The organism is Gottfriedia sp. NPDC057948 (assembly GCF_042887255.1).
Classification (GTDB): Bacteria; Bacillota; Bacilli; order Bacillales; family Bacillaceae_G; genus Gottfriedia.
Genome location: NZ_JBHVPN010000009.1, coordinates 1 through 178340, shown reverse-complemented (window position 1 = coordinate 178340; position 178340 = coordinate 1). Strand labels below are relative to the sequence as shown.

General features: G+C 33.0%; 136 protein-coding genes, 6 pseudogenes and 1 riboswitch. Of the genes and pseudogenes, 45 read left to right on the top strand and 97 right to left on the bottom strand.

Annotation, left to right across the window (positions count from 1 at the left end):
• Nucleotides 1-141 precede the first annotated feature (141 nt).
• The 4 genes from ACFVRR_RS15190 to ACFVRR_RS15175 all read right to left on the bottom strand — a co-directional run bounded on the left by ACFVRR_RS15190 (nucleotide 142) and on the right by ACFVRR_RS15175 (nucleotide 3629).
• Entirely contained in the window at nucleotides 142-399 is a 258-nt protein-coding gene (locus ACFVRR_RS15190) for a hypothetical protein (RefSeq protein WP_387330051.1), read from the bottom strand.
• Nucleotides 400-865: 466 nt separating this feature from the next.
• Nucleotides 866-1924: an ABC transporter substrate-binding protein gene (locus tag ACFVRR_RS15185; protein WP_387330049.1), complete on the bottom strand. Its 1059-nt coding sequence runs from the start codon at nucleotides 1922-1924 to the stop codon at nucleotides 866-868.
• A gap of 24 nt (nucleotides 1925-1948) precedes the next feature.
• Nucleotides 1949-2806, bottom strand: coding sequence for an ABC transporter permease (locus ACFVRR_RS15180; RefSeq protein WP_387330046.1), 858 nt, complete (start codon nucleotides 2804-2806; stop codon nucleotides 1949-1951).
• Nucleotides 2778-3629 (bottom strand): ABC transporter ATP-binding protein, encoded by an 852-nt coding sequence (locus ACFVRR_RS15175; protein ID WP_387330043.1) that lies wholly within the window; start codon nucleotides 3627-3629, stop codon nucleotides 2778-2780. The genes ACFVRR_RS15180 and ACFVRR_RS15175 overlap by 29 nt, the downstream gene beginning before the upstream one ends.
• A 251-nt stretch (nucleotides 3630-3880) precedes the next feature.
• On the opposite strand from ACFVRR_RS15175, the gene ACFVRR_RS15170 reads away from it, so the two are divergent.
• The 4 genes and pseudogenes from ACFVRR_RS15170 (at nucleotide 3881) to ACFVRR_RS15155 (ending at nucleotide 6164) form a co-directional block, all read left to right on the top strand.
• Nucleotides 3881-4183 carry a hypothetical protein gene (locus ACFVRR_RS15170; protein ID WP_387330041.1) on the top strand — a complete coding sequence of 101 codons (303 nt, stop codon included), beginning with the start codon at nucleotides 3881-3883 and terminating at the stop codon, nucleotides 4181-4183.
• A 31-nt stretch (nucleotides 4184-4214) separates the two neighbouring features.
• Nucleotides 4215-4316 (top strand): annotated as a pseudogene (locus ACFVRR_RS15165) (hypothetical protein); the annotation flags it as partial.
• A gap of 174 nt (nucleotides 4317-4490) precedes the next feature.
• On the top strand, nucleotides 4491-5471 hold the full coding sequence (locus ACFVRR_RS15160) for an ATP-binding protein (protein WP_387330065.1): 981 nt from the start codon (nucleotides 4491-4493) through the stop codon (nucleotides 5469-5471).
• Between the two features lie 3 nt (nucleotides 5472-5474).
• Entirely contained in the window at nucleotides 5475-6164 is a 690-nt protein-coding gene (locus tag ACFVRR_RS15155; RefSeq protein WP_387330038.1) for a response regulator, read from the top strand.
• 831 nt (nucleotides 6165-6995) lie between these two features.
• On the opposite strand, the gene ACFVRR_RS15150 is transcribed toward ACFVRR_RS15155, so the two are convergent.
• From ACFVRR_RS15150 to ACFVRR_RS15140, 3 genes are read right to left on the bottom strand one after another with little or no spacing between them, the layout of a single operon-like run.
• Nucleotides 6996-8117 carry a Ger(x)C family spore germination protein gene (locus ACFVRR_RS15150; RefSeq protein WP_387330035.1) on the bottom strand — a complete coding sequence of 374 codons (1122 nt, stop codon included), beginning with the start codon at nucleotides 8115-8117 and terminating at the stop codon, nucleotides 6996-6998.
• On the bottom strand, nucleotides 8114-9211 hold the full coding sequence (locus ACFVRR_RS15145; RefSeq protein WP_387330033.1) for a GerAB/ArcD/ProY family transporter: 1098 nt from the start codon (nucleotides 9209-9211) through the stop codon (nucleotides 8114-8116). Before ACFVRR_RS15145 ends, ACFVRR_RS15150 begins: the two co-directional genes overlap by 4 nt.
• A complete protein-coding gene (locus ACFVRR_RS15140; protein WP_387330030.1) occupies nucleotides 9208-10650 on the bottom strand; it encodes a spore germination protein in 1443 nt (480 codons plus the stop codon). The genes ACFVRR_RS15145 and ACFVRR_RS15140 overlap by 4 nt, the downstream gene beginning before the upstream one ends.
• Nucleotides 10651-10913: 263 nt before the next feature.
• Between ACFVRR_RS15140 and ACFVRR_RS15135 the strand changes: the two genes are divergently transcribed.
• Nucleotides 10914-11039 (top strand): hypothetical protein, encoded by a 126-nt coding sequence (locus ACFVRR_RS15135; protein ID WP_387330027.1) that lies wholly within the window; start codon nucleotides 10914-10916, stop codon nucleotides 11037-11039.
• A complete protein-coding gene (locus ACFVRR_RS15130) occupies nucleotides 11030-11209 on the top strand; it encodes a hypothetical protein (protein WP_387330024.1) in 180 nt (59 codons plus the stop codon). Before ACFVRR_RS15135 ends, ACFVRR_RS15130 begins: the two co-directional genes overlap by 10 nt.
• Before the next feature lie 316 nt (nucleotides 11210-11525).
• Here the strand turns inward: ACFVRR_RS15130 and ACFVRR_RS15125 are convergent, their stop codons facing one another.
• The gene (locus ACFVRR_RS15125) at nucleotides 11526-12440 is read right to left on the bottom strand and encodes a LysR family transcriptional regulator (protein WP_387330022.1); all 915 of its coding nucleotides are present in this window, start codon (nucleotides 12438-12440) and stop codon (nucleotides 11526-11528) included.
• A gap of 270 nt (nucleotides 12441-12710) precedes the next feature.
• On the opposite strand from ACFVRR_RS15125, the gene ACFVRR_RS15120 reads away from it, so the two are divergent.
• Complete coding sequence (locus tag ACFVRR_RS15120) at nucleotides 12711-13166, top strand: hypothetical protein (RefSeq protein WP_387330019.1); 456 nt, start codon at nucleotides 12711-12713, stop codon at nucleotides 13164-13166.
• Nucleotides 13150-13437, top strand: a complete 288-nt coding sequence (locus tag ACFVRR_RS15115; protein ID WP_387330016.1) for a hypothetical protein — start codon at nucleotides 13150-13152, stop codon at nucleotides 13435-13437. The genes ACFVRR_RS15120 and ACFVRR_RS15115 overlap by 17 nt, the downstream gene beginning before the upstream one ends.
• Nucleotides 13438-13814: 377 nt before the next feature.
• Here the strand turns inward: ACFVRR_RS15115 and ACFVRR_RS15110 are convergent, their stop codons facing one another.
• From ACFVRR_RS15110 to ACFVRR_RS15095, 4 genes and pseudogenes are all read right to left on the bottom strand, one after another.
• On the bottom strand, nucleotides 13815-22277 hold the full coding sequence (locus tag ACFVRR_RS15110; RefSeq protein WP_387330013.1) for an InlB B-repeat-containing protein: 8463 nt from the start codon (nucleotides 22275-22277) through the stop codon (nucleotides 13815-13817).
• 563 nt (nucleotides 22278-22840) lie between these two features.
• Nucleotides 22841-23047 (bottom strand): annotated as a pseudogene (locus tag ACFVRR_RS15105) (manganese catalase family protein); the annotation flags it as partial.
• Between the two features lie 673 nt (nucleotides 23048-23720).
• Entirely contained in the window at nucleotides 23721-24356 is a 636-nt protein-coding gene (locus tag ACFVRR_RS15100; protein WP_387330010.1) for a protease inhibitor I9 family protein, read from the bottom strand.
• Nucleotides 24357-25152: 796 nt separating this feature from the next.
• Nucleotides 25153-26049, bottom strand: coding sequence for a LysR family transcriptional regulator (locus ACFVRR_RS15095; RefSeq protein WP_387330007.1), 897 nt, complete (start codon nucleotides 26047-26049; stop codon nucleotides 25153-25155).
• A 297-nt stretch (nucleotides 26050-26346) separates the two neighbouring features.
• On the opposite strand from ACFVRR_RS15095, the gene ACFVRR_RS15090 reads away from it, so the two are divergent.
• Complete coding sequence (locus ACFVRR_RS15090; protein WP_387330004.1) at nucleotides 26347-27300, top strand: helix-turn-helix domain-containing protein; 954 nt, start codon at nucleotides 26347-26349, stop codon at nucleotides 27298-27300.
• Between the two features lie 199 nt (nucleotides 27301-27499).
• On the opposite strand, the gene ACFVRR_RS15085 is transcribed toward ACFVRR_RS15090, so the two are convergent.
• From ACFVRR_RS15085 to ACFVRR_RS15075, 3 genes are all read right to left on the bottom strand, one after another.
• Nucleotides 27500-27760: an Ig-like domain-containing protein gene (locus ACFVRR_RS15085; protein ID WP_387330001.1), complete on the bottom strand. Its 261-nt coding sequence runs from the start codon at nucleotides 27758-27760 to the stop codon at nucleotides 27500-27502.
• 50 nt (nucleotides 27761-27810) lie between these two features.
• Nucleotides 27811-32967: a S8 family serine peptidase gene (locus tag ACFVRR_RS15080; RefSeq protein ID WP_387329999.1), complete on the bottom strand. Its 5157-nt coding sequence runs from the start codon at nucleotides 32965-32967 to the stop codon at nucleotides 27811-27813.
• A 375-nt stretch (nucleotides 32968-33342) separates the two neighbouring features.
• Nucleotides 33343-37131: a S8 family serine peptidase gene (locus ACFVRR_RS15075; protein ID WP_387329996.1), complete on the bottom strand. Its 3789-nt coding sequence runs from the start codon at nucleotides 37129-37131 to the stop codon at nucleotides 33343-33345.
• A gap of 697 nt (nucleotides 37132-37828) precedes the next feature.
• On the opposite strand from ACFVRR_RS15075, the pseudogene ACFVRR_RS15070 reads away from it, so the two are divergent.
• Nucleotides 37829-37930 (top strand): annotated as a pseudogene (locus ACFVRR_RS15070) (transposase); the annotation flags it as partial.
• Between the two features lie 200 nt (nucleotides 37931-38130).
• On the opposite strand, the gene ACFVRR_RS15065 reads toward ACFVRR_RS15070, so the two are convergent.
• Both ACFVRR_RS15065 and ACFVRR_RS15060 read right to left on the bottom strand, forming a co-directional pair.
• Nucleotides 38131-41661 carry a S8 family serine peptidase gene (locus ACFVRR_RS15065; RefSeq protein ID WP_387329994.1) on the bottom strand — a complete coding sequence of 1177 codons (3531 nt, stop codon included), beginning with the start codon at nucleotides 41659-41661 and terminating at the stop codon, nucleotides 38131-38133.
• 1027 nt (nucleotides 41662-42688) lie between these two features.
• Nucleotides 42689-43114 (bottom strand): hypothetical protein, encoded by a 426-nt coding sequence (locus ACFVRR_RS15060; protein ID WP_387329991.1) that lies wholly within the window; start codon nucleotides 43112-43114, stop codon nucleotides 42689-42691.
• 207 nt (nucleotides 43115-43321) lie between these two features.
• On the opposite strand from ACFVRR_RS15060, the pseudogene ACFVRR_RS15055 reads away from it, so the two are divergent.
• Nucleotides 43322-44161: pseudogene (locus ACFVRR_RS15055) on the top strand (tyrosine-type recombinase/integrase).
• A 1109-nt stretch (nucleotides 44162-45270) separates the two neighbouring features.
• Here ACFVRR_RS15055 and ACFVRR_RS15050 read toward each other — a convergent pair.
• Nucleotides 45271-45675 carry a hypothetical protein gene (locus ACFVRR_RS15050; protein WP_387329989.1) on the bottom strand — a complete coding sequence of 135 codons (405 nt, stop codon included), beginning with the start codon at nucleotides 45673-45675 and terminating at the stop codon, nucleotides 45271-45273.
• Between the two features lie 430 nt (nucleotides 45676-46105).
• On the opposite strand from ACFVRR_RS15050, the gene ACFVRR_RS15045 reads away from it, so the two are divergent.
• The 3 genes from ACFVRR_RS15045 to ACFVRR_RS15035 are packed head-to-tail and all read left to right on the top strand — an operon-like array spanning nucleotide 46106 to nucleotide 47730.
• Nucleotides 46106-46267, top strand: coding sequence for a hypothetical protein (locus ACFVRR_RS15045; RefSeq protein WP_387329986.1), 162 nt, complete (start codon nucleotides 46106-46108; stop codon nucleotides 46265-46267).
• On the top strand, nucleotides 46264-46857 hold the full coding sequence (locus tag ACFVRR_RS15040) for a recombinase family protein (protein ID WP_387329984.1): 594 nt from the start codon (nucleotides 46264-46266) through the stop codon (nucleotides 46855-46857). The genes ACFVRR_RS15045 and ACFVRR_RS15040 overlap by 4 nt, the downstream gene beginning before the upstream one ends.
• Nucleotides 46858-46863: 6 nt before the next feature.
• Nucleotides 46864-47730 carry a recombinase family protein gene (locus ACFVRR_RS15035; protein ID WP_387330062.1) on the top strand — a complete coding sequence of 289 codons (867 nt, stop codon included), beginning with the start codon at nucleotides 46864-46866 and terminating at the stop codon, nucleotides 47728-47730.
• Nucleotides 47731-47764: 34 nt separating this feature from the next.
• Here the strand turns inward: ACFVRR_RS15035 and rlmD are convergent, their stop codons facing one another.
• Complete coding sequence (gene rlmD, locus ACFVRR_RS15030; RefSeq protein ID WP_387329981.1) at nucleotides 47765-49144, bottom strand: 23S rRNA (uracil(1939)-C(5))-methyltransferase RlmD; 1380 nt, start codon at nucleotides 49142-49144, stop codon at nucleotides 47765-47767.
• A 13-nt stretch (nucleotides 49145-49157) separates the two neighbouring features.
• Nucleotides 49158-50018, bottom strand: coding sequence for a DNA-3-methyladenine glycosylase family protein (locus ACFVRR_RS15025; RefSeq protein WP_387329978.1), 861 nt, complete (start codon nucleotides 50016-50018; stop codon nucleotides 49158-49160).
• Between the two features lie 653 nt (nucleotides 50019-50671).
• On the opposite strand from ACFVRR_RS15025, the gene ACFVRR_RS15020 reads away from it, so the two are divergent.
• Entirely contained in the window at nucleotides 50672-53401 is a 2730-nt protein-coding gene (locus ACFVRR_RS15020) for a bifunctional glycosyltransferase/CDP-glycerol:glycerophosphate glycerophosphotransferase (protein WP_387329976.1), read from the top strand.
• Nucleotides 53402-53472: 71 nt separating this feature from the next.
• On the opposite strand, the gene pdaA is transcribed toward ACFVRR_RS15020, so the two are convergent.
• From pdaA to ACFVRR_RS15005, 3 genes are all read right to left on the bottom strand, one after another.
• Complete coding sequence (gene pdaA / locus ACFVRR_RS15015; protein WP_097973337.1) at nucleotides 53473-54273, bottom strand: delta-lactam-biosynthetic de-N-acetylase; 801 nt, start codon at nucleotides 54271-54273, stop codon at nucleotides 53473-53475.
• A gap of 428 nt (nucleotides 54274-54701) precedes the next feature.
• On the bottom strand, nucleotides 54702-56225 hold the full coding sequence (locus ACFVRR_RS15010) for a fumarate hydratase (RefSeq protein WP_387329974.1): 1524 nt from the start codon (nucleotides 56223-56225) through the stop codon (nucleotides 54702-54704).
• A gap of 179 nt (nucleotides 56226-56404) precedes the next feature.
• Complete coding sequence (locus tag ACFVRR_RS15005) at nucleotides 56405-56572, bottom strand: SE1561 family protein (RefSeq protein WP_098230791.1); 168 nt, start codon at nucleotides 56570-56572, stop codon at nucleotides 56405-56407.
• A 553-nt stretch (nucleotides 56573-57125) separates the two neighbouring features.
• Between ACFVRR_RS15005 and yfkAB the strand changes: the two genes are divergently transcribed.
• On the top strand, nucleotides 57126-58253 hold the full coding sequence (yfkAB, locus tag ACFVRR_RS15000) for a radical SAM/CxCxxxxC motif protein YfkAB (protein ID WP_097973330.1): 1128 nt from the start codon (nucleotides 57126-57128) through the stop codon (nucleotides 58251-58253).
• Nucleotides 58254-58368: 115 nt separating this feature from the next.
• Here the strand turns inward: yfkAB and ACFVRR_RS14995 are convergent, their stop codons facing one another.
• The 3 genes from ACFVRR_RS14995 to cax all read right to left on the bottom strand — a co-directional run bounded on the left by ACFVRR_RS14995 (nucleotide 58369) and on the right by cax (nucleotide 60951).
• Nucleotides 58369-59172, bottom strand: a complete 804-nt coding sequence (locus ACFVRR_RS14995) for a YfkD family protein (protein WP_387329971.1) — start codon at nucleotides 59170-59172, stop codon at nucleotides 58369-58371.
• 90 nt (nucleotides 59173-59262) lie between these two features.
• Nucleotides 59263-59871 (bottom strand): YczE/YyaS/YitT family protein, encoded by a 609-nt coding sequence (locus tag ACFVRR_RS14990; RefSeq protein ID WP_387329968.1) that lies wholly within the window; start codon nucleotides 59869-59871, stop codon nucleotides 59263-59265.
• 21 nt (nucleotides 59872-59892) lie between these two features.
• Nucleotides 59893-60951, bottom strand: coding sequence for a calcium/proton exchanger (cax, locus tag ACFVRR_RS14985; protein WP_387329966.1), 1059 nt, complete (start codon nucleotides 60949-60951; stop codon nucleotides 59893-59895).
• Nucleotides 60952-61187: 236 nt separating this feature from the next.
• Between cax and ACFVRR_RS14980 the strand changes: the two genes are divergently transcribed.
• Nucleotides 61188-61598 carry a pyridoxamine 5'-phosphate oxidase family protein gene (locus ACFVRR_RS14980; protein WP_387329963.1) on the top strand — a complete coding sequence of 137 codons (411 nt, stop codon included), beginning with the start codon at nucleotides 61188-61190 and terminating at the stop codon, nucleotides 61596-61598.
• A gap of 235 nt (nucleotides 61599-61833) precedes the next feature.
• Here ACFVRR_RS14980 and ACFVRR_RS14975 read toward each other — a convergent pair whose 3' ends face one another.
• The 8 genes and pseudogenes from ACFVRR_RS14975 to ACFVRR_RS14940 all read right to left on the bottom strand — a co-directional run bounded on the left by ACFVRR_RS14975 (nucleotide 61834) and on the right by ACFVRR_RS14940 (nucleotide 70906).
• Complete coding sequence (locus ACFVRR_RS14975) at nucleotides 61834-63276, bottom strand: hypothetical protein (protein ID WP_387329960.1); 1443 nt, start codon at nucleotides 63274-63276, stop codon at nucleotides 61834-61836.
• 155 nt (nucleotides 63277-63431) lie between these two features.
• Nucleotides 63432-63947 carry a VanZ family protein gene (locus ACFVRR_RS14970; RefSeq protein ID WP_387329957.1) on the bottom strand — a complete coding sequence of 172 codons (516 nt, stop codon included), beginning with the start codon at nucleotides 63945-63947 and terminating at the stop codon, nucleotides 63432-63434.
• Between the two features lie 112 nt (nucleotides 63948-64059).
• Nucleotides 64060-64830, bottom strand: a pseudogene (gene tagH, locus ACFVRR_RS14965) (teichoic acids export ABC transporter ATP-binding subunit TagH); the annotation flags it as partial.
• A gap of 12 nt (nucleotides 64831-64842) precedes the next feature.
• A complete protein-coding gene (locus ACFVRR_RS14960; protein ID WP_387329954.1) occupies nucleotides 64843-65643 on the bottom strand; it encodes an ABC transporter permease in 801 nt (266 codons plus the stop codon).
• On the bottom strand, nucleotides 65640-66923 hold the full coding sequence (locus ACFVRR_RS14955) for a nucleotide sugar dehydrogenase (RefSeq protein WP_387329951.1): 1284 nt from the start codon (nucleotides 66921-66923) through the stop codon (nucleotides 65640-65642). The genes ACFVRR_RS14960 and ACFVRR_RS14955 overlap by 4 nt, the downstream gene beginning before the upstream one ends.
• Nucleotides 66924-67209: 286 nt before the next feature.
• Nucleotides 67210-68280: a glycosyltransferase family 2 protein gene (locus ACFVRR_RS14950; RefSeq protein ID WP_387329949.1), complete on the bottom strand. Its 1071-nt coding sequence runs from the start codon at nucleotides 68278-68280 to the stop codon at nucleotides 67210-67212.
• 96 nt (nucleotides 68281-68376) lie between these two features.
• Nucleotides 68377-69699, bottom strand: a complete 1323-nt coding sequence (locus tag ACFVRR_RS14945) for a glycosyltransferase (protein ID WP_387329946.1) — start codon at nucleotides 69697-69699, stop codon at nucleotides 68377-68379.
• Entirely contained in the window at nucleotides 69692-70906 is a 1215-nt protein-coding gene (locus ACFVRR_RS14940) for a glycosyltransferase family 4 protein (protein ID WP_387329943.1), read from the bottom strand. Before ACFVRR_RS14940 ends, ACFVRR_RS14945 begins: the two co-directional genes overlap by 8 nt.
• 326 nt (nucleotides 70907-71232) lie before the next feature.
• On the opposite strand from ACFVRR_RS14940, the gene ACFVRR_RS14935 reads away from it, so the two are divergent.
• The 5 genes from ACFVRR_RS14935 (at nucleotide 71233) to ACFVRR_RS14915 (ending at nucleotide 78935) form a co-directional block, all read left to right on the top strand.
• Nucleotides 71233-71949, top strand: a complete 717-nt coding sequence (locus ACFVRR_RS14935; protein ID WP_387329941.1) for an IspD/TarI family cytidylyltransferase — start codon at nucleotides 71233-71235, stop codon at nucleotides 71947-71949.
• A complete protein-coding gene (locus ACFVRR_RS14930) occupies nucleotides 71946-72971 on the top strand; it encodes a ribitol-5-phosphate dehydrogenase (RefSeq protein ID WP_387329939.1) in 1026 nt (341 codons plus the stop codon). The genes ACFVRR_RS14935 and ACFVRR_RS14930 overlap by 4 nt, the downstream gene beginning before the upstream one ends.
• 90 nt (nucleotides 72972-73061) lie before the next feature.
• Complete coding sequence (locus tag ACFVRR_RS14925; protein ID WP_387329936.1) at nucleotides 73062-75374, top strand: bifunctional glycosyltransferase/CDP-glycerol:glycerophosphate glycerophosphotransferase; 2313 nt, start codon at nucleotides 73062-73064, stop codon at nucleotides 75372-75374.
• A gap of 174 nt (nucleotides 75375-75548) precedes the next feature.
• Nucleotides 75549-77861, top strand: a complete 2313-nt coding sequence (locus tag ACFVRR_RS14920; RefSeq protein ID WP_387329933.1) for a bifunctional glycosyltransferase/CDP-glycerol:glycerophosphate glycerophosphotransferase — start codon at nucleotides 75549-75551, stop codon at nucleotides 77859-77861.
• A gap of 129 nt (nucleotides 77862-77990) precedes the next feature.
• The gene (locus tag ACFVRR_RS14915) at nucleotides 77991-78935 is read left to right on the top strand and encodes a GDP-mannose 4,6-dehydratase (RefSeq protein ID WP_387329931.1); all 945 of its coding nucleotides are present in this window, start codon (nucleotides 77991-77993) and stop codon (nucleotides 78933-78935) included.
• Between the two features lie 85 nt (nucleotides 78936-79020).
• On the opposite strand, the gene galU (ACFVRR_RS14910) is transcribed toward ACFVRR_RS14915, so the two are convergent.
• From galU (ACFVRR_RS14910) to ACFVRR_RS14880, 7 genes are all read right to left on the bottom strand, one after another.
• On the bottom strand, nucleotides 79021-79899 hold the full coding sequence (galU, locus tag ACFVRR_RS14910) for a UTP--glucose-1-phosphate uridylyltransferase GalU (protein WP_387329928.1): 879 nt from the start codon (nucleotides 79897-79899) through the stop codon (nucleotides 79021-79023).
• A gap of 356 nt (nucleotides 79900-80255) precedes the next feature.
• Entirely contained in the window at nucleotides 80256-81455 is a 1200-nt protein-coding gene (locus ACFVRR_RS14905) for a DHHW family protein (protein WP_387329925.1), read from the bottom strand.
• Between the two features lie 17 nt (nucleotides 81456-81472).
• Nucleotides 81473-82900, bottom strand: coding sequence for an MBOAT family O-acyltransferase (locus ACFVRR_RS14900; RefSeq protein ID WP_387329922.1), 1428 nt, complete (start codon nucleotides 82898-82900; stop codon nucleotides 81473-81475).
• Between the two features lie 335 nt (nucleotides 82901-83235).
• On the bottom strand, nucleotides 83236-84339 hold the full coding sequence (gene wecB, locus ACFVRR_RS14895) for a non-hydrolyzing UDP-N-acetylglucosamine 2-epimerase (protein ID WP_387330059.1): 1104 nt from the start codon (nucleotides 84337-84339) through the stop codon (nucleotides 83236-83238).
• Between the two features lie 311 nt (nucleotides 84340-84650).
• Nucleotides 84651-85634: a glycosyltransferase gene (locus ACFVRR_RS14890; protein ID WP_387329919.1), complete on the bottom strand. Its 984-nt coding sequence runs from the start codon at nucleotides 85632-85634 to the stop codon at nucleotides 84651-84653.
• A 12-nt stretch (nucleotides 85635-85646) separates the two neighbouring features.
• Nucleotides 85647-87761, bottom strand: a complete 2115-nt coding sequence (locus ACFVRR_RS14885) for a CgeB family protein (RefSeq protein WP_387329916.1) — start codon at nucleotides 87759-87761, stop codon at nucleotides 85647-85649.
• A 10-nt stretch (nucleotides 87762-87771) separates the two neighbouring features.
• Nucleotides 87772-88188 (bottom strand): hypothetical protein, encoded by a 417-nt coding sequence (locus ACFVRR_RS14880; protein WP_387329913.1) that lies wholly within the window; start codon nucleotides 88186-88188, stop codon nucleotides 87772-87774.
• Nucleotides 88189-88610: 422 nt separating this feature from the next.
• Between ACFVRR_RS14880 and ACFVRR_RS14875 the strand changes: the two genes are divergently transcribed.
• Nucleotides 88611-90098, top strand: coding sequence for a DUF6270 domain-containing protein (locus ACFVRR_RS14875; protein WP_387329910.1), 1488 nt, complete (start codon nucleotides 88611-88613; stop codon nucleotides 90096-90098).
• A gap of 38 nt (nucleotides 90099-90136) precedes the next feature.
• Here ACFVRR_RS14875 and ACFVRR_RS14870 read toward each other — a convergent pair whose 3' ends face one another.
• From ACFVRR_RS14870 to ACFVRR_RS14775, 20 genes are all read right to left on the bottom strand, one after another.
• On the bottom strand, nucleotides 90137-92314 hold the full coding sequence (locus tag ACFVRR_RS14870) for a CDP-glycerol glycerophosphotransferase family protein (protein WP_387329907.1): 2178 nt from the start codon (nucleotides 92312-92314) through the stop codon (nucleotides 90137-90139).
• Nucleotide 92315: 1 nt separating this feature from the next.
• Entirely contained in the window at nucleotides 92316-93452 is a 1137-nt protein-coding gene (locus tag ACFVRR_RS14865) for a glycosyltransferase family 2 protein (RefSeq protein ID WP_387329904.1), read from the bottom strand.
• Nucleotides 93453-93941: 489 nt separating this feature from the next.
• Nucleotides 93942-94952: a dTDP-glucose 4,6-dehydratase gene (gene rfbB, locus ACFVRR_RS14860; protein ID WP_387329901.1), complete on the bottom strand. Its 1011-nt coding sequence runs from the start codon at nucleotides 94950-94952 to the stop codon at nucleotides 93942-93944.
• 3 nt (nucleotides 94953-94955) lie between these two features.
• Entirely contained in the window at nucleotides 94956-95816 is an 861-nt protein-coding gene (rfbD, locus tag ACFVRR_RS14855; RefSeq protein ID WP_387329898.1) for a dTDP-4-dehydrorhamnose reductase, read from the bottom strand.
• Between the two features lie 5 nt (nucleotides 95817-95821).
• Nucleotides 95822-96382, bottom strand: coding sequence for a dTDP-4-dehydrorhamnose 3,5-epimerase (gene rfbC, locus ACFVRR_RS14850; protein WP_387329895.1), 561 nt, complete (start codon nucleotides 96380-96382; stop codon nucleotides 95822-95824).
• 18 nt (nucleotides 96383-96400) lie between these two features.
• A complete protein-coding gene (gene rfbA, locus ACFVRR_RS14845; RefSeq protein WP_387330057.1) occupies nucleotides 96401-97279 on the bottom strand; it encodes a glucose-1-phosphate thymidylyltransferase RfbA in 879 nt (292 codons plus the stop codon).
• A 201-nt stretch (nucleotides 97280-97480) separates the two neighbouring features.
• Nucleotides 97481-98401: a polyisoprenyl-teichoic acid--peptidoglycan teichoic acid transferase TagU gene (gene tagU / locus ACFVRR_RS14840; RefSeq protein WP_387330054.1), complete on the bottom strand. Its 921-nt coding sequence runs from the start codon at nucleotides 98399-98401 to the stop codon at nucleotides 97481-97483.
• 192 nt (nucleotides 98402-98593) lie between these two features.
• A complete protein-coding gene (gene galE, locus ACFVRR_RS14835) occupies nucleotides 98594-99595 on the bottom strand; it encodes a UDP-glucose 4-epimerase GalE (protein WP_387329892.1) in 1002 nt (333 codons plus the stop codon).
• 69 nt (nucleotides 99596-99664) lie between these two features.
• Nucleotides 99665-100552: a beta-1,6-N-acetylglucosaminyltransferase gene (locus tag ACFVRR_RS14830; protein ID WP_387329889.1), complete on the bottom strand. Its 888-nt coding sequence runs from the start codon at nucleotides 100550-100552 to the stop codon at nucleotides 99665-99667.
• A 91-nt stretch (nucleotides 100553-100643) separates the two neighbouring features.
• On the bottom strand, nucleotides 100644-101954 hold the full coding sequence (locus ACFVRR_RS14825; protein WP_387329886.1) for a lipopolysaccharide biosynthesis protein: 1311 nt from the start codon (nucleotides 101952-101954) through the stop codon (nucleotides 100644-100646).
• Nucleotides 101951-103057, bottom strand: coding sequence for a polysaccharide pyruvyl transferase family protein (locus tag ACFVRR_RS14820; protein ID WP_387329883.1), 1107 nt, complete (start codon nucleotides 103055-103057; stop codon nucleotides 101951-101953). The genes ACFVRR_RS14825 and ACFVRR_RS14820 overlap by 4 nt, the downstream gene beginning before the upstream one ends.
• Complete coding sequence (locus tag ACFVRR_RS14815) at nucleotides 103054-104016, bottom strand: glycosyltransferase family 2 protein (protein WP_387329880.1); 963 nt, start codon at nucleotides 104014-104016, stop codon at nucleotides 103054-103056. The genes ACFVRR_RS14820 and ACFVRR_RS14815 overlap by 4 nt, the downstream gene beginning before the upstream one ends.
• A gap of 18 nt (nucleotides 104017-104034) precedes the next feature.
• On the bottom strand, nucleotides 104035-105069 hold the full coding sequence (locus ACFVRR_RS14810; protein ID WP_387329877.1) for an EpsG family protein: 1035 nt from the start codon (nucleotides 105067-105069) through the stop codon (nucleotides 104035-104037).
• A gap of 55 nt (nucleotides 105070-105124) precedes the next feature.
• Nucleotides 105125-106132 (bottom strand): glycosyltransferase family 2 protein, encoded by a 1008-nt coding sequence (locus tag ACFVRR_RS14805; protein WP_387329874.1) that lies wholly within the window; start codon nucleotides 106130-106132, stop codon nucleotides 105125-105127.
• A gap of 34 nt (nucleotides 106133-106166) precedes the next feature.
• The gene (locus ACFVRR_RS14800; RefSeq protein ID WP_387329871.1) at nucleotides 106167-107246 is read right to left on the bottom strand and encodes a glycosyltransferase; all 1080 of its coding nucleotides are present in this window, start codon (nucleotides 107244-107246) and stop codon (nucleotides 106167-106169) included.
• Nucleotides 107247-107302: 56 nt separating this feature from the next.
• The gene (locus ACFVRR_RS14795; RefSeq protein ID WP_387329869.1) at nucleotides 107303-107992 is read right to left on the bottom strand and encodes a sugar transferase; all 690 of its coding nucleotides are present in this window, start codon (nucleotides 107990-107992) and stop codon (nucleotides 107303-107305) included.
• A gap of 6 nt (nucleotides 107993-107998) precedes the next feature.
• A complete protein-coding gene (gene galU / locus ACFVRR_RS14790; RefSeq protein WP_387329867.1) occupies nucleotides 107999-108874 on the bottom strand; it encodes a UTP--glucose-1-phosphate uridylyltransferase GalU in 876 nt (291 codons plus the stop codon).
• 342 nt (nucleotides 108875-109216) lie between these two features.
• Nucleotides 109217-109990 (bottom strand): tyrosine-protein phosphatase, encoded by a 774-nt coding sequence (locus tag ACFVRR_RS14785; RefSeq protein WP_387329864.1) that lies wholly within the window; start codon nucleotides 109988-109990, stop codon nucleotides 109217-109219.
• Nucleotides 109987-110682, bottom strand: coding sequence for a CpsD/CapB family tyrosine-protein kinase (locus ACFVRR_RS14780; RefSeq protein WP_387329861.1), 696 nt, complete (start codon nucleotides 110680-110682; stop codon nucleotides 109987-109989). The genes ACFVRR_RS14785 and ACFVRR_RS14780 overlap by 4 nt, the downstream gene beginning before the upstream one ends.
• Nucleotide 110683: 1 nt before the next feature.
• Complete coding sequence (locus tag ACFVRR_RS14775; RefSeq protein ID WP_387329858.1) at nucleotides 110684-111403, bottom strand: YveK family protein; 720 nt, start codon at nucleotides 111401-111403, stop codon at nucleotides 110684-110686.
• Nucleotides 111404-111842: 439 nt separating this feature from the next.
• Here ACFVRR_RS14775 and ACFVRR_RS14770 point away from each other — a divergent pair, with 439 nt between their 5' ends.
• Nucleotides 111843-111992, top strand: a complete 150-nt coding sequence (locus ACFVRR_RS14770; RefSeq protein WP_175403455.1) for a BH0509 family protein — start codon at nucleotides 111843-111845, stop codon at nucleotides 111990-111992.
• 770 nt (nucleotides 111993-112762) lie between these two features.
• Here ACFVRR_RS14770 and ACFVRR_RS14765 read toward each other — a convergent pair.
• The 4 genes from ACFVRR_RS14765 to ACFVRR_RS14750 form a co-directional block, all read right to left on the bottom strand.
• Nucleotides 112763-114331, bottom strand: a complete 1569-nt coding sequence (locus tag ACFVRR_RS14765) for a chitinase (RefSeq protein ID WP_387329855.1) — start codon at nucleotides 114329-114331, stop codon at nucleotides 112763-112765.
• A gap of 9 nt (nucleotides 114332-114340) precedes the next feature.
• Complete coding sequence (locus ACFVRR_RS14760; RefSeq protein ID WP_387329852.1) at nucleotides 114341-116638, bottom strand: glycosyltransferase family 2 protein; 2298 nt, start codon at nucleotides 116636-116638, stop codon at nucleotides 114341-114343.
• Nucleotides 116639-117020: 382 nt separating this feature from the next.
• Nucleotides 117021-117896, bottom strand: coding sequence for a UTP--glucose-1-phosphate uridylyltransferase GalU (galU, locus tag ACFVRR_RS14755; protein ID WP_387329849.1), 876 nt, complete (start codon nucleotides 117894-117896; stop codon nucleotides 117021-117023).
• 1526 nt (nucleotides 117897-119422) lie between these two features.
• Nucleotides 119423-120109: a winged helix-turn-helix domain-containing protein gene (locus tag ACFVRR_RS14750; RefSeq protein ID WP_387329846.1), complete on the bottom strand. Its 687-nt coding sequence runs from the start codon at nucleotides 120107-120109 to the stop codon at nucleotides 119423-119425.
• 173 nt (nucleotides 120110-120282) lie between these two features.
• On the opposite strand from ACFVRR_RS14750, the gene ACFVRR_RS14745 reads away from it, so the two are divergent.
• Both ACFVRR_RS14745 and ACFVRR_RS14740 read left to right on the top strand, forming a co-directional pair.
• Nucleotides 120283-121236 carry a PstS family phosphate ABC transporter substrate-binding protein gene (locus tag ACFVRR_RS14745; RefSeq protein ID WP_387329843.1) on the top strand — a complete coding sequence of 318 codons (954 nt, stop codon included), beginning with the start codon at nucleotides 120283-120285 and terminating at the stop codon, nucleotides 121234-121236.
• Nucleotides 121237-121362: 126 nt separating this feature from the next.
• Nucleotides 121363-122543, top strand: a protein-coding gene (locus tag ACFVRR_RS14740) for an IS3 family transposase (protein WP_387329840.1) whose coding sequence is annotated in 2 segments (ribosomal slippage) — nucleotides 121363-121651 and nucleotides 121651-122543 — 1182 coding nt in all. Because the reading frame shifts where the segments join, the coding sequence is not laid out codon by codon here.
• A gap of 68 nt (nucleotides 122544-122611) precedes the next feature.
• Here ACFVRR_RS14740 and ACFVRR_RS14735 read toward each other — a convergent pair.
• The 3 genes from ACFVRR_RS14735 to ACFVRR_RS14725 all read right to left on the bottom strand — a co-directional run bounded on the left by ACFVRR_RS14735 (nucleotide 122612) and on the right by ACFVRR_RS14725 (nucleotide 127056).
• Complete coding sequence (locus ACFVRR_RS14735; protein ID WP_387329837.1) at nucleotides 122612-123577, bottom strand: phosphotransferase enzyme family protein; 966 nt, start codon at nucleotides 123575-123577, stop codon at nucleotides 122612-122614.
• A gap of 115 nt (nucleotides 123578-123692) precedes the next feature.
• Nucleotides 123693-125246, bottom strand: coding sequence for a response regulator transcription factor (locus ACFVRR_RS14730; protein WP_387329834.1), 1554 nt, complete (start codon nucleotides 125244-125246; stop codon nucleotides 123693-123695).
• Nucleotides 125224-127056 carry a sensor histidine kinase gene (locus tag ACFVRR_RS14725; protein WP_387329831.1) on the bottom strand — a complete coding sequence of 611 codons (1833 nt, stop codon included), beginning with the start codon at nucleotides 127054-127056 and terminating at the stop codon, nucleotides 125224-125226. The genes ACFVRR_RS14730 and ACFVRR_RS14725 overlap by 23 nt, the downstream gene beginning before the upstream one ends.
• A 267-nt stretch (nucleotides 127057-127323) precedes the next feature.
• Between ACFVRR_RS14725 and ACFVRR_RS14720 the strand changes: the two genes are divergently transcribed.
• Nucleotides 127324-127749 carry a hypothetical protein gene (locus tag ACFVRR_RS14720; RefSeq protein ID WP_387329828.1) on the top strand — a complete coding sequence of 142 codons (426 nt, stop codon included), beginning with the start codon at nucleotides 127324-127326 and terminating at the stop codon, nucleotides 127747-127749.
• A 173-nt stretch (nucleotides 127750-127922) separates the two neighbouring features.
• On the opposite strand, the gene ACFVRR_RS14715 is transcribed toward ACFVRR_RS14720, so the two are convergent.
• From ACFVRR_RS14715 to ACFVRR_RS14690, 6 genes are all read right to left on the bottom strand, one after another.
• Nucleotides 127923-129194, bottom strand: a complete 1272-nt coding sequence (locus tag ACFVRR_RS14715) for an ABC transporter substrate-binding protein (protein WP_387329825.1) — start codon at nucleotides 129192-129194, stop codon at nucleotides 127923-127925.
• Nucleotides 129195-129323: 129 nt separating this feature from the next.
• Nucleotides 129324-130154, bottom strand: a complete 831-nt coding sequence (locus tag ACFVRR_RS14710) for a carbohydrate ABC transporter permease (protein WP_335473621.1) — start codon at nucleotides 130152-130154, stop codon at nucleotides 129324-129326.
• Nucleotides 130154-131089 carry a carbohydrate ABC transporter permease gene (locus ACFVRR_RS14705; protein WP_387329821.1) on the bottom strand — a complete coding sequence of 312 codons (936 nt, stop codon included), beginning with the start codon at nucleotides 131087-131089 and terminating at the stop codon, nucleotides 130154-130156. Before ACFVRR_RS14705 ends, ACFVRR_RS14710 begins: the two co-directional genes overlap by 1 nt.
• Before the next feature lie 232 nt (nucleotides 131090-131321).
• Nucleotides 131322-132515 (bottom strand): hypothetical protein, encoded by a 1194-nt coding sequence (locus ACFVRR_RS14700; RefSeq protein ID WP_387329818.1) that lies wholly within the window; start codon nucleotides 132513-132515, stop codon nucleotides 131322-131324.
• Between the two features lie 18 nt (nucleotides 132516-132533).
• Nucleotides 132534-133394, bottom strand: a complete 861-nt coding sequence (locus ACFVRR_RS14695; protein WP_387329815.1) for a YiiX/YebB-like N1pC/P60 family cysteine hydrolase — start codon at nucleotides 133392-133394, stop codon at nucleotides 132534-132536.
• 183 nt (nucleotides 133395-133577) lie between these two features.
• Complete coding sequence (locus ACFVRR_RS14690) at nucleotides 133578-133922, bottom strand: DUF805 domain-containing protein (RefSeq protein WP_387329813.1); 345 nt, start codon at nucleotides 133920-133922, stop codon at nucleotides 133578-133580.
• A gap of 231 nt (nucleotides 133923-134153) precedes the next feature.
• Between ACFVRR_RS14690 and ACFVRR_RS14685 the strand changes: the two genes are divergently transcribed.
• On the top strand, nucleotides 134154-134495 hold the full coding sequence (locus ACFVRR_RS14685; protein ID WP_387329810.1) for a hypothetical protein: 342 nt from the start codon (nucleotides 134154-134156) through the stop codon (nucleotides 134493-134495).
• Nucleotides 134496-134542: 47 nt separating this feature from the next.
• On the opposite strand, the gene ACFVRR_RS14680 is transcribed toward ACFVRR_RS14685, so the two are convergent.
• Together ACFVRR_RS14680 and ACFVRR_RS14675 are read right to left on the bottom strand one after the other, a co-directional pair.
• Entirely contained in the window at nucleotides 134543-135421 is an 879-nt protein-coding gene (locus ACFVRR_RS14680; protein WP_387329807.1) for an amidase domain-containing protein, read from the bottom strand.
• A 181-nt stretch (nucleotides 135422-135602) separates the two neighbouring features.
• Nucleotides 135603-135944, bottom strand: coding sequence for a DUF805 domain-containing protein (locus ACFVRR_RS14675; protein WP_387329804.1), 342 nt, complete (start codon nucleotides 135942-135944; stop codon nucleotides 135603-135605).
• A gap of 261 nt (nucleotides 135945-136205) precedes the next feature.
• Between ACFVRR_RS14675 and ACFVRR_RS14670 the strand changes: the two genes are divergently transcribed.
• Complete coding sequence (locus tag ACFVRR_RS14670; protein WP_387329801.1) at nucleotides 136206-136604, top strand: VanZ family protein; 399 nt, start codon at nucleotides 136206-136208, stop codon at nucleotides 136602-136604.
• A 50-nt stretch (nucleotides 136605-136654) separates the two neighbouring features.
• On the opposite strand, the gene ACFVRR_RS14665 is transcribed toward ACFVRR_RS14670, so the two are convergent.
• From ACFVRR_RS14665 to ACFVRR_RS14635, 7 genes and pseudogenes are all read right to left on the bottom strand, one after another.
• Nucleotides 136655-136996 carry a DUF805 domain-containing protein gene (locus tag ACFVRR_RS14665; protein WP_387329798.1) on the bottom strand — a complete coding sequence of 114 codons (342 nt, stop codon included), beginning with the start codon at nucleotides 136994-136996 and terminating at the stop codon, nucleotides 136655-136657.
• Between the two features lie 152 nt (nucleotides 136997-137148).
• Nucleotides 137149-138039 carry a hypothetical protein gene (locus ACFVRR_RS14660; RefSeq protein WP_387329796.1) on the bottom strand — a complete coding sequence of 297 codons (891 nt, stop codon included), beginning with the start codon at nucleotides 138037-138039 and terminating at the stop codon, nucleotides 137149-137151.
• Between the two features lie 228 nt (nucleotides 138040-138267).
• Nucleotides 138268-139542 (bottom strand): ABC transporter substrate-binding protein, encoded by a 1275-nt coding sequence (locus ACFVRR_RS14655; protein ID WP_387329793.1) that lies wholly within the window; start codon nucleotides 139540-139542, stop codon nucleotides 138268-138270.
• A gap of 15 nt (nucleotides 139543-139557) precedes the next feature.
• Entirely contained in the window at nucleotides 139558-140388 is an 831-nt protein-coding gene (locus ACFVRR_RS14650; RefSeq protein WP_335478983.1) for a carbohydrate ABC transporter permease, read from the bottom strand.
• A complete protein-coding gene (locus tag ACFVRR_RS14645; RefSeq protein WP_335479010.1) occupies nucleotides 140388-141320 on the bottom strand; it encodes a carbohydrate ABC transporter permease in 933 nt (310 codons plus the stop codon). The genes ACFVRR_RS14650 and ACFVRR_RS14645 overlap by 1 nt, the downstream gene beginning before the upstream one ends.
• 119 nt (nucleotides 141321-141439) lie before the next feature.
• On the bottom strand, nucleotides 141440-142384 hold the full coding sequence (locus ACFVRR_RS14640) for a DMT family transporter (protein WP_387329789.1): 945 nt from the start codon (nucleotides 142382-142384) through the stop codon (nucleotides 141440-141442).
• Nucleotides 142385-142519: 135 nt separating this feature from the next.
• A pseudogene (locus ACFVRR_RS14635) lies at nucleotides 142520-143611 on the bottom strand (C40 family peptidase).
• A gap of 532 nt (nucleotides 143612-144143) precedes the next feature.
• Between ACFVRR_RS14635 and ACFVRR_RS14630 the strand changes: the two are divergent.
• Nucleotides 144144-146063 (top strand): heavy metal translocating P-type ATPase, encoded by a 1920-nt coding sequence (locus tag ACFVRR_RS14630; protein ID WP_387329786.1) that lies wholly within the window; start codon nucleotides 144144-144146, stop codon nucleotides 146061-146063.
• Between the two features lie 305 nt (nucleotides 146064-146368).
• On the opposite strand, the gene ACFVRR_RS14625 is transcribed toward ACFVRR_RS14630, so the two are convergent.
• The 3 genes from ACFVRR_RS14625 to ACFVRR_RS14615 are packed head-to-tail and all read right to left on the bottom strand — an operon-like array spanning nucleotide 146369 to nucleotide 148297.
• Nucleotides 146369-147250, bottom strand: a complete 882-nt coding sequence (locus ACFVRR_RS14625; RefSeq protein WP_387329783.1) for a YihY/virulence factor BrkB family protein — start codon at nucleotides 147248-147250, stop codon at nucleotides 146369-146371.
• A 17-nt stretch (nucleotides 147251-147267) separates the two neighbouring features.
• A complete protein-coding gene (locus ACFVRR_RS14620; protein WP_097973238.1) occupies nucleotides 147268-147807 on the bottom strand; it encodes a hypothetical protein in 540 nt (179 codons plus the stop codon).
• Nucleotides 147808-147820: 13 nt separating this feature from the next.
• The gene (locus ACFVRR_RS14615; RefSeq protein WP_097973236.1) at nucleotides 147821-148297 is read right to left on the bottom strand and encodes a low molecular weight protein-tyrosine-phosphatase; all 477 of its coding nucleotides are present in this window, start codon (nucleotides 148295-148297) and stop codon (nucleotides 147821-147823) included.
• A gap of 352 nt (nucleotides 148298-148649) precedes the next feature.
• Nucleotides 148650-148754: riboswitch (TPP riboswitch) on the top strand.
• Nucleotides 148755-148975: 221 nt separating this feature from the next.
• On the opposite strand from ACFVRR_RS14615, the gene thiT reads away from it, so the two are divergent.
• Complete coding sequence (thiT, locus tag ACFVRR_RS14610; RefSeq protein ID WP_056476402.1) at nucleotides 148976-149557, top strand: energy-coupled thiamine transporter ThiT; 582 nt, start codon at nucleotides 148976-148978, stop codon at nucleotides 149555-149557.
• Nucleotides 149558-149691: 134 nt separating this feature from the next.
• Here thiT and ACFVRR_RS14605 read toward each other — a convergent pair whose 3' ends face one another.
• Nucleotides 149692-151773, bottom strand: coding sequence for a WxL domain-containing protein (locus ACFVRR_RS14605; RefSeq protein WP_387329778.1), 2082 nt, complete (start codon nucleotides 151771-151773; stop codon nucleotides 149692-149694).
• A 412-nt stretch (nucleotides 151774-152185) separates the two neighbouring features.
• Between ACFVRR_RS14605 and ACFVRR_RS14600 the strand changes: the two genes are divergently transcribed.
• The 7 genes from ACFVRR_RS14600 (at nucleotide 152186) to opp4A (ending at nucleotide 159289) form a co-directional block, all read left to right on the top strand.
• The gene (locus ACFVRR_RS14600; protein ID WP_387329775.1) at nucleotides 152186-152341 is read left to right on the top strand and encodes a hypothetical protein; all 156 of its coding nucleotides are present in this window, start codon (nucleotides 152186-152188) and stop codon (nucleotides 152339-152341) included.
• A 316-nt stretch (nucleotides 152342-152657) separates the two neighbouring features.
• A complete protein-coding gene (locus tag ACFVRR_RS14595; RefSeq protein ID WP_483867261.1) occupies nucleotides 152658-153095 on the top strand; it encodes a Dps family protein in 438 nt (145 codons plus the stop codon).
• A gap of 557 nt (nucleotides 153096-153652) precedes the next feature.
• The gene (locus ACFVRR_RS14590; protein WP_335478996.1) at nucleotides 153653-154678 is read left to right on the top strand and encodes an ABC transporter ATP-binding protein; all 1026 of its coding nucleotides are present in this window, start codon (nucleotides 153653-153655) and stop codon (nucleotides 154676-154678) included.
• On the top strand, nucleotides 154659-155585 hold the full coding sequence (locus tag ACFVRR_RS14585) for an ABC transporter ATP-binding protein (RefSeq protein ID WP_097973227.1): 927 nt from the start codon (nucleotides 154659-154661) through the stop codon (nucleotides 155583-155585). The genes ACFVRR_RS14590 and ACFVRR_RS14585 overlap by 20 nt, the downstream gene beginning before the upstream one ends.
• A 15-nt stretch (nucleotides 155586-155600) precedes the next feature.
• Nucleotides 155601-156566 carry an oligopeptide ABC transporter permease gene (opp4B, locus tag ACFVRR_RS14580; protein ID WP_098428190.1) on the top strand — a complete coding sequence of 322 codons (966 nt, stop codon included), beginning with the start codon at nucleotides 155601-155603 and terminating at the stop codon, nucleotides 156564-156566.
• A gap of 14 nt (nucleotides 156567-156580) precedes the next feature.
• Nucleotides 156581-157486, top strand: a complete 906-nt coding sequence (locus ACFVRR_RS14575) for an ABC transporter permease (RefSeq protein ID WP_387329769.1) — start codon at nucleotides 156581-156583, stop codon at nucleotides 157484-157486.
• Nucleotides 157487-157510: 24 nt separating this feature from the next.
• Nucleotides 157511-159289: an oligopeptide ABC transporter substrate-binding protein gene (opp4A, locus tag ACFVRR_RS14570; RefSeq protein ID WP_097973224.1), complete on the top strand. Its 1779-nt coding sequence runs from the start codon at nucleotides 157511-157513 to the stop codon at nucleotides 159287-159289.
• Between the two features lie 439 nt (nucleotides 159290-159728).
• Here the strand turns inward: opp4A and ACFVRR_RS14565 are convergent, their stop codons facing one another.
• From ACFVRR_RS14565 to ACFVRR_RS14555, 3 genes are all read right to left on the bottom strand, one after another.
• On the bottom strand, nucleotides 159729-161138 hold the full coding sequence (locus ACFVRR_RS14565; RefSeq protein WP_387329766.1) for an amino acid permease: 1410 nt from the start codon (nucleotides 161136-161138) through the stop codon (nucleotides 159729-159731).
• A 267-nt stretch (nucleotides 161139-161405) separates the two neighbouring features.
• Nucleotides 161406-162692 carry a Glu/Leu/Phe/Val family dehydrogenase gene (locus ACFVRR_RS14560; RefSeq protein WP_387329763.1) on the bottom strand — a complete coding sequence of 429 codons (1287 nt, stop codon included), beginning with the start codon at nucleotides 162690-162692 and terminating at the stop codon, nucleotides 161406-161408.
• A gap of 14 nt (nucleotides 162693-162706) precedes the next feature.
• The gene (locus tag ACFVRR_RS14555; protein ID WP_387329760.1) at nucleotides 162707-163918 is read right to left on the bottom strand and encodes an ornithine--oxo-acid transaminase; all 1212 of its coding nucleotides are present in this window, start codon (nucleotides 163916-163918) and stop codon (nucleotides 162707-162709) included.
• Nucleotides 163919-164246: 328 nt separating this feature from the next.
• Here ACFVRR_RS14555 and ACFVRR_RS14550 point away from each other — a divergent pair, with 328 nt between their 5' ends.
• Nucleotides 164247-165668 carry a sigma-54 interaction domain-containing protein gene (locus ACFVRR_RS14550; protein WP_387329757.1) on the top strand — a complete coding sequence of 474 codons (1422 nt, stop codon included), beginning with the start codon at nucleotides 164247-164249 and terminating at the stop codon, nucleotides 165666-165668.
• Between the two features lie 131 nt (nucleotides 165669-165799).
• Entirely contained in the window at nucleotides 165800-166069 is a 270-nt protein-coding gene (locus ACFVRR_RS14545; RefSeq protein WP_387329754.1) for a hypothetical protein, read from the top strand.
• A gap of 51 nt (nucleotides 166070-166120) precedes the next feature.
• Here the strand turns inward: ACFVRR_RS14545 and pheA are convergent, their stop codons facing one another.
• The 3 genes from pheA to ACFVRR_RS14530 form a co-directional block, all read right to left on the bottom strand.
• The gene (gene pheA / locus ACFVRR_RS14540) at nucleotides 166121-166969 is read right to left on the bottom strand and encodes a prephenate dehydratase (RefSeq protein WP_387329751.1); all 849 of its coding nucleotides are present in this window, start codon (nucleotides 166967-166969) and stop codon (nucleotides 166121-166123) included.
• Nucleotides 166970-167072: 103 nt separating this feature from the next.
• The gene (locus ACFVRR_RS14535) at nucleotides 167073-168059 is read right to left on the bottom strand and encodes a LacI family DNA-binding transcriptional regulator (RefSeq protein ID WP_387329748.1); all 987 of its coding nucleotides are present in this window, start codon (nucleotides 168057-168059) and stop codon (nucleotides 167073-167075) included.
• Nucleotides 168060-168317: 258 nt separating this feature from the next.
• Nucleotides 168318-168755, bottom strand: a complete 438-nt coding sequence (locus ACFVRR_RS14530; protein WP_387329745.1) for a galactokinase — start codon at nucleotides 168753-168755, stop codon at nucleotides 168318-168320.
• A 605-nt stretch (nucleotides 168756-169360) separates the two neighbouring features.
• On the opposite strand from ACFVRR_RS14530, the gene ACFVRR_RS14525 reads away from it, so the two are divergent.
• Both ACFVRR_RS14525 and ACFVRR_RS14520 read left to right on the top strand, forming a co-directional pair.
• On the top strand, nucleotides 169361-169732 hold the full coding sequence (locus ACFVRR_RS14525; RefSeq protein WP_387329742.1) for a DUF2500 domain-containing protein: 372 nt from the start codon (nucleotides 169361-169363) through the stop codon (nucleotides 169730-169732).
• Nucleotides 169733-169752: 20 nt separating this feature from the next.
• Nucleotides 169753-170742, top strand: a complete 990-nt coding sequence (locus ACFVRR_RS14520) for an NAD-dependent epimerase/dehydratase family protein (RefSeq protein WP_387329740.1) — start codon at nucleotides 169753-169755, stop codon at nucleotides 170740-170742.
• 139 nt (nucleotides 170743-170881) lie between these two features.
• Here the strand turns inward: ACFVRR_RS14520 and ACFVRR_RS14515 are convergent, their stop codons facing one another.
• Together ACFVRR_RS14515 and ACFVRR_RS14510 are read right to left on the bottom strand one after the other, a co-directional pair.
• The gene (locus ACFVRR_RS14515; RefSeq protein ID WP_387329737.1) at nucleotides 170882-171556 is read right to left on the bottom strand and encodes a Dph6-related ATP pyrophosphatase; all 675 of its coding nucleotides are present in this window, start codon (nucleotides 171554-171556) and stop codon (nucleotides 170882-170884) included.
• An 81-nt stretch (nucleotides 171557-171637) separates the two neighbouring features.
• Nucleotides 171638-171958 carry a hypothetical protein gene (locus ACFVRR_RS14510; protein WP_335447288.1) on the bottom strand — a complete coding sequence of 107 codons (321 nt, stop codon included), beginning with the start codon at nucleotides 171956-171958 and terminating at the stop codon, nucleotides 171638-171640.
• Between the two features lie 142 nt (nucleotides 171959-172100).
• Between ACFVRR_RS14510 and ACFVRR_RS14505 the strand changes: the two genes are divergently transcribed.
• The gene (locus tag ACFVRR_RS14505; protein WP_387329734.1) at nucleotides 172101-172877 is read left to right on the top strand and encodes a class I SAM-dependent methyltransferase; all 777 of its coding nucleotides are present in this window, start codon (nucleotides 172101-172103) and stop codon (nucleotides 172875-172877) included.
• Between the two features lie 74 nt (nucleotides 172878-172951).
• Here the strand turns inward: ACFVRR_RS14505 and ACFVRR_RS14500 are convergent, their stop codons facing one another.
• Nucleotides 172952-174223, bottom strand: a complete 1272-nt coding sequence (locus ACFVRR_RS14500; protein ID WP_387329731.1) for an ATP-binding protein — start codon at nucleotides 174221-174223, stop codon at nucleotides 172952-172954.
• Nucleotides 174224-174455: 232 nt separating this feature from the next.
• Between ACFVRR_RS14500 and ACFVRR_RS14495 the strand changes: the two genes are divergently transcribed.
• Nucleotides 174456-175601: a metallophosphoesterase gene (locus tag ACFVRR_RS14495; protein WP_387329728.1), complete on the top strand. Its 1146-nt coding sequence runs from the start codon at nucleotides 174456-174458 to the stop codon at nucleotides 175599-175601.
• Between the two features lie 150 nt (nucleotides 175602-175751).
• Complete coding sequence (locus ACFVRR_RS14490) at nucleotides 175752-176978, top strand: ATP-binding protein (protein ID WP_387329725.1); 1227 nt, start codon at nucleotides 175752-175754, stop codon at nucleotides 176976-176978.
• A 511-nt stretch (nucleotides 176979-177489) separates the two neighbouring features.
• On the opposite strand, the gene ACFVRR_RS14485 is transcribed toward ACFVRR_RS14490, so the two are convergent.
• The gene (locus ACFVRR_RS14485) at nucleotides 177490-178125 is read right to left on the bottom strand and encodes an FMN-dependent NADH-azoreductase (RefSeq protein ID WP_387329722.1); all 636 of its coding nucleotides are present in this window, start codon (nucleotides 178123-178125) and stop codon (nucleotides 177490-177492) included.
• Nucleotides 178126-178340 lie beyond the last annotated feature (215 nt).

Below are 178340 nucleotides of genomic sequence, written 5' to 3'. Positions count from 1 at the left end.
AAATAAAACTAAATAACCTGCCCCCGATAAAATATCGGGAGCAGGTTGCGGCATAGGTGTTTTTTCTGAAGTCCCAAAAACAGGGTTCAGACTAATTTTTCTTTAGGCTTTTGTATCGATTCTTCTAAACGCTTATTAAAATCATTTTGTGAATGCCATTCTTTTTTCTGTTCGTCCCGCATATTTTGTATTTCTTTTTTGTAAGAAATCACTCTTTTGTTTTTCTAGTTCCAGCAATGTATCGTATTTCATATTTTGTTGTACAGCTAATTTTTCAATTTTAGCATTAGTTTTTTGCGACGAATTTCCAATACTTGAACTTATAACATGATGATCTTGTTGGAGCCGAGAGACCGCAGTTTTAAGCTGTGACATATCGTTTGTCAGTTGGACATTCATTTCCCGTGTGGCTGCGAGTTCATTGACTAAAAACGCTAATAACGCTTTTAATTGATTAGGATCATGGGGGAATTTTTCATATGTATCGGATATCGCAATCTCTGTTTCGTTTGATCGTTCTAACCTTTCTTTTTATTGATACGAAAGGTCTTTTGCTTTATCGTCTAGAGGCTTGTCTGTATCGCGTAACGCTATAAGCGCTCCGATGTCGGATTGAAAGATAGATAGCAAAGCATTTTTCAATTTGCATCTATATGAATTATAAAGTAAGAGGTTGGGAGAAAGGCACCCCAACCGACCTACTATGATAACGCACCAATTGGACATGTATGCAGTTTTCATACCAATTACATATCTTTTATTTAGTAGGAGATTTGTTAGTACAAGATTTAGAGATTAATTGCAAGTGGATTGTTATTTCGCCAAAACCAAACCGGGATCACCAAATGGCATCCCGGTCATTACGTTACTTAACTTTATCCACGAATTCGTTTGTATATGTCAAACTAAGATCATCATTTTTTACACCTGGCTTAAAGGCAGAAAGAATTTTTTGGACATTTTCAGGGACACCTGCTGGCATTTTCCCATCTGTTGTGAACATCGGAAGTTGACCTTTAAGAGCCTGGATGTATAATGTTTTATCCCCTGCATAATATTCTTCAGGCATCTTATCAGCAATTTCTTCAGCAGTATGTGTGCTCATCCATTTCAATGTTTTTACATAAGCATTGGCCAATTTTTGGACAACATCTGGATGTGCTTTGACATAATCATTACTCATATAAAGACTAGTGGAGGCGTACTTACCGCCTAATGCAGCTTGTGTACCGTCTTTAGAGTTCATATCTACAAACGTATACGCCATATTTTTATTCTTTAGTAATGATGCGGTCGGTTCACTTGTTACAGCAGCATCGATTCTGTTATTTTGCATTGCAGCTATTAAAGTTTGACCGGCGCCAACTGGCAATGGCTTGTAATCGCTCTCCTTATTACCACCTTTAACTACATTATAGCTAGCTAGCATATTTGTGGATGAACCAAGTCCTGTTACCCCAATAGTTAGTCCCTTCAAATCAGCTAATGTCTTTACTTTATTTTTTAACCTGTTGGCCACCATAAGTTGTTCGCCAGGAACGTCCGCCATCGTTACGACTGCTTCTACCTTTTTCCCTTTTGTCTGTAAATCTAGGGTATGATCATAAAATCCGCCTGCCCCATCGACTTGACCAGCAAGAAGAGCTAGTTCGGCATCTTGACCGGCGCTTTCCTCAACAAGTGTTACAGTTACTCCCGCATCCTTGTAGTAACCTAGCTTTTCAGCCAGCATATACGGTATGTAAATAATTTTTTCTAAACCTCCGACCATTATGGACACCCTCGGAGTTGCTGTTGAAGAAGTACTGCTACTTACTTTTGATTTGCCATTTGATGATGTCGTGGATGAACATCCTGATAGCAGCAATGATGCAATTGCTACACTAGAAGCCGTTGCACTTAATCTTTTAATAGTTTTGTTCATATTTAGTCCCCCTCATTTTTTAATTTATTGGCGAATATGTCGCCAAGCGATAAACCTTTTTTCAAGCTTAGAAACTCCACGATCAGCAATCAAAGCAGTGATAGACAGGATGACCATTCCAGCAAAAACACCCGTGGTATCAAAAGCACCCTGTGCTTGGGCAATAAGGTACCCAAGCCCTTCTGTCGAACCAATGAATTCACCTACGACTGCACCGATTAAAGCGAATCCAAAGCTTGAATGCAAACTAGATAAAATCCAAGTTAAAGCGGATGGAATGATAACATGACGTGCTAATTGGGCTTTACTTGCTCCTAATAGACGTGCGTTGTTCACTAAATTGCGATCCACTTCTCTAACCCCTTGAAAGGCATTAAAGAATACAATGAAAAACGTAAGTACTAACCCAGAAGCAACCTTGGATGACATGCCGAGCCCAAACCATAAGATAAATATAGGTACAAGCACAACACGAGGAATCGCATTGATCATCTTAATATAAGGGCCTAAAATAACAGAAAGTAGTTCATTCACACCTAATGCATAGCCAAAAATGATTCCGGCGATTCCTCCTAAAATAAAGGAAAGGATTGTTTCTTCAAAGGTAACCAAAAATTGGACATAAAGTGGACCCGCGGTTGTTCCATTCACTACCCATGACCAAATATGTTTCACGATATCGAAGGGACTAGAGAAAAAGAAAGGATCAATTATGTTTCGACTAGATAAAAATTGCCAAGTCCCCATTAGAATAACAAACACTGACAACTGTAAAATTAAATTACGAATTCGAAGTTTTAACGCTTTTCTTTGCATCTCAGCTTTTCGAGAAACTAACTCAACGTTAACTGGACTAGCTAGAGAATTTGTTTGCGCTTTCATAACTAATCATCACCTCACTCTTCAAATCATTCCAAATTTGTTTATGAATCCTCATGAAAGCAGGATCAAAACTTATTTCCGCTACATTGCGGGGTCTTGGTAAATCAATCCGATAATCTCCTTTAATTGTCGCTCCAGGTCCTGCCGTGAGAACAATAACACGATCACTTAAAGCAATCGCTTCTTCTAAGTCATGGGTGATAAAAAATACCGAAGCAGATGTTTCCTCCCAAATACGAAGTAATTCATCTTCCATGAGATGACGAGTGTGCACATCGAGCGCAGAAAACGATTCGTCCATTAATAGAATTTCTGGTTGAACAATCAAACTCTGGGCTAAAGCCACACGTTTTCTCATTCCCCCGGATAGTTGGGAAGGATAATGTCCTTCAAATCCTTTTAGGCCAACACGTGCAATCCAATTTCTTGCTTCGTTATAGGCCTCTGCTTTGCTCATTCCTTTCAAGCGCAAACCCAAGGAAACATTATCAATCACTGTTTTCCACGGAAAAGCATTTTCTGTTTGGAATACACACGTGGCACGAGGGTTTATCCCATTTAATTTTTCACCATAAATAAGAATTTCGCCTTCAGAGGGAGATTCAAACCCTGCGATTAAACTTAATGTAGTCGATTTGCCACATCCGGTTGGTCCCACAATCGAAACAAATTCTCCTTTTGGAATTTGTAAATTGATATTTCGTAAAACGGTATGGACTTCACCTGATGGCTTGATAAATTCTTTTGTTACGCCTTTTAGTTCCATCATCAATGGAGTCGTTTGTGTCTTCGCATGATAGATTTTTTTTTCCACAGTACTCACTAAATTCCCCCATTTCTTATTATTATTAACGCTTACAAATTAATTATAGAAAATTCAAAACATTATGAAAATATTAAGCAGATATGATTGATAAAAACAATAAAACCAATTTAAACGATATTCCCAACTTAAAAAGCAAAATTTTGATATAGACTGTCATTCGGTATTTAATTTAAAATAAAAGTAGTTTTTAGAAAATTATTAAAAATTCACCAGTTACTCTTCTTAATTGGACAAGGATGTGTTTCCCGTTGAAATATAAAACAGGCCCTATGAAGATCCGTACTAAAATTATTAGTCTCGTTTTGCTAAATTTTCTTTTAGTTTTAGGACTTTTTATTGCAACTTTATCTGTTATCATGGTGCATAGGGAATATGATGAGACAGGTCAAAATGCTTTGGCCATAGCGAAAACTGTAGCAGGATTACCAGAGGTCATCAAAGCTTTCAATGAGCCTGATCCATCTCACAAAATTCAACCGATTGCAGAAAATATCCGAGAAAAAACAGGTGCAAAGTTTATTGTCGTTTCAAACATGAGCTTAATTCGTTAGCCATCCTGACCAATTGAAAATCGGTAAGCATATGGTTGGTAGTGACGATAAACTGGTTTTACATGGGCATGGAAGTATAACACAAGCGTCGGGGACTCTCGGTCTTTCCATACGGGGAAAATATCCTATTTATGATCTACAACACCATCAGATTGGAATCGTCTCAGTAGGTTTTTTGATGAAAAACATTTGGATAAATCTTACTTCATTAATCTTTGAAATCATCGGAATAGGTTTCATTGCTTTAATCGTTGGACTTTTTGGCGCATTTTGGCTCTCAGGTCATATTAAAAAGCAGATTTTCAATTTGGAGCCCCATGAAATTGCCTTTCTATCACAACAGCAAGCTGCAATACTAGAATCAATTCGTGAGGGTATCATAGCTGTGGATACAAAAGGCACCATTACCACTTTTAATCGGGAAGCAAAAAATATGTTACCAGAAGAATTAGGTGACCCAATAGGGAAAGCGCTTACAAATTTTCTTCCTGGTTCACGACTAAAAGAAGTAATGGATCAAGGGACTTCTCATTTTGACCAACCGATGATTGTAGGTAATTCACTAGTGGTTGTAAACCGAATTCCTGTTAAAATCAATGGAAAAGTAATCGGAGCCGTTGCAAGCTTTCGTGACAAACTTCACCTTGATCAATTGGATCAAAGGTTAGCTGATATTGGTCAATATGTGGACACTTTACGTAGTCAACGTCATGAATTTATGAACAGGCTTCACCTTATTTCTGGACTAATTCAAATGAATGAATATGATCTTGTTAGAGAACTTATCGATGATGTCAATAGCGAGCAGCAAGATGCGCTCGACTTTTTCCTTGCACGAGTTCGCGATCCTGCGATTGTTGGTGTTCTTATCGGAAAAATGCATCGGGCAAAAGAGTTAGGTATACAACTCAAAATTTCAGACGACTCTAGAGTACCGCTACATTGTCCTCATCGCGAAACCGTTCTTACTATACTTGGAAATGCCATTGAAAATGCAATGGAAGCTATTAATATGGCTGATAAAGATGATCAACCAGCATTGATTACTGTCCATATAAAAGAAGAAGCCGAACGTCTTTCAATTGAAGTAAACGACACTGGTCCAGGTATTGAACCCGAACTGGGCGAAGAAATTTTTGAAGATGGTGCTACAACCAAAGGGCAAGGTAGAGGTTTCGGCTTAGCATTAGTATCGAGATTGGTTTCGAGATTAAATGGAGATATTTTTATGATATCTTCACCAGAAGGAGCAACATTACAAGTAAACTTACCAAAAATGGAGGGTTAAAAAATGGGGAATCAATTATTGCGAGTTCTGGTTGTGGATGATGATTTCATGATCGCAAAGCTTCACGGAAACTTTATTGCTTCTCAAAAAGGATACCAGTTAGTCGGAACTTCTCATAGCTTCGAAGAATCATTGGCGATGATGGACAAGGTTCAACCTGATCTGCTACTTTTAGACGTTTACCTTCCTGATAAATCCGGAATAGAGCTTTTAAGAACTATCCGTTTACAAAATAGACGTTGTGACGTAATTTTAATTACAGCTGCAAAAGAACTTGAGATTGTCGAAGATGCATTTCGATTCGGTATCATTGATTACCTAATCAAGCCATTTGACCTGACTCAGCTACAGAAAGCACTTTCAAAATACGCTAAATTTAAATCTCGTCTTTCAACATCCAACAAGCTTGATCAAGGAACTATTGATGATTTAAAAAAACTACGAATATCGGAATCGTCATCTATTCATCTCAATCATAAAGGGATTGATTTGCGTACTTTAGTCAAAATAAAAAAATGTGTCTCTCATTCTCCAGAATCTTTAAGCGCAGATCAGATTGCAAAATTGGCCGGTGTTAGTCTCTCTACAACCCGAACCTACCTTTCTTATATGGTAGAAGAACAAGAATTGATCGAAGAACAACAATATGGAACAGTTGGGCGTCCGTTGCGGTTATATCGGGTTGAAAACTAGAGGTTGTTTTTGGAAAGTTAAACAAACGCCAAACCCTTTCTAGAACCGGGTTTGGCGTTTACATTTTTCTAAAATATTCTATTACTGTTTTTTATTTTCACACTGAATCTTTTTGGAATTCAGTCCAATAGGTATCCGCTAAATTATTTTAAAATGAGTTCAGCCACGCACTCAACATGTATGGACTGTAATTGACAATACATGAGATGCTGGTGAGTTACCTGGCATTTTGCTTATACACAAGAAGCGATTGACTGTTTTCTCTTTCGATTGAAATACAATTACCGTCATCCATTCAATGCTAGTTTTTCCGACCGTTCATCTTAGGCTCTTTCAGCATTAATTCGGGCTGAATTAGTCACCGAAGGACAGTTATTCTAAAAACTGATTGTTGTATTATCAACGCTTCGTCAATACGACGATCTTCTGCTTTCAGAAGGTCGGATTGAGTTTAATGGAGCAGTTGTCACTTTTTCGGTGCGTGATGTTCGTCCGAAGGATCCATCAGTTATTTCGTTCCGTAAGCAACATTTGTATTATATGAAAATTGTTGCTTAAACGATTACGCAACTTGGTACTGCGTTTCAACAAGCTAATGGTGATTCCGTTAAAGAGCGTTTGATAATGTCGGGTAGAAACCTTCTTCTGGGCCGACTTTCATATGAACCGTTCATCAAAGAAATTTACGATGAACGCCAATTTGGACTATTGAGAGAAGTTCTTCCCTATCAAGATATGCTAGCAATGCACTACTCACATAACCGAATCTCGACTCATTCAGATAAAAAAGAGCTCATCCGTTTGATCAGCTCTCATTTTTGTTTCCTTTGATTATTCCGAATCGGCGTTTAGAATCTGTACGTCAAAATCCGGTTGGATGGAAATGGTTTGATAGTCCTTGTCCCAATTCAATTTCTCCCACACCTTCGGATGATAGGCTTTTAATTTGTTTCCGATGCCCAAAACATCACAATTTGCCTCTTGCATCGTCTTGATTGTACCTGCCGCCTGTTTTTCGAGTTGACGACTTAGCTCTTTCTCCATTTGATTGACAACGTCAGACTTGAGGTCGGAAAATTTTTTCGTCAGTTTAAACGCATTAATCTTCAACTGAACGTGAACGGTGATGGTTGGGTTCTTTTTCGAACCTGAGGAAACCACGATGTTCGCTTTGCCTTTTTTAACTGAAAACCCATATTCGTTCTGGTTTGGTTGGTTCGTTGTTTTTTCTTCTTTGCCACTTAAATACCCAGTATACCGCTGTCTTCCCTTGTCTCTCCCTCTCAACAACGCCATCATTTGAACTTCTTCATTGGTGAGTTTCACACTTGTATTCTTTCCTTGACGGAATAATAACGCGCCATTTAATTCAACCCCTGTTTCACCTTGTTTGATGACTGGTAACGCTAAATCTGTATTGGTTGCTTCAATAAATTGCATCATAGAAGTCGTTGAGATGATGCTGTTTTGATCGAGCAACTTGACAAAGTCAAAAAATTCTTTCGTAAACTGTTTATCCTTTTCTGGTTCCTTTTCTAAAAACGACGATAAGTTTCCTTCGAAAATGATGACTGGGGTACTAATTGATGTATAAGGCGCATGGATTAAGAACTCAAGTTCAGAAATTGGGTTGTGCGAAGCGAACTGTTCGCTAAACACATAAACACCTGTACTAATTCCGATAAAAGGCGCTTGATTAGAAAATTGGGCATGACCGATTGCATCAACCACACTTTTCCCTTTCAGTTTTTTGTCCATTGACATGGGTTCTCCTGACCCTTGTCCTGCCTTTGTCAGATGCGTAATCACATAATGGATCTCGATGTCCCCTGTTTCATCATTCACATCTACTCCGGCGATGTCGACTAAATTTAAATTCCGTAATGGCATTTGATCCCAACAACCACTTAACAGTGGCATGAAACAGAGTAAGAATAGGGCGACTTTTTTCATCCTCTCGCCCCCTTTCCTCTAAGGGTCGAAATCAAAAGCAGAACGGTTGGCATTCCTGTAACCATCACAAGTGTAGCTGTATTATGATAGTGCCCAAATCGAAAAACATGTTGTCTGTCTGAACCCCATATTCCGAACACAAAACAAATGATGCTGATGATCCAAACCAACACCGAATGGTGTCGATTTTCTTTTTGACCGACATGTGCGAGATAACGAGCCGACAAAAACAAATACACATAGACCGTTACCGTCGTGACGGCTAACCAAAAGGCCATAAATAAAATATCAAGACTTTGCACGATCGGCCACCTGAATTTACGAAGGATGAACACCAATGGCTCAGTAATGGAATTTAATTGTACTTCGTCAAAGTTGTAGATGACAAACACTGTGATCAGCAGATAAAAACAGGTCGTTAATCCGTTCGCCACACTCATCGCGATGAAAATTTCTTTCTTTTTACGAGTTTTGACATATGGGAATACAACTAAAAGAAGCTCATACCCAGCGTACGCCCAAAATGAAGGGATGCTATCTTTCAAAACAGCTCCTATTCCGTGCGTGCCGATTGGAAAAAAATGATCCCAGTCCCCTTTTCCGAGTCCGCTAATCACGATCATCACAACACAAATCAAAAACAGCCCCATGATGGATTGGGTTAGCGTCGAAATCGAGCGGAGGGAAGATGAAGCAAAATACGCTGCCATCAAAATTGATAATCCTACGAGTACAATCCACGGTGTTTCAATTAACACCCAGCGGCCGAGTATATCTGAATACGTGACAACAACCATTAAAGCAGATTCTGCGCAGTATATTGCAAACAACAGATTGAGGAGCATTCCAATTGGTCTCCCAATAATTGAACTGACGTATTGTTGAATCGGTCGGTCAGGATACCGTTTTCCCAGTTGATAAATGACCAAAATTGTTAGTTGTGCGAATAGTCCCCCGATTAAAATCGACATCCACGAATCGTACCCAGCATGCCGAGATTCAGGATACGGCATCACTACCACATGTGCGCCAATTTGAGTGAGAATCACAAGACAAATGAGTTGGTTAATGGATATCTTTTTAAGATGAATCATCCAGAATCCCCTTCTTTCTCTTTGAATCTTGTTTCATCTTTGGATAAACTTTCCATCGGACGTTTTTTTAAGGTTCGAATTGGCATTCGAAATAGTGTATCTTTGATTGTATCGCCATTAAAGCCCGAATAAAAGTATGGAATGCCCATTGTATTCAAACGGGATAGATGACCTAGGACTAAAAGAAATGACATAACGACCCCAACTAGACCAAATAGTGTTGACATCATAATAAAGGGGTAGGTTAACAAACGAGCTGCACTACTCATTTCATACGATGGTATTAAAAACGATGCGACCGCTGTTAGCGCGATGATAACAACCATCATATTTGAAATGAGATTCGATTGCACAACGACGGTTCCAATCACAATCCCACCTACGACACCGATTGTTTGTCCAATTGGATTCGGCATACGAATCGCGGCTTCCCGTAAAACTTCGAGTACAGCAAGCATCGTCAGTGCTTCGAAAATGGGCGGCAAAGCGACATACTGCATTGAACCTTGAAGCGTCAATGCGATTTCGAACGGGATAATTCGCGGATCAAATGTGACAATCGTCACATATATTCCAGGTAATGAAATGGCAAAGAGAAAGCAAATGACTCGAAGGAAACGAATCAAACTACCAACTAACCAACCAATTTGATAATCATCAAGTGCTTGAAAGAACGCCCAAAACGACACCGGAACAATTAACGAATCTGGCGAACCATCCGTTAAGATCGCGATTTTCCCATCCATCAAATACGAACGAACCCGGTCTGGTCGCTCCGTGATCAGAATTTTTGGAAATAACGAGAATGATTTTTCTTCGATTAATTCGGTCACAAAACCGGGCGCTTCGACATAGTCAATCTCAATATTTTGGATCCGACGTTCAAATTCCGTTAACACAACCTCATTCGCTAACGATTGGAGATACAGTACGGCGACCCTTGTATTCGAACGGCGTCCAACTTGAAAGTACTTCACCACAAGATCGGGAGACTCAATCAATTTACGCATCATATTAATACTCGTATCTATATTTTCGTTTAATGCTCGATGCGCTCCGCGGAGCGACCGTTCATTTAACGGAATGTTAATGGAACGTTCTTTTGTCAGTTCAACTCCAAGCAAATAGAATGTCGATTCTCCGTCGATTTGTACCACTGCTTTTCCTTCGACTAGCGCTTTTGACGCAAGCTGAAGTTGATCTGTTTCGCTATAATCAAGAATGGAAACAGCTTCACGCACACTGCTTTGAAAATTTTGAAGTAATGGACGAATAATATGTTCTTGGATCATCGCTGGCTCGATCGATGCCTGTAAATAAAACAGACGGTACTGTCTCTCACCGGCCCCAAAATCGGTTGATTTGAAGTCTGAGCTGTTGAATAGCATCTCACGAAGAGTTTGTTCGTTTTGACTGAAAGAACATTCTGCCTTCATCATTGGTCCTCCAAACAATTTTTTCCTTATTTTCCTCCTCTTTTGTAATCCTATTCGTATAAATTCCAACAACCGGTAGGCGTACCTCGATTTGCTGCTAGTCCTTTTTCTCAACATGAGAACTTAAAAACACTCGAATCGCACTATACTGATAGTATAAGAGAAAAGGAGTGGTTGAAATGAAACCAACTTTACTTGAATGGTTGAAGTGATATCGAACGGAAAAGGATTTCATACATCAGAGGAGTTTGCTGAAGTATTGTGTTTTGCCCAAAATACGCTTTGGCAATATGAAAATGGTAACGCAAATTCCAACTGCCGTGTGGGAAAAATGGCTTGAGGCACTTGGATTAACGTATACGATCGATCGCGGTTTAAAAAAATGTCTATAATTCTTGAACAAAAACTTCAGTTCATCCCTCCGATCTACGTAGCAGATGTGGATGAATACGATCGAAGCATTTTTATTGGGTCACGAAAAAATGAAGATGATGAAGAATTAATGACACTTGATCTCAAAATTGAAGAGATAACGGGTGTCCGGATTGACGACCCGATTTAATTTGCGGACAAATGATTTTCACACTGTTTCGCACTGACGTTCATCACTGTGGTTATTCCTCGAAACTTAATGGAGTCATTCATGTACGAGTAATTCTCTAAACGCCTTTTATCGTTATCTATCCAAACAAAAAAAGAGTACTTTGAAAGGTTCTTTTTAAATTGAAATGGTGTTGCCGACCAAATCAACGAATCAACATTCATATTCATCAACAAAATCCCCGTCAAAAATCTTCCTCTGTTGGGTCGATCCTCTTTCAGAATTTCAACAGCTTTTCTAAATCTCCGTGAATGTAAAATCTCACGTTCCTTTAGTTCTACTTACTAAATTCATCTACATACTCTACAAAATTTTCAATAAATTCTGAAGCTAAATTAGACAAACCTTTTGTTTCCAAATAAATAATCCAATAATCAATCTCGAAAAATCGATTATTTTCTTTAATTGGAATCAATTTTACATCTCCATTTTTTACTAAATCATAATATTCACATCCAATTTTCGGTGCAATAAAAATTGCATCAGTCCTTTTTGCTGAATAAAGAAGTAAATTATTGTGATTTACGTTTAAAATTATTTGATTTGGAGATACGTTAAACATTTTAGATAGTAGATTAAAATTTACAGGTTTAAAATTTATTATTTTCGCTTTCTTTAGATCATTTAGAGTTACATATTCCAATGAATAAAAAGGTGAACTTCTTCCAGCTCCAATACAGAAATGACTATTACAAATTTTTTTATAAGACATATTTTTTAGCTTTTTTAATTCTTTTAAAGGAACTGGAATAATTGCAAAGTCAAATTCTTCTTTCATGATAGCTTCTAGTTTCTGTTCTAAATCCCACTTTTCTAATTCCCACTCTTTTAAAACAAAATTAAAATCTTTATTCTTTAATTTATATTTTAAGGCTGTGTCCATTAGGTAATGATTTAAGCCAGGTAAAGAAACTATTTTTAAATACTTTTCATTCTTATTTCTGTTAATCTCTATATTCATTTCATTTATAGCTTTTATAATAGATTTTGCTGTTGAAATAACTGTTTTACCTTCAATAGTAGGAATAATGCTTCTTTTTGATCGATTAAAAATTTTAATTCCTAGCTCATTTTCCAGCTGAGAAATAGATTGACTCAATCCTGAAGTAGATATAAAGAGCTTTTCCGAAGCTTTTGTAATCGACTCTTCATTTGCGACAGTGACAATATGCTCCATTTGTTCAAAATTCATATTTAGCCTCCGCAAATAATTTTATTTTAAAATAAAAAAAGTTCATTAAAAAATTCTTCCTTTTATATAATTAATTTTTAAAATTGAGCTAATTTCATCCTCACTTAAGTACAGTCTTCTATTCACTTTTTTAGTAATTTTTTATGTTTAATTTCCCAAAACTTGTCAACTTTTATGATTTAATAATTCAATTAATGCTAAGTATTTCTTCCTAAAATTCTAAGTTATTAGAAATGTTAATAAGTCGTTATATATTATAAAATTATTATAGTGATAATAAAAAAATTAACCGAACGTTTAGGAATAGATTTAGAATCAGAAGTTACAAAATTAAATAAATTAAAAACATCCTTAGACCGATTACATGTTGCAATTATTATGCAGGCATCTGACGAAATCAATGCATCGAAAGAAGATCTTGAAAAAATTGAATTAATAACAATTTCACCTTATAAATATTTTTACCAATTACATCAAATTAGAATTCTATTATTGAATAATAATTTTAAAGAAGCAACTACTATCATTAAAAAAATTCAAAAAATAAAACACAAATTATCCCTCTACGAAGGTAATATGTTAAATCATATATTAGGAATTCAATCTTTGACAAATAAAGATTACCAAAACGCAATTCAGCTTTTAACATCAATTCAAAATGATATCTATAAAAAACCTGAATATTTTTATCACTTAGCAATTGCTTATCATGAAACTGAAATCTAGTCTTTTAGCCTATTATTTCGCTGAAAAAGCCCAGCGATATTTTGACCACGTTAACAACTACCATAGAGCAATTGATTCTGAATTATTAATGATCATTCAATTCAAAGATGTTGTTGGAGAAGAGATTATTAACCGCTATAAAAATCTAATAAATAGCTGTGAGTTATGTAATTTACCAGAAAGAAAATCAATAATATGTTATTATCTTGCTACTGAACACTTCCGAAGAAAAAACTACGAACTAGAAAAAAACATTATAAAGAATCAATGATTATTAATGAAGATAATCCTCGTTCTCTTCAATATATAATGTCATTAGAAGGCTACGTACAAAATTCATTTGAAAGTGATTTTATTCTAAATTTATAATCAAATTTGGTCAAAAAAGTTTATAACACAAAATTATATGAACCACTTATTTTGTTGTAATGTACCTGATTGAATGGTGCATTACTTTTTTATAAGTGGTTCTTTTTTTATTGAAAAGTATTTATTAAAAATTAAGGGAAAGATTGTATTTGAAAAAAGATAATCTAATCTAATTGTTTTACTTACAAAAAGGGTGTTTTATCATATGTCTCAATATGATCAACACCCTTTTTGACTTTGTTACTTAAGAGTAATTTGTACTGCTTGTTATTTCGTTTCTTATAGCTTAATAGACATTACGCTTGTCCACTCACCATAAATTTTTTGTGATCCAACCATTTTGTAAGAACGGATTTTGTAAAAGTAAGTTTTACCTTTACTTAATCCTTTGTTCGTGTAATTAGTTGTTGTCACGCTAGTTAAGTGAGAATATGTTCCTGTTTTTGATGTTGATTTAACAATTTCATATCCTGTTGCACCTGATACTTTTGACCAAGTTAATTTAACTGAAGTACTTCCGTTTTTTGCTGTTGTTGCCTTAGATGGCTTACCTGGGACATTTTCCCACTTAGCGTAAATCATAGTATCAGAAGTAACTCGATCTGTCGCAAAGTTCCATGCCACTTTTCCTGCACCATCTTTGTACCATCCAACGAATACAAAGCCTTTTTTAGTTGGTGCTGCTGGCTGGCTAATTGTTGCATTGTAAATAGCTGTTTTTGAAGCAACTGAACTTCCACCAGTAGTGTTAAATGTAACAGTATACGTGTTAATGTTCCATTTTGCATAAAGTGTAATGTTGCTAGTTAATGTTAAAGTGTTTCCTACTGGCGTATTTAATGTAGCATCTTTATACCATCCAGCAAATGTATAACCCGATTTTGTTGGTGTTGGTAAGTTTAAGATACTATTGTAATCCGCAGTTTGAGCAGGAACTGTAGAACCACCATTGCTCTCATATTTCACTGTATACGAATTAATTTGCCATTTCGCATATAGCGTAGTGTCGTTTGTTACTTTATCCGTTGCAAAGTTCCAAGGGATTGTATTTAAAGCATCTTTGTACCATCCAACGAAAGTATAACCAGTTCTCGTTGTTGTTGGTGCAGTGATTCCTGTGTTATAATCTGTAGCTTTATCAGCAACTTGACTACCACCATTACTATCGAAGTGAACTGTATAAGAATTAATACTCCACTTCGCATAAAGGATCATGTTGCCAGCAACTTTGTCTGTCGCAAAGTTCCAAGCTTCTTTTCCTTCAGCATCTTTATACCAACCAATGAATGTGTAGCCTGTTCTTGTTGGTTTTGATTCATCAAGTAAAGAATTGTACTCAGCTTTCACTGAAACTGCTAGTCCAGCATCTTGTGTGTCATAGATAACAGTGTATTTTGCTGGTTTCCATTGACCGTAAATCGTTTTTGCAGAGTAAATTGAATTTGTGAAATCCCAAGGAATTGTACATGCTTCATCTGCAAACCAAGTTAGATCATAACCGTGTACAGTTGGTGCTGTGATTCTGCGTGCTACAATTTGATCTATTGTTGCATCCTTCACTTCAGCAGGTGCATTCTTTGGCATTACGAAATGCACATTATATCCATTTACAACTTTTTGTACTACTGTCACATCAGCATACTCTTTAGCCTTTACAGTAATCGTATAATCTTTAGCTCTTGTGAACAGACCCTTGTTTAGAGTAATCGTACGATTTTCTTTATCTACATTGTATTTCGATGCGTCTACTGCAAGACCATTGATGTTAATGCCAGTAATCGCATTAGCCCAATCTTTATCACTGAATTCTAATACCATATCGTTGCCTACTGCATTGTCTGTTGTATCAGCTGTTACAACTGAACCAGCTAATGCATATTTCGCGTAAAGTGTGATTGGTTTTGTCACAATGTTATCAAAATCATATGGCATTGTTAAATCTTTGTCCATGTACCAACCATAGAACTTGTATCCTACTTTTGTTGGATCAACTGGTTTTGTCCCATTTCTATCTACGATTTGAGCAGAAACTGGGTCTCCACCATTTGATTCAAATGAAACTGTGTAACCAATAACTTGGTCAGCCACTACAACATCTTTATACCCTTCTGAAACAATGGTCACGTTGACTTTTTGTCCAACCGTGAATAGTGCACCTTTAAGGATAATGCTATTATTAGTGATTGTGTAATCCTTATTCAGCTCTAAAGTTTTATCAGCTATTTTTACAGCTTTGATATTATTTTTCCATGTTCCGTCATCAGTAAATGGTAACGTAATATCGCTTCCAACAATGTTTCCAGCAATGTCTTTATTCACTGTTGGTGGAACTTTAATCCAACATAGATAGAATATAGAATTACCGGTTAAGACTTTCGGATTTGTTGTAATATCCGACTTCTTGTCACTTGAATTAGCTGCATCCAAATAAAGGTCTGGACTAATTGTTAAATTTCCATTCGTTACATGTGTTGCACCTGTAGACATATTTGGCGCTGTTGTTTGTGCATTAACTAACGCATCAGCAAAGAATGTATCATTTGCATTCTTTAACGTACCACCGTTTAAATCAACATGTCGTCTATAACCAAGTTTAATATTTTGAATTGTGAAATTTTCACCAGTTGTCGATGTTATCTTTAAATTGTATCCTAAAATATTCCCAAGGTTTGAAAGAGTTGGCATTTCACTGAAGGCAAACTTTTCACCTAGTTTATTTTGACCTGCTTGAACAGCTTGATCATGTGTAGCCGTTGTGAAGGATAGAATCCCGTTATTTCCGTTAGACGATAAGCCATAAGTACTTGGGTCTAACGTATACTTTGTCGGGTTCGAATCTGTATTGCCATCGCTCTTCATTCCATAGAATGTCGCTTCAATATTTGCAATTTTGTCTTTTCCTGTTAACCAAGAAACATTTGTTAAATAATCTGGGATGTTGATTTTTAAATCGCCTTCTCCAAGTACCCAACCGTTACCACTTGCATTTAAGTTACTTGGGTCGAATTTCGCTCCATTCGGATTCGATTTATCAACAGGTGAATAACTTTGAGTCGTATTCATTTGCCATTTTGCATAAACTGTTTTGTCTTCAGTTTGAGGATATGACCCTGGATCCCATTGTGTTGTACCTGATGCTTCATTATACCAACCAAGGAACGTATAGCCTTGTTTCGTTGGGGCAGGAGTTTTATATGATATCAAATCACTGTTCGGACCATTTGATCTACTTGAGCCTGCTTTATATCCTATCGCCATCGGATTAATCGGCGTTCCTCCTTGGCTATTAAACGTAACACTATATCCAACGGGTTGTTGAGCCTTGTAAACTGGATCTGAACCAGCATTTACATCTGGATAAACAGTGCCATCAGCACCTTGTGAACCGATTGTAAATTTGTAAAGCTGTGGAAGATAACTTGATCCACCTGGATTTACATTTGCTGAATTATATGTTAAACCATTATTTGGATCTAGCGTTGAATCCGTCATAAATGTTTTCGCATTAAACGTAATTTTACCTGGCTGACTAATGTCATAATATTTTTGATTTGTAACTGGATTGATCAGATTAGTGATATCCATACTCTTACCAGAGTTCGTTGTCACAATCACTTTATTAATCCCATTTCGCCATTTCGCATCTTCTGTGAAGTTAAATGTTAAATCCTTTCCAATATGCGCCACTGTTGGGTCAGTGATAATCGGAATCGCTGGCGTCGGAATTGGAACCGTTGAGATTGTTAAGGATTTAGTTACATCTTGGTATCCTGCCGCTTTTATTGTCATTGTGTAATTTGTTGCCGTTGGGAATAACGATCCAGGGAACGTAATTTTTGATGGCATTGTTGCCGATTGGCCACTAGCATCCGTATACTGATATCCAGGATTGATTGTCACTAAATTGGTTACATCAGTAGAACCTAACATGATTTTTGTAATTGATTTTCTCCACTTTACATCGTCTACGAACACCGCACTTGTTGGAGAAAGTGAAATTGTTGCTCCATTTTGTAAATCTTCTAACTTCGGTGTTGATACGATTTGCTGAGTTGGAGCTGGGAAGTTAAGCTTTTGCATAACTTGCTCTAATGTGTCACCAGCATTTAACGTGATCGAACCTGCATACTGTGTTGTAAAAGTCGTATCTTTATCAACTGTTGTTTGTGCGGTTGGAACACTTAATCCTGCATCCTTCGCACTTTGATTTTGCGTGCCAAAGTTTTTAAAGATAAAGTAGAAATCGTTATAATCAATTCCATAACCAAAGCCACTTGGCTTAATCCAGTAAATATCTGCATCACGATTAGTGTTTAAGAATGCAGTTTTGTTAGCTAATTTATTATCTGGATTATTAAGATTATTTAAGTTTTTATATTGATAATAAACATCGATTTCTTTCAGTAAATCTTTCATATCGATGACGTTATCACCATTTACGTCTCCTCCTAATAAAATTGGGAAAAGAGTTGGAAGATCTTTTACAGTACCTGATTGATAACCGTATTTGTTTTGACCAATTACAGGTGTTTTTCCATATCCTTTAAAATGTCCTGGTACACTTGCTTCCATAGAATATGGTTTATTACTTACATCTGCTGTCACCGCATAATATGGATTAATAAACGTATAGGCCATTGTGTTATTAGTTGATGTCGGTTGATCCGTTGTAAATTTTTTGCCCTGATCATCCGTCACCGTTACCTTCGCACCTGAATCAACTGTGAATTGTGGATAATTGTTGTTTATGTTATTTCTTGCGAAAGATTCCGCTGCCACACGTCCTCTAATTAAAGAAATGTTCTGTCTTACATAAGGTTCATTCGTTGGGAACCATGCGATTTCTGTATCTTCACCTGATAATGTTAAATTCGCTTGTAATAATTGATATGGGAATGGTCCCGTAACCGGATCAGGGTTTGAATAGGTCACATCTGCTTCTAATATTGGCATATCATGGTCAAGTGCACCTGCTGCTCCTATATTAGAAAGTGTCACATCTGTTGTTTTTCCATGTTGATAGTATGCATGAAGATAAGGTTGACCTACAGTAAGAACCTTAGTTGGATCAATCCCTTTACTATTAAGGTAATTTTTATACTCGTCTGTTAGTCGAATATTACTGAATTGGTAAACGTTATTATCATTCAGTAAAAATTTACCGCCAGTCATTCCAACACCGTAGTGTGTTGTCATTGTCATTTTGAATGGTTTATTCGCATCAACAACCACTTTATCTTCGTTACCTGGTCCTGCATCTACTCCATTAGATGAAGTTAAAGTAACATACGGATTTCCCTTTTTAATAAAGTAATAGGTTTGATCATTTATACTATCACTTTCACCGGAATAATCAATTGGGTCAATAATAAATTGACTTCCCCATTTATTTGTAAGGTCTTCGGCAGTAACACCAAAATGGAAACGACCTTTCGCATTGGTATTGAAGTATACTGTTGGGAACATACTATCTTGATAACCTACAACACTGTTCAAGCCTTGATCAACAGGAACTGGTGTAATACCATCCTGAGGGCTTGGCACGGACGTTTCCCCGTTAGCTTTCATTACGTCTACGTTCGAGTCATAAACTGTACCCGTGAACCCTTTAATTTCTTGTCCAGGTAGATACCCTGTCGGATCAATTTCATAAATTCCGCCTTTGGAGTCACTATCCATTGTCATAGTTGGAGGTGTACCATCAACATATAGCGTATCTTCTGCAGTGTAACGATGACCATCCTTACCTGTTGCAATCATCTCAAGAGAGTATGCGCCTTCTGGTAACACTTTTACGTCTTTTGATATGCCAGACTGATCATACGTGCCATCGTATGCCTTTGTAAATGGAAGATACCAACCATTAAATAGTACGATACGTGGACCGTATTGGACACCAGGAGTGAAATTGCTACCGTCTAATAATGAGCTTGCTAACCCTATATATTTCCCGTCTTTGTCTTTTACTAGGATATAATAGTTTTCCATTTCGTTATTTACTGAGAAATAATAAGATGAAAGATTTCCTACTCCCGCCGCTTTTATCCCGACTTGGAAATTGTTAATGCCTTTTTCCGCAACTGTAATTGTAAACGGAACGCGATAAGACTCTGATGAATCAGCTGTGTTTACTAGGTTAATATACCCTTCGTAAGTGCCCTCTAATGCATTTGATGGTACTGTAATTTTTGCTGTTGCTTTAACAGTATTTCCACCGCCAACATTAATGTTTGTTACGTTTTGTCCATCGACAGTAAAATCAACTTTTACATCATTTCCAGTGCCCGGACCTACTTTATTCGATCCAGCAAATTTTGTTGATATAAACTGAGTACTTACTTTAAATGTTTTACTGCTATTTCCTTGGTTAGAAACATTAAAATCTTTTGAAGAAACAACATCATCTGAGCCGTTCGTTGCACCTTCTCCTCGACCTTTAAAACCAAAGAACATGCTTCCTGTAAGATTATCTATTTCATGTAGAGTTGATGCATCTGATAGATTATCCGCCGTAATTGCTTTATCTAACACTTGAATTTTCACATCTGTAGCAATTGCACGAGCAGGATCAACACGTCCAGCACCTACTTGGTAGACACTATAACTCTTTGAATCTGTATCAATACTTTTAGCTGTATTCATTAACACTGCTTTTACATCTGCAGGTGTATAATCTGGATGTGCAGCTTTAATTAAAGCTGAAATACCAGCAACGTGTGGTGTTGCCATTGAAGTACCAGACATAATCTGATAACCAAGTTTATAATCATGTGCTGCATTTGGCTCCCAAATATCGTATGGAGCTGTTGAAGCAATATCAACACCAGGCGCTACAACATCAGGTTTAATTGTCCAATCTTTAACTGGACCTGTCGAACTAAAGCTTGCCAATTCATCTCCACTCTTACTAATAGAAGCATCAAGTGTAGAAGGGAACGTAATGCTAGCAGATTTAGGATCTTTTTTAATCGCATCAGATAGAGCTTGACCTTGTACCTGTGTTAATGATATTGAATAAACATTATCCATGCTGACACCTAAAAAACTAGGAATAAAGCCTTGGCTATCAGTATCATCCGTATTATCCCAAATAATCATACCCGCTGCTCCAGATTTTTTAGCATTTGCCATTTTTGTTTGTAAATAGTCAACGCCACGTTTTACTAGAACAAGTTTACCTTTTACATCAATTCCGCTATAATCTGCTGCACTCCCTAAACCAACATCAACGATTGGAAGTGTTTGACCTTTATAAGCATCGTCTGATTGTGAAAAGTTTTTACCAAATAAACGTGCTTTATAAGAAACTGAACCATTTTTAATGGTCATTGTTGCAATATCTTCAGGGACTGTACTTGCACCTACAGTAATTGCTAGTGCTGAAGTTCCTGGTGAACCGACTGTAGCTTGCCCAGGGCCACTATTACCTGCAGCAACATCACACACAACTCCAGCTAAAGTAGCATTGTTAATCGCAATGCTTGTTGGGTAAAGTGGATCATTAACAGTTGCACCAAGAGATAGATTAATTACATCCATATGATCTTTTGCAGCTTGATCGATACCACTTAGTACAGATTCCGTTGTTCCGTGTCCTCCTGGTCCTAATACACGATAACCATAAAGAGCCACATCAGGTGCTACCCCATTTGCCGAATAAACATCGTTATTTTCCGTCGTATTTGCTGCAATCGTACCGGAAACGTGAGTTCCATGCGAAGTAATATACGGCTTATAATCTGATGGTGGTGTTCCCCAAACTGGATTTGAACTAGCCTTATCAGCTACCCAATCATCATAAGTTGTTTCCATTGGATCATGGTCATCTACATATTTAACGTTTCCGTTTGCATCTAATCCATCATTACTAACAAAGTCATGTCCACCATATAATTTTCCATTTTCATCATGTGTTACTTTATAAAGATCAGGGTGGTTGTAATCGATTCCTGTATCCAATACACCCACTTTAACCTTTTGTCCCGCGCGTGGACCTGTTTTAATGATACCTGTGTTACCATCAGCTTGAAGTTTATCAATCCCTAAATAGGAAAGTGCTGAAGTTGGCTTGCCAACAGATTTACTTGTTGCTGTAGTTTTAGAATTTCCTTCATCAGGTAAAGAATATTCTACTTGAGACCAAACAGACGCAACATCTGGACTTTCTGCAAGCTTTTGAACTAAATTCGCTGGTAAGGTTAAAGCAACTCCATTAAATGCATCTGTAAATTCTCGCGTAATACTAACCGAAGAATTAACAGATTTCCCACCCACTATCGTTGTTTTAGGCTGTGCATTTAAAAAGCTTTTAAAATTTGCATGTGAATCTTTAACCTTGTTGATTGCTTCGGTATATTCACTAGTAAACGCTTGACTATTTGCAGTTGCTCCACCTTTAGCTAAAGATTGCTTAATGATTTGTATTTTAGCTGGATCTTGTTTAAATTGAACAATTACATTAACCTTTTTTGAACCGATTAAATCCTTTTTGTCTACACGGATTTTTTCGGCATTATCTGCTCCGGTAAGCTTATTAATATTTGCTTTTTGCTCTGGTGTCAATCCAGCCAATATGTGGTTGACTTCATCTGCTGTAAATTCCCCTTCAGACGAGCTACTTTTCTGATCGACATTTGACTCAGCATGTGCAAGAATTGCACTTTGTGGTAATGTGACATTTAGTAACATGGCACTACTTAAAGCAACAGCAGATAACGTTCGTTTCTTTTGTCTCTTTTTCATGTTTCTCCCCCCACCTTTAGATGTTTCCGTGATTAACTATTAAAAATATTTAGAAAATAATTAATATTAACCTACAGTTCAATAATACATCACTAAAAATTTCTTCGTATTGGGGAATTTGCATTTTTGTGTCGGTGAGTGTCGAAGGAAATTACCTAGTTTAGATGCCAAAACAAGCTGCTATTATTGTCAAAAACAGCTACTTAATAATTTCTTGCCAAAAACATGTCGTTTTTTCGATTATTTTCTGTTCTAAATACCTTAAACTTTAAATAATTAGTGGATTCTTAATTCGGAGACTAAATTTGTTAAAATTGGGGGATTCTATATTTTTTTTTGAAAATTTCATCAATTATTGCAAAATTCCCAAACATTTCCTTTACAGAATCTTTACACATGAGATGTTGAATATTGCGCACTTCGTTCAACAGTGGAAATTAAAGAAAAAGACCTGCCCCTTTAAAAAATCAAGGGCAGGTCTTTTTCTTTGTTTTTCTAAAGTCATGTGAAATTTTATTTCTTACTACTTTTTCTATTAAGTATTAAAATATCTTCAGCTGTTGTCAATCCTCTTTCAGAATTTCAACAGCTTCTCTAAATCTCTGTGAATGAACAATCTCGCGTTCTCTTAAAAATCTTAAACTATCATTTAAATCCGGATCATCAGATAAATCAATTATCCATTGATACGTTGCCCTAGCTTTTTCTTCAGCTGCAATATCTTCATATAAATCTGCAATTGGAACGCCTTTTGTTTGGATATAAGCAGCACAGTTAGAGTTTTTTGCCGGAAAAATATTCTCTTATTAAATAATCTATTAAAAAGAGAATATAAAACCTCTTTAAAGTCTTCTAAATCTGTTGGAAAGTTGCTTGTTAAATAAATATTAATGAAGAAAAATCCACAAGTTATTCGTATTACTTATGGATTTTGTGTTCCACTGATTTGCATAAAGGAACAAGTATTTTTTTATTGAAATGTATTTATTAAAAATTAAGGGAAAGTTAGTATTTGAAATAAGATAATCTAATCTATTCATTTTACTTACAAAAAGGGTGTTTAATCAATTGCCTCTGATTGCACCCTTTTTGATTTTACTTAAAATAATTTGTATTAATTTTATTTAAATATTTATAGTTTGATCAGTATTACGCCCACGATATGTGTATAGATCTGCTTCAGGTGCCGCTCCAACGGTTTTAAACTCACTATCTGCAACCCCACACGCCCACCGATAATTCCTGCTACATGTGTACCATGTTCTGTATAGTATACACTTCCATAACTAGTTTCAGGTTTACCTGATTTTTTCCAATCAGCGTAGGTCGTCTCCATTGGATCATTATCATTATCTACAAAATCATATCCATCCCTGTATCTATTATCCCTACTTTAATTCCTTTTCCTGTAAATCCTTCTGCAAGTAAACGATCTAGACCATCCTACGGTGTATAATTCGCAACATTTGCTTCATCCTTTTTTAATTGGTCATTATCACTAGCAGGCGGATCTATCGAAAATGTTGTATTGCTCCAAACTGATTTTACTGATTTTGATTTTAATAGGTTTTTAATTTGATTAGCTGGCAAACTCATTGAAACACCATTAAAGGCATTTTTATAGGATCGATTAATCTTATAATCTACCTTTTTATTATTGTCGTCTGTTAATATTTGTTTGACATCTGTATTGAATGTAGTATGATCCTGATCAATTAAATTCGATGCATCTTTCTCAGATAATTGTTGACCCTCTACATTTGCTTCAATTTGTGCGACTTTGACAGGCTTATTTACAAACTCAATAATGACGGATGTTTGTTTCGTAGAATTTAAATCTGTATCTGAAGAAATTTGAAGTCCTGTTGATTCATTTGTAGTCATCTGGTTGAGTGCTGCTCTTTGTTCTTGTGTTAAATTAGCAAGTAAATTTTCAACATTCGTATTTCCAACTGCTTTGGTAATATTTGATACATGTCCAAGTGAACCTAAAATAAAGCTAGATGATAGAGCAAATACAGCTAAGCTTTTCACGACCTTACTATTGTTGTTTGCTTTTCCCCCATTTTCTTCCTCCAAGTCTCTGACTTTTTATTACAAATGTAGTGCAATGAATTACGAAACAATGATTCTAATAGGTTTTAAGTATTTATTTGGAATTCATTTATTTCCATTGATTTATTACAATTACATAAGTACTTACAATTATTAAAGAGATTTGGAGTCGTGTAAATTGGGAAAATTACCCTAAATATATGAATCAAAATTCGCTTTTTTTCATCAGTTTTTTTAAAAAAAATTGTCGTTAAGATGCATTTTATGTAGACTTATCAATTGAACACCAATATTAAGTTGCATATTTTGTCAAAACATGATGAATGAAGTGAGTTTAAATTCGGGGGTTAGTTCTTTTCTTTAACAAGTTTCTCTATTTTAATATAGTATACTTCGCTTTTAAATCAAAAAATCCAAGAAACTATTCAAACAGTTGAAAACATACATAGGAAAGATATCAATTGAACCAATTTTCAATTATAATCTGAGCTATATCTCAGATTCCCAAATTTACACAAATTTTTTGACACCGCTATTTGAGTATTTATAAAACCCCTAATATATTCTGTTCGGAAAGAAGTATAACCTAATGAGATAAAGATGAGAAAAAGATTTAGCGATAAAGTAATTAAAAAAACAAAAATAAAAGCTAACAAATTTTTGTTAGCTTTTTAAACTTTATTTCGAATTTTTTCCCTCTTCCAATGCAACCAATAGGCTAAAATCTTCATTACAAAAGGAATTCTTCACTATTGGATCATCTTTTGCTTGAATATATACAGTAGTGAACGGCACACCGTCAGAATTTTCTATTTACTTCTTAACAAAAATTGTTCGTATACTCTAAAAAATCTTTAATAAAATCTGAAGCTAAATTAGACAAACCTTTTGTTTCAGAATAAATAAGCAAAAAATCAATCTCGAAAAATTGGTTTTTTTCTTTAATTGGAATCATTTTTACATCTCCATTTATTATTAGTTCATGATTTACATATACAATTTTTGGTGCAATAAAAATGGCATCACTATCTTTTGCTATCTCTATAAGTAAACTTGCTTTATTTGTATTTAAAAACATTTGTTTTGGAGACATTTTAAACAATTTACATAATAAATCTAAATTTGAGAGTTTATAATTTAAAAGTTTCACATGCTTTAGATCATTTAGAGTTACATATTCCAATGAATAAAATGGTGAACTTCTTCCAACTCCAATACAATAATGACTAGTACATATTAGTTTATAAGATATATTTTTTATCCCGTTTAAACTTTTCAATGGAGCTAATTTAATTGCAAAGTCATATTCTTCTTTTAAAATAGCTTCTATAATATTTTCTCTATCTACCTCTCCTAATTCAAAAGTAATATCATTGTGCGCTAATTTATATTTCAAGACTGTGTCCTGAAGGTGATAATTTAATCCAGCTGTTGTAGCAATTTTTAAATGATTTTCATTCTTATTTTTGTTAATCTCATTATTCAATTCATTTATAGCTTTTATTATAAAATTTGCTGTTGAAATAACTATTTTACCTTCAATAGTAGGAGTAATGCTTCTTTTTGTTCGATTAAAAATTTTAATTCCTAGTTCATTTTCTAGCTGAGAAATAGATTGACTTAATCCTGAAGTAGATATACAGAGCTTTTCAGAAGCTTTTGTAATCGACTTTTCATTTGCGACAGTGACAATATGCTCCATTTGTTCAAAATTCATATTTAAAACCTCATTTTAAAAAAAATATAAAAATTTCATTAAAAATAGTCTTCTATTTACTTTATTCAGTAATTTTTATGCTTAATTTCCCAAAAATTGACCATTTTTATGCTTAATTTCCCAAAAATTGACCATTTTCATCCTTAATAATTCAATCAATGCTAAGTATTACTTCCTAAAATTCTAAGTTATCCGAAATGTAAATAAGTCGTTATATATTATAAAATTATTATAGTAATAATAAAAAAATAAAAAAGTAACCATTGACTGGTATTAATAAATAAAGGGGATTAATTTATGTATGAAGGGATAATTATTAAGTTTTATCGTGAAAAATATAATATTACTCAAGATCAGTTAAGTCATGGAATATGCTCTAGGGCACAGATTTGTAGAATTGAAAACGATCAAGTAAATCAATCTACTGAAATAATAAAAAAATTAACCGAACGTTTAGGAATAGATTTAGAATCAGAAGTTACAAAATTAAATAAATTAAAAACATCCTTAGACCGATTACATGCTGCAATTATTATGCAGGCATCTGACGAAATCAATGCATCGAAAGAAGATCTTGAAAAAATTGAATTAATAACAATCTCACCTTATAAATATTTTTATCAATTACTTCAAATTAGAATTCTATTATTGAATAATAATTTTAATGAAGCGACTACTATCATTAAAAAAATTCAAAAAATAAAACACAAATTATCCCTCTACGAAGGTAATATGTTAAATCATATATTGGGAATTCTATCTTTGACAAATAAAGATTACCAAAACGCAATTCAACTTTTAACATCAATTCAAGATGATATCTATAAAAACCCAGAATATTTTTATCACTTAGCAATTGCTTATCATGAAACTGAATCTAGTCTTTTAGCTTATTATTTCGCTGAAAAAGCCCAGCGATATTTTCAGCAAGTTAACAACTACCATAGAGCAATTGACTCTGAATTATTAATGATTATTCAATTCAAAGATGTTGCTGGAGAAGAGATTATTAACCGCTATAAAAATCTAATAAATAGCTGTGAGTTATGTAATTTACCAGAAAGAAAATCAATAATATATTATTATCTTGCTACTGAACACTTCCGAAGAAAAAACTACGAACTTGCAAAAAAATATTATAAAGAATCAATGATCATTAATGAAGCTAATCCTCGTTCCCTTCAATATATAATGTCATTAGAAGGCTACGTACAAAATTCATTTGAAAGTGATTTTATTCTAAATTTATAATCAAATTTGGTCAAAAAAGTTTATAACACAAAATTATATGAACCACTTATTTTGTTGTAATGTACCTAGTTGAAGGTGCATTACTTTTTTTATAAGTGGTTCTTTTTTTTATTGAAAAGTATTTATTAAAAATTAAGGGAAAGTTTGTATTTGAAAAAAGATAATCTAATCTAATTGTTTTACTTACAAAAAGGGTGTTTTAATATGTCTCACTATGATCAACACCCTTTTTGACTTTGTTACTTAAGAGGTTATCAGCAATTGAATTAATTGTTGGTGCACTTGGAGCTGTTTTATCTAAAACCTTAACAGTTGTTGGCGCGCTTACGTTTCCTGCAGTGTCAGACACCGTTACTGTTAATTCAGTACCTCCAGCCAGTGGGTTAATTTCAATATTAAAAACTTCTTTTACCAAATTAGTTTTTCTATATGGCTGTTTTTGCGATTTGGAGTTAATCAATCAAAAAGAGAGCCCCATTCAAATTATCAGGGGCTCTCCATTTTATATTACTATTTGTTTAATACGACTGTTTGAGTTGTAGCACTTACATTTCCTGCAGCATCTTTTGCCGTAACATAGATGACAGTTCCAGTTAATGTGCCATTCGCTTTATGAGGTATTTCTAAACTGAAGTACCCATTTTTATCAGCTTGTACTTCACTCACTTCATTGTTGATTTTTATAATAACCATCGCATTTACTTCGGTTTTACCTGTGATAACTTGATCTTTTTTCGTTACTGTATTAACAATTGGTGCATCTGGTGCTGTAATATCAACTACAGTAATAGTCGTTCCACTACTTACTTTACCATCTTCATTTGAAGCAGTAATTACTAAAACAGTACCTGCTTTTTGTTTTGCGATCGGAAGCGTAAAGTCACCTGCTTCATTTGCCTTGCCATTTGCTACAACAGTATCGCCCGCTTTTATAGTAACTGTAACATTAGGATCTGCTTTTCCAGAAATTGTTGTATCACTGTCACCTAATCCTTTGACAACTGGTGCGTTTGGAACTGGCACCACTTTCGTTGTCAACGTCACCGCATTTGATACACCAGCGTTTAAGCCACCTGTAATCGATACACGGAATTGGTAGTTCGTGTTTTCATTTAAACCAGTTACCGTTACCTTGCCATCCGTTACAGACAAAGTGCCTTCTGTTGTTGCTGTTTGCCATGATGACCCATTATTTGTAGACTGTTGGATTTTGATCCCTGTTGCATCAACTGCTGGGTTCCAAGTAAACGTTGCTTTGTGTGCACTGCTATCTACAGTTTTGAATGTGTTTACGCTTGTTGCGATACCAAGTACGTTAAAGTAATCAGTTGCATATTTTCCATCTACCATTTCTTTTGGTGTGATTAATGCATCTGGGTTTGATTTATACAAGTTACTTACTAGGTAATTCATATCTAGCTTATCGACAATACCATCTTGGTTTAGATCTTCGATATTGATTTTTGTTTTATTTTGCACGCCGAACATTTTCGCAACTTGTTTTACGTCTAAGACGTCAATTACGCCATCGCCATTAACATCACCAGCCGCACCATATGCTTGAGTTCCTCCGATATATCTAAATTCTGCAATATCATCACCCCATGGCGATTTTTTACCAAGTGTGACAGATTGTATACTCTTTAAGTGTCCTGGTCCTTCCACAATCACCTTGATTGGATCTTTTGAAAGTGGAATGCCTTTGATATCGATGTAGCCAGAACTACTAATTGTACCTGGTATTTTCGTTCCGTCCAGTAACTGTGCATACCCTTTAGCACCTATGCTATCAAACTTCACTGTATAGTTATTTTGAAGTCCTTGCAGTTTCACGTACGATTGCACTTGTGAATGCTTCGGAACGATTTGGAATTGATTTAATCGGCTAAATGCTGGAATTTCTTTTGCTTCATCTTTGCCGTACTGTATCATACTAAATAATGTTGTGTCATCGTCTTGTGTAAATTTCGATGTCATAATATCCCACATGTCATCTGTCACTTTAAAGGTCACATCTAAGAATGGGCTATTGCCATTGAATCCTTTAAAGTCTGCTCCACCGGTTAAATGAGCCCCAATCGTTAAGTCTTTCGCGTTTGATGGGTAATCCTTACTTGGTGTTGCAACTGGTGTATCCACATTTACATTGACACCATTTTGGTCTGCCCACTTTTGGAATGCTGGGTTGACCGTTACACCTTGCAGGTCGAAGTTACCATGATAATACATCCCAGTATACGTTCCCGACATCATGTCTTTCACGTTGTTTAGGTTTAACGTCATCGTAATCGTATCGTTTAGTGAAACTTTTTGTTTGTTATACGTTGGCACCATATATGGTGATCCTTTTTTGATAAACGCGTACTCATGGAAATCATTGACAAGCTCTACGTTATGTGCTGCATCCATTGGCATTAACGTAACTGTTGCAGGACCATTTTCGATATCGGATTTTTCAACTCCGAATTTTGTATCACCATTTGCATCTACTGGGAAATCTCCTTTTGGGAAATAGATATCATTGTTGTAATACCACAATGTATTCGCTGATTGAGTCATACCAAGTCGCGCAAGTTTCGCCGTTCCTTCGTCAGACAGGTTTGCGTGTACCCAGAATGCGTTGTATGTGTTACCATCTTGTTTTTCATCGGTAAAATCTTTGTCTTCTAACTCGTACACGCCTGGTGCATGATCTTTGTAAGTTAACGTCGGCATCGTATTGTCAACCACGATTAGTTGTGATTTTTCATATGTTTTTGCTTTCTTGTCAGTTGTATCAGTTGCTCGAATTTTTATTGTATATTGGCCTTCTGGTAGTGACGCTTTTGACAAATCTGTTTTTTCGTCTTTTGGATCCCCAATAAAAGGATAGTACGTACTTGCATCAAAGCTCACAACTAAATCGGTATCAGTTTGAACGCTGCTCACGTTAAATGGGGAAGGCGATGCGGCACCGATTGGATTTCCGTCTTTGTCATAAATCACAGCCCAGAAATACTTCATTGGACTGTTGAATCTGAACTTTAGATAACGCCCAGGGTTTCCGTTGAAATCCGAAAAGATTAACGGTTTTCGAGTCGTAATTGCTGGGTTATCCATTTGTAAGTTCCCAAGTCCTTTTTCCACCGAGCGAACAGCCAATGGCATGCGATACGTTTCACTTGGATCATCATGATTTACAATGTTCAAATATCCTTCGTATCGACCATATTCCGCCGTATCTGGCATGTTCAAAGTCGTTGTAAAGCTCGTTGATTCACCAGCTTTTACTGTTAGTGAAGGTGAACTCGTTGTCACCGTAATGCCATTTTTAGTTGCATCACTTACCGATGCATTTGGTTTAATAAAAGTTGCAGATATATCAAACGTTTTGTCAGAGTTTCCTCTATTTTTTACTTTCACTGTTCGATTACTCGTATTGACCGCACCGTCTTTTCTATACACTGCGCCAAACGTTAATGAACCTTTTTCGTAATTCATGTTCACACTATTACCACTACTATCAATGTTTGCAGTTGTGTCTTGTGCTTTAAAGCTCACGTCACGTTTTACTGCTTTCACTACATTGACTAAACCAGCACCTTGTTCGTATACAGAGTAATCTCCGTCTAGATTTCCAGAAGTGTTCGACAACGCTGCTTTCACGTCAGCTGGTGTGTAGTCTGGATGTGCTTGTAAGATTAGCGCAGCAATTCCTGCGACATGTGGCGTCGCCATCGATGTACCTGATATACGAGCGTATGCGTTGCTATAGTCTACTTTATCTGGGCTATGAACGAAATATGGATAAGTTGAGTACACCGATACACCTGGTGCAATAACATCTGGTTTAATGTCATATGTCGAAGCGACTGGTCCCCTAGAACTAAAGCTTGCCAAGTGGTTCCCTTCTGTATTCGTTGAACTGACATTCGTAAAAGTGATTGTATTTGTGCCTGCACTACGTAAACGTTCACCATCAGCTTTAGTCATACGGAATGTTGGTATAAACCCATCGTCACTTGCTAAGTAGTTATCGATGTCTCCATCAATATTGTTACTCATAATTGCTGCAACCGCGCCTGCTTTCGCTACGTTTGTTATTTTTTCAGCTAGCGGATTTGTACCACGTGCAATAAGTGCAACTTTTCCAGTTAAATCGATTGGATTGCCGTTCGCATCTTTAAAATCAGCAGCTTTAGCTAAACCAACGTCCACGATCTGATACGATTTGTTCTCTAGATCTGATACACGATCGTTATAACCTTTTCCAAGTAACTTGAAGTTAGTAAATGTTTCATTACCTACTTTTGCTGATGCAGTCGGGATACTTACCGGGAAATCACTTGCTCCAACCGTAATCGCAAGCGCTGATGCACCTGGCGTACCTACTGAGCCTTCACCCGGACCTGAGTTTCCTGCTGCAATTACACATGTTACACCTGCAAGAGTTGCATTATTAATTGCCACAGCTTCAGCTGATAACGGATCATTACTTGGTGCCCCAAGAGATAAGTTGATAACTTTCATACCATCTTGAACAGCTTTGTCGATCCCACCAACAATCCCATCTGTATAACCTGTACCGTAAGGCCCAAGAACACGATAAGTATACAAGTTAACACCAGGTGCAACCCCTTGTGCTGGTAACTCTACATTATTTTTCGATTGAGCTGCAATCGTACCTGAAACGTGTGTACCGTGGAACGTATAATACGGTTCCCCACCATCACCCTCAGGTTTGCCAGCTTTTACCCAATCATCGATTGTTGTTTCCATAGGATCAGCATCGTTGTCAACAAAATCCCAACCTTTAACTGTTGTTGGATTGATTTTACTTGCATCTTCTCCACTTTTTGCACGGTAACCTTTATATACGTCTGTTAGATCTGGGTGATTGTAGTCAATCCCTGTATCAATAACCCCTACATTGATTCCTTTTCCAGTAGTACCTTCTTTATGCAAATCTTCAATACCTGGTAATGGAATGTAATTTTCTGGTAAATTATTCTCACCTTGTTCACCTTCAGCAGAAGCATTCATTTCACTTGGGTCAAGCTTTACTAGGTCATCGTTTAATACACGACTTACTACGCCAGAATCAAATAATTTCTCAACTAAGTTACCTGGTAGTGTCATTGCCACCCCGTTTAATGCATGTGTATATTCACGCGTAATTTGAGCGGTAGCCTCCCCAGCTTTGTCGGTTGTTTCATTAGATACTTCATTTGGTGCGATGCTTAATGCAGATACTGCATTTACTGAATTAGTTTTACTTGCACTATTATTTAACCCATTTACAAAAGACTTGAATGTAGCGTGTGACGAGTTAACTGCATTATTTTCTGCGCTTAGTGTCGATTTTTCACCAGCCACTTCTTTTTGTAGGACACTTATTTTTGCTGGTTCTTGTGTAAATTCGACAATAACCTTTACCGGTTTTGAGCTTGTCGTATCAATCTTTGGCGAAATCTTTACATCACTTTCTGTTGATATTTTCTTTAACGCGTCGATTTGATCAGCTGTTAAGTCTGGTGTGCTTGTTTTTAGTGTATGTGAACCCATGACCGTATTTTCTGTGCTAGCACTTGGTGTAGCTGCTAGTACATTAAATGGAATCATCGAGCCAACGACCAGTGCACTGATCGTTGTTTTAGCTAAACTCTCTTTGAAGTTTCTTTTACTCACACTGTTCTCCCCCATTTTTGAAATTTTTTGACAATTTTCTTACGTTTTTTATTTTAACGTTAGAAATCGTTATCGTAAATTGGGGAATTTTCCATTTTTTCCAAAAAAAAAATAAGATATTAAATATTTATTGATAATAATTATAATTTTCTAATTTAATTAAATTTTCAACCTGCACTAAATTTTGCAACCTATTTTCTCTAATGGGAGAAAATCCATAGAAATTCTAATGAGTTTTCGTTCAATCCCCTAAAAATAAATGTAAATTAGATAAAATGTAGAGTGTATTTTATATTATTTGTTTAAAAAAATAACCCTTTATTCAAAATGGAATAAAGGGTTATTTACTTAGTAGCTTTTTATATAAAGCGACTGTTAGCGTACAGCGTAGGTCTTAATAATAGTTTGTTCGATCTGGCTGCCATTAGCGTCCCATGCTTTGATGCGAAGCGAAACGTAGCCAGAATCTGGGTTTTTGACCCACACTTTGTAATGGCCATCTTTCCTGTCATCTACCTTCGTGTTGCTCCAAGTGTTGCCGTCGTCAGTGGATACTGCGACCTCGACCCCTTTAATGTCTGCTGTAGCACCTGATTGAGTTACGAATGATAGATCGAAGTGATCAGTAATGCCACCTTTCGCCGTGTTCTCATTATCTAGGCCAATGTCATACCTCGGCCACAGTAGCGCAAGGTTTTCTTGCCCCTCTATAGGTCGCTGGGACTTGAATGTCCAAGCTGTGCTGGTCGTTGTAGCAAGAGAGAACCCGAACCATACTGGGTGCGATGTGTCCGCCGTGATCTTATAAGTTGCCGGGTTTGAGCTGACCTCAAACTTACTATGATTTTGGACAGATGACTGAGAAAGGAGTTTCCCGTCTTGATACATCCGCCAAGTGACCAAGTCTTTCCCATTTGCAAACAAGCCGTAGTGCCCCGGCTCACTATCACCGTTATCACTCATGTTAAGGTTTAAGATGTCTCCCTCGCGATACGCCCAGATATTCTCCGGTCCAGATGGAGCGTTCGCCGCGCCCATCCAAGTCTCTTCTTTTTTGTCGCCCGGCGAGTAGATGCGATATGCGTCCTTCATGTTACGTGTAATATCAGTAACGTCTGGATAGTACTGATGGGCCCAACTAAAAATCTTCATATCCGTCTTGTTGCCTGTGGAGTACCACTCTTCCCGGTCCGGTGTTTTTTCCTCGAATTTATCCAAGACCGCCACGAAGCCACCTTCGTCCTTACGTAATGCCACGGCCCAGTCGCCAGACTTCAACCAGCCATTTGGCCTGCGGTAGTGGGCCTTCACTACGGCAGAGTTTTCTTTTGTCACCGCGTCGACAGGGTTATCCGGAATTTCACCATTAATCATCGACGCATAATTGTACACATACGGACTGTTGGCGATTCCTTGCAGTTTGATCCAGGTAGGACCATTAGCGATTCTGTTGAAGAGCACTTCTCCGTCGCTTTGGCCAAGAGTATAGGCCGGGATGACGATATTGTCAATTGTAAATACACCTAGATTGTACCTCTCCCCGTTGTTATTGACGACGATCACTCCTGCGGCGCCAGCACCCATCACTGCTTTTATTTGGTCTCTCGGATTCTGTTTCGAATCGCGGGTGACGACCGCTAGCTTGCCATGGATGTCTATGCCGCTGAGATCCGCAGGCAGTGCCGCGCCAACGTTGACCGCTTGTAGTGTCATATTACCGTCCAACTTATGCGCAAAGTTCACTGGCACAAGCGGAATCGCCTCGTTCTTCTTGTCATCATATGTTGCTTTGATTGCAGGGGCGTAGTTGCGAGTATGGTAGTTGAACTGGAACAGACCAACATTATTTGGCGCTTTAACTGGCAACACGTAGGCGTGGATATCGCCATTAAAATTCCTCATGTAGTCAACTCCGCCGTGGTTTAAGTCAATCCGCTCGCGGACTCCAAATTTCCAAGAGTGCTTTTCGGACTCCATAGGAGTTGTAACTTTTACCTCCTTGGCTAATCGAGCATCAAACGTGATCTCTTGGTTTTCCTTACTCTTTAGCTCGATCATAGGCACTGAGGCTAGAGTATAGTTCTGAGCAATTCCGGCCTTGTCATTTGTGTTTATTGTACTAATTACCGCATAACGTCCCGGTTGCAAGGATAATTTGGTCATCCCGCTGCTACTAGCAGTGACCTGTTTACCAATCCCCATGTCAAGGTTGAACCACACCATATCGCCTCCAGCCGGTTTTCCGTTGCGATCGATCTCATTAATATTTAAATCAACTAAATCTTGTATTGTTGCACCAATGGTCGTGTTAATGATTTTATTGTCACTTGAAGTAGCTTTAACCACTGCTTGATAATCGCCGCTTTTAACGCTAAGTGCTGGATTAAATGTTACATTCATCGCACTGCTGCCATGTGCTGGGACAGTGACCACTGACTGGCTGAGTTTAAACATCCCAGAAGAAGCCGCTGTTAAATCCTCTGCCTTGGCTGTCATTGTGAGATTCAATGTGATAGCACTGTCGGATGGGTTGACATAATTATATGTCTTTACGATAGGCTGAGTAGTAGTAAACCCTGCTCCCATACTAACGACTGCAGGACTGCTATAAACGTTAGCATCTAATGCTTTCGAAATATCTACCCGTCCGCCACCCTGTTGATAAGCTATGTAGCGGGAATTTGCTACCGCAGTATCAATTAATACCTGCTTGACTTGGTCTCCTGACCAATCCGGGTGTCTTTGACGCAGAATGGCTGCAGCACCTGAAACATGTGGTGTAGCCATTGAGGTACCATTGGCACTAGTGTAGTAATCGTTAACAGCGGTACCCATAGTAGTTCCTGCAGCACGAGCAGCCACGATTGCTACTCCTGGTGCCGTAATCTCAGGTTTAACATTAAAATTATTGAGAACCGGACCGCGGTTCGAGAAACTAGCCAATAATTCGTCCGAGGATTTGTCAACTGCTCCAACCGTCAATGCTTTTTCGGCCGACCCTGGCATTGCGACAGTTCCTTTAGCTGGACCTGCATTACCAGCCGCGATAACAAACAATGTGTTGCTTGTATTACTCAAATTGTTGACCGCCTGACTCAATGGATCTGTTCCATCGCTCGCATCACCACCAAGGCTCATACTGACGACATCGGCCTTTTCCTGTACCGCCCATTGCATTCCATTGATGATCGCAGACATAGGACCTGAACCATCATTGCCAAGCACCTTTCCAATTAGAAGTTTTGCACCTGGTGCTACGCCCTTATATTTACCGCCGGAAGCAGCGCCTGATCCCGCGATAGTCGAAGCAACATGCGTACCATGCCCGAAGTGATCGACATAATCTTGACCATCTATGAAGCTCTTTGTTTTTAAAATTGCATCTCTTACATCAGGATGATTTGGATCGATCCCAGTGTCCAAGATAGCAACTTTCTCTCCTGTGCCATCATAACCAGCCGCCCATGCCGTAGGCGCGCCAATTTGTGGAACACTCTTGTCCAGCGTCACATGCACCGGTTTGTCAAGCCACAACTTCTTTATGCCATCGGCAAGTTTCGGTGCGGTCGCAGCTTTGGCACTGTCATCGTCTACCGCTTCCCAGAACTTCGCCGACTTCGACTTGCTCTCCTTAAGCGATGCCCCATGAATGCTGTCTAACGTCATTTCGCTTTCTGATCCGGTTGGCTCTGGCATACTATCAGCCATCTCCTGTGAGCCTTGGTAAGTCGCGATCAACGGTATATCAGAGCGGTTAGCATCATCGTAGCCGTATTCAATCAATTTGGTGACATTGAACAGCTCGCGGTCAAGCGTATTAGTAGCTAAGTACGCCTGTGCCTGTGCCGGGATGACGTAAAGATCACCACCCACATTCATCGTGGTTATATCCACCGGGGTGCCGTCAGACGCTGGCTCGACTGTCGCACCCTGCGTGCCGTCGGCATAACGGTCTACCGTCACAACCTCTCCCGTCACGAGTGTGACCTGGTGTGAGGCTACGACCGGATTGTGCTTCTCCGTCTCTTTAGCCTGAATATCCTGTGTTTTATTGGTATTTTCTTCATAAGCAAAGGTATTGCCAGTACTTGTTGCCAAAAGTGCCGTAGTAGCCAATCCTGCTGTCAATACATTAATAATTTTTTTGTTACTTCGTTTCTTCATTAATCCTCCCCATTTCCTTACTAAATAATAGATTAATATATTAGTAAAAATGTAAAAGCTTTGTGCTAATGACATAACTTCACATTACATACACTGATTTGACTTTCAGCATCAAGCTATTAAAATTTCTCAACAAATCTAGTATCAATCGAGCTAGTTTATTAAATATTCAGAAATATTAATATCCTAAGTCACATTATAGGTCAAGCCTTTACATAAGTGTATTGGGGAATTTGTCTATGTTCTTAATAGGAATTTTTATACATAAATCTAAATGAACATAAATTTCTATGTTGTATTTTGTAATTTAGAACAGAAAAAAGAGTTAAAATAATTAATTTTTTGTAGAAATTTGAAGTATATTGACACTTAGTTTGGGTAATTTTAGGATTTTCACTGGAGAATGGCCTTTAATTGTTTTGGACCTCAAAAAATTAATTCCTTTAATCCTCCATTCACTCAGTGAGAAAATCACTTTTAATCACAATGGAACCGTTCTTTTAAATATAACTTTGTTAGTCCGTTACAAGAAACGTAAAAAGGCAACGCCCAAAAAATTAAAATGTACCCTATGTAAAGGACATAAGAAAAAATTTATTCAACACAAAGAAGATGGTTTCTATATTCTGTTATTATCCCCTTATAGTAGACAGTCAAAAGAAAGTTACTGTACTGTTTATTTTGGAGAGGATTTTTTATGGGGAAAAATAGAAGAACTTTTTCGGTTAATTTTAAAATGAAGGCTATTGAAATGTACTTACATAGAGGTACTTATTCAGTAATTGGCAGGTGGATCAAGTTTAGGGAGTTCCTATTTTTTTATGCTTTTTAAAGCCTTGCTGGACAAGATCTGGCAATCATGAAATTGATTCAATTAGTTTAATTATAAAAATCTTTTTCAAACATAGAAACATAGAAAAAAAGCTATCGAAATCCTAATTTTCTAGGAAAGATAGCTTTTCATTTAATCTAATTGAAATATTTAAGGGCGTCTTAACGTTATTGTTTTACCGTTACTTTTTTAGACACTGTTGTAATTTTGAAACCGTCTTTTGTAACGATATCAGCAGAGATAGAATACGTTCCATTTGGAAGGTCAAGTTCAGGTAACCATGCTGCTCTTAGTGTATGTTCATTTTTCACATCCCACGAATCAACCAATTTACCACTTGAATCTTTTACATTAATCGTCCAGTCTACTCTATTATGTGCAAAGCTTACAATTTTTGCTGGATTTTTTTCGTTAATATTTATAGAATTTAAAAGCGCGAATGTTTGAACGACCATACCTTGAGTATTATAGCTTTGATCTCCCCACGTAGTCCAAGATACATTCCCTGCATAATCAACACCTAAAATAACAATACCTTTCGGTTCTGTAGGAACTATTACAGATTTTTGCTCAAGTCCTAATGAATAAGATTTTCCATTAACAAAAACAACGGCAGAATTAAAGTCACTTGCATTATCTGTCGCATTGAAGGAAACTTGATATTTTCCATTCATTGGCGTTACTGTAATATCTGAAACTTTCGGAGCGACAGAATCTACTATCATTGGCATTTTAACAGTCTGCGGTCTAGCATTTGGATAATCTAACGTTGTTTTGATTACATATTGGTATACACCGTCAGGAACATAATTTCCAGACTGGTCTTTCATATCCCATTGATATACGTTAGTTCCATAATCACCAACCATCATAATGTTTTTATGAAATTTCCATGGTTGTCCATTTCCAGTCATTTCACTATAATCGCCTAAATATCTAAGTTGTTTTCCAGTTGAATCTTCAATAGATATTTCAGCTTTTGCTAAATTACGTAAGGCTTGGAATGAACCATAAATACCAATATCTACATAGTTTGGCGAGTAAGCAATATGGTTAAGATCGAAACCATTTCCATTGTATCCTAAAGGAGATCCTTCTGAATCATCATTCCAAAGTGCCGTATATCCAACAAATGCATCATTATCCCATGCTGGAGCATCGATATTACGAGGCTCATCCCATTTTCCATAGAATCCCATATAAGGAATGGATAATGGTACAGCTTTATTTTGATCCTTCGCTACCGGTACAAGACGAACAAATCCTTCTACAAAATTATTTTTCTTTAAAGAATCTGGTAAAGATACATTAACAGTCAACATTTTGTTTTGACCTGGTTTGATTTTAACTAGTGCTCCTGATTTGTCTGTTACGATGTTATCATTGACAGTCACAGTTGCACCTTTAATTTGTTCGCTTGACAAGCTTAAATAATCTTTTGTATCTAATTGTCCATCTCCATCAAAATCAAATTGCTTCGTTTCAGTCTTATCTTTCAATAAATCTACATAAACATTGTATTCTATATCAGCACTATTATTTTTACCTTTAGGAGCGTCGAATGCTTCCATGTTTAATTTAAAGCTTGTATTTTGGCCGATTTCCTTTAATGCAACCGCACCGGCTGATTCTAAAGGAGCGTTTCTATTTGTCACAACGACTGGCGTATTAATTGCATTTTGAATTTGCATTAAACCAGATCCTTGTACACGTGGTGAATATGGAACTTCACTGTTTGTTCTTGGATCCATGACAACCTTAGCTGTATTCATTAACGCAATCTTTGCTTTTAAAACTGTATCTTCTGAATGTGTTAATCCTTTTTGATAAAGTGACTGCAATAACAATGCTGAACCGCCTGCAACATGTGGAGTTGCCATGGATGTACCGCTCATCACTTCATATTCATTTCCTGGTATAGTAGAATAAATATTCCCTCCAGGAGCGGAAAGTTCCGGTTTAAAATCTAATGTAGGCGTAGTACCCATTGATGAAAAATAGGACATATTGTCTTTCCCTGGGTTGTCTACCCAAGCATCACCTGTATATTTCATACTTAAATATTGACCGCTTGGCATACTACTCATTTTACTTAACAATGCTTGTCCAACAGCTTTACTTATTGAAGCCGTTGGTGTTGCAGATGGCGTTGCTGGAAGAGGAGCATAATCATAATTTATAGATCCTGTAGGTGGTATCATGATAATAGCCTTAGCTCCTGCACTCTTTGCTGTAAATTGAATGCTTGAAACAGTACTATACCAATCTAGTAATTTAACAACGGCAATGTAGCCAGTTTTGCCCTTAGGATAATCTGAAGCATACTTTCCTTCATTGACGTATACCATATCATAGTTTGTATCTGGTAATAGATTCTTAGAAACTTTAAAATTATAAGATGGAGCGAATTGATCTTGATCTTTGAATGGTATCGATAGACCATTTCCATCTGAGATTGCATTCATATGAATTTTACTATTTTCATAGGAAGCAACTGACACAGCAAAAGGACTTACTCCTGGCGAACCAACAGTCCCGATATCAGGATCTTCTGCATATGGTTTTAAAGAAGATTTAGAGAGATTATTCAATGTACTGTATCCTGAATTTCCAGCTGCTACAACAACAAGTGTACCCTGTTCTGTCGCCATTCTGATCTCTTTTTGAATCGGATCATAGTTTTCGTCTACAGTGCCTGCATCTGTACCTAAACTCATGTTAATAACATCTGCACCCATTGAAACAGCATGCTCCATACCTGCGATAATATCATCTTCCATAGCGCCGCCGCCTTTATCTGAAAATACCTTCTCAGCTAAAAGTTGAACACCTGGTGCAATACCAGCAACTCCACCCTTCGTTTCGTCACCGTTTGCTCCAACTATACCAGAAACGTGTGTACCATGCGGACTACCTTTTGCACCGGGAATAACATCTGTATCATTGTCTGCCCAGTCATATCCCGTTGGAACTTTATCAGAATACCATTTTTCATTTACGCTTGTCTCTGCAAATTTTTGTTGAATATTATTTTGATTCCACTTTTCTTTTGCTTTTGCTGCATCAGATAAAGTCAAATCTTTATGCGTATAATCAATCCCTGAATCAATAACCCCTACAAGTAATCCTTCACCTTTATAACCGTATTGTTCCCATACTTTTTGAGCTTGTACTAATTCCTTACTTGCCGCCATCGATTCCGTGTAAATTCTAGCAATATGAACATGTTTCACCCCAGAAATAGACTGGATATCTTTCATATTTTTATATTGTGTTTCAACACTGAATCCGTTAAAGCCTTGATAATAGCGATGCTTTAATTTGACAGAATCATTGGATTTAGATTTTTTTTCTGTTGAGATTTGTTCGATTACGTCGTCTTGCTTTTGTTTAAATGCAGCCATTTTACTTTCAGGTGTTGTTTGTACATTTTCTGCCGGTTGATCAACCTCTACAATTAAATGAACAAGGTCATCTGGTTTAAAGCTTTTTATTTGATTATCTTTTTTAATATCTTTATAAATTGGTTTTACTTGATCTGTTTCAATATTATGCTTAACAACTACTGGTGAAACTTGCTCTGTTGGTTCACTTGGATCGTCAATACTTTCAGCCAAAGCTGTAAGAGATGTAAATAATAATGAGGTTAAAGCTGCAGTGCTCAATACCCTAAATGCATTAATTTTACTTTTCTTCATTAAGATAGCCCCTTTTTCAATTTTCTATTAAATAAAACTTTCGAGCATTAATCCTCTAAGTTTTTATTTTCTAATATCAATCTATTAGTTTGATGTTTGAGAATTTAGTGACTTTTTATTTAGAATAGTTATAAAACTGTTTCTCTTTCACATTTTACTAATAAAGAACTTTGTTGTGTATTGGGGTTATAAGGAAGTATTTATCTAACAAATTTCGAATCTATTTTTGCCTAATTCTGTCGATTATCAGTTCCAATTAAACGAATATATAGATAATTTCGTCTATTAACTCGAAAAATGTATTATTTTATGTCCGAAACGTTTAATCTTTAAAAAAAATACTGACTAAATTTGGGTAATTTTGTAATATATTAGAATATTCCCATGAATTATTTCTAGTAATCTATTTTTAAAAAGAATAATATTAAGCCATTTTAATAAAACTAACATTACAAAATCACCTACAAGTAATGTATTAAATATTTATAATTAAATATTTTTATATATCGTCTCAAATTTTAAAGTAAAAAAAGAAGAATAGGAAAGCAGAGATATTATCTGCTATTTCTATCCTTCTTTTTGATATAATTACCATTTATTACAACAACGTGCCTTATTCAAATAACGCTGCGTTGATCTATGAGTCTAGGATTTACCACAGTGAATGGAGGTTGAAATCCTTCTTCAATGGCAGTTACAATAGAAAATTTATATTTTATATTTTTGTACTACAAATGACCTCATTTACTACAACAACTTTTTTAAATCTTATTGAACTATCGCATCAGTTAGTTGCATAGCATTTTTCATTATGTTCTTTTAGATTTCTTAATTAATCTATTAAATAGTGCAATAACTCCAACTATAATTATTAAAACTAAAGCTGGAAAAAGAATATTGTTCATTTATAAAAAAGCCGCATATTAGCAGCTCATGATCTTCAACTATTGCACTGCGTTAGTTGAATAAGAACAGCTATTTTTTATTTGGCTTTGCTAAAGAATGGTTGATAATGTTTAGGTTCTTTTTACTTATCTATTATTTTGTAGTCATTTGTTTTAACAATCGAAATATCATTTGTAACAGCAAAGACTTCAAGGTCTTTGTATATGGTCTCAGGAGTGAAATTGGTAATTCGAATATTCATTCCTTTATTTAATTTCACAATTACACCTTTTCTAACCCAACCAAATCGTGAAAATTTCATTTGAACAATTTGATTAGTATAAACAACTTTTTTGTAAATAGGCATCGAAAGAAAACTAACTAGATAAGTTAAACCACCTTCCTCTATTTGAAATTCAAAATTGATTAAAATTAATATGAAAATAAATAGCGTAGGTATGTATGCAAATGATAAAAATCCAATTGAATGAGGTGAAAACGCCGTTGAGAATATTAGTAGTAAAAAAAATGTTAACACTGCTCTTTGGCTCTTCCCTTTGTAAATCAAACGATCATCCCCTTGTGACTAACACATAAGTAATTACTTTAACTATATTTATTCTATTTATTATTCTTAGAGTCCTTTTCTTATTAAACTAATCTGCCATTTAGTAAAATAATATTTGTTCCTTTTCTAGTATTAATCTACCTATTTTAATCATGAATTTCGTCAATAATGCCTTGTAAACCAACAATTATTGGAGGGAATTCACTTATGTTATTATCTAATGCATGGAAAAGTTACTATAATGATAAGTTAATTGAAGGATACTCGGCAACTACTCTAAAAGCATATAAAATACAGGCTACACTCTTAATTAAGCATTTGGGTGATATTGAGATTGCTGAAATCACTACTGATGCTTTGAAAGGGTATCTTGTATTTGTTGGAGAAAAGTTAAAACCTGCAAGTCTAGCACATCGAGTCCGTTTTATAAAATCTTTATTCCGTTGGGCTCATGAAGAGGGTGAAATAAATAGCAACCCTTCCTCAAAACTAAAAGAACCAAAAGCTGGAACCAGAATCCCTAAGTTCTTAACTGTTAAGGAAATTGAACTCCTTCGTGAAGCCTGTAATTCTTCAAGAGAACATGCAATAATTGAGTTTATGTATTCATCAGGATGTCGTATCGGTGAAATTGTCTTAATTAATAAAAATGATTTAAATTGGGCGAATCACTCGGTAATAGTACGTGGAAAAGGTGATAAAGAAAGAGAAGTATACTTCAATATTCGTACTGAAATTTGGCTATTTAGATAATTAAACGAACGACATGATGAAGATCCTGCATTATTTGTAACCGAAAGAGCACCTCGTCGGCTAAGTATCGCTCAAACTCGCCATATAATTAAGGAGGTCTCTTTACAGGCAGAGTTTAACAAAAAGATTTCCCCCCACCAACTAAGGCACAGTTACGCAACTCATTTAATGGATAACGGAGCTCCACTTGAAGTAATTCAAAGTTTATTAGGTCATGAAAAGAGTGAAACAACACGAATTTATGCGAAATTAAGTGGAAAACAACGCCAAGATCAATATTGTAAATACTTTTAAAAAAGGACCTGCAAGGGTCCTTTTAATAAATTCTTATAAAACTAACGCAATGCGTTAGTTGAATTAGAATGTAAATCAAGCATTATTAATTTTAATAAAATAGTAAATTAATATATATAAATAAGAAAAAACAATCGGAATAGCATTTATCCATTTTGGTATTTTCACATTAAATTTACCCAAAACTTTCCTTAATAAGTCATTACATAATTGAAATAGATTTATTGTCAAAAACAGAATCATTAAGAAATAAAAAATATTAAATTTGATTGCATATAAAATCAAAGATAAAAAAATTACTAAAGATAGTAATTCAGCTAAATCATATTTTCTAACAATGTGTTCTGATAACCATTTTCTATATCTCTTTAATACCGGCATTTTCCAGCACCTCAAATTTTACTTTTCGTTCTAAAATTTCTATATTCTAATTCCAAATATATTACTAAATTGTAAAATTCGCTAGACATTTTCAAAATCCTTATTCAACTAAACTGCCATTATGTTGAATAAGGAATTGAAAATTCTTGATCAAATGATTAACCTAAATTGACGAGCACCTTCATTTGTTAGATGATACTCCAAAAGACATCTACGCATGAATACTTCCTTAATATACGATGTAGTGACATGAAACCCTTTCATTTTAAGGAACTGATGCCATGCCAAATAAATGATCAGAACTATTTAATCGTTCACCAACTTCATCGCTAACTTGTAAAAAATCCCTATTTTTCGTTCTGTCATTGTTTTCATCTGTATCTTCAATTCATATCGTTGTTTGCAAATTGAAGGGAATGTTCAAAGTCGTCATTTACAACATCCATATTTAATGGAATATCTAATCTATAACTTCTAAAAATTATTTAATGGTTACATTCATCTCATTACGCATTATTTTTTAAATTGACGATAGTTGATGGCTGGATAGTAAAAGAATAATGTTATATTTGGTTAAATTCACACCATAGTTCATAGTCAAAATGGGATAAAACGTGTTCGCAATGAAGCTAAAATAGCGATCTTGACATTTAATTATAAACAAGTAGTTATATTTAAACATGAAATACATTTGCCAACAATACATACTAAAAGATTAATAGTTAAGATTAAGTTCGGTTTCCACCCTTCTTCTCGAGAAATGGGGCATATATCTTATTAATTACTTCATCAATGTCGACAATCTTGGCATAATTCGCTGCATAGCGAATGGCTTGAAATTCAAAAGGTTCCTTACGATTAATAATATCTTCTAAGTCGCGTTTGATCTCGATCAGAACTAGGTTTCCTTGATTATCAATGGCCACTAGGTCACTTCTGCCTCTATGGGTATTTTGGATTTGCTGGCCAATCAGCAAGAGCGATTCATCCTCATCAACAAGAAGTTGTAAATTATCTGAAAGAAATTCCTCTATATCCGATTCTTGAATACCTAGCTCTTTAAAAGTTAGGGAGTGGAATTGATCATTTTGTAATTTCATTTCTCGATTGCTAATAGTTATGGATACATACATCTGTTTTTCTCCTTATGTGAATATGGACTCAAGGTGCAACACTATTTGAAATCCCAAACTAACATTCTTTTCATCTGAGACAAGTGAACAGTCAATATGGCATTCTTTCAAAGACGGTCATAAGTGTTAAATAACCTCACCCAAAACACCAAGTATTGTCCGTTAGATTGATGTTTTTTCTTGCTGGAATTCAGTACACCACTTTCTTTTAGTTTGAGCGTTCTAGAGTCTTAGACATCCGAAGAAGATTTTTCCATTTTCTTTTCTTCATGCTTAACTTTCTGATAAAGCTTCCACCAATAAGCAAACTTGAAAAAGGATTATTTTACATTATTGATAACAGTATGAGGATCATTCCGTTATCATCCTCTATTTAGGAAGTACGGTGATCAAAAAAAAAAAAATATAGAGACCATAGAGGAGTAGTACGATGAAGATAATCCGAAAATATGCAACAAAAAACAATGCCATAAACGTTGAAGTATTATTTAAAAACTTAATTGAATTAGAAGTTGAAAAAATTGCAAACAATATTATCGTAAACTCACCAACATCTCTTGTGGACACTAAAACAGGTGGTGAACTTGCATGAGATGTGCTATTTACGCTCGAGTATCTACAGAATTAGATACTCAGCGTACTTCAATTGATAATCAAATTGATATTTTCAAAAATTATGTGGCTCAAAAAGGCTGGAAAATTACGAAAATCTATACAGATAAAAAGTCTGGAACAAAATCTAATCGATCAGAGCTAAAATCACTAATTGAAGGAGCAAAAAAAGGTGAATTTGATGTGATCCTTGCCAAAGAACTATCCCGTCTTGCACGAAATGGAAAATTATCATATGAACTACGCGATATATGCCAGAACAATAATATTGAAATTGTCTGTTTAGATAATTCAATTAATACCGTTGAAGGAAATATTCAAAACTTTGGTTTATTTGCTTGGCTTTATGAAACTGAATCAACAAATAGTAGTAGAAGAAATAAACAAGCTAAATTAGCTAGAGCTCGTCGCGGTCTCTTCATTGGATCAATTCCTCCATTTGGTTATTATAGTAAAAACGGATTATTAAAGGTTAGAAATGATGAAACGCCCAGCGTTGTCCGTCGCATTTTTAATGAGTACTTAGAAGGAAAAGGAATGGATTCTATTGCTAAAGGGTTAACTGCTTAAGGCGTAATTACTCCTTCAGCAGTTACAAATCGATCAAAGTCGTTAAACGTATGGCACGCGAGTTCAATTAGATTAATTTTAACGAACGTCCATTATTGTGGTGACTTAGTCCAACATCAATCTGAAATTGTTTCTGTTACTTCTCATAAACGGAAGAGCATTCCAAAAGAAGATCAGTTGATATTAACAGATACACATGAAGCGATAGTTTCTAAAGACATTTTCAAACAAGTACAAGAACATTTGGCTAAAAGAACGCGCACAGCTACAGCTCCTCAAAAACACTTGTTTACAAATATGCTATTTTGTGAAGAATGCGAGAGAGGAATGTGGTTTAGAAAAAATCAAAAAGGTTACCGTTGTGGTGGAAACATTAAATACGGGGATACTTTTTGCTCGAATCGAAATATAGTTCGCGAAAGTGAACTTTCTAATACCATACTGACTGATTTTGACAATTTATTTAATAACCTTAAAGAAGATAGTTTTTTTAATTCCTTATTAGCCAGAATAAATTCATTACGTCAGCGTATCAAGAATGTTAAACATGATTTGCAAAAACTACAATCTAAGAAACTTAATTATGTTGATTTGTATACTGATCGTATTATTTCTGCCGAAGAACTACATGAATTTCGTAAAATGACTGATGGAAAAATTAATAAGCTACAAGTCGAGTTAGCTCAATTAGAATATCAACTCAATACTTGTGATGATGAGAACTATGTTCTTAATCTAAAAAATTCATTAAAAGATGTTATCAAAATGAATGAAATTACTCCAAAGGTTTTGAACGTTCTAGTTAATCGCATCACTTGTAATATTAGAGGCGAAGTTACAATTCAATATAATTTTAGCGATCCTTTATTATAAGTAAAAAAGGCAGCGCCCAAATGGGCTTTCTGCCTTACTTTAAAATGAGTTCAGCCACACACTCAACGTGCGCAGTATGTGGAAACATATCAACAGGCTGTAAATACTTCACTTCATAACTCTTACTCAATACCTTTAAATCCCTAGCTAAAGTAGAAGGATTACAAGAAACATATACTAATTTCTTCGGTTTAATTTTTAATACAGTATTTAAAAACTCCTCATCACAACCAGTTCTAGGTGGATCAGTTATGATAACGTCTGGTTTCCATCCTTCTTGTAACCATTTCGGTAATACTTGTTCAGCTTTACCTGCTTCGTAATGAGTATTTGTAAACCCATGGCTAAGGGCATTTGTTTTCGCATCGATGATTGCTTCTTTCGTTACGTCCATGCCTCGAACTTCCTTAGCATCTTTTGCTAGCCATAGTCCGATTGTCCCTACTCCACAATAAGCATCTACGACTTTTTCTGTTCCAGTAAGTGCCGCTGCTTTTTTGACTTCATCATATAGCTTAACTGTTTGTTCAGGATTTAATTGGAAAAACGCTCTTGCTGAAAGTTCGAATGATAAGTCTCCAAGCTTTTCTTCAATTACTTCTTCACCTGATAAATAAACCGTTTCACGACCAAAGATCACTGAAGTCATTTGATTATTAATGTTTTGCATTAAGCTTGTCACTTCAGGAATTCGTTTTTTAATTTCACTGATTAGTTCATTTTTCTGAGGAAAATCTTTCGTTCCAGTTACTAAAACAAGTTGGATTTGACCTGTACGTAAACCAACTCGCGCTACGATTGTTCGGATTACCCCTTTATTTTTTCGTTCATTATAAACAGGGATATTTAAACGAGTTAAAATTTTCTTCACTTTACCTGTAATTTTATTTAAATCCTCATGTTGGATTGGGCAATGGCCAATATCGACAACATTATGAGAGTTTTGTGTATATAGTCCAGCGATGATTTTATTTTTTTCTAGCCCAGCTTGAAGCTGACTTTTGTTTCGATAATTCCAAGGATTTTCCATACCGATCGTTTCTTTAATTGGTGTTTTTTCTAGTAAATCTTTCGCATACTTTTCCATTGCTTGGATGACAATGTCGCGTTTATATCGAAGTTGTCCTTCATAAGATGCATGCTGAATTTGACAGCCACCACATTTTTCGTAGATTTTACAAGTCGGCTCTACACGATCTGGTGATGCCTTTCGAATACGTTGAATTTTCCCTTCAGCAAAACCGTCGCGAACATTCGTTACCTCAGCAACTACTTCCTCACCAGGTAATGCTCCTTTTATAAAGACTACTTGTCTTTTAAAGTAACCGACACCCTCACCATTAATCCCAATACGTTTGATTGTAATCGGAAAGGACTGTCCTACTTCTAATTTATTTTCTAACTGATTACTCATATATACAACTCCATTATTCTATGCTCTTCCAAAGATAAAGGGCCGCGTAGCTTCCAAACGGAGAAACCTGCTCTTTTACATAATCCATTATTTCTTTCGAAGGCTTTTCATCTAAATTTAAAAGCTTTTGAAGTGCGATTTGAATTCCAACATCACCAACTGGGAAAATATCTTTTCTACCTAGACCAAATAATAAGAAGTTTTCAACTGTCCAAGGACCGACTCCCTTAAGCTTGATTAACTCTTTTGAAATTTCCTCTGATGATAATGTCCGATAATCTTGATGACTTAAAACTCCTTCACTCCAAGCTTTAGCAATTCCAATCATATATTCAGCTTTTCTCGTACTAAGCTGCAAATCTCTTAACTCATCTATAGTTAAATTAGCAATTATTTCAGGAGATGGAAAAAACCACGAATTACCAATTCTTTCACCATACATTCGAACAAATCGTTTTGTGACTTGGATTGCGAATGTACGCTGTATTTGTTGATGAATAATACATGTAATTAAACAGGCAAAAGGATCATTAGAAACGGTAATTGGTGTATGTCCAAAAAGGTCAATTAGAGGAGAAATTGTAGTTTGTTTTAAATGATGATGTAGCTCTTCAAATTCTGTTTGCCATTGCAATATGGTAGCAACTTCTTCGAGAATTTTCTCTTTATTTTCATGTTCACTAATGACTTCAAACTGAACCGGAACATCATTTATTTTCTTAACCTTTACAACTACTTGATCCCCATCAATATACAGTGGAATGCTTAACCGCTTTTCAGCAGAATGCACTGTAAATGTAGGCTCATGCTCTAATCTCTTTAAAACTTCTTCCCATTGATATGGTGTTTCTAAAGCAACCTCTTCCTTCCACATTCTCCCGTTCCTCCTTAATTACTCTGAAGTGTATTATAGCATAACAAGTACCGCTTAAGAAAATTTGTGTGAAACGCAAAAAACTAGAGAAATGATCTCTAGTTAAGGTGTGCATAAAATCTGATTAAGACTGATTGCAAACGCTTGTCTTTCGAGGCGCGAAGACTGGTGAGGAGCGGAGTTACCTTTGACGGTAATGAGCACCGCAGTCAGGCGAAGCAACGAAGAAAGCGAGCGTTTGTCAACAGTCTGAAGAAATGCAAAAAAAGCTTGGGGACTAGTCAATCTTTCTTTGACACTTTAAATTTTAAGGGAATGGGGAAACTTTCAAGTCCAATCAGGTTTCAAAACTGATCAAATATCGCTACAGCGGTGTTGATATTTGCTATACTTAAATGATAACGATTATCATTTTCGAAGTCAAATGTTGAATAAAAATAATTTGAATCTTTTTTCTATACTTATTGCAGCTTTCAAAACGATTATCCACCTCTTCTTTCCTCTACCTTAAAATATCTCCGTAAACAATTGGAAATAATACAAGTACAATACCTACTTACCATTCGTAAATTATGTTCTTTCGAAGACGCATTAGGTTATAATTTATGATAAACTATTTAATTGAAAGTAGAGACTAGTGAGGTAAGACTATAATGGAAAAAGCCAAAGTTAGTATAGTCGTTGTTGCACATAATCATGAAGATGTCTTAAAAGATTGCCTAAATAGTATACAAGGTCATTCATTAACTGATATTGAAACGATTATGATCGACAACGGTTCATCTGATAATAGTAAAGAAATAATTGAGAAATATTCAAATTCACATAAAAATGTTCGCTTCATATCATTAGAACTAATGACAAAAAACAAAGCTCGTAACATTGGATTACATGAAGCTACTGGAGAATTTGTGGCATTTATCGATGCGGATGATCTAGTTAATCCTTCAGCCTATGAAAATTTATATAACAGTGCGATAAAGGATCATACTGATATTGCTTTAGGAAATATACAATTATTCAATGGTACAAGAAAATGGGAGCACCATGAATTAAAATCAATCATTAAAAAAGATTTACCAACATTACGTGAGTTTCATAAACATCCAGAACTTCTCTTAAATCCTTCTATTAAAAATATGATTATTAAAAGAAGTTTAATAAACGACAATCAATTGCAATTCAATGAGCTTTTAACAGAACAACAAGATTTATTATTTACTCAACAATCTTTTATTTGTTCAAATAAAGTTTATGTAACTTCAGATATCGTCATAAAAGTGAGAGATTTAACAAACAGTGATGTTATTAAACAAACTAGTACGTTAGAATTTTTTGATAACCTTCTCGTTACTCAAACTGAATTAATAAACTATTATAATCTGAAAGATATCACCTCTCATTACTCGCATGTTGAGAAAAAATTATGGGATTATTATTTAACGTCTTTACTGACAAAGGCATATTATTTCCCTAAAGAACAGTACAATGAACTTTTAAGGATTTCATCGGATTTTGCTATAAACTTATCTGAAAATCTAATGGAAAATAATACTTCTAAAATTAGTAAAGTATTTTATACTATTTTTCTTAATCAAAATCCAGAAGAATTTCATTTATTGATGACTCTATTATCAGATCGTACTCTACAAAAAGGTGCAGTGATGATAGAGGGAAAATATTATCATTATTTTGCAAAGTATTTTCCGAAATATAAAGAATACCTAGAAATTAAGGAATTTAATTTACATCAAAAAATTGAAATTCTTTCGTTACGAGGTGACCGTTTGCAAGTTGGTGGCTTCGCATTTATCGAGGAAATTAATAATTTAGATTCTATTAAGGAATTACAGTTTAAAAATAAATCAAATGGTCAACTAATTACAGTTACACTCGAAACTCTTGAGCGTTCTGATTTGTCCTATCTTTTCTCAAAAAATAGTATTAATTATAGTGATGGTGGCTATAAAACAACTACAATTGAGTTAAGTAAAATTTTACCTGATGGCGATTATGAAGTGTTTATTTCAGTAAAAGTTGGAGATATTTCATTAAAAAAACCACTTCATATTTTCTATTTTTCAACAAAGGCAAATTCAAAACCTGCAACAACTAAAACACATAGTATCGTACCTTATTTTCCAAAGAAAAATTTACACATTCGAATCAAAAAAACAGGTCTACTTGGAAAATTAAAAACAAAGATTCAAAAATCATTCCGTGATATCGTTTATGAATTTGGTTTACTTGTACTTAGAAGAGAATGGAAGTCATTCCTTATTTTTCACCTTTACCGCTTAACCCAAAGATACTATCGAAATAAGCATATTTGGTTAATTGGCGAACGAAAAGATACGGCACAAGATAATTCTTACCATTTATTCAAGTACATTCAGCAAAATAAAATAAGAGATAACTGTTACTATTTGATTGATAAAAAGGCAAAGGATTACGAATATATAAAACAATTCGGAAACATTGTACAATATGGAAGCTTAAAGCATACACTTTACTTATTAACTTGTGATAAAACAATTAATGCCTATTCAGAGCGTGCCAACATGTACACGCATGAGTACTTACAAGTTTTAAAATGTCATCCGGAGTGGCAGCAAAATCAAAAAATCCTTATTCAACACGGCGTTATTGGAGTTAGTCGTGTAAATCATGTACTGAATAAAAATCGAATGGGCTATTCATTATTTATCGTTTCATCTGATTTTGAAAAAGATCATATTGTTAACGAATTCGGTTATGCTGAAAATGAAGTGGCCGTTACAGGTTTGGCTAGATGGGATGCGCTTGAAAATACAGGAAATGGCAAAACCATTTTAATCATGCCAACATGGAGAAACTGGAATAAAAGTACTCAGCAATTAATGAACTCTGAATACTTTAACCGTTATTTTTCTTTACTTAGTAATCCCGAATTACATCAAATCTTAGAAAAGAATGATTTAAATATCATTTTCTATCCGCACTACCAGACTCAAATTTATATGAAGGATGTTCCGGATTTCCATAAAAGAATAAAAACGATCCGTCAAGGTGAAGAGACTGTCCAATCACTATTAAAAAGATCAGATTTATTAATCACTGATTATTCAACAGTTTCATTTGATTTTTCATATATGGAAAAACCAGTTATTTTCTATCAGTTTGACTATAAGCGATTTTATTATGAGCATTACAACCAAGGACCAATTACACAAGACTTACTTTTTGGAGAAGTTGTAACTGAAGAAGAGCAAGTTCTTAACGGAATAAAAAAATTCGCTAATAAAGATAAACAATTCCTAGAAAATACAGTCGAAAATCCATTTGTCATCAAAACACCTAAGCAACATGCTAAACTAAACTACGAAGCAATCGCAAACCGTTAAAAAACTCGACCTTAAAGAGTAAAAAAGCTAATGATTAAAGCAGTTCATAAAACTACTTAATCATTAGCTTTTTATTTTTTAGGTAGATAAAAGCTCGGATCAAACCCGCTTCTCTCCATCATTAAGTCATCTAAACTTTTAAATTGATACCCTCGTTTATGTAAGCCAGTAATAATTGCATCCATCGCTTCTGCATTATCCTTGGATACAGTATGCATTAATATAACTGCTCCTGGATGAATCATTTTCATCACATTATCATAAGCATATTTCCAACCTCTTTGTTGATCAACTTTCCAATCAACATATGCCAATGACCAGAAAATATTTTCATATCCCTGCTTATTAACTAGTTTCAATGTACGTTCGCTAAAAACACCTCTGGCAGGTCTGAAATATTTCATATCTGATCGGCCAGTCAATTCCTGGTATGCCATTTTAACTTGTTCCAATTCCTCAATTATCTTTTGATCACCAATCGTTGTCATATCAGGATGACTCCACGAATGGTTCCCGACTATATGCCCCTCATTAACCATTCTTTTCACTAATTCTGGATTTTCCTTAATATAATGCCCTGTTATAAAAAAAGTCCCTTTAACACCATGCTTCTTCAAAACATCCAAAAACTTTGGTGTAAAGCCATTTTCATAACCATTGTCAAAAGTTAAATATACATCTTTTTTTGTAGTATCCCCTAAATAAACTGACCCCGTATTTGATACCAATTTATTAAGTTGCTCACCAGCATCAGGTGGAGTCTCATTTTTCGCAGGAACAATCCCCCAGCCATGTGGTGCATTACTATAAGCAAATGTAGTACTTGGAAATACTAAGAAAAAAGTAAGAATATATACAATTATTTTTTTCAACTCATTCACCTCACTTAAAAATAGTATCTGTAAATAAATTAGAAATATGAAAAGAATTCATGTAATTTTGATATAAAACTAAATTTTTCTAACAAGGATTTTTGATGAAAAGGAGATGAGGTTTGGTTTTTCGGTTTGATCTGAATTTTTTTTACTTTAGCACCATTAATTTGCCCTAAAATTAGACTTTTTCTTCATGATTTAACTACTTATTTGCAGTTTTCATTAATTAAATTGCAGATATGAATTTTTTTAATTGCAGTTTTCGTGATTTTATTTTGCAGCTCATTGTTTAATTGCAGTATCCGCAATTTTGTTTGCAGTTCTCATTCCGGTATTTGCAGCTCTGTTCGAATAGCTGCAATTCTCTTCACAAAACACAAAAAAAGCAATGCCAAAAAAATGACATTGCCCATAAAACCCAATTATTAAAATACCTTCTCAGCCATAGTAGCTAATTTCTCAAGTGAACTCTTATCAACATCTTTATGCAATGAATTACCATGAGAATCCATTGTTACAACTGCTTTGAAGTCTTCAACTTGTAAGTGCCACATAGCTTCAGGAATACCAAACTCTAGGTAGTTTACGTCTTTTACTTCTTTAATACATTGTGAGTAGTATTGTGCTGCTCCGCCAATTGCATTTAAATAAACGCCGCCGTGCTCTTCTAGAGCTTTTAATGTTTTTGCACCCATTCCGCCTTTACCGATTACAGCGCGAATGCCGAATTTTTTCATGATATCGCCTTGGTATGGTTCCTCACGAATACTTGTTGTTGGGCCAGCTGCTTTAATGTGATATTTGCCTTCTTCATCTTTTAATACTACAGGTCCACAGTGGTAAATAATTTGTCCATTTAAATCGACTGGACAATCGTGGTCTTTTAAATGATGGTGGATTGCGTCGCGTCCAGTGTACATCATGCCACTAATTGAAACTACATCTCCAACTTTTAAATCACGGATTTGTTCTTCTGTAATTGGAGCTACTAATTTCACTTCGCGAGGTGCTTCAGTTGTTTCATCAGTTTCATTTGTAAATCTAATTTCTTCGCCTTCGCGATATAACCATTCTGAAATATCACCAGTTTCAGGATTGATTTTCATTCCTAAACGGCGGAATGCCCAACAGTTATAAGCTACTGATACGAAGAAGCTCGCTGGTAGACGGTTCATTACACCGATTTTACAGCCAAGTAGAGTTGTTTCTCCACCAAAGCCCATTGTTCCTACGCCAAGCTTGTTAGCATTTTCCATAATGTAATCTTCCATTGCTTTAAGCTCTGGAATTGAATTTTCATCATCAGATAAACGGAATAATTGATCCTTTGCTAGCTCATAACCGCTAGTACGGTCGCCACCAATACCAACTCCGATGAAGCCTGCGCTACAGCCTTGTCCTTGTGCTTGGTATACGCTGTGTAAAATACATTTACGGATACCGTCTAAATCACGACCTGCTTTTCCAAGTCCTTCAAGTTCGCATGGTAAGCTGTATTGGATGTTTTTATTTTCACATCCGCCACCTTTTAAGATTAGGCGTATATCGATATAGCCACTCTCATGTTGCTCAAATTTAACAACTGGAGTACCTGGTCCTAAGTTATTTCCGCTGTTTTTACCAAATAAAGAATCTACAGAGTTAGAACGGAGCTTACCATCTTTTGTAGCTTGTTCAATTGCAGCATAAATTGCTTCTTTTATCACAAGTTGGTTTACCCCAACTGGCGTTTTCACTTTAAAAGTTGGCATACCCGTATCTTGGCAAATTGGTGAAACATCGCCTTCAGCCATCATGATATTGTTTGTAATCGTTTCCAATGCGATGGCGCTTCTTGTACCTGCAGTTTCACTTGCTTTAGCTTGTCTGATTGCTTTACGTACGTCTTTTGGTAGATTTGTTGATGTTTCTACAATTAATTGATAAATACTTTCCTGTATGTGTTGCATTCATGCTCCCCCTTAAAACCCTTTATAAAAATACTGAATGTTCCCCTCTTCATTATAATACAATTTTTAATAAACGGAATAAAAAAAGCCCTTCAGAATTAGTTTCTGATTTGGGCAAATATTTAGCTACTTCAATTGTTAACAATTACGATCTAATAAAAAAGCCCATTACAATGGACTCAATCTGGGCGATTAACTTCACGACATTTACTTTCTAGGTCATCTAGAACTGATAATAATTGATCTAGCTCTTCTAAGCTTACTTCTTCAGCTTCTAATGATTCGATTGTTTCCATTACTGAATTAAAACGTTCTTTAATATAGGATAATTGTTCTGTGTTTGACATGAAATGATCGTCCTTTCTAATACAATTGCTACTTATATTATACCCGTTGCCATTAATTTATATATATCTATTATATTTTGATGTTTGCTTCCCTGTTCCATGTGTCCGATTTTACCGAAGCTACTCTCGTTTGGTTTAACACTCCAAGGGCGTAAATTCGGATACAACGAATCCTACATAGTTGAGGAATCGTTTAAGTGATTATTCTCAACTTTAATAATTGACTTGATTTTCGTCTAATTTTTAGCCTACCCAATGCAGAAGTCACTTCCGCGAAACATCCTAGATTCACAGTAGATAAACTAAGTGTATCATGAATTTATTATTTCGTAGCAAGTAATTGCCAACATTTCGCCTTTCTTATGTTAAAGTTCGATAACTTTTCAAAGAAAGTTATTAATTTATTTAGCTGTTATTTGCTTTATTCGACATTTTTTTAAATTTTAGGAAGTTATTCCTATACAAGGTTTCACTTTCTTTCTTATAATAGTTGAGGAAAATTAAATTAGTCTAATACTTATGGGTGCAGTTTTGTACCTAAAGGAGTTATCACATGAAAAAATTATTACAACAAATAACACCTACATATGATCCTTGGGAAGCATATTTAGATGTTGAAGAGTATGGTAAGAACATGCTTACAAATGTAGAGTTTACGACTACAACGATTTGTAATATGCGCTGTGAGCATTGTGCTGTCGGATATACTTTACAACCTAAGGATCCAAATCCACTACCTATTGAGCTAGTATTAAATCGCTTAGAAGAGATTGAGAAGCTTCGTTGTATTAGTATCACTGGTGGAGAACCGATGCTTTCAAATAAAATGTTGAACGGATATGTTGTGCCTTTATTGAAGTATGCACATGAACGTGGCGTACGTACTCAAATTAATTCAAATCTAACACTAGATTTTGAAAGATACGAAAAAATAATTCCTTATTTAGACGTGCTACATATCTCTCATAACTGGGGAACTGTTGATGAGTTTGTAGAAGCAGGATTTGCGATGATGGAACGTAAGCCGACCTATGCGCAGCGTGCTAAATTATTCGAAAACATGATTGAAAATAGCCGGAGACTTGCTGATGCTGGAGTTATGGTATCCGCTGAAACAATGTTAAACAAACGTACTCTTCCATACTTAGAAAAAATCCATCGCCAAATTATAGACGAAATGAAATGTCAGAGACACGAAGTTCACCCTATGTATGCCAGCGATTTCGCTAGTACATTAGAAGTCCTGACAAAATCAGAGCTACGCGAAGCAATTTCAACTTTACTTGATGTACGTGATGAAAATATTTGGATGTTATTTGGTACTCTGCCATTTTATCCATGTAGTGATGATCAAAACGATTTAGACATCATTCAGAGACTATATAATAGTAAAAATGTAACATTACGAAATGACCCTGATGGTCGTTCTCGCTTAAATGTAAATGTATTTGATGGTAGCATCATCGTTACTGACTTTGGTGATGTACCTCATTTAGGAAATATTCAAACCCATACATTACAAGAAGCATATGATACTTGGACATTATCAAAAACTGCAAATGAACTAAGCTGTCATTGTCCAGCAGTTAAATGCTTAGGTCCAAATATTCTTGTAAAAAATAGCTATTATCCTGAAACTGATTTTTCGAATAAAAGTACTAAGATTTTAAAGGGAAATTAAACACTTAAAAAAGAGCATGTCATATAATGGCATGTTTTTTTGTACAAAAAAAGCTAAGTGTTTATTCAAAAACAAAAAACCACAAGGAAAATGATTTACCTTGTGGATTTCTCTATTATCTAGGGTGTGGTGAAGCGAAATAACCAAACGAAACATAATCCTGAACAGGAATCCATGCACCTACACCTTGTGATACTATATTTTTAACTTGTAGGCTTCTTTTATTACCTTTTAAGATTAAGTACACTTCTCCAAATGTAACTTTTCCTTTTTCATTAACTGCAGGAGCATAAGCATATAAATAGCCGAGTTGCTTTGGTGGTACATTATATACTCTCTCGTTTTTAGTTCCAGCTCCAACCACTGTTTGGAATGCAAGTGGAAGAGTTGTTTTCTCTGATGCATCGTGCATCATTAAATTAATCACATCATCCGCGTTCCTTACTTTAGCAGTTAATCCACCTTTAACAATCTGTTGCGAATTTTGGTAGTATTTTATTCGTCTGTACGCTTTATCTCCTCTATTATCCAAAAAGTTTGTATTAATTTTTTTATATTGCCAATTGATTGTTGTCTCATTTGATTCATAATTTAACGGCCAAACCCCTAAGAAAATTTTCGCGTTATAGCCTATTGCAAACGGTGCTTTGCTGACATAGGATTCATTAAACATACGAATGAGATTTGGATTCTCAATTTTTACATTTGATGAATCTAATAATTGCTTAGCAAATCCCCCTGGTTGAAGTTCTGGCAGGTCTTGAGTTGGATTAGGGTAAGTATTTTCTTTTGTCACATTTGCAGCCGACCGTGGGACTTTAATATCTGAATGAGCTGCAAAAGTTGTTTGTCCATTATTTAAAGAAATAAATAAAATAGCTATATTAAAAAGAACGAATGGCTTAAACCATTTAGACATATTCATGCCCCTTTCACAAATAAGGAAATTATTACTCTTAGCATGAACAGTTTATGTAAATATATGTATTCCATAAAATGAAAAATTTTGCTATGAAGTCAGCTTAATATATAGTTTCTCGATAGGATCTCTTAATTTCTGTAAAATAGGTCCAATACTGAATGTAATTAAGACGGTTCCGATTCCAATTGGACCTTTTAGAAGAAATGCCAATACTAAAGCAAACACTTCACCGATCGTTTTTGCCACGCCTAAACTTACCCCGAACCGTTTGTTTAGCGAGATCATTAAATCATCTATTGGACTTAACGGAAACTTCGCTTGCAAATAAATCGCAATACCTATAGTCATACTTAAAATAGCTAGTACTAATTGAATATATCTAGTGACCATATTTGAATCAAATAAATGCTCCGACTCTACAGTTAGCCAAAAATCAAGAAATCGTCCAATTAAAATAAACGTAATCGCAGCAAGCCAATCTGGTCTTTTCTTTTGCAAAAAAGCATTTACAAACAATAGTATTGATGAATTAATGATAATCCAATTTCCAACAGATAACCCAAAGGTTTTCGACTCTCCAACAGCTAATGCATCCCATGCACTAGCCCCTAGTCCAGCTTTAATCGCTAAACTAATTCCTAAAGTTAAAAATAGTAATCCAATTAAATAAAATAGAATTCTTATTATTATTTTCAAGTATTACCACCTTCAATTTTTTTATAGTAAGTAGAAACCAATCCCCATAATCAAATAAGCCGCTAATAGGGTTAACCCTTCAAACCAGTTTGTATCTCCATCATTCATAATCGCAATTGTTAAAAATACGGAAGTGATCATCGAAATTAATTCCGGCATGGAAAATATTAATGGCATTCTTTCCCCAATAAACAATGAACAAATCACTAACACTGGCGCAACGAACATGGCAATTTGTAATGATGAACCAACAGCAATTTCTACCGATACCCCTACTTTATTTTTATATGCCATCACAATTGCAGATGCATGTTCAGCCGCGTTGCCAACAATAGCAACAACGATTATACCGATAAATAACTCAGTCCATCCGAACCTATCTCCTACTGTCGTAAACGTGTGAACTAGCTTCTCTGAAACATATCCAACTGCTACAGTAGCTAACGCTAAAATAACCATGGCTTTCCCTGTTTTCCACTCAGCTTCTTCATGCTCTTCTACGATCTCTTGATTTTTAGCTACGTACACCCCACGATGTGTAACTAATTTGAAGTAAAGTGCTGCTAAGTATAAAACCATTAAAACAATCGAAACGCCTACACTAAGTGTCATCTTATCATTTGCAGTCATTTTAACTGAAAAAATTTCAGGAATGACAAAGGCTAGTACTACCGCAAAAATCAACAAGCCTGAATTATGTCTCGCATCGTAAACATTAAAGCTTTGACGTTTATATTTTAATCCACCAATAAAAAAGGATAGTCCACCTACAAGTAGTAAGTTTCCTATTACAGAACCTGTTAATGATGCTAATACTACTTCCGATAAACCATTTTGTAATGCAAAAATCGCGATAATTAACTCTACCGCATTCCCGAATGTTGCATTCAAAAGTCCCCCAATTCTCGGGCCAGCTACAATCGCTAAACTTTCAGTAGCTCTTCCCATAATGCCAGCTAATGCAATAATCGTTAAACAGTAAATGATAAATAATAAAATCTCGCTCCAATGCATTAAGCTCCCAATTACCGATAATGGTACACCGATAAATGTAACAATAAAAAATAAACGATGAGCCATATTTACCTCCTAAATAAATTTCCTTATAAATATCATATGCAAAAGACTTAAAAAAATAGGTTTAAATGTAAAACAATTAACAAACACTTAAAGTGTTGATGGCAAAATTCATCGATTTTACCTATATTGCTCAAAGGATTATGACCTCGAGAACTAGAATTACTTATGTTGGAGATGCGGTTGGTAGAATAGATTTCTACCTTCCCTTCTTCTGAACTAGGAGGGAGTTAATAAAAATGATTCAAGAAAATATTATGAAGGTGCTTAAGGCGAAACAATTAGGTCTATTTACGACCATTCGTGAAGACTTTCCGCATAGTTGTTATATGGTATTTTTCTTTAAAGGCCTAACACCTTATATCGCTACAAATAAGAATTCACAAAAAGTAGAAGATATAAAAAATAATCCAAATGTACATATACTACTTGGTCATGATGGTGATCGTTTAGATGATAACTTTGTGGAGATGTTTGCAAGAGCTGAAGTAATTGAAAATGCAGGTCCTGAAGAGAAAGTATGGACTGAGGAATTGTCTAGATGGCTTGATGGTCCCGAGGATCCTAATTATGTATTGATTCAAATGAGTCCGGTTAAGATCGGTTATGTAGAGAAAGCAGGTACTGAACCTACTTTTATAAAGCTGTGAAAAACGAAAATCTTATCTAATTGGATTTAGGTAAGATTTTTTATTACTGAAAAAATTTATTATTTTTTTTAATCGAATTAAATGAACTTTGCTTATAGAAAAGGGAAAACAAATTGAAGCATTGGAACTTAAAGGATGCCCGTCTCCTATGGGAAATGCAGGAAGGCAAAAAAAAGACTGTCAATTAACAGTCTTTTTTCAGTATGCAAATATTCAAATTTAAGTTTAACATAGCCTAAAATTTCACGGCTGTTTTTGAAATATATCCAGTATACTTCTTTGAATACTTTACATAAACATAATCATGTTTCAAGCCAAACCCGGAGCTAATAACGAATATCTTCGTACCTTTTGGTATTGATTTTACTACCTTCCCTTTACCATCCGATAGTGATCTAAGAGTAGTTGTTGATTTTAGATAATAGTATTTATTAACCACTGTAGCTTTCGGTGTAATCGTAATTGGAATATCTGGTGAGTAATGAGTTACTACTGCAAACTTATCAACATCAGACGTAGAGAATACAAAATTATAGGATTGACCAACTACAAGGCTCCCTTTATAACTATAAGTGTTTGTTCCTTTATCTAAATAAATTTCCTTTTTATTAGGTAAAGTAATTTTTGTAAAGCTGTAATCATGATCAACTGGTGGTGTAAATGAAACTGTAACGATCCCATTCGTTTCTTTAACTTTTACATTCGTTACAGGACCTGGCGGTAATGGATTATCCCAAATTAATGTTTTTCCTTTAGAGATATTTCCATTATAGTCTACAGTTTGAAGTATAAACTTTTGTTCCTTAAACACTGTGTCTGGTTTGTATTCATAAAAACTACCGTAATTAGGCCTTCCCGGAATGTAAATCTTTTTCCCATTAGGCACTGTTAGATAAGTTCCAACAAAATCTGCATCTGAGGGGGAATCCCAAGAGAAGTCCAAATACTTATCGCTAGAATATGTTCTTGTCGCCATAACATACATGAGATTTTTTTGTACATAATTGATTCTACCTTCTTTAATTTCTCCTGGAGGCCTGTTCTCATTCGTAGTTTTAAACGTTTTTTGTGAACATTCTATATATGGAACTACATTTCCTAATTTATCTTTTGGGCATACTTTTAACAAATAAGTAGTATTTGCTTCTAAATTATTTGCAGTATAAACACCGCCATTTAATGGACCAGTAACCAAGTTTGTTAACAATTCTCCATTCATATAAATGTCTACAGACTCTAAATCTGGTGTGTATGTTGGATTTTGCCATGCAAATCGAATAAAATGATTATCAATGACTGGGTAATTGTCTAAAATAACATTTGGTGGTGGCGTGGTATCTTTTTCAATCGTAATTGTTACAGAAGATTTTTTATCATCAAATCCATTTGCCCAAATCGTATAAGTATATGTAATATCATCTTTTACTGAATTTGAATCTTTATATTCCCCGCTACCCCAAACGTCATAATCTAGAATTTCACCGTTACGTTCAATAGTGTAAGTATCACTTGCATTCCAATCCCATGTAAGTGTAACAATATGGTCCTTGTGAGTAGCATTTATGTTCGTTACGATCCCTTTTTCACCAGTTCCCGTATCCCTAGCAAACACATGTGAAGTAGTAATAAAAAATAACCAGGTGATTAACGCGATGACGATCCTTTTTAAATCTTTCATTTCTTCCCCTCCCAAAAGAAGTATAGCACCTCTTATTAAAAGGGAAAATATGTAAAATAACATTTTTAGTAGAAATGACTTGGACCGAAAGTATGAAATTATATGAGATTCAAGAAATAGAACGGTGGCTTCCTCATACAAAAAAATCCATCCGATTAAACTCGAATGGATTTTTGAACTTTTGCTTTAAGTTTCTTACTTATTAATATAAATAATGATGCCCCTATTAGTGCTCCGATTGAATCGATTACTACGTCTTGAACTAGCGGAGTTCGGTTTGCAGTAAAGGATTGGTGAAATTCATCTGAAGCAGCATAAAGGATTGAAAAAATTACGCCTACTAAAAAGGCTCTGTTCACATAAAGCTTTGCTAATCTTGTAGCAAAAAAGGCAAGTAAAAGATAGATTGAAAAATGGGATAGTTTTCGAATAAAGAATTCTGTAAATCCTGCTACTCCAAGCTCTTTTATACTGACTTCATGTCCAGCATAGTTAAAGTTGACAAAGGTAAAATGCTTCATTAGATCATATAAAAATGTAATGTGGCTTATTTCTGGTCTTATATCTTGTTTTTCATACGGTGTTGCTGATGAATAAAAGATAATGCTAGCTATAAGGATCACAGGTACCCAGTAACCAACAAAAATTCTAAATTTACTTTTGGATTCCATACTATTCCTTTCCAACACAACTTTTTAGTATATATAAAAGTCTATTAAAATAGACACTATTATGAAGAAAATCTATTTCATAAAGTGTCTATTTTCATTATTGATTTACATGCATATTCTTTTCACGGTCTGCTGCACGTTCTGCAGGTGTTAGTTTATTATATTCAGTTAGGAAATTTTGATAGTTATCGCATACTTCGTTTATTTCACCATACTCAACTAATTTTCCATAATGAATCCATAGGCCTTTCGTACAGAAGCTTCTAACTTGACCTAATGAGTGACTAATAAAGAAGATTGTTTTACCTTGTTCTTTAAAATCATTCATTTTATCTAAACAACGTTTTGTAAAGGTAGGATCACCAACAGATAATGCTTCATCGATTACCATGATGTCTGGGTCGATATTTACAGAGATTGCAAATCCAAGTCTTGATCTCATACCACTTGAGTATGATTTTACTGGTTGATTAATAAATTTTCCAATTTCGGCAAATTCAATAATATCAGGAGTGATTTTTTCAATTTGCTTAATTGTAAGACCCATCATCAAACCTTTTAATCGAATATTTTCTAATCCAGTCAATCGGTTATCTAATCCAGCTTGAATGGCAATTAGTGAAGCAACTCCATTTACTTCAACTTCACCATCATTTGGCATTGTTACACCAGCAATTAAATTAGACATTGTACTTTTACCTGAACCATTTAAACCAATAATCCCTACAATTTCACCTTGTTCAATTTCGAATGAAATGTTTTTTAACGCATGAAAATATTCTCCGCCTTTTCCACCAAAGAATAAGTCCTTCAGCTTGTCAGTCGGTTTATTATAAATTTTAAATTTTTTAGTAACATTTTTAAAGACAACTTTTTTTGTCATACATTTCACCTTCTATAGGAAATCAACAAACTGCTTCCTGAATTTAACATGAAAAATTGAACCGATTATGAAAAAGGCTAGCAATACACACCAAAAATAAATAGTTATTTTAGAAAAAATCAAATTAGAATGTCCATATAATAAGGCGCCACGATATCCTTCTATAATATAGTAGAGTGGATTTAACTTCATTAATTTAACTAAAATATTTGCACCCTTAGGCTCCCATAAAATAGGTGATAAATATAAAAGCATTCTAGTTAATGATTGAATTAATAAATGAACATCCCTAACCATTGTTGATAAAGTAGATGTAAGTAATGCAAGTGCGATATTAAATAGTAAGCCCACAATCATAAAATAAATTAGTGCAAAAATATTTATATGTTCGATTCCTCGATTGATAATTACACCGATTATTAAGACGGCCATCATAAATAAATGCGTATTGAACCTAGATAAAACGACATATGATGGAATAATACTTAGTGGGAAATTCATTTTAGATACTGTTCCGATTCGATTAAAAATCGAACTTGAACCTTGCATGATTGCTGCACTAATAAAGAACCACGGAATTAAACCACAAAGCATCCAAATAAGAAACGGAATTCCATTTACTGGAGCCCCGTTCCTAATCCCCGTTCCGAAAGTTACCCAGTAAACAGCTATTTGAAAAAGTGGGTTTAAAAATACCCAAATTACGCCAAGTTGGCTATCTGCATACTCTTTACGTGTTTCATAAGATGAAAGGCGTAAAATTAATGATAAATTTTTAGCATGTTCTTGTAAAACTGTTTTTATACTACTCATAAATCAACCACATTCTTTTTAATTTCTTTATATAAATTTCCGTAATTAACAAATTTCATATCAGAATCATTTGAAGTTGGTACACAATTACGTGTATCAAATAGTACTGCTTGCTTCATTTGTTTAGCAAGTTTATTGTAGTCCAATGTTTTAAATTCATTGTGATCTGTTAATACAAGAATTAAGCTTGCATCTTCCACAGCTTCCTCAGCAGATAAAACATTAATTTTCTCAGAAGTTACATGCGGATCATGAATTGTGACATTTAGTCCCTCTTCGTGCAATAACTCAATAATTTCCATTGCAGGACTTTCTCTCATATCATCTACATTACCTTTATAAGTCACACCAAATGCTGCAATCTTAGGATTATCTACACCTGAAACTAGTTCTTTTACTGAGTCAACAACATATTTAGGCATCGATACATTTGTGTCACGAGATAATTTGATCATACCAGCTAATTCAGGCGTTTTGGCTACAATAAAGTATGGGTCAACAGCAAGACAATGACCTCCAACACCTGGACCTGGTGAATGAATGTTTACACGTGGATGTTTGTTTGCCATTTGAATAACATCTAATACGTTGATTTCTAATGAATTACAAATCTTTGTTAGTTCATTTGCCAACGCAATATTTACATCACGGAATGTATTTTCCATTAGTTTAGACATTTCAGCAGTTTTTGCATCTGTTTGAATAATTTCGCCTTCTACAAATGTACGATACACTTTTGCTCCTGCTTCACTACATGCAGCTGTAATCCCGCCTACAATACGATTATTATGAATTAATTCGTGTAAAATTTGGCCTGGTAATACACGTTCTGGACAGTGAACAAGATAAACATCTTCACCTACAGTAAATCCAGCTTGTTCTACTAGTGGTTTTACAAAGTCATCCATACTTCTAGGTGCGATTGTTGATTCAACGATTAAAACATTCCCTTTTTTTAAGAAAGGAATTACTTTATGAACGGCGTCTAATACATATGATAAATCACAAGATTTATTCTCATCATCATTATTAGGAGTTGGCACCGCAACAATAAATGCGTCAGCCTCTTCAGGTGTTAAAGATGCTCTGAAAAATCCTTTTTCTACTACTTCTTTAACCATTTCGCCTAATCCAGGCTCTTCTATATGAATTTCTCCAGAATTTAATTTATCTACAACGCTTTTTTGTACGTCTACACCTACAACACTTGCGCCATATTTCGCAAACATCGCAGAAGTTGGTAATCCTATATACCCTAGTCCAATTGTGCAAATTTTCATTTTACTATAACCTCTTTCAGAAATTTTACTAATTTCTACTCTTTTGCTCTATTAATAGTTTACTGATATTTAGATTATAGTAAACGTATTATTAGTAAACTTTTTGGATAATTGGATAAAACTTAAATCGCTAGATCTTACCTTTTCTATTAAGGAAACTAATAAATTAGAAAAAGCACCAATCATCATTTTAAATTAGTAGAAATTATATTTCAATAAATATCTATTTATCTTATTAATCTTACAATTAATTTTCACGATTCGACTCTATTTTACATTAAATTAACTAAGATTTAACAAACTTGTATCTTAAAGAGAATAGTGAAAGTAGGTAAACTATTTTTCTTAATTTACTATTCGTCATTTTAGGATTTGATTTTAAGGATAAATAGATTTTTAAAGCTCGTTTATCTTTTAATCGTAATGTCTCTGCAACAAACTTTGGTACAACACTAAGCTCATCTTTAATCGATTCATTTCGAATTGTTTTCATAAATTCATTACCAACGGAAGCAAGATTCACCTTCTCATCTTCTGGTAGTTTATTTGCCTTTATATTAATTGAGTTAATAAAGAATTTAAGTTGTCTTCTTTCAATATGTATTAAATCTTTTGTAAAACCATTTTCTTCATAATAAGATCGTAGCTCTTTTTGAAGCATGACTAACTGTTGAAAAAATTGGATTGTTCCAGCTTTAATTAAACTATTTTCTGGATCATCAATTCGATAACCAATTACATCTACATTGCATACAACTGTACAGTTTGATTTCAATAATGATTTCTCCGTAAAAAATAAATCTTCGCCAACTCGAAGTTCTTCATGAAATCGAATACCCTCGCGCTCAAGTAATTCTTTTTTAAATAATTTATTACTAGCAGATGGTGTAAGATGCAGCTCTGGACTCTCAAGAATCTGTCTATTTTCAGGCAAACCTTCTTTGAAAATTTCTTTCATATAATTTAATCGCCAAGTTTTTTCGCCGTTAAAGCATAAAATATTACCTACTGCCGTATCAGCGTTATATTTTTTTGCTAAAGAGTATAACTGGGCATATGCATCAGGATAAGCAATGTCATCTCCATCTAAAAATGCAATATATTCCCCACTTGCATGAGATAAACCTGTATTTCTTGCAGCACTTGGCCCTTTATTTTCCTGCCTAATAAACTTTGCATTTTGATACTTTTTTGTGAATTCTTCTGCTAAAACGCTACTTTTATCAGTCGATCCATCATCGACAACGACCAGTTCAATATTTTCTAATGACTGATCGATGACAGATTGTAAACTTTCCTCAATAAATTTCTCTTTGTTATAGTTAATGACTACAACACTTAACTTATAATTGGTCATCACGCATACCTCTCTATGCATAGAAAGGTAAAAAGAAATATGGCATAATCCCTAGTTCTTTTTACCTTCTCTACTAAAATATTCACATAATCAAACTTAGCTTACCATTGCCTTTTCACCGTATAGAACTTTTTCGTAAATTCCGATGAAAACTTTCTTCTCATTATTCCAATTGTATTTATGTCTTGCTTTTATACAATTTTTGCTCATTTCGTCTCGAACTTCAGGGTTGTCTAATAAATAGTTCACACCTTCAGCTATTGAATCAAGATCGTGGGAGTCTACACATACACCAGTATATTCACCTTCAACTACCTTCTGAATTTCTGGGAAGCTACAAGCAACAACTGGTACACCGCTCATCAAGTACTCAAATAATTTATTCGAAGACGCTGAATAATGATTAAAATTGATATTATTTAATACTTGAAACCCTAAATAAGCATTTCTTGTATAATTAAGTAATTCATCTACTGGCACTTTATCAATAAATTTCACTCGGTCTTGTAGTTGTAGCTCTTCTACTAAATTTAAGAGATTTGGCTTTATCTTTCCATCACCAATAAAAACAACGATCCCTCTTTTATATAAAGGTGCAGCTTTTACAATTAGTTCTAATCCACGACCCTTTTGTATACCACCTTGATAAAGAAGTATTGGTTCGTCTTCACTAATTCCTAGTTTTTCATGCAGATTAATCGCATTACTTTCTTCCGGCTTAGATACAAATGGATAATTGTGAATTACCTCAGGATATTCAATATCATATAAATCTTGAGTATATTTTGCCCTAGTATTATTTTCGTGAATCATCACATCAATATATTTAATTAAAAACTTCTCAATTTTTCCGAAAATCGGATTCTCATAACCAGATCTACTAGATTGAACTTCATGTGAATCATAAATTAATTTACTTTTTTTGAATACTTTTGCACAAATGATTCCTTGAGGTAAAGTATTTAAATCATTCGCATGATAAATATCGTAATCCCTTTTAAGCCCATGATAGATCATTTGTAAAATATTATAGCCTCTAGTTAATAGTACTTTCATATAACGATTACCAAAAAGAACGATAACAGCAGCAATTATAATCGTTGCAACTGCATTTAAAAATAATCCAAGTAAAATCAATAAAATAGCAACTAGTTTCATTAATAAACTACTTTTTACTAAATTAAAGATCTTTGCACAATAATGAACAAGATGATAGATTCCAAATGGTAAACGATTGTTTACTCGGATAACATTAAATCCTTCTTCCAAACGTTCTCTTTTTGGTAATTCTTTTGAATCATCATGTAAAGCAATTAAATCAACATCATATCCGACTTCTGCTAATGCAGAACATTCACGCAGTACGCGTGCATCATTCGTAAAATGATTAAATACAAACGCACAAACCTTTTTATTCATGGATATCCTCCATCACTTTTAATAACACATTAATATTCGTTTTCCAACGTAGATTTTTGTATGCATATTGATAGCCATTTTCTCCATAATTTTTGCGGAGATTTGAATCATTTGCAAGTTTATAGATATTTTCAACCAATTCTTCGGGCTTATCTTCTTTTAATATAATTCCACAGTTTGCTTCATGAATAATTTCACTTGCATACCCTGCTACATCCCCAATGATTGGTTTCTTAACACACATATAATCAATTATTTTCCCTGGTAAAACAGTTTTAAAAACTTCTTGGTTTACTAAACTTACATAAGCAATATCAGCACTTGCGACAAGTTTTAAAGTTTCGTTTCGTGATTTTGCAGTATGTAATGTTACATTTGATAATCCATTCGATTCAATATAATTCTTAACTTCATTTGTGTTTTTTCCATAGCCAATAATTGAAAAATTAATTGATGTATTTTCCTTTAATAATGCAGCAGTTTTCATAAACTTATGCAAATCCTGTGCTAAGCCTAAATTTCCAGTATAAATAACGGTTATATTTTCTTTTTCTAATTGGCCCTCTTTATATGCTAATTCACTTTCAGTTAATGAATTAGGTAGAAATGTAATTTTATCCTTGCTGACATTTTTATTTGTCATGTATTCAATAAAACTACGGCTGTTAACGATTATTTTCGTTGCTTTTTTATATAAAATTTCTTCTACTTTATAGGCAGTTTTTAAGATTAAAGGATTAGAGAAAACTTGTACACCAGTTAGAGACTCTGGCCACAAATCTCTTATGTCTAATATTAGTGGAGCTTTTAACTTCCATTTAGCAATTAAACCTGCCACACCTACAAATATTGGTGGAGATGTCACAAAAATATAATCAAATTCTGCCTTTTGTTTAAAAATAGTACCGATAAATCGAACCATAACTTCCAGATATAAATATAATCTCTTTAAAATACTTCCAGAGTGTTTTTTTATCGAAGGATCAATTCGAATGATATCTTTTTCATCGATTAGTGGTTCATTCCAAAATTGTTTATCTTCATATAGTTCACGACTAGGATATCTAGGTTCTAATGTTAGTACTTTTACATCGAAACCCTTTTCCTTTAACTCTATATAAATATTTTTCATACGATTTGCTGCACTACCTATTTCTGGATAAAAGTGTTGCGAAATAAGTAAAATCTTCTTTTTATGTAAACCCAAGAATGTCTTACCTCCTGAATAGAATTAATCATCAATTCTAACTTGACAAAATATACGATATTTTACCATAAACCAACCTTTTTTACCATTTTTCTAATAGTCAATTATTTTATTTGAAGCTACTTGTACTATAACCTCGAATAATATAGTATAATGTCGACTAATTATTTTTTATTTGATATGATTATACTTATTGTATATGAAGAAACAATACATGAAATGTAATGTTTTGTAATGATTTGTAATGATTTTATTTACTTTGGGTATTTTATAATAATATCCTTACTTGACATATTAATTCCAAAATAAAAAAGCAGGTGAAATGAATGATTTATGCAGAAATATTAGCGGGTGGAAAAGGTACTCGCATGGGAAATGTTAGTATGCCAAAGCAATTTCTTGCACTGAATAACCGTCCAATTATTATCCATACAATAGAAAAATTCATCTTAAATGATGACTTTAAAAAGATTTTAGTTGTAACGCCAAAAGAATGGATTCAACATACAAAAGATATTATCAAAAAATATATTGGTATGAATGACCGTATAACTGTTGTTGAGGGTGGTAGCGACCGCAATGAATCAATTATGAGTGGTATTCGCTATTTACAACAAAACTTTGAAATTACTGATGAAGATATTATCGTAACACATGATGCTGTTAGACCGTTCTTAACTCATCGAATTATAGAAGAAAATATTGATGCTGCTCTAAAATATGGAGCTGTTGATACTGTTATTGAGGCTGTTGATACAATCATTCAATCTTCTAATCACAATACGATTACAGATATACCAGTAAGAAATACAATGTATCAAGGACAAACTCCTCAGAGTTTTAATATTAATCTACTGACGAAACATTATTCTGAATTAGATACAGAACAAAAAGCAATCTTAACGGATGCTTGTAAAATTTGTCTTCTTAAAGGTGTAGACGTAAAGCTAGTTAAAGGTGAAGTTTTTAATATGAAAATTACGACTCCGTATGACTTAAAAGTAGCAAATGCACTTTTAAAGGACCAGGTGACGACAAAATGATTAATCAAATCTATCGTTTAGTTTCAACAAAACAAATTGAGATCACTTATAAAGAACAATCTCTAGAAGGTGACTATATCGTTGTACGTCCAACACATTTATCAATCTGTGCTGCTGATCAACGATACTATACTGGTACTCGTGGCAAAGAAGCGATGGCAAAAAAATTACCTATGGCACTGATTCATGAAGGTGTCGGAAAAGTTGTTTATGATCCAAAAGGTGATTTCAAAACAGGCTCTCATGTCGTGATGATTCCAAATACACCTACTCAGGTTGATGATGTAATTGCTGAAAATTATTTAAAAACGAGTAAGTTTCGTTCAAGTGGCTATGATGGTTTCATGCAAGATTATGTATTCCTTGAAAGAGACCGTGTAGTAGGATTATCAGATGACATAAACTTGCAGGTTGCAGCTTTCTCTGAATTAATCAGTGTAAGTATGCATGCAGTTGTCCGATTTGAAGAACGTGCACATCAACGTCGTGATGTTTTAGGCGTTTGGGGTGATGGAAACTTAGGATTTATAACTGCTCTAATCCTTAAAAAGCGTTATCCAGAAAGTAAAGTATATGTATTTGGTAAAAACCATTCAAAATTAAGCTACTTCTCATTTGCAGATGAAACATATCAAATTGATGAAGTTCCTGAAGATGTAACAGTCGACCATGCTTTTGAATGTGTTGGTGGTATTGGTAGTCAATACGCTGTAGAACAAATTATTAATCACATTCAACCTGAAGGCTCGATTCCATTACTTGGCGTATCTGAATATCCTGTTGAAATTAATACGCGAATGATCCTTGAAAGAGGAATTACTTTAATAGGTAGCAGTCGAAGCGGACGCTCTGACTTCGTTGAAACAGTTAACTTCCTTCATGAGAATCCTGAAGTAGTCGAATACTTAGAGACTCTAATTGGAGATGTAAATGAAATTCGTAGTATCGATGATATTCATAATGCATTCGAACGTGATTTAACAACTAACTGGGGAAAATCAGTTATGGAATGGAAAATATAATATAAAATTAGAGGGGATACTGCTCTCCTCTTTTTTATGTTAATCATATAACTCATACACTATTTTAATAATGAGGAGAAATTACCTAAAATGAATTTTGAAGTAGTAAGACCATCTAAAATAGATCAACCTAGGGTTAGTATCATTATTCCTGTATATAATGTAGAAAATTATATTAAAGAGACAATTGAATCACTTGAGAAACAAACATTAAGTCCAATTGAAATTATATTAGTTGATGATGGTTCAACTGATAATACGCCAAACATTATTAATGACCTATTAAGCTTATATCCAAATATATTATATGCAATTCAGAAAAACGCTGGTCCAGGCGTTGCAAGAAATAATGGTTTGACTTTGGCTAAAGGTGAATACATTAGTTTTGTCGATTCAGATGATTTGTTACCTGAGGATGCATTAGAAACTATGTATCTAGCAGCAAAAACTGAGGATGCTGAAGTAGTTACAGGAGCTTCTTTAAGCTTTAATAGTACTCGTTCTTGGTATATTGCTAGCCATGTCAACAATGGTGTATATACTCCTGGTACTAAATCACTTATTGCAAATAAAGGACTATTATATTCATTAGGTCCATGTAACAAAATGTTTAAAGCTAGTTTAATTAATGGTATGACATTCCCAACTGATATTAGAGTGACAGAAGATCACCCATTTATCATTGAAGCTTATTTAAAAGCAAATAAAATTTTTACAGTTGATAAAGTAATCTATCATTACCGTAATCGTGAAGAAGAATCAAATCTTTCTCTTTCACAAGTAGTACGTGTTGATTCTGTTAAAGTTTTACGTGATATCTTAAAAAGTTTAAGTTATTCAAATGAATTATGGAATAATTTAATACCGAACGAGCTAGAGCGTTTAGATGTGATGGGTGTTTATTACCATCGTATCGTTACAGCTGATCTATGGCCTGCTATTATGAGCGCGGTTCGTTCAAAAGATGCTTCAATCCAAGAAGAAGCATTTCAATTAATTTATGAATGGCTTAAGACAATTGACTTCAAATTATATAATAAAGTCCCTGCTCTAACTAGAATCACATCATACGAGTTGGTTCCTCATTATGGTTTATTATCGCAAAAGGCAAAGGAACTGCATTTAAACTGGTTAAAAGAATGGGTAAAACTTAGTAACCCAGGTACTATGCATACATTGAAAAACTCAAACAGAAAATTTGATACACAGTTATGTTTAAAAGCATTACAAAAAAATTCGATCAAGCCAATTCAAAGTCATATTAGCAAACGAAATCTCCGAAAACGTATTAATAAAATTAAGAGCCGTTTTAAAAGTTCATTTGCACGTCGAGTAGTTTTTAAGTTTGCTAGTTTACTACCTGCAGATAATACAATTGTTTTTGCATCAAATAAATCGAAAGGTCTTGATGATTCATATCCTTTTATTTACGAACAAATTAGAACGAAACGTCCACAATATAAAGTAGTTGATGACTTCTTTAAGAAACGTGAGTTCTCTGATTTATGTAAAACATACTACCAATTTGGCCGTGCTAAATATATTATTCTAAACGACTATCACCGCCAAATTTATAAAATGAATTTTAGAAAAGAAACAGAAGTTATTCAAATGTGGCATGCTTGTGGTGCATTTAAAAAGTTTGGACATAGTGCAGTAGGTTTTGCAGATAGTAATTCAAAACAGTTTGAAACAAATGCTCACAAACCTTATACAAAAGTTGTTGTTTCAACGAATGAAGTTGTACCTCATTACGCTGAGGCATTTGATATTGATCAAAAAAATGTTTTACCTTTAGGACTACCTAGAACTGACCTTTTCTTTGACGATCAAACAAAGGATTATGTTCATAGAAATTTCCTAAATAGGTTTCCAAAATTAAAAGATAAAAAAATTATTACTTATGCTCCAACATTCCGTGGAAACCCAAGAGATCGAAAAACGTTTCATTTGGAACTTGATTTAGCTGCAATGCAAGAAAAATTAGGGGAAGATTATGTACTTGTACTAAAATTGCATCCAGCAGTTACGAATAATGTAAAAATCCCTGAATCTGCTCGTGATTTTGTATTGAATTTAGGTAATGAGAATATTAATGAAGTTTTATTAATGACAGATATTTTAATCAGCGACTATTCTTCTTTATTATTTGAGTATACATTACTTGAAAGACCTGTTATTTTCTTTGCTTATGATTATGAGAACTACATGAAAGAAAGAAGTTTCTTCTATGATTATCATGATTTTGTACCAGGTCCAATAACTTCTACTACAAATGAGATTATTGATTTAATCCAAAAAGATCAGTTTGATTTAAATAAAGTGAAAGAATTCAACCAACGTTTCAATGAAATAGCTGATGGACGAGCTTCAGAAAGATTCGTAGAAACGCTAATTAAATAATTTGTTAAAGGCAAGTAAGCATTAAATCCGTGGATTTATCTGTTTACTTGCCTTTTCTTTGACTTAATCTAGGCATAAATCCTTTAAGAAGGAATAATTTCCAATATTTTTGACAAAATTACTTTTAAATAATTAATAAATTTTTATTTAATCGTTTGAAATGAGGAAAAATTGATGAGTTTTGAATTAATAATCAACCCTGATTTAAAGGACGTTAAAGTTAGTTTAATCATCCCTGTATACAATGTAGAGGAATATATTGAAATAACCTGTTCATCCTTGGTTAATCAATCACTTAAAAATATAGAAATTATATTTGTAGACGATGGTTCAAGTGATAAAAGTGTTGAATTAATAAAACAATATGCAAAAGACTATCCTAATATTGTATTAGGTATTCAAGATAATAGCGGACCTGGTATAGCTAGAAATAATGGAAAGAAGATTGCTAGAGGTGAATATATCGGCTTTGTCGATTCTGATGATTTATTGCCTCACGATGCAATCGAAGCAATGTACCAATCAGCACTTGATGAAAATGCAGAAGTTGTTACAGGGCAATCGTTAAGCTTTAATAGTACTCAAAAATGGTTTATTGGCAGTCATGTTAGTAATGGAGTAAATATACCTGGAGAAAAGTCATTAATCTCAACCCCTGGCCTACTCTATTCTCTTGGACCATGTAATAAACTTTTTAAAGCTACCCACGTCAAAAATATCAATTTTCCTAAAAACATTAAAGTAACCGAGGACCACCCTTTTATAATAGAAGCATACTTAAAGGCCAATAAAATTTTCACCGTTGATAAAGTTATTTATTACTATCGTTCTAGAGAAGATGAAGATAATATTTCCTTATCTCAAATTGTTAGAGTTAATTCTGTTAATGTCTTAACTGATATCTTAAAGAGTCTATCAGTTTCCGATCCTCTTTGGGGCAGGTACATTGCAAACAAATATGAACGCAATCAATTAAAAGCGCAATACTACCAAAGAATCGTAATGGCAGATATATGGCCAGCAGTTAACAGTGCTATTCGAAGTATGGACACAGAGACCCAAGTTGAGAGTTTAAAACTATTTTTGGAATTTGTAAATAAAATTGATATTCATCTTTATAACAAAATCCCAGCGATCCCTCGGATTCTATCCTACGAAATCGTTAATCGATATCATTTTATGAGTCCAGAAGCAAAACGAATACATTTAGACTTACTAAAAGTTTGGGAAGAAAGATTAAATCCAGAAATGGCACATCAATTAATAACTTCTCAACATAAACGAGAGGTTAATTCTTGTTTGGCAGCTGTCAGTAAAAATAGTTTATCTCCTATTAATAGCCTAGTCAGAATGAAAGCAAATAAAAAAAGGAAAAACAAATTCACAAGTCGGTTAAAAAGTGCCTTCGCTAGACGTGTTGTCTTAAATTTTGCAAAAATGCTCCCAATGAAAGCTGAGATTATATTTGCTTCTAATAAATCAACTGGACTTCAAGACTCTTATTATTTTATATACGAAGAACTGATTAAAACAAAACCGGAGTACAAAATTATTGGCCATTTTATTAGAAAGCGTAATTTCTCTGAGTTATGTAAAATGTATTATGATTTTGGACGCGCTAAATATGTAATACTGAATGATTATCACAGACCTCTATATAATGTAAATTTACGAAAAGATACGAAAGTCATTCAAGTATGGCATGCATGTGGGGCATTCAAAAAATTTGGACTTAGCGCAGTAGGCTATAAAGATAGTAATAGTAAGGAATTTGAAATAAAAGCACATACTTCTTATTCCAATGTTATTGTTTCTTGCGATGAGATTGTTCCTTTTTATGCAGAGGCATTTAACGTTCCTGAATCGAAGGTTTTAGCTTTAGGATTACCAAGAACCGACTTTTTCTATAATGAAGAAATGTTAGAGTCAGTAAAAAATAAATATTTTAATATGTATCCGATGTTGAAAGGCAAAAAAATTATTACTTATGCTCCTACGTTTAGAGGCAGCCCTAAAGAGCGAAAAAATTTCAACTTACAATTAGATCTAATCCAAATGGCCAATAAACTTCAAGATGAGTATGTACTAGTCCTTAAACTACATCCAGCCGTAAAAAAAGGGATTGTCATTCCACAAGAAGCAAAAGATTTTGTCATTGATTTAGGCAATCATGATATGAATGAAGTCCTTTATCTTACAGATATACTAATCAGTGATTATTCATCACTTGTATTTGAATATGCAATTTTGGAACGGCCAATGATCTTTTATGCATATGACCTTGAAGAATACTTAGATGAAAGAAGCTTTTTCTATGATTATGATGAGTTTGTTCCAGGACCGATTGTCAAAACAACGGATGAAATCATTAACATGATAAAAGAAGATAACTATGATCTTCATAAAGTAGCTGAATTTAATCATCGATTTAATAAATATCAGGACGGTCAATCAGCTAGACGATTAATTCAAACTTTAATTAAATAATGATAACCCTACCGTACTAGTTATTTTACATGGTCTAGTTTGTATTACTATGGTAAAATTAATATCATAATTTTAGTTAATATATAAAGAAATCTATGATTGCTAGTCCATTATTTAAGGAGAAGTCTTATGAAAAAGATCTTAATTACAGGCGGTGCTGGTTTTATTGGTTCAAATCTTGTAAAAATGTATATAGACAAAGGTTACCAAGTTGTAGTTGTAGATGATCTTTCAAGTGGAAACATAACTACTCTTCCACCAAATGTTACTTTTTACGAAGAGAGAATTTGTCATTCTAAATTTATTGATATCGTACTAAAAGAAAAACCAGATATCATCAATCATCACGCAGCACAAATCGATATTCAATTTTCAATCCAAAATCCTTTAGAAGACGCAAAAATTAATATTTTAGGTACAATCAATTTATTAGAGGCTGTACGCAAACTAAAAGAAGAAAAAGAAGTAACACTTGTGTATGCTTCTTCAGCAGCTGTTTATGGTAATCCGGTTTATTTAGGAGTGGATGAGAACCATCAAAAACACCCTATTTCTTTTTATGGCATTTCAAAATTAACACCTGAATATTACATAAATGTATACCATCAATTATATGAAATCCCTTTTACTATTCTTAGATATGCCAATGTATATGGAATTGGCCAAGATCCAAAAGGTGAAGGTGGAGTTATTAGTATTCTTATGGATAAAATCATATCAAATTCTACTTTTACGGTTTTCGGAGACGGCGAGCAAACTAGAGATTATATCTATGTAGAAGATATTGCTTCAGCAAACTTCAATGCAGGAGAAAAACCAGCAAATGATGTATGTAATGTTGGTACAAACATAAAAACATCTTTAAATACATTATTAGAGGTTACTGAACAAATTCTTAACCGAAAAATCGAAGTTCAATACCAGGATGAACGTAGTGGCGATATTCGTGATAGCTATTTAACAAATGAAAAAATACACTCATTATTAAATTGGCAACCAGCCTACACATTGTATGAAGGTCTTGAAAAAACATTGAACTATTACATTCAACAAACTAATAGGGATGTTGATTGATTAAGTAATTTAAACCATTACAAAAACAAAAACGACTAAACTTTGTTTTACTAACAAAAGGTTTAGTCGTTTTATTTTGTAATGATTAAAGTTGAACTTCCACTGAAAGAATCTTTTTTAAATATTGAATCAAGTCTTCTCTTATTTCTTCTTTTTTTAATGCAAATTCAATGTTTGTTTTTATAAATCCTAGTTTTTCACCTACATCATATCTTGTTCCTTCAAAATCATAAGCGAATACACGTTGAATTCGATTTAATTTTTGAATTGCATCAGTTAATTGAATTTCTCCGCCAGTGCCGATATTTTGTTCTTCTAAGAACATAAAAATTTCAGGTGTCAGTATATATCTACCCAAAATGGCTAAATTCGAATCAATTGTTCCAGGAGCTGGTTTTTCAACAAAATTCTTTACTTCGTATCTCCTACCATTTTGTAATAATGGGTCAACTATACCGTATCGATGAGTCTCTTCACTAGCTACAGGTTGAACACCAATGACCGATGAATAGGTTATATTGTATTGATCAATTAATTGTTTTAAAGCTGGAATTTCTCCATCAACGATATCATCACCAAGTAAAACCGCAAATGGTTCATCTCCAATAAAATTACGTGCACACCAAACTGCATGCCCTAATCCTCTTGGTTCCTTTTGACGTATATAATGAATTTCAATATTTGAAGGAATTTTTACTTCTTCTAAAAGAGAGTACTTTTCTTTCTCATATAAAGTTTGTTCTAACTCAAATGCTCGATCAAAATGGTCTTCAATCGCGCGCTTTCCTTTACCAGTTACAATGATAATATCTTCTATACCCGATTCAATCGCTTCTTCAACGATGTATTGAATAGTTGGCTTATCTACGATCGGTAGCATTTCTTTCGGCATTGCTTTTGTTGCAGGTAAAAATCTCGTACCAAGGCCCGCAGCTGGAATAATCGCTTTTCTTACTTTCTTCATATTAATCACTCCTAGAGTTTAATAATTAGACCCCTTTATTGAATGGCTAAACCGTTATATTAGTATTGAAAAGACTATAAATCTATTTTACTTTAAAAACGAATAAATGCCTATTGTTCTTGATGCTCAATTTAATAAAGTACACTATTGAATAAGTCTTGAATTTAAAGTCATTTTTCGAAGCTGTGGATGTTCTAATCCTTTATTAAATTTTTTGAAATTTCCTATTCCTGCTCCTCTTTCTACTCTTTGTTATTTTTTTGAATTTTATTCCTAATAAAAAAGGATGTCATAAAAGTTAAAACTTTCATATGACATCCCTTTTCTATTGTCCCACCTGGAAGATATATTCGAATTTATTGATTTTCACCTTGACCAGGATGCTCAAAATTTGTTAATGTCGGTGTTACATAAATAGAATTAACATTATTTATAATGACTACATCATCTATTTTATACTTTTTAATATAATCAATGATCGGCATCTTATTGTAATATCTCAAATCAAGGACTCTTGTTTCTTTATAATGGTTAACAAAAAATTGTATACTTGCATTCGCATAAGAATCTTTAATAATTAATAATTTTCGATTCTTAACTTTATTGTTATAAATTGCTGTTTCAGGATGATCCCCACCCATGTAAGTAACATATCGATTTGTATAAAGACTAACATTTTCCAATGGTTCTTTTGCATATAAACCTCTATTACATATAGCATTGTAACAGACATTTAAATCCTGTTTTCTCTTACTTTCTACCACAGTTATTGTATCTGTTTTCGTAACATTTGCTTTCGTCGTTTTACGAGCATCCGAACCATAAAAAGGTAAGCCTTCTTCTTTCCAAATGAAATCATCCGCGTTCAATGCTTTTCCAACTTCATTTGAATTTGTATAAATTGTATTAATAATCGTTTGATATGAATAAAATGCAGCCTTTGCCTTCCAATGATGATCAGTAAAAGTATATAAATTGGGTTCATTTTTATGTTTATTCATTGTAATTCTTAGATCTAAAGGGTGTGCAATTGGATCGATATCACTAAAAAGATAATCTGACGCCTCATTCCCATAACTAGGAAAGTATGAAGGGAATTGGTCTTCGAATGTAACTGATTTATTTGGTACTAAACTAAAATAAGTGTTCACTCCAAGTTTTGATGCTTGTAACGCAAATTTATTAATTCTGTTTGCAATGACTTTTGCACTAGCTTTCGTTTGTTTAGGCACAGTTGATAATAATAAACCATTATCATCAACATATACATCTTTTACAACATTTTGACCTAATAAGTCTTTATTGATTGATGCATTCGCTTCAATTAACTTCAATCTACCAGGAAATTGGTCATTATAATAAAGCTCAAATTCTTTTGAAAATTCTCCAGAGGCTAACTTATCTAAACTTATTTTAGGCATTTGAGCAAGTGTTCGATTTTCAATTGTGGAATACTTCAAATCACCTTTTACCCAAACATAAATAGCCCCTGCAAAAATGATAAATAAGAAACTTATAACTATGAAATTATTAAATTTAAATAGGTTGTTTTGCATAATAAACCTCCAACTTACTAGAAACGGAAATAGATAAATGGATTAAACGTGTTAGAAACAATACAAATAATTGAAATACCAAAAACTAATAAATAGTAGCCTGTTAACCCAATATTACGACCGAAAATTCTTACAGCAAAGCTGGATTCTGATTGAACCATGATTTTATCTGCAAAGTTTTTCAGTAAAGGAGTTGCACCAATAATAGCTAGTCCTATTAGAACACCGTATTCAGCAAAATAATATCCTGCACTTGAATCCCAAAGAACTGTATTATTTAATCCGAACATTGTCTTAATATAATCAAATGCATAACTAAATGTTTCTGCACGGAAAAATACCCATCCTATTACGACTATGAATGTAGCGTAAATGTGCTGAATTACACTCGGTAACTTTCGTAATATGTCACCTAAGAAAGCTTTTTCAAGCATGATTAATATTCCGTAATAAATACCCCATGCGATAAATGTCCAACTTGCTCCATGCCAAAATCCTGTAGCAAACCAAACAATAAAAAGATTAATATACGTACGTATAGGCGAAACTCGATTTCCACCTAATGGGATATATAGATAGTCCCTGAACCACGTTCCTAACGAAATATGCCATCTTCTCCAAAATTCTGTTACTGATTTTGAGATGTACGGATAATTGAAATTTTCTAAAAAATCAAACCCGAACATTTTTCCTAAACCAATTGCCATATCTGAATAACCTGAAAAATCAAAGTAGATTTGTAAAGAATACGCAATGATACCAATCCAGGCTAAACCAATTGACATATCATGTGGATTTTGTGCAAAAATTTGATCTGCAACCCAGCCACAATTATTCGCTAAAAACATTTTCTTACCTAAACCAATAATAAATCGCTTCGTTCCATAAGCAAATTTCTCTAAAGACTCTTTTCGATCTGTAATTTGATGTGAAACAGTTTGATAACGAACAATAGGTCCTGCAATTAGCTGTGGAAATAAAGTTTTATAAGTAGCCATGTTTAATGGGTTTCTTTGCAGTGCACCATCTTTTCGATAAACATCAACAACATAACTAATCCCTTGGAAAGTAAAGAATGATATTCCTAATGGTAATGGAATTTGAGGAATTGTAATATTTGTATTCAATAATAAATTAATATTATCAACAAAAAAGTTTGAATATTTGAAGAAACATAATAACCCCAAATTGGCTACAAGCATTGCTGCCATAATCCACTTTATTTTAGTTTTCTTATTTCTATTTGCATCAACTATTAAAGCAAATACATAATTGATTATTATTGAAAGGAACATAACCAATACAAACCTTGGCTCACCCCATGCATAAAAAACTAAACTAGTTAGTAATAACCATGCGTTCCGGAATATACGTGGTAATACAAAATAAACTAGTAATACTATAGGTAGGAATACAAACAAAAATATAGTTGAACTGAAAAGCATAATCTAGTCCTTTCTTTTAATGAATTTATCATTAATAACCCAAATTTAACCCAACAGACAAAATTATCACACATAAATCGATAAATTTCTACAATATACTTAATTTAACAATAGAGATTTAATTAAATTTATTCAAAATGAAACAATATAAATAAATGTAATTTACTTGAATAGCCCCTATTCATCATTTTTTACTTCTATATAGTTTTAACATTTAAAAACTTCAAAAGCTTCATTAATAAAATTAAAAGACCATTTTAAATGAAAATAAAAAGAAAAAGTAAAAAAAGACCATCTTTACAAAATTTGTAAAAATAGTCCTTTATCGTTAAACCTTATTTATTCTTATTTTTAAAATGCTGAATAATTACTTCAACAATTCTTCTAGAAGCTTCACCGTCTCCATATGGGTTAGATGCTTTAGACATTTTTGCATGTGCCTCTTCATCCGACAACAGTTCATCGGCTAACGAGAAAATGACTTCTTCGTCAGTTCCAGCAAGCTTTAATGTACCAGCGTCAATTCCTTCAGGACGTTCTGTCGTATCACGTAAAACAAGCACTGGTACGCCTAAAGAAGGTGCCTCTTCTTGTACACCACCAGAATCTGTTAGGATTAAATGTGATCTTGCAGCAAAGTTATGGAAATCAATCACATCTAGTGGTTCGATTAAATGGATTCGATTGTCATTTCCTAATACTTCATTTGCAATTTCGCGAACAACAGGATTCATGTGTACAGGATATACAACTTGAATATCATTATGTTTTTCGACTAAGCGCTTAATCGCTTTAAACATATTTCGCATTGGTTCCCCTAAATTTTCACGACGATGGGCAGTCATTAAGACTAATCTGTCGTTACCAATCTGGTCAAGAACAGGATGAGCATACTCTTCTTTTACTGTTGTTTTTAGTGCATCGATCGCAGTATTACCAGTAATAAAAATGGTTTCTTCCTTTTTATTTTCAGCTAATAAATTTTGTGCTGATTTTGTCGTAGGAGAAAAATGCAAATCTGCCATGACACCAGTTAATTGACGGTTCATTTCTTCTGGATATGGTGAATACTTGTCCCAAGTACGTAAACCAGCTTCAACATGACCAATTGCAATTTGATTATAAAAAGCTGCAAGACTAGCAATAAAAGTAGTTGTCGTATCACCATGAACTAATACTATATCCGGCTTTACTTCTTGCATAATCTTATTTAAACCTTCCAAACCTCGAGTTGTTACATCGATTAAAGTTTGGCGATCCTTCATTATATTTAAATCATAATCAGGTGTGATTTCAAAAATTTCGAGAACTTGATCCAACATTTGACGATGCTGAGCTGTAACCGTCACAATAGATTCTATTTGATCAGGATGTTTAGCTAGCTCAAGCACAAGTGGCGCCATCTTAATTGCTTCTGGTCTTGTTCCAAAAATTGTCATTACTTTAACAGTCAAAATTCTTTCCCCTTTCAAAACAAATCGGCTTATTGAAATATGTATCTATCTATTGTATCGTAACTAAGCAAATAAAGACATTTTTTACCATGAAGAATACTGTCTATTCCCCTATTTACGTGACTAATTGTAAATATTAATCGGCTTAATTCCAATAAGTTCTTTAACTAGTAATTATTCGATTCTATACACTTAGTTTCCCACATTTTGAAATCATTCATACTCGATGTACATAATAATAGAAGAAAAAAGCACAGTTCCTTCTACTCAAGAATTCACTGTGCTCTCCGAAATACTTAATGAACTAATTTTTTTTGTAACTCATCAATTAGACACAAAATCTCTGAACACATTTTATCCATACAGTAATTTTCCTTCACAAATTCAACTAGTTCTTTCCTAGATCCTTTTCTACTATCCGCAATGTACTGCGCTGCTTGATCGAGTGATTCGAAAATATACTCATCAGGGAATATCGTTCGAGCTCCTTCACGATTTAAAACAATTGGCACTGCGCAAGAAGCCATCCCTTCAACAGGTGCTAAGTGAAAACTTTCATAATCGCTAACTGATAAGACATAACCAATCGACTCGAGCCATTCCGCTGAATCTCCCCACTCTTCAAACTGAACTTGATTACGATAGTGGGATTTCTCAATTTTTTTAAATAAACTTGTATAATAATCCTGCTCTTGTTGATTATTCCAAACCCACGGAAACTCTTTCGGATGCTTTCCTTTTATCGAAAGAGTATATCTGCTGTCTTTTTCATACAACTTTTCAAATATATCAAGCGCTCGATCTAATCGTTTTAACTTCGGTACATAACCAAGTAATCCAATTCGAAAATCTGCATCATACTGCTTAGGCAAATGAAATCGATCTACATCAACACCATTTTGAATGACGATCATCTTTTCTCTAGGAATCTTTGCAACACGATTAAATTCCTCATATATATAGGAAGAGATTGCGATAATCTTATCAATCTTCGTAAAATCAAATCGTTCTGGAAAAAGAGTATTCATTTCAAAACGATGCATTCTTACAATTAATATTTGATGATCTTTTATATGCTCTTGATACCAAATCACATTTCCAAGTCCCCACTCACAAAAAAGAACATCCGCCCAATTAACAATTTCTAAGCTTTTGCCAACTTGATGAATTGTATGGCCTTCCCATAAATCAATTTTTATTTCAATGTCACTTCTAGCTTCAAACCTCTTAATCGCTTCGTTTATAAATTTTAAATCATGCCCTATAATCGCCAGTTTCATAAAAACAGCTCCTTATACTAAAATACTCTCAATTTTGTCTCGGCTATTGGCTTGTTCATAGGCATCTCGATAAAAATTAAACTCATCAATTTCAAAAAATTGAACACCAGCTTTTGAGAAATGTCCAATTGATGATTTATGATCTAAAAGCTTTATAAATTCATTTGGATGAAGAAATCTAGTCGCCTTTATACAAATCAATGCTTCGTCAATATGGCAATCATTTACGTAGTTATAGCTATTTCCATTGCCTTTAGCAATAATCGTATCATTCGTATACTTAGTAGCTAACATCAAATCTCTTAAATAATTCTCTCCATAATAATGATCTAGATTAATTGGAGCAATATAATTCGAATCAACGAGATCATTCAAGCTAAAATAATGATGGCAGTAATCAATTAGGTAGGTTTTTACTTCCCCATGATTGTTTTGATTAAAAATGTCTAAATAGCCATCAAACAAATCAAGTAAGATCACTAGCTTTTTTTGTTTAATTCCTTGTCTATTGTAAATCGAGATTAACTTTTCATAATCAGCTTTACTTCGAACGATCCCTACTAACGTAGCACTTTCTTCCTTCTTTTCGTATGGCAGATTAATAATGTTGAATAAATCTTCCACTCGATTCGTATAAGTGTGTTCTTCTAATACTTTTCGCAATGCGAGTAACCGATTTTTCTTATAGAAGGTCTCATCAGCATAATAATTTGAAAGTCGTTGCTTCATTAGTTTTTCATCATCTGTAGCCGTTACAATGTCTCCAAACATTCGATGAATCCCCTCTGAATGGGAACTAATTATTGGAGTATTACTTGCTAACAACTCAAATACTCTCCGGGCAAACATTGTCGGAGATTTCGTAATACTATTAACATTTAACGCTACTTTATATCCTTTATACGCAAGATCGATTTCATTTTGTTTTAAGTTTCCAACAATAAATGGTTTATACTCATCTGGAAATTGATTAGGACTAGTTGGATTATGATAGTTTCGGTCATATATATCAAGTCCGTATTCCTTCGAAGAATTGACTAGCTTCTCCATTGCACTCGTACGCTCAGGAAACTTTTTACCATAATAAGCTCCAGCAAAAACTACTTTCTCTTTACGTGGAATATATTCAATTGGATTGTGAATTTTCGGTTGAGCAGCAAAAGGTAAACAATAAACATTTTCACAGCCTTCATCTACATAGTTCTGAACTGATTCAAAATCAGTCGTGCATACATAATCAAAATGCTTAGCTGTATCAATAAAGGCCTGGTAATGAAATGGATCTTCTTTATTCCAAAAAACAGTCGGGATATTGTGTTCTTTACACCAATAAACTAGTTTTAATAGTTTCGTATGATTTCTGTGATTTTTCGTCCCGATTTTATCCTTCCAAGCTCCATCGTTTCCAAGCCACGCAGACTCACAAAAGAATAAATCAATTCGGTGCTTTTTAAATTCAGTCAACCAATTCTCTGGCGTAATTTTTACAAGTTGAAACTCATAATCAAAGCATCGTGTCGTAAATTCGTCAGCAATAAAGCCAACTCGAAAGTCCTTAATTTCTTTCTTTTGTTTCTTCAAGTGACTATTGTCTATCGTACTATTTTTATATGAACCCATTAATTTAGCATGGAATAAATGGAGCGTGGCAGCACCTGTCATGTATATCGAAAAAGCAGCCGATTGGATCTCATTTTGCTTAAATTGAGATAGATCAACTAACTCGTCCATTTGAAAATTAACTGTACTTGGGTTATTCTCATGATCGACCAATCGTAATTCACAAACTACCTCACACTTACCACTGACAAAGCCGGTAATGCCAAATTTAGTAAATAACTGACTTCTTCCTTCATTAAAAAGTAGTTCCATTAATTTTTTTTCGTCTTTATAATCAATGACCGCAGTCTGCCTTATTAGTTTGTTATGAAATAGTGTTTTCTTTTCCTTCTGAAACTTTTGAATGCCTTTTGAGACTGTAAAATCATCAGCTGACAATGGAAGTAACTCATGATTTTGAAAATAGAAGGGTTCATCCACATTCATTAATTCCTGCAGCATCATCTTTGTGTCATATTTATCATTACGTAATCTAGTAATTTGTTTTTCGATTAATTCTTTTAACATAAATGACCCCTCATTTTCTTTTTAAATACTTCAAGAGCTTCCAATACTTCCTTGCTAATTTGCCAAACTTTGAGTTCCTAAATGTTTCATAGTTTAATTGCAGCTTTTGATATTCTTCTTGCAATTTTTCATATTCATACGAACCAAATGACTGCTTCACTTCGTTTACAAGAACATAATCATCGAGTCCCATCATAAATTCCTCATGCTCTACGATTAAATCCAACTGACGAAATAATTGCTCTTCCATTCTCTTTTCTAATTCCATCACTTTATTAGAAAGGGATTCATTTTCTTTCATTAACAATTCATTTTCCCGTAGAATATTAGCATCGAAATCCTCAGTCGAAACCTCTATTAAACTTGGTTTAAAATTTACAGTTGTTGAATCCACATGACTACTATTCAATAATTCACTATTCTTCATTTCAAACCTCCAGAACAATAAGATAAACACATAGGTGTTTATTAAAAAAAGGAAATATTATGATTAATTTAAGATTAACGATTTTATGTGAATCTTAATGAGTATCCATGTTAAAAGTATGTAAAAAAAATAATGAGATGATTTTCCAATTGAATAGTGCATCAGAATTTTTAAAAATATAAAAAATCCCCAACTGTAACGTTCTTTTCCAATAGAAAGAGAATGCTAAAATCGGAGAATAGTATATAATCCATTGATAAATAATCTTAAATTCTTGTTACTATTCATTCATTTAATAATAAAAAAAGCGATTGTCTTGTTTAATATTTATAATCATTATGTTAATGTTAATATCTGTTAGCGTTTCGTAAATTTTTTTACGAATTCATAAAATCTTTTAATTAAATGGGATGGGCTGTTTTATGCTTAAAAAAATTGAATACCTAAATGACGGAATTAGACTCTGCATAGAAGATCTAAATGGGAAAATAAATGAAACATCTTCATTAGTCGTAAAACAGAGGTCAAATAAACATGTGAAAGTAAGCAATGAAATATTGCAGAGCTTAATAAAAAAGATTGATAACCAATATATAGTAGATATTAACTTTTCTGATTTGAGAAGTGTCACATTATATCCAATCGAGATTTTTGATTTATATTTAGCTAAAGATGCTGAATTATTACCATTAGAAACTAATCGTAATGCTGAAATACCAACTAAATATATGAATACAAAACTACTAAACATTTATTATGTAAAGACATATATAACAAATGATAATCGTATTGCACTTTACTTAACGCAAGATAAATTACATTTTAATCTAGCTAAAACAGAGTGTTACGAAGATTTTGTTCAACTCTCTGTTTTTGATCAAAAACAATTCAATCAAATCAAAACCGAATTAACGATTAATACTCATTCATTTCGTACACATAGTGGAAATAACAATGAGATTTTGTATTCAACCTTTAATGGATTTGATTTATTAAATAGATACCCTGAATCGACTGACTTAGAACTATATGCGCAAATTACATTAAACAAGGATATTAAAGTTTTAATTAACTTATTAACTGAGAATGAATATAATCATCAAACTAAAAACTTATCTCTTTCATTAAATAAGAACGTTATTTCTATTAAAAGCAATGAAAAGAAATTAAAAATCGCTGCATTTGGATCTTGTGTTACACGAGATAATTTTAATAGTAAATTTAACTTAAATTATAAAAATCATTTTGAATTACTTCGCTATCAAAACCAATCGTCAATCATTAGTTTAATGAGTAATCCGATTCCATATAATCGAGAGAAAATTGACAACTTAAATGAATATGAGCAAAATGATGTTTTCGATGACTTAGAAAAGAACTTTTTAAATGATTTAATCAGTAAGCAGCCTGAAGCTCTCATTCTTGATTTCTTTGGGGATGTTTATTTTGGCTGTTTAAAGACGAATAGTTCATATATTACTAATAATCGTTGGAAGATCACGAAAACATCACTTTATAGAGAATTAAACGAAGTCACAACATTTAGTTTGAATACTAATCTTAGCGAATACTTTACACTTTGGAAACACTCGATTGATCAATTTTTACAATTTATTAATAGAGAACTTCCGAATTGTAAAATCATACTTCACAAAGCTAGATTTACTGGGATGTACTACGATCAGGAACAAAACATTAAGAAAATTAATTCTAACACTGATATCGAATTATTAAATGCCTTTTGGGATCAATTGGATGACTACGTTATTTCAAATTACGAGGTTTCAACAATAAATGTAAAACAAAACTATATTTCTATTGCAGATCATGCTTGGGGTATTTTTCATTTGCATTTTGAACCAAATTATTATAAGAATTTTCTAGCTGAATTAATAAAATTAACGCAATAAAAAAAGAGGGTGATTTATTTCACCCTCTTTTTGATTTATTAAACGTTCTTATTAATTTTGAAATTATGATAAGATGTTTCAATTGCTTCAAATATTCTCTTTGAATTATTTCTGTCTTTATATTTAAATATTCTTCTCGAATTTTGTTGATATAGTTGATCTGCTGTAAAATCTCTATTTGAAATATTAATGATTTCCTCAAGTAATTTTTCTTCATTATTAACAATAATTCCAAGATCGCTATATTTAATTTGTTCAGTAGGTGCATGATGATTTTTAAGTGGATCAAATTGATAGAATACTACTGGTTTATTCATATAAAAGAAATCACTTGAAACTGATGAGTAATCAGTTAATAATAACTTCGATTCTTTTAGTAAATCTGAAACTTTGGCATCTTTTTTTAATAAGAATTCAATGTTTGGATGTTTTACAATAAAGCTTCCTAAGAAGCGCTGCATCTGATGATGAATATAAAACTTAACCTGTATATTTTCCTTACTAATAAAATCTTGAAAATTCTTATTTGATATCAAGTTTTTATACGTCTTAAAGTATTCCGAATTAGAGAATTGTTTTTTATTTATTTTAAATAAATGGCGTCTCCACGTTGGCATAATTAATATTTGTCTTTTCGTAATCGCATCATGTAAATTATCAAATCTAGCTAAACCTGTTACTTCAACTTCATCGTTTGGATAGTTTAAAGTTTCCATAATAATTTCTTTTTCAAATTCTGAACTAGCTATAATTAAATTCTGTTGATACTTTTTCTTTGATAAATACGGAGAAATATTATGAATAATAACGCCATGCTGGATACATACTTGAAACTTGTTCTTTAATTGCTTTCTAAATCTTGAGGTAAAATCTTTTGAAGGATTTGGAAAACCACTTTCACTAAATGTCCAAGCACTAACATATACATCCGCTAATAGTGTGTAAATTTTATGTTTAAAGCTAGAGTGATGAATAACATTTCCTAATCTAGCTACTTTGTCATAATGCGGAGAATTTTTCTCGATTATATAATAGATTTTTCTGTTTGGATGTTGCTCTCTGCAGTACTTAAAAAAGAAATACCCATTATCTTCAGCTTGATCAGGTCTTTCACATACTAACCAAACCTCTTTATTTAAATATAGAAGTTTATAGAAAGATACAATTAGCAGTAATAAATACTTAATAATAAGTCCTTTTACTTTGCGTATTGCTGGTTTTACTAAACGTAATGGTTTAGTCATTTTCCATGTTAAGTCTTCACTAGGATCGACTGGATGTTTCTCTAAATAATTGCTATATTTGTTTGCCGTATGATATTGGTATCTCTTACTCCTGAACAACTTCATATAACTAATGGATTCAGAATATTTTTTCATGCTTAGGATTGCAAAAAATCCTTTATAGCCTTCTAGTTTTGTTTTCTTTAAAGTTTCTGGTAAATTTACTTCTTTTGTTATTAATTGTAATAGTTTTAATAATTGAATTTGAAGCTCTTCATCTAATTCTTCGACAAATATCTTTTTATCAACTAAATCCATTAGTTGCTTAATGAACATATCATATACTACTTTTTGAAGATCTTTATCGGATGCTTCTCTTACTTTTACAAACAAATAGTTGATTTCTTGAACTTGATTATGAATATACTTGTCATTAATCTCAGTATTTTTAATTGCTAATACATCATTCGTTCCAATATTTTCATTTGTAAAATATTGCCTTAATTGAAAATGCTTTAATTCAAAATAATTAAACTCTTGAATTTTATTTTTTACAAGATAGTCCTTTAAAGTAACAGTTCTCAACAAATTCATACTCATTAGATCTGAATATGTAAAATCATTCATATTTACTGGATTTACTTCTAATTTTTTTGTACTTTGAGTAGTAAAAATGCAATCGTATTTTCCAGAATTTGCTATTCTTAAAAATACTTCTAATAAATGCTTATTTATATTAGTTTTACGATCATAAATGAAGACATATTTGCCATTTAGGTCATCTGGCTTCAATTTTGTATTTATTACACTTAGGTCATCAAACTGAAGAGTTAATGTTTTCTCAGCCTCTTCATTCAGTACTTCATTTTCTGTATTAAAAAGGATTAATTCAATTTGATTTTGTTTAATACTTTGATCCTTAACTGAATTAATACAATCAAGAGCTTGATTGAGTTCCTCTTTTACGAATGGAATTATGATGCTAAATTGCAACTTACGACACCCTCTTCACAAGTCTGATAACTTTTCTTAATGGACTTGTCACTTTCCAAAAATTACTATTTCTTATTTTTGATGACTTTTTATAATCTTTCTCTAGTTCTTTGCTTATTTTAAACCACCATCTTCTAGAAATTAATAAATGATTATAATCTAAAGCTTCCTCGATATGACCAGAGCTAATTAAACTAATGATTGGTTCCTCTACTTCCATATATTCCTTAGTTATTTCTGAATCATATCCTACCACTACATCTTTTATTAAATTAAAGAGATAATCTTTTTGGTCCTTTGTTAAATTCTTAAAGTCTGCATCTCCAATTTTCCAAAAAATAGATCTAAACACATTTATTTGAAAATATCTAAATTCTTCTTGTGAAAGTAAAGGCTTAATAATTAAAGCCGATTTTACATCGTTTTCTACAGTACTAATAATATCTCTTTGTGTTAGAGATAAATTTTTCTCATCATTTCTTGCTCGATATAAATAAATTACTTCAGGAATATAACTGAACTTTTTGGCTTTAGAGAATAATTGAATGTCATAATATTTGTCTTCACCATTTTTCATACCTTCAATAAATTCAATTTTATTTATTAATAAAAACTCAGTTTTAACTAATTTTAAAATAATTGCTGTTTTAACTTGATAGAAAAATGGGACATTATCAATATTTACATCGATATATTTCTTTTGTAATTGGTATTGCTTAAATGTAACGTGTTCATGCCTACGTTTAGTTTCATCATCAAAACTTTGCATCTTACCCATTACAAAATCAGAATCACTATTTTCAATTACGTTAATTAATTTTTCATATGCATCTGCAGGTACAATGTCATCCGGATCTAAAAAGATTGTATACTTACCTGTGGCATTTTCTATTCCAACATTCCTTGGTTTACCTGGAGCACCAGAATTCTCTGTGAAATGAATTGCTTTAAAATTTTCATATTTTGCGGCATATTCATCAATAATTAGAGGGGTTCGATCATTAGAACAATCGTTTACCATAATTACTTCTAAATTTTCATAACCAATCGTTTGGTTTAATAATGAATTTAAGCATTCATGAATATAATTTTCGACATTATAAATAGGCAATATTACCGAGATTTGCGGTTGATTCATCCCTTATCCTCCTTGAATTAAAATTAAATTTCTCATTAAAACAAGCGTTGTTTTCTAACCAGTTTTTAATGATATAACTAGTAATCTACAACATTATATTTTTCTGAAAAAACATAACATTTAAGAAACATTTTTGAATATAAAAAAATTGTAAATTTCGAATAAAAAAACTTACAATTTTGTAATGAAATTGTCATTTATTGATATAAAATGTATTATAACATAAAAAAATATAACTTATAAATGGTAATTAAAATTATAGTTAAAAAGCGATTAAAAGAATTTAATTTAGGGATATTTCCCAATGAATTAGAAATTAATTAGAATTTAATAGGTTATTAGTTCTGGTTGAGATAGCACATAAACATTCTATACTAGTAGTTCTAAAGTACTATTTAATTGGAATTTAAAAAGACGTTTTCACTTTAATAGAAAACGTCTAAATTACTCTTATATTTTAATGAAATTCCTCATCAAGTTCATTTCTAATTATTTACCGTATTGTTTTTCAAAATATTGTTTATACTCACCAGAAACAATCGTTTCCCACCATTCCTTATTATCTACATACCATTGAACCGTTTGAACAATACCAGTATTAAAATTATAAGTTGGTTTCCAGCCTAGTTTTTCTAGTTTACTAGGATCAATCGCATATCTTTTATCATGACCTAAGCGATCTTGTACAAATTGGATTAAGTCTTCAGATTTTCCGAGAGTAGAAATGATAGTTTTAACGACCTCTAAATTTGTCCGTTCGTTATGTCCACCTACATTGTAAACTTCCCCATTTTCTCCTTTATGCATGACTAAATCAATTGCAGAGCAATGGTCAAGAACATGTAACCAGTCGCGAATATTTTCACCAGTACCATAAACAGGAACTTTTTGGTCATTTAGAACTCGTGAAATGGTTAATGGAATTAGCTTCTCTGGGAAGTGATATGGTCCGTAATTATTTGAACAACGTGTGATATTCATAGGAAATCCATACGTTTCGTAATAAGCACGAACTAATAAGTCAGATGATGCTTTACTTGCAGAGTACGGGCTATTCGGTTGTAGAGGTGTATCTTCTGTAAAAAAGGTTGTAGGGTCAAAATCTAGATCACCGTACACTTCATCTGTGGATACATGTACAAATTTCTTAACGTTTATCGCCTTTGAAGCATCTAGTAAAACTTGAGTTCCTAATACATTTGTTGTCACGAATATACCTGGGTCTGTTATAGAGCGATCGACATGACTTTCTGCTGCGAAGTGGATGATATAGTCGAACTTTTCTTTTTTAAATAATGCCATGATTTCTTCACGGTTTGAAATATCAATTTTAATAAAATGATAGTTTTCATTTTGTTCGATGTTTTTATGCTTTGTTAAGTCACCTGCGTAAGTTAAAGCATCCAGATTGTAAATGCAATAGGATGGGTATTTATTGATCATGTATTGAACAAAGTTTCCACCGATAAATCCGGCACCACCTGTAACAGCTACTTTCATGTTTTATTGTACCTCGTCTCTTTTATTTAATTGAACTAAATATCTAGCTAATGCGTCTTTCCATGAAGGTAAGGATTGGAAGCCATTTTCTACTAGCTTTTGTTTTGCTAATCTCGAATTTTTCGGTCTAGCTGCTCGAGTAGGATAATCTTCGGATGCAATCGATTTTACTAAAGTTTTACTGTCGGTTTGTTTGAATATTTCTTCTGCAAATTCAGCCCAACTAGTAAAGCCTTCATTTGTTGCGTGATAGATTCCATATTTATCGGATTTAATTAAGTCTACTATTAAGCTAGCCAAATCAACTGTATAGGTTGGTGAACCAATTTGATCTCCGACTATATTTAATTCATCTCTAGTTTCTGATAATCTTAGCATTGTTTTAATAAAATTATTCCCATTAACACTAAATACCCACGAAATACGAATGATGAAATAGTTTTCGATGAATGATTGAACGACTTTTTCACCTTCATACTTTGTTAATCCATAATAACCGATTGGGTCTGGTTGGTCATCTTCACTAAAAGGACTTTCACCTTCCCCATTAAATACATAGTCTGTACTAATATAAATGAACTTTGAATGATGCTTTTTCGCAGCTTCAACTAAAGATCTCGTTCCTTCAACATTCACATTCCAGCAATTCTCTTTATCATCTTCAGCTTTGTCTACCGCTGTATAAGCAGCGCAGTGGATTATAACATCTGGTTTATATGAATCTACTAAAGAAAAAACTGATTCTTTTTTGGTAATATCAAGCTCCTGTCGACCGCAGCCCTTAACATGTAAACCATGTCGCTCACATTCCTGAACAACATCATAGCCTAGCTGCCCACCGTAACCAGTTACTAAAACCTTCATTTATATTACTCCTTATAAATAAAATTATTTTCAGCATCCTTTAATAATGGTGCGATTTTGTCCTTTGCAGATAATAATGGAGAAATATTGATTGGCCATTGCACCTGAATTACAGGATCATTCCAAGCAATGCCTCGATCACATTCAGGTGAATATAGCTCATCCACCTTGTATTGGACTTCCACATCATCTGTTAAAGTCATAAAACCGTGAGCAAACCCTTTTGGTATGAATAATTGTTTTTTATTTTCTGCACTTAACTCGATTCCGAACCACTTTCTGTATGTCGGACTCCCTTTTCGAATATCGACAGCCACATCAAAAATCGAACCCCTTGTACAACGAACTAACTTCGTTTGTGCTTTTGGAGACAATTGATAATGTAATCCACGTAAAGTTCCCTTCAATGCAGAAAATGATTGATTATCTTGAACAAAGTTTGAATCCATTCCAAAATCCTTCATTTTAGAATCATTATATGTTTCCATAAACCAACCACGGTGATCACCAAAAACAGTTGGTTCAATAACTACAATTCCTTTTATAAAAGTTTCTGTAATTTTCATTGATAATGACTCCTTAAGCTAATATTTAATCTCACCGTTTGCAACTTTTCGTAAATAGTTACCATAACTTGTTTTACTAAGCGATTCGCTTAAACGTAATAATTGTTCTTTATCGATCCATCCATTAATATAAGCGACCTCTTCTGGAGCAGAAATTTTAATCCCTTGATGCTCCTCAATTGTTTTGACAAAATTTGTTGCAGACACTAAACTTTCATGCGTTCCAGTATCTAACCACGTGTAGCCACGACCTAATAACTCTACTTCTAGTTCACCCAAATTTAAATAAGCTTCATTTACAGAAGTAACCTCCAATTCACCACGATTCGATGGTTTTACGTTTTTAGCAATCTCAATGACACGATTATCGTAAAAATACAATCCCGTTACAGCATAATTTGATTTCGGAGCCACTGGCTTTTCTTTAATACTCAATACTTTCCCAGACTCATCAAACTCAACAACACCAAATCGCTCAGGATCCTGTACATGATAACCAAACACTGTTGCCCCTTTTTCTTTCATCGCAGCTTTCTTCAAAATACTGCGCAACCCGCTGCCATAATAAATATTGTCACCTAATATCATCGCAACAGAGTCGTTTCCTATAAACTCTTCACCAATAATAAAAGCTTGAGCCAACCCATCTGGACTAGGTTGTACTTTATATTTCAACGAAACTCCAAACTGAGAACCATCACCTAATAAAGCCTCAAAACGAGGCAGATCCTCTGGAGTCGATATAATTAAAATCTCTCTAATACCGGCCAACATTAAAGTTGATAACGGATAATAAATCATTGGTTTATCATACACAGGCAATAGCTGCTTACTAGTCACCATCGTTAATGGATAAAGTCGAGTACCACTACCACCTGCAAGTATAATTCCTTTTATCGCAAAGACCTCCTAAACATTTAGGAATATATATATTATTATGATGTTGGTTAAAGGGTTGTGTAGGTTAAATTCTTAGGGCATTGGAATGAAATGGTAATTTTAAGTGTAATAGAATAGGGTCCTAGAGGTAAAAAAGACATAAAAAAAGAACCACCGTTAAAACGATAAATTTTAACGGTGGTTCTTGAGAGTTAGATATTATTTTGTTTCTGAAGGTAATTCTAAGTGCTGACGAAGATCATTAGATATACTATCTTTTTCTGCTTTCGGAACAATAAAATAATAAATTTTATTAATCATCTTGCCTTCACCTTTAACTTGGGTCTTACTAATATTTTGCGCAGCCTGACGGTAATCCTTTTGAATCGAAACCATATCACCTAAAGTAATATTCGTCACAACATTCTTTTGGATTGCCTGTAAAATTGATTGATAGTTTGATAAGGAAGAAATTGATGCTCCCTTTTTAATTACTGCTTCTAGAATTTCTCTTTGACGAAGCTCTCGACCAAAGTCACCACGAGGATCTAACTTACGCATACGAGAGAACTTTAAGGCATCTACACCATTTAAATGAAGTGGTCCCTTCGTAAAGTGCACTCCATCATAAGTAAAGTCTAAGTCATTATTTACATCAACTCCACCTACTGCTTCAACGATGTCTTTAAAGCCTTCCATATTAACTTCAAGATAATAATCAATAGGAATATTCAAGAAGTTTTCAACTGTATCAACAGACATTTGAATTCCACCAAATGCATATGCATGGTTAATTTTATCTTCTTTACCTTTTCCAACAATTTCAGTTCTTGTATCACGTGGAATACTAACCATTTTAGTTGTATTGTTATTCGGGTTAACAGTCAACACAATCATAGAATCTGAACGACCTTTGTCACCCGGGCGATGATCAACCCCTAATAGTAAAATAGAGAAAGGTTCTTTCTTCTCAACATTTACTTCTTCTTTTCGTTTATCAGTTTTCTTTATGTCTTTATAGATTGCGTCTGATGTTTTATTTACATTGTGGTAAATTGAATATGCATAACCGCCTATTCCTAAACCAATGACAACTAGTACACTTAGTACGATTATTAGTACTTTTTTTGTTGTGGACATTTTTTCAGATGAGCTTTTTTCTGATCTGGACAAGATTTTTCTCCTTTAATTACGAACTTATTTTCCGATGAAAAATAGTCAGAATTACTTACCTTTCTATCTTACTTGATTAGACAGGCATTTGCATAACTTTTATTGGTAATTTTTTGAAAAATAAAAAAACACAACCTCCGAAAGAAGGTCATGTTAACTTCAGTTCATAATAAATTGTTTCTTATATCCATTTGGATTCTTTTGATGCCAATTCCAGGCTGTTTCGATTATTTGCTCTAAAGAATATTTCGTCTCCCAGCCTAATTCTTCATATATTTTTTGTGATGAAGCAATTAGTTGAGCTGGATCGCCTTCCCTAGGGTCAGTAAAGATAACATTTGCATTTTTATCCGTAATTCGTTCACATGTTTCAATAATCTCTTTTACAGAAAATCCTTTTCCATTCCCTAAATTGTACGTCTTATTAAGGTCACCATTTTCTAGTAAACTTGCTAGAGCTAATATATGTGCCGAAGCCAAGTCAGTAATATGGATATAATCGCGGATACATGTTCCATCTGGAGTTGGGTAATCACTTCCAAATACACTGATTGACTCACGTTGACCAAGTAAATGCTGTAGAACAAGTGGAATTAAATGAGTTTCAGGAGTGTGATCCTCTCCAATTAATCCCGTAGCATGTGCTCCCGCTGCATTAAAGTAACGTAGAACAACATAGCCTAAACCATATGCTTTGTGGAAGTCAGCTAAGATTTTTTCTATCATTAACTTTGATTGACCATATGGGTTGATTGGATTCGTAACTGTTTCTTCTGTAATGATTTCAGCTTCAGGAATACCATATGTTGCTGCAGTAGAAGAGAAGATAAATTTCTTTACGTCAAACTTTATCATATTGTCTAGTAATGTTAATGTCGCACCAACATTGTTCTGATAATATTTTAATGGATTCATAACTGATTCACCTACTAAACTATAAGCAGCAAAATGCATTACGGCATCAATATTATAAGTTAAGAAAATAGTTTCTAAAATAGTTGCATCTCCTAAATCACCTTCAACAAAGATCGCTCGCTCATCTACTGCTTCACGATGACCAGTTGTTAGATTATCTAATACAACTACTCCATAGTTTTGATCGACTAGTTCTTTAACTGTGTGACTACCTATGTATCCAGCTCCACCAACGACTAATATCATGAGTATCTCTCCCTCCAAGTTTCTTCTTTAAACAACTTTGCTGGTTAAAGGTTAACTTTTTTACATATTTTACTCATATGATTTATCTTTTAAATTAATAAATATTTTTTTAACAATATCAAAATCTACTTTTTCATCAAATTTACGGGCAAATAAAAATTCACTATTTATAAGACTATCAAAATCATTTACCTTAAATACATATGGATTGCCTCGTACCCAATCTATATACCTTAAATTAGCTTCGTATTCATCTTCATGGTAAAAACGATAAAGGCGATCTTTGAAACTAGAGTTCATTACTAAAGTGTGTATAAATACTTCGTCACATAAAATAGAATGTTTATAAATTTTATTTATTTCTTGCTTATTTTTAATAATGTACTTAACTAATTCATCAGTTATACTAAACCAATTAGTACCTTTATAAAAATTAATTTCTTTTGATTTATTTATAATCAATAATACCTGAAACACTAAAAATATTTTGTTTAAAAGCTTTTTATACACTATCGATAAACTATTATTTTTATGTCTTAATATTTCATTATAGTAAAACTTGTATTTAACTCTTGTTTTATCCCATTTTTTTGAATAACCAAGAAATTCCTTACCTTTATTTTTTTCAAAAAAATCATGAATATAATCTTGTGTTTTTAATGGCATATCCACTCCAGATAACAAGTGATAATATTCATAATTATATTTTGATGCACTTTCCAATAGTATTAATTCACTTTCAATTTGGGAAAACCCTCCCCAACTTACAGAAATCCTATCGGTGAAATAGATGTTAGATTTTTGTGGCAAATTACTAAAGAAATAAAAATCAAAATCTTCTACTTTAGCATCAATATGAATGAATATATCGTTTCTTTCATCGTCAATAAGTTGAACTAATTTCTTTAATATTTCAAAATTATTATGAGATATTATTAGGTATGCATGCTTATTCATATTTCACCCTATCTATTATTCTATTTAAATATAAATTTCACTTAATATATAACTTTATAAATAATTTACATTAAACTATAAAAATATATTATCAAAAAAAGACTTTCGATTGATAAAACAACAGATATAATGTAAAAAATGCTACTATATATATATAAAATATCTTATGTGGAAATTTTATACCTATTATCCTTTTAAATTTAATACCTCTTAATAAACAAATTAATGAAAAAGATATTATTGTGGAAAGAATTGAAGCGTAAAGACCTAAATAATCTATTAAAATTAAATTAACAATGATACTCAATATTGCACCCCAGGAAGTTGTAAAAAAGGATCCAAGTGTATCATTTTCAGAAATGTAAAAAGTTCCGTAAAAAGCTGCAATACCAGAAAGGGTCGTCGAAAATAATAGTAGAGGTACATACTGTATCGCTTGATCAAATGAATTTTTTAATAAATATGAGCCAAAAATTTTAAATCCAATTGTAAAAATAATTACTGCAATAAATTGAGCAAATATATACCTATATAACTGATAGGAATAGTATTTACTTTTATTTGAATCTTTAGAAGTTAATATAGCTTGATCTTGCCAAACTGTTATAATAATTGTGTTGATAATTATTATAAATGCCGGAAATTTATTTGCCATAGCATAAATTCCATTTGCATCTTTACCTAAATAATTTACAATAATAAATCGATTGGATACATTTACAACCCACCAACTAATAGTAGAAGGAATTAAAGGAAGAGCAAAAGCTAACATTTTGGAAGATTTCATTAGCTGTTCGAGGGAAATATTTAGTTTAGGTAATAATTTTACTTTTTTTAGTGCAAAAAAAGTAAACAATACTGACACTAACAGCCCAAAAGATTGGCCAATAAATAAAATATCCAGTTTATGAATATTAAATTTTTCATTATTATATAATAGAACTGTTGTTAATGAGATTGAAATTACAGTTTGAATTACTCCAGAATTAGCCATAATAACATTCTTTTCATAGCCTCTAGCTATCCCTTGATTAAAATAATCATTAAAAATATTTAAGATAATAATAAACCAAATGTAAAATGAATTAGTTATATTAAGGACATTCAAAAATATCAAAATAACTAGACTAAATAAAACTTGTATTATTATTAGATTTAAACCAACATTAATAAATTCTTTAGCATTCCCTATATCATTTTTACTACTAATAACTTCCATATAAACAGCTTGAAATATTTGCATGCCAATTATTGTAGAACACAAACTAATAATTGTTATCCAATAATCATATTCTCCAAAGTCTTTAGGTGATAAAAAGCTTGTATATAAGGGTATTATTAAAAAAGATAAAAACTTTGATCCAAAGTTCCCTAATAAATATATTAAAAATTTTTTTTTCACTTATTCATCACCTTATAATTATTACTTACATTATTTTTGTTTTCATTATTTAAAAATTTATCTAACATTTTAAACTGTGCTTCTGCCTCCACTTTTACATGTTGATTTAGTATTGTTTTTTCATTTAAATGCTTTATTAATTCGTTAGTATCAAGTGAAGCAATATCCCTAATATAAGTACATTTATCAGATTCCTCTAGGTCTTTTAACACATTAAAAGTTTTATCACTATAAATTAAGGGATAAAAACTTTGGTTAAATATTTTCGCAAGAATAATAGAATGAAATCTTGCTCCAATAAACGATTCCATTTTTCCCAATTCCTCTAAAAAATAGTCGATTTGACCATTATAATTAATTATTTTTATTTTTTTAGAATATTCTTTATTTAGTTGAGATAATATTTTATTTATAACCTTTACATCTCCTTCTTCCTCACAAAACGAAAAGAAGGTAATTTGTTTATCTGAATCGATTAATTTTTTTACTAGTTCTACCATTTTATATTCGTAATCGGAACTATACTGTTCTAAACCATGTCTATTTTCTAAATCTATTAAAGAGAAACCTACTGAATTTTTTATTTTAGTAACTTTAGGAGCCTTCAAATTGAACACTATATCTGGAGCAACTCTTACATTTCTCAAATTCTTAAACAATGTAAATGAATACATATCCCTAAAGCATACATCTGAAAATTTGCTAAATAAATTTGTATAACTTTTTAAAAAGTTTTGATCACTGAATGGACCAAAATTACTCCCTAATATATAAACCTTTTTATTTTTATTAACAAAAGACTTTATTAAGCTACTTCTTGTATAAAATACTTTTTTCCATAATGAATTCTGCATAAACATGGATCCACCGATTAAAATATAACCATCAAATTTACTAATAATAAATGGCTGAAACAATTTAAAAATTAATCTCTTCATCTTATTATTATTTAAAATATTAGAATCCTTAATTATGTTTTTATATTGATAATCTGCATTCTGCAAATAAAAATCTACATGTTCATATCTTTCAAACAAAATTTTTAAAAACAAATCATCTCCAAAATTTTTATTACAATAAACATCTACTAGTATTTTTTTCATTTTATTCTCCGTATAGAATTTAAAAGATTCCAAATTATTGTTATCGTTGAATATTTTTTGTTTATAATAAAATATGCTAGTTTTCTTTCAATTATAGATACTAGATTATTATTAGACCTAAAATGGCCATTCATAATCCAACTTGGAAATTTATCCTCAAGATATTCCATTGACTCATCTATTATTTCTTTTCTAACATTTTTATCTTTAATTAATAGTGCTTTTCTATACACTGCTCCACCTAATATATGTTGAATAAAAAGATATTCTAACTCATCCTTTTTTTGATAATCAACCAATTCAAGATAAACAAGATCTAACATCTTAAGAATGTCTCTAATTTTATTTTCCTGGATTTGATGAGATTGCGAGCTCTCTCTTGTAAAATCATAATTATACAAAGCCTTATTAATTTTAACTTTATTTCTAGCATTTTTGACAATTATAGGCATAATACCTAAATCCTCGTACCAAACTCCAATTGGGAAGTATTTATCAACCCACAGCTTTTTACTATATAATTTGTTACAAGGACCCGAATGCGACCCATAGATTGAAAGATCATAAGACAGGTAATAAGTAGCATTCTTTTTTATTAGATTCATATCAAAAATTACTAAGTCAGCATCTTTTTTTAATATTTCATCTACGCAACAGCTTATACAACTTGTATCAAGCCAGTCATCACTATCAACAAACATAATATAGTCCCCAGTACTTTTAGAGATACCAACATTACGTGCTTTTGCTTGACCTTGATTGGATTGATTAAATAGTTTAATTCTTTTATCTAAGTTTACATAATTCATTGCGATTTCATCAGATTTATCTAAAGAACCATCATTTATTAATATTATTTCGATATTAGTATAAGTTTGATTTATTAATGAATCTAAACACCTAGTTAAATATTTTTCAACATTGTAAATTGGAACAATAATACTTACTTTTGGTAACAAACGCTCACACCCTAACCATTAATGGTAAAAAATATTTTTATAAGGCACTACTCCATCTCCATTATTCATTAATGTTGAGATTAGCCTTACTAGAAATACACTAAAAATAATAATTTTAAACACATTTTTAGTAGTAATTGAAAATTTTTGTGTTAATAATCTTGAGAAGATTACAAGTGAAAATATTTCATATAGATACGACATTCTTTTTACAATATTGGAAAACGGTAAAAAGCCGTTAATAATGAAAAATACTAAATAAATATAATCAATCCAATCTAACTTTTTTTTCTCTTTATATTTATAGATGACATATATAAAAGTGGCTAGCCAGTAGAATAGAAAAAATATTTTATTAAATACGGATCTTCCTAGCCCGGTAATGCTTTCAGTGTCACTGTATTTATCTAGAAAGAAACTATCTAAATTTAAAATTTTAACAAAAAGTAAATCCTTTAAACTATCAGGTATTAAAAAGAACGAAAAAAGGCATATAAATAGAATAATAATATAGTTTTTATGCCGAATTTTTATAATATAAAATAGATATAAAGGTAAAAACATTATTGAACTTTTATGAATACCCAATGAAATTAAGAATATTAATATTGCAGTTATTTTTTTATTTTTATCATAAAATAAAATTAAAGAAATAATTACTAATGAGATTGATGAATATTGACGAAACCCGTTAAAACTGGAAAAATATGCATATGATCCTAGAAATGCTAATAAAGAAATATATTTATAATTAGAAAATTTTTTTAGTAATATATAAATTCCTAACATAAATATAAAACTATTAAACGCTATAAAATATTGGAAACTTAGGCCAAGAAATCTAAAAAATTCACTTTCAAATGTATATACCCAACCCATAGATAGATATTTTTCATAACTAGAATTATATATACTTTGGTACAATAAATAATCCGATCCTATTTCTAACCGTAACGCAGCACATAAAAATAGCATAAATAGACTAGCTCTAAGAAAAAATGTTTTATTTATAATAGTCTTATTATTTATTGTAATTATTTCTCTATCAGTCATTATCCCAGTAATGAACGTTAATAGATAAAAGATTAAATATATTTCCATTTTATTGCTACTTTCTTTTTATATTTTTTAATACTACGTATATCATTGTATTTAAAGTATGAAACGGACTTTTTCCAATACTATCTAACTTTCTTATATAATCTGTACCTAACCTTTCGACAAAATAAAGTTTATTTTCTCTTAGTAGCTCACATTTCTTCCAATCTGGAAAGGATTTATAAATTATGTCACGAGTCTCCTTCATTTTTTTATGGAATCCCCAAAAATTGTATTTATAATATTTTAATTGCCTATACATATTCGACCACAGTAATAATTTAATATACTGATAACATAAACCTTTAGATAACATCTTATTTTCTTTAATTTCAGGATAATAATACTTATAAGTATCATCTAAAACACTATAAATATCGTTAATTTTTGGGCTTATTGTAGTTAATATGGAATTTTTACGTCCTTTCCTATAATAAATTAATGCTGAGTCCAAATATTTATATTTTTTAATTTTAGAAATTAATTTATAAGTTGTACCCACATCCTCATAAATCTTACCTACTGGATACTTAATATCATTAAACAATTCAGTTCTATATATTTTGTTCCAAGCACTTGGTTGAACACTCCATAAGTCATCTTGGTTCTCTATTCCTTTAACTTTCCTTGTTGAATTATCATAAAAATAATCTAACCAATCGAATACTATTAAATCTGGATTCTCATTTATCCCATTGAAAACCTCAAGAAAATAATTCGGGGTAACTTTATCATCGCTATCTAAAAATGCAACATAATCTGTATTAACAAACCTTAAACCATAATTTCTTGCATCACTTAATCCCCCATTTGCTTTTTCATAATATTCATAATCAAATTTTTCAGCATATTCTTTTGCAATCTCGCCCGATTTATCACTTGATCCATCGTTAATCAACAATACACGGATTTCTCCTTTGCCGTTTAACTTTTCTTTGCTATTATTTATTGATTCTAAACATTCAACAAGATAATCTTCAACATTATATATTGGTATGACTAAACTTAATTTTGTCATATTCCACCTCTGATTTTCACAAAATAATCTTTATCTAAATTAACGATTTATATAAGCGATCAATATTTTCCATCATATGGTTACTAGTATACTTTTGTAAGAATAATTTTTCCCCATTTCTACCCATTTCTTTCAATCTTTCTTTTTCCAATGATACGAGTATCTTCACTAATGCTTTAGGAGAATCAATATTAAAAATTAAACCGTTATTATACTCAATGAAATTCGGTAAATTCCCCTTATTACTTACTATAATTGCCTTTGAATTTTTCATAGCCTCGGCTGCTACTAACCCAAAACCTTCCCATCTAGACGGAATTATTACAGCATCAAATTGTTTATAGTAAGCATCCATTACTTCATTCATAACCCAACCCAAATGGAATACATTTTTAGGAATATTAATGTCTAAATCATTGAGTACCTTATCCCCAATTAAGTACAGTCGAATGTTCTCGAATTTATTAGTTTCAAAGGTTTTAAGTAAAATATCAATTCCTTTTGCTTTATCAAATCTGCCTACAAAAAGTAAGTTAATATGATTTTCTGATAATTTTATACTAATATTTTCTATCTTCTTTATCTCTGTTTCTACACCACTATTAATTAGTTTCATTTTTTCTTTAGGCATTCCCATTTTTAAAGCTTCTTCATGTTCAAATTGAGAGATATTAATAATAGAGTCTGTAACCTTTTCAAGTACCCTTTCCACATAAAAATATACCTTTTTTTTCCAATTTGAAGTATCCATTAAAAAAGACCAACCATGTGAACAGTAAATTAATTTTGATTTTTTCTCCCTAAAAAACAGCCGATCCAATATAAACGAAACCCTTCCAATTAGCCCAGCAAAAGTGCCGTGAAGGTGAATAATCTCTGGATTGTATTCTCTTATAAGCTTATTTACACTAAAAATATATTTAATAATCGACAGTAAACTTCTTTTATATTTCTTTCTTATTACTAGGGATTTAAAATTATTAAATGACTCCGAATTCTCATCACTTACAATAAGCTTTACTTGATTCTTTTCTTTTACTTGGTATTTTAATAAAGTATTGATATAAGTTGCTACTCCTCCACTAGCATATTCACCTATGTGTAATATTCTCATCTGTTCTCCCTTTAACGATTGCAATATTCAAGTTTTCAACTAATTTTTTATAAAATTTAAAATGCATTTCTGGAACCTAATAATAAACTTGCTGTTTTTATAACAATCTTAATATCATAACTAATCGAACGGTTTTTTATATAAATTAAATCCAATTCCACCATTTCATCAAAACCAACACTATTTCTAGCACTAACCTGCCAAAGACCCGTACAACCGGGTATAACTAGTAACCTCTGTTTATCATAAGTAGTATATACATCTACTTCTCTCCGAAGTGGTGGTCTTGGCCCAACAAGAGACATGTCACCTAATAAGACATTAAAGAATTGCGGTAATTCATCAATAGAAGTTTTACGAATAAACTTCCCTATTTTAGTAATCCTCGGATCATCCTTCATTTTAAACATCGCACCTGAAACTTCATTATATTGTAGAAGTTCTTTTAATCGTTCTTCTGCATCAGTTACCATTGAACGGAACTTGTACATTTTAAATTCTTTTCCATTTTTACCTACTCTAGTTTGATAAAAAAATACAGGACCTTTTGGATCTTCTAACTTAATAAAAATTGCTACTACAATAAAGACTGGTAATAATAATAAAAGACCCAAAAACGCACCAATTAAATCCATTAAGCGCTTAGTAAACAAATAGCCCCGTCTTTTTTCAACAGCTTCTTTCGATAAGAGTGGTTGTAAAGCATATTCTGATTGTTCAAACCTCATTGCTTTCAATCTGATCATCCATCCTTATTTAATAGTTACTGTTAACATGTCATGTAAATACTTCAATAAATCTTCTCTTAATTCTTCATTCTTTAATGCAAAGTCAATTGTTGTTTTTATAAACCCTAATTTCTCACCAACATCATGTCGTTTTCCTTCAAAGTCATATGCAAACACACGCTGAATTGAATTTAATTTTTGAATTGCATCTGTTAATTGAATTTCGCCACCTGCACCGATATTTTGCTCTTCTAAGTACATAAAAATTTCAGGTGTAAATACATAGCGACCCATAATCGCTAAATTAGAAGGTGCTGTACCTGGTGCTGGCTTTTCGACAAAGTTTTTTACTTCGTATCTCCTACCTTCTTGCATAATCGGTTCAACAATGCCATATCGATGCGTTTCTTCGTCTGGTACTGTTTGTACACCAATTACTGAAGAATATGTGTTGTCATATTGGTCCATTAACTGCTTTAAGCCAGGTGTTTTTGCTTCAACAATGTCATCACCTAGTAAAACTGCAAATGGTTCATTCCCAATAAAATTACGAGCACACCAAACTGCATGACCTAATCCTTTTGGTTCTTTTTGTCGAATATAATGAATATCAATATTAGACGGAGCTTTTACTTGTTCTAATAGTGCATATTTTTCTTTTTCTAATAAATTTTGTTCTAGCTCATATGAATAATCAAAATGATCTTCAATTGCGCGTTTTCCTTTACCTGTTACGATAATGATATCTTCAATGCCTGATTCAATTGCTTCTTCAACAATGTATTGAATTGTTGGTTTGTCTACGATTGGTAGCATTTCTTTCGGCATTGCTTTTGTTGCAGGTAAAAAGCGTGTTCCTAATCCCGCAGCTGGTATTATTGCTTTTCTTACTTTCTTCATTTTCTAAGTCCCTCCATTGCTTTCTTTCCCCAAATTAATAAAGTTTCCACTTCTATATTCATGTGAATAAATACACAAGAAGAAACTCTATATTCTTTTAATTTAAATAGTATTTAGGGCATCTAACCCCTCCTCACACTATACCTCTGACGACAAGCGTCTAAGCAGATCATTTCAAATTTGTCATTCCTTTTCTCAAATACACATAGCCCTTTAGTTTGAGTCATTCATGGGGTCTATTTGTGCACTAAGATAAACGGAAAACTAATCAATTTAATCATCTACCACAATATAGCCGAGTACCCCCATTGGTAACGATTAGGAGATATCACCAATCGTTTATCAGATACCGAGTAAACGACTAAAAATATTTTGTTTAAATTTAAGTGGTTCTTCTGGATAAAGAACGTCACCATTCAAAATTGATTGAGTATTTTCTCTCATTTGGAACTCAGTTTCTATCCCAAATTTTTCTCGAATGATTTCATACGCTTCAATTAACTCAAAATTCCGATTATTTGTGTTGTGTGCATCGGATGCAATAATATGTACCCAATTTGCCTCAATACATTTAAAAGCAAACTTTTGAATTTTTTTACCGAATTTTCCTGTTATTGATGAAGCAGTCAGTTGAGTTAAAATCCCTTTTTGGACAAATTCAAAAAGAATATCTGGTTCGTTTATAAGAACTTTGTTGCGTTCAGGATGTACAAGAATCGGTATCATTCGATTTGCTTGTATCTCATAAAACAACTTATTTGTAAAATGTGGTATATGAGATGACGGAAGCTCGCAAAGTAAATAGCGTCTTCCATCATTAATTGAAACAATTCGATTAAGCTCAAAGTCTTGGATCAATTCCCCATAAAGCCTTACCTCTTGACCAGGTAAAATCGTTAAAGGTATAGCTTTTTCATTTAATACATTATTTAACTCTTCTACTTTTTCTAAGATCACTTTTCTGTCTGTATTATAACGTCCGTTCTGATGATGAGGTGATGCAACAATTGTATGAATCCCATTGTCCACGGCTGCTCGCGCCATATTAATACTATCTTCCATTGTAATTGGACCGTCATCTAGGCCAGGTAAAATATGACAGTGAAGATCAATCACTTTTCACTACCATAATAATCGTAATAACCGTCTTTATCCTGTGCCGCTCGATTTAATACAACACCTAGGATATTAGCGTTTACTAGTGTTAATAACTCTTTTGCTTTTTTAATTTTTTCTTTTGCCGTGTATCCTCTGCGGACAACTAAAATCGTTCCATCACATACTTGTGAAATGATTTGAGCATCTGTAACTGCTAACAATGGAGGAGCATCAAAAAGAATCACATCATATTGTTCATGCATTTGTGCAATCAATTTCTTCATTTTCTCTGAAGATAATAGTTCAGATGGATTTGGTGGAATAGGACCCGAAGTTAGAATGGATAGATTGCTAATATCAGTTTTTTGTATAACGTCCTTTAAGGGCTTTTCTTGTGCAATAGCAGTTGTTAAACCTTTAAAATTCTCTAATTTAAAATCAGAATGTAATTGCGGTTTACGTAAGTCAGCATCTACTAAAAGAACTTTCTTATCTTGCTGAGCATAAGTAATAGCTAGATTGGCAATTGTCGTTGTTTTACCTTCTGAAGGTTCAGAAGACGTCACTAAAATTGACTTTATTTTTCGATCGATCGAAGAAAATTGAATGTTCGTACGCACTGTTCGATATTGCTCTGCAAATGGTGACCTAGGGTTTGTTAATGTAATAAGAAATCTTTTTAATTTTTCTTTAGTTGTTTTTCTAACCATTTTACGCACCCTTTCCCAATTTTAATTTTATTTTAGGAGTGATCTTTCCCTTTGTTACTTCAGAAATAACACCTAGAATCGGTAACTCCAATAATTCTTCAAGCTGTTTTTCAGTCTTAACTGTGTTATCTAAAAACTCAAGTAAGAAGGCAATACCAACTGAAAGCATTAATCCAACAGCAAAACCAATTGCAATGTTTAATTTCTTATTTGGTTTAATCGGATTTTCACTTAAATCTGCTTTAGCTAAAACAGTTACATTATTTACACTCATAATTGTTTTAATTTTTTCCTGGAAAACACTTGCAATCGTATTTACAATCGCTTGAGCTTGCTTTCGATCAGGATCTTGTACAGAAACCGTAAATACTTGTGAATTTGCTTCGTTTGCAACTGCGATATTTTTAGTCAGTTCTGCAACTGTATAATCTAAATTTAATTGATTAATAACTTCATTTAAAATAGCTGGACTCTTTATAACTACATTGTATGTGTTGATCAATTGAACATTTGTTTGTACTTGGTTATTCTGATAAATCGAAGAATCCTTTGTTTCTTTTTGATTAACTAATAATTGTGTTGAAGATTGATATATCGGGGTTAAAAATAAATAACTAATAGCTCCTGTAACCACTGTGGCTACAACTGTAATACTAATTATCATGATTAGACGTTTCTTAATAACGCCGAATAATTCCTGTAAACTAATCGTCTCTTCCATCGCTTCCTCCTTAAATTCTATCCATTTATTATTCTATTAAAATATCCCCTCAGATTCAACAGTGCCTAGTATAACAATTACTTAATTAAATGTTAAGCAAAAATTAATCTACAAATAGGAAACTTTGGTTAAATTTCCCACAAAACAAGGTATTTTGTCGGATTATTTACCCATTTTATGGAAGCCCTTACAAACCTGTCTAGTTATGTTACATTCATTAATAAAAATTGTAATATTAGATATTATTCTAAAATAATATATTCGTTGTAAAAATGAATAATAATCAATGAAATGATAAAAATAATTTTTTCCTTATTTAGTAAAAATCACTAGCACATTTTGATTTTTCTGTTATATAATAAAATATAAATAAATACACTGTATTAATACAGAATTAAAACAAATTAATCATTCATTTAAACCAAAGGGAGTGTTGTTAATGATGAGTAGAGAAGAACGTAAAAACATGGTTCAATTTTTGGAATTAACAAAAGGATTTTCAACTGAGGACTTAGTTTTCATGACGGATGCTGATTTAGAGCACCTTTACGACACGGCTTATACGTATATGTTACATCACGCTGAGTAAGATCTTACAACTTTGGATTACTGCACTTATAAAATAAAAAGCTAGGTGAACACCCTAATTTGGATTCACCTAGCTTTTTCATTTACCAATGTTTCTTACGTCCATGCTGTATCGAATTACTTATTTTTCATCTTTTTCTCGAATTTACAAAAAACATCAAAAGTCCTACTTTTCTGACACAATTTCTTAATTTAAGTCTAAAACATTTAAAAAAGTATTTTCTATGTATTTTTTTGTTATATCGAAATTTCATTTTTTACCAATATATGATAAATAAACACATTGTCCATTTTTGTTGTTTAACCCTTAAAATTGTATACAGTTTGTACGTTTTTTTCTTAGTCATTTTGTCTAATGGGTGTGTATAAAAAAAAATTTTTTATTTAATTTTTAATAAAAGTACATTTCTCTATCCAAGCCTCTGCCTTATAAAAATAAAAAAGCTAAAATGAATCCTTTAAAAGAATTCACCTAGCTTTTTAGTTTTACTCATATTCAATTAACAGGCGTTTCAAACCGATAGCTTTTTCCCTTAATTGTTTTAATATATTTAGGGTAATTCGGCAGGTCCTCAATTTTATGTAAAAACTATGAATATAAATATTGATTAATCTTCTATTTTTACATACTTGAATGTGGAAAGCTATTAAATGGGTTCATATACCGGTTTATCGACATTTCTGGTATATGGACTTTCATATTGTTTCATTGTTTTCATTTTGGGTAGGCAAAAATTAAGCACGTTTCTATCATAAGCCTAACCATCATTATTACTGAATTTCCTTCAACACTTTCTTAATTTCATCCTGAGTCAACTGTTCCCATGGTGCTGCATCATCATTAGCAAGTGGTTTTTCAGGATTTTCATCTTTGTTCCACCATTTTGCCTCATACGGGATGCCATTGACTATTACCCGATCACCAGCTCCATAGACTTGTCCTTCTTCCCATTCCTGATAGGTCCCTTTAGGCAAGCTAACTTTTGGTATTGGTTTTTCTCCAGGCAATACCGGACCAACAAGTTCCCAAGGAATTGTATTTTCATCTAAGATAGGTGCATCAGGAGCATCTCCTTTTGTCCACCATTTAGCTCTATACACATTGTGCCTCCAGACAACACGCGTACCTTTTAAATAGGTTGTCGATTCATTCCATATCTCATACGGGGAAGTTTTCGGATCATCAGGTTTATTCAAATCTATATTCGTTACATCTGACTTGGTTGTTCGTTTTGCATCACTAGAAACACTACCATTCATATTCTGTTTCAAAATCGTTGCAAACTCTTGATTGTTTTGTTTAACACCACTGTAAAAGTTGGAAACACTTTGAATTCCAACACTATTCTCACTGGACTTCCTGTCACGATTTGCTGACCACATAGACAATCGTCCCAAACCATTTTCTATGGCAAATTTATTCAGCTTAGCAGCATCTTCTAAATCAAAAACTTCACCTTGGATATCATTTTGGCCAATCATTGGTGTTGCGCCGAGTTTTCTCCATAATGCTTTATCGCTCAAGTTAACTCCTTGTTTTTGATAAATAATCTTTAGTTGGCGATGGGTTTTTTTCAAGGCATTAATCGAATTGTCTGCCATAGAAAGTTCTGAATTACGACTTTCCCCATAATTCATTGTCATGATATTGACGCCAGCTAAATCTACTCCAGCTCTCAATAATGTTGTTACGGCATCCGTACCATCCTCAGTCAAACCTTGTGGGGTTACTGGTAATGTTACCCAAATAGCTAGCTCTTTTTTATCTTTTTTTCGTTCTTGCTGCAATTTTGCCAAAGCTTCCCCACGAAGTTTAGCGGCATGCTTATTTGTTAAGCCTTCTTGCTCTAAATCTACATCAATTGTATTCAGATCATAACGCTTTACTACTTTAGCATATGCATTTTTTATTTTTCCAACATCTGTTGTTGTAATTGCTAATTCTGAATTGGATAAGCCACCAAATGAAACAATGACTTCGCTCCCTTTTTGTCGTAGGCGAGCAATTCGTCGATCTATATCTAAATCCTCAGAGGCCTGATCCATCGAATAAGCGCCTCCCCAACTAGGAACAGCACTATTTTTATTCTTAGCTACTACAAAAGAAAGCACAACATTACCATCAATTTTTTCAAATTCATATTGCGGTGTCAGTGTAGCATCGACATAAGGGGCAAACCAAGGATTTGATTCTGCCGCTGTTTTTTCTGTTTTTTTTGTTTTTTCTATTTTACTAAATACGACTATATTATCTCGATAAAAATAACTAACTCCTACAGCTACCACAACTAAACATACCAACATTAAACGCGGAATTGATAATTTCTTTTTATTTTGCATAATCTTTTTTCATCCTATTTTTTTATTGCTGAAATTATGTTTATCTTCAACTTCAGTTGTCTCTGTATCTTCCCATTTACCAAGTGATATACTTAAAGGAACTTCTGTATTCCCCTTCTCATCACCATAGTATAAAACCGATTGCCAATTGATTTCTGATTGATCTTTTTCAGCTTTTTGAATTTGCTTTGGTTTTACTTCTACAAAAATCCAATCTTTAAAGTTATGAATTAAATCCACAATCATATTGACAGGTCCGATAAATGATAATGCAGCCCACCCACAAGTAAAGGCGTTAAATAAGGAAAATATAGCATTCGGCCAATTTCCGAGCATGAAAGAGCGCCAGCAAATAAAAGCAGAATAAGCAATAATAATGATCGGCGCTAAGATATAAAGTGTTGGCGTGCCAGTTCGATCATTAACCTTAGGTGTTCGTGCAAAAGGAATTTTTTCACTTGTTAATATCTGTTGGATCGACTTTAGCACTCCAGCCGTATTAACAGCCAACAAGATTAGATTGAGACCATAAATTCGGAAGATGTCCATTCGTTTATAACGATTGTATTTTAAATCACTCGCCATTGCAGTAAAGTAAGGGACAGCAGCACCAACAATAAAAACACTCAATAATCGGTCGTCAAACGGATAGGCTAAAAGGAAGATTAAGCCAAAACTAGACCAAGCAATCGATGCCATGTAATTGACTCTCAACAAGATTTCCATTAACTTGATTGGATTCCCTTCCTGACGGCGTTGGCGAATAGTAGCAAATAGTTTCGACATAATTAATAATCCACCATTGGCCCAACGACGACGTTGAATGACTAGAGAACCGAAATCTGGTGGAGTTGCTGAGTAACTCAAACGCTCCGGATAATTCGCCAAGGTCCAACCATTTTTTTCTAAATCAATACTAGACTCCGTATCCTCAATTACTGTACGGTCTTGGATAAAACGGCGAACCTTAAATCCATTTACATATTCTGTTTCAGCAATATCCTCGATCGCACGTTTTCGGATGACCGCGTTCGCCCCTACCCAAAAGGTCGCGCCATAATACGTTGTTCCTTGGTGTAAAGTGTGTTGAATATCTGTTGTAGCACCAGCAATTCGTTCGATTCGAGTTGGACATCCACGGAAAGAAGAATAAGGAGTTTGTGTTACAGCTACATTTTCATTTCCTTCTTGATTCAATAGATATACAAGACGTAAACAATACTCTTTTAGCAGAATCGAATCGGCATCAAGCGTTAGTAAAAATTCTGTATCTGGAATGACTAAATCTGCTTCTGCCTCTGAAGATACTCTCTGCAATACTTTACCAGCTGGTGTTTGGCGAATCTTGTAACTGCCTCCCATTAAATCAATATAAGAGTTAAGATTCATAGCTTTATTGGCTTCATCAGATAAAGAAACAAACTGTTTTCGTTGGAAATACCCTACTTTTCCGGTGAAAATCCATACTAATCGAGAATAAAACTGATAGATCCGTTCATAGCTCATACTATAATTTTCTTTTGAGGATTTCTCTAATGCTACTGCCGTTACGGCTAATTCCTCAGCTAAATCTCTTAAAACATGATTATTAAAGAAATCATCTACATGAGTCTCCTCAGGTTCATCATCAGCAAATTTATTAATCCATTTGGCAGCATAATTATATTGCTTTATTAAATCATTTAAAGTAGAAGAAGAGATTTCCCCAGTTTGGTTATACGTCTCTTCAAAAACGTCACGAGCTTTTGCTAGTTTAGTATAAGGGACTTCCAAAAGCTCTGTAATTTCTTTTGCAAGATTCATAGTTGCTTGCAATTTTTCCTTTTTTTGCGGATCTGTTGGATTCGGCTTATCATCAATCAGCAGTTGTACATCGATTTTCGGATATTCTTGTAAAATAGCTGATAGTAATGTTTTTCGAATAACGTCAACCTCTTCATCATACGATGGAACCAAAACAGTAATTCCTGGTTGATTCTCAGAAAAATAAGCAGATAGGGTTTCCCGTGGGATCCGAGCATGCTCTTTAAAGCGGATCAATGCCCCTTGTCTAGAAAAAAGATACATCAATGCGGAAAAACATAGTGTCGTAACAATCAAGATATATAATCCCGCTTCAACGACTTGTTTAAAACTACCATTCCCATTATGCAGTTGATCAAAAATTGTGGATGCTACATAAAGCAGCCAAAATCCAATCGTAAACAAAATATAGATTCGATTTAATGTCAATTTTGCAGTGGATGGTTTTTCATGCACTCTTGGTAATGGTTCCAAATTACTTTCTGTGTTTAGTTGTCTTTTCATTTTGTTCATCCCTCTTGTTAGTCAAGTCCCTATTATTGGGTAAATAAAAAAATACAATGTTTCAACTATTTATGGGTGGGCAGATTAAATTGTCACGTCAAAAATCTCCCATCCTTTTCCGAATAAACTCTTTTCCACTTTTACCGGAGTTTAAAAAAAGAAAAATTGGACCTTTAGAATCCTCTAACTTTAAAATAATAGCAATAATAATACGAACTGGTAATAGTAGTATAAGACCCCAAAAAAAGCGCCAGATACATCCACTAAGCGCTTAGTAAATAAATAGATCCTTCTTTTTTCAATTGTTTCTTTCGGTAAGAGTGGCTTTAGAAGCATATTCTGATTGTTCAAATCTCATTGCTTTCAATCTAATCATCTATCCTTAACTAATATTGACTGTTAACATTTCATGTAAATACTTCAATAAATCTTCTCTTAAGTCTTCATTTTTTAAAGCAAAATCAATTGTTGTCTTAATAAACCCTAATTTTTCACCAACGTCGTGACGCTTTCCTTCAAAGTCATATGCAAACACACGTTGAATTGAATTTAATTTTTGAATTGCATCCGTTAATTGAATTTCGCCACCTGCACCGATATTTTGTTCTTCTAAGTACATAAAGATTTCAGGTGTAAATACATAACGACCCATGATTGCTAAATTAGAAGGTGCTGTACCTGGTGCTGGCTTTTCGACAAAGTTTTTTACTTCGTATCTTCTACCCTCTTGCATAATTGGTTCAACAATGCCATATCGATGCGTTTCTTCTTCTGGTACTGTTTGAACACCAATTACTGAAGAGTATGTATTGTCATACTGGTCCATTAGCTGCTTTAATCCTGGTGTTTTTGCTTCTACAATATCGTCACCAAGTAATACTGCAAATGGTTCGTTGCCGATAAAATTACGCGCACACCATACAGCGTGACCTAATCCTTTAGGTTCTTTTTGTCTTATGTAATGAATGTCAATATTAGATGGAGCTTTAACCTGTTCTAATAACGCATACTTTTCTTTTTCTAATAAATTTTGTTCTAGCTCATATGAAAAATCAAAATGATCTTCAATTGCGCGTTTTCCTTTACCTGTTACGATAATGATATCTTCAATGCCTGATTCAATTGCTTCTTCAACAATGTATTGAATTGTTGGTTTGTCTACGATTGGTAGCATTTCTTTCGGCATAGCTTTTGTTGCAGGTAAAAAGCGTGTTCCTAAACCCGCTGCGGGTATAATTGCTTTTCTTACTTTCTTCATTTACAAAATCCCTCCATTGCTTTCCTTCCCCAAATGAATAAAGTTTCCACTTCTATATTCATGTGATTAAATACACAAGAAGAAACTCTATTTTCTTTTAAAATAAATAGTATTTAGGGTACCCAACCCCTCCTCACACTCATTGTTAGCAGTTACTGATGCAAAAAATCATTTCACAAGTGTGTGATGACTTGTAATGATCTACTTAGACGCTAGTTGCCAGAGTTATTAAGGAGCATCAAACAAAAATCTCATCATATTGTTCATGCATTTGTACAATCTAAATTTAATTGATTAATAACTTCGTCTAAAATAGCTGGACTCTTAATTACGACATTGTATGTATTGACCAATTGAATATTTGTTTGTATTTGATTATTCTGATAAATTAAAGAATCTTTTATTTCTTTTTAGTTAACTAATAATTGAGTTGAAGATTGATAAATTGGGGTTAATCCGTTTATTATTCCATTAAAATATACCCTAAAATTCAACAATGCCTAGTATAACAATTACTTAACAAAAAGTTAAGTAGAAATTAAGCTATAAATAGGGAATTTTGTTTAAATTTACCATAAAACAAAGATTTTTGTCGATTTTTTTTACCTAATTTTTGAAATCTTTACAAACTGGTCTATTTTCGTTACATTAATTAATGAAAATCGTAATATTAGATATTATTCTGAAATAATTATTGTGTTGTAATTTAAATAATAATGAATGAACTGATTAAATTATTTTTTTTATTTATTCAGTAAAAATCTCGAGCACATTTCAACTTTTCTGTTATATAACAATTAGTAAATAAATATACCGTATTAAATCAGGTTAGAAACAAATTAGTCAATCATTTAAATCAAAGGGAGTGTTGTTAATAATTAGTAGAGAAGAGCGTAAAAATATGGTTCAATTTTTCAAATTAACAAGATGATTTTCAACTGAGGACTTAGTTTTCATGACGGATGCTGATTTAAAGCATCTTTACGACACGGCGTATACTTATATGTTACATCAGGCTGAGTAAGATCTTACAAATTTGGATTACTGCACTTTTAAAATAAAAACCAATAAAAAGTTAGGTGAATTTCCTAATTTGGATTCACCTAGCTTTTTCATTTACGAATTTTTCTATGGTTAATGCTGTATCTAATTACTTATTTCCCCTCTTTTTTATGAATTTATAAAAGACCCCAAAAGTCCTACTTTGCAACTAGATACCTCAATTTGTAACAAAAACATATTATAAGGGTATTTCTATGCATCTTTTTGTTATATCGAAATTTTAATTTTACCAGTATATGGCAAATGGATAAATTGAACATTTTTGTTGTTTAGTTATTAAATTGCATACAATTTATCCGTTTTTTCCCTAGTTATTTTGTCTATTAGGGTTTTACAAAAGAAGTTTTTTTTATTAAGAACAATAAAAGTACATTTCTCTATCCAAACCTCTGCCTTATAAAAAATAAAAAAGCTAAAATGCATCCTTTAAAAGAATTCACCTAGCTTTTTAATTTTACTCATATTCAATTAACAAGCGTTTCAAACCGATAGCCTTTCCCCTTAATCGTTTTAATATATCTAGGATAATTAGGCAGTTCCTCAATTTTATGTCGTAAACTATGAATATAAATATCAATTAATCTTCTATTTTTATAAACAGAAATTACTTCCATTAATTCTTCTCTCGTTACAATAAGGCCGGCTTTTTTTATTAAAAAGAGTAAAATTGCGTATTCTCTACCATTTAATTCGATCCTCATTTTGTTTTTATAAACCTCTTCTCGATTTAAATAGAAGGAAATCTCTCCAAAATATAAAACTTTTTCTCGGTCTTCTTCTATTTTTCCAGTGCCTGCCCTCCTCATAACTGCTTTTATTCTTGCGGATAAGTCTCTTGGATGAATTGGATATTTAACATATTGATCTGCTCCAGCTTCAATGCAAATCGCTGCCTCGTATGAATCATACGTTTCAACTAATAATATAATCGGTATTTCTGATATCCGTCTTATTCTCATGATTAATGGAATAAACTCGTCCAAAACTTGGCTTTTCATTAATACTATGCAACCTTTTAAGAAACCAAGATGTATGTCTTCATTAAACTCTCCATATCGATATGTGTTGATTTTAATTAATCCGAATTGTTTACTTTGTTGAAGCACATGTTCAATCTCGTTTTGATCTTGGATGATGACAATTTGCTCCACCGTATATCTCTCCCATTTTTTACTGTTTATACGGTCATTTTAATTGGTTATTAACAAAAAAGGGGGACTTTCACTATACCTTTACAAATTCTTTACGTAGCGTTAAAAGCAAGTTAATCTTTGTGGGATATTGTAAGAAATGTAGCAAACACAACGAGGGGGGGAAACTGTAGATGCAACTATACAAAGTACTTTTATTAGTCGTCGCAATCACAGCCATGTTATCTTTAGCGGCCTGTGGAATTGCATATCATCCTAATTCAAGTACAGCTGAAAAACAATTAACTGGTAGTGTACTAATTGACGGTTCATCTACCGTTTTCCCGATTATGCAAACAATAACGAAGCAATATAGATCTGCACAACCCGAGGTAACTATTTCATTAGGTAATAGTGGTACAATTGATGGTTTTAAAAAATTTACAAATGGTATAACTGATATAAACGACGCATCTCGTCCAATAACAAATGAAGAAGATTCAATCGCTAGGCATAATAACATCGATTATATTCAAATAAAATTAGCTTACGACGGTCTATCTGTTGTAGTAAATAAAGATAATGATTTTGTTAATCAATTAACAGTTGAACAATTAAAAAAGTTATGGTCCGTTAATAGCAAAATAAAAACTTGGAATGAACTAAACTCAGCTTGGCCAAAGGAAGAAATTAAATTCTTCAGCCCTGGTCCTGAGTCAGGAACTTACGAATACTTTAATAAAAAAATCTTAAATAAAACTAGCGAACGGAAAGATGCTCAAACGTCTGAAGATGACAAAACTCTTGTCGCTGATGTTGCTAATGCAAAAGGTGCAATTGGATACTTTGGTCATGCTTACTATGAAGAAAACAAAGATCAATTGAAAATCGTACCAATCGTTAATCCAAAAACAGGTAAAGCAGTTCTACCGACTGAAGAGACGATCAAAAATGGGATTTACCCCCTTTCACGTGAACTCTACACATATGTAAATAGTAACTCACTTAAATGTCCTGTCGTTTTGGACTACTTAAAATTTGCGAATGAAAATGCTCCACTTTTAGCTGAGCAAGTTGGCTATATCCCTTTAGAAGATGAGCAATATGAAATCAATATAAATAAAATAGAAGAAGCTAGACACAAATAACCTTACTTTCCCCCCAATTTAAATATAAAAAAAGCTACGATTTGATATTATCCCCTTTAGGTAGACATTCGAAAAAAGCTTCATGTTAACATGGAGATATGAATGTGACTTGGAGGGGATTTTACTATGGCTAAAAGAGGTCAACAGTTTCAAAGCTATACAGAAGAATTTAAATTAAAAGCAGTGATGAAGTACGTGAATGGTAACCAAAGTTATCGAGTATTAGCGGAAGAACTAGGAATTCGCCATTGCACCCAACTTAAAGTCTGGGTTAAGAAGTGGAAAATTGGCGAACCATTTGATGTTCGAAGTGGTGTTATAAATCCATTTAAAGGTAGACCACGAACAAAGTTTAAATCGGTTGAAGAAGAAAGAGACTACTTGAAAGCGCAGGTAGAATACTTAAAAAAGCAGTATCCAAATCTGATAAAGGAGTAGATGATCTCCCCCAACAAATAAAGTATGAAATGATTGAAGAACTAAAAGATACCCACCCAATTACATGGTTATTAGAAATCGCATATGTGAAGCCTGCGAGCTTTTATAAGTGGAGAAGTACAAAAATAAATAGAGAAATCAGAGTTGAAGAGGAACAGGATATACGGGAACACATGGTAGCTGTTCATCTACTTAATCCAGAGTATGGATACCCACGTATGACTGACAGTTTAAAAGAAAATGGCTACAGAATTAATCATAAAAAAGTGTATCGCCTGATGAAGGAAATGAAGATTCAATCGATCATTCGAAAGAAAAGAAAACGACATGGAAAGACTTCTTCGGTTATATATCCTAATCGACTTAAGAGAAAATTTAGGGCTACAGGACCTAATCAAAAAATGGTTACGGATATTACCTATGTTTCGGATGGTAAACAATTTTATTATTTATCAGTCATTCAAGATCTATTTAATAATGAAATTGTAGGCTGGCAGCTATCAAAACGCAATGACCTTGAACTAGTTTTGAATACAGTTACGCAATGGGCAAGAAAAAAAGACGTAGCTGAAGCCGTTCTCCATTCAGATCAAGGCTTTCAGTATACGTCTAAAGCATACAATAAACGATTAGAGGATTATGGCATAAAAGGCAGCCACTCTCGCAAAGGAAACTGCCTAGATAACGCGTGCATTGAATCCTTCTTTTCGCATCTCAAAACAGAGAAATTGTATATAAAACAGTGTAAATCAGAAGATGAAATTAGACAAGCGATCGAGGACTATATTTACCACTATAATTACAAACGTTTTCAAAAAAAATTAAAAAAACGCGCGCCAGTTGAATACCGACACGCGTTGGCAGCATAGCTTTTTTTATCTGTCTACTTGACAGGGATAAGACCAATTCGTGTTTGAATCGTAGCTTTTTGTTTAATTTAAAGATCAATGATCGTCTTCTTATTGATAATTCGCTCTTTTAGTTCTTCACAAAGTTCAATTACTCTTTGCGTTTTTTCTTCATATTTCATATTCAGTACATGATAAAGCGTTATATCACGACATTTTAAAAATGAAGGAATTCGGCTATACCATTCTTCATCTAATACATATTCGGTTTCATAACCTTTTCGAAAGGTTTCTAGCTGTCTTTTTGCGAAATTAGACTTTTCTTCGAATGGTGCCTTACTACCCCAAGCTGTATAATATAGAACAATTGCGATATCTGAAATAAAATAATTATATTGCAGATCATCGAAATCAAAAGCCGTTATTTCACCTTTATCATTTACGAAGAAATTGTGGAGATGCAAATCGCTATGGATTAATCCATATGAATTTTTCTTTCTGTCATAACCTTGGATTTCTTCTATTAATTCATTCGTAAAAATGCCAAGTTCTTCATCAGCTACCATTTCATTTAAATAAGCTTCTTCATCCCAATGCTCACGATGATTTGTTACAGGATAATCAACTGTTAATGCGTGAAGTTTTCCGATTGTTTTACCCCATGTGTACATTAGATCATCATTCCAGACAGCTGGGTTTGTCCGATCAACTAATTGCCCATCTGCCCATTCAAACATTGATGCGTAAAAACTTGTGCCATCACTTGCATTTTGGACTTCTACTAAATTACCGTTCAAAGAAGTTAAAGAACCTGCTGCATTTGCTCCGTTTTCTCTAGCATATTTTAAAAACTCTAGCTCTGCCTCAATTTCATCCTTTGAGCGATGAGATGAATGCGTTAATCGTAAAATGCGATCCGTTCCGTCTGCTAACTTACCTTTAAATAGATAGTTCTCGAACTCTCCAACAGGTTTTTTTTCTACTGTAATACCAAATTGTGATGCTGCATTCGTTAAAATCTCTTTCGTAAAAACTCTTTCAACTGCCTGTTCCATTTTTTAATCCCCCGAAACATAGAATAAAAGCATAGAATAAATATGCAGAATAAATATCTAATTACTTATTCCTCAGTTTCCAAGGATTTCCTGCAACTTTTTTACTAAAGAATTACTAATCATTCATATTTCGGTATTCATTTGGGGTCATCCCAACGATTTTCTTAAACACTTTTCGAAAGTACTTATCATCTTGATAGCCGATTTTCCCTGCTATCTCATAAATTTTTAAATTGGGGAACTTCAATAATTCCTTCGCTTTTTCGATCCGAATTGAAACAATATAATCTGATATATTCACACCGTAAATTTGTTTAAACTTACGGGATATATATTCGCGGCTTAAATAAAATTTCTCTGAAAACTCCTGAAGTGAAATTTCTTCAGCATAGTTCAGCTGAATATAATTTGCGATTGCTTCTATACTATTTAGTTCTTGGTTCGTTTGATTCTTTTCTTGAATAATCGACTGAACTCTTTCCCTTTGAGTCGCAATATAATCACCAATTTCAAAATGCCCTCTCGCATTCCAGAACAATTCGAGATTTACTTCCTGAATGGTTTGAAGCGATAGCTTATTAATCCAATGATTAAGGAAGATTAGAAACTCCTGATGCAATGAAAGTAACTGCGCAAAAGGAAGATAATTCTTCTGTGCGATTCGTTTACTAAAAAGTTGAATGACTTCATCGTAAATATAAATATCCTGCTTCTCAACCATTTGTTCAAACAAGTTGATGATTTCTACTAAATTAATTGGATTATACTCTTTTATATCTTCATAAAAATAAACTGGTACATCTCGCTTTTCTAAAATATTTACATGCTGTAGAACATTTACAACTTCCTCATACCCAGACTGGATCGATTCAATTGTTAACTTTCTACTGATTGCAAAATGAAACGGGAAAGGTACAACTGTCGATAAAATTTTAGCTATATGCTGGATACTGTCAGTCACTTGCTCGCCCCAATATAGTAAGCAAATTTCCTTTGTACCTTGTAAATTACGAAATGCAATTCCTCCATTTTGGTTTTGAAGAACTTCATTTACTATATTCAATAGGGCAAAAAAGCATAAATCCTCTGGCCAAATATCTTTGAATGTCTCTAGATTTCGTAATTTTAGTAAAGAAACATGTAAAGTTTGCCCGTCTTCATATCCTAATTGGTTTAACATATTCTGATTATATTCCTTACCGTAAATTGCATTTGTTAATTGTTTGTCTCTGTAAACAGGTAAAACTTCCTGCAGCAAACGAAAATCATTTAACGCATCAATTCTCTCTTTTTCTTTTTCATTCCAATCTGATACAACTTTTACTAAAGTTTCATTCAATATATCAGGATCAATTGGTTTTAATAAATAATCAGACGCACCGAACTGAATGGCTTCTCTCATATAATGATAGTCATCATACCCAGTTACAACGATTACTTTACAATTAATGTTTTCTGAATGAAGCCACTTTAATAATCCTCTACCGTCTAGCTCTGGCATCATTAAATCAGTAAATATAATTGTCGGTCTTTCCTTTATTATGATGTCTTGAGCGATTGCTCCATTTTCTGCTTCTAATATTTCAGTAACACCAATTGCATCCCAATCTGCAAGAATTTTTACACCTTCTCGTACATGCTTTTCGTCATCTATTAGTAGAACCTTCATGATTAACTTCTCCTCTTGTCATTTCAATCGGTAAGATTATCGTTACAACAAAGTTTTCATGCTTCACACTTTCTATTTTTACGTCTGCTTTTTTACCATAATAGAAATGAATGCGATCAGAAATATTTTTTAAACCGATACTCTCGTGAGTATTTAATCCACCTTCTGATAGCGATGAATTGATGATTTCTAATTCCTCTTTCGTTGCACCTTCACCATTATCAGCAATGACTATTTTTAAGCGTTCATCTTGTTGTCTATGAATCGAAATATTTAATTCACCAAGCTTTTGTTGCTTTTCAAAACCGTGTTTAAAGAAATTTTCTACGATTGGCTGTAAAATCATTTTTGGCATTTTTACTTTGTTTAACCCTTCATCCACTTCCAGGTTATAAACAAATCTGCCATCATATCGTTCATTTTGAAGCGATAAATAATCTTTTATATGGTTTAATTCATCCTTAAGCGTTACAAAATCTTCATTATTTTTCATGCTATATCTCATGATTTTTGATAGTGACATAATTAATCGATAAACTTTGATTCCGTCATTTTTTAATGAAAGAGTTCCAATTGACTGCAAGGCATTGTATAAAAAATGCGGATTTATTTGAGACTGAAGTACTTTTAGTTGATTCGTTTTATTCTCTATTTGAAGCTTGTATTCTTTTATATATAAATCATTTAACGTATCGACCATTGAAGTAAAATGTTTACCTAACTGACCAAACTCATCATTTCCTAACGTATCAAAAGAAACAGCAAGCTCTCCTTTTTCAATTCGCTGCATATCTCGAATTAAGATTCGTATCGGTCTTGTAAATCTGAAGGATACGATAATGGTTAAAATGATGACTAATAAGACTGAAATTGCTCCGAGTGTAACTGTAATTTTCAATAATTGATTCGAATTATGATAGAGATTCTTATAAGGAATACTTTTAATGATTGTCCATTGTTGATGATTGCTGCTTTTTATATTGTCATACACATAGACCCCACTAAAATCCTTTCCCCTCCATTCAAAACTAGTTTCACCTGAACGATCCGAGCTAATTTTTTTATACCATTTTGTTTCTAGCTTTTTACCAATTAGATTTTTTTCAGAAGAATACAGAACAACATTCCCATCACCAACAACGAAAAGATGTTCCTCTCCTTTTTTATAAATACGATCAAAAATTTCATTAATTCTACTTAATTCAATATCGATTGATAAAAAGCCCAGCCATTGATCGGATGTCACATTACTTAAAAAATAATGAAGAGATACAACCTGCTTAACTGGCTCAATTCGAAAATCAGATAAATTATTATAATTTTGAATCGGATGGGTCGGTTGAATATAATACGAGTCCCTCGAGAAACTTAAATTTCTATATGTGGGAATTTGGTTGAAATTATACAATTTCCCTCGACTACTCACCTTTGCATTGTATACGGTGTAATCATCCTTACCCTTCGTTAAATATAAATGCAGCTGCTCGATTTCTCTTCTAGAAAAATAAAGTCCTAATAAACTACGTTGTATTTCAGCAGAATTTTGTTCGATGTAAGCTGTCGCACCATTTTCTAACACCGACAAAAATGGTCTATTACTATAAATGGACAATGGAATTCCGTAAATTTCATTATAATAATTCAATAAATCATTTCCACTACGCTTCAATAAATCATAATTCGTATTGACAAATTCCTTCGTAACCGTGTTTTTCGTATAAAAATAACTTGCTATAATCGATAATCCAAATGGAATAATGGTTGCGATTAATAATAAGGTTATTAGCTTACTTCTAATACTGTTTTTCATGATAACATCCTTTGCGGAAACGTTTGCACTTCTATTATTAGTTTATCAAAGATAAAGTGCGAATAACACCCTTATACGATTTAAATAACTCCTTAAGTTCGCGATCTTTTGAACTTTTAGTTTACCGTTGATAGATATCAAAACATTTCTTCAAATAATTCACATACATTTCATTTTATTTCCAAGAACCCCTCCATTTTTTTGTTAGTCTTATAAGGATTCTATTGTGGAATCTAGTCAGTATTAAAATGAAAAAGGAGATTTTTTTTGAATTTATTTAGAATTAATTATTTGTTAATGATCGTAATAGCTATCTTTATGATTAGTTTATTTTTTTTAAACAGTTGCTCCCAAACTACTGAACTTTCTATTAAGCAAAATCAAAAACTAGCTAAAACAGAAACAAATTGGACTAACGACTTAGCTAATGGCATTTATCTTAAAGAATTAAATAAACAAGAAGGAATTCTTTATGTTAAATTTAAAAATAATAAACACTTATATTCATTAATAAATGTTAATGTTGATAAATTTAATGATAAATATCGAATCAATATTGAAGAACAAAATGCTGTACAAGATTCTGAAGTCACAGATGAGTATTTTGGTGAATTGAAGAGCGAAATTCCTTTTAATGAATTAGAAGTCTATTTAAATGGGAAGAAAACTACATTAACAATTATAAAAAAATAATAGTCACTTTTTTATAATTATTTACACACTTAGTTTAATACGGTTGTAGGGGCATTATGTGCATAGCTTCAACAAACCAGCCTCTGTAGAAAACAGAAAACCCACAAGAAAATTATTCCTTGTGGGTTGCCTTAATCTATAGAGGAATTTTAGGGAAGCCTCAAATTAAGAATTTATTTTTTTAATTTCATCCAAGTATCTTCAAGAGATTTTAACATTTCATCAGCAGATTTTTGCTTTCCAACGTAAGCTTGCATTGATGCACCAAACTCATTTGTAGCTCCATCTGGGTATTTGAACCAGTTCCAAGATAATGTTTTACCTTCAGCAGAGTATTTTTGTAAGTCGTCTGCGATTGGTCCTAAGTTTTTACCTTGAATTGTTTTTAATGCTGGGATAAACTTGAATTTTTCTACAATGTATTTCTTACCTGTGTCAGAAGTAACCATCCACTCTAAGAATTTTTTAGCTTCTTCTTTGTTTTTAGAGTTTTTGTTAACTACCCAGTTATTTGGTACACCCATTGGTAATTTGTCCATAGCTGCTTTGTCATCGTTGATTGGAATTGGTAACACGCCTAAGTTCATGTTTGGAGTAATTCCATCAATCATACCTTGAATCCAGTTACCTTGTTGGATCATAGCAGTTTTACCTTGAGCAAAGTTTGTAACTTGAGTGTTGTAATCAGTTGTTAAAGGATTTTTGTTACCGTATTTAACTGTTAAATCAAACAGTTTCATAAATTGTTTAAATTGCTCGTTGTCTTGAATTTTCACTTTACCTGAATTCACATCAGCCATGAATTTATCCGGATCTTGTTGTTGAGCGAAAGGAATATTTAATAAATGAATTCCTAAAATCCACCACTCACCGTATCCAACTGAGAATGGTGTGATACCTGCTTTTTGAAGCTTTTCAGCTGCAGCAGTTAATTCGCTTAAAGTTTTTGGTGCTTCCGTAATACCAGCTTTTGCGAATAAATCTTTATTATAAATAAAGCCATAACCTTCAGTATTCATTGGCATACCATAAAGTTTGCCGTCGATTGTCATTGGTTTTTCAGTACCTGGATATAAGTCTTTTACCCATGATTGATCAGAAAGATCTTCTAATTTATCTTTCCAAGTTACTGCTTCTTGGAATCCACCATTGTTAAAGATATCAGGCTCGTTACCTGAAGCAAATTGAGCTTTTAATGCAGCACCGTAGTCAGCACCGCCACCAACAGTTTGAATTTTAACTGTTACGTTTGGATTTTCCTTATGGTAATCATTCGCCATTTGTTCTAAATCCTTCGCAATCTCAGCTTTAAACTGGAATACGTTTAATGTTACTTTTTTATCCTTTGAATCATTTGAAGCTTTGTCTGAAGATCCTCCAGAACATGCAGAGAATAACATCACTGAAGTTGTTAATGCTGCTGCTACCTTTAGCATCTTTTTCATCCTAAAAACCCCCGTCTTAATATTCTTTATTTTGAATACGCTTTCATTATACATTTAAAAACAATCAACTTTGGATAGTCTAAATTGACATGATGGGTGGAATATATTGATAGCTTCCACCCAATCACCTTATTTAATTGAACCGCTTGTAATACCTTTAATAATATGCTTCTGTGCTGCAAAGTAGAAAATTAAAAGTGGTGTTATACCTAAAACAAGTCCAGATAACGCTAAATTCCACTGTTTTGTATATGCTCCAAAGAAGTAGAATGTAGCAAGAGGAATTGTTCTTAACTCCATATCTCTTAATACAAGTGACGGTAATAAGAAGTCATTCCAAATCCATAACGTATTTAGGATTACAATTGTAACCGTAATTGGTTTTAATAGTGGAAAAACAACTTTCCAGAAAACCATAGTCGGAGAACATCCATCAATAATTGCTGCTTCCTCTAACTCAATTGGAATTGTTTTAATAAATCCATGATATAGGAAGATTGATAATGCTGACCCGAAACCTAAATACATTACTACTAATCCCCAATGGCTATTCATTAAATGAAGCGTACTTCCAACCTTCACTAATGGGATCATAATTGATTGGAACGGGATAACCATTGTTGCTACAAAGATAAAGAAAATGATATTTGAAATTTTACTTTTTGAACGAACTAGTTTATAAGCTGCCATCGAACAGAAAAAGACGATTACAACATTACTAGCAATTGTCACTATTAACGAGTTCATTAGCGCTTTCCAGAAATTCATGACTTCAATTGCTTGTTGATAGTTTGTAAAATCTAAGCTTTTTGGAAGCGAAGATGTATTTTGTAAAATATCAGCAAATGATTTAAATGAGTTTCCTAATACATAATAAAAAGGAACTAAGAAGATGAGAGCAAGTATAATTGCCGCTATTTCTAATATAAAAGTAAAGCCAGTATATCGTTCTTTTAGCATTATGCCTCAACCTCCCTCTTCTTCGTGATGTATACTTGAATAACTGAAATTAACGCTACGACTACGAAGAATACAATCGCTTTTGCTTCACCTAATCCATAACGGTTATTAACAAAAGCTTCCGTGTAAATATTTAAAGCCAACATCTCAGTAGACTTAAATGGTCCACCATTTGTTAATGATAGGTTTGTATCAAACACTTTAAATGACCATGAAATTGTTAAGAATAAACAAACTGTTACAGCTGGTGCTACCATTGGAATAATGATTTTACGTAACACTTGGAATTTATTTGCACCATCAATTTGAGCTGCTTCAATTAATTCCTGTGGTACTCCTTGCAGAGCCGCTACATAAATAACCATTATATAACCTGCACCTTGCCAAACTGCCACGATGACAATTGCCCAGAACGCACCTTTTTCTTCACCTAAAAGTGCTCTTTGTAAAAAGTCTGAATGCAATAATTGTCCAATTGAAATTAAACCTTTATTAAAAATGAACTGCCAAATGAAACCTAATAATAATCCACCGATTAAATTTGGAAGGAAAAAGACTGTTCTTAAAATATTACTAGTCTTCAAAGCTTGCGTAACGATTAACGCTAAACCAAAACCAATCACATTGGTTAAGATCACGGCGAAAAATGTATATTTACCAGTTAAAATAAACGAATGGATAAAATCCGTATCTTTCGTAAAAATGTATTTATAATTTTCAAGTCCGACCCACTTAGTAGAATCAGCTACACCATCCCACTGAGTAAATGAATAGAAAAAGCCGATTAAAAATGGCGTTAACACGATCGCTGCAAAAACAATACTTACTGGTCCTACAAACGTAAGATAATTTAAAAAATCTCTTAATTTTTTAGATGACTTTTTTGTCTTGGCATCTGTTAAATTTGTATCAATCACTTTTTTCGTTTCAATCATCTGTAACACCTCCACTATCATCATAAAATACCTCTCAAGTTGTGAAAACGTATTCATTTGAACAGTAGGGTGGAATATATTGACTAGATTAATTTTGATGATTGTTTTTGATGAATTTAAATTTTAGATAAAATTCGAATGTTCCACTATGTTTTTAAGGGGACTAGCTATTTTTTATAAAAAAAAGAATCTCCTATTGAAGATTCGCAGTCACAAATTAGTTAATATTATTTTAAATCCGTACAATAAAATCAAGCAGATGACCATACTCAACCGGAAATTCTACTTTTAAATCCAAAGTTTTATTATCTAATATTAATACTTTATAACTCTCTTCATTATTAGATAGTACATATATTTCTTCCTTATCAATATCTTGATAAATAAACTTGTAATGGTTCTTATTATTTACATAGCTCTTTTTTAATGGCTTGAAATTTGGTACAGGCTCAAATGTAAGTAGACCAAGTGTGTTCCCATATTCGTAACTATACAAATTATATAATGCAGTTTTTTCATTGATCACTAGTGGTCTAAATTCCTGATAATAATAGAAATCTTGCTTTTGCAATTTATTAAATGGTTCAAAAACCTTATATTTAAGCTCATTATTATACGCGTACAATTTTCCTGTATCACTTACTATATAGGCACGGTCTTTGGAAGAACAGATAGGAAATAAGTCAACTTCGTTTGATTCTGGTGATTCGTAATGAATTATTTGATTTTCTAAATCAATAATACCGATTCCTGGATATTCAACTGTTTCCTTTTCATTAACTTCTCCACTCGTCCCATAAAATATCTTATTTTTAAAACCTAATAAGGGTGTCCATTTTGGAACAAATCCATATTCAGTTTCAATGCTTTTTTTAGTTGAATAATTAGATATAGACATTTTAAATTCTTTCGTCTTTGGATCTATATTTTGATCACCTGTTTTATGCGAGACAATTGTTTGAAACAAAGTGTCTTCCCCATAATGTTGAATATGATCTACTCCCACAGGATATTTAAAATATTCAAGATTTATTTTATCGAACTTTCTTTTTACAATATCATAAGTAAAAAAATAGTTATCTATTGTAGCGTCGCCAAAAAATGATATAAATAATTTGTTTAAGTTATTAGGCTTTTGATGAATCAACATTCTTCCAAAATCACTATCCTTAATTGCGTATTCTCGAATAATTTTACCCTTTTTAGTAACTTCTTTTACAATGGTAGATTCTTGTGAAACTCTTGGATCGGCTGGATAAAATAATAAAAAATTCTCTTTTTTATCAGAATAATTTGGTTTGAAATTTTCAATTCCATTGATTATAGTACGGTTTTCATACTCTGTATTTCTAAAAATTGAAAGTGCAGAAATAATTATTCCTGCGATTAATAGTGCCATCCATAAAAATGTATATTTTCTTTTCATAATACCACCTAATATTTTCTATAAATTTCCAGGTAATGTTTTTCCCCAGCTTTTAATAAGGCGAACATTAGCGTCAGCAATTATATCTCTAGGGAGTACCGCAATAACTCCGTCAATAGTATAAGCATTTGATGATTGTAAATTATAGCCGACATCATTCCACATTGCATTTGTTAGCTTAGAACAATACCATGCATTAGTAGACCAGATTGAAGTTTTTAAAGCATATGGCTCCCCTATCTGTTCTTTACCAAATTTAACAGCATTACTTCTTTCAACAGCTGTCGCATCTTTCCCCAGTTTACTTGTTACTTTATATTGTTTAATGCCGCTAGCCCCACTCCACAATTTATCCCTGTTCCAATGAAAAACTTTCGCTCCATTACTTTTTGTTCTAGCTGCCTCAATAACAAAAAAGTCTATATTTGATAATACTGCAGTGTGTCCGGTTAATGATTTTTCTCCAGCAGCATTGCTATTGCCTATCCCATAATAAAGAATATCACCATATCGCCAGCTTTTTGATGCTCGCAGCAGATTTTTATTACTGTATTGCTCTACTTTTAAATCTAATTCTCCAAGTTTATCAATCAACTCGATATGAACTTGTGTATTATAAAATTTATCTGATTCCAATGATTTTAAATAATCTTCAATTTCAATATGAAGTTGATTGACCTCATTAAAAAAATTTTCCCTACTATTAGATTCAATGCCAACATCTTTTTTTAATAAGGTATTTACTTTAGATACTTTTTCTTCTAATCCATACTCAATATCCTCCAAAGTGGAATTACTTTTTTCTTGTGCATTTGTGCTAATTGGCACCGTCAAAAAAGCTGTGCATAATAAAATACTTAATGTTTTTTTGAAATACATACTATTTCCTCCTCTACATTTTTATTAGAAATTTCTAATAAAATTAGCTTAGCAAATTTATCCATCATATTCTGTTTTACATTTTACGAAATTTAGTACAATATTTAACAATCTGGTGAACGCAAAAAACCGCCCTCATATAAGGCGGTTTACATCTTATCCCTTAAAACTAACCTTCAAAATTTAATACTTAGGATTCGCCCCAAATCGATTATCTCCCTCTTCACTATCCAAACAGAAGAAAATAATAAGAATAATCGTACCAATAAACGGAATTATTCCAATTAACAGCCACCAGCCACTTCTACCTGAATCATGTAATCTGCGAGCTCCTACTGCTAAAGATGGCAGTATCGTCAATAGACCATAAATTCCAGTTAATAGATTATCGATATCCGCAATGCTTTGTAAAATCGAAAGTAAAATAGTGATAATGGCATTAAACAGGAAAAACATCCAATACTCTTTTCTTCTAGCTCTTCCGTTGAATACTGCATAATTCTTTAATACTTTTAAATACCATTCCACGACCGATCCCTCCTATGAACAGTAGAGTGGAATATGCTGACTATATTAATTTTTAGGTTTAAATAATTCATTAATTTCTACTTAGTCTTTGATCTGTTTATTTCTGATAAAAAACACCTTGCCCCGAGACTATATTCATAAAAGTTTCATAATCTCCTTACTACTTCTTAATAAACACTTTATTAAAAATGATAAAATGTTTATAAACCTGGAAAAAAAGGGGGGTATCTAATGAATAAAATAAATAAGAAGATTTTATTTACATTTCTTTTTTTAATTATTTTATTTTTTGTTGTACATAAACCATCTAAATTAAATAAGGGTTTCCCTATTCCGTTAACTGCATTTCAGTCCAATATTGACTACAAAAATCAATATGAAGTCTACAATTGGAAAATGGCATCTGAAGAACATGGTTTACCATATTATTATGAATTAATTTTAAAAATGTGGGGTTGGAATGAAGTAAAAGAAGAAGCCCTTGGCGCAAGAAAAGTTTTCACCAAGGATGGAGAAATAGTTAATATTATTTCTTTAAATGATAAGATGGAATTACACTTTATTAATAATTAATTAACGTGCTTAAAGAGTGTTCTAATTAGAACACTCTTATTTTTTCACTAATACTTAGAAAATTTCAGCACGGACCAACTACGATTCGATGTTCCTGCGTCTCTTATATCAAAATCTATATCATCTCTAGTATGTTGAGTTACCTTTACAGTTGAAGATGTTTTAGAAGTAACAAATGCAGTATGCCATCTTTCACCTGTTTTAGCGTTTTTATATTGAATAACGTCCCCCACTGCTGCGTATGATATCGTATCTTTAAGTGTATATAAAGTTTTATCAGTTACCTTTGGTCCCCAATAGCTATAAAAATCCTTTACTCTAACCCAAGACGTTGAGTTTCTAATCGTTTTTATTGGGTAACCTCCGGGATTAGATACTTGATCACTATACCAATAATTTGAAGTTGAATAAGTTCCACTTGGTGGGTTACTAGGTCTAGTCTTTACTATTCCTCCAGCAAATAAAATTTGAGATACGAAATTTGTACAATCATTTGCATATTTTGCATACTCAGAATTGCGACCTTTTCCCCATGCTCTAGCATAACTTACAGCCCTGGTGATATTCCAAGAAGCTGCTGCTCTTAGGGTTTTATTAATGGTATACTTGGCTATCTCTTCTATATCATTGTTTTTATTTATTAATTCTGTTATCGATAAGTTTGTTAATTCACCCATCTCCAAAGGTGAAGTTGCATCTGGGTTTTCCTCTTGATTTCCGAATTCATTTACATACTCAGCTGCATATGCAAGTATTAAAGAATAATCCTTATGATTAATTAAATTTAGATCACTCTCATACATTAATTGATTAAATAAATAAGCATAAAAGTCTTTTGAGCCCATTTCGTAATTTAACTGGTTATCAATTAAATAATTTAGCAAAATCTTTTCAATATCCTTTAAATAAATTTCACTACAAACCATATGTATCTCCTCCAATTATAATATATTTGTGAAAATTTTCACAAATATATTTTATCATGGAGTTAACTAGAATTATTTCTTATTATTGAACTATTAGTGAAATAATAAGAAATACGATAAAAAGAAAAAACCGCCCTCAGGCGGTTTACATCTTATCACTTAAATATTCAGTCATACATTACTATTTAGGGTTCACCCCAAATCGATTATCTCCCTCTTCACTATCCAAACAGAAGAAAATTAAAAGAATAATCGCACCAATAAACGGAATTATTCCAAGCAACAGCCACCAACCACTTCTACCTGAATCATGTAATCTGCGCGCTCCTACTGCTAAAGATGGCAGTATGGTCAATAGACCATAAATTCCAGTTAATAGATTATCGATATCCGCAATGCTTTGTAAAATCGAAAGTATAATAGTGATAATGGCATTAAACAGGAAAAACATCCAATACTCTTTTCTTCTAGCTCTTCCGTTGAATACTGCGTAATTCTTTAATACTTTTAAATACCATTCCACGATGAATCCCTCCTAAGAAGTAAATACGGTACATTTAAGTCTATTCTTAATACCTAGGTAACATTATTAATTTTTAATAATAGGACAATTTATTTTGAATTAAAACAAAAAAACCCCCTAAAATTAGGCGGGTTAAGCTTAGTTTATCTCGGTTTTTGGCTATAGCGAACATCATTTAATACAAAGTTTATTGAGGAATTACAAAAATTATTAATGTATAATAACTTATTATTAATTAAAACATTTTTTGGGAGATTTATTTTGAAGCCTATTATCATAAAATATTTACTGTTAATTTTTTCACTTGTGTTTATTTTTAGGTTTACATTTTTTCCAGTCGCTACATTAGGAATAGGTGTTTCTGAAGGTGGATTAAATTTAATTCCATTAATCAAAATGTTTAACGAGTTTAGCAGCATTAAACAATTTATAGTAAATATCTTTGGAAATATCATTCTTTTTGTGCCATTTGGGTTTAGTTTAACATCCGTTAAGCGATCAAAAAAAGTTATACTAATTGGCTTATTTTTATCGGTAAGCATAGAAGTAGTCCAATTTTTGATGACTCTTAGAACCTCAGATATAGATGATGTTATTTTAAATACTTTAGGGACATACATTGGGTATAAGATTTCAATGAGTAAATATTTTAAGAAGTAATATGGTATAAGTCTTTTCTTAATACCCAATGAACATTATTTATTTTAACCTTATCTTGGAACTGGTCCATAACGATTGTCGTGATTTTCACTCTTAAAACAAGCAAGTATTAATAAAATAATTGATCCTATAAACGGAATTAAACTAATTAAATACCACCAACCACTTTTACCAATATCATGTAATCTGCGAACACCGACTGCAATTAGTGGCAGCAAAGTAAGCAAACCATAAATTCCTGAAATCATGTTATCTGTATTTGCAAAGTTATCTAATAAACTAAGTAAAAAAGTTATAATTGTATTAATTAACATGAACATCCAAAATTCAGTTCGACTCGCTCTACCATGAAATACTACATAATTCTTTAATACTTTTAAATACCATTGCACAACTGATCTCTCCTAAGAAATTATTTTAAAAGCTAGTGTATACTTCCTTTTTACTATTCCCATAAGAAAATCAAATTACATAAAAAAATGAAATATATCAGTGCCCAAATAAAAAAAGAAGCCCAAAATCTGGGACTCCCTCATCAAAAAACTTACTTATTCACATGTGTTAACGTCGCACCATACGGAGTTACATCAAAGAAGTCTCCATAACCAACAACTGTACCACTACCGTTCGCAATGACTGATTTTCTAGATTTCCATGTTTCTCTCCATTGTTCTTTTACATCTGCAGCACGACGATTAACGATAATATTCATTTTTTTCGTTTCGATTTGTTCTTTTGTCATATTTTTTGTATCAATTTTTTTAAAGTCATCTAAAATTAAATTTTTCGTTTTATCCGATATTCCACCACTTTGAACAAAGATATCAAACATTAATGCATATCCTCTTTTTGTCCATAATCCGAATGTTTTGTAATACTTTTCTGCTTGATCAAAGTACGATTTTGAAGCATTAATTTGTTCATCAATACATTCTTTACTTGTTCCTAGATTTTTAAAATAAGTCTTCCAAGGCTCTTTAAGTTCGTATTTATTATTAGGGTTACTGATTGAATCTCCCCAAGCTACCTGTTCTTTTGTCGTTTTGTTCATAATTACATCTTTAAATGTATTATAAGAATCCGTATCTCCTTTGAAAGCTTTTAGGACAACATCATTATGATTCGCAAACATTTTTTTCATAATTGGTTGTAAAGTTTCTGTTCCAAAGTTTTCTTGAAGCGCGCCAAAAGATAAACCGGCACCGTCGAAATTACCACTTGTTGCTCCAAATGCATCAGCTTCAGATGATGATGTTTCATACCACGAAGTGATTTCTAGTGACATTTTTTTAACTGATTCACTTGCTGGAAGCTTCACGGGACTATTCGTTTTAACTTTATAATTAACAGAAGCAGCATTCGCTGGCCCGACTACTGTTCCTAAAGAAAAGACAATCGCAGTTGATAAAATAACATTTTTAATCGATTTTTTCATATTTGATTACTCTCCCTTACTATTAATCTATTTATCTAGGTTAAACTCAGGAATTTCATTTATATTCGCAACGTTAATTACTATATCACAATAATTAATTCTGTTCATCACATAAAATCTTCCAATTGGTAAATCATTAACAAAATCCACATTAAAAATGTGTACAAAAAAAGACTAACCTCATTCGAAATTATTTCGAAATAAGGTTTGTCATAAATTCCCTCAGCTCTACTGTTTCTTTAACTTATCCCAAGTATCTTGAAGTGATTGCAGTAATTGCTGTGGATTTTTTTGTCCGCCAACATATGCTTGCATTGATGCACCAAATTCATTTGTTGCTCCGTTTGGATACTTAAACCAGTTCCACGATAGTACTTTTCCGTCAGCAGAGTATTTTTGAATATCATCAGCAATCGGGCCTAAGCCTTTTCCTTCAATTGTTTTAACTGCTGGAATGAATTTAAACTTTTCAACGATATATTTTTTACCTGTATCAGAAGAAACCATCCAATTTAAAAACTTCTTCGCTTCTTCTTTGTTTTTTGAATTTTTGTTAACTACCCAGTTATTTGGTACACCGACCGGGATTTTGTCCATTGCGTTTTTGTCATCATTAATCGGCATTGGTAAAAGACCAAGTTTCATATTTGGCGTAATGCCATCAATCATACCTTGTGTCCAGTTTCCTTGTTGCATCATAGCTGTTTTTCCAGATGCAAAATTAGTAACTTGTGTATTGTAATCCGTTGTTAATGGATTTTTATTTCCATATTTAATCGTTAAATCAAATAATTTTATAAACTCCTTAAATTTATCATTATCAGGGATTTTTACTTTGCCTGCATTTAAATCGGCGATAAATTTATCAGGATCTGGTTGTTGTGCGAATGGAATATTTAATAAATGAATTCCTAAAATCCACCACTCACCATATCCAACTGAAAACGGCGTAATGCCAGCGTCTTTTAATTTTTTTGCTGTTGCCTCTAATTCAGATAATGTTTTTGGCAATTGGGTAATACCAGCTTTATCAAATAAGTCTTTGTTGTAAATGAATCCATAGCCTTCTGTGTTCATAGGCATTCCGAGTAATTTCCCATCAACTGTCATCGGTTTTTCAGTTTCCGGATATAAATCCTTCACCCAATCTTGATCCGACAGATCCTCGAGTTTATCCTTCCAAGTAACAGCCTCTTGGTATCCACCGTTATTGAAAATATCCGGTTCATTTCCTGATGCAAATTGAGCTTTCAATGCTGCTCCATAATCTGCACCTCCACCTACTGTTTGAACCTTTACCGTAACATTTTTATTTTCCTTTTGATATTCCTTTGTTAAAGCCTCTAGATCTTTTGCAATTTCAGCTTTAAATTGAAAAATATTTAATGTAATTTTTTCACCAGCACCAGGCTTTTTTGTTTCTTCTTTTTTATTATTACATCCAGTAAACAACAACATAGTAGTTGATAAAACGGCAATCGATTTAACTAATTTTTTATTCATATGATCCTCCTTAACTTACTTTATTGAGCCACTTGTAATACCTCGGATAATTTGCTTTTGGGCAGCGAAGAAAAAGATTAATAATGGCGTAATGCCTAAAACTAACCCAGCAAGTGCTAAATTCCACTGTTTCGTATAAGCGCCAAAAAAATAAAAAGTAGCCAGTGGTATTGTGCGTAACTCTGCATCACGCAAAACTAGAGATGGTAACAAGAAATCATTCCAAATCCATAAAGTATTTAAAATAACAATTGTTACGGTGATCGGTTTTAATAAAGGAAACACTACTTTCCAAAAAACCATGAATGGTGAACAACCATCAATAATCGCTGCTTCTTCAAGCTCAATTGGAATACCTTTTATAAAACCGTGATAGAGAAAGATAGAAAGTGCTGAGCCAAACGCTAAATACATAACAACAAGTCCATAATGACTATTCATTAAATGAAGTGTACTTCCAACTTTAACAAGTGGAATCATAATTGATTGAAAAGGAATTACCATTGTTGCAACAAAAATAAAGAAAATAATCGTTGAAATTTTATGCCTTGTGCGAACGAGTTTATAAGCTGCCATTGAGCAAAATAAAACAATCAACACATTACTGGCAACCGTTACAATTAGAGAATTCAATAGAGCTCTCCAGAAATCCATAACGACAATTGCTTGGGAGTAATTTGTAAACTCTAAGGATTTTGGTAGCGATGAAGTATTTTGTAGAATATCCGCAAAGGATTTAAATGAGTTTCCTAATACATAGTAAAAGGGAACTAGAAACAAGATTGCTAAAATGATTCCAAACAACTCAAGCAAAAACGTCAGTCCGCTATACCGCTCGTCATTCACTACGCTTCAACCTCCCTCTTCTTCGTTAAATAAACTTGGAGAATTGAAATAGCTGCAACAACAACGAAGAAGACAATTGCTTTTGCTTCCCCTAATCCATATCGATTGTTTACAAACGATTCTGTGTAAATATTCAACGCAAGCATTTGTGTTGAATTAAATGGTCCACCACCAGTAAGCGATAAATTTTGATCAAATACTTTAAAGGACCATGAGATCGTTAAGAATAAACAAACAGTTACAGCTGGCGCTACCATTGGAATAATGATTTTTCTTAAAGTTGTAAAACGATCTGCGCCGTCTACTTGAGCTGCTTCAATCAATTCCTGGGGTACTCCTTGAAGTGCTGCTACATAAATAATCATGATATAACCTGCACCTTGCCAAATTGCTACAATAACAATTGCCCAAAATGCTCCATTTGCAGTACCTAACATTGATTGCATTAAAGAATCAATCCCTAACGCAGCTCCTAATGAAGTTAGCCCTTTATTAAAAATAAATTGCCAAATAAAACCGAGTAATAAACCACCTATTAAGTTAGGTAAAAAGAAAATAGTCCTAAGAATATTTCTTGATTTAAGTGCCTGAGTAACTAATAATGCCAAGCCAAAACCAATCAAATTCGTTAAGATCACAGCGAAAATTGTATATTTTGTTGTAATAAAAAAAGAATGCTTAAAGTCTGCATCTTGCGTAAATATGTACTTATAATTATCAAAACCAACATAATGGATATTTCCAACTACCCCATTCCAATTTGTAAAGGAATAATACAGACCCATTAAAAATGGAATAAGCACTAAAGCTGCAAATACTAGAAAGGCTGGACCAACAAATACGATAAAACTTCCACTATTTCTACGTTTCTTTCGATAGGAGACTTTAAAGTCAGTAGCATCATCTACAACTGTTTCAACTTCTTTATTCATTGCTTTATCAAACTTTGACAACTATGTACCTCCCTTCATAACGATCTACAAAAAAAAAGCAACTCCACCTTATTATTAAAAAGTAGAGTTGCTTTTATACGGAATGCATCCTATTCGAGTCAAGACGCACTCTTCATATGAGTGCTTCGTTGATCCTTTTGATAATTCACAATAATAATACCTGACGTAACCATAATTAAACCAATAAATACAAGATAAGATAACACTTCATTCAGCATGATTGATGATAAAATGACACCAAAAACAGGAACTAAGAATAAGTACATTGATACTTTACCAACTTGGTTATATTTCATGACATTGTTCCATAGTATGAAACCTACAGATGAAAGCACCGATAAATAAACTAGCATGCCAAACGTTTTTAAATCAAAGTGGAACGGTAAAAACCCTGCTGTTAAACCACCAATTAATAACAATCCAATCGAACCGATCATCATTTGATATGCTGTTAAATAGGCAACATCCACTTTCTTTGCAGCTTCTTTAGCAAGTACATTACCATAGCCACCAAACGCCATTGCAAACAATAATAAAATCTCGCCAATTCCTAAATGTAACGAAAGAGTGCCCTTTGTAATATTTACGATAATTACACCCGTAAATCCTACCGTTACTCCAAGAATTTTACGCAAGTTTAAACGATCATTTTTATACATAAAATGCGCTGCTAAAAGTTGAAAAAACGAAGTAGTTCCAGCAATAATCGAGCCTTGAACTCCCGTTGAAAAACTTAATCCAATATAAAACAACACATATTGTAAAAACGTTTGAAACAAACCTACTTTTCCTACTACAAAAAAACTATCTCGCTTAAAAGTTAACTTTCTACCAATTATCGTAAAAAATATTAAAATTAAAAATGAGGCCAAAAAGAAACGATAACCCGCAAAAATCATTTGTTTCCAAATCTCATTCTTCCCAATATGCAAGTGCTCATAACTTAGCTTAATAAACGGAAATGCGCTTCCCCATAAAAAAGTTGTAATAACCGCTGATGCAATCACTCCCAAAGGATGTGTAAAAAATCTCTTTGCAGACATTGTTTCCCTCCATAAGCCTTTTTCTCTCTATAGAATACAGTTTATTCTATCATCAATAGGGCATTCCTACTATTGTTTGATTATGAGAAAGGCCTGATGGTAAAGACAATTGTTGAAAAACTTTTTATGAGAATTTTAATTAATTCGTTTATACCCTAAAAAATGCTTTTTCCAATACGAGTCATTTATATTGGAAATCGTAACGCCAGTACTACTACCAGCTTGAATAAATTCATTTTCGTTTAACATAATGCCCATGTGTGATGGTCCATACGTGTATGTATTTTGAAAAAATATCAAATCACCGGGCTGTGAAGATGTTACTTTTTGGAATGAAGTATTGTTATGCCAATAACCTTATACATTTGTTCTTCCAAACGGCTTACCATTTTCCTTAAGGACATAATAAATAAAGCCACTGCAATCAAAACCTGTAGGTGATACTCCTGCCCATTTATAAGGTACTCCTAAAAATTGTTTTGCAAAAGAAAGCATATTGTGCTCATCACTAGTCGAATCATTTGGATGATCAATTTCTTTTTCAGTATATCCAGCACTTATATAACCCGTTTTACTTTGATAGATGATCTTATGCCAACCATTTGAAGTAGAAATAACGTCTAACTTCTGACTTTTTGTCGCACTACCTATTATATTGTAATTCGTTCCCGCACCTGAGCGAATATTTACTCTAGCTCCAGTTACTACATATTTAATCGTATTGTATACTGGTTTTTCATCTTCAATATTCTTTTGTTTCTGAACATAAGTGCCACTTATGTAGCCGGTTCTTCCTTTATAAATAATCTTGTACCAACCATTTGAGGAAGATTTAACAACTAATTTAGCATTCTTATTTACACTTCCTAAAATACTATAATTCGTTCCTGCTCCCGATCGAATACGTACACCGTTCCCTGTTGAGATGTAGTTGAAGGCATTGCTTTCTATTTTTTCATTTTCAGCATCACTGCTTTGTTTTTTAACATAAGTACCACTGATGTATCCAATTCTTCCCTGGTAATTAATCTTATACCAACCATTTGAGGAAGAGATGACATCTAATTTAGCATTCTTATTTACACTTCCTAAAATACTATAATTCGTTCCTGCCCCTGAACGAATACGTACCCCATTCCCTGTTGAGATATAGTGATCTACGTTCGAGATTAATTCTTTAGGTTGATTTGTGATTGTACTTTCTGCATCCGCTTCTAATAGATCCATAGAATTAATACATGAAACAGATCCTATGATTGCAATCGATTGTATAATTTTTTTTTTCAAAATCTCCACCAGCTTTTTATTTTTATTTTATTTGCTATACTTTTTTGAATTTGAAATAGATGAACTAGCTTCTAATGCAGTAACAATTATGTATTTAATGTGCTTACTGTATAAATATCGGTTGGATACTTAAAATTCTTTAATAAACGTCAAAAATATTAAAATTAATTAGGCAGACTGTAGTCCTTTTCCCCCTACACCTACAACTAATTTCACAACTCCATCACATTCATTAAAAAATTTTTAATTAACAAGCAAATTTTTTCTTCACATTTAAGGGAATGTGGTAATATATATTTAATAAGAATTATTTTAATTAAGAAATCTGTGAACTACACAACTTAGAGATTAAATAAATAGTAAGGTCTTATAAAATGTACGCTGCTGTCCTAGGACGGCAGCTTTCGTCGTTTTATAAGGATAGTGAATTTGATTATTTTTCTCAATTGAAAATAAGAAAGGGGTATTTATTATGGAAGCAAGTCCAAAAGTTACTACGATTCATGCTACATATGAAGCCGACCATGTGGAATCTACATCATTTCTTTCAAAACATGGAGAATTAATTGCCGCTTTAGTTTCTGGTGTATTAATTCTAATTGCTTCATTCGTTAAGAACGATAATTCAATCATGTCGATTATTTTATATGTTTTAGCTTTTTGTATTGGAGGCTATGCAAAGGCAAAGGAAGGTATTGAAGATACGATTGCTGAAAAGGAACTAAACGTTGAAATGCTAATGATTATTGCGGCAGTTGGTTCAGCTGCAATTGGATATTGGACTGAGGGTGCAGTACTAATTTTCATATTTGCTTTAAGTGGCGCACTTGAAACCTATACGTTAAATAAAACAAATAAAGAGATTTCTTCTCTATTATCTCTTCAGCCACAAACAGCAATTCGATTAGTCGATGAAGTTGAAGAAGTCGTTGGCATTAAAAGTTTAAACATTGGTGATTATATTTTAATTAAAGCAGGAGAGCGTATTCCTGCTGATGGTCAGATCGTTAAAGGAGAAACATTAGTAGATGAAGCTGCTCTTACAGGTGAATCCGTTCCAGTTGTTAAAAACTTAAATGATGAAGTGTTTGCAGGAACAATCAACATTAAAGGAACGCTTGTAGTAGAAATTACGAAACATAGTGATGAAACGCTTTTCCAAAAAATTATTAATCTTGTACAAACAGCTCAAAGTGAACAAACACCTTCTCAACAATTCATTGAGAAATTTGAAGGTGTATATGTTAAAGGAGTATTAGTTTCCGTATTATTTATGATGTTTTTACCGCATTTTGCATTAGATTGGTCATGGACAACAACATTTTATCGAGCAATGATTTTACTAGTTGTTGCATCACCTTGTGCATTAGTAGCATCAATTACACCAGCTGTTTTATCTGCAATCTCGAATGGAGCAAAGTCGGGAATTCTTGTTAAAGGTGGTATTCATTTAGAGCGATTAGGCGTCTTAAAAGCAATCGCATTCGATAAAACTGGTACTTTAACGATTGGTAAACCAGAGGTAACTGGTTTTGAGAAAATAGAAGATTTTGATCGCACAGAGTTATTATCAATCGTAGCTTCAATTGAAAGATATTCAACTCATCCGCTAGCTTCAGCTATTGTTGAGTACGCAACGAAACAAGGAATCACAGTATCTTCGTCATTTGAACAAATTGATGACCACCCTGGTTTCGGTGTATCAGCGATATTAAATGGTTCTGAGTATAGAGTAGGTAAAAAAGAATTCGTAACAATGAAACAAAATCCTCTCATCCATTTTGAACAAAAATGGGAACAAGAAGGAAATACAATTGTTTATGTAGGTACTCAAGATAAAGTTGTTGCGATTTTCTCATTAAAAGATTTAGTTCGTAACGAAACTAAGCAAGCCTTATCTACTTTAAATAAATTAGGTGTTCAAACAGTCATGATTACAGGTGACTCTGAACAAACGGCAAAAGCAATTGCTGCCGAAAGTGAAATCAATGAATACTTTGCATCATGCTTACCGGATGAAAAAGTTTCGATTGTTAAAAAGCTAAAAGACAACTACGGTCAAGTAGCAATGGTTGGTGATGGTATAAACGATGCACCTGCTCTAGCGACTGCAAATGTAGGAATCGCAATGGGTGGCGGAACTGGAGTTGCTTTAGAAACTGCAGATGTCGTTTTGATGAAAAATGATTTAACAAAAATAGCTAAAGCAATCACTTTATCTAAACGCATGAACAAGATCGTAAAACAAAATATTATCTTTTCACTAAGCGTAATCGCATTCCTTATCTGCTCGAATTTCCTACAAATCATTGATTTACCTTATGGAGTAATCGGTCACGAAGGAAGTACAATTTTAGTTATTCTTAACTCATTAAGATTATTAAGAGATTAAAAAAAAGCATCGTACAAAAGTGTACGATGCTTTTTCTTTTAAACTGACTAGTAATGAGCCTTTTAGCAGGAAAAGCAGTATTCTTATCAGTCTAAAAATTAATGGTAATCATTATGTCCGTTTGCAGAACCGCTAGTTTTGCCCTTTGGATGTGAGCTACTTTTTTGTTTCTTATTTGATTTATCATTATGGTTTTTCTTATTATTACTCATTTTAAAGTTCCTCCCTTTTTGAAGTCTTTTTTAGTTTACCTCACTAAAATAAGACTACTCATGGAAGAAAACTCCAATATATTATAGAAGAAATTATTTTGGATTTGGATTATTAGGGTCAATCAATTTTGGTTTAGCTTTGTGCTTACCATATTGTCTTTGCTTTATTAATGCATTAAGCTCTCCACCAATAATCACAACCATTGCCGAAATAAAAAACCAAATCATCAAGACAATAATTCCACCCAAACTACCGTAATGACTTGTGTAATTACCAAAGTTATCAACGTAAAAAGCAAATCCAAATGATGAAATGATCCATCCAAATGTTGCAAAAAGTGAACCAAAGAATGTCTTTTTAATGTGAACTACTTTACTCGGTCCAATGGAATATAGAACAGTAAATACAATCATTAGGATTACAAAGCTTAGTGACCAGCGAATCAGGCTCCAAGTATATAAAAAATCCTGAGATATATTCAAAAATTGAAATACAGACTTAGCAATTACTTTCCCGAACACTGGTATTAATAATGCAAAGACAATCACAAAAATCATAATAATTGTTAAAAGAATTGAAACTCCTCTTGTAACAAAGTAATTTCGTTTATCCTCTACATCATACGCATCATTAAGTGCTCGGATGATTGCATTAATCCCATTGGACGCTGCCCAAATAGTTGCAATTAACCCTACTGATAAAACTCCACCATGTGATTGCCCGATTATTAACTGCAAGTTACTTCTTATAATAGCCATAGCATCTGGCGGAGCATATTGACTCAAGAATGACAATATTTGATCAGTAGAAAGCGGTAAATAGGTTACGACTTGAGTTAGAACAAGTAGAAATGGAAAAAGAGATAGCATTAAGTAATATGCTAGCTCCGCTGAACGAGATACTATTTCGTCTTCCATACACTTTTTCACTAAATCCCAAACAAATGCTACAATAGAATTCTTTTTCTTAATCAAATTGACACCTTCAATTGTTATTCTTTAGATGTATTACCTGCCAATAAAATTGATTCTACTTTCTCTTGTACTTCATCTGCATTTTCATCAGTTAAATCTTCAATACCTTCAAGAGTAGCTTCTAACTGCTCGTCAGTCTCAGAAGATTCATTCTCATGGTTTACTTCTAGTGAAGTCGCTGAAATTTGCGATTTACCTTCTTCTAGATCGATTGAATCTTCAATTTTCTCTTCTACAGCTTCCACTGCTTTCTCTGTTACTTTAGAAGAGCCTTTATCAAACTTATTTAATGTTGAATCTTTAATTTCGATCCATTTATCCTTTACAATCTGTACATTGCCTTCTAATTTCTCAACTGAGTTTTGTACTACTCTCAATTGATTTCGAACAGCACCTTTTACGATTTCTGGATCTTCTTTAATTTGATTTAATTTGTTTGTTACGCTTCTTCCTTTACGTGAGATTTTCTCACGATTTTCCTTGTTAAGTAGAGTAACCCCTGCACCAATTGCGACTCCGACTAGAATATTGCGTAAAGCTTTGTTACGTTTTGACATTCTACATCCTCCTCTAAACTGTTAATTGGTGTTGCTTTAAAATATGCTGAAGTAAATGAGAGCATCCTTCTGTAATGATGTCATATACTTCATTAAAATTACCCGTATAATATGGATCAGGCACTTCCTTCCACATTGATGCTGGAACATAATCTGAAAGTAGTGAAATCTCTCCTATACAATTATTTCTTGCTAAATTCATTAAATCCTCTTTATTCTGTGCATCCATAGCAACAATATAACTAAAATATTTAAAGTCATTTTCTGTCACTTTTCGAGCTTTCATACCTTCGCAGGTTATACCTTTTTCACTCAATAAACCTTGTGTTCCCTTATGTGGAGCGTGACCTAAATGCCAATCTCCAGTACCAGCTGAGTCTATCATAAATTGTTTATCTAACCCTTTTTCTGTCACTAAATGACGAAAAACAGCCTCAGCCATTGGCGATCGACAAATGTTACCTAAACAGACAAATAATACTTGAATCATCTAAAATGTCTCCTTCAAATTATTTACACTTTCTGCCAAAATTTAGCTGTTTCTTTCGTATTCATTCTACACGGTAAATTTTAAAATGAAAAGCAAGCCATTGTGAATAATTTATGACTAGTATAAATAAGATAAAAGTTATAATGCTTATTTTTTACATAATAGCTATGATTACACTCATTTTTTAAAAATAATTTTAATGATTATCTAAAAGTTTAAATTGGTTAATGTTTTTAGCGATTCTCACAAAGATTCCATTAATAATGGCCAAATTTTTTTAATTTTTAAAGATAAATTAATTGTATTTTTAAATGACCTTGACTATATTTAGTAAAGACAACTAAATGTAAGCTAAAACCACAAGGGGAGCCATTTGGCTGAGAGTGAATAGAGTAGCTATTCTTACCCTCTGAACCTGTTAGTTAGTACTAACGTAGGGATGTGGCACGATGAAAAAGCAACGCCGGGCTCATCATGCTACCCAGTATTGCTTTTTTTATTTATTCCTACTGAAATCTCCTTAATTTGAAATGTGGAAGCGGCTCGCTTTTGCCCCGACACCACAAAGGGCAAGGCGCTGGAACTAGACATTATAAAATGTGACTAATCGCCCAGACATCATTACTTACAAAGTGTTTCACTACATAAGTTGTCCACTAGATAAAGGGGGAAATATATATGAAGACATCAAAGATTCAATTAATGACAGAAATAGCAATGTGTGCAGCACTAGCAATCGTTTTTGATTTCTTACCATTATTTACTGCACCTCAAGGTGGCTCTGTTTCATTATCAATGATTCCAGTTTTTCTAATTGCTTTTCGTTGGGGATTAAAGCAAGGTTTAATTACTGGGCTTTTATTAGCAGCACTACAAATCGTTACAAAGCTATATTTTGTTCATCCAATCCAAGTATTTTTAGACTATATTCTGGCATTTACTAGTCTCGGATTAGCTGGTCTTGTATATAAACAAATAAAAAATAGTTTAGCAAATGGCAATAAAAAAAGTGCAGCTGCTTATATAATTTTAGGAACTTTTATCGGTTCACTAGCTCGATTCATCTGCCACTTTATTGCTGGGATCGTGTTTTACGGTTCATACGCTCCAAAGGGTACACCAGTTTCTCTTTATTCATTAGTATATAATGCTTGGTACATGGTTCCTTCTTTTATTATTAGTGCAGTTTTATTAATCATTTTACTTTCATCTGCACCAGTTCTTGTTCATGTTAAAAAGAATCGAAATCAAGCAGCATAAGTTTTTAGTCAGTCTAAAGTTCCAACGCATTCAAATAAGAAAGTACAAGATACCCCACCGAGTAGTCTTTTTTATTACTTACTCGATGGGGTATTTACTTTCATTTTAACATCTATATAGGAAGTTTCTTGATTTTAAAGTGGTGCATCTACTAATGTCCATGTTAATGTTGTTTTATATTTGGCACCTACTTCTTTATAAGCTGCTCCAGGCACGAAAAGGGTTATGCTAGATGGATTCTGTCCAAATGCAATAGTCCATGTTCCAAGTCCCTTTCCTTCATCTGCAAAAGCTAGATTCTGGGCACCTCCACCGGGTATCAATGTCACTGTATTGGCTACTGGTTTATACTGCGCATGAGTGGATGAGTTTAAAATAGGATTATTTAATTTTAAAACTGCACCTGTTAATTCATTATTACCACTCTTGAATTGTTCATTTTGCTGCACTGTTAGTTTCCATCCGGTTTTTGTTCTCCGATGGTCTGTTACTTGAATAAAATTTGGTACTTTAATGATCGAACCATCTGAAGTTTGTTTTACTTCATCTAATTGAGCAGTATAAACTTCATTTTTACCTGAAGCTTCCTGCGCACCAAAATGGAAATTTGACACATAGTCAATACTTAACGAACTCTTTGTTCCAGGTTCATGAGGATTCTCTGGGTCAGTTGGGTTAATAGGTTCGACTGGACTTGTCGGGTTTGTTGGATCGACTGGATTTTTTGTTTCTGCCGTTACCGTTACATTTGTATCTGTACTGGTATTACCTGCGACATCTGTTGCAGTTGCACGTACTACATCCCCATCATACAATGTCCACTGTGGTACCTGTACGGAGAATGAACCATCCGCTCCGGCCCTTGTCGTTAAAAATGATTGGTCAGGTAATGCTATTTTCACAGTACTATTCGCCTCTGCTGTTCCCGTTATACTTGTACTGATATCTGTAATCGGATTTACAACTGGCGGTAAAATAGTTTTGTCTACTGTAAAGTGTAGAATTTTTTGATTACCTGCTTTATCAGTGATCACTAATGTGTGTTCCCCATCAGTTGGGTTTATTGTGCCAGAAGAAATAGTTGCCCCATTTAATTTAGCAGTATCAATACCGCTTAGTGCATCACTGAATGTAATGTTTGTTGCTGTATTTTTATTATATAATTGCCCGTCAGCATAGTTGGTAATAGGTAGTTCTTTATCAATTTTGACTGTAAATTTAGCTCCAGGGTCGGTTACTGGATTACTTTGATTTCCAGAATCATCTTTTGCTCTAATTAGAATATTTGTCGTACCTTGAGTTGAAACTGTATAATCAACGCCTGTTGAGGTGGCATTACTTAAACCGTTTTTACTCCAAGTGCCACCATTATCAGTAGAAACTTCATACGTTGTGGGATCGACACCATGATCGTCAGTTGCTGTAAAGTGAATTGTCGTGTTTTTATTGGTCCATGATGCACCACCTGTGTAGCCTTCTGGTATGGTAATAGTCGCATTCGTTATTTTTGGTGCCTCAGTATCTAGTACTGTAACAGAAACATGATCAACCTGAAAGATTTGAAATCCACTACCATCAAGAGCATCTTTTATACCGTCTTCAAAATAAATTCTAAAATTCACTTTAGTTCCGATCGCAGTGAAAGTAGTCGTTATATTTTGAGGTCCTGTGTATTCTCTCCATTCTTTATCTGTCGTTAGAGCGGTATTACTTTCTGTGTCAGATACAAACCAAGAATACTTAGGATCGGTATTCGCATTTTGAATAAGTTTAAAAGGAAACTTTAAGATATAAGTTTGTCCTGGAATTGTGTTAATCGTTTGGTTCATTGCTATTAACTCTTGAGAATCTACAGTGTTTAATACCTTTATTAAAATCCCACCTCCTGGAATAGGTTTAACATAACTTTTTGGGTTGACTTCACCAAATACCTTATACCAGCCGTCACCTTGATCCTCTAAATTGAAGCTATAAGGACCTAGACTTTGGCTTTTATTTAAATACGCCATAAATGACCAATTTGGAAAAGTAGTTGTTTGACTATCAAAATTAAAAGTAGGGTTTTGGACCAAGTTTGGAAATGTTGCTGCTTCTGTAATTGTTGGTTTAAGTAGTCCCTTTAATCCAAGTAGACTAGGTTGCGTCCCGCTCGTCATGATGACAAAAATGGATGCTAAAACAATCGCTTTAAAAAGTCGTTTTCTTTTTTTCACCATTATATTTCTCCATTCCAAAATAAAAAATTTTCTTCACTATCCTTTTCCGGATCTGAAAATCACATTAAAACCTCCAACTTTGTTTCTTTGCTGAACTCACAGTTAATATGTGAAAAATGTAACATGATTATCTTCGATGGTTCAACGACATTTTTTACCTATATCAACGGTAATCACGTTGAGTTTTAACTTGTTTTTTGTTTGAGATGTTCTTCTTACTATTTTAGGTTTAACTGCTACAAATGGTGATGTCACTTGCTTTTAGTTAGATTGATCCAACCAAATAGTAAAAACATTCTATCCACATTTTAAATATGCATTTTAATTTTGAACACTTTGTGAATTTTGGTTATCTGTCCTTTTCTTCAATCATATATATGAATACAGAAAAGTTTCGAAGGGGGTTTTAACATTGGTCTATGATGTAATCATCTTTTTCTTTTTTGTAATTATTCTTCTTGGTATGATTGGATCATTATTTTTATTATTGAAAAAAGCTTTAAATGAGGATGATACACTTAGAATTGATCCGAAACTTTCCCTGCCTAAAGAAAATGAACATTCATAGAATAACCCCCATCCTTAGGGATGGGGGTATTTTACTTACTCATAAACCTGTTAAGAGTATGTTATTTTTATATTCTTTCTATTTCTGTTATGAGTAAGTACTTTTCATCTTCTAATCTCCATCCAAACCCTCAAATAGGCTGATTTTTTTATTTCAATATAAAGCTATTTACAATTTAACGTTAATTTTACTAATTGTTGTCTTAGCTATCAAATATTACCATGACTATTTTTCCCCATTATCAGTTAAGATGGTTTATATGGTTTTTTAATCTTTTACATCATTTAGAGGAGGGATTTTAATGGATACATCATCCATCTCAAAAACGACTGTTGATGTGCTAAATAAGCAAATAGCAGACTGGAATATTCTATTTGTAAAGTTACATAACTATCATTGGTATGTAAAAGGTCCAAATTTTTTCACTCTACACACTAAATTTGAGGAATTTTACAATGAGGCAAGTTTACATATTGATGAGCTAGCAGAGCGAGTGTTAATAATTGGTGGAAAACCACTAGCTACAATGAGAGAGTATCTTGATACTTCAAGCCTTAAAGAAGCAAATAAGAATATTACTTCTGATGAAATGGTTCAGGACATTACTAAGGACTATAATTATTTAATTGAAGAATTAAAAGATGGTATGGAAATTGCAGAGTCTGAAAATGATTCAGTTACTCACGATTTACTTTTAGCCATTCGAGAACAACTTGCAAAGCATGTTTGGATGTTAACAGCCTACTTAAATTGAATTAAGACTTAAGATTAAATTAAGAAAAGCAGTATAAAATAAAATGGATTATTCATCCTTTTATCTTTATACTGCTTTTTTTCTTTCCTAATTTATCTAAAATAAATATTAGTAGACATATATTTTTTAATGTAATTCTTATTTTTTCGTGTGAAAACAGGTATTTTGAACTAGGAATTTAAAACTACAAATTGTACATCAGAAATATATTTTCCACTAAATTATTTCAATTTCCGACAAAAACCTCTTTTATTCTCCTTTATTTTCAAACACATCTTTTTATCTAACTTCAAACTGTTTTGGAAACGTTTTCATTTTGTATTTTCCTTACTCTCCCTTATTTTATTTAATCTATCAACCTTTTTATCGAATCATAGTGACATTTTTTTCCTATTAATTTACTAGTTAATCTGAATTTCGAATGATTTTTAGTCAAAAAGGACTATATATTACAGAAAATGTTTTCATATTGAAACATTCGCGTAATAATATTATACTTATGAAAATTCAAAATATATCAACAATTTTGCTCATGAAATCTCGAAAGGAGACACGAAATGTCAAAACCTCTTTTGGAAATCGAACATTTAACGACATCGTTTCGTATAAACAACCAATACTATCCTGCTGTGGATGATGTATCACTAACTGTCCATGAAAATGAAGTTCTTGCAATTGTGGGTGAATCAGGCTGCGGTAAAAGTGCACTAGCCCTATCAATCCTAGGACTACATTCAAATAATCGTACAAAAATGAATGGATCGATCTCTTACAAGGGTACAAATTTACTAACGCTAAATGATAGTAAATTGAATAAAATTCGAGGCAAGGAAATCGGAATGATTTTCCAAGAACCTCTAACTGCTCTTAATCCTTTAATGACGATTGGTAAACAAATTGAAGAAAATTTAGATTTTCATACTGATCTTTCACGTTCACAAAAAAAAGAGCGTGCATTAGAGTTATTAGATCAAGTTGGAATTCCAAAGCCAGAGGTTACTTATAAACAGTACCCGCATGAATTATCTGGTGGTATGAGACAACGTGCTATGATTTCAATTGCCATTGCATGTAACCCTTCGTTCATCATTGCAGATGAGCCAACTACTGCTTTAGATGTAACAATACAAGCTCAAATATTAGATTTATTAAAAGAAATACAGAAGAAAACGAAGCTAGGCATCATTTTAATTACGCATGACTTAAGTGTTGTTGCAGAAGTAGCAGATCGTGTTGCAGTTATGTATGCTGGACAAATTATTGAGACTGGTTCAGTAGAAGAAATACTAAATAATCCATTACACCCATATACGCGCTCACTATTAAACTCTATTCCTACTACCCATTCAAAAAATCAAAGACTTCATATTATTGAAGGTACAGTTCCACCATTAGACAAACTACCTAGAACAGGCTGCCGATTCAGCCACCGTATTCCTTGGATTCAAAATTATGCTCATGAAAATCAACCTATCTTGCACGAAGTTACACCAAATCATTATGTACGTTGTTCTTGTTATAAGCATTTCCATTTCAAGAACGAGAAAGGAGCACCGATCGTAAATGTCTCTATTAAAGGTTGATAACTTAAAAGTACATTACCCTATTCGTGGTGGTATTTTTCGAACAGTTGTAGATCATGTTCGAGCTGTTGATGGAATTTCATTTGAACTAAACGAAGGCGAAACATATGGCCTTATTGGAGAATCAGGTAGTGGAAAATCTACTGCAGGTAAGGCAATACTTCAATTGACTCAGGCTACTAATGGAAGTATTAAGTTTTTAGACAAGGACTTAATAACACTAAATAAAAAGCAAATGCGAGCATTTCGCCAAGAGATTCAAATGATATTTCAAGACCCATACTCTTCTTTAAACCCTAAAAAGAGAATTATTGATTTAGTTGCAGAACCGCTAAGAAACTATGAAACTTTAACTGCTGAAGAAGAACGTGATAGAGTACTTTACTACTTAAATAAAGTTGGATTATCTCCAGAATCATTATATAAATATCCACATGAATTTTCTGGTGGTCAACGTCAACGAATTGGGATTGCTAGAGCTTTAACTTTACAACCTAAGTTAATAGTTGCAGATGAGCCTGTTTCGGCTTTGGATGTTTCAGTACAAGCACAAGTACTTAATTTTTTACAAGATTTACAAGAAGAATTCAAATTAACTTATTTATTTATCGGCCATGACTTAGGCGTTATTCGCCACTTATGTGATCGAATTGGTGTTATGTATAGAGGGCGACTTGTTGAGGAAGGCACTACTGAAGATATCTTAAACAACCCACAACATATATACACTAAACGCTTAATTGCAGCAATACCAGATATTCGTCCAGAAGTTCGAGAAGAAAAAATTAAAGAAAGACAAGAAGTTAGAAAAGAATATCAACAAAATGCTTCTTCTTACTTTGATGAAAATGGTCGACCATTTGATTTAAAACCAATCTCAGATACTCATCGAGTAGCATTACCTTAGAAAGGAGTAACGAATATGTTAAAATTTGTCATTCGCCGTATACTCATCATGATTCCCCAGCTTCTGATCTTGAGTATACTAATCTTTGCACTAGCTAAAGCAATGCCTGGTGATGCGCTTACTGGACGATCAATTAACCCAAAAGCTAATCCACAAGAAATTGAAAAAATTCGTGAAGAAATGGGTTTAAATGATCCTGCTTATGTTCAGTATTATCATTGGATTAAAAATGTTGCAAAAGGAGATTTTGGTGTTTCCTATACACATAAAATCAATGTAGTTGATGTGATTGGTGACCGTATTGGAAATACTGTATTACTTGCCCTCTGCGTGTTTATTGTAACTTATTTACTGGCAATTCCACTTGGTATTATTAGTGGACGCTATAGCGACACCTGGGCGGATAAGCTGATAACCGGATATAACTATTTAGGTTTTGCTACCCCTTTATTTATTTTTGGAATTGTTATGCTGTTTGTTTTTGGATTTTATTTTGATCTTTTCCCAACGGGCGGTAGCGTAGACCCTACGATTGCTGACGGAACTTTTGCTTATTACGTAAGCAAATTAGATCATCTTGTTTTACCAACTTTATCAGGTGCACTTATTTCAACTGTTGGAATTTCTCAATATTTGCGTAGTGAAATTATCGATACAAAAGTAAAAGATTTTGTCAGAACAGCTAGATCAAAAGGTGTTCCAGAATCAAAGGTTTATTCTCGACACGTTTTACGAAATTCATTTTTACCAATCGCTGCATTTTTAGGTTATGAGATTACTGGTTTAATTGCTGGTTCTGTATTTTTAGAATCAATTTTTGGCTATCCAGGAATTGGGCAACTGTTCGTCAAATCCGTTATGTTACGTGATTTTACTGTTGTAAATGCGCTTGTTTTAATGACATGTCTTGCAACACTTTTTGGGACATTAATCTCAGATATTATTCTAAGCATCGTAGATCCACGTATACGGATTGAATAGGGTAGGTGAAATTTATGGAATTAAAAATCGAAAATCAAACTCATATTACTGAGCAACGAAAAAGTCCATCAGGATTTAGTGTCATTTGGGCAGAATTTAGACGAGATAAGTTAGCTTTAGGTTCTCTTATCGTACTTGGCCTAATAATAATAGGTGTGTATGCTACTTCTCTTATTCTAGATCAAGATCAAATTGTTAAAGTAGACTTTCTATCAATCTATCAGCCTCCTTCCTCTACTCATTGGTTAGGTACTGACTACGGGGGACGCGATATATTTGGACAACTAATAATTGGGACAAGAAATTCCTTTACGATTGGATTTTTCATCACAATTATTACAAATCTACTAGGCCTAGCATTAGGTTTAATAGCTGGTTATTTTGGTGGTTGGGTAGACAGTGTCGTAATGCGTATTATTGACTTTTTCTTATCCTTACCAACATTAATGTTAATTATTGTATTCGTAACAGTTGTACCTAAATTCTCAATCATAAATTTTGTCCTTATTATGAGCCTTTTTTTATGGACAGGTAAAGCAAGGTTAATTCGTTCAAAAGTATTATCAGAGAGCGAATTAGATTATGTGGCAGCAGCTAAAGCAATTGGCACACCGAATTGGAAAATCATTATCTCACACGTTTTACCAAATGTAAGCTCTTTAATTATCGTTGCATTCACTTTAAACCTAGCAGGAAATATTGGAATTGAATCTGGTCTTACCTTCCTTGGATTTGGTTTACCAGAAAGTACGCCAAGTTTAGGAACACTAGTTAGTTATGCAACAAATCCTGATGTTTTACAAAATAAGTTGTGGATATGGTTACCTGCATCGTGCATGATTTTAGTGCTCATGCTGAGTATAAATTTCATCGGTGAAGCGCTAAAGCGTGCAGCTGATGCTAGACAAAGAAGAGGTTAATTAAAAAATAAGGAGAGTGGAAATATGAAAAATGCAAAAAGCTTTACTAAAGTATTAAGCGCAATGGCAGTATCTATGATGATTCTTTCAGCATGTAAAGGTGGCGACACAAAGACTTCAACTACTACTAAGCAAATCGATCAAGCTGCTTTTCCAATTAAAGTTTCAAATAACAAAAAATCGGTTTCAGGTGGCATTTTAAAATATGGTTTAGTTTCAGATACGCCATTTGAAGGTATCTTAAATACAGTTTTCTATGAAGGCGATCCAGATTCTCAAGTTCTTCAATTCTTTGATGAAGCACTTCTTTCAACAGATGAAAACTATATTTATGACCAAGATGGTGCTGCTACATATAAATTAAGCGATGACAAAAAGACAATCACATTAAAAATTCGCGATAATGTAAATTGGACGAATGGAGATCCAGTTACAGCAGAGGATTTAGAATATTCTTATCTAGTAATTGGTAATCCAAAATATACAGGTGTACGTTATGACTCACAAATGTCTATGATTGAAGGTATGGAAGATTATCATAACGGAAAGGCAAAAAATATTTCCGGTGTTAAAGTAATTGATCCTAAAACAATTTCAATTACATTTAAAGAAGCTAACCCATCTGTCCTTACTGGATTATGGACTAACCCACTACCTAAAAAATATTTAGGCAATGTGCCAATCGATAAATTAGCATCATCTGACCAAATTCGTAAAACTCCTATCGGCTTTGGACCATTTAAAATTAAAAAGATCACTCCAGGTGAAGCTGTAGAGTTCGAAGCGAATAAAGATTACTGGAACGGTGCTCCAAAACTTGACGGTGTACTTTTAAAAGTTGTTAATCCAACTATTGCTACATCTTCTCTAGCTAACGGAGATATCGATATCGCTTCTGTTTCAGCTGACCAATATGATCAAGCTAAAAAATTAAAAAATATCCAATTAATCGGTAAAACTGAGTTAGCTTACTCTTACATTGGATTTAAATTAGGTCATTACGATGCGAAAAATGGTGTAAACGTAATGGATAACCCAAAATTCCAAGATAAGCGTGTACGTCAAGCAATGGCTTATGCCCTTGATAACAAATCAGTTGGGGAAAAATTATACAAAGGATTACGAGTGCCTGCAACATCTGTAATTCCACCATCATTCCCTAAATACTTTGATAAAGCATTAAAAGGATATACTCATGATCCTGAAAAAGCTAAAAAATTACTAGACGAAGCTGGTTACAAAGATGTAACTGGAGATGGTTTACGTGAAGATCCAAACGGAAAACCGTTTAAAATCAACTTCGCTTCTATGAGTGGTGGCGATATCGCTGAACCATTAGCACAATTCTACTTACAATCTTGGAAAGAAGTTGGCTTAGATGTTCAATTATTAGATGGACGTTTACATGAGTTCAACTCATTCTACGATATGGTAGAAAAAGATAATCCAAAAATCGATATTTTCGCAGCAGCTTGGGGAACAGGTTCTGACCCAGACCCATCTGGAATTTGGGCGAAAAATGCACCATTCAACTACGTTCGTTGGGTAAATAACGACAATGATAAACTATTAAAAGAAGGTATTTCAGCAAAAGCATTTGATGAAAAATATCGTCAAGAAGTATACGATAAATGGCAAGAGCTTGTAAATGACGAAGTGCCAGTTATCCCTACTCTATTCCGCTTTGGTTTAGATGGAGTTAATAAGCGCGTTAAAGGTTACGACTTAACAGCTGGTCAAGGCTTCCAAGGTCACTTACAAGACATCACTGTAACAAGTGCAGAGTCTGAAAAAAATAAATAAGCTGTAAAAAATGTAGCTGTCCCTTAAGTCAACGTACTTTTGGGACAGTTCTTTTTTGTGTATAACTCATTAAGAATACATTAGCATAACAGTAAAAATGTGGATAAGTAACTACCCCCTTCCTTTCTGTACTGAATTACTGAAAGTTATTAACAAGTACATGCGAACATTTGTTGATAGTTAATGCTGGATCAGTTGAAAACAGTAATACGATTATCAAAACAGTGGATAAGTAGCTGCTTTCCTCTTCAAAATCAAAAAAAATATTAACGAAAATATGCACACTGTTGATAAAATTGTGAAATTTGTTAATAAAGTAGTAATTTTTATTCAATAAGCTAAACCTGTTCAACTAGAATTCAAGAAAATAAAAAAACTCGCTAGTAGTAACTTACTAGCGAGTTTTCACCAATTTCTTGTGACAATCTCAAAACTATTATTAACTTACTTTTTTATTCTCTTCTTGCTCGTGTTTTTCAATCTTATGCTTAGCAGATAAATGATAATAAATTAAACATGCAATCATAAATGGAACACCACAGTACAATGCAATGCGTTGGTCTGGGATAAATGCAAGGCTAATAATTACAGCTACATTTAAAACAAAAGCAACGATTGGAACGAATGGATAAAGAGGCGTTTTATATTTTAAATCCTCTAATTTTCCACCTTCTTGAATGTATTTCTTTCTACCTAACAGATGTGATAATGCAATGCTTGCCCAAACAAATAAACAGCCAAATCCTGCAATTGATAGCAACCATAGATAAACAGTGTCTTCTGCGTAAATACCACTTAATAAAGATAAACATCCAAAAAACATACTAAAAGTTAAAGCGTTTAAAGGTACACCTTTTTTAGTTAATTTACCTAATTTAGCACTAACCATTCCTTTTTGAGCCATTGAATACATCATACGTGATGTTGCGTATAAACCAGAATTAGCAACTGATAGAACAGCTGTAATAATAACAAAGTTCATAATATCTGCCGCATATGGAATACCGATGTTATCAAATACTACTACGAATGGGCTATCTACTAAACCAGCTTTCTCCCAAGGGAATAAGCCTGCTAAAACAAATATTGATAAAATAAAGAATACTAGAATTCGCCATACAGTGTTATTAATTGCTTTAGGTACTGCTTTTGCTGGATCTTCACTTTCACCAGCTGCAATCCCTACTAATTCACTTCCCTGGAATGAGAAGTTAACTGCAACCATTGTGACCATTATCGCTAAAAAGCCTTTCGGGAAAAGTCCACCGTGGTCTGTAAAGTTAGTAAGCATTGGAGCTTTTGACCCTTCTACTGGTACAATGCCAAACATTACTGCTCCACCTAAAATAATAAATAAAATAATTGTTACTACTTTAATACTTGCAAACCAAAATTCAACTTCAGCAAAACTCTTAGTTGAAAGTGCGTTTATTGCGAATAATATTACCCCAAATACTACACACCAGATCCAAGTCGGTACATCTGGAAACCATCTCTTCATTAACATACTAACTGTAATTAACTCTAAACCGATTGTTACCGACCAGTTTAACCATGCCATCCATCCAACTACATAGCCTGACGCTGGTGAGATATATTTAGTTGCATAAGTTTGATAAGAACCTGCATCTGGTAAATTAACTGCTAATTCTCCTAAACATAGCATTGTTAAATACATTACGATTCCACCTACTAAGTAGGCTAATAATGCTCCACCTGGGCCAGCTTCACTAATTGTATAGCCTGATCCCATAAACAAACCTGTCCCAATTACTCCCCCAAGAGCAATCATAAACAAGTGTCTGCTTTTAAGCTCTTTCTTTAACCCCTGTTGTTCTTGTTGTTTCATGAAAGTCCCTCCTCTAGATGTAAATTGTGCGTATAAGTTAAAATATTCTGATATAACAGAATATTAGCTCCCCTAATTTACTTTACCGCACACAAAAGCGCTCTAAATTAACTTATTTTGAAACTAAATTATCAGACAAAATTTGAAAGCGTATTCAAATTATTGTACCGAAATAATATCTTAATTATAAAAATAGAGTTTATTATCTGTCAATACAATATAAGTGCTCCAGATGGAATTTCCATCTGGAGCAAACCAATTAATCTATTAAACCCATCCACGGAAACGAGATGCTTCCGCCATTTTGCGAATACCAACCATATATGCAGCTAATCTCATATTTACATTGCGATTAACTGAAGTTTGGTAAACACTATCAAATGAACGAACCATTTTTTCACGAAGTTTTTGAGCAACTTCTTCATCAGACCAGTAGTAACCTTGGTTATTTTGAACCCACTCAAAATAAGAAACAGAAACTCCACCAGCACTTGCTAGTACGTCTGGAACTAATAAAATTCCACGCTCTGTTAATATTTTAGTAGCTTCTAGAGTAGTAGGACCATTTGCAGCTTCAACTACGATTGATGCTTTAATATTGTGAGCATTTTCAATTGTAATTTGGTTTGAAATTGCAGCTGGAACTAAAATATCACAAGGTTTTTCAAGTAATTCTTTATTCGAAATTACATCAGTAAATAAGTTAGTTACTGTCCCGAAGCTATCTCTTTTTTCTAGTAAGCTATGAATATCTAAACCGTCTGGATCGTATAATGCGCCAAGTGCATCAGAAATACCGACTACCTTTGCACCTGCTTCAACCATGAACTTCGCTAAGAAGCTACCCGCATTTCCAAATCCTTGAACAATGACACTAGCACCCTTTAAATCGATTCCCTTACGTTTAGCAGCCTCTTCGATACAAATTGTAACACCTTGAGCTGTAGCTGTTTCACGTCCTTCTGATCCACCTAATACAAGTGGTTTACCAGTAATAAATCCAGGAGAATCAAATTCTTGAATTCTACTATATTCATCCATCATCCAAGCCATAATTTGTGGGTTAGTATATACGTCTGGAGCAGGAATATCCTTTGTTGGTCCAACGATTTGGCTAATCGCACGAACATATCCTCTACTTAAACGCTCTAACTCATAAATTGACATTTTTCTTGGATCACAAATGATACCGCCTTTTCCCCCACCGTATGGTAAATCAACGATACCGCATTTTAAGCTCATCCACATTGATAAAGCTTTTACTTCGTCCTCATTAACCTCAGGATGGAAACGAATTCCACCCTTTGTTGGACCTACAGCATCATTATGTTGTGAACGATAGCCAGTGAAAATCTTCACTGAGCAATCATCCATTCTTACCGGAATTTGAACTGTTAAAAATCGTAATGGTTCTTTTAATAACTCATAAAGTTCTTTTGAATAACCAAGTTTATGAAGAGCTTCTGAGATTACTTCTTGAGTAGACTCAATTAATTCTCTTCCTTCTTCTTTGATTTTGTTTTGTACTTCATTTTGTGGGATTGTAGTTGTCATTTTTATCGCTCCATTTATACAGTTGCTTTATATTGGCTAAATACTTCGTTAATTTGTTGAATTGACCAGTCTAAATCTTCTTTTGAAATAATTAATGGTGGTGCAAAACGAATTACTGTATCATGTGTTTCTTTACATAATAAACCTTGTTTCTTTAATGCTTCACAATAAACACGTGCTGGTACATGAAGTTCAACACCAATAAATAATCCACGTCCTCTAACTTCTTTAATGTGAGGATGATCGATTTCTTTTAATTTTTCCATAAAGTAGTTTCCAAGCTCATTTGAACGCTCAGCTAACTTCTCTTCTTCAAGAACTTCTAAAGCAGCTACAGAAACTGCACAAGCTAATGGATTTCCACCAAATGTAGATCCGTGAGAACCTGGCTCAAATACGCCTAAGATTGAACGATTTGCAGCAACACATGAAATTGGGAATACTCCGCCACCAAGTGCTTTACCTAAAATGTACATGTCAGGAGTTACGCCATCCCAATCACATGCAAAAGTTTTACCAGTTCTACATAAACCTGTTTGAATTTCATCTGCAATAAATAATACGTTTTCGTTTTTACAAACTTCAGCTACTTCAGGTAAGAATCCTTCTTTAGGGATATTAATTCCAGCTTCACCTTGAATTGGTTCGATTAAGAATGCAGCAGTATTAGGCGTAATTGCAGCTTTTAATGCTTCAATATCGCCATATGGAATTAACTTAATTCCTGGTAAGAATGGTCCAAATCCACGTTGATAATCTTTTTCTGATGATAAAGAAACTGCAGCCATCGTACGACCGTGGAAGTTTCCAACACAAGCAATAATTTCTGCTTGGTTTTCCTCTACACCCTTAACATCATAAGCCCATCTTCTAGCAGCTTTAATAGCTGTCTCAACAGCTTCAGCACCAGTGTTCATAGGTAAAATCATATCTTTGTTCGTAACTTTTGCTACCTTTTCATACCACTCACCCATGTTTTCACTATAGAAAGCACGAGAAGTTAATGTAACTTTATCAGCTTGATCTTTTAAAGCTTGGATAATTTTTGGATGACGATGCCCTTGGTTTACAGAAGAATATGCACTTAACATATCTAAATATCTGTTACCTTCAGGGTCTGTAACCCAAATACCTTCAGCCTTAGAGATTACTACTGGAAGTGGATGATAGTTATTAGCGCCATATTGATTTGTTTGTTCAATGATCTTTTGAGAATTAGTTGTCATTTGAGTTCCCCCAATATTATTGATTAATTTTTAGTCTCTTACTAAAAGAATAAGCAATTTCCGTGCCAAACATGTTAAATAAATTAAAATTCACAAAATGTACTTATTCTAAGCGTTATTCATCCTTAATCATGATACCGTTTTCAATTTACCGCAAAATATTTTTGCATTCAGGCGCAAAATTAATTAAAATATGCATAGAATATTTGCAGCAAAAAACGATTAACAAAGAAAATTAGCACATCCGGAAAAAACTGCCTTTTTATCTTACCAAAAATAGTTAGAAGTGCAAATTTTTTCTATTGTTATAATGAAAAGAGAGAATTATATGAAAAATGATAAGCAAAACTTTTTAGCTGTTGATGAATTATTACAATTAATATTAGAAGAAATTGATATCGGTATACATGTAGTTGATCAAGATGCAAATACAATGGTGTATAACCGCAAAATGATGGAAATCGAAATGATGAATGAAGAGGATGTCTTACATAAAAACCTTTTAGATGTCTTCACGTTTCAAAAAAACCAATCGAGCACCTTACTTGATGCCCTCCAAAAAGGTAAAGTACGAAAAAATATTAAACAATCTTATTTTAATAATAAAGGAAAAGAAGTTACGACAATCAATGATACTTACCCAATAATGAAAGAAAATAAAATTATTGGAGCGATTGAAATGGTTCGCGACGTGACAGAATTAAAGCAATCTGTGCAGGAAGGCATTCTTCAAAACAGAAATACACGTTATACATTTGAACAATTAATTGGAACATCTGAATCATTTAGAAACATAATTGCAGCTGCAAAAAGATCTGCCAAGACCTCTTCATCAGTATTAATTGTTGGAGAAACTGGGACAGGTAAAGAACTATTCGCTCAAAGTATTCATAATGCTAGCAAAAGAGCAACAAAGCCATTCATTTCTCAAAATTGCGCCGCTCTTCCAGAATCCTTAATTGAAAGTATTCTTTTTGGGACAAAAAAAGGGGCATTTACTGGGGCAATTGATAAGCCTGGATTATTTGAAGAGGCAAATGGTGGAACATTATTATTAGATGAAATTAATTCACTTAGCCCTAACTTACAGGCTAAACTTTTAAGAGTTATTCAAGAACGTAAAGTTAGAAGAATTGGTGAAATTAACGAAAAAGAATTAGATGTTCGAATTATTGCTACGATAAACGAAGACCCTATTGAAGCAATCGCGAATAATCATTTACGTAAAGACTTATATTACCGCCTAAGTGTCGTTTCATTATTTCTACCGCCACTACGTGAACGCTTCGAAGATATATTATTATTAGCAAACTTCTTTATTCAAAAATATAATCGTCTTTTCGGCCATCGGGTAACTAATTTAGATGAAAATGTAACAAACTTCTTCCTGAATCATAACTGGCCAGGTAATATACGCGAACTAGAACATATGATTGAAGGCGCAATGAACTTAGTAGAAAATGAAACAACTATCTCTGCAACTCATTTACCAGCTAGATTTTTTAACGAAAAAAGAAATACAAGTGCTACTCCACTCGTTCAACAACAAAGAGACGTTACATTACATCAGGTAGAATCAATAGATGATAAATCAAATTTAAAAAATACTTTATTGAACAAAGAAAAACAACATATTATAAATGTTTTAAATGATCACAACGGCAATATTACACAGGCTGCAAAACAATTAGGCATCAGTAGACAAAATTTACAGTATCGTATTCGTAAGTTTAATTTATTGAATGATTAAGTTTTATTTTCATTAAACATTACGAATTCTATGTTTCCAGTACGGTTTAAAATGCAAATCTGCCCAAACCTTCCACTTTTGTCCTGCATATTTTGATTATGTAAGACTCATAAGTAAAGGAGGTTTTTTATATGTCGAATGAACATGAGTATCGTCCACATGGATTTGGTGGCGGCGGCTTTGGACACGGTGGATTCGGAGGCTTTCATGGTGGATTTGGTGGCGGGTTTGGTAGACCTGGATTTGGATTTGGTAGACCAGGGTTTGGATTTGGATTTGGACGTCCATTTTTCCGTCCATTTTTCCCATTTTTCCCATTTTTTTGGGGTGGTTATGGTTATGGCTATCCTTACTACTATTGCCCACCAGGATACTATTGTCCTCCCCCTTATTACTACTAAAAATGTAAAAATAAAAAATATAAAAGAGAAGGCTTATAAACCTTCTCTTTTTTATAGTGAAATTGTTGAATAACTTCCTACAACATCAACTGAAAAGCCTAAAGCTTCCAATTCTTGCTTTACTCCAGGTAATAATACTTCATCGTAGCCCATCTCAACATCAATAATGAAAAAGTAATTTCCTAATCCAGTTTTCGTCGGACGCGACTCGATTTTTGAAAGGTCAATCTTTCTCCATGCAAATGCAGAAAGTACTTGGTGAAGCGCACCTGCATGATTCTCCGGCATGTTAATAACTAGAGTTGCCTTAGTATGTTTAGGTTGAAAATAACTTGTTTCAAAATTAGCATCTTGTCTTTGCAACACAACAAATCTTGTGTGGTTATATGAATTTGAATGAATATCTGAAGCAACAATTTCTAATCCATATTTCTTTGCAGCAAATTCGTTAGCGATAGCCGCTATACACTCATTAGATTGCTCACTAACCATTTTAGCCGCAGCACTTGTAGAAGTAACTGGTTCTAACTTTGTATATTTATATTGATTATGCAAAAATGTGTGACACTGAGCTAACGCATGAGAATGAGAATAAATCACCTCAATATCCTTTACTCGATGTGCTTGTCCTTTTGCCATCAATAAATGCTGTCTTATCGGTATAATAATTTCACCAACCATTTTTAATGGCTGTTCATGTACAAGATAATCAATTGTTGTGGTCACAGATCCTTCAACCGAATTCTCTATTGGTACGACAACTAAATCAACTTCACCTTCCGCAACATTATCCATACAAACAGGAATACTAGAATAAGCAATATGTTCATCATTCTTAAATACAGACCGAACAGCAACATGTGTAAAAGTCGCCTCAGGACCTAAATACCCAACCTTCACGTTCCCACTCCTTTTAATTTTTAATTATACTAAAAAGAGTTAAGATTAAAAGCAAAATGTTTAATTTTTAGGAATTATCTTACAAATTTCGCAAATAGTTGCTTTAAAGGCTACTTTGACGAATCTTTAACGTCGTAGGAACAATCACTTTTTTAGCTACTTTCCTGCCTAAAAGTCTTTCCATTAATAAATCCACTGCGGATTCACCCATCAATTCAGTGTAAACCTTCAAAGTACTTAAGCTAGGAAAAAGATATTTTGAAAACACGAAATCATTCATTCCGATTAAATTTACTCGCTCTGGTACTGATATATTTGCTTCATGAAGTGCTCTTAAACATCCGACAGCCATCGTATCACAACCAATTATAAATGCTGTTGGTAAATCTCCACCTTGTTCTCGAATTGCTTTGTTCATCAAATTAAATCCTGCTTCAGCTGTAAAGTCACTTAAGTAAAGATTCTCTTTGCGAAAGAGTCCCTTTTCTTCCAAATAATTTTTAAATGTTTTCACACGGGAATTAATTTTTTGACCTTGCTTCTTATCATATTCGCGTCCACCTATATATCCGATTTTTTGATGTCCATGCGATATAAAATGATCTAAAATTTTTATAATAGCATTCTCATAATCTGTCACAACAGAATCGTATTTCTCCTCATCTGGTGAAAAATCAACAAAAACGATATTTTTCGATACTTTTTTCAATGAGCTAATTTGCTGATCATCAAACTTACCTAATGCAATCACACCAAGTATTTGCTCATCTAACATCCCCTTTTCATTTCCACGAAAAAAAGTAGAAATGTGCAAGGAATGTTGTTCACACTTATTTTCAATTCCAAAACGAATTAGCATATAAAAGAGATCACTTAATTCTTCATTACCATGATCGCCTTTAACTAGTGCGATTTTAGCAATATTCTTTTTTACTTTCGATTTTTTCTTATATGAAAGCTTTTCTGCTGTTTCAAAAATTCTTTGTTTTGTATCGTCACTTACTGATAGTGCAGGGTCATAATTAAGCACTCGTGATACAGTAGCAATCGATACCCCTGCTTTTTCGGCAATATCTTTAATTGTAGTCATTACAACTCTCCTCGTAACCTTCCAATCTGAATTGTTTTCGAAACTATTACTTTAATATTAACAGTTGAAGGTTGTACGATTATTCATTAAATATGGAGAATTTTTTACATATTTTATTTTTTTAAAATCTAGATCGTATAATTAAGTTTTATTTAAGCAAATTTGAAATAATATAATTTACATGAGGAGAATTTAATTTTTCCGGAGTAATCTTAGCTGTTTTTTACTTGTTGAAAATATTGATGTGGTTTCTCTTTTCTATTCGTATAATGTTTTTAACATTGTATCTGTTAACGCTTCAACTGATTTAGTTGAAGATAGCCCTACTTCATTTGGAAGATTACTGTAAATCAGTATGTCCATCCCCCTATTGATTCGATACCCTGCTTGTTTTAAATAACTTATCACTTTCTTTAAGTAGCTAGTCCAGTCATGCTTTATTTCTTCACCTAAATCATTTAAAGAAATTTCAATGATTCCTAAATCTTCAAAGTTTAAGGATACTAATTTAATTAGTTGCGTCTCTGTTCTAGACAAAAGCACATAAATGCCAAATGATTGTGAAGTATTGCGACCTTTTCCAACAAAGTCCGTAAGTTCTTCGATTTCGTCCGAATGGCCTGATACAAAAAAAACGCGTAAATTAGAATGACTGTAATACTGATTGTAAACTGATATTAAATCTTTAACATTCATTTCCTGATCACTCCTATAACTAATTTTCCATAATCCCTACCCGCTTTTCGATTAGATAGTAATAGATTTAAATTATCTAACCCTTTATCTCCTTGCTAGCCTTATTTTATTGATCACCATACTAGTTTTAAAAGCTACTACCATGGCGATGGAACATAATAGAGAAAAAAGAGTTCTATTAAAAGTATCCTACTCCCCTGGATATTATTGGTCAATAATTAATCCAATTAAAATTTACTAAAATGGAAGTATTTTTTACTTAGTTTTTTATTCTGTCACAATTAATGTTCATATAAGGAAAATAACGAGATTTACACTTAATTTAAAGCTTTTTTGTGTTGTAGTTCTATTAGATTATTAATAGTAATTATTTTACATTTTTTACTAACCGGATCGATTTTAGCGTTATATCTATATAACAAAAGAAATAAAATTCACTAAAATAATTTAACGTTTACAATACAGCTCCAATTTTATTAACTTGTTGAAAGAAATAGGTTTATTACTTTCAGAAAATTTAATAAACTATATATAGAGAGACCGATTTGACTTAAAAAGGATTAAGAAGTGTGAGACTTACAATTTATTAAAAGGGGGTCTTAATAATGTCAGGGTTTGATGCAGGTTTTGATATTTTTAAAATTATTGCTTTCGTATTTCCAATCATTTTCGTCTTCGTTTTTGCAGGTATATTTTTTGCACTATTAAAAGGATTAAAGCAATGGAATTATAATAATAAACAACCCAAATTATTTGTCACAGCAAAAATAGTTACTAAAAGAATAGATTACGTTCAGCGTGCTAATACGAATCAGTTCGCTCATTCCTCTACACATTATTATGTTACACTTGAAGTCGAATCTGGAGACAGAATTGAATTTCAAATTGATGGGTTCATTTATGGTCAATTAGTAGAAAATGATACAGGAAAACTAACTTTCCAAGGAACGAGATTCATAAACTTTGAACGACAATAATTTCTTTTCGGGGTGGAATAATGAATGTTTTCATAAGTGGTGCCACGGGTTTTTTAGGAAAACATACGACTAAAAAATTAAGTGAATTGGGCTATTCCGTTATAGCCTTTGGAAGAAATGAGGAAGCAGCTAAATTTTTCAACAAGATGGAGAATGTCACCTTTGTCAAAGGCGATTTGAATGACTCTGTCTTATTAGAAGAAAATATAAATAATGTAGACTATGTAATCCATTGTGCTGCACTTGCAGCACCTTTTGGACGTTTTTCTGAATTCGAGAAAACAAATGTTGAAGGGACAAAAAATATTGTTAAAGCTTCACTTTCAACAGATTTAAAAAAATTTATTAATATTTCGACCCCGAGTGTGTACTTTACTAGTGAGAGTCGTAAAGATGTTAAAGAAAGTGATCCGCTGCCATCAAAACACTCTAATTATTACGCTGAAACAAAACATATTGCAGATTTAATTATTGAAGATGCAATTGAAAAAGGATTACCTGCAATCTCACTAAGACCTAGACAAATTTTCGGACCTTTCGATCATACGATTTTCGGAAGATTTATACAGATAAATGAAAATGGAGGAATTCCATTAGTTCATAAAGGACAAGTTCTAATGGATTTTACTTATATCGATAATGTTGTCGATATGATCATCGCATGTATGAATGCAGATAATGTCTTTAATGGTGAATACTACAATATTACAAATGATCAACCTCTTTATTTAATTGACGTGCTTAAACAGCTCTTCTTTGCCTTAAATAAAGAGTTAAATACAAAAAACATCTCACCAAAACTACTGTCATTTATCGCGTTGAATTCAGAACTAATTGCGAGGATTACTAACAAACCACCAAAAGTTTCCAAGCATATTGCCAATTTCTTGAGCTATGACTATACACTTAATATTGAAAAAATCAAACGTGATTTAAACTATGAACCTAAAGTATCAATTAGTGAGGGGATTAAGCGCTATGCTGACTGGTACTTAACTACAAATAATTGAAAGTAAGACAACTAAAACAAGCTAAAGTCACCTAAATTAAATATATTTAAGTGATTTTAGCTTGCTTTTGCTAATTTCTCTAAAGCAATGATAATAGCAATCTCAAACTATATTTTCTTTATAAAAATTCAGTGGAAATCTATTTAGTTGTTTCTATTTCTTTAATATTTAAAGACCATAATCCACTATTTAGAATTGTATCCGCATCTACTATATTTAAGCGTTCTTTGAATAATGGGCCATCAATTACAAACGTATGATATTCTCCGCTCTCGCCCATTAAACAGATTTCTTTGCTAATGAATAGTTGTTTTAAGTCGTCATTTAGGTTCTTACCTACGATCGTAGAATCAAAAATATTCTCTTTTGCCCTACAAATAATTGCATCGTATCCAGTCTCAAGCCATTGATCTAGTAAATTAGTAGTTTCACTTTTCTTAATCCACACTGGGAACATCGGTTCAAGTCCCACCTTAGTTGCAACTAGTTCATTCCATTGTCGATCTTCCTCGACATATAAAGTACCAAATGCAATCGCAGAAAGATCAAATTCCTCTTTTATTGTTTTTAGTCCATTAATCATTGACTCCTCGTATTTACCTGCTGAGTCAATCATGACAAGAGGAATACCAATTGCATCAGCTTGCATTTGTAAGAAATTAAGCGGCGTCCCGTGCGCATGATTTCTTTCATCCTTTTTCGATACCATTGATACTAGACATGCCACTTCATATTTATTTTTAATTAGTAAGTCTAATGCTAAACAACAATCCTTCCCACCACTCCAAGAAACTGCTACTTTACGATTGTTCACTTATATCATTCTCCCTTAACATTAAAGCGATGGAAATCATAAAACTTCCATCCATAGCTTATAACAACAAATTTTAAGTTATTAATTTTTTAGTAAACTTTTAACGTATGACATACCTTTTATTGCATAATCAAACCACTGTTGATCCCCGTATGGAATTTCAACCCATTCTCTCATAGGTTTCCCACCCATTGGGTCAAAGTTCTTTGCTCCGCTTAATGTTAAAGCTGTTGCAACATCTTCTGGCTTTAACTTTACAACAATATTAGGTTCATTATAGAATACAAAAACTTTACCTTGTATTTTTAATCCTTTATGGCCAAAGATACTTCCTTTTGATGCTTCATAGTGATTGATTAGTTCAGTTCTTAAGCTTTCAAATCTTTCGATTGTACCTTCCATTTTCACCATTCCTTTTTATCTAACGCTTTTCTTAATAAAAATATCTTATTAATGCCAATAACTTATTGATATTATTCAGTGTAATATCATCGACTATACTAGTAAATAGAAGCACCTAAATCAAATTTAAGGAGGGAATCAAATGGCCATCAACTTCCACGATGCACAAAATAATAAGACTTATACAACTAGAGAGGCTGATCAATCTTGGATTCAGTTAATGAGTGATAACATTGATTTGTTTGGAAAGGACGCAGTTGATATAGGTTGCGGTGGAGGGATCTATTCGAAAGCTCTCTCTAAGTTAAAAGTAAACCACGTTACGGCGGTAGATTTTTCAGAGGAAATGCTTAAAGGTGCTGTTGAAAACTGTAAAGACTACAGTAATATTTCTTTTAGTAAAGGAGATGCATATCATACTAAGCTTCCATCTTCAAATTATGATGTAGTTTTGGAAAGAGCTTTAGTCCATCATTTAAATAATTTAAATGCCTGTTTCACTGAGGCAAATCGTTTACTAAAAAAGAACGGAATATTGATCGTACAAGACCGGACGCCAGAAGATTGTTTACTTCCTGGAGATGATAGCCATATACGAGGTTATTTTTTTGACCTTTACCCAAAATTGAAAACGAAAGAAATATCAAGAAGATATGATACGCAAGAAATGCACTCAGCATTAGAATCAGCTGGGTTTCATATAGAGAACACAGTAAAACTTTGGGAAACAAGACGTATCTACGCTGACCTAGAATCACTTCGGAGTGATTTATTACTTAGAACAGGTCGATCAATTCTTCATGAACTCACTGATGAAGAGCTAAATCAATTAGTGAAATTCATCGATTATAAGCTTCAGCATCAATCTGCTATTATTGAAAAAGACTATTGGACGGTTTGGTTTGCTAGAAAGATATAATATTATAGACAATACTCACATTAATAGAAACGCTTAGTCTAAATTTCATAAGCGTTTTTCCTTTTCCCAATAGGTCAAACCAATTTACTGTCTTTAGGCTCAACTTTTGGTAGTTTAATCGTTACTTTTGTTCCTTCATCAACGCTACTCTCGAAGGTGATTGTTCCATTCATTGCTTCAATGATTCGAACAGAAACTGTTGTCCCTACGCCAGTTCCCTTTTCCTTAGTTGAATAGAATAGCGTACCAATACGTGAAAGCTGTTCTTTAGTCATTCCTTTTCCATTATCTCTAATCGTAATGACCGTTTTATCTTTTTCTTCGTGTAGCTTCGTATGTACATATCCCCCTGAGCTAGTTGCCTCAATTGCATTTTTAATTAGGTTTATTAGTGCTTGTTTAAATTGATTTTTATCTGTATTTATAAATGTTTCGACCTCTGTATCACCTTTTAATTTAACATTTTGCTTTAACGCTAAAGGAACTAATAAGGTGACTACATCTGAAACGCATTGCTTTAAATTGAACGTTTCTACTTTTTCAAATTGTGGTTTGGCAAAGTTTAAATAATCATTAATGATCCCTTCTGCTCTACCTAATTCGCTTAATACTAGAGGCAAAAATTCCATAGACTGATTATCTTTGCTTTCTTGCATTAATTGTAAGAAACCCTTAACAACTGTAAGTGGATTCCTAACTTCATGAGCAATAGAAGCTGCCATTTCACTTAACGTATTAAGTTTCTCAGCTCTTTGGATTTCTTTATGTAGTATTTTATTTTCAATTAGTGTTTCAATCAGTTTTGCTCCTAAAGTAATTGCGATTAACTCTATTACAATAAAAATAAGAACTAACCCAAATAGTCTGTAATCACTTTTAAAACTAATCTTATTTACGAATAAAAAAGTAAATAAGATTCCTAGTTGAACTAAAGCTGGCCATAAACTAATAAGAGTTGTTGCAATTATTCTCTGTTTAGGCTTAAATGTCCAAAACCATTTAAATAAAATTAAAGACCCTAGTGAGGATAAGGTAATACTGATCATACCAAATATGATAGCGTCTCCACCTAATATGATTCTAGCTAATAAGATCGCTAAAAAAGTCACGATCCCCCAGCGATAGCCACAATAAAGAAACGCAAGAGTTAGTGGTATATATCTTAAATCCCAAAATAACCCATATGCTGGATATGGAAAGGCCATGCAAAAAAAACCTGCTACAGCCTGAAACATGCCAAAAAGATAAATTTTATCTTTATAGCCATGTCTTTCATAAATAATACTGTATATTAAGATTGGACTTAATATGATTAAAACATGTAGCAAAAGTTTTTCGATTAACACGTTTTTACCCTCACTAGATTCGAAATTTTCGAAATATAATTAACATAAATATAATACGACAAAACTTCCAAAAATCCTTTATTTTACCCTATTAACTCACACTATTTTTCATTTTCTGTCGATTAATATTTTAATGCTATTTTTAAATTTATAGAAAGTGAAAAAGGTGCGTTTATAAGTTTAAACATTTATACTAGAATTACCATACCACTATCGTATGAAAGGGATAAATATGAATAAAAGAATAGTATTAAATATTATTTTGGTTATGATTTTCTTTTTCCTAATTAATTTTTACATAGGTCTTAATGGATGGATTTATATTAATGCTTTGCTAAGTAGATGGACGAATCCAACAATAAAAATAATCTATTGGATCGTATTTCTGTTAATAACTTTTGCGTACATTCTTTCAAGAGTTTTAAAGAGTAAGCTTCCTACTTCATTCTTTAAACCGATCCATAAAATTGGAGCATACTGGTTAGCCATCTTTTACTATTTAATTTTCTTTGTGATCGTTGCTGATTTGATTGGACTGATTTTAAGCGAATTTACATCTTTCAAAACAAGTAGTATAACTGTGATACTTGGAACAATTGTCATATTATGTGTCACAAACCTTATCGTAAAAGGTAGAAAAAGTGCACTAGACACACAGATTGTTCATTATGACATTAATGTTGATAAACCAAATGAAAAGTATAAAGAACTATCAATTGTACTAGTTTCGGATTTACATTTAAGCACATTAGTCACGAATCAAAGATTAGAGTTTCTTGTTGAAAAGATTAATAAGCTAGCTCCTGATTTAGTCTTAATTGCTGGAGATATTATTGATGAAGATATTACTCCTTTTGTTGAGGAAAATATGATTCAAACGTTGAAAAAGTTAAAACCAAAGATTGGAATATATGCAGTCCCAGGTAATCATGATTATTACGGTGGACATTTAGATTTACTTGCCAGGCATTTAAAGGATGCTGGTATTCATATTTTATTAGATGAGAAAGAACTAGTTGATAACAATTTCTATATCGTTGGTCGTAAAGACCTTGCAAGTAAAAAGCGCTTAGATTTACATGAACTACTTGAAGGAATCGATCATACAAAACCAATTATCTTACTTGATCATCAGCCCTATCATTTAGAAATACCAACTCAATTAGGCGTAGATTTACAAGTCTCTGGACATACACATCGCGGCCAGTTTATGCCTAATCACTTAATTACCCGTCGACTTTATGAAGTTGATTGGGGCTATTTACAAAAAGATCGCTCACACTTTGTCGTTTCATCAGGATTTGGAACTTGGGGACCTCCAATTAGAACAGGTAACCCTTCTGAGATTGTAACGATCACTGTTTCATTTTCTAATTAATTTTCAGGACCTTATCACACACACTGAAGAGACCAAAAAAACATTTTTTTGGTCTCTTTTATATTAATTTTGTCAAAATTTATCTATAAATAATTTTCTGAAAAGTGTAAAATATTATTGAAAGTTTCTTTTCAGAACGGAGATTGAAGCATGAAAAATACAGAGTACTACAACAAAAGGAGCCGTCGAATTTATATTTTTTTTATGGCTTCACTCACTTCTTTATTGCTAGTAGGAATTACACTCTCTCCTTTAACTTTTAAGGATCATCCAATTGAACTTATAATTCAAATTATCTTAATGTTCATTGTTATTTTTGCTTTATTCAATTTTGTTAAAAAAGATAACACATTTTCAAAAGTATTATTTACAACCATTTCTTCACTATATGTGTATATTAAATTTTGGACATACCCAGACACATCAACAATGTATAGTTTTGTAGCAATCATTCCAATCTTTACGATCTTTTTATATAATCGCATAGCATTTTATATCGGTTGGGTATTAAATATACTAATTGGCCCTACTTTTGTATTACTAATCTCATTCACCAATCTAAAAGAAAAATATTCTTATATAGCATTAGACCCTGTCGGCAATATATTAGAATTCCTAGCGATTCAATTAATACTCTTATTTGTATTTTTACAAACAGAGACGAAGGTCATCGCTCTAGAAGCCAATCACAAGGAGATACAACACGCGAAACAATTAAATTCGATTGGTCAACTAGCTGCAACGATCGCACATGAAATTCGAAATCCAATTACTGTCGTAAAAGGTTTTGCACAACTATTTCAAAAAACAAAAACAATGAACCCAGAAGAAAAATACTATGTCGATACGATGCTAAAAGAATTAGAATACGCTCAAATCATTATTAATGATTATTTATCACTAGCAAAACCTCAAACTGAAACGCTACAAGTCGTAGAAGTAAATAAAGAAATATTGAATGTAACTGATTTGCTTGCCTCGATGGCAAATAGTCAAAGCATCGGTTTCCATTTAAACTTAAATCAATTGCTTCATACAAAAATAAATCCGATTGAATTTAAACAAGTTCTCGTTAACTTGATGAAAAACGCCATTGAATCAATGCACGAAGCCGGATTTATTTCAATCAATCTATTACAAGAAAATGAATATGCACTTATTGAAATCATAGACACAGGAATTGGAATGTCCCAAGAAACAATTGAAAAGCTTGGCACTCCCTTCTACTCACTAAAAGAAAGAGGCACTGGGATTGGATTAACCGTCTGCTTCAATATAATCGAAAAATTTAAAGGCAAAATTAAAGTAAGTAGTAAGGAAAACGAAGGATCCATATTCCGGATTTATTTACCGATTTGGCAATGTGAAAATGAATGAAGAAAAACCACAAACTTAAATGTGGTTTTTCTTTTTAGATTAAATTTGGAGTAGGTGGTTCATGAGGACTTATAAACGCTAATATTTATATTTAACTTACTCATAACAGCCTCATGAGGACTTATAAACGCTAATATTTGTAATTTACTTACTCATGACAGGTTCATGGGGACTATAGATGCTAATATCTCTATTTAACTTACTCATGATAGGTTCATGAGGACTTATAAACACTAATATTTGTATTTAACTTACTCATGACAGGTTCATGAGGACTTATAGACGCTAATATTTGTATTTAACTTACTCATGATAGGTTCATGAGGACTAATAAATGCAAATATCTGTAATTTACTTACTCATGACAGCTTCATGAGGACTTATAAATGCAAATATCTGTAATTAACTACCCATAACAGGTTCATGAGTAAGTTAAAATACTAGAAGACGATAATTCCTGATCATAACTGAAAAAAACTCACCAAAAAAGTGAGTTTTTGTTCTAAACATATTAAAAATCCTTTGCAGTTTCCTTAGCTTTTTGAATTGCTTGTTCTTTAATTTCTTGTGCTCGGTCTGGGAATTGATTTTGACCTTCTACAAAAATTCCATTAAAGTCTTGAACACCTAAGAAGCCCATTATCACTCCAATATAGCGATGTCCCATTTCAAGGCCTGCAGCTGGACCTTCTGAATAAACCCCACCACGTGCTTGGATATGCAAAGCTTTTTTACCACCTAATAATCCTTCAGGCCCATTAGAAGTATATTTGAAAGTTTTACCAGCAACGCAAATCGCATCAATATAGTTCTTCATAATTGGAGGGAATAAAAAGTTCCATAAAGGTGTAACAAATACATATTTATCTGCTTCAGCAAATTGAGTTACAATCTCGTTTAATCTTCCTACTTTTGATTGTTCACCTGAAGAAAGTGTATCAAATGATCCTCCAGATTGAAGTTTCCCCCATCCTGCAAATACTTCGGCATCAATATGAGGAATCGTTTCATTATAAAGGTCAACATGTACTACTTGATCATTCGGATGTGCAGCTTTATAACTCTCGATAAATGCATCACCAACCGCCAAACTGTAAGAAGTAGACTTATCGTGCGGATGTGCTGTGATATACAATAGTGTCGTCAAACGAATTTCCACCTTTCATTCTTTACCTTTTTAAAAGCACGATATTATCATCTGTCATTTCCGATTAAACAATACAAGTATTTATAAAAAAAACCTTTACTCCAATGGTAAAGGTTTTTGTCAGAGTGTTGAAAAATAACTTAGTCAATAGATCTAAGCATATAATTTTAGAAAAAATCCCCTTTGTAGGAAAATTATTACTACAAGGGGGATTT

Coding starts and splice junctions, on each gene's coding strand:
- ACFVRR_RS15190 (WP_387330051.1), bottom strand. CDS start 399: ATGAATGTCCAACTGACAAACGATATGTCACAGCTTAAAACTGCGGTC.
- ACFVRR_RS15185 (WP_387330049.1), bottom strand. CDS start 1,924: ATGAACAAAACTATTAAAAGATTAAGTGCAACGGCTTCTAGTGTAGCA.
- ACFVRR_RS15180 (WP_387330046.1), bottom strand. CDS start 2,806: ATGAAAGCGCAAACAAATTCTCTAGCTAGTCCAGTTAACGTTGAGTTA.
- ACFVRR_RS15155 (WP_387330038.1), top strand. CDS start 5,475: ATGGGGAATCAATTATTGCGAGTTCTGGTTGTGGATGATGATTTCATG.
- ACFVRR_RS15150 (WP_387330035.1), bottom strand. CDS start 8,117: ATGAAAAAAGTCGCCCTATTCTTACTCTGTTTCATGCCACTGTTAAGT.
- ACFVRR_RS15145 (WP_387330033.1), bottom strand. CDS start 9,211: ATGATTCATCTTAAAAAGATATCCATTAACCAACTCATTTGTCTTGTG.
- ACFVRR_RS15140 (WP_387330030.1), bottom strand. CDS start 10,650: ATGATGAAGGCAGAATGTTCTTTCAGTCAAAACGAACAAACTCTTCGT.
- ACFVRR_RS15130 (WP_387330024.1), top strand. CDS start 11,030: ATGTCTATAATTCTTGAACAAAAACTTCAGTTCATCCCTCCGATCTAC.
- ACFVRR_RS15125 (WP_387330022.1), bottom strand. CDS start 12,440: ATGAATTTTGAACAAATGGAGCATATTGTCACTGTCGCAAATGAAGAG.
- ACFVRR_RS15115 (WP_387330016.1), top strand. CDS start 13,150: ATGAAACTGAAATCTAGTCTTTTAGCCTATTATTTCGCTGAAAAAGCC.
- ACFVRR_RS15110 (WP_387330013.1), bottom strand. CDS start 22,277: ATGAAAAAGAGACAAAAGAAACGAACGTTATCTGCTGTTGCTTTAAGT.
- ACFVRR_RS15095 (WP_387330007.1), bottom strand. CDS start 26,049: ATGAATTTTGAACAAATGGAGCATATTGTCACTGTCGCAAATGAAAAG.
- ACFVRR_RS15090 (WP_387330004.1), top strand. CDS start 26,347: ATGTATGAAGGGATAATTATTAAGTTTTATCGTGAAAAATATAATATT.
- ACFVRR_RS15075 (WP_387329996.1), bottom strand. CDS start 37,131: ATGAAGAAACGAAGTAACAAAAAAATTATTAATGTATTGACAGCAGGA.
- ACFVRR_RS15065 (WP_387329994.1), bottom strand. CDS start 41,661: ATGAAGAAAAGTAAAATTAATGCATTTAGGGTATTGAGCACTGCAGCT.
- ACFVRR_RS15050 (WP_387329989.1), bottom strand. CDS start 45,675: ATGTATGTATCCATAACTATTAGCAATCGAGAAATGAAATTACAAAAT.
- ACFVRR_RS15045 (WP_387329986.1), top strand. CDS start 46,106: ATGAAGATAATCCGAAAATATGCAACAAAAAACAATGCCATAAACGTT.
- ACFVRR_RS15040 (WP_387329984.1), top strand. CDS start 46,264: ATGAGATGTGCTATTTACGCTCGAGTATCTACAGAATTAGATACTCAG.
- rlmD (WP_387329981.1), bottom strand. CDS start 49,144: ATGAGTAATCAGTTAGAAAATAAATTAGAAGTAGGACAGTCCTTTCCG.
- ACFVRR_RS15025 (WP_387329978.1), bottom strand. CDS start 50,018: ATGTGGAAGGAAGAGGTTGCTTTAGAAACACCATATCAATGGGAAGAA.
- ACFVRR_RS15020 (WP_387329976.1), top strand. CDS start 50,672: ATGGAAAAAGCCAAAGTTAGTATAGTCGTTGTTGCACATAATCATGAA.
- ACFVRR_RS15010 (WP_387329974.1), bottom strand. CDS start 56,225: ATGCAACACATACAGGAAAGTATTTATCAATTAATTGTAGAAACATCA.
- ACFVRR_RS15005 (WP_098230791.1), bottom strand. CDS start 56,572: ATGTCAAACACAGAACAATTATCCTATATTAAAGAACGTTTTAATTCA.
- yfkAB (WP_097973330.1), top strand. CDS start 57,126: ATGAAAAAATTATTACAACAAATAACACCTACATATGATCCTTGGGAA.
- ACFVRR_RS14995 (WP_387329971.1), bottom strand. CDS start 59,172: ATGTCTAAATGGTTTAAGCCATTCGTTCTTTTTAATATAGCTATTTTA.
- cax (WP_387329966.1), bottom strand. CDS start 60,951: ATGGCTCATCGTTTATTTTTTATTGTTACATTTATCGGTGTACCATTA.
- ACFVRR_RS14980 (WP_387329963.1), top strand. CDS start 61,188: ATGATTCAAGAAAATATTATGAAGGTGCTTAAGGCGAAACAATTAGGT.
- ACFVRR_RS14975 (WP_387329960.1), bottom strand. CDS start 63,276: ATGAAAGATTTAAAAAGGATCGTCATCGCGTTAATCACCTGGTTATTT.
- ACFVRR_RS14970 (WP_387329957.1), bottom strand. CDS start 63,947: ATGGAATCCAAAAGTAAATTTAGAATTTTTGTTGGTTACTGGGTACCT.
- ACFVRR_RS14960 (WP_387329954.1), bottom strand. CDS start 65,643: ATGAGTAGTATAAAAACAGTTTTACAAGAACATGCTAAAAATTTATCA.
- ACFVRR_RS14955 (WP_387329951.1), bottom strand. CDS start 66,923: ATGAAAATTTGCACAATTGGACTAGGGTATATAGGATTACCAACTTCT.
- ACFVRR_RS14950 (WP_387329949.1), bottom strand. CDS start 68,280: ATGACCAATTATAAGTTAAGTGTTGTAGTCATTAACTATAACAAAGAG.
- ACFVRR_RS14945 (WP_387329946.1), bottom strand. CDS start 69,699: ATGAATAAAAAGGTTTGTGCGTTTGTATTTAATCATTTTACGAATGAT.
- ACFVRR_RS14935 (WP_387329941.1), top strand. CDS start 71,233: ATGATTTATGCAGAAATATTAGCGGGTGGAAAAGGTACTCGCATGGGA.
- ACFVRR_RS14930 (WP_387329939.1), top strand. CDS start 71,946: ATGATTAATCAAATCTATCGTTTAGTTTCAACAAAACAAATTGAGATC.
- ACFVRR_RS14925 (WP_387329936.1), top strand. CDS start 73,062: ATGAATTTTGAAGTAGTAAGACCATCTAAAATAGATCAACCTAGGGTT.
- ACFVRR_RS14920 (WP_387329933.1), top strand. CDS start 75,549: ATGAGTTTTGAATTAATAATCAACCCTGATTTAAAGGACGTTAAAGTT.
- ACFVRR_RS14915 (WP_387329931.1), top strand. CDS start 77,991: ATGAAAAAGATCTTAATTACAGGCGGTGCTGGTTTTATTGGTTCAAAT.
- galU (WP_387329928.1), bottom strand. CDS start 79,899: ATGAAGAAAGTAAGAAAAGCGATTATTCCAGCTGCGGGCCTTGGTACG.
- ACFVRR_RS14905 (WP_387329925.1), bottom strand. CDS start 81,455: ATGCAAAACAACCTATTTAAATTTAATAATTTCATAGTTATAAGTTTC.
- ACFVRR_RS14900 (WP_387329922.1), bottom strand. CDS start 82,900: ATGCTTTTCAGTTCAACTATATTTTTGTTTGTATTCCTACCTATAGTA.
- wecB (WP_387330059.1), bottom strand. CDS start 84,339: ATGACAATTTTTGGAACAAGACCAGAAGCAATTAAGATGGCGCCACTT.
- ACFVRR_RS14890 (WP_387329919.1), bottom strand. CDS start 85,634: ATGAAACTGGCGATTATAGGGCATGATTTAAAATTTATAAACGAAGCG.
- ACFVRR_RS14885 (WP_387329916.1), bottom strand. CDS start 87,761: ATGTTAAAAGAATTAATCGAAAAACAAATTACTAGATTACGTAATGAT.
- ACFVRR_RS14880 (WP_387329913.1), bottom strand. CDS start 88,188: ATGAAGAATAGTGAATTATTGAATAGTAGTCATGTGGATTCAACAACT.
- ACFVRR_RS14875 (WP_387329910.1), top strand. CDS start 88,611: ATGCTTAAAAAAATTGAATACCTAAATGACGGAATTAGACTCTGCATA.
- ACFVRR_RS14865 (WP_387329904.1), bottom strand. CDS start 93,452: ATGAATCAACCGCAAATCTCGGTAATATTGCCTATTTATAATGTCGAA.
- rfbB (WP_387329901.1), bottom strand. CDS start 94,952: ATGAAAGTAGCTGTTACAGGTGGTGCCGGATTTATCGGTGGAAACTTT.
- rfbD (WP_387329898.1), bottom strand. CDS start 95,816: ATGAAGGTTTTAGTAACTGGTTACGGTGGGCAGCTAGGCTATGATGTT.
- rfbC (WP_387329895.1), bottom strand. CDS start 96,382: ATGAAAATTACAGAAACTTTTATAAAAGGAATTGTAGTTATTGAACCA.
- tagU (WP_387330054.1), bottom strand. CDS start 98,401: ATGTCCACAACAAAAAAAGTACTAATAATCGTACTAAGTGTACTAGTT.
- galE (WP_387329892.1), bottom strand. CDS start 99,595: ATGATATTAGTCGTTGGTGGAGCTGGATACATAGGTAGTCACACAGTT.
- ACFVRR_RS14830 (WP_387329889.1), bottom strand. CDS start 100,552: ATGAATAAGCATGCATACCTAATAATATCTCATAATAATTTTGAAATA.
- ACFVRR_RS14820 (WP_387329883.1), bottom strand. CDS start 103,057: ATGAAAAAAATACTAGTAGATGTTTATTGTAATAAAAATTTTGGAGAT.
- ACFVRR_RS14810 (WP_387329877.1), bottom strand. CDS start 105,069: ATGACTGATAGAGAAATAATTACAATAAATAATAAGACTATTATAAAT.
- ACFVRR_RS14805 (WP_387329874.1), bottom strand. CDS start 106,132: ATGACAAAATTAAGTTTAGTCATACCAATATATAATGTTGAAGATTAT.
- ACFVRR_RS14800 (WP_387329871.1), bottom strand. CDS start 107,246: ATGAGAATATTACACATAGGTGAATATGCTAGTGGAGGAGTAGCAACT.
- ACFVRR_RS14795 (WP_387329869.1), bottom strand. CDS start 107,992: ATGATCAGATTGAAAGCAATGAGGTTTGAACAATCAGAATATGCTTTA.
- galU (WP_387329867.1), bottom strand. CDS start 108,874: ATGAAGAAAGTAAGAAAAGCAATAATACCAGCTGCGGGATTAGGAACA.
- ACFVRR_RS14780 (WP_387329861.1), bottom strand. CDS start 110,682: ATGGTTAGAAAAACAACTAAAGAAAAATTAAAAAGATTTCTTATTACA.
- ACFVRR_RS14775 (WP_387329858.1), bottom strand. CDS start 111,403: ATGGAAGAGACGATTAGTTTACAGGAATTATTCGGCGTTATTAAGAAA.
- ACFVRR_RS14770 (WP_175403455.1), top strand. CDS start 111,843: ATGATGAGTAGAGAAGAACGTAAAAACATGGTTCAATTTTTGGAATTA.
- ACFVRR_RS14765 (WP_387329855.1), bottom strand. CDS start 114,331: ATGCAAAATAAAAAGAAATTATCAATTCCGCGTTTAATGTTGGTATGT.
- ACFVRR_RS14760 (WP_387329852.1), bottom strand. CDS start 116,638: ATGAAAAGACAACTAAACACAGAAAGTAATTTGGAACCATTACCAAGA.
- galU (WP_387329849.1), bottom strand. CDS start 117,896: ATGAAGAAAGTAAGAAAAGCAATTATACCCGCAGCGGGTTTAGGAACA.
- ACFVRR_RS14745 (WP_387329843.1), top strand. CDS start 120,283: ATGCAACTATACAAAGTACTTTTATTAGTCGTCGCAATCACAGCCATG.
- ACFVRR_RS14735 (WP_387329837.1), bottom strand. CDS start 123,577: ATGGAACAGGCAGTTGAAAGAGTTTTTACGAAAGAGATTTTAACGAAT.
- ACFVRR_RS14730 (WP_387329834.1), bottom strand. CDS start 125,246: ATGAAGGTTCTACTAATAGATGACGAAAAGCATGTACGAGAAGGTGTA.
- ACFVRR_RS14725 (WP_387329831.1), bottom strand. CDS start 127,056: ATGAAAAACAGTATTAGAAGTAAGCTAATAACCTTATTATTAATCGCA.
- ACFVRR_RS14715 (WP_387329825.1), bottom strand. CDS start 129,194: ATGAAAAAGATGCTAAAGGTAGCAGCAGCATTAACAACTTCAGTGATG.
- ACFVRR_RS14710 (WP_335473621.1), bottom strand. CDS start 130,154: ATGCTAAAAGAACGATATACTGGCTTTACTTTTATATTAGAAATAGCG.
- ACFVRR_RS14705 (WP_387329821.1), bottom strand. CDS start 131,089: ATGATTGAAACGAAAAAAGTGATTGATACAAATTTAACAGATGCCAAG.
- ACFVRR_RS14700 (WP_387329818.1), bottom strand. CDS start 132,515: ATGAAAAGAAAATATACATTTTTATGGATGGCACTATTAATCGCAGGA.
- ACFVRR_RS14695 (WP_387329815.1), bottom strand. CDS start 133,394: ATGTATTTCAAAAAAACATTAAGTATTTTATTATGCACAGCTTTTTTG.
- ACFVRR_RS14685 (WP_387329810.1), top strand. CDS start 134,154: ATGAATAAAATAAATAAGAAGATTTTATTTACATTTCTTTTTTTAATT.
- ACFVRR_RS14680 (WP_387329807.1), bottom strand. CDS start 135,421: ATGGTTTGTAGTGAAATTTATTTAAAGGATATTGAAAAGATTTTGCTA.
- ACFVRR_RS14660 (WP_387329796.1), bottom strand. CDS start 138,039: ATGAAAAAATCGATTAAAAATGTTATTTTATCAACTGCGATTGTCTTT.
- ACFVRR_RS14655 (WP_387329793.1), bottom strand. CDS start 139,542: ATGAATAAAAAATTAGTTAAATCGATTGCCGTTTTATCAACTACTATG.
- ACFVRR_RS14645 (WP_335479010.1), bottom strand. CDS start 141,320: ATGAATAAAGAAGTTGAAACAGTTGTAGATGATGCTACTGACTTTAAA.
- ACFVRR_RS14640 (WP_387329789.1), bottom strand. CDS start 142,384: ATGTCTGCAAAGAGATTTTTTACACATCCTTTGGGAGTGATTGCATCA.
- ACFVRR_RS14630 (WP_387329786.1), top strand. CDS start 144,144: ATGGAAGCAAGTCCAAAAGTTACTACGATTCATGCTACATATGAAGCC.
- ACFVRR_RS14620 (WP_097973238.1), bottom strand. CDS start 147,807: ATGTCAAAACGTAACAAAGCTTTACGCAATATTCTAGTCGGAGTCGCA.
- ACFVRR_RS14615 (WP_097973236.1), bottom strand. CDS start 148,297: ATGATTCAAGTATTATTTGTCTGTTTAGGTAACATTTGTCGATCGCCA.
- thiT (WP_056476402.1), top strand. CDS start 148,976: ATGAAGACATCAAAGATTCAATTAATGACAGAAATAGCAATGTGTGCA.
- ACFVRR_RS14605 (WP_387329778.1), bottom strand. CDS start 151,773: ATGGTGAAAAAAAGAAAACGACTTTTTAAAGCGATTGTTTTAGCATCC.
- ACFVRR_RS14590 (WP_335478996.1), top strand. CDS start 153,653: ATGTCAAAACCTCTTTTGGAAATCGAACATTTAACGACATCGTTTCGT.
- ACFVRR_RS14585 (WP_097973227.1), top strand. CDS start 154,659: ATGTCTCTATTAAAGGTTGATAACTTAAAAGTACATTACCCTATTCGT.
- opp4B (WP_098428190.1), top strand. CDS start 155,601: ATGTTAAAATTTGTCATTCGCCGTATACTCATCATGATTCCCCAGCTT.
- ACFVRR_RS14575 (WP_387329769.1), top strand. CDS start 156,581: ATGGAATTAAAAATCGAAAATCAAACTCATATTACTGAGCAACGAAAA.
- opp4A (WP_097973224.1), top strand. CDS start 157,511: ATGAAAAATGCAAAAAGCTTTACTAAAGTATTAAGCGCAATGGCAGTA.
- ACFVRR_RS14565 (WP_387329766.1), bottom strand. CDS start 161,138: ATGAAACAACAAGAACAACAGGGGTTAAAGAAAGAGCTTAAAAGCAGA.
- ACFVRR_RS14560 (WP_387329763.1), bottom strand. CDS start 162,692: ATGACAACTACAATCCCACAAAATGAAGTACAAAACAAAATCAAAGAA.
- ACFVRR_RS14555 (WP_387329760.1), bottom strand. CDS start 163,918: ATGACAACTAATTCTCAAAAGATCATTGAACAAACAAATCAATATGGC.
- ACFVRR_RS14550 (WP_387329757.1), top strand. CDS start 164,247: ATGAAAAATGATAAGCAAAACTTTTTAGCTGTTGATGAATTATTACAA.
- ACFVRR_RS14545 (WP_387329754.1), top strand. CDS start 165,800: ATGTCGAATGAACATGAGTATCGTCCACATGGATTTGGTGGCGGCGGC.
- ACFVRR_RS14535 (WP_387329748.1), bottom strand. CDS start 168,059: ATGACTACAATTAAAGATATTGCCGAAAAAGCAGGGGTATCGATTGCT.
- ACFVRR_RS14530 (WP_387329745.1), bottom strand. CDS start 168,755: ATGAATGTTAAAGATTTAATATCAGTTTACAATCAGTATTACAGTCAT.
- ACFVRR_RS14525 (WP_387329742.1), top strand. CDS start 169,361: ATGTCAGGGTTTGATGCAGGTTTTGATATTTTTAAAATTATTGCTTTC.
- ACFVRR_RS14520 (WP_387329740.1), top strand. CDS start 169,753: ATGAATGTTTTCATAAGTGGTGCCACGGGTTTTTTAGGAAAACATACG.
- ACFVRR_RS14510 (WP_335447288.1), bottom strand. CDS start 171,958: ATGGAAGGTACAATCGAAAGATTTGAAAGCTTAAGAACTGAACTAATC.
- ACFVRR_RS14505 (WP_387329734.1), top strand. CDS start 172,101: ATGGCCATCAACTTCCACGATGCACAAAATAATAAGACTTATACAACT.
- ACFVRR_RS14495 (WP_387329728.1), top strand. CDS start 174,456: ATGAATAAAAGAATAGTATTAAATATTATTTTGGTTATGATTTTCTTT.
- ACFVRR_RS14490 (WP_387329725.1), top strand. CDS start 175,752: ATGAAAAATACAGAGTACTACAACAAAAGGAGCCGTCGAATTTATATT.